Here is a 168,167-nt window from a genome sequence, read left to right as displayed (position 1 = left end):
AGTGATCCGCTGGCTCCGGTGACGGGTGTGGTCAACTCTGTGACGAGCACGCTCGCAGGCGCAGCAGGAAGCAACCCGCTTGCGCCAGTAACAGGTCTCGTCAATGCGGTGACGGGCACGCTGGCTGGTGCAGCTGGAAGTGATCCGCTGGCTCCGGTGACGGGCGTGGTCAACTCGGTGACCAGCACGCTCGCAGGCGCAGCAGGAAGCAACCCGCTTGCGCCAGTAACAGGCCTCGTCAACTCGGTGACGGGTACGCTGGCCGGTGCAGCTGGAAGTGATCCGCTGGCTCCGGTGACGGGTGTGGTCAACTCGGTGACCAGCACGCTCGCAGGCGCAGCAGGAAGCAACCCGCTGGCCCCAGTAACAGGCCTCGTCAACTCGGTGACGGGTACGCTGGCAGGCGCAGCAGGAAGCAACCCGCTGGCTCCGATAACCGGAGTAGTCAACTCGGTAACCAGCACCCTCGCAGGCGCAGCCGGAACCAACCCGATCGCGCCTGTCACCACCGCGCTCAACTCAGTAGTCACTCCGCTGGGCACCACGGTGAGTGGCGTGACCAGCGCCCTGTCCAGTGCCAACCCGATCGTGCCGATCACCAGCGCACTCAACACCATCACGGGAAGCGCCGGGTCGCTGACCGGCCCGTTGTCGAGTATCGGTAAAGCCATCCCGATCGTCCCGCTCACGACGACAGTGACAGCCACGCTCGGCACCACGCTCGCATCGACCGGGGGGATCGTTGCCTCGGCCACAGGCGCAATTGGCGCGGGTGTCAGTGTCTCGAGCAACGTCGTTAGCGCAGGCGCCGGTGCCACCGCCGCAGTGAACGGCACGGCCGGTTCGACGGCATCGGGCTTACTGACGCCCGTTACCGGACTTGTCGCATCGCTGAACTCGACGGTTTCGCACACGGGTACCGGCAGCACCGCGCTAGCTCCCGTGACGAATCTGCTCACTGCCGTAACAGGTGCGTTGCCTAAATAACCGGGCGGCGATTTCAACGGGTCGGTTCTGCGTCCTACGTGACGATGGAGCCGACCCGGCTTTGCATCTGCGTTGCCAGTCGAATAGCGTCACACGTCTTTGTCTCTTTCGACTCCGTTCAACTCTCTTCGCTTTACACAGCATCGCGCGCTAATCGGTGACGAAGGCGAGCGCCTCGCTTATCTATTTCTGTCTCGCCGATCTTCTTCGTTCGTCTATCAGTTGGGAGGACGCCCGCAATCAGGCGGCGGTCCATTTGGAGGCCTTCTATCGCCGTTGCCATTGTCGTGAGTCGGCGGAGGAGGTGGGCGATCCGAGTCGGACGGCGGCAGCCCCGGCGGATGATCGTGGCAAGGCGGCGGAGGACGGTTGTCGCCATCACTGCCATTGGCTTGAGCATGCGCCGCCACGGAGAAGCTGAATGCGCACACGGCGAGCGTGAGCGTGATGAATCCGGTTTTCATCTGCAATTCCTTATTCGAACGTTGCCAGTGCGACGACATTGCAGACAATACCTTTTGGGCGGCGAAATATTCGAAATCGTAAACTTCGGGAAGCTTTCCGTCGCCCAACGCAATCATCAACCATCAAAGCAGCCGCAACCCCCCATCACATTCGACAACCGCTCCCGTCATGAACGTGTTTTCCATCAGAAACTGAAGAGCGTGCGCGATATCGTCGGCATGGCCCACGCGTCCCACCGGCAGCGTTTCAGCCTGCTGGCGGAACAGGTCCGTCTTGACGCTCGCGGGAAATCGGTCCCACCACGCTGTATCGATCACGCCCGGAGAAACGGCGTTGACGCGCATCGGCGCCAGTTCGCGCGCGAGCGTGCCGATCATGCTTTCGAGCGCGCCGTTGATCGCCCCCAGCCCGGCCGTGCCGGGATTGGCGATGCGCGCGGAAATGGCGGTCACGAACGTCAGGCTGCCGTCGCGGCGGAGCGCGGGCAGAGCGGCCTGCGCCGCTTCGAGTTGCGGCCAGACCTTGGCCTCGAAGCCTCGACGTAACGCAGCCAGATCGAGTTCGCGAAACAGACCGGCGCCTTCGCCGCCGGAGAGCGTCAGCACGAGATGATCGACGCGTCCCACACGGCCGAAGAACCGGTCGAGCGCGGCGCGGTCGGTGCAGTCGAGCGCCTCGCCAACCACATTGCCCGTACCTTCGAGTCCGGCGAGCGCCTTATCCAGTTTGTCCCGGTCGCGCCCTACCGCCACGACATCGGCACCGGCCGCCGATAACCGCGCCACCGTCGCCAGCCCGAGGCCCGACGAACCACCCATCACCACGACTTTCTGCGATTGCCAATTCATCTTGTTCTCCTATCGATTAAAGAAAGAGGGCGCCGCCCGGCACGCGCTCAATTGCGTGTTGCAGCGCTCTCCATGGGAGATAGAATGAGCGTCTGACGGCTATCATTCAAATCGTTCATTCCGATGAGCAACATCATTGAAAATGATTTCAGGCATTTCGACCTGAACCTGCTGCTGACCTTTCGCGCGCTGCTCGAAGAGCGCAGTGTCACGCGTGCCGCGCAACGACTCTTCCTCGGTCAGCCGGCGGTGAGCGGGGCGCTCAAAAGGCTCAGGGACGCATTCGGCGACGAACTGTTCGTGCGTACATCGCGCGGCATCGTGCCGACTTCGCGTGCGCTCGAACTGTCGCGGCAGATCGAACCATTTCTGCAATCGCTTCATCAGGTGATGACGCAGTCGCCGGTATTCGATCCCGCGAGTGCGCAGCGCGTATTCCGCATCGGACTGAGCGATTCGCTGGAAGTGCTGATGACGCCGGAAATCATGGACCGCCTGACTGTGTCGGCTCCCGGCGTGAAGCTGATCGTGCGTCCAACCGACTCGACGCGCGCGGCAGCCATGCTGGACGAAGGCGAGATTGAACTCGCGGTTGGCGTATTCCCCGAAGGTGCGCAGTGGCACCGGCGCCGGCGGCTGTTTCAATGGCGCTTCGTGAGCGTCTTTAATCCGCACCTGGTCAAGACGCGGCGCAAGCGTCTGTCGATGGAAGAATTCCTGCGTCACCGGCACATACTGACTTCGTTTAGCGCAGGACTTCACGGCTTTATCGACGAGCGGCTGGAGTTGCAAGGACTCAAGCGCGACGTGGTGTTTTCCAGCGCGAATTTCGCCACCAGTCCGTTCATCGTGCGACGCACGCCGGCGATTGCCACGGTCCCCGATTTCATCGGCCGCGTCTGGCGTGATGCGTTGGATCTGGCGATCAGTCCGCTACCGTTCGAAGTGCCCGGCTACGAGGTCTCGCTGATGTGGGCCGCGGCGCGGGACCAGGACCCGGGCCTTGCGTGGCTGACGCAGGAATTCGCGGACGCTTTTGGCGAGGGCGAAGGCGAGCGTGAGAACGGGAAAAGACAGCGACGTGCGTGATGCACGCACGAATATGACGGCGGCGTTCGCGCCACATAACGGTTGTCCGCAAAAGGAGAAGGTTCGTGTCGACTTCGTGGAAAGGGCGCTGCCTGTGCGGCGCCGTGCATTACCGCGCCGATGGTGCCGCAACGGCGCAACTCGTTTGCCATTGCCGCGACTGTCAGCGAGCTTCGGGCTCGGCGGGTTTGCCGGTTGTCGTAGTCAAAGCTTCCGGGTTCTCCTTCGCAGGCGAAACCAGGCCCTATACAAAAACCGGCGGAAGCGGAAAGCCGACAACACGTCATTTCTGTGCGCATTGCGGCAGTTTGCTATTTGGAACGCCGCATCATGCCCCGGAAATCGTGACGATCTATGCGGGCACACTCGACGAACCTTCGCAATTCAAGGCCGATTTCGTTCAATTCACCGCGGAGCGACATCGGCTCGACGCCCGTGAGCCGGGAGTGGCTCAATATACGGGCAGAGCGTAACCCGCCGGACTATCCGTGACCTGATCAAAGATGACGGGTTTCCGGCGCAGGATTGCCCCAGTCGTTCGCGAGCCCATTGTGATAGACAATCGGTGCCTGCAAAACTTCATTCAGATCGAGTTCATCGATGCATGCAATATTCACGTTGATATAGGGATATCCCGTGCCGTTCGGCATGTCGATGCGGTCGAATACGTGCACACCGCATTGTTTGCAAAACGGATGATGAGCGACGGGGTTTGCGCCAGAGTACTGCGCCAGTGCGTTATCGCCGGAGAGAAGGCGGAACTCTTCCGGTCGAACTTTGACCAGCCATAGTCGCAATCTGCTGCAGAAGCTGCAATTGCATTTGCCGGTGCCTTTGCTGAAATCGATCCGCGCTTCGAATGTCACAGATCGACAATGGCAACTTCCGTGATATGTCCGCAGCATAGTTTCTCCTCGATCGGATACGCGTGGCGAGGCCTTAAGTTTATCGCCCGTTTCCTTTCGCATGATATGACCGGTGCGCTGCATATCGCGCGTCGGAGTCAGATTCATTGACCAGCGGTAATTGCGTGGGCAATACTTCCCGCTACAAATAAAAATTGCGGCGACCATCGAACAGGCCACGGGCGGCGAATGAAAATGTCGGGTATATACCTGCAGAAAATCAAATTCTGGCTACTTGAGTTGCCGACCGTAAAGCTCATCGCGCTGGCACTCGTTAGCACCTATGCAGCGGCACTGCCGGTGATTCTTTATTTGCTATTCGTCGCGCCGGGGCAATCCCTGAACGGTCCTCATCTGGGAAAACACGATGCTCTAAAAGTTATCGTGATGGGCTGCATTGCGGCCCCGCTCATTGAAACTGCCGTGATGCAGTGGGGTTGCCTGCGGCTATTGAAGAAACTCCGTTGCAGAACGGGCGTTGCCATCGGCATCTCAGCTTTGCTATTCGGCCTGAGCCATAACTACAGCAGCGCCTATATTCTGTTTGGAGTTCTGGTAGGCGCTGTGTTGGCCACGGTCTTTGTCATCGAAGATGCACGCAACGGGCGTCCCTTTCTCGCTACCTGGGCCGTGCATCTTCTGCGTAACGGGATAACAGCGGCGATTACGTTGTTCGCGCTGTAGCCGGTCTGTAAGCGTTATCGTCGCTTACGCGACTTCTCTTTATCCGCATCCGCTTGCGCAGCGGCCTCGTCCCGCTCACGGCTCCAGTGTTCGAGCAGCGTGCGGGTCTGTGCGCGTACCGTCGACTTGAGTTGCTCGGCGTTCTCTGCGTCAATGTTTTTCCAGCCGAGCATCGACAGCGTCGAGCGATGCGCGACGTGAAAAACCACCAGTTGTCCATGCAGGCTGAAAGTGCGGATCAGCGTGACCGGATCGTCGGGGGCGCGGCCGGAAATTCGTGCGACCAGCGCCGCGCTCGCATCGTTCAGCGGCTGGCGGATCTTGCACGTGAGAATCTGCGTGGCGCTTTCCGGCTCATAGCCGGCCTGCTCGCGCGCGAAGAAAAGCCGCCGGCCAGGTTTGTTCGCTTTTTCGAACGCGCGGTCTGCGATCACTTCCTGAATGCCGATAAACGCGTCGATCAGCGTCGCGGTGTCGGCGTTATCGCTCAGCGCCTGTTGCGCGCGCTCGATCGCCGGTCCGACCGTCTTCATGGTTTCGTCGGCGAGTTCTTCGATGCAGGCCCGGTACAGGCCTTCCTTATTCTCGAAGTAATACTGCAGCGCGGGCGCGTTGACGCCGGCGCGGGTCGCGATGTCGCGCGTCGACGCGCCGTCGAACCCGTGTTCGCCAAATAACTCGACCGCCGCCTCGATGATCCGGTGCCGGGTTTCATCACCACGCGCATAGCCCCCCTCGGGCGAGCGGCGCAGCTTCTTTGCGGTGTTCATGCTTTTCTCCGCCTTTCTCTCAAAGACCCCCGAATGATTTGCATCGGGAAGGAACGGTCAGAAATATATCACTTGACACAATTTTTCCGGCTGGAATAATTGTGCCACCTGGAAATAATTGGACCGCTAGATGTCAACCACCGCAGGCTCTCCCTCCCGCCCGATTCCCGCCGACGACGCGCCCGCGTCCGGCAAGCGGCGTTCTTCCCGACGCACGGTACTGATCGTGGTCGGCGTCGTCGCGCTGATCGCAGGCGGGCTCTGGCTCGCGCGCTGGTGGACGGTGGGGCGCTTCATCGAAAGCACCGACGACGCGTATCTGCAAGCCGACAGCGTCACGGTGGCGCCAAAAGTCTCGGGTTATATCACCGACGTTTACGTCGCGGACAACCAGGTCGTTAAGCCTGGCGATCCGCTCGTGCGTCTCGACACCCGTCAGTATCAGGTCGCGCTCGACCAGGCGCACGCCACGATCGACGCGCGCAAGGCCGACATCGCGCGTGCCGAGGCGGATATCAAGCAGCAGCAGTCGAATATCGCGCAGGCTCAGGCGCAGCAGCAGGTGGCGCGGGTGAGCGCCCAGCATGCGAGCGACGAAGTGAAGCGTTACGCTCCGCTGATCGCGACCGGCGCTGAAAGCAGTGAAAAGATGGCGGAACTGACCAGCACGCGCGATCAGGCGAACGCCACGCTCGCTGCGAACGCCGCCGCCGTCGAGGCCGCGCGCTCGCAGATCGGCTCGGCTACCGCGCAACTGGCGCAGGCTCGCGCGCAACTCGAAGCCGCGCAGGCCAGCGCGCAGCAATCGCAACTCGATCTGGACAATACCGTGGTGCGCAGCGCGCTCGGTGGCAAGGTCGGCGACCGCAGCGTGCGGGTCGGTCAGTACGTGCAACCCGGCACGCGGATGCTGACGGTCGTGCCGGTGCAAAACACCTATCTGCTGGCCAATTTCAAGGAAACGCAGGTAGGCAGCATGCGCGTCGGCCAGCCGGTGGAAATGCATGTCGACGCGTTGCCGGGTCATACGCTGCACGGCGTGGTCGACAGTTTCTCGCCGGGTACGGGCTCGCAGTTCGCGCTGCTGCCGGCCGAGAACGCAACGGGTAACTTCACGAAGATCGTGCAACGTGTGCCGGTGCGGATTCGCATCGACACGGGCGCGGAGACGCGTAGCGTGTTGCTGCCGGGGCTGTCGGTGACCGTCGATGTCGACACGCGTTCCGCGCGTGACCGCGACGCGCGTATCGACGCCGAGAATCACCGTGGCTGAGTCGAGCGCTGCGGCACCTGCCGCGCCAAACGTACCCGCTGCGCCGCACGCCGAAGAGCGGGCCAGCGTCGGCGACTGGATCGCCGTCGCGGCTGGTGCACTCGGCGCGTTGATGGCTACGCTCGACATCTCGATCACGAACTCGGCGCTGCCGCAGATCCAGGGTGAAATCGGCGCCACCGGCACCGAAGGCACGTGGATCTCGACCGGCTATCTGATGTCGGAAATCGTGATGATTCCGCTCGCGGCATGGCTCACGCGCGTGTTCGGCCTGCGCAATTTCCTGCTTACCAATTCGGCGCTGTTCATCGCGTTCTCGATGATGTGCGGCTGGTCGCACACGTTGCCGATGATGATCGCCGGCCGCATCGGTCAGGGCTTTACGGGCGGCGCGCTGATTCCGACGGCGCAGACCATCATCCGTACGCGGCTGCCGATGTCGCAGTTGCCGGTCGGCATGACCATGTTCGGGCTGATCGTGTTGCTCGGGCCGCTGCTCGGGCCGGTGGTCGGCGGCTGGCTCGCGGAGAACATCAGCTGGAGCTGGTGCTTCTTCATGAACCTGCCGATCTGCCTCGCGCTGATGACGCTGCTGATCGTCGGTCTGCCGTCGGACAAGCCGCATTGGGAAGCGTTTCTGAAGGCGGACTGGCTCGGCATCGCCGGTCTCGCAATCGGCCTCAGTTCGCTGACGGTGGTGCTTGAAGAAGGGCAGCGCGAACGCTGGTTCGAATCGCCGATGATCGTCGGGCTCACATGCCTGTCGCTGTTCGGCATGTGCCTGATCGCGGCGTCGCAAATGACCGCGAAGAAGCCGATCCTGCGGCTGAGCCTGATGCGCAACCCCAATTACGCGAGCGTGATCGTGATCGTGTCGGCGGTCGGCGCGGCGCTGTATGGCGTGTCGTACCTGGTGCCGCAGTTTCTCGGCGTGGTCGCGGGTTACAACGCCGAGCAGTCCGGCGCGATCATGCTGCTGTCCGGCTTGCCCGCTTTCATGATCATGCCGGTGCTGCCTAAACTGCTCGGCAAGTTCGATTTCCGCGTGCTGGTCATCACCGGGCTGGTGCTGTACGCAATCAGTTGCATGATCGACATCAGCCTGACCGCGCAGAGCGTCGGTCACGATTTCGTCTGGTCGCAACTGATACGCGGCACCGCCCAGATGCTCGCGATGATGCCGCTGAATCAGGCGTCGATGGCAGCAGTGTCGCGCGAAGATTCCGGCGATGCCGCCGGTCTCTACAACATGGCGCGCAACCTTGGCGGCTCGATCGGCCTCGCGATCATCGGCACCGTGATCGACCGGCGCACGACCTTCCATACCGCGATGATCCGCGAGTCGGTCAGCGCTAATTCGACGATCGGCCAGGAGAGCATCGCGGCCAACGCGGCGAACTGGTTCGCCCATACCGGCGACATGGCGTACTCGCAGATGCGCGCGCTCGGCCAACTCGGCGCGCAGATCCAGGTGCAGGCCACTGTGATGACCTATTCGGAAACCTTCTATCTGCTCGGTATTGCGCTGCTCGCCTGCATTCCGCTCGCGCTGCTTCTGAAAACACCGCGCAGAGGCGCGCCGCCGCCTTCGTCTGCTGGACACTAATGCCTTCTCATCTCAACATGATGTTCAACCGTCCTTCGTGTATTGCAGCGGCCGCCGTGGCGCTTCTGTCCGGCCTGACCGTTCTGTCCGGCTGCACGGTCGGCCCCGACTATCACGGTGCGCCGATGGTCGCGCGCGACGCGCACAGCAGCGCGACCTTCGTGCGCGCGCCCGCTTCCGGCACGAGCACGTCGCCCGCGCCGAAGCAGTGGTGGCTCGCGTTCGACGATCCGCAGCTCAACGACCTGGTCGCCGCCGCGCTGGCGAACAGCCCTGATGTGCATATTGCGCAGGCGCGTCTGCGGGAATCGCGTTCGCAATTGCAGACCCAGCGTGCGAATGCGTTGCCGAAGATTTCCGGCGATGCCGCCGCCGTGCGCATGCGCGAGCCCGATCTGAGCGCGCTGAGTTCGAGCAGTTCGTCAAGTTCCTCAGGCAGCAGCGCTGCGTCGTCGGGACGAGGGCCGTTGCAGCTTTATACGGCGGGTTTCGACGCGTCGTGGGAGATCGATCTGTTCGGCGGCACGCGGCGCGCGATCGAAGCAGCGTCGGCCGATGCGGAAGCCGTCGATGCCGATCTCGCGGACACCCAGGTTTCGCTCGCGGCGGAAGTCGCGCAGACCTACATCGATCTTCGCGATCAGCAGACGCGGCTCGAACTCGCGCAGCGTCAGGCGGAAACCGAGCAGAAAATGCTGACGCTCACGCAGCAGCGCCGCGAACGCGGCACGGCGGCGGACGTCGATGTCGAACGCCTGAACACGCAGGTTCAGAACACGCGCGCCACGCTGATTCCGCTCGACGCACAAGTCACCGATTCGCTCGACCGACTCGCCGTGCTGACCGGCCGCGAGCCCGGCGCACTCGACCAGCAACTCGCGGGCACGCGGCCATTACCGGCAATGCCGGCGACGGTGGCGGTCGGCGATCCGTCGACGATGTTGCAGCAGCGCCCCGACATTCGCGCGGCGGAGCGGCGGCTTGCATCGAGCAATGCGCAGATCGGCGAGCACGTTGCCGATTTTTTCCCGAAGTTGACGCTGCTCGGCGATATCAGCTTCAGTGCAAGCGATCCTGGGCATCTGATCCGCAAGAACAACTTCAGTTGGGTCGGCGCGCCGTATCTGCAATGGAATGCGTTCGATTTTGGCCGCACGCTGGGTAGCGTGCACGCGGCTGAAGCGTCGCGCGATGAAGCCGAAGCGCGTTATACGAAGTCGGTGCTCAGCGCGCTTCAGGACGCGAATTCTTCGTTGTCGCGCTATGGGCATCAGCGCGAGCATGTCGTCACGTTGCAGAAGGTGGAAGCATCCGCCACGCATTCGGCCACGTTGATGCGGCAGCGCTATTCCGCAGGCGTCTCCACGCTGATCGATCTGCTCGACACGCAGCGCGAAGAATTTACCGCGCAGCAGAACGTCGTCGCAGGGCAGGCCGAGTTGCTGAAAGACTTCGTGTCGCTACAGAAGAGCCTCGGCCTGGGCTGGCAGGCGCAGGATCCGGCACAAGCGCAAGCGCAGCCGCCACAGTCGCAACCGCAAGCGCAGCCCCAGCAGCAAGGCTGACGCGATCCCTATCGACGATTCCCCGCCGCGCGTGACGCCGCGAGCGAAGCATCGCGCTTCTTCGCGGCGGTCCCGCTCAGAATGCAGTCGAGAAAATACGCGGCCGGTCGCGTCAACTGCAACCCTGGCGGCGTCAGCAGATACAGCCGCAATGGCGGCGGCGTCTCGGGCAGCGGCAACCTGACGAAAGTCCGGCCGAGTTCGGTTTCATCGAGCGAATGCTGGGTCCAGACGAACACCGAATCCGTATTCACCGTCAGGCTGTAGAACAACGCGTATGACGTGCAGCGCGTAATGCAATGCGGCGCGGCGAGACCCGCGCGCTCATACATCTCGCGAATGAACGTGGCGTGATTCTCGGTGACGTCGGTATGAATCCACTCCGCTTCGCGCAAGGCTTCGAGCGAATCCGCGCCTGCATAGATACCGGCGGCGCGGGTCACGAAAACCGTGTCGAACGAGAACAGTTCCTTCGCGTCCCCTGAATCGGGCAGCGGTTTCGCAAACGCGGTAAAGGCGAGATCGAGCGTGCGGTTTTGCAGTTGCTCGCCAAGCTGATTGAAGCCAAGTTCGCGAAACTCCACCGAGACCTTCGGCCAGCGTTTGCGAAACTCGACGAACGCTTCGGTCAGACCCGCCGTGCCGGTGATCGGCGTCACGCCGATCACCAGGTTGCCGTCGCGCAGCCCTTTCAGATGCGCCATATCTTCTTCGGCGCGCTCCATCTCCCGCACCACCGTGCGCGCCCGGTTCAGCAGCGCGGCGCCTTCCGCCGTCGGCACCACGCCCCACTGGTTGCGCTCGAGCAACTGCACGCCGAACTCGTCTTCCAGTTCGCGGATGGCCTTGGTAATCGCCGGCTGGCTGACGTGCAGCGACACGGCCGCGCCCTTGATGCTGCCCGTCACCGACACGGCGACCAGCGCCCGTAAATGATGAATTTTCATAATGCGGGAGATATTACCACTGGTTATGCGCATCACAATTTGTGCTTTTTTATTTTCGCCGCGCGTCTCTACGCTCTGTCCTGACGGCTGATGACAGCCAGCTACGGAGTGACGAATGACGCAGGAACATGCACAGCTACTCGCGGATTTGCGCGAGTCGGAACAACAGTTCATCTCGGTCCGGCGCGATATCCACGCGCACCCCGAACTCGGTTTCGCGGAAACCCGCACGGCGGATCTCGTCGCCGGCAAGCTGCGCGAGTGGGGCTACGAGGTCACGGTGGGGATCGGCGGGACGGGGGTGGTGGGGCAGATCCGCCGCGGCACGTCGGAGCGCAAGATCGGCCTGCGTGCCGACATGGACGCACTGCCGATCCAGGAAGAAACCGGTTTGCCGTACGCGAGCACGGTCGCCAGCACGATGCACGCGTGCGGTCACGACGGCCACACGGCGATTCTGCTGGCCGCCGCGCATCACCTCGCGACGCGCGGCACGTTCGACGGCACGCTGAACGTAATTTTCCAGCCCGCCGAAGAAGGCCTGGGCGGCGCGACGCGGATGATCGAAGACGGTCTCTTCACGCGCTTTCCGTGCGACATGGTGTTCGCGCTGCATAACGCGCCCGGCTTGCCGATCGGCCATTTCGCGCTGCGCCACGGCTGCATGATGGCGTCGTCGGACACGGTGACGATCACCGTCACCGGCAAGGGCACGCACGGCGCGACGCCGCAGTTCGGGTGCGATCCGATCGTCGCCGCGTCGAACATCGTGCTGGCGCTGCAATCCATCGTGTCGCGCAACATCGAACCGACCCGCGCGGCCGTGGTGACAGTGGGCGCGTTCAATTCCGGCTCGGCGGGCAACGTGATCCCGCAAACAGCCACGCTGAAGCTGTCGGTTCGCGCGCTCGACAGCGAGACCCGCGCGATGCTCGAACAGCGGATTCGCCAGATCGCGGACATGCAGGCGCAAACCTATGGCGCGACCGCCGAGGTCGACTACAAGTCGATTTCCCGCCCGCTGATCAACGACGGCAACGCCGCCGAACTCGCCATCGCAACCATCGAAGCGCTGGCCGGACCGCAGTCGCTGACCTTGATGCCGGACGCCGTGATGGGCAGCGAGGACTTCTCGTGGATGACCGAACAGTTGCCGGGCTGCTACGTGCTGCTGGGCAACGGCGTCGGCTCGACGGGCGGCTGCATGGTCCACAACCCGTCGTACGACTTCAACGACGCCGCGCTGAGCTGGGGAGCGGCGTACTCCGTCGCGCTTGCCGAACGCTATCTGCGCGCAGGCTGATCCACTGATTTTTTAACCCAACGCAACGCCGCGAGATACCGCGCGTTTCAGAGAAGCGCGCGTTTTCCGACCAACCAGAAATGAGTTCATCAATGGCCACAAGAAGCCTTCGGATTTTGAATAAGACCAACCCGCAGTCTGTGTTCTCCTGGTGTTCCACTGCTTCATCGAAGCGTCCCGGCCGCCGTGTCGCGCGGACCGCATTGCGCACGGCGGTGCTGGCCGCAGTGGGCGTGGCCGGGCAGGGCGCGTGGGCGTCGGACTCGTTCTTCAACGACTATTTCGCGGGCATTCCGTACGTCGGGGTGAATGCGTACTCGCCTGGGGTCAGCCTGTACGGTGTGGTCGACGAGGCGGTGGGCTTCACCAAAGGCGCGCAAACCGCATTCGTGCAGCAGAGCGGCGGACAGTGGACCTCGAAGTTCGGCTTCTATGGTGTCGAAGACCTCGGCGGCGGTTACCGTGCCCGCTTCAATCTCGAAAGCGGCTTTAACGCCTCGAACGGACAGCTTGGCACGACCAACACGCTGTTCAATCGCGAGGCGTGGGTGTCGATCGGCTCGCGCAGCACGGGTGAACTCAAGTTCGGCTTGCAGGACGATGTCGGCGTACCGCTGTTCGTCGATATTTTCGGGCAGGTAGGCACGGTATCCGCCGTTGCGTTTCTGACCGCGTGGACTTACGACCTCGGGCCGGGCGCAAGCTACGAACCGGCGCGTCTGCCGAACGCAATCAGCTATTCGACGCCGTGGTTCGGGCCGCTCAATGCGCAGGTCGCGGTGTCGCTGGCGAGCCAGGGCAGTACGGCGCCGACCGTGACGACCCGCGCCATCGCGCTGAATTACTACGACGGCCGCGTGTTCGGCACGCTCAGCTATCTCGGCAACTACGGCCTCAATGCGCTGACGACTTCGTCGTACGTGCGTACCGACAACTTCGCGGCGGGCGCGGTGTACGACACCGGGCACTACGTGCTGTCGGCGGGATACAGCTTTCTCGCGCCGCGCCTGGCCGGTGACCGCGTGGCTTCGCTCTATACCCTGGGTGGCCTGTACCGCTATCAGCGCAACGATTTTCGCGCGGAACTCGCGTATCGCACGGTGGCCGGTTTCAGCGATCGTTCGTACGGCATAACGCTCGGCTACGACTACAACCTGTCGCAGCGCACGGCGCTCTATGTGCGCGGCTCGATGATCACCAACACCGGTTCGACGCCGCCTTATGGCAAGTATCCGGGTGAACAGCCGACTGTCGACTACGTCAGCACCAGCTACACCGGGGCCAACGGCGCACTTGAGAACTACCAGTCGCCGCGCGTCGTGCTGGTCGGCATGTACCACAAGTTTTAAAGTACGCCGCGTATCCGGCGTCGTCCCTGCATGAGGAGATAAGGCATGAAAGCAATAAAGATAGCGGGCGCAGTGCTGCTGATGGCGGCCTGCATCAACGGATATGCGCAAGGCGCGAGCGCGGCCGAAGCGGATTCCGCTTCGGCTTCTGCTACCGCCAGCGCGACAAGCGGTGCTGTGTCGAACAAACAACTGGCGGCGTCGGTGCGCAGTGCGCTGCGCAGCGAGCGTCGCCACGGCCTGAAGTCCAGCTATATTCGCGTGCGCGCCAACGGCGGCGTGGTCACGTTGACTGGCGTAGTGGCCGACAACAGTCAGATCGGTCTTGCGACCAGCGTCGCGCAGCGCGTGCCGGGCGTCAGTTCGGTCGTCAACAAGCTGAAGCTGCGTGTGGTGGCGGGTGTGAAAGGCTCGGAATAAGCACTGCTCGATGCCGCAGGTCCGCGAGCGATTAACTGCCGGGTTCACCGTGCAGTTGAACAGCGATAGCGGACCTGCGGCGCGCTTCGTTAGCCGCTAACGGGCGCGTTTTTTTACTTCATCTCTGGGCGTGTCTCGGCATGAACGCAACAAACCAATCCGACACCGTGGCTCAGGTGGCGCACGTAGCGCCGTCGAACCGCGCAATCCGCTCGACGATCGTCGCCGCCGCGCTCGGCAACGGCCTCGAATTCTTCGACTTCACGGTCTACAGCTTCTTCGCCGCGCTGATCGGCAAGCTGTTCTTTCCGGTCGATAGCGAACTCGGCTCGCTGATGCTGTCACTGGCGACGTTCGGCGTCGGCTTTGTCGTGCGTCCGCTCGGCGGGATCGTGATCGGCGCGTATGCCGATCGCGCGGGCCGCAAACCGGCACTCGTGCTGACCGTGCTGATGATGGCGCTCGGCACCGGCGTGATCGGCTTCGCGCCGACGTTCGCGAGCATCGGGTACGCGGCGCCGGTGTTGATCGTCTGCGGACGTCTTTTGCAGGGCTTTTCGGCGGGCGGCGAAGTGGGCGCGGCGACTACGCTGCTGATGGAGTCCGCGAGCAAGGGCCAGCGCAGTTCGCTGGTCAGCTGGCAGATGGCGAGCCAGGGCGGCGCGCTGCTGGTGGGTGCGCTGGTGGCGGTGACGCTATCGAAGAGTCTCTCGCACGAAGCCTTGCTGTCATGGGGATGGCGCGTGCCGTTCCTGATCGGCTTGCTGATCGGGCCGATCGGCTTTTATCTGCGCCGTCATCTCGACGATACGTTGCCCGTCGCACACGAAACTTCGACGCCGAAACCGAGGGCGCGTCTGCCGTTCCGGCAGATTGTCGCGGGCACGATGCTGGTGATTGGCGGCACGTCGTCGATGTACACCATCGCGTTCTTTCTGCCGTCGTTCCTGACGTTGACGCTCGGGATGCCGTCGGCCGTGGCGTCGCTCGCCGGCTGCATGGCGGGTGTCGTGCTGCTGATCGGCTCGCCGCTCGCCGGCCGTATCGCGGATCGCGTGCCGAGCCGCAAGAAGCTGCTTTACGCGGTGTCGATCGTGTCGCTGGTGTTGCTGTTGCCGGCGTTTCACGTGATCCGCGCGTGGCCTTCCATCGGCACCGTGCTGGCAGTGGTTTTCGTGCTGATCGGGCTGATGACGCTGTCGGGTCCGGCAGGCTTCGTTATGATCCTGGAGTCGTTGCGTCCCGAAGTGCGGGCGACGTCGCTCGGCATCATCTATGCGCTCGGCGTGACCGTGTTCGGCGGCTTCGCGCAGTTGATCGTCAGTTACCTGTGGCGGATCAGCGGCAGCTTCTATGCGCCCGCGTGGTACGTGCTGGGCTGCGGCGTGGTGAGCCTGGTCGGGCTGACGATGTTCGGCGAGGGAGAGAAGTAAGGGCCGTTCGCGGCGCCTGAATATCAAGTGGCCGGATCAACCTGGTTGTCTGGAAAGCAACCAGAGCTTGATCCGGCCTTAACGGTCAACGCAATCCAACCAACTTACGCGTTGACCTGAAAATCCTCTGCATCGACGTCGTAACCCGACGGCTCCCAGCGAATCGCCAGCAACGCGATCAAACCGCACAGCGGCGCGAACGCGATGATCCAGAAAACGCGCGTGTTCAACGCGGCGGCCAGCACCGGAAACAGGAACAGCGACGCCGCCGAACTCGCGCGCATCAGCGTCTGATTGAAGCCCACGCCGACGCCGCGCAGCGAAGTCGGATAGCTCAACGATGCGAAGGTCATCGTGTGCGATCCCGGCCCGACGCCCTGGCCTAGCAGGAACGTCGCGAGCAGCGCAACGGCGGCGACCACCTCGGGCGTCGACGACGGACGTCCCACGATCGCGAGACCCAGCAGCGCGATCAACTGAAGCGTGTAGCCGAACACGGTCAATTTCCACGCGCCGACCGTCGGCACGATCCGCACTGCGATCAGACCGCCGACGAACGCGAAGCCGAGATTCAGCACGAGCGACGCGAGAATCGTGGTCAGCATCGACTGCGCGAGAAAGCTCGAAATGATGACGGGCAAGCCGAACGCGACAGCGTTGTAAGCGAATGCCGATGCAATGCCGGTAACCGTCGCCAGAACCGTCCGCTTCAGATAAACGCCGCGCAGCAACGCGCCGTAGTTGCGCCACGAGCCTGCGCGAACCGGCGCGCGACCGGCGGCGGCTGCGTCTCGCGAGACCTCCGCGTCGATTCCGTACGAGCGTTTCAGGATACGCGCCGCGCCCTCCAGATCGCCCTGATTGGCGGCCCAAACCGGCGATTCGCTGATATACCGGCTACGAACCGCGATGATCACGAGTGCAGGCACCGCACCGAAACCGAGAATCAGACGCCACAGCAAACCTGAATGGCTGGCGGGCAGCGTCGAATAGAAACCCAGCACGAGCAGATACGAAATGCTGATCGCGGCGTACCAGACAGGGCACCACGTCGCGATACGCGAGGCCTTGTTGCCGCGTCCCGAGAGCCGCGAGAACTCCGCGAGAAACGCCATCGCGACCGGCAGGTCGATACCCACGCCGAGACCCATCACGAAGCGCGCGCCGCCGAGCACCCACGCGTTCGGCGCAAAAGCGCACGCCAGCGCCGCGACCACGAAGAAGAACATGTCGGCCATGAAGACGCGATAGCGGCCGATCTTGTCAGTGAGGAAGCCGCCGAAGAACGCGCCGAAGATCGCCCCGAACGTGATCGCCGATGCCACCAGCCCTGTGCCGGCAGGTGTCAGCGAGAATTCGCGGGCCACGTCCTTGAGGCCGAAGGCAAGCGCGCCGAGATCGTACGCATCGAGAAAAACGCCGCCGAGCGCGATCGCGACGACGATGCGAGCGTTGCTCCCGGCCGCCGCGCCTCGATTGACGAGGTCCGACACGTCGGACGCAGAACGGATCACAGGCTTTGCGGGCCCGGTAGGAGAAACAGCGGGCGAGGAGGGCGCAAAGGTGGTTGACATGCGAAGGCGACCGGCAAAAGGCGCAATCCTAACCTTACGGGAGTGCTCGCACAAATCCACATTGGTTATTTGCTAATGGGTGTTGCTGGCGGGAAACGCGTGCGTTTTCGTCAGACGTATAGGCGGAATGGGTGTTTGTCCTGCGTTTCGGGCGTCCTTGGGCGCGCAGGCAGTCTCGCGTCCCATCTCACTAACATGCGCCCCGCGCATGAATTGATTTTCTTAATGAATTTGCGCGGATCGCGAGATTACGTTCGAATGTCAGGTTTTGCGCGCCGGATGTGGCCCCGCAAGCATCGTGGCTGTCGATTCCACGCCGCACATCGATTTAAAAAAGAGTGAAAAGGAAAACATGAAAACCCTGCTTGCAACCCTGACGATGGCGCTACTCGCCGCGTCGTCCGGCAGCGCGATGGCGAAGGACTGGTCGACCGTGAAGTTCGGTGTCGACCCGAGCTATCCGCCGTTCGAATCGAAAGCCGCCGACGGCAAGCTCGTCGGCTTCGATATCGATCTGGGCAACGAAATCTGCCGTCGATTGAACGCGAAATGCGTGTGGGTCGAAAATTCGTTCGACGGCATGATTCCGGCGCTCAAGGGCCGCAAGTTCGACGGCGTGCTGTCCACCATGTCGATGACGCCCGCGCGCCGGGCGCAGATCGCGTTCTCGGCCAAGGTGTTCCGCATCCCGACGCGCCTCGTCGCGAAGAAAGGCTCGTCCATCCTGCCGACGCCGGAGTCGCTGAAGGGCAAGCGGATTGGCGTCGAGCAGGGCTCGATTCAGGAGACGTACGCGAAGGCGAATTGGGAGCCGCTTGGCGCGACGATCGTGTCGTACCAGGACCAGGATCTGGTGTACTCGGATCTGATCGCGGGCCGGATCGATGCGTCATTGCAAAACGCGGTGCAGGCCGACGTCGGCTTTTTGCGCACGCCGCGCGGCAAGGATTTCGCGTTCGCCGGCAATCCGCTGTACGACGCAAAAACGCTGGGCAGCGGCACGGCAATCGGTTTGCGCAAGGAAGACGCCGATCTGAAGGCGAAGATCGACAAGGCCATCGCGGACACGCGCGCCGACGGCACCTACGACAAAATTGCGAAGAAGTATTTCGACTTCGACGTGTACGGGCAGTGATGACCCACCGGCCCGTGCTGACAAGCAACGAGCCGGCGCGCAATGGACATCGGTAATATGGTGCTTCGTTCGCGCCTGATTTTCTGGTTAGCGGTCAGGTGCGTCGTTCAAATACCACCGGGATTGCAGATGAAAAACACTCTCAGGGCCGTGATGTTGTGTGCGTTGTCGTTCTCCGCAATGTCTCCGCTTCTTGCATCGGCGCAAACCGGTGGCTGTGACGCCAAGCGAGCGTCGCTGGAGAAGGAGATTGCATACGCCCGCGCGCATGGCAATGCGAAGCGTGTCGACGGTCTGGAGACGGCGCTTGGCCAGGTGAACGCGCACTGTACGGATGCGTCGCTGCGTCGGGATAGCGAACGCAAGATCGCGTCGGCGCAGAAGCGGCTGGACGAGCGCGAGAAGGATCTGCAAGAGGCGAAAGCGCAGGGCAAGAGCGCGAAGAAAATCGCCGACCGTCAACGCAAGGTGGATGAAGCGCACGCCGATCTGGAGCGCGCGTTAATCGAGAGTCACAACTGATTGAGGGCGCGTGGGCGGCCGGTTCCGCCCGCCGCTTATTTCGCGGGCTTCCGCCGTGATTTCACTTTGGACGTGTTGAGTTCGATCGCGGCGCGGATCAGCGCCTTAAATGCTGTCGCGTCGACTTCTTCGCCTTCGTGAATGTCGATCGCGCGCCGCGTGTTGCCGTCGAGGCTGGCGTTGAAAAGCCCGCTCGGGTCATCCAGCGATGCGCCTTTCGCAAAGGTCAGTTTGACCGCGCTCTTATACGATTCACCCGTGCAGATGATTCCATCGTGCGACCACACGGGTGTGCCCATCCATTTCCATTCTTCGACCACGTCGGCGTCTTCTTCGTTGATGAGCTTGCGCATCCTGCTCAACGTTTTTCCGCGCCAGTCGCCGAGGTCGGCGATTCTTTGATCGATCAGTTCGGATGCCGGACGATCGTCGGTTGAAGCCGCTTTGCTCATGTCTTCTCCTCGATGGTGAGAGGCTGATTTACGCGTCCGGCAGACTGGATTTGCGGCCACGCTTGCGCGGTTTCGGCTCGACACCGATACGCGGGTCGCGTGCCAGTACGAGCGCGGTTATCTGTTCAGCGACGGTCTCGAAGGCGGGATTCTCCTGCGAGACATATAGCCATTTGCCGAGCACAGGATGCGGCTGCAATGCAGGCATTCCTGCAATGAGCGCGGCATGACGGTCCTGCGACGTACAGATTAAAAGGCCGTTCCACGGCTCGCCGCGATCGGCGGCGACCAGGCACAACAGCCCGTCGATATAAGCGGCATCGCAGCCGAACATCCGCTTGCTGATGTAGGTCGGATCGCGCTCGAATGCGTCGAAAATCCAGACGAGCGAGTTGCGGACGGTGGCGGGCATCGAAGGAAAATCCGTGTCGGCTGTGGCGAAGTCTGACTGCGGCTAATTTGCGGTGGCCCGGCAGGCGCTCCACTTGCCAGGAAACGCATCGTCTCCGGTCATCGCGGAGATAGTAATTTCATTTTCCTACTCGATGCAATCTCTTCGCATGGACCGGCATGCAATCCGGGAACACAGCGCGGAAAACCCGGCTGACGGCACAACACGATTCACGTCGAACTCAGCCGTGCTCGCTACGCCTTCGAGTTTTTCCCGCTTCCCACGATTTTCGCAGCCACCGGAAGCGTCACGCGCACCGTCAACCCGCCACCGGGCCGGTTGCTCAGCGCGATATCGCCCGCATGAGTTCGAATGACGGCCAACGCGGAGGTCAAACCGAGTCCCATGCCGCCTGTGGAACGGTTTCGGGATTGCTCAACCCGGAAGAACGGGCTGAAGACTTTTTCGAGCGAATCAGCGGGAATGCCGGGTCCCCGGTCGCTGACCGTGAGCGCCACCCCGGTCGGCGTGGGCGTCAATTCCAGATCGGCGCTTCCACCCCATTTCACCGCGTTGTCGATCAGGTTCATGCAGGCTCGCCGCAACGAGAAGGGCCGTCCGCTGATCGCGAGGCGATCGGGACCGGTGTAGCGGACCGCTGCGCCCTGGTCGCTGTAGTCGTCGGCGATAGTGCGCAGAAGTCCGGCGAAGTCGAACACGGTCGACTCCTCGTCCTTGTAGTCGTCGCGAAAGAACGACAGCGCGGAGTCCGCCATGGCCTGCAGATCGTCGACGTCGCGGAACAGGCGAAGCCGCTGCTCTTCATCTTCGATGAACTCTCCGCGCAGGCGGATCTTGGTCAACGGTGTTCGCAGATCGTGCGAAATAGCGGCCAGCATCAGCGTGCGGTCGTCGACGAATTTACGGAGTTGCGCCTGCAGCGCATTGAATGCGTTGATCGCTGCACGCAACTCCTTCGGACCCGCTTCCCGGACAGGCCCGGCTCGCGGATCGCCGCCTATCTGACGAAGTTCTTCCGCGAATTGCCTGAGCGGTCTTGCCAGAAAATAAGTGGCAAGCATCGACGCCGCGAGGATCAATGACGCCACCGACGCCAGTGTCGTTGCAATCCTCGCGGGGAGCAGATTCCCCCACGGCCGGCGATTGGCGATAAACATCACCCAGCTATCGTCGCGGAGTTGCACGGCCATGAAGTAGGCATCGGGATGGGCAACCCGATCGAAGTCGATCGTCCTGGACAGCGGGTCGCTGGAAGTAAAGATCATTGAGCGGCGCTCGTGTCCGTTGTCCCGGAACCAGCCCATCGTTTCCGGAGACGGCGCATGCAGCCTGGCCGCTTCCAGCCGCTTCGCTATCGATGATCCGGCTGGATACAAGACCACCTTGTCCGCAACCGTGATGGTGTCCGCCAACTGCTGGCGGTTACCGGACGGCGCGACCTCGATCATCCTGATAGCGTCGTCGGCTCTCTCCAGCCGCGCGCGCTCGGCGGCCGACGGACCTGCAAAGCGGTCGAACAGCGCGCTGAAAACGAGCACGCTCAGGATCGCGGCGCCAACGGTGAGCGCTATTCGCCACGCGATCGTGTCGGGCACGCGTAAGCGGATGTTCATCCGCGACGAACCAGTGGGGTGAACATATAGCCACCGCCCCGAACCGTGCGAATGACCGATTCGACATCGCTGTTCGTGTCGAGCTTGCGACGCAGGCGCGCAACCTGGACATCGATACTTCGATCGTAGACTTCATAGGTCGAGCCACGCGCCATGTCGAGCAACTGGTCGCGCGTCAACACCCGTTGCGGATGTTCTGCAAATACGAGCAGAAGATCGAACTCGTTACTCGACAGTATCGTCAGTGTGTTGTCTTCCGATCGGAGTTCACGCTTGGCAATGTCGAGCCGCCAGCCGGCAAACGTGAGGACGGGCCGTGTCGGCGAATTACTCACCACGGTGTCGTTTTGCGCGGTTCGTCGCAACACCGCCTTCACTCGCGCCAGAAGTTCTCTCGCGTCGAATGGCTTGACCAGATAGTCGTCGGCGCCGATCTCGAGTCCCACCACCCGGTCGACATGATCGGCCACTGCTGTCAGCATGATGACGGGTATTTTCGATGTCGCGCGCAACTGGCGGCAGAGACTGAAGCCGTCCTCGCCCGGCAGCATGACATCGAGGATGACGAGATCGATCCGTTGATGTTCGAGTGTGGCGAACAGCGTCTCTCCGTTCGTCGCCACGCTGACCTCATGGCCGTGTTTGCGGAAAAAACCGGTAAGCAAGGACCTGATGTCCTCTTCGTCATCGACAACGAGAATGTGCGGCATATAAGTCATTTCCGAATGCTAGCCTGGACGGCGCCCTGCGTGATGTCAGCCGTCCATCGCGAATAGTGCAACTCCGACACATTATTTCAGCGCCGAAACAAACGGCACATCATACCGTCGATTCTCCTGCGTAATCTGAGGTCCTCGACCGGCCATTCGCCAGCGGAAAGCTCATTGGCATCCCCTTCATGAGTCGAACCGTCCACCTCAGAATCATGGATGTGACTCGCTGGACGTGACTCGCTGGCAATAATCCGCGCTCTTCAGAAAAAGAGCGTCCTGCGAAGGGTTCTGCCGAATCGGCACCCTTGCACCTTCATCTTTCGCGCAGTTTTAGGAGAATTACATGCACGTCACGAAGCGCCCCGTTTGCCTGGGACGTCTGGTCGCTTTGAGCGCTCTCTTTGCCGCCTTCCCCGTCTTCGCGCAGAGCAGTTCGACGCCGGCCGCCGTCGCGTCGACGGCTCCCGAGGTTACCGACGATGGCTGGCGGTTCTCGCTGGGTGTCGGCGTGTTCGCCACGCCAAAATATCAAGGCGCAAGCTCAACCCGCTTTCAGCCCGCGCCGCTCGTGAGCGTCGGGTATGGGCGCTTCTTCGTCGGATCTGTCGCTGACGCTAATGTACCTTTGGGACTCGGCGCCTATCTCTACCGCGACAGCCATTTCCGTGTAGGCGTTGCGCTTTCTTACGACCTGGTGAAGCCGCGTAAGGCGTCCGACGACGATCATCTGCGCGGTTTGTCCGATATCGATAGCACGGCGCATGCGACGCTGTTCGCGAGCTACAACATCGATTGGCTATCGGTCGTCGGCGCGGTTTCTCAGGACGTTGCGGGCAAGCACGAAGGAACGACGGCTTCGCTGGATCTGCTGGGCAAATACAGTCCGGTCAGTCAATTGACGTTGACCGCTGGGCCGGGCGTGACGTGGGGCAGTTCCCAATACAACCAGACGTTTTTCGGCGTGAATGCCGAGGATAGTGCCCGGTCGGGTCTGCCCACATACTCGCCGGGTTCGGGCATCGCAGCGGTTCGGCTGACCGCAGGAGCCAGTTACGCACTCAACAAGCACTGGAATCTTGGCGCACGCATCGTTGCGTCGCGGTTGCCGGGTGCCGTGGGCAACAGCCCGATTGTCGAGAAGAAGACGCAGATGACATACGGCGCCTTCGCCAATTATTCGTTCTAGCCCGCTGATCAAAGAGGCCGCGCGGTGTCATCGCGGGTGAATTGGGCCTCTGCTTGATGTTGAAGCATGATCAGGGATGTCCACTGGGAGCCGTCATGACCCGCTGTCGCTTACGCGTGAAGGGCTTCCTGCTTGCCATTTATCGCGTGGTGACCGGCCGGTTGTGAGCGCTGGCGATTCTCTCGCCGTTTGCGTCCTGTAGCTGTAACGAACCTTAGCCTCGACAGAACAGGCAAAGTATGTGCGGGCAGACTGGTGGACGGCGGGACACAAGCCGGTCGCAGCCTTACGCGACCGGCATTTCGCGACCCGAAGCGACGCAGATTCCAACTGGCCGTGTGGCCTGTACGGCCGCGATTGTGCCGACGATCAACCGCTTTGATCACCCTTCTTCAACGTAGCAAGTCACGATCATTTCAATATTACTTGAAATATAAAAGCGAATGATCTATCGTTCGTCGCATGGACTCAAATCTCGTTGTACGTGCCCTCGGCGCGCTCGCTCATGAATCGCGGCTCGCAGTTTTTCGACTGCTCGTTGTCGCCGGTCCGAATGGTATGGCTGCAGGTGAGATTGCGCAGCAGGTTGGACTTTCGCCATCAAGCCTGTCATTTCACCTGAAGGATCTGACCCACGCGGACCTGGTCAAGCCGCGACAGGACGGCCGTTTTGTCTTCTACGCAGCCAATTTCGACGCGATGACAGGTCTGATTGGTTTTCTGACGGAGAACTGCTGCGCTGGCGCAACGTGTGCAGCGAGCAACCTCTCCGATTGCTGCGGGCAGAACCCGTGAAGTGTGTGATCGTCGGCTTGGCTATTGAGCATTCCAACGCGCCACACCGATTTGAGGCTAACCGGGGAACTCAATGAGCAGCCTTGACAAGATCGGCGACGACCTACGTCCCGCGATTAATTCCTTCGAACGTTACCTGACGGTTTGGGTCGCGCTTTGCATTGTCGGCGGCATCCTGGTGGGTCAGGCTTTTCCTGGATTCTTCCACTCGATCGCGCGGCTGGAAGTGGCGCAGGTCAATCTCCCAGTCGGCGCGCTGATCTGGGTGATGATCGTTCCGATGCTGATCAAGATCGACTTCGCCGCAATGACTCAGGTTAAAAGCCAATGGCGAGGCATTGGCGTGACGCTGTTCGTGAACTGGCTGGTCAAACCATTCTCGATGGCTCTGCTTGGCTGGATTTTCGTTCGGCATGTGTTTGCGCCGTGGCTGCCCGCCGACCAGCTCGACAGCTACATTGCCGGTTTGATCCTGCTCGCCGCCGCGCCGTGCACGGCGATGGTTTTCGTCTGGTCCCAACTGTGCAAGGGCGATCCGTACTTCACGCTGTCGCAGGTCGCGCTCAACGACTCGATCATGATCGTGGCATTCGCGCCGCTGGTTGCGCTGTTGCTTGGCCTCTCCGCCATCTCGGTTCCGTGGGACACGCTGAGTATCTCCGTCGGCTTGTACATCGTCATTCCGGTCGTACTTGCACAGGTGCTACGCAAGCGATTGCTTGTCAGAGGTGAGGGCCATTTCCAGCGCACCGTTGCGCGTCTCGCACCGTATTCCATCTGCGCGCTTCTGGTCACCTTGATTCTGCTGTTTGCGTTCCAGGGTCAGGCCATCATCAGGGAGCCACTTGTTATCGCGCTGCTGGCGGTGCCGATCCTGATTCAGGTGTTCTTCAATTCCGGCCTCGCTTATCTGCTCAATCGTCGTCTGGGCGTCGCGCATTGTGTCGCTGGACCGTCGAGTCTCATCGGGGCCAGTAACTTCTTTGAACTCGCCGTGGCGACTGCCATCAGCCTGTTCGGTTTCCAGTCGGGAGCTGCGCTCGCGACGGTGGTAGGCGTGTTGATTGAAGTGCCGGTCATGCTGCTGGTCGTCGGCGTAGTGAACCGGTCACAGCACTGGTATGAAGCAGGTAACGCTAACAAAGGATAAAGCGATGAGCGTCACGATTTATCACAACCCTGATTGCGGCACGTCTCGCAATACGCTGGCAATGATTCGCAACGCAGGCATCGAACCTCGAATCATCGAGTATCTGAAAACGCCGCCGGACCGTGAGACGCTGAAGGCGTTGATCGAACAGGCGGGTCTGAGCGTACGCGCGGCGTTGCGCGAGAAAGGTACGCCATACGCAGACCTCGGGCTGGATGACACATCCTTGAGCGATGAAGCATTGCTGGATGCGATGCACGCGCATCCTGTTCTGATGAATCGCCCGTTTGTTGTCACGCCTCACGGTGTGCGTCTGTGCCGTCCTTCGGAACTTGTTCTGGATATTCTGCCCGGCGCATCGAATCGACCTTTCACGAAGGAAGATGGCGAAGTCGTGATCGACAGCGCAGGCCGGAGAGTGGGAAAGTGATCGACGATCTGCCCAACATCAGCGCTCCGCACCTCGATACGCCCGACCTGCATAAGCTCACGCCTCCGGTCGAATTGCAGCACGCGCCGCGAATCCTGCTGCTCTATGGGTCGCTGCGCGCGACATCTTTCAGCCGTCAACTGACGCTGGAAGCGGAACGTATCCTGCGCCACTTCGGCGCTGACACGCGAGTGTTCGATCCGCAGGGTCTACCGATTGTGGACAGCGTTTCCGCCGATCATCCGAAAGTGGCGGAACTGCGAGAACTCTCGGAGTGGTCGGAAGGACAGGTCTGGTGCAGTCCCGAACGTCACGGCACACTCACGGCGGTTTTCAAGAATCAGATTGACTGGCTGCCTCTGGAAAGCGGCGGGGTCCGTCCCACCCAGGGACGCACCTTGGCCGTCATGCAGGTGTGCGGCGGCTCACAATCGTTCAATGCGGTGAATGCTCTGCGTGTGCTTGGTCGATGGATGAGGATGGTGACAATCCCGAATCAGTCTTCAGTAGCGAAGGCGTGGCAGGAGTTTGACGCAGAAGGACGGATGAAGCCGTCTTCGTACTATGACCGCGTGGTCGACGTCATGGAAGAACTGTACAAGTTCACGTTGATGGTGCGCTCCCGCTCGGCCTATCTCACCGACCGCTACAGCGAGCGCAAGGAAGCCCATCCTGTGCTCGCCGAACAGTTGGCCGCTGTCGCGATGGATCACGAAGCTCCGGCGACCGATGCCGACACCGACACCGATATCGACACCGACGAGAACGAAACCGAATAGGTGTTCATCAGGTTCGCATTGATATTGCAGACTGTATGAGCGCGCCGGTGATGAAGCCAATCCGGGCGCGCAAATTGGCCCGACGCGCTGACACTCCCGGCGTGTGATGCGAGTCCGGTAACCGAAACACCTTTGCCAAGGGCATCAATCGGCTTACCGCAACACGCCTCACTCCAGCACCAACCCCGCCCGTTCGAACGCATCACGCAGACCCAGCCCCGGATATTTCTGTCCGACGATCCTGATATCGTTGCGCGCTTCTTCGATCAGCCAGTCGCGCACAGCGGCGACGATCGGCCGGATTGGGCGGTTCGGCGGCGTCAGCATGCAGCAGCGCCGGCTCGTCACGATCAACTCCTGTTCGGCCGGCACCAGCGCGCCCTGCGCCAGCCAGTGCGACGTCACGTTCAGCCAGCCGAGCGCGAGGCCCTGTCCGAGCAATGCAGCCTGTACGACGATTGCGTAATCGTTGAAGCTCAGCATGCTTTGCGCGTGCCGTGCTTTCGACGCGAATGCATGAAACCGCTCGTGCCAGCCACGCTCCTCGTCGTCCATCACGATTACGCTGTCGCCTTGCGCGCGGCCCGCGTCGCTTTGGGCGATCTCGTAGTAGCGCTCGTTGCACAACGGCAGCAGCGCTTCGGGCATCACGAGCACCGCGTTCTCGTCGATTTCGTCGTCGTGCAAAAAGCGCATGCCGAGATCGACATCGACGAGCGGCCCGCCGATGCGCCCCGAGATCAGCTGAAAGCGTAGATCGACGGAAGGGAAGGCGCGATGCAGCCGGCTCATGCGCGGCATCAGCCAGTGCGTGGTGAACGCGGTGGAGACCGACAGCGTGACCGTTTCGACGCCCGTCGCGCGCGCCTCGATCTCGCGTATCGCACTTTCTATCCCGCTGAATCCTTCGGAAATCTTCTGGTACAGGATCTTGCCGTTCTCGGTCAGCTCGATGCCGCCGCGAACGCGTTCGAACAGGCGCACGCCGATATGGTCTTCCATGCGCGCGAGCATCCGGCTCACCGCAGGCTGACTGACATACAGCTCCTGCGCCGCGCGTGTGAAGTTTCCGCAGCGCGCGGCGGCCTCGAACACGAACAGCGCATTGGCGCTCGGCAGCTTCTTCCGAAGGTTTGGCATGACCTGATGTTATGCCCGACACAACAATTTTGGAATTGCCGCCAAAAATATCGCGCCGTATATTTTTTCAACATCTGTTTCAACCTCGGGGTCCTCGACATGGATGCACGCGTTAAAGCCGGAGTGTCAATCAGGGCGGCGACCAAACGGTATGGCCCTGTCACAGCGCTGGACGACGTTTCGCTCGAGATCGCGCCGGGGGAATTCGTCTCGCTGCTAGGTCCCTCGGGATCGGGCAAAACCACTCTGCTGGGCATTCTCGGCGGATTCGTGACACCGAGTGCCGGCAGCGTCTGGGTCGGCGAGCATGACATTACATTTGCGCCGCCGCACAAGCGCAACATCGGCATCGTGTTCCAGAACTACGCGCTGTTTCCGCACATGACGGTAGGCGAGAACGTCGCGTTTTCGCTGCGCGCCCGGCGCGAACCGAAGTCGACGTGGGGTAAACGCGTGGCCGATGCGCTCGACATGGTCGAACTGAAAGGCTATGAAAACCGCGGCATCCATCAACTGTCGGGCGGACAGAAGCAGCGCGTGGCGCTCGCGCGCGCCATCGTGTTCCAGCCGCAACTCATCCTGATGGACGAACCGCTGTCCGCGCTCGACAAACAATTGCGCGACGCGATGCAGATCGAACTGCGCAGGCTGCATCGGCAATTGGGCGCGACGATCATCAACGTGACCCACGATCAGCGCGAGGCGCTCACGATGAGCGACCGCGTCGCCGTGCTGAAGGACGGCAAGCTGGTGCAGATCGACACACCCGAACGCCTGTACGACCGACCGTGCAATGCGTTCGTCGCGAGTTTCATCGGCGAGGCGACGCTGCTCGGCGTCAGCCGCGCCGACGACCACGCCGTGCGGCTCGGCGATACCGTTCTGCGCACCGCGCATCCGGTGCCGCGCGCGGACAGGCTGCTGCTCGCGGTGCACACGGAGAAGCTCGTCATCGACGCCGATCATCGTCACGAGAACGCGAACCGCCTGTCGTGCCGCGTCACCGAAGTGATCTATCAGGGCGAGAGCCTGCGCGTGTTCGCGTCGCTCGCCGACGGCACCGCGATCAGCCTGAGACAACCCGGCGGTCACGCCGCGCGAAGGCGCATTCCGGAGCCGGGCGAGACGATGATCGTCGCGCTCGATCCGCAGGACACCATTGTCGTAGCCGCATGATTTTTTTGCCGCCTGTGCACGGGCGATTCCGACTCAAACGCAGATACGCAACCCGCAAAGGATGAAGCAATGAATCTCACCGATTTCAAAGTCCTGACGTTCGATGTCGTCGGTACGCTGATCAACTTCGAAAAAGGCGTGCTCGATTCCGTGCGACGCCTCGGCGGCGCGAAAGCGCAGGAACTGAGCGACAGTCAGATCTTCGAACCGTATATGGAAGGCCGGGCAAAATTCTATGGCCGTTCGAGCCATGAAATGGCGAACGTGTACCTGCATCTGGCGAACCGGCTGGGCTTGCCGAACGATCCGCAATCCGCCGCCGCGTTCCAGCGCGACGTGCTCGACTGGCCCGCGTTCGAGGACTCGGTTGCCGCACTCAAACGTCTGCGCAAACAATTCCGTCTCGTCGCGATGACCAACGCAGACCGCGTCGCGCTGTCGGCCTATGCCCACACACTGGGCGACCCGTTCGACGACACCGTGTGCTGCGACGAAACCGGCGTCGCGAAGCCGGACCCGCAATTCTTCGCGTACAACCGCGGTCGTCAGGCGGCCTTCGGCTACAAATTCAGCGAGATCCTGCACACCGCGCAGAGCCAGTATCACGACATCGGCGTCGCGACGAAACTCGGTTACGCGACGTGCTGGATCGAGCGGCGTCAGGGTTTGAACGGCTTCGGCGCGACGCCGGTGCCGGAAGCCGTGACCACGCCGACCTTCCGCTTCGCGACGCTTGCCGGTCTGGCGGATGCGGTGGACGCCGAGCTGCGCGTCGCGGCCTGACGATGCGCGCCCCGACCCCAGGCCCGGTTGCGCAAGCGGATTCACTGTGGCGCGCGATGGCCGCACGCGCGCCGGCGCTGGACGCGCCCGTGGCCGCAGCCGCGCCGCTCGCCGGCGACCTCGACGTGGAGGTCGCGATCGTCGGCGCGGGTTACTCGGGCCTCGCCGCCGCATATGCGCTGCACAAGCGCGGTGTCGGCTGCGCGGTGCTGGATGCAAACCCGGTTGGCTGGGGAGCGAGCGGCCGCAACGGCGGTGTGGTGTCGTCGAAGTTTCGTCTGTCGTTTCCTTCGATTGCGAACACGCATGGGCTGGAAACCGCGCGGCGCATGCATCGCCTCGCGCATGACGGCGTGCGGGCGGTCGAAGCGCTGATCGACGAGTTCGGCCTCGACCGTGCGCGCTTCGAGCACACCGGCAGTCTGCGCTGCGCGCACACGGAGCGCGCGTTGTCGGCGATCGTGGCCGAAGCCGACTGGGTGCGCACGAATCTCGGCGATGCGTCGATGACCGTGCAGTCGCGCGCGCAGATCGAACATGAAACGGGCTCGAAGGGCTTTATCGGCGGCGTGCTCAGCGCGGATGCCGGGACGATTCTGCCGCTCGAATACGTGCGCGGGCTTGCGGCGGGGCTGACCTCGCGAGGCGTGCCGATCTACGAATCGAGTCCGGTGACCGGGATGTCGCGTGCTCAGGACGGTCGCGTCGTGCTGCTTGCGCCGGGCGGGACGGTGCGCGCGAAGCAGGTGATCGTCGCGACCAACGCCTACTCGAATCTTACGGACGCGACCGCGCAGTTTCATCGCGAACTCGTGCCGTTCCGCAGCGCGATGATCGCGACCGCGCCGCTGCCGCCCGAACTCGATGCGCGCGTGATGGTCAACGACCGTAGCTACACGGAAACCCGCCGCATGATGAAGTGGTTCCGCAAGGTGGATGGCCGCATGCTGTTCGGCGGACGCGATGCATTCGGCAAGGAAGGCCAGCCGACCGGCTTCGAAGCGCTGCATCGCGCGATGACTGGGCTGTTCCCGGATCTGCGGGAGGTGCCGGTCGAATATCGCTGGTCCGGCTATGTCGGTATGACTTTCAACGGATTGCCGCATGTTGGCCGCAGCGATTCCGCGACGACCTTCTGCCTCGGCTACAACGGCGCGGGTGTCGCGATGGCCAGTCTGATCGGCCAGCATGCGGCGGCGCTCGCGCTCGGCGACAAGCCCGAACTGTCGATGCTCGCACAGGACGGGCTACGGCCCGTGCCCTTCCATTCGCTGCGTGCGCCCGGCGTGAGGCTTGTCGCCGCGTGCTACCAGCTTCTCGACGCCGTGGGTGCATGAATGACGATAGCCAAACGGATGTTGCAAGACCCGACCATGATGCCTTCCGCCACGACCGACCCGTCAGTTCGCTACCGGCAACGCGAGGACCGCGCGATGCTGCTTCTCATGACGCCGGCGTTGCTGGTCGCAGTGGTGCTGGTGGTGGTACCGCTCGCGTGGCTGTCGTGGCAGTCGATTTACCAGGACGGCGGCTTCACGCTCGCGAACTACCGGCGCGTGTTCACGGAAGCCTATCTCTCCACGTTCGTGCTGACGTTCAGGCTCAGCCTGATTGTGACCGCGTTGACGCTGCTGCTCGGCTATCCCGTCGCGTATTTCGCGGCGTCGATCTCGCCGCGCTGGAGCGCGCTCGTGCTCGGCATGGTGATCCTGCCGTTCTGGACCAGCGTGCTGGTGCGGACCTACGCGTGGCTCGTGTTGTTGCAGCGCACCGGGTTGATCAACAAGGCGCTGCTCGGCATGGGACTGATCGACCGGCCGTTGCAGCTTTCGTATAACCAGCTCGGCACCGTCATCGCGATGGTGCACATCCTGTTGCCGTTCATGGTGCTGCCGTTGTATTCCGCGATGCAGAAGATCCCGGCGAATCTTTCCCAGGCGGGCGCGAGCCTCGGCGGCTCGCCGTGGCATGTGTTCCTGCGCGTCTTCCTGCCTTTGTCGATGAGCGGCGTGCTGGCGGGCGCGACCCTGGTGTTCGTGTTGTGCCTGGGCTTCTACATCACGCCTGAACTGATGGGCGGCGGCAAGTCGATGATGGTGTCGATGATCGTGAGCCGCAATGTCGATATTTACAACAGCTGGGGCGCGGCAAGTTCGGTGAGCGTGGTGCTGCTCATCTGCGTATTCGCGGTGTTTTACGCCGTGAGCCGCGTGATTCCGCTCGAAAAGACATTGGGAGCGAAGTGATGGACATGACCCGGCAACTGTCGTTCGGACGCATGACGCTGGGGGCGTGCGTCGTGCTGATCCTCGCGTTCCTGATGGTGCCCGTCATCATCATCGTGCCGCTGTCGTTTTCCGATGCGAGCTTCCTGACCTTTCCGCCGCCGGGCTATTCGCTGCGCTGGTATCACGCGTTCTTCGACAACCCGGCGTGGATCGCCGCGGCGCGGACTACCTTCGTCGCGTCGACCTGCGCCGCGCTGATCGCGACGCCGCTCGGGATCATGGCCGCGTACGGCATCCAGAACGGCTCGCACTGGTCGTTGCGCTATCTGCGCACGCTGCTGATGTTGCCGCTGATGGTGCCGATCATCATCGTCGCGGTTGGTGTGTTTTTCGTGTACTCGCAGGCGGGTTACGTGAATACGCTCGGCGGCCTGATCGCGGCCGACACCATGCTCGGCCTGCCGTACGTGCTGATCTCGGTCGGTGCCGATCTGCGCACGTTCGACCCGACCCAGGAGATGGTTGCGCGCAGTCTCGGCATGAACCGCTTTCGCGCGTTCATGACGGTGACGCTGCCGCAGATCCGGTCGAGCGTGATTGCCGCGGCGGTGTTCGTGTTCATTCAGGCGCTGGACGAAACCGTCGTCGCGCTGTTCGTGTCGGGCGGCGACAACCAGACGCTCACACGCCGCATGTTCGTCACGTTGCGCGACGAGATCGACCCCACCATCGCCGCGATCAGCACGATGCTGACGGCCATCACGCTGTGCCTCGTGATGATCGTCGTCGTGAGCCGGCGTTCGTCGGCGGCGGCACGAGCCTAGTCATTCCAGAGAGAATCTATGCGACATCTACAGCAGTTCTATATCGACGGCGAATGGGTCGAGCCGTCGGGCACCGCGCGCCTCGCCGTCATCGATCCCTGCACGGAAGAATCGCTGGGCGACGTTGCGCTCGGCAATGCACACGACGCCGATCGCGCGGTAGCGGCCGCAAAGCGCGCGTTCGTATCGTTCTCGCAGACCAGCGTGGCCGAGCGCGTCGCGTTGCTCGAAAGCATTCTCGAAGCGTATCTGAAGCGCTACGACGAGATGGCCGAAGTCATTTCGCGTGAGATCGGTGCGCCGGCGAAGCTGTCGCACGACTGGCAGGCCGCGCTCGGCAAGCGGCATCTCGAGGAGACGCTGCGCACCGTCGAACGTTTCCCGTGGCAGCGCATGAAGGGCAGCACGCTCGTCAATCACGAGCCCGTCGGCGTCGCGGCGCTGATCACGCCTTGGAACTGGCCGATCAATCAGATCGTCTGCAAGGTTGCGCCGGCGCTCGCGGCGGGCTGCACGATGGTGCTCAAGCCGAGCGAGGTGTCGCCGCTGAACGCGTTGCTGTTCGCCGAGATCATCGACGCGGCGGGCGTGCCCAAAGGCGTTTTCAATCTCGTGAACGGCGACGGCCCGACGGTCGGTGCGGTGCTTGCCGCGCATCCCGACGTCGACATGGTGTCGTTCACCGGATCGACGCGGGCAGGCGTCGAGATCGCGCGGCTCGCTGCGCCGACGGTCAAGCGCGTGCATCAGGAGTTGGGCGGCAAGTCGGCGAACCTCCTGCTTGACGATGCCGATTTCGACACGGCGGTCGCGGCGGGCGTTCGTTCATGCTTCGGCAACAGCGGCCAGTCCTGCAACGCGCCGACGCGCATGCTGGTGCCGGCGGCGCGTCACGACGAAGCCGTGGCGATTGCAACGCGTGTCGCGCAGACGCTGCGAGTCGGCGCGGCGGACGATCCGGCAACCGGCATGGGTCCGGTCGTCAGCAGCGTGCAGTTCGAGCGCGTGCAGCGGCTCATTGGCGTGGGCATCGAGGAGGGGGCGACGCTGGCCGCCGGTGGCCTCGGCCGGCCCGAAGGTCTGCAACGCGGCTATTACGTGAAGCCCACGGTATTCGCCAACGTGAATCCGTCGATGACGATCGCCCGCGAGGAAATCTTCGGTCCTGTTCTGGCGATCATGCCGTACCGCGATGAAGAAGACGCCATCGCCATCGCGAACGACACGCCGTTCGGCCTCGCTGCTTACGTGCAATCCGCCGATCAGGCGCACGCGCGGCGCGTGGCGTTGCGGATGCGCGCGGGCAGCGTCTATGTGAACTATCCCGCGTGGGACCCGGGCTCGCCGTTCGGCGGCTACAAGCAGTCGGGCAATGGCCGCGAGTACGGCGAGTGGGGGCTGGAAGCGTTTCTGGAAGTGAAGGGCGTCGTGGGCTACGGAAGCTGACAGGCGCGCCTGACGTCCGGGTTGCAAGAGGCTGCCAGACGGGTTACGCGTGGCGGCCTCTTTTTATTCAGTCCTGCGAGTCACACCTGGCATTTTTTTATTCAACGCGCTCGACCGGCATCTGCTTTGCGCAAACCATCGGCCACTTTCTCCGCGATCATGATGGTCGGCACATTCGTGTTCGCGCAGGGAATCGACGGCATCAGCGACGCGTCGCAAACGTACAGACCGTCGACGCCATACACCGCGCCATGCTGATCGGTCACGGCCAGCGGATCATCGGGCGAACCCATCCGGCAAGTGCCTGAAGGGTGCCACGTGCCGCCAACCGAACGCGTGACGAACTCCGTCATGGCGCGATCATCAGCGAGCAGATCGTCGATACCGACCCCTTGCGTCACCACGCGTTTGATCAACGTGCCGCGCAACGGCCCGGCGATATCGAGCAGCCCGCTCAACGCGCCGCGCTGCAGCGCATTCCAGACACCCGGCACCGCCACCGCCGCCACGCGAGGCGAATAGCTCGATGGAAAGATCACATCGCGATGCGCCGCCAGCGAAGGCGAGGCGAGTTGTGCCGCGCCGAAGCGCAGCGCGAGCTTCAGGCGCGCCAGATCGCGCGGATCGGACAGCATCGCAAAATCGACGTGGGGTTCATCGTGCGCGTCGGACGAGGCGAGCGTCACCCGTCCGCGCGAATACGATTTATTGACCCAGAAGAACAGCGTCCCGAGCCGATAGCCGACCGAATGCCACCCCGAGCGCGACAGGATTGCGCCGTGCATGTCGCCGGGAACGGTGTTGGGCAGCCCCGATGAAAACCGTACGACGGCCTGCTCGTGATGTTCGTCGGGATACGGCGTGCGAGCGTTGCGCGGCAGGAACGTGGAGACGGCGATCGAAGGATGCTCCATCAGATTGCGTCCCACGCCCGCCCGATCCGCGACGATTTCGATGCCGTGCGTCTTCAGTTCGTGCGCAGGACCGACACCGCTGCGCAACAGCAATGCGGCGCTATGAATCGCACCGGACGACACGATCACCCGGCGCGCATTCACGTCCTCGCTCGTGCCGTCCGCGCGGACGATGCGCGCACCGCACGCGCGCCGTCCGTCGAACAGGATGCGCGCGGCGACTTCACCCGTGCGTATCGTGAGATTGGGGCGGGCGCGGGCCGCGTCGTCGAGATAGCAGACGGAGGTGGGCAGGCGCTCGCCGTTCGCACTCACGCCGATCGAGCCGATGAACGTGCCGTCTTGCCACGGTCCGTTCTGATCGTCGTGCAGCGCATGGCCGTTTTCATCGAGCGTATGCAGCACCGCGCGCACGAACGGCGAGATGCGCGCCCAGGCGGGGCGCTGGATCCGCAGCGGTCCGTCGCTGCCGTGGCGCGGTCCGCTAAAGTCGCAATCGGTTTCGAGCTTGCGGAAGTAGGGCAGACACGACTCCCAATCCCAGCCCGATGCGCCGAGCGTTGCCCATTCGTCATAGTCGGCGGGCGCGCCGCGATTGGCCATCAGCGCATTGATCGCGGAACCGCCGCCGAGCAGGCGCGCCTGTTCGTACCGGCGGGGCGAGCCGCTCGTGCTCATGCGCGCCTTGAGTTGCCGCCAGATGTTGCGTGTGTCGAGATAGGCGCGTCCTGGGTAGCGGCTGCGGATCGCGTCCGGCATCGTCGCAGCCGAGATATCGCGACCCGCTTCGACGAGGCATACGTTCGTGCCTGCGTCTTCCGACAGGCGCGCGGCCAGCACGCAGCCGGCGGACCCACCGCCCAGAATCAGATAGTCGATCACGTTGGAATCAGTGAGCCGCGCACGTGACGCCGTGCGCGGCAGGTGAAGAACGATTTAATCAGGATGACTGACCGCAACCGCTCATTGCATGAACTTGAGCCAGCGCGCCTTGGCCTGGATGCCCGCGTCCGATGCCCACCAATCCTCCGACATCAACGCCTGCTTCGCGGCGTTTGCAGGCGAGCTGGGCAATTGGGCCGCGCGGGCTTCGGTGATCTTGCCGGTCTTGAACGCGGCCGGATTGCCCGGTCCGTAGTCGATGTAGAGCGGCAGATTCGCCTGCAATTCCGGCGATAGCGCGGCGTTGATGAAGCGGACCGCGTCGTTGAGGTTGGGCGCATTCTTCAGCACGCAAAGCTGCGTGTTCTGCAGGATGCCGTCGTTATAAGTGAACGCGATATCTGGGTCGTCTTTCATTACGGCGCTCGCGCGGCCGTTCCAGATCATCGTCATATCCACTTCGCCGTCGTGCAGCAATTGCGCGGACTGCCCGCCCGAGGTCCACCAGACCGTCACGTTCGGCTTGATCTGTTCGAGCTTTTTGAAAGCGCGATCGACGTCGAGCGGATAGAGCTTGTCGCGTGGCACGCCGTCTGCCAGCAACGCGGCTTCGAGCACCGTCATCGGATCGTTGCGCAGCGCGCGTGTGCCGGGGAAATTCTTGACGTCCCAGAAATCTTTCCAGCTTTGCGGGACTTTTTTCAGGTTCTTCTTGTTGTAGCCGATGACCGTCGAATAAAACTCATACGCGACCGAATACGGCGTGCGGTATTTGTCGGGGACGGCCGCCGCGTTCGGCATCTTCGAGAAATCGAGCTTTTCGAGCAGACCGGCGCGGCCACCGCGCAGACAGTTCGAGGTCGGTGTGTCGACCACATCCCACACCGGCTTGCCGGTGTCGCCCTGCGCCTTGATCTGCGGCCACGCGTCGGGAATGCTGTCCTGATTGATGGTGATGCCGAGTTGCGTGGCAGCGGGATCGAGAATCGCCTTGGTCTGCGCTTCCTGATAGGCGCCGCCTTGCGAGACGAAGGTGATCTTGCCCGCTGCGAATGCGGGCGCCGTGCCCGCGATACCCACGATACTCAACGCTAAAGTCATGGCCAGCGGACGCAACGGGAACATCGAACGGCGGAGCCTTGCAATATTCATCACAGTCTTTCCTCGACAGGGGTAAAACGATGGACGTCTTGCAGTTCGAGCCTCGCGCCTGATCTCCGGCAGCTTCGGAAGACGCAAGAGTGATGTCGAATATATTGATTCATTATTTCGACGGCAACGCCAGAATTGTTGGACTCGCCATGATCTGAAGTTATGTCAGAGCAATGCGGCGTTGGCTGGGTCCAATGAGATCGCTGCGCTCGCGAATGGGGAGCGCAGCGTGCGGGTACCACGGTGTTTGTGCCGCCGGTTAAACAAGGCACGAGGCCGTCACATCATCTCGGGACTGGTCAGCCGAGTTCCATCGGAAAAGCGCGTCAAACGATAGGGCTCTAGCTCGTTACCACTTGCATCGCCGGTCACGATGCGGCTGACCAGCATGCCTGCTCCCGGCCCGAGACCGAAGCCGTGACCGCTGAAGCCGGACGCGATTACAAGGCCCGGCATGCTCTCCACGCGCGACATGACCGGCACCAGATCGGGCGTCGTATCGATCGCGCCTGCCCATGCATGCGCGACACGCAGGCCCGACAATTCCGGGAACACCTTCGCGACGTTTTCCAATGCACGGGTCGGCCATTCGGCATCGGGCGCAGGGTTGAGCACCCGCATCACTTCGAACGGCGAGATGTCGTCGTGACTCCAGTTCGCACTGCCTTCGGGTCCGCCGAAAAAGCGTTGCGCGAGCCGGAACTTGAGTTTCTTGTTGAGCTTGCTGCGGAACATCTTGCGAAACTTGACCGCGTGCCGGAGATTTTGCGGCGCGATTTCCATCCGCCCATAACCGGGGACTGCAATCGTGTAGCCGCCGTCGAGCCGCCGCCGGATCGCGAAGTTCGGGCCGGAGAAACAGCCGTCGATCACGGCGGGCGCTTCCGCCGTACGCAGCGCGGTGCCGATCACATTGACGGCAGGCAGATCGATCCCGTGATGCCGGCAGAACAGTGCGCTCCACGCGCCTCCGGCGAGCACGACGCTGTTCGCGGCAAGCCGCCCGCGCTCGGTCCAGACACCGGAAATCCGGCCCGCGCTGATATCGAGTCCGCGAACCGCGCAGGTTTGATGCACGCGGGCGCCGAGCCGCTGCGCGCCTCGTGCGATGGCGGGCGCCGCTTTCGACGGCTCCGCGCGTCCGTCGGAATACGACCACACGCCGCCCGCCCACTTCGTTTGTCCAGTGGGCACACGCGCGGCCAGTTCGCGCGCCGACAGCAACTGACTGTCGAAGCCGATTGCGCGCGCCTTGCCGAGCCACGTTTCCCACTGAGCGACGTCGGCGGGCTGCTCGCTGCCGTACAGAATGCCGGACTGGCGAAAGCCGATGTCCTCGCCGAGTTCGTCGCTCAACTCGCCCCACCGCTTCAGGCTCTGCATCGCGAGAGGCAATTCGTAGAGGTCGCGATTCTGCTGACGCACCCAACCCCAGTTGCGTCCCGACTGTTCCGCGCCGATGACGCCTTTTTCGAGCAGCGCGACCGAGAGTCCGCGCCGCGCCAGTTCGTACGCCGTACTGACGCCGATAATGCCGCCGCCTATCACGGCTACGTCGCAGCGATCGGGAAAACCGTCGCTATTCGGAACTTCGTCGATTCTTAGCATGGGTAAGCAACCGTGATTGACATGACCTGCAGATACGAAGCGCGTGCCGCGCGTTCAGAAGATCACGTAGATCTTGCGCAGCGTTTCGTCGATGTTCCAGAGTCCTTCGGTATTGGCCTCGAAGAACAGCGTGTCGCCGGCGGCGAAGCGGATCGTGGTTTCTCCATCGGGCGTGAAGCTGCCGCTGCCCCTGATGAAATGCATCACTTCCGCCTGTTTGACCGAACGCCGGTAGGTGCCCGGCGAGCACTCGAACACGCCGGTGTCGACGGCTTCCTGACCGGGAATCACATACTGCCGTCCCGACACGCGCGCCGGTTCGGTGCCGGGCAACCCGGCGGTTCCCCAGTCTTCGAGGGCGGTGACTTCTGCGGCTTGCGTGATCTGCTGGACTTTCATGCGGCGTGTTCCTGTTGACGTGAGGTGAGGTCGATACGGCGTTCGATCCGGCCGAGCCGGACAACGGTGACGCCCGCGCGCAACTGGCGCAGCGAGGGCATCACGAGCATGCAGTCGTCGTACGGCGTCGCGACCGGCTGGCCGTCGGACCAGGCGATCACGGTGCCCGCCTTGTCGAAGGTTTCGAGGCCGGTGTAGGGGCCCGCGAAGCGGAAATCCATGCTTTTGGCGACGACCGGTTCGGTCACGCGCACGATGCACATTTCGTCGGCAAGCGGCGTAATCCAGCCGCGCGGCAGGTCGTCGGCATCGACGACGCCCGACAGCAGCAGGAAGCGCGCGCAGCAGTCGCGCGCGACTGTTACCGCGCTGGCTTCCCAGTGCTGACCGCATTCGACCAGCAGCGCGTTCTTCGGACTCGCGTCGTCGCCGAAAGCTTCGTAGTCGCGCATGCGGCGGCCTTCGGGATGGCCTTCGTCCTGAATCACGGTGGCCGGCGTGCCGAGCCGCTCGGACAATTCCGCGCCTTTGCGCAGCGGCCCCGCGACGATCAGCGGCGCGCTTTTCTCATGCATCGAATGCAGGTCGAGCAGCAGGTCGACCGTGTCGATCACGGGACGCATTGCGCGCGCGCGGTCGAGTTCCGACGAGCGGGTCGCGAGGTCGTCGAGTTTCGCGGCGGTCCACACGCGGTTGAAGTCCTGGTCGACGAAACGCGCCTTGTCCGGCGCAGCGGGATCGAAGCGCGCGTACGCGTCGACATTCGCGAACGCCAGCGTGAGCTTGCCGCGGCGCGGGCGCAGGCCGCTTTCCAGCAACCCGGCGACGGCGATCGCGCCGCACACTTCGTTGCCGTGCGTGAGCGCGTTGATCATCACGTGCGGTCCGGGCTTGCCGGAGTCGAACGTATGGACGTAGGCAATGCCGGTGTTGCCGGCGGCGTGCGCCGAGATGTCCGGAAATTCGACTTCGATCGGATAGGCTTCCATGATTACTGCAATCCTCCCTGGCACAGGTACTTGATCGACAGATAGTCGTCGAGTCCGTATTTCGATCCTTCGCGGCCGTAGCCGGACTCCTTGACGCCGCCGAACGGCGCCGCCTCCGACGCAAGCGCGCCTTCGTTGATGCCGACGATGCCGGCTTCCAGCGCCCGCGACACGCGTTCGATGCGGCGCATGTTCTCGCTGTAGAAATACGCGGCGAGTCCGAACGGTGTGTCGTTCGCGGCCTGCACGGCTTCCTGTTCGCTGTCGAACGGGAACAGCGGCACGACCGGGCCGAAGGTTTCCTCGCCGCATAGCGCCATCGCCGAGGTCGCGTTGCCGAGCACCGTGGGCGCGTAGTAGTGCGGCCCGAGTTCGGTGAGCCGCCGTCCGCCGGTCAGCACGAGCGCGCCGTTTTCGACTGCGTCGTCGACATGGCGCGCGATCTTGTCGACGGCGCGCAGGTTGATCATCGGGCCGATCTGCGAGGTGGGTTCGCTTGCCGGGCCGACCCGCAGTTCGGCCACCTTCGCGCGCAGCAGCGCGGCGAAATGGTCGTACACGTCGCGCTGCACGTAGACGCGATTCGGGCACACGCAGGTCTGTCCGCCGTTGCGGAATTTCGCGGCCAGCAGGCCGTTGACGGCGGCGTCGAGATCGGCGTCGTCGAAGACGATGAACGGCGCATTGCCGCCGAGTTCGAGCGACAGCTTTTTCAGCGTGCCCGCCGATTCGCGCGCGAGATGCTTGCCGACGGGCGTCGATCCGGTGAACGTGATCTTGCGCACGCGGCTGTCGGCGAGCCATTCGCCGACCGTCTCGGCGGCGGACGCGCGCGATGCCGAAACAATGTTGAGCACGCCGTCCGGCACGCCTGCTTCGTGCGCCAGCATCACCAGCGCGATCGCGGTGAGCGGGGTGTCTTCGGCCGGTTTCGCGACCACCGTGCAGCCTGCCGCGAGCGCCGGCGCAATCTTGCGCGCGATCATCGCGAGCGGGAAATTCCACGGCGTGATCGCCGCGACGACGCCGATCGGCTCCTTCACCGCGCTCATGCGTTTGCCGCGCTGTTGCGCCGGAATCAGGTCGCCGTAGATGCGCGTCGCTTCGTCGGCGAACCACGCGACGTACGACGCGCCATATCCGACTTCGCCGCGTCCTTCGGCGAGCGGCTTGCCCTGTTCGAGCGAGATCAGGGCGCCGAGCGCGTCGCGATTGGCGATGATCAGCGCGTGCCAGCGGTGCAGGATGGCCGCGCGCTCGCTCGCCAGCAACGCGCGCCACGCGGGCAGCGCTTTGGCGGCGGCGTCGGTGGCGGCGCGCGCGTCGGCCGGGCCGCTATCGGCGACATCGGCGATCAGGTTGCCGGTGGCCGGATCGGTCACGGCGAAACGCCGGCCGCTCGCCGCTGCGAGCCACTGGCCGTTGATGAAATTGTCCGTGCGGATCAGCGCGCGGGCCTGCTGTTCGAGATTCGTGCTCATGTGAGCGCTCCGTGTCTTGCGGCTTGCGGTGGCGAAGCGCCCGGCCTGCGCCGGGCGGTCGAGGCGGACGACGCCGCGAGTAATCAGCCCGCGTCCGCGACGCGCGCTGCGATCGCCGCGCCGACTTCGGCAGTCGACGCGCGGCCGCCGAGGTCGCCCGTGTGCGGACCGTCCTTCAGCACCTCCGTGATCGCCGCGACAATCGCGTCGTGCGCGTCGCGTTCGACACCGGTGCTGTGGCCGAGGAAGTCGAGCATCATCGCGGCCGACCAGATCATCGCGACCGGATTGGCGATGCCGCGACCGGCGATGTCGGGCGCCGAGCCGTGCACCGGCTCGAATAGCGACGGGAAACGCCGGTCGGGATTCAGATTGCCCGACGGCGCGATGCCGATCGTCCCGGTGCAGGCCGGACCCAGATCGGACAGGATGTCGCCAAACAGATTGGACGCGACCACCACGTCGAAGCGGTCCGGGTTCAGCACGAAGCGCGCGCACAGAATGTCGATGTGCTGACGGTCCATCTTCACGTCCGGGTAGCGGGCGGCCATTTCGTCGGCGCGCGCGTCCCACCACGGCATGCTGATCGCGATCCCGTTGCTCTTGGTGGCCACCGTGATCTTCTTCGCGCGACGCTGCGCGAGATCGAATGCGAACTTCATCACACGCTCGGTGCCGTGGCGCGTGAAGATCGACTGCTGCATCACGACTTCGCGCTCGGTGCCCTCGAACATCGTGCCGCCCACCGACGAGTATTCGCCTTCGGTGTTCTCGCGCACGATCATGAAGTCGATGTCGCCCGGCTTGCGGTTCGCGAGCGGGCAGGGCACGCCTTCGAACAGGCGAGCGGGGCGCAGGTTCACGTACTGGTCGAATTCACGGCGGAACTTGAGGAGCGAACCCCACAGCGAGATATGGTCGGGCACCTTGTCGGGCCAGCCGACCGCACCGAACAGGATTGCGTCGCAATCCTGAAGTTGTTCCTTCCAGTTGTCGGGCATCATCTGGCCGTGCTGCGCGTAGTAGTCGCACGACGCCCATTCGATCCGGCGGTAGTCGATGCCGATGTCGAAGCGTTTGCACGCGGCGTCCAGCACGCGCAGACCTTCGGGCATCACTTCGGTGCCGATGCCGTCGCCGGGAATCACAGCAATGCGATATTTGCGGGTCATACGTATCTCTCCTTGCCGTCTTCGCGCGCGGTCTGCTGACTGCACGGGTCCGGCGAAATGGTTGCGTCCGGTTGTCGGGTTGCGCGTGGTATTACGTGTTGTCGCCTGATGTCAGTAGCCGCGCGTCCGGTCGATCAGGCCATTCATCGGCTCGCCCGCGCGAAAGCGGCGCAGGTTTTCCAGCACCGCATCGACCGCCGATTCGGGCCGCGTCGCGCTCGCGATATGCGGCGTGATGCGCACGCGCGGCTGCGTCCACAACGGATGGTCCGGGGGCAGCGGCTCGGGATCGGTGACGTCGAGCACGGCACTGTGAATCTGGCCGCGTTCGAGCGCGTCGAGCAGATCGTCACCGACCAGTTGCGGTCCGCGCCCGACGTGAACCACCGACGCGCCGCGCGGCAGCGTGTCGAACACCTGACGGCCGAGCAGCCCGCGTGTTGCATCGGTCAGCGGCAGCAGGCAGATCAGCACGTCGGTGCGGGCGAGAAACGTCGCCAGTCCGGCCTCGCCCGCATAACAGTCGATCCCGGCGATCTCGTGGTGCGAGCGGCTCCAGCCCGCGCACGCGAATCCGAATAGCCGCAAGCGTTCGAGCACCGCCGTGCCGAGCATGCCGAGCCCGAGCACGCCGATCCGGCGCGACGCGGCGGCGCGCAACGGCATCGGCTGCCAGGCGCGCGCCTGCTGCTGCAAGTGGTAATCGAACAGATCGCGGTGAATCGTCAGCACGGCTTGCGTGACGTACTCGACCATGCCGTCGACGATGCCCGGCTCGACCATCCGCACCACCGGCAGATGCGCGGGAATCTGCGAGAGATCGAGTTGATCGACGCCCGCGCCGACCGAAAACACGATCTCCAGGTTGGGCAGCGTGACGGCGAGATCGCCCGGTTGCCACGCGACCAGGAAACGCACGGACGCGGGGTCGCTGATATCCGGCCAGACCCGGAACGGCATCTCGGGCGCGAGCTGCGCGAAGCGCTCGGCCCACAGTGCGCCGCGCACCGGGTCGGCTTTGTAGAGGACGGTCATCGCCGGTTACGCCATCGCCTGATTGACGATGCCGTACGCGCGCCAGGTCGCGTCCGGGGCGGCTTCGCGCAAGTCGGCGGACGCGTTGCGCACCATCTTGTCGACGGAATCGACGCGTGCCAGGCCGAGCCCGGACAGCCAGTCGTTGATCCCCGCATCGCCCGGTACGTCGATCCGCACGAAATCGCCTTCGTGCAGCGCGAGCCAGTACGAAATCAATGCGCGGGCGCGCAGGTCGTCGGACGAACGCTGCGTGACCACCGGTCCAATCGCGTAGCCGCGTCCAAATGGACGGAACAGCGAGAAGCCGAGTACTTCGCCGTCGCGTTCGAGCACCACGCCTTGTGCGAATGCAAGCAGCGCCGGAATCGTCGCGCTGCGGTCGAAACCGCTTGCGCGCGATGCGAGTTCGATCAGCGTGGGCAGATCTTCCGGCGTTGCCGCACGCAGATGCTCGCCGGGCGGCGGCGCGACTGCGGCCACGCTGCCGGGCGTGCCCTGATGCTGGGTGAGGCCGCCGCAGGTTACGAAGCCGAGCTTTTCGTACAGCGGCTTGCCTGCGACGGTGGCATGCAGGAAGGTCACGCGATTACCCAGTTCTTCGAGCACCAGTTCCATCAGCTTGCGGCCGATGCCACGGCCCTGTTCTTCCGGCGACACGATGACGAGGCCGAGCGTGCCGCGGTCCGCGCCGAATTTCCAGCACAGTGCCGTGCCGATCACGGCGCCATTGTCTTCGGCGACGAAGCCCGTGCCTGCGTCGTGCATGAAGCGCCAGTCGTCGGCGCGATGCGGCCAGCGCACGGCAACAGAAAGGCCGTGCGCGGCCGCGATGTCGGCGGACGTGAAACGGCGGTAGCTGGGTGATGTCTTCACAGATGATTCGGACACTGCAAACTCCTGCTTGTCGGCATGATCGTGCCTAGACTGTCGCATTCCCGGTGCCCGCTTCATAGGACGATCTTTTTGTCATTCGCGATCGTCGGCAGTCGGCGGGCTTGCATCTCTGGAGTGCGAGGCGGCCCGCATCGGGCGGGTATTTTTGACGTTCACCGCAACAATGATGAATTCAATATAATGATGATAATTCATGCGGGTGTTCATTGCAGCAACGCGGCGGCCTCCGCCGTTTTGGGTGCAACCGGTCCACACCCGGCACAACAACAGTAGCGGCGGCGCGTAGCGGGCCGTCCGCCCCGTCATCAACAGGAAACACATGCAGCGAACAGAGTCTGTCAAGAAGCGCGCGGTCGACCTGAGTCACGGCGACGTCGGCGGCCGTCTGCGGGCGCTGCGCGTCGCGCAAGGGCTGTCGGTCAACGAGCTGGCGACGCGCGCGGGCGTGTCGGTCGGCACCGTCAGCCAGGTCGAGCGCAACAAGGCGAATCCGTCGGTACGGATTCTCGAGCGCCTGCGTCAGGCTCTGGGGGTTCCGCTCACCGCGCTACTCGAAGAAGACGACGCGGTGTCCGACCCGTTCACCGGCGATTTCGTGCGCAAGGCGGCCGAGCGGCCGTTGTTCGAAGTCGGCAAGAACGGCATGCAGAAGGAGTTGCTGTCGCCGCACGGCGACCACGATCTGCAGATGATGATCATCATGCTGCCGGCCGGTTCGGGATCCGAAGAAGTGCTGGTCGGCATCGGCGAAAAGGCGGGGCTGGTGCTGGAAGGCACGGTCGTGCTGAATGTCGGCGACCGGCGCTCGGAACTGCGCACAGGCGACAGCTTCCAGTTCAAGAGCACGGTGCCCCACAGCGTGCGCAATGAAAGCAGCAAGACTGCGCGTTTGCTGTGGATCATGAACACGCAGCCGCCCGTCATTCATCTTTGATCTCTACGTCGTTTTAGAGCCGCGTGCCGGTGGCCGGCGGCTCCATCTTCCTTTTTCCGCTCGCTTTCCTCTGATGCGTCGCGCCTGGATCACCCGGGTTATCACTGACGTCTACCTCTTTCTTTCCGCTGTTCATTTTTGCGCTGCACGATCAGGTCGATCCCGTGCTGGCCGTTGCTCTCCAGCGCCATAGCCGGTTGGACTTGCGGCCTATTCCGGCCGCTCATGCAGCGCCCCGGCGAAGGCGCGCGGCCTGTCGCAGTGCACCACGAATTTTTCGCAAACTTTTATTTTTGATCACTGGCAATTCATTTTGTGTTCATTAAAATGAATTTCATTCGATGTTCGTTCATTCGGCGGTTGCGATGGCGAACGGCAGCACCGGGTGGAGTCGTGGCGCAGTGGGCTCAGCGTACGCGGCGCCGCACAGTTGAACCTACTGATCAGGCCGGACATGTCTACACCGTCACTCGATTTCGATCCTTCAGCCGTGCCGTTGCCGCAAGGGCATTTCATTGGCGGTACGTACTATTCGGCGGGCGAACCTCAGATCGCCGTTCATCGGCCGTCGGATGGCGCGTTGCTAGGCCATGTGCCCGATGCCTCCGAAGCAACCGTCGATTACGCGGTCAGCAATGCGCTGATCGCCTGGAAGACGAGTGGCTGGGGCACGCGCTCGCCGCGTGAACGGGCCAAAGTGCTGAGCCGCTGGGCCGATCTGATCGATCGCGACGCCGTGAGTCTCGCGCAACTCGAAACCGTCAGTTCGACGCGCCCGGTGGCGGAAAGCTATGCGTCGGACGTGCCGTTCACGGCCGAGGCGATCCGCTTTTTCGCGGAACTCGCCGACAAACTCGGCGGCGACATCGCCGCCACGCGCCGCGACAGTCTCGGTTTCATCACGTCGGAGCCTTACGGCGTGATCGGTGCAATCACGCCGTGGAATTTCCCGCTGTCGATGTGTTCGTGGAAATGCGGCCCCGCGCTGGCGGCCGGCAACGCGGTCGTGATGAAGCCATCGGAGATGACGCCTTTTTCCACGCTGCGTCTCGCCGAACTCGCGATCGAAGCCGGCATGCCGCCCGGCATCTTCAATGTAGTGAACGGCCGTGGCGCCACCACTGGTGCGGCGCTGACGCGTCACCCCGGCATTTCGAAGATGAGCTTCACGGGCTCGACCCGCACCGGCGCCGCGATCATGAGCGATGCGGCGATGCACGGCACCAAGCCCGTCACGCTCGAACTCGGCGGCAAGAGCCCGCAACTGGTGTTCGAGCACGTGCGGGACCTCGACTACACGGCAGCCTGCATCGCTCGCGGCTTTACGTCCAACGGCGGCCAGGCGTGTGTGGCCGGTACGCGGCTGATCGTGCACAAGCGCATTGCCGAACCGCTGATCGAGGCGATTCAACGGCAATTGCAGCCGATCCAACCGGGCCCGCTATGGGACAGCCGCACCGCCTATTCGCCGATCATCAGTCCGGCGCAGGCGCGGCGCATCGAAGCGCTGGTGGATCAGAGCCGCGAGAGTGGCGCGGAAGTGATCTTCGGCGGCGGCTTTTTCGAAGGAACCGGCGAAGGGTATTTTCATCGTCCGACGCTGCTCGCCAACGTGAACGCGACGACGCCCGCCGTACGCGAGGAACTGTTCGGCCCGGTGTTGACCGTGCAGACATTCGATGACGAAGAAGAGGGCATCGCGCTCGCCGCGCATCCGGTCTACGGGCTGGCGGCGGGTGTTCATAGCAGCGACATCGGCCAGGCGTTGCGCGCGATGCGGCGCATCGCGGCGGGCACCATCTGGATCAACCGTTATGGCCGCAGCGGCGACATGATCATTCCGACCGGCGGCTTCGGCCAGTCCGGCATCGGCAAGGATCTGGGCCGCGAGGCGATGGTCGCCAGCATGCGGCACAAGAGTGTGCTGATCGATTTCGAAACACTGTGAAGCACTGCGTTACACCGGATTCACGCAAGCAACCTCACTGACTCAACCCGAAACTGAACCCCGAACCTGCAGCCAGGTTCGCCCCGACGACAGGATGACGACCATGATCGATTTCGAGCCGAAGTACATCACTTTCGACTGCTACGGCACGCTGACCAACTTCCAGATGGGCCAGAGCGCGCGCGCGCTGTACGGCGACAAGCTGGATAAGGCGAAGCTGGAAGAATTCGTCGAGTTCTTTCGCGGCTACCGCCTCGACGAAGTACTGGGTGCATGGAAGCCGTATCGCGACGTGGTCGTGAATTCGGTGCGCCGCACCTGCGAACGCACGGGCGTGCCGTTCGACGAAGCGACCGCGCTGAAGATCTACGAAGCGGTGCCGAGCTGGGGCCCGCACGCCGACGTGCCGGAAGGGCTGTCGCGCCTGGCGTCGAAGTACAAGCTGGTGATCCTGTCGAACGCGTCGGACGACCAGATCCAGAGCAACGTCGACAAGCTCGGCGCGCCGTTCCACAAGGTCTACACCGCGCAGCAGGCGCAGGCGTACAAGCCGCTGCAAAAAGCCTTCGAATACATGTTCTCGCAGCTGGACTGCAATCCGGAAGACGTGCTGCATGTGTCGTCGAGCTTCCGTTACGACCTGATGACCGCGTACGACATGGGCATCAAACACAAGGCGTTCGTCAATCGCAGCCATGAGCCGCTGAATCCGTATTACGGCGTCAACGAAGTCTCGGGCATTCCGCAACTGGCATCGTTGCTCGGCCTCTGATCCACCGGCCAGGCCTGTTCACCCCATCGCTCTGCGCGCGCCGCCGCCGGCGGCGCAATCAACCGACAGGATCGCATCACGATGAAGCTCGACTCGTACTGGCTCGACACGGCGCCACGCTTTACGAACGCCGCCCAGGGTCCGCTCCCGCAGCGGGTGGACGTTGCCGTGGTCGGCGGCGGTTTCACGGGACTGTCGGCGGCGCTGGAGCTGGCGAAGCGCGGCATGTCGGTGGTCGTGTTCGAAGCAGAGCGGCTCGCGGGCCAGGCGTCGGGCCGTAACGGCGGCCACTGCAACACGGGGGTCGCCCAGGACTATGCGGCGTTATCGGCGCGAATCGGCAGCGAGCGCGCGGCGGAGTTCTACCGGGCCTACGCGGGTGCGGTCGACACGGTCAGGACGATCATCGCCGATGAGCAGATCGACTGCGATCTGCGTCACTCCGGCAAGATCAAGCTGGCCGCGAAGCCGCAGCATTTCGCTTCGCTCGCGAAGTCGTACGACGTATTGCGGCGCGAAGTCGATCCCGATGTCGAACTCGTGCCGCCTGAACGGATTCGCGACGAGATCGGCTCGGACGGATTTTTCGGCGGCCTCGTGCAGAAGAACGGCATGCAGATGCACATGGGCAAATTCGGCGTGGGCCTGGGCGAAGCGGCGGCACGCCGTGGCGCGCAGATCTACGAGAACATGCCCGTCACGAATCTGAAGCCGCTCGGCGGCAACGCGTTCGAGGTGACATGTGGGCTCGGCACGCTGCGCGCCGAACGCGTGCTGATCGCGACCGGAACGTCGCAGGTCGGTCCGCTGCAATGGTTTCGCCGCCGGATCGCGCCGGTGGGCAGCTTCATCGTCGCCACCGAGCCGCTCGGCAAGGCGCGTCTCGATGCACTGTTGCCCACGCGCCGCTCGTATGTGACCACGCTGAATATCGGCAACTATTTTCGCGCGACGCCCGACGAGCGTCTGCTGTTCGGCGGCCGCGCTCGCTTCGCGATGTCGAATCCGCGCTCCGACGAAAAAAGCGGGCGGATTCTGCGCGACGCTCTCGCGCGCTATTTCCCGCAACTCGCCGATGTAGGTATCGACTATTGCTGGGGCGGTCTCGTCGACATGACGGCCGACCGCCTGCCGCGCGCGGGTCAGCATGAAGGACTGTTCTATTCAATGGGCTACAGCGGCCACGGTGTGCAGATGTCGGTGCACATGGGTCGTCTGATGGCCGACGTGATGTTCGGCGCCGCCTCGCGCAATCCGTGGCGAACGCTCGAATGGCCCGCGATTCCAGGGCATTTTGGACGCGCGTGGTTTTTGCCGCTGGTCGGCGCGTATTACCGGTTGCAGGATGTACTGCATTAAATGAATTCGGCGAGCCCGGCCGGCATCCGGCAGGGCAGCGCGCAGATTGAAAATCACTAATCCCAGAGGTCAACCCATGTTGCGTTTCAAGTTCGAACCTGCTTCCGCCGTCCGCTTCAACACCATGCAACGCCTGGCTGTCGGCGCGGGCCTTGCGATGACGATGATGTTCGGCGCCGCTCACGCAGCCGAAACCGCCACGCTCACCGCCGGCTCGCCGCCGTCGAGCGCGCCGACCACCTTCATGAACGTGAAGACGCAGCAGATCGAAGGCCTGATGCCCGATGTCGTGAAAGAGATCGGCAAGCGCGAGGGCTTCAACGTGTCGTACGACGCGGTGCCGTTCTCGGCGCTGATCCAGTCGGTGATCTCCGGCAAGATCGACATCATCGTGGCGGGCATGACGCCGACGCCCAAGCGCGCCGAAGTGGTCGATTTCTCGCAACCCGTCACGGCGTTCGGCGAAGGCATCATCGTCAAGGATTCGAACAAGGCCGTCTATCACACGGTGCAGGACATGAAGGGCATGACAGTCGGCGCGCCGACCGGCACCGATTACGGCGACCAGTTGAAGAAGCTCGGCATCTTCACCGAAGTGAAGATGTACGACAGCCCTGCCGACATGACGCGCGATGTCGCGCTCGGCCGTATCGTCGCGGGCTTCAACGACTATCCGATCCTGAAGGCTCAGGAATCGGCGGGCGCAATGGCCGGCACGCGGGTTGAAGACGCGTATGTGCCGATGGAAAAGTTCGACATCGCGATCGCCGTGAAGAAGGGCAACAGCGCGCTGATGGCGAAGATCAACGACGCGCTGACGAAGATGAAAGCCGACGGCTCGCTCAACGCGATCCTGAAGAAGTGGCATCTCACGAGCTGATGCGCTTCTCGTGAGGCGAGGCGCGCCCGCGGCAAAGCGGGCGCCGCCCGGCACTGTCCGCCGCCTGAATGCGGCGGACTGAACGAATACAAAGAGCAATGGAAGGCACCACATGCACTGGCACGATGTAGTCGACTTTGTACCGATTCTGCTTCAAGGCGCGATGATGAGCCTTGTCATCACGGTGGGCTGTCTGCTGCTGAGCACCGTGCTCGGGCTGACCTGGGCGTTGTTGAAGATGTCGCGTTATCCGCTCGTGGTACGCGGCGTGAGCACGATGATCAACGTCGTGCGCGGTCTGCCGATGATCGTGCTGCTGTTCTACATCTACTTCGTGTTGCCGGAAATCCATATTCAGGTGTCGGCGTTGCAGGCGAGCATTATCGGACTGGGTTTCGGCTACTCGACTTACGTCGCGGAAATTTTCCGCTCGGGTATCGAGGCGGTCGATCCGGGCCAGTACGAAGCCGCGCAGTCGATCGGCATGGGCCGCGTGAAAACGATGGTGCGGGTGATCCTGCCGCAAGCCATCAAGGTCGCGCTGCCGCCGTACAGCAACACGCTCGTGATGATGCTCAAGGATTCGTCGCTGGCATCGACCATCACGGTCGCGGAAATGACGCGTGAAGGGCAATTGATCGCGGCATCGACGTTCCAGAATCTGACGGTTTATACACTTGTCGCGATCGGCTATCTCGCGATGAGCCTGCCGCTGATGAGCATGACACGCTCGCTCGAACGGCGTTTCGGTCGGCACAAGGCCAGATAAGTGCGAAGTGAGGATGCAATGATCGAAATCACGAATGTGCACAAGAGTTTTGGCGCCGTACCGGTGCTCAAGGGCATTTCGCTCAACGTCCGCCAGGGCGAGGTGGTGTGCCTGATCGGTGCGTCGGGCTCGGGCAAGTCGACGCTGCTACGCTGCATTAACGCGCTCGAATCGTACGACGAAGGCGAGATTCATCTGCTCGGCCAGCGCGTCGAACAGCGCGCACGCAACATCAACCAGTTGCGCACCCAGGTCGGCATGGTGTTTCAGCGCTTCAATCTGTTTCCGCACCGCACCGCGCTCGAAAACGTGATGGAAGGGCCGGTGCACGTCAAGCGGCTGTCGCGTGCCGATGCGCAGCGCGAGGCTTCCGAACTGCTCGTCAAGGTGGGGCTCGGTCACAAGCTGCATGCGTATCCGCATCAGTTGTCGGGCGGGCAGCAGCAGCGGGTGGCGATTGCGCGGTCGCTGGCGATGAAGCCGAAGGCGATCCTGTTCGACGAGCCGACCTCGGCGCTCGACCCGGAACTGGTCGGCGAGGTGCTCGGCGTGATGCGCACGCTGGCAGGCGAAGGCATGACGATGTTGGTCGTCACGCACGAAATGGGTTTCGCGCGCGAAGTCGCGGACCGCGTGTGCTTCCTGCATGCGGGGCTGATCATCGAGGAGGGCACGGCGCAGCAGGTGCTGGGTTCGCCGCGCGAGGCTCGCACCCGCGAATTCCTGCGCCACGTGCTGACCAATCACAGCAACGATCACGCGACGCCCGGTGGGGTGGCGCCTGACGGTGTGGCGGGAGCCGTGGCATGAGCGGCAGATTCATCCGCGTAGGCGAGACGGCTCGCGCCAGAGTCGAGCTGACGATCGACGGTGTGACGGTGAACGCGCTGGCCGGCGACACGTTGCTCACGGCGATGCTGTGCTCGGTGCGGCAGGTTCGGCAATCCGAATTCGGCGACGAAAAGCGCGCCGGCTTCTGTCTGATGGGCGCGTGCCAGGACTGCTGGGTATGGACGGCAGACGGCGGGCGGCTGCGCGCCTGCACCACCGTGGTCGAACCAGGCATGCGCGTCGTCACGACACAACCGGAGGCGCAATGGGCGAACCTCGCATCGTAATCGTCGGCGCAGGGCCTGCGGGCGTGCGCTGTGCGGAAACGCTGATGGCGGCCGGCATCCGTCCGGTTCTCGTCGACGAAGGCAGGCGCGACGGCGGCCAGATCTATCGGCGTCAGCCCGAGGGCTTCACGCGGCCGTACGCGAAGCTGTACGGCACCGAAGCCGCGCGGGCCGAAGACCTTCACGGGACTTTCGAACGGCTGCGTCCGCGAATCGATTACCGTCCGCAGACGCTCGCGTGGAACGTCGCGCAAGGCAAGCTGCATATCGTGCATGAAGGACACGCGAGCGCGCTGGGCTACGACGCGCTGATCCTGTGCCCCGGCGCGACCGACCGGTTGATGCCGGTCAAAGGCTGGCAGTTCGCGGGCACCTACAGCCTCGGCGCCGCGCAGATCGCGCTGAAGTCGCAGGCGTGTGCGATCGGCCGCCAGGTCGTGTTCATGGGCACCGGTCCGCTGCTGTACCTGGTCGCGAACCAGTATGTGCAGGCCGGCGCGAAGGTCGCCGCGGTGCTCGATACGTCGAAGATTGGCGCGCGCTTGCGCGCGCTGCCGAAACTGCTGGCGCGGGTCGATGTATTGCTGAAGGGCCGCACGCTCGTCGCTGCGTTGAAGCGCTCGGGCGTGCGGGTCGAAAACGGCATCGAGCCGCTCGAGATTCTTGGCAATCCGCAGGACGGCGTGCTCGGCGTACGCTTTCGCGACGCGCGCGGCAAGCTCGCGCAGATCGATTGCGACGCGGTCGGACTCGGCTATCACTTGCGACCCGAAACCCAGCTCGCGGATCTCGCGCGCTGCGCGTTCCGCTTCGATCCGCCCACGCGCCAATGGGTGCCGCAGATCGACGAACTCGGCCGCAGCAGCGAAAAAGGCGTCTATATCGCGGGCGACGGCGCGCGCGTGCTCGGCGCGGACGGCGCCGAAGTCGCCGGACGGCTTGCAGCCTACGCGGCGCTGAGCGATCTGGGACACACGGTGCCCGCCGCGACGCTCGACGCGTTGGGCCGCGAACAGCGCAAGATGGACCGCTTCCGGCTCGGTCTCGCCGAGGCGTTTGCGTGGCCGGCCGCGCAGGCCGCGCGTCTGCCGGACGACACGATCGTGTGCCGCTGCGAAGGCATCACAGCGGGCGAACTGCGCCGCGTGGTGCGCGACGAAGGCGCGCAGGAAGCGAATCGCGCGAAAGCATTCAGCCGGGTCGGCATGGGGCGCTGCCAGGGACGTTACTGCGGCCATGCAGGCGCCGAGGTGATCGCGGCGGCAGCGAACGTGCCGCTCGAACAGGTCGGCAGATTGCGCGGGCAGGCGCCCGTCAAACCGCTGTCCATTGCGACTGTGGAGGATGTCGAATGAGCGCGAACCGCGTACAGGCCGATGTTCTGATCGTGGGCGGCGGCTTCATGGGTGCGTCCGCCGCCTTCTTCCTGAGGCAGCGGGGCCGCTCGGTGATCCTGCTCGAACGCCAGCTCGTCGGTCAACAGGCGAGCGGCACCAACTTCGGCAACGTGCGCCGTCAGGGACGTTTCCTGCCGCAGTTGCCGCTGGCGAACCGGTCGCGCGACATTTGGGGCCGTCTGCCGGAACTGATCCAGCACGACGCCGAGTTTCTGATGTCCGGCCATGTGCGCGTCTGTTATCGCGACGAGCAGGCCGACCAGTTCGAAACCTACGCGAAGGAGGCCGCCCATTACGGTCTCCAGCTGGACCTGCTGCGCGGCGACGCACTGCGGGCACGCTTTCCCTTTCTCGGCCCCGACGTGCTGGCGGGCTCGTATTCGCAGATGGACGGGCACGCGAATCCGCGTCTCGCGGCCCCTGCGTTTGCGCGCGCGGCGGCGCGGCTCGGTGCGCAGATCGTCGAGAACTGCGACGTCGTGACCGTCGAAAAGGAAGGGGCCGAGTTTCGCGCGACGAGCGCCGACGGCCGCACGTTCCATGCCCCGGTGCTGCTGATTACGGCGGGCGCGTGGGGCAATCTGCTGTCGGAACAGTTCGGCGAGGGCGTGCCGATTGCGGTCAACGGTCCGCAGATGGCCGTGACCGAACCGGTTCCGTACGCGATCCAGCCGGTGGTCGGCGTATCGTCGCCGCAGATCGAAGAGGTGGTGTACTTCCGGCAGGTCGCGCGCGGCAATATCGTGATCGGCGGTTGCGCGCGTGCGCCCGCGTTTCTCGACGAACGCCGCGCCAAGGTGCTGCCGCACAGCACCTTGCTGCAGTTCAGCCAGGCGCAGCGGGTCGCGCCGATGCTGCGCAATCTGAACATCATCCGGGTGTGGAGCGGCGTTGAAGGCTATCTGCCCGACGACAAGCCGATCATGGGCGCTAGCGGCACGACCAGTGGCCTGTTCTATGCGTTTGGTTTTTGCGGTCACGGTTTCCAGCTCGGACCCGGGGTCGGCGACACGATGGCCGAGCTGATCGACACGGGCGCGACCAGCACGCCGCTCGAACCGTTCGACATCCGCCGCTTCGCAGTTGAGCGGGAGGCGTCGCCAGCGGTGCCGCCCACCTCGCGACGCGTTGCGTGAACGGAGGGCCGGATGCTGAGCCTGAGCCCGATCTCGTCTTCATCCCCGTCATCGTCCTCGTCATCGTCTGCCGTGGCCGCGCCGGAGCTTGCGGGCGCGAGCCGCCATAGCGCGCAGAAAACGGATCGCGTGAGCCGCGCGGTGCAGCGCGCGCTCGACTTCATCGACGCATGTTTCGCCGATCCGATCAGTCTGTCGGAACTCGCGGGCGTCGCGCAATTGAGCATTTCGAGGTTTGCGGTGCGCTTCAGCGCCGAGATCGGCGTGTCGCCGCAGCAGTATGTGCGGCTGGTGCGGGTTCGGCATGCACAGCGCCTGTTACGGCGCGGCCTGCCGCCGTCGATCGTCGCGACCGAGGTCGGCTTCTTCGATCAAAGCCATTTGTGCCGGCACTTCAAACGCGTGCTCGGCAGAACGCCGGGTGAGTGGCTGAGCGCCAACGGCTGAGTTCCGGCAACTGACTGCCGATTACCGAACGCCGGTTGGCTGATACGCCGATTTTCCGATTGGACAAAGGGAAAGGCCACCGGCATGACGCCGGTGGCCTCGAATGGTTTCGCGTTTTTCTCGTGCCGCCGCCATGCGCGCCCGGCACCACGCGCTCTTCATTGATGCTGTTGCGAGAACAGCGCTTCAAGCGGGTATTCGGATTTCACGAACGGCGTCTTGATGATGACGTAGCTGAAATACTTTTCGATGCCGATATCGCGCTCCAGCAATCCTTCGATCACGCTCTGATAGTGATTGACGCTGCGTGTGACGAACTTCAGCAGGTAATCGTAGCCGCCGCTCGCGAGATGGCATTCGACGATCTCGTCCACCGGACGGATCGCCGCCTCGAACTTGGCGAAGTCTTCGCGGCGATGGTCGGCAAGCGTGACTTCGGTGAAGACGATCTGCACGTCACCGAGTTTTTGCAGCTGGATATGCGCGCCGTAGCCGACGATGTAGCCGGCCTTTTCGAGTCGCTTGACGCGGATCAGACAGGGGCTCGGCGAGAGCCCCACGGCGTCCGCAAGCTCGACGTTCGTGATCCGGCCTTTCTTCTGAAGTTGCGAAAGTATCCGCAGATCGATCCTGTCCAGCTTGGTGTCGCCGCTTGTCGTCATGTATCGGTCTGCCCGTCGAAGTGTCTGCTTTTCGCTTCGTCGCACGACGCCTGAGTGAGGCGCTGCGCAGGCCGATGTTATCACGCGCTCAGGCGGCCGCGCGGCTCGCTCCGCGCAATGCCGCACGCACTTCCGCTTCGTCCAGCACTTCGTCGAGCGTGCGCCGCAGACGGCTGAACATCTGCTCGAATTCGGCCTCGCCGAAGCACAATGCCGGCGCGAAACCGAGGATGCTGTCGCCGAATGCGCGGAACACGAGGCGGTTGCGGTACGCGGCGGCGGCGATCCGGTCAGGCAGCTTGAGCGTCGGCTCGAAGCGCGCGCGCGAATCCTTGTCGGCGACCAGTTCCAGCGCGCCGAGCAGACCGCGATGGCGCGAGTCGCCCACGAGCGGATGATCGAGCAGTGCATCGAGCCCGGCCGCAAAGCGCGGTGCCTGCGCATTGCCGTTCGCGAGCAGGCCGCCTTCCTGATAAAGACGCAGGACTTCGAGCCCGATCGCGGCGCTGACCGGATGCGCCGAGTAAGTCTGGCCGTGACCGACGATCGCGGTATCGCGCGCATCGCCGGCAATGCCCTGGTAGATTTCGTCGGACATCAGCACGGCGCCCATCGGCGCGTAGCCCGAGGTCAGCCCCTTGGCGACCGTCATCAGATCCGGCTCGACCTGTTCCGCCTCGCAGGCGAACAGCGGACCGGTGCGGCCGAAGCCGGTGATGACTTCGTCGGCGACGAACAGGATGTCCAGACGCCGGCACGCGTCGCGCATGGCCTTCAGCCAGCCGGCTGGCGGCACGATCACGCCGCCCGATCCCTGAATCGGTTCGCAGAAGAACGCCGCGACGTTCTCTGCACCCAGCGCTGCTACTTTCGCTTCGAGCGCCGCGACGGACGATGCGATCAGCGCCTGCGCGTCGCCGCCTTGCGGCTGACGGTACGCATACGGCGACGGCAGATGATGCTGGGTCGGCAGCGGCAGGTCGAAGTTGCGGTGGAACGCGGGCAGCGCGGTGAGCCCCGCGCCGACCGACGACGAGCCGTGATAACCGCGTTCGAGTGCGATCATCTGCTTCTTCGACGGACGGCCGGTCGCGTTGAAGTAATGCGTGATGAAGCGGATTGCGGAATCGACTGCATCGGAGCCGCCGAGCGTGAAATACACGTGCCGCAGCGACGCAGGAGCGAGCGCGACCAGCTTTTCGGCGAGTTCGATTGCAGGTTCCGACGAGAAGTGGAAGTAGGTGGTCGCGTACGGCAGCTTTGTCATCTGACGCATGGCCGCGTCGACGATGCTCTGCTGGCCGTAACCCACGTTCACGCACCACAGGCCGGAAAACGCGTCGAGCAGCTCGTTGCCGTCGATGTCGCGCAGATACGCGCCCTGACCGGATTCGAGTACGGTGGCGCCGCGTGCTTCGTGCGCGCGGTAATTGATGACCGGATGAATCAGATGCTTGCGGTCGGCGTCGATAAGCGATGAATTTGACATGTTGGTATTCCCGGCACGTTTCGGTCAGTGAGACTCACCCCCTGATGGTAGCGACAGGCGGATGCGTGCCGTTCCGCCAAAAAAAAGCCGAAAGAGTGTGCGCGCAGCGTTTTGTACCTCACAGACAGCATTTTCTGCTGCGCGTGCTTAATAGCGTCAGGAAGACGGGCGCGTCGATGCCGTCTCGATGGGATTGGCGGGGCGAGGAGCGCAGCGGCATGGCGGGCTGATCGACGGTTGGTGAAGTCCTGGGCGCTTGGAAGCCCAAAAGCCCGGCGCTTCAGGCAAGCGACTGCGTGATCACCGCATACTGATGCAGCCCGCCGTCAACGCGACCGGCTTCTGTATTGCGTGTATCGCGCGGTGTCGACCCGAGCCGCTGCATCTTCACGACCGTCTCCGAGCGGACGATTCCAAGTCCGCTCAGCCACGTCCGCAGGCCGTGTCCATGCGGTACGTCGATACGAACCAGCGCACCTTCGTTCAGCGCCAGCCAATGGCGGATCAGCGCCTTCGCATGCACCGCGTCGGGCGTGTCGCCCGCGATCACCGGGCCGATCATGAAGCCGCGTCCGAAGCGGCGAAACAGCGAGAAGCCGAGCAGTTCGCCGTCGCGATCGAGCGCGATGCCGTCGGCCAGATCGAGCAGCGGCGGCAGCACCTCGCTACGGTCGAGACCGCTCGCGCGCGAAGCAAGCGCGACGAACTGCGCCGCATCGCTCGCGCCGAGCGGACGCAGCCGCTCATTGGCAGGCAGCGCGACGAGCGGCGGACGAAACGCCGCGCCCTGCATCTGATCGAGTTCACCGCAGGTTACAAAGCCGAACGCGTCGCACAACGGCCGCCCGGACTCGGTCGAGTACAGCGTGATGTCGCGCTCGCCGAGTTCGTCGAGCGCGCGCGTGAGCAACGCGCGGCCGATGCCCGCGCCACGATGCTCCGGTGAAACGAGCAGCATCCCGAGCGTCGCGTGATCGGCGCCGAACTTCCAGCCGATCACGGTGCCGACCAGCGCACCCGCCACCTCGGCGACGAAGCCGATGCCGGTGCGCGCCGAGAAGCGCCATTCTTCCCGCCGATGCGGCCAGCCAATCGCGGCGGACAGCCGTTGCGCAGCGGGGATGTCGTCGGCGCTCAGGCGTCGGCAGGTGAAAGGTGCGTGAGTGCGTGGGTCGGACACGGGGGCGCTCCGTCGAATAGTCGGCCGTGCCGCGACTGTTGCACGTTGCCACGCGGATGAATAGTACGAATTTCTTATCGTGGTGCATCGCGCCCAAAGAAGCGCGGCGCGTGCATGTCACTGGGGCCTGCGACGCGAATGCGCCGTCAAGTGTTGCAGATCGCGTGCGTCATGCTGAATCCGGCCATTTTGTCGGTGCAATCTGCGGTGCGCCCGCTCGTACGATGGTGTTCATGCAGCGGCGCCCGGGTTCAAACCGGCAGCGCGGCGCCGGGCAGGCATCAGGGTCTACGCCAGGCGCGGCAAATCATGCTGTTTGGACCACGCAAAACCGCGTTTTCGAATGGTCGGGTCCACGCATACGCGATCAACGGCATTTTTTGCAGTGCTTAAATCGATTCATGCAGTCACATCGCGCCGCGACCAGCACGCGGTGCGCCGTCGAACACCAATGCTGGATATCCCGCGTTCAATCTCGAGTGAGGAGCAGTTCGCATGTACGACGACGAAATCAAAACGGGCGGTTTTAGCCGCCGTGACATGATGCGTTTGCTGGCCGCCGGCGGCATGCTCGCCACCGGCGCGGGAGGCCTGCTGTTGGGGGCGAGTCCGGCACTCGCCGCGCCCGTGCCGAAGAAGGGCGGCAAGATCCGGGTCGCCTACGACGCATCGTCGACCGCTGACACGCTCGACCCGGCCAAGGGTTCGGCAGGCTCCGATTACATCCGCTTCTTCATGTTTTACAGCGGCCTGACGCAACTCGACGCGTCGCTGACGCCGAAGATGAATCTCGCGGAATCGGTGGACAGCAGCGACGCGAAGGTGTGGGTGATCAAGCTGCGCAAGGGCGTGACCTTTCACGACGGCAAGTCGCTCGCGCCCGCCGATGTCGTCTACTCGCTGATGCGTCACAAGAATCCGGCGACGGCGTCGAAGGTGAAGACGCTGGCCGACCAGTTCGTCGACGCGAAGCAAACCGGTCCGAACGAAGTCACGCTGACGCTCACGTCGGCCAACGCCGATCTGCCCGTGATTCTCGCCACGCCGCAATTCGTGATCGTCAAGGACGGCACCACCGATTTCACGACGGCGGTCGGCACCGGTCCGTACAAGGTGAAGACGTTCAAGCCGGGCATCTCGACGGTGGGCGTGCGCAACGACAGTTTCTGGAAGACCGGCGGCGGCCCCTATCTGGACCAGATCGAACTGATCGGTATCGGCGACGATGCCGCGCGCGTGAACGCGCTGCTGTCCGGCGACGTTCATCTGATCAATTCGGTCGATCCGCGCGCGACCCAGCGCATTTCCGCGACGCCCGGCTATGAAGTGCGCGAGACCAAGTCGGGCCTCTATACCGATCTGATCATGCGCCGCGACAATCCGCTGTCGGGCAATCCCGATTTCGTGCAGGGGATGAAGTATCTGTTCGACCGCGACCAGGTGCGCACCGCGGTATTTCGCGGCTATGCGGTGATCGGCAACGATCAGCCGATTCCGCCCGGACACCGCTACTTCAACGCGTCGCTGCCACAGCGCCCGTACGACCCGGATAAGGCGAAGTTCCACTTCCAGAAGGCCGGGGCGATCGGCACCACACTGCCGCCGGTTTACGCCACGACCGACGCGAACGGCTCGGTGGAAATGGGCGTGCTGCTGCAGCAGGCCGGCGCGAAGATCGGCGTGAACCTGAACATCAACCGGGTGCCGGCGGACGGCTACTGGTCGAATCACTGGATGAAGCATCCGCTCGGCTTCGGCAGCGTCAATCCGCGCTCCAGCGCCGACGTGCTGTTCACGCAATTCTTCAAGTCGGATGCACCGTGGAACGAGTCGGGCTGGAACAGCCCGAAGTTCGACCAGCTGCTGGTCGCGGCCCGCTCGGAAACCGACGACGCAAAGCGCAAGCAGATGTACGGCGATATGCAGGTGCTGGTCTCGGAGCAGGGCGGGATCGGCATTCCGACCTTCCTGAGCCTGCTCGACGCAAACGACAAGCATCTGCAAGGGCTCGCACCCGTGCCGACCGGCGCGATGATGGGCTTCAACTTCGCCGAGTACGTGTGGTGGAACGCGTAACACGCACCAGCGCGTGCGCGCGCTGCTGGCAGTCGTAACGGGTCTGGGCGGCACGGCGCGGAGTTCCCGCGCCGTGCCCCGGAGCCTACCGAGGAGGTCTCGCCAATGAACGGGAATATCGCCCAGTTGATCGGCCGGCGCGTCGCGGTCACCGCGCTGACGTTGCTGATTGTCTCGATCATCATCTTCGTGATCACCAATCTGTTGCCGGGCGATGCCGCGCAGGCCGCGCTCGGCCAGGCGGCGACCCCGGAAACGGTCGCGGCTCTCCGCCAGCAGTTCGGCCTCGATCAGCCCGCTTATCTGCGCTACTTCCATTGGCTGATCGGTCTGCTGCACGCCAATTTCGGCGTGTCGCTGTCGAATAATCTGCCCGTGACCGATCTGATCGAAGGCCGCTTGCCGAAGTCGTTGACGCTGGCCGCGATCACCACCGCCGTGTCGGTGCCGATCGCGGTGTCGGCGGGGATTCTCGCGGCGGTCAAGCGCGATTCGCTGATCGACCGGATCGTAAGTCTCGGCACACTCTCGCTGGTCGCTACGCCCGAGTTCCTGATCGCGACGCTCGCGGTGCTGGTGCTGGCCGTCAAGCTGCACTGGTTGTCGGCGCTGTCGTATAGCGGCGAGATCGACAGCCTGCATGATTTTCTGCGCGCCTATGCGATGCCGGTCGTCACGCTATGCGCGGTCGTGATTGCGCAGATGGCGCGCATGACGCGCGCAGCCGTGATCGAGCAACTCAGTTCGTCATACGTGGAAATGGCGATGCTCAAAGGAGCGAGCCCCGCCCGCGTCGTGCTGCGCCATGCACTGCCGAATGCGATCGGCCCGATCGCCAACGCGATTGCGCTCAGCCTGTCGTATCTGCTCGGCGGGGTGATTGTCGTCGAAACCATCTTCAACTATCCAGGCCTCGCCAGCCTGATGGTCGACGCGGTGAGCAACCGCGACTTCCCGCTCGTACAGGCCTGCACGCTGCTGTTCTGTCTCGGCTATCTGCTGCTCGTGCTGCTAGCCGACCTGTGCGCCATCATCTCGAACCCGAGGCTGCGGACATGAGTATTCTTCGACCTGCTTCCCAATCGCCTCAATCGCCCCGTTCTCCTCACCAGCTCGGCGCGCTCGAACCGGTGCAGCGCAGCAGCATGTTGCCGCAAGGCGCCGAGCCGGGCCGCTCGTGGGGCGGCGGCAATAGTCCGGCGCCGCAGCCGGTGCGCCGCCGCAGCCTCGCGCAGCGGATGAACCTCTCGACCGGCGGCTGGATCGGCTTCGTCATGGTGAGTTGCGCGCTGTTCGTGGCGGCGTTCGCGCCGTGGATCGCGCCGCATCCGGTCGGCGCGATCGTCACCACCGACGTCTTCGCGAGCTTCAGCGCGAAGCTGCCGCTCGGCTCCGACTACCTGGGCCGCGACATGTTGACCCGCATCATCTACGGGATGCGGTTGACGGTCGTGCTGGCGCTCGCGGCAGCACTGCTGGCGGCGCTCACGGGAACGATCCTGGGGTTGCTCGCGGCGGTGGCGGGCCGCCGTATCGACGAAACCATGAGCCGGCTGCTCGATGCCGTCACGTCGATTCCGTCGAAGATGTTCGCGCTGATGATCGTGGCCGCGTTCGGCTCGTCGCTGCCGCTGCTGATCGTGACGGCGGCCGTGAGCTACATGCCGGGTTCGTACCGGATCGCCCGCTCGCTCGCGGTCAATATCAGCACGCTCGAATACGTGCAGGTTGCGCGGGCGCGCGGCGAGAGCGCGCTCTACATCGCGTGCTTCGAGATGCTGCCGAACATGCTTCACCCGATGCTCGCCGACACCGGCCTGCGCTTCACCTTCGTCGTGCTGCTGCTGAGCAGCCTGAGCTTTCTCGGGCTGGGTGTGCAGCCGCCATATGCCGATCTTGGTTCGCTGGTGCGCGAGAACATCGCGGGACTCGGCGAAGGCGTGCCGGTCGTGATCCTGCCCGCGATCGCCATTGCGGTGCTCACGGTCGGCGTGAACCTGCTGATCGACGGCCTGCCGCGGCGCGGTCGCCGCAAAAACGCGGCCGATGCCGACGGAGGTCATTGATGAAAGCTCATCTTTTCAGACGGGCTCATGCAGCCTTGACGGCCATCTCGGGAGCCGCGCCGTTGCCGTCGTCGAATCTCGTCGAGGTGCGCGGCTTGCGCGTGGTCGGCAGCCGTCCGGGCGAAGCGGATACGACGATCGTCGATGGCATCGACTTCGAGATTGCGCGCGGTGAGGTGCTCGCGCTGATCGGCGAGTCGGGCTCGGGCAAGACCACCATCGCGTTATCGCTGATGGGCCACGCCCGCAGCGGCTGCCGGATCGCGGGCGGCGCGATCCGGGTAGGCGATACCGACGTGCTCGGCCTGTCGCCGAAAGGGCTGGCGGGAATCCGCGGCCGCAAGGTGGCTTACATCGCGCAGAGCGCGGCGGCGTCGTTCAACCCGGCGCGCACGATCATGGACCAGGTGATCGAGAGCGCGCTGATTCATGGCACGCTTGGCAGACGCGCCGCCCAGGCGAAAGCGGTCGAACTGTTCCGCGCGCTCGCGCTGCCGGAACCGGAGACGATCGGCCGGCGCTACCCGCATCAGGTGTCGGGCGGGCAGTTGCAGCGGCTGATGGCGGCGATGGCGCTGATTACCGATCCTGAACTCGTGATCCTCGACGAACCGACCACGGCGCTCGACGTCACCACGCAAATCGATGTGCTGCAGGCGTTCCGCCGTGTGATCCGCCAGTACGGGATGACGGCGGTCTACGTGTCACACGATCTGGCGGTGGTCGCGCAGATGGCGGATCGCATCGTCGTACTGAGCAACGGCGAAATTCGCGAAACGGGCCGCACGGAGCAGATTCTGCATGCGCCGGCACATCCTTATACGCAAAGCCTGATCGCGGCGGTGACGCCGGTTGCGCCTGCGGCGTCGGCGAGTGGCGAACCTGCTGCTGCAAGGCTTGAGGCAGAAACACCGGCACAGCCCGCGACCGCGCCGCTGCTCGAACTGCGTCGTCTGACAGCGGGCTACGGCGGCACTAACGCGAAGGGCTGGCCGAACAAGGTCATTCTGAACGACGTCGGTCTCGTGATCGGCCGGGGTCAGACGGTGGGGGTGATCGGCGAATCCGGCTCCGGCAAGACAACGCTCGCGAAGGTGATCGCCGGGCTCGTTCCGATGGCGCGCGGCAGTCTCCTACTTGACGGCAAACCGCTAGCCGCCGATCTGCGCCGCCGCAGCCGCGAGCAGTTTCGCTGCATCCAGATCGTGTTCCAGAACGCCGATACCGCGCTCAATCCGACTCACACGGTCGAGCGCACGCTGGCGCGTCCGCTGAAGTTTTATCACGGCATGAAGGGCGAGGCCGCGCGCCGCCGCGTCGCCGAACTGCTCGGACTGGTGCGGCTTCCTGCCGAACTGGCGCAGCGGCGCACCGGCGAGTTGTCGGGCGGCCAGAAGCAGCGCGTGAATCTCGCGCGGGCGCTCGCCGCCGAGCCGAAGCTGATTCTTTGCGACGAAGTCACGTCCGCGCTCGATACGGTGGTCGGCGCGGCGATTCTCGACCTGCTGCGCGATCTGCAGAAGAAGCTTGGCGTGTCGTATCTGTTCATTACGCACGACATCGCCAAGGTGCGCGCGATCAGCGACGACATCGTCGTGCTGTACGCCGGGCATCGCGTCGAAACGGGCAATCGGGATGCGTTGTCGGCACCGCCGTATCACCCGTATTCGCATCTGCTGGTGTCGTCCGCGCCGGAATTGCGCGCCGGCTGGCTCGAGGAAGCGGACGAGCGCTGCCATCAGACGCTGCCGCCGATCGGCGAATCGACCCACGAACCGGAGCTGTGCACGTTTCTCGCGCGCTGTCCGATGCGTATGGACGGCGTCTGCAATCGGACCGCGCCGGCCGAGCGCACGCTGGCGAGCGGCGCGCAGGTGCTGTGCCATCGCAGCGAAGCGGAACTGGAGCAATTCCAGAACGTGCCGCCCGACGACGCAGCCGCCGCGGTGCTCGCGCAGACCGCTGCGCTGCGGGTCTGATGTTGAATTCACGCTAGCGCTGGCGCTAACGCGGGTCGGTGAAACGCGTGCGTGCCTGTGCGCGGCGGGTCCGAATCGAGGTTTCTGTTCAAGCTTCCGCGGCGATATGCAGCGGGGCGCGGTGCGTCTCGTCCGATGCACGCAGGTGCCGGACATTTTGCGAGGATACGGGTCAATGGGCTTGAGAATCGGAGTCGACATCGGCGGATCGTTTGCCGATTTCGCGGTGCTGGACGATGCGACGGGCGAGCTGAAAACGCTCAAGGTGTTTTCGCGGCCGGATAGCCCCGGCAGCGAAGTGCTGCGCGGCATGGAGCAACTGCGCGAACGCGACGGCATCGCGCCCGCCGACGTCACGTACTTCACGCACGGCACGACCGTCGGCGTGAATGCCGTCGTGCAACGCAAAGGCCTGCGGCTGGGCCTGATCACGACGCGGCATTTCGAGGACGTGCTGGATCTCGCGCGCCTGAAAGGCCCCGACATGTACAACCTGTTGTCGAAACGGCCCGCACCGCTGGTGCCGCGTGAGCGCGTGTTCGGCGTGACCGGACGGCTCGCGGCGGACGGCAGCGTCGAGACTCCGGTCGACGAAGCGAGCGTGCTCGACGCGCTCACCCGGCTCCGGCAGGCAGGCTGCGAAGGGGTGGTGGTCGCGCTGCTGCATGCGTACCGCAACCCGGCCCACGAGCACGCGGTGAAGGCGATCATCGAACGGGAGATACCGGGGTTCTTCGTGTCGTGTTCGAGCGACGTGTGGCCGATCATCCGCGAATACGAGCGCACGTCGACGGCGGTGATCGGCGGATATGTGCAGCCGAAGGTCTCGCACTACCTGAGCTCGCTGCAACGCGCACTCGTCGAGACGGGCATCACCGCCGACATGAAAGTCACCAAGTCCAACGGCGGCGTGATGAGCGCCGAGGCGGGCAAGACCAACTGCGTTCAGATGATCCTGTCGGGCACCGCGTCCGGCGTGATCGGCGCGGCGTATGTCGCGCGTCAGAGCGGTATCGATCACTGCATGAGCCTCGATATCGGCGGCACCACGGCGGATGTCGCGCTGATCGTCGACGGCGAGCCGCAATACGCGAGCGGCGAATATCTCGGCGATTTCCAGATTCATATCCCGTCGGTGTCGGTGTCGTCGATCGGCGACGGCGGCGGCTCGATTGCGTGGGTCGACGACTTCGGCGTGCTCAAGGTCGGCCCCGAAAGCGCGGGCTCGAATCCCGGCCCGGCGTGCTACGGACGCGGAGGCTCCCGCGCGACGATCACCGACGCCTTCGTCGTGCTCGGCGTGATCGGCAACGCGAGTCTCGGCTACAACTCGGTGAGCGTCGATCACGACGCCGCGCATCGCGCCGTCGGCGTGCTCGCCCATCGGCTCGGGATCGACGTGTATGCGGCGGCCGAGGCGGTCGTCGGCGTCGCGGTGTCGGGCATGTACGCGGGCGTGAGCCGGATCGTGTCGCGCTTCGGCATCGATCCGCGCGCGTTCGCGCTGCTGCCGTTCGGCGGCGCGGGTCCGATGCTCGCGTGCTATTTCGCGCGTGCTCTCGGCATGGAGAGCATCGTTGTGCCGACCGCACCGGGTGTGCTGAGCGCGCTCGGCGGACTGATCGCCGATACGCGCAACGACTTCGTGAAAACCACCTACTACGATCTCGACGCCGGCACGCTCGCGCGTCTCGCCGACGACCTGCGCGCGCTCGATACGGCGGCGCGCGCATGGCTGCGCGAACAGACCGGCGACGACACGCGGGCGGAACTCGCGGTGTCGGCGGACATGCGCTACAAGGGCCAGTCGTTCGAGATCGATACGCCGCTCGACGCGGCGTGGCTGTCCAACCGCGACCTCACGGCGCTGAGCGAAGCGTTCCATCGCGAGCACGAGCGGCTGTACGGTCATCGCGATGGGCGGGCGACGGTACAGGTCATCGCGCTGCGGCTCGTGATCCGCGCGGCGACGCCGAAACCCGTCCCGGTGCCGATCGCGGCAGGCGACGGCGCACCGGTGTCGGCGGGGACGATTCGCGTATACATGGACGGCGCGTTTCACGACGCCGCGCTCTACCGGCGCGCGGATCTGAAAGCGGGCGAGCAGTTCGACGGACCCGCGGTGGTCGCGCAGGACGACTGCACGACCAGCGTGTTGCCGGGCTTTCGCGGCCGGGTGGACCGCTTCGGCAACCTCGTTTTCACACTCGTTCACTGAGCCCCGACGGAGCAGCGCACATGCAATTCGACAAGGCAGTGCTTCAGATTTTCGCGAACTATTGCGTGGCGGCCGCCGAGAGCATGGCCTACACGCTGGTGCGGACCGCGCATTCGACCTTCGTGAAGGAGACCGAAGACTTCTCGTGCGCGATCACGACGCCGGAAGGGCTCACGTTCGCGTCGCCGAAAACGCTCGGCGCGACGTGGTACGTTGGTCTCGACTACAGCGCCGTGATCGGCCTGATCGACGACTACGAGCCCGGCGACATCGGCATGACCAACGACGCGTATAGCGGCTTCGTCGCGACCCATACGCCGGACATCGTGCTGTGGAAGCCGGTGTTCTACGAAGGCGAGATCGCGTGTTTCGTCGGCGGCCATATTCATAACACCGACATGGGCGGCGCGGTGCCTGCCTCGCTATCGCGCACGCTCACCGAGATCCAGCAGGAGGGCATCCGCTTCCCGCCGTGCAAGATCGTGCGCCGGGGCGTGGTCGACGAATCGTTGATCCGGCTGATGGCGACCAATGTGCGCGTGCCCAACCAGAACACCGGCGATCTGCATGCGCAACTGGCGTCGCTGCATACCGGCGAACGACGCGTGCTGGAAATTATCGAGCGCTTCGGCATCGACGGTTTCAGGGCCGGCATGAGCGCGTTGCTCGACTACTCGGAGGCGCAGGCGCGCACCATTTTGCGGGGCATTCCGGACGGCGATTATTTCTTCGCCGAATTCGCCGACGAGGACTCGGTCAACGGCAAGCCGATGCGCGTCGCACTGACCGCGCGAATTCGCGACGGTCTCGTCGAGATGGACTACACGGGCAGCGACCCGCAACTGCAGTCGTCGCTGAACATGCCGACCGGCGGGCGCGAACGGCACGCGCTTGCGCTGGTCGGTCTCGTCTACGTGCTGTACACGCTCAATCCGGACATCCTGCTGAATACGGGGATGCTGCGGGTGGCCCGCTGCATCCTGCCGGAAGGCACGGTGGTCAACGCGCAACCGCCCGCTGCGGTCGGCATGCGCAGCCTGACCTGCAAGCTCACGCATCTGCTGACCTTCGGCGCGTTCTCGCAGGCGGTGCCGGAACGGCTGGGCGCGTGCCCGGCAGGCGGCCTGTCGATCCTCAGCGTCAAGACGACAAGTGCCCAAGGTGCCACCGTGATGGCGTCGATCGGCCCGATTGGCGGCGGCGCGGGCGGCGGTCCCGGCGACGATGGCGAAGACGGCTCCGGCGCCAACAATGCCTTTCTGCGCAACACGCCGGTCGAGATCAACGAGGCGGAAGTGCCGATCCGGATTCTGCGTTACGGCGTCGCGCCGGGCTCGGGCGGTGCGGGGCAGTATCGCGGCGGCCAGGGGCTCGTGATGGAGTTCAAGGTGTTCTCGCCGAATACGCTCGTCACCGCGCGCAACCGCGACCGCACGCGATTCGCGTCGTGGGGCGTGCGCGGCGGCCACGCGGGCGGCAACGCGCGTTTTACGCGCAATCCCGATACGGCCCACGCGGAAGAACTGGACAACAACGATCTCGTCGTCTGCATGCCGGGCGATGTGATCCGGCTGATCGGCGCAGGGGCAGGCGGTTATGGGCGTCCGGTCGATCGCGAGCCGCTGCGGGTGCGCGACGACGTACTGCGCGGCTACGTCTCCGCCGACGAGGCGCACGAAGTCTACGGTGTCGCGCTGGCTGGCGATAACGTGGATGAAACCGCCACGGCGTCGCTGCGCGGCGCACTGCGTGACAGGCTCGCGGGAGCGGATCTGCCCGCGTTCACATACGGCCCGTACCGCGACGCCTTCGAGGCGAAATGGACCCGTGAACGTTATGCGGCGCTGACCGACATCCTTGCGCGCGTGCCGGTGCAGTGGCGCTACTTCATCAAGCACAGATTGTTCGACGCGCTAGACGCGCGTCTCGCCAAGCGCACGGCGCAAGGCGAGACCGACTCGGGCGATGCTGCCCTGGTGCATCAACTGTTCGGGGAGCTATGTACCACTTACGCGGAATTGAAGGTTGCGTAGTGACGCGCATCGTACGGAGCGATCGATGACAGCTGCTGCGCTGCAAGCACCCGAATCCATGCAACCTGCAAGTGAGCGCCTGAGAGGGTGGCGCAGGGGAGACGACATGAGCGGAGTCGTCGACCACACTGCAGCCGACACGTCGCCGTCGATGTCGCGGGCCATCAGACGGAGCGTGGTCTTCATCGAGCGTTCGTTCGCGCAGCCTGTCAGTCTCGCGACGCTGGCGGCCACGGCGGGGCTAAGCGTCTCGCGTTTCGCCACGCTGTTTCGCCAGGAAGTTGGGATACCGCCGCATCGATACGTGTGTCTGGTGCGAATTCAACATGCGAAGCGGCTATTGCGCGACGGTGTCCCGCCTTGTGAGGTGGCGGCCGAAGTGGGGTTTTTCGACCAAAGTCATCTTGGCCGGCATTTTCGGCGCGCGGTAGGGGTGACGCCCGGCCATTTCGTTGCTTCACCGGATTCGGCGACGGACAGTTCTTTCGCGCGAGTGCGGCCGTTCGCCTTCAGATGAGGCTCGTCACGAAACCACTTGCCGCCGTGCTTTCTTCACTTCAGAACAGCGACGGCTGCTGAACAGTATCCAACGTCGCCTGGCTGATGGGACGCCCGCCGACAAGCGCGAGATACGCGTCTCTGCCTTTCACGACGGCGTCCAGTTGCCCACGAGCGGCCAGTGACGCATACAGGGCGACTGTGTACGCCTGACAGTTGATCGAGCGCTCAGGATTGAACTCGATGTCTGTGAATGCCTTGTAGCCGGCAATCTCGTCGCGCAGGTCGTCGTGTTCCAGCAGCGCCGCCAGATAAAGCCAATCGTAGAAAGCCGTTCGCGGTTCCAGCGGCCAATCGATCTGACCCAGACGGAAGCCGGTCAGCCGCCCCGACTCCTGCAGGCGAATGTCACGCTTCGCATCGCGCGACGTCATGTCGTAGAGGTCGCGATAGGGACCGCCGCGTTCAAATACTTTGCTTCCCTGAAATGCGCATTCGACGCTGAGTCTTTTCGGGTGCGCGTCGGTCGTCAGCATGAGATTGAAAGCGCTCAGGCGTGAGCCTAACGCGGCTCGCGATCTGGTGGAGACCTCCAGAATCGCACCGAGGCCGAATCGTTCGAGCGCGTTTGCGTGCAGTGCATCGATCGAGCGTTGTTTCTGCGTAATGGCAAGTCCAGCGAACCATTCGAATTCGACCTGCTCGGTCCGCACCAGAATCGGGCCGTCAAGCTCGGGAATGAAAACGGGACGCTTCGCCATGAATCAGATTCTCTATCGGGTCATGAATTCACGTGAGCCGAAAAACCCTTTTCCTTCTGGATAGAGCAGGGCTTCACGCGGGCCAAGAAAGTGCGCATTTCGCGCCTGGATCCCGGCGTTCTCGAAGGCGACGCCCTCGATCATACTGGGCTCGATGCGGTCGAACACCAGCACCTCAGCTTGCGAATCGGTGGGATCGAACGTGTTCAGATGTTGCGCTTCACGAGTCGGCAGGCCGTCAAGAGCGTCGTACATCGACTCAAACGCCTTCACGGTTTTCTGACCGTCCAACGGCAAGTCGCGCATCCGGTGGTCGGCCGCGTTGCGTGGGTAAAAGGCGCAATCTTTTTGCCAGAGTACCGCGCGGTCGATCAGCAACACGACCCAGTTCTCGTGCTCGTCGAGCATCCGGTACTTGTAGAACATCTTGTGATTCGGCGCTGCTATCGAGAGCGAGATGCTCCACGGATGCCCGTCGAGCCGCTGCTTGTCGTTCACCTTTGGGTTTAACCCAACCATCCGGGCCGCGCTCACGGAACACAGCCCATGCCGCAGAATCGACTCGAGATTATCGGCATGCGTGAAATGCACGAGTCGCAGGATTCCCCGCTTTTTTGCAGCGGCTTCGAGTTCATTCGAGACCGTCTCATGCCGGTTTAGTGTGTCCGTGAATATCCGGGGCGTTACTCGTGGAGCCGGGGTTGCGACCGGTGCCGTGCCTAACACCATCTTCACCGCGGAGCCCGAAGGTGATTTGGGCTGTTCGGTGAGAGGAGCACTGGTCACCAGACCTGCACCTGACGCCGCTCGCACCGCAGCTGCATCGGACGTCACCCTGGATGAATCTCGAAGGTCAGCCGGGTTGCGCCAGTCCACGCCGCTCTTTTCGAACGCCGAAATTCGCCGCAACAGATCGGCCGCTTTCAGTTCGGTCAGACTTCTTTGGAAAACCGGCGTCAGGCCAGGCTCCTTCAACGTGCGGACTAGTGTCGAAAGGAATGCCGCGTAGGACGCGATCTCCGCTTCGATCTTTTCGCGAATCCCCTGCTGGACCCGGACATCCGGGTGGCGCGGCATCGCAGTCAGGTCGCCGCACATAATGGACTCCAACGCGGGCTGCGGTGCGCTGTCGTTCAAGGTCGCGTCGATGTTTGCCATCGACTCGCGCGCCTTCGCGAAGCTGGCGTCATAGAGGGCCGCGAAGTTCGGATCGTTCGCCTTTTTACGCTCGATTGCGAGACGAGGCCGGGCCCTTTCGAGCGCCTTCTCGATGCGCAAACGCTCCGCAAAACACACCGATAGCAACGGTGCGCACGCGGTATTGATCGCATTGGTCCGCGCGATGCGGTCGTCCCAGTCGCGCAGTGTCGCAATCAGGGAAGGGGGTGCGGGTGTCGGGATGTCTACCGATCTGGCCGGTGCCGGACGCAGCGGTTCAGGTGTGCCGAACGCGACGGGTCGCAGTCCTGTGGCCGTTTTGCGCGTTGAGGCTGTCTTCTGTGCAGGTCCGCTGGCCTGGTTGGACGGCGCAGACTTCTTTTCGGCCGGCTGGATTGTCCCGTATGTGATCCAGATCACCAGGAGTTGAATCACCATCAACGGTGGCCAGAAAACGTTGAAGAGCGTAAGCGCACTCCAGATCAGGCAGGCTGGAAGCAACCGTCGCGGAGCGATGAGCCGTACGGCGAACAGACTGCCCACTATCATGAGCTGATAAAGAAGGATCCCCACACATTCCCCGAGTAACTATTTTATTTTTACAACCGTCTCGGGCGACGCGCGCACGAGACGATAAACAGAAAGCTTTCAGAAGGAAGTTGTAAGCATACACTGAGAATTATCAATGTATGAAGCATCGATCTCGAGGGAAAAAGGAGGGGGCAACCGTGCATCGTCGGCAACCTGGAGGCTCCAAAAAACAGAAACCCCGCAGAGCCTGAACTCTGCGGGGTTCTGTCTACCACTTCAGGCGGACGAGTAAATGGCTACCCGTCAGCCAACATATCTGCCTCTGATACTCAGGCAGACAGCTTGATCGACACTCCGCTCGACGAGTACGTCAGCGTGCCATTCAAGCCGCCATCCACCACAACCGAAGTGAACTTCGCGCTGGCGGCCGCGCCGTTGATCAGCGTGATCGTATCGCCCGCCTTCGGCGTATAACCGTTTACGAATTTCACGTGCAGCGTTCCACCGGCAATGGTCAGTTGGTCGCCCACTGTCAGTTGGCCGCCGCTCTGGCCGTCGATGTCCAGTTCAAGCGTGCCGTCGGTCAGTACGGTGAACTTGCCCGGCACCTTCACCGGCGTCGCCGATGCGGCAATGGTGATGCCACCCGCTCCCAGATACACGTCGCCAGTACCGAACGCCTTGGCCGACCCGGCCGCGAGCGTGCCTCCCTCGACTTCGGTGCCGCCGCTGTAGGTGTTCGTGCCAGCCAGTTCGAGCGTGCCATCCCCCTTGAACGTGAGCTTGCCCGCACCCGAAATGTCATTGCGCCAGATGTCGTAGGTGGCGAAGCCGCCGAGTGACGAATTCATGGCGATCGTCACCAGACCGTTGAACGCGCCATAGCCATCACCAGCCTTGAACATGTCGAGACGACCCCAGCCCTCGGCATCGGTCATGACCGGGTAACCCGACGCAAACTCGGTGGTCTTGAGCACGACGCGGCGCTGATCGGCGCTCAGGTACGGGTAGCGCGTTTCGAGCAGCACTTCGGCCCCCTTCGGCACGACCGGATCCGTAGTGGTCGGGTAAAGGCTGGAGTAATCCGACATGCCAATAGTCATGCGGCGCTCGAAGTCGGTCTTGTTCTTGTCGTGGTCGTAGTACAGGTCGAAGCCACTGGCCGTGCTGTCGGTGCTCTGCGTGCCCGAGTGCAGGTAGTCGTAAAAGTCTTTCCACGTGGTTTTGCCGGCCGCAGACTGCATCGCCGAGAGCGCCTGGCTACGCGTCGTGGTCTTGAAACTCGTGGTCAGGATGCTGTTGACGTTCGTGCTGGAGAGCGCGGAATTTTCGGCGCTGTACAGGTTGGCGGCCGCTGCTGCGAGGCCGACCATGCGGCCGCCGATCACGTCGAGCGGCGAGTGCACGCCCGCGATGATGCGGTATTCGCCAAACTTGAGCGCAGCGGCGTAGAACTCCTGGAAGCGTTCCGGCAGCGCATAGGCCATCGCGGCGGCGCGACGCACGTATTCGGCTGTGTGGCCGCTTGCGAAGCCGGCATTCTTGGCGGCACTCAAGCCGGCTGTCGTGGTTTGGGCGGACTGCAATGCCGGCACCACAATGCTTATCCCCTCGCTGGACCACAGGTACGGGCGTGCGTACTTGAAGTAGTACTTCGACGTGTTGCCCGTGGCAAAGTTACCGACGCCGCTGCTGCCGGCCATCGTGTAGAGGTTGCTCAGCTGGCCCGAAGCATCGCCTTCTGAAACAGTGGCGCTGCTGCCGGAGGTCGCATTGACGTAAGTGATGGTCTGGGTCGCGTCGAGACCCGTGCGCCAGGAAGTCGCCAGCACGCCTGCCGCTTCGCCGAGGTTGTAATCCTTGGAGCCGACATCGACCTTGTAGGCGACTTCGCCATCGCTGTCCTTAGCGGTGTTGGCGGTGCTGTTGACGCTGTTGTCGCGGCTGGCCGCGACGGTTTCGACATATTGGGTGTTGGTGCCGATGATGCCGCTATTGAGAATCGTGCCGCCGCTGCTCGCCATGCCGTCCCAGGTGGAAGCCGGAACGGATGCGCAGGCGGCTCCGGTAGTCGGGTCTGTACTCGCGGTCAGGCCGGTCCCGCCGTAGGTATCGGCGTCGACAAAAGAGGTCACCGGCGTCCACAGATCCAACAAGCCCTTGAGCGCCCGAATCGAGGCATTGGTGCTGACCGCGTCATAGCAGGAGTTGTCCGCCAGATTGGTGTAGTAGGTGTCGACGTAGGCCGGAATCGACGTATTCACTGGCGCGCTGTCGACGGTACTCGGGTCGGCAGGTGCTGCCGGCACGGCAGCCGAGCTTGTTGCCGTGGGCGTGAGTGAATTGGAACTACCGCCACATGCAGAAAGGAATGCCAGGCTCGCCAATGCTGCAACCTGGATGGATTTGCCATTTAACTGGAACACCATACGCGGAAATCCTTAATGTCAAGACAGGGAAATCGCGCATCGTAGATTTGCTTTTTTAAAATTTGATTACAATTTCAATTCATGTTTATTGCAATTGGCTAGCTCACACCTGGGCCGACTCGTTCGACCATCGTCGAGACTTCACGCCCGGCCTTGAGCACGGAAATTCTGCAGCGGTAGTTCTGGCCCGGCAGAGAAAGAAAAGGGAAGCAAACTGGCAAAGGGCCAGTAATTCGGCGAGGCGGGGAGTGATGGAATCCAGTGTGCAGTCCGGCATTGTGCAAACAAGGCGCGTCGGCGCCTTTGTCATTAGGTGACGAAGGATGTCGATCTGACTGAGGCAATCTACATTTGCCAGCCGCTTTTCGCCGTCTGTTGTTTGGGGCAACCGGTTCGTTTCCTCGTCGTTTGCATTTTTCTCACTCCGCTTGTGCAAGGGCACAAAACCCCCTGACACTGGGGAATGCCTGGGCTTGAGCCGCCACTTGCCAGCGTCGTAGAATCGTCGCACATCGGTTTTGGGGCCCAGCAATGTGTCTGGTTTCTCTCTGCGATTTCTGTCATAAAACGGTGGGACGCGCGACGTCCCGGCTGCCGCTTATTCGCGGTGACGCCCTCGTGTGTCGCAGACTTCCCTCGCGAACCGCGCCGTGACCCCCCTCATTTCCGTCAAAAGACTCAACAAGAGCTTTCCCGGGGTGCGGGCGCTCCATGAGATCCAGTTCGAACTCATGGCGGGGGAGGTTCATACGCTGATGGGCGAGAACGGCGCGGGCAAGTCGACGCTGATGAAAATCCTCGCCGGGGTGTACACGCGCGACTCGGGCGAAATTCTCTACGACGGCCAGCCGGTCGATTTCCAGCATCCGCGTGACGCGCAGGCCGTGGGCATCGGCATCATTCATCAAGAACTCCAGTTGATGAACCATTTGAGCGTCGCGCAGAACATGTTCATTGGCCGCGAGCCGCGCGGCCGCTTCGGCCTGTTCCTCGACGAAGACCGTCTCAATGCGCAGGCCCGTGAGATTCTCGAACGCATGCATGTGAAGATCGACCCGCGCGCGGTGGTCGGCAGTCTGACGGTCGCCAAACAGCAGATGGTCGAAATCGCCAAGGCTTTGTCGTTCGACTCGCGCGTGCTGATCATGGACGAACCCACGTCCGCGCTGAACGACGCCGAAATTGCCGAGCTGTTTCGTATCATCCGCGAGTTGAAGGAGCGGGGCGTGGGCATCGTCTACATCTCGCACAAGATGGATGAGTTGAAGCAGATTTCCGACCGCGTCACCGTGATGCGCGACGGCGAGTATGTGGCCACCGTCACCGCGAAAGACACAACCATCGAGGCGATCATCGGCATGATGGTCGGGCGCACGCTGACTGATATCGAGCCTTCCCGCAGTGCAGCAGAGCAGGGCGAGGTCGCGCTCGATGTCAGGAACCTGAACGCGGGGCCGATGGTCAGGGACGTGAGTTTCACGTTGCGCAAAGGCGAGATTCTGGGCTTTGCCGGGTTGATGGGCGCGGGCCGTACCGAAGTCGCCCGCGCGGTGTTCGGCGCGGACCCGATCGAGTCGGGCGAGATTGTCGTGAAGGGCGTGAAGGCGGTGATCAGGACGCCGAGCGACGCGGTGGCGCGCGGCATCGGCTACCTTTCCGAAGACCGCAAACGCTTCGGCCTCGCCACCGGCATGGACGTCGAATCGAACATCGTCATGTCCAATCTAAGCCGTTTTCTCGCGTTCAACTTTTTCCTGCGACGCACGCAAATACGTCGCACAGCAAGCCACTTTATCAATCTGCTCGCAATTCGCACGCCGTCCGCGACGCAGGAAGTGCGGCTTCTTTCGGGCGGCAATCAGCAGAAAATCGTCATTGCCAAATGGCTCGAACGGGATTGCGACGTGCTCTTTTTCGACGAGCCGACGCGCGGCATCGACGTGGGCGCGAAGAATGAAATCTACAAGTTGCTGCGCTCGCTTGCCGCAGAGGGTAAAGCGATCGTGATGATCTCGTCGGAACTGCCGGAGATTCTGCGCATGAGCGACCGCGTCGTCGTGATGTGCGAGGGTCGCATTACCGGCGAACTCTCAGCGGCCGAAGCGACGCAGGAGCGCATCATGCATCTGGCGACGCGGCGCGAAACCTTGAAAGCAGCGGCATAACCAGGGGTCAAGATGACATCGCCATCGGAGTCACCGGCGCTAGGCAAGCAAGGACGCGTGGCGGGTTTCAGAGCGCGCATTTTCTCGCCTACCGCTCTGCAAAAGCTGCTCGCGTTCGCGAGCCTGATCCTGCTGCTGATCTTTTTCAGCTTCGCGTCGCCGTCGTTCATGCAGATGGACAACATGCTCGGCATTCTGCAGGCGACCGCAGTCAACGGCGTGCTGGCGATTGCGTGTACGTTCGTGATCATTACCGGCGGCATCGATTTGTCCGTGGGCACGTTGATGACGTTTACCGCCGTGATTTGCGGGGTATTCCTTACTTTCTGGCATCTGCCGATGTGGATCGGCGTGCTCGCGGCGATTGCCACGGGCGGCATCTGCGGGACGATTTCGGGCACGCTCACGGCGAAAATGAAAATCCCGCCGTTCATTGCGACGCTCGGCATGATGATGTTGCTGAAAGGTCTCTCGCTGGTTGTTTCCGCCGACAAGCCGATCTATTTCACCGACACCGAAAACTTCTACCGCATTTCGCAGGACTCGCTGATCGGCTATGTGCTGCCGAGTCTGCCGATTCCGAACGCGGTGCTGATCCTGTTCTTTCTCGCGGTAGTCAGTTCGATCACGCTTAATCGCACAGCACTCGGCCGCTATACGTTCGCTCTTGGCAGCAACGAAGAAGCGGTGCGGCTGTCGGGCGTCAACGTCGATCGATGGAAGATCGCCATTTACGGCCTGAGCGGCGCGATTTGCGGCATTGCCGGTTTGCTGATCGCGTCGCGGTTGAACTCGGCGCAACCGGCTTTGGGACAAGGCTACGAACTCGAAGCGATTGCCGCCGTGGTGATCGGCGGCACTTCGCTGAGCGGTGGTTCGGGCACGATTCTGGGCACGATCATCGGCGCGTTCATCATGAGTGTGCTGACCAACGGGCTGCGCATCATGTCGGTTGCGCAGGAATGGCAGATCGTCGTGACAGGCCTCATCATCATTCTCGCGGTCTACGCCGACATCTTGCGACGCAGAAGGAGCTGACGCCGCGCCGGACAATTTCAAAGAAGGGAGCAGAAGCACGAAAAGCAAAAAGCTCCCGCAACGACTGAAGGTTGCTGGTCCACCTTAGGAGGAGATATTCCATGTTGAATCGAAAAATATTCGGTGTCGTGGTCGGCTTGAGCGCGTTGGTTGGCGGGGCAAATGTTGCACAGGCGGATGATGTTTATATCCCGCTTATTTCGAAGGGCTTCCAGCATCAGTTCTGGCAGGCAGTGAAAGCCGGCGCGGAACAATCGGCGAAGGAGCACAACGTCAGGATCACGTTCGAAGGTCCTGAAACCGAGGCGATGGTCGACAAGCAGATCGACATGCTGTCGGCGGCGCTCGCGAAAAAGCCGCAGGCGCTGGGCATTGCGGCGCTCGACAGCAAGGCCGCGATTCCGCTTCTGAAGCGCGCGCAGTCGTCGAAGATTCCGGTGATCGCGTTCGACTCGGGCGTCGACAGCGATATTCCGTTGACCACCTGCTCGACGGATAACCTCGCCGCCGCCGGACTCGCCGCCGACAAGATGGCCGAGGCGATCGGTAATTCGGGTGAGGTCGGCGTGATCGTGCACGACCAGACGAGCCGCACGGGCGTGGATCGCCGCGATGGCTTCCTGAATCAGATGAAGGCCAAGCATCCGAACATCAAGATCGTTTCCGTGCAGTACGGCGCGGGCGATCACCTGAAATCGGCGGAAATCGCCAAGGCGATGATTCAGGCCAATCCGAACCTGAAGGGTATTTTCGGCGCGAATGAAGGCTCGGCGGAAGGCGCGGCAATCGGCGTCAAGGAGTCGGGCAAGAAGCTCGTGCTGATCGGCTTCGACTCCGGCAAGGAGCAGAAGGCCGACATCACGTCGGGCCTGATGCTCGGCGCGATTACGCAGAATCCGGTGGGGATCGGCAAGTGCACTGTCGACTCGGCCGTGAAGGCGCTGAAAGGCGAGAAGCTGCCGCCGAAAATCGATACGGGCTTCTTCTGGTACGACAAGACCAATATGACCGACCCGAAGATCGCGGCCGTGCTCTACGACTGATTCCCGCGAACCAGCGATTCAGCGCGATGAATCGAGTATGGGTGACGCAATAAGCGATGTCTTCGCGACGTATTAGCGAAGCAATGACGCAATCACGAAAGAGGACGGGCACAGCCTTTCCTCTTTCTCTTATTCTCCGTTCCGCCTCGTGATTGTCCGGCAGGCGGAAATCGAACGTTGTCGCCCAGGAGCCTGTGCAGATGACCACGATCACCAAGCTGTCCGTCAGGGACATCCGCTTTCCGACTTCACGTTCGCTCGACGGCTCCGATGCAATGAATGCCGCGCCGGATTATTCGGCGACCTACGTCACGCTGGAAACGGATTCGCCGCACTCGCTCACCGGGCACGGCCTCACGTTCACGATCGGACGCGGCAACGAGATTTGCGTGAGCGCGGTGCAGGCGCTCGCACCGCTGATCGTCGGCATGACGCTCGAAGATATCGCCGCGAACATGGGCGCGTTCTGGCGCACGATCACATCCGACAGCCAGTTGCGCTGGATCGGCCCGGACAAGGGCGCGATTCATCTGGCGACCGCCGCGGTCGTCAACGCGACATGGGACCTGTGGGCCAAATCGGTCGGCAAGCCGGTGTGGAAGCTGCTCGTTGACATGAGCCCGGAAGAACTCGTGCGTTGCCTCGATTTTCGCTACGTGACCGACGCAATCACGCCGCAGGAAGCGATTGCGCTGCTGCATCGGCATGCGAAAACCAGGGGCGAGCGCGAGAAGGAAATGCGCGCGCAGGGTTATCCGGCTTACACGACGTCGGCGGGCTGGCTCGGTTACGACGACGACAAGATTCGCCGGCTCGCGCGTGAAGGCGTCGCGCAGGGCTGGACGCACTTCAAGCAGAAAGTGGGCGGCAATATCGACGAAGACATGCGCCGCGCGCGGATTCTGCGCGAGGAAATCGGCGAAAACCTGAAGCTGATGATGGACGCCAATCAGGTCTGGGATGTCGACGAAGCGGTCGCGAACATGCGGCGTCTCGCGGAATTCGACCCGTGGTGGATCGAAGAGCCCACTAGCCCCGACGATATTCTCGGCCACGCGGCGATTCGCGAGCGGCTCAAGCCGATTGGCGTGGCGACGGGCGAGCATTGCCAGAATCGCGTGATGTTCAAGCAGTTGCTGCAGGCGAATGCGATCGACTTCTGTCAGATAGATAGTTGCCGGCTGGGTGGTCTGAATGAAGTGATCGTGGTTCTGCTGATGGCCGCGAAATTCGGCGTGCCCGTTTGCCCGCATGCGGGCGGTGTCGGCTTATGCGAGTACGTGCAGCATATTTCGCTGTTCGACTACATCTGCGTGTCGGGGTCGCTGGAGAATCGGGTGCTCGAATACGTGGATCACCTGCACGAGCATTTCGTCGATCCGGTGGTGATCCGCAATGGCCGCTATATGCCGCCGGATAGGCCGGGTTACAGCATCGAGATGCATGCGGCGTCGCTCGATCAGCATGATTTTCCGAACGGGCCTGCGTGGCGTTCCTGACGGCGGAAGGTTATGCATTGGTGCCGCTGTCAGGTGCTGGATGCTCTACACCGAGTTCCGTCAACAGCCATGTCCTGAACGTATCGAACGCCTGGTGATGGTGAAGCCGTTTCGGATACACGAGATAGTGCCCGATATAGGGCACTTCCCGCGTACTGCCGAGCAGCGGACACGCCAGCGTCCCGTTCTTCAATTCGCGATCGGCGAGCAGCGTCGATTCGAGCACCACGCCCAGACCGTCGACCGCCGCCGCAATCGCCATCGAACTACGGTCGAAGTGCAGCCCGTAATGATTGGGCGGCGTCAGGTCGTTGGCCTCGAACCAGCCCTTCCACTGGAACATCTGCACGTCGCACTGGATCAGCGTGTGCGCGTAAAGATCTTCGGGGCAGCCGATTCGCGCGGCAAGCTCGGGAGAACATAACGGGGTGAGCTTTTCCAGCGCCAGCGGAATCTTCTCGTGCGGCGACGGCTTCGGCTCGCCGTACACGATATCCAGATCGAAGTCGTCGTTCTCGAAGCGCGCGTAGTCCGTGCTCGCTGAAAACCGCAAATCGATATTCGGATTTTCGCGGACAAACCCCGACAGCCTCGGCAGCAGCCACTGCGTCGCGAAACTCGGCGCGGTGTGCAGTCGCAGCGGACTCTGGCCGTCGGCCGTCACCAGCGCGAGGCCCCGCTGCATCTCGTCCATCCCGCGCTGCACGTGTTCGAGCAGGATCGCGCCCTCGCGCGTGAGCTTCACCTCGCGCGTGCTGCGCTGGAACAGCCGCAGATTCACGGTCTCTTCGAGCTTGCGGATCGAATGACTGACCGCGCTCGGCGACAGGTCCAGCTCCTGCGCCGCCGTCGCAAACGACGCGGTGCGCCCCGCCGCCTCGAAGACGCGCAAAAACGGTAAAGGCAACTTGCGGAACGGCTTCATGGGTGAATTCCATTCATGAGTTGGTGCAATCTTTTCTTTTGTCACGCGAATTATCCGAATGATACGCTGCCTTCACGTCGAACTGACTTGAAACTGGTGAATTAAAAGCACCTGTCGAGCGCAGACGACACCAACGCGGACACCGCGCAAAACATTCCGAATGCATCAGGACGGAGACATGACACCGATCACCGAAGCACGGCGCCCGGCCGCCGACACCCGCCAGAATCTCCACGCAGAACTCGCGCGCAGCGCCTATCGAATCCGCCGCTTCGCGCTGCGGATGGGCGAAGTGCAGGGCCAGGGCTACATCGGCCAGGCGCTCGGTCTATCCGACGTGCTCGCCGTCGCCTTCTGCCACGCGATGCAATTTCGCCCCGGCGAACCCGAATGGGAAGGCCGCGACCGCTTTCTGCTGTCGCACGGCCACTACGCGATTGCGCTGTACGCGGCGCTGATCGAGGCCGGCATCATCGACGAAACGGAACTGGAAACCTACGGTTCCGACGACAGCCGCCTGCCGATGTCCGGCATGGCGACCTACACGCCCGGCATGGAAATCTCGGGCGGCTCGCTCGGCCAGGGCCTGAGCATTGCCGTCGGCATGGCGCTCGGTCTGCGGGCCAAGGGCAACCCGGCGTGGGTCTACAACTCGATGTCGGACGGCGAACTCGACGAGGGTTCGACCTGGGAGGCGGCCATGGGCGCCGCACATCATCAACTGGGCAATCTGATCACGCTGGTCGATATCAACCAGCAGCAGGCCGACGGCCCGTCGCAGCGCGTCCTCGGCTTCGAGCCGCTGGCGGACAAATGGCTGTCGTTCGGCTGGCACGTGCAACGCGTGAACGGCAACGACCTCGCCGCCGTCATCGAAGCCTTCGACCGCGCGCGCGCCGTTACCGAACCCGTGCCGCGCGTGATCCTGTTCGACACGCTGATGGGCAAGGGCGTGCCGTTCCTCGAGCAGCGCGAGAAAAACCACTTCATTCGCGTCGAGCAGCCAGAGTGGCAGGAAGCCATCGCCGTGCTCGATGCAGCGCAACCGGCAGGAGACCGCGCATGAGCACCGTCATCACCAAACCGCGCCTGACGACCTCGGCGATGATCGCGTCGATCGCGTCCGAAGGTCAGCGCACCAAAGCGGCACCGTTCGGCCACGCGCTCGTTGCGGAAGCGGCGAAGCGGCCGAATATCGTCGGCATGTCGGCGGATCTGTCGAAATATACCGACCTCCATATCTTCGCCAACGAGTACCCCGAACGCTTCTTCCAGATGGGCATGGCCGAGCAGTTGCTGATGGGCGCAGCGGGCGGCATGGCGAAGGAAGGCTTCATTCCGTTCGCGACCACCTACGCCGTGTTCGCGACGCGTCGCGCGTACGATTTCATCCATCAGGTGATTGCGGAAGAAAACCTCAACGTGAAGATTTGCGCGGCGTTGCCGGGTCTCACGACCGGCTACGGCCCGAGCCACCAGGCAACCGAAGATATCGCGATGATGCGCGGCATCCCCGGGCTCACGATTGTCGATCCGTGCGATGCGCTCGATACCGAACAGGCGGTGTCGGCGATTGCCGCGCACGATGGCCCCGTGTACATGCGCCTGCTGCGCGGCAAGGTGCCGCTGGTGCTCGACGAATACGACTATCAGTTCGAACTCGGTAAGGCGAAGCTGCTGCGGGACGGCCGCGACGTGCTGATCATCTCGTCCGGAATCATGACGATGCGCGCGCTCGAAACCGCGCAGGCGCTCGCCGACGGCGTGGCCGACGTGGCCGTGCTGCACGCGCCGACTATCAAGCCGCTGGACGAAGCGACGATCGTCGAGCAATGCCGCCGCTCGGGACGTCTGGTGGTGGTCGCGGAAAACCATAGCTGCGTCGGCGGATTGGGCGAAGCGGTCGCGTCGGCGCTGATGCGCGCGCGGGTGCAACCGGAATTCCGCCAGATCGCGCTGCCGGACGAGTTTCTCGCGGCCGGCGCATTGCCGACGCTGCACGACCGGTATGGCATTTCGACCGCGTCGATGGTCGAAAGCATCAAACAGTGGTTGAAGTAAGGAGACGGCGATGAACGTGACTTTCGTAGGCGTCGGCGCAATCGGTTTGCCGATGGCGTTGCGCATCCAGCAGGCGGGGCATGCAGTGACCGGTGTGGATGTGTTCGGCCGCGCGCGCGAAAACGCGCAGATGAGCGGGATCGACGCGGTGGCAACTTTCAGCGCGGCGCCGCGTGCCGAGGTGGTGGTCGTGATGGTCGCGACGCCGGATCATCTGGCGACGCTGGTCGACGGAGCGCTTGGCGCGGTGAAGGACCAGACCTGGGTGATCATGTCGACGGTCGGCCCGGCGAGCGTGCGCGAGCAGGGCGAGCGGCTGCGTCAGGCGGGCGCGCGCGTGGTCGATGCACCGGTGACGGGCGGCGTCGCCCGCGCTAAAACCGGCGCGCTGGTGATCTTCGCGGCGGGCGAGCAGCAGGACATCGACACGGTTCTGCCGGTACTGAGCGCAATGGGCAACGTCCAGGTCACCGGCCAGCAACTCGGCGACGGCCAGGCGATCAAGGTCGTGAACCAGCATCTGTGCTCGGTTCATATCGTGGCGGCTGCCGAGGCGCTGAACCTCGCCAGCACGCTGGGTCTCGACCCGGGCGCGGTGCTGAAGCTGATTGAAAAAGGCGCAGCCGGTTCGTGGATGCTGACCGATCGCGGCCCCCGGATGCTGGAAGGCACCGATGTCGAAGTGACCAGCTCGATCAATATCTTCGTGAAAGACAGCAGTCTGGTCGCCGATGCGGCAGCGCAATGCGGCGCTCAGGTGCCGCTGCTGACCCTCGCGCACTCACGCTATCAGCAGGCGGCAGACTCGGGGCTTGGACTACGCGACGACAGCCGCGTGATCGAAACCTGGCGCTGACCGCACCGCAGCCGGGACACCACGCCGGGATGCAAAAACCCGGCCAACGCGCTTCTCGCTTATTAAAACGATTCGGAGACAAGTAACCATGAGCACCTCATCTGCGACAGTTCCCGCGAAGGACAACCCGTTCAAGGTGTCGTTTGCGTCGATGATCGGCTCGGCGGTGGAAAGCTATGATTTCTTCATCTATGGCACCGCCGCCGCCGGCTGGTTCGGCAAGATCTTCTTCCATACGAACGAGCCGGTGATCGGCATTCTGGCGGCGTTCGCCACGCTGGCCGTCGGCTTCCTGATGCGCCCGCTCGGCGGCTACCTCGCCGGGCACTACGGCGACCGGCTGGGCCGCAAGACGGTGCTGTTCTGGTCGCTGCTCGCGATGGGCGCGGCCACCGTGCTGATCGGCGCGTTGCCCACGTACGACCAGGTGGGCGTGCTCGCGCCCATCCTGCTGATCCTGCTGCGGATGGTGCAGGGCATCGGCTTCGGCGCGGAATGGGGCGGCGCGGTGCTGATGGCATGCGAACACGCGCCCGCGAAACGTCGCGGCTTCTTTGGCGCAGTGCCGCAAGTGGGCATCCCGTTCGGGCTGCTGCTCGCCAACGGCGCGTTCCTGCTGTCGTCGCATCTGTTCGACGGCAACTGGGTGTGGCGCGCGCCGTTCCTCGTGTCGTTCGTGATGGTCGCAATCGGTATCTTCATCCGGCTGAGCGTGAAAGAATCGCCCGCTTTCGAAGCGATCAGGGCCAGCGAGACCATCGTCGAGCGGCCCGCGATGCAGGTGCTCCGCAGCGACTGGCGCATCATTCTGAAGATCATCGGCCTGCGTCTCGCGGAAACCGGCGGCTACTACATCACCACGAGCTTCATGCTGTCGTATGTGATCCTCGCGCATGTGTCGACCAAGGAGCACGTGTTGTGGGGGACCATGATCGGCTCGGCGCTGGGCCTCGGCAGCCACCTGCTGTACGGCATGCTGAGCGACAAGGTGGGACGCCGGCCGCTGTTCCTGCTCGGCTCGCTGTTCACGATCGCCTTCGGCTTGCCGATGTTCATGCTGATCAACACGGGCGCAGGGATCATGGTGATTACGGCGGTCACGCTGTCGCTGCTGTTCAGCCACGATCCGATTTTCGCGGTCGAATCGAGCTGGTTCTCCGAGCAGTTTCCGGCGAACGTGCGGTCGTCGGGGATTTCGCTGGGCTATAACGGCGCGTCGGTGGTCGCGGGGTTGCTGCCGTTTATCGCGACGGGACTGTTCGCCGTAGTCGGCTGGATGGGCCCGGCGATCATGTTCTCGCTGCTGGGCGTGATTTCGAGCCTGTGCGCGCTGTCGATGCGCGAAACCGCACCGGCGGTGGTGGAACGTCGCTCGGTTATGCCGATGAATCAGCCGAAGGTGGGCACGCAGTGAGGTCGCGCTGAGGCTGTCGTCGGTATGTTGGCGGCCTCGCTGTGAGTTGGCATGTCTCTGCTGGTCGGTTGTCGCAAAGGGTGCCCGTGCATTTGCCACCGGGCACCCTTTGCATTCAATGTCGCGCCTTCAGGACGGCGGGTCTCACCGCCACGGCGACATCGCCTGAAACACGCCGTCGCGCCTGACCAGCGCGTGCAACAACGCCGCCGCCAGATGCAGCACGATCAGCGCGAAGAAGCACAGCGCGAGGGTTCGGTGCGCGTTCCACAGCAGCGTGTGCAAGCTGTTGCTATGCGGCAGGATCGCCGGCAGGTGCACGCCGAACACGACAACCGGATAATCCGCCGCCGACAGCATCCCCCAGCCGAGCAGCGGCAACGCGATCATCAGCGCGTAGAACGCGAGATGCGACAGGTAGGCGGCGAGCTTCATCGGCGCGGGCATCGATGCGGGCAACGGCGGCGCGCCGCGCGTCAGCCTGACCACCAGACGGATCAGCGCCAGCACGAGAATCACGATGCCCAGCGGCTTGTGAATCGACACCAGCGACAGATAATCCGGACGAACCGTCGACACCATGCCGACGCCGATGAACAGCATCGCCAGAATGCAGACCGCCATGATCCAGTGAAGTGCGCGCTGCAACGGAGTGAAGCGATCGTGGATCGGCGTGGTCATGGCGTGGCTCCTCCCGCCGGGTGGCGCGGATAGTCCTTGTCCTCGGCGGTCCGCCGGTTGAACGAGACGGAATACGCGGCCGAGCGCGCGGCGGGAAACGGATCGTCCGAGACGCGCATGCCCGTCGGCAGCACGGTCGGATCGAAGTTGATGTCGCGGCATGGACCGTCCGCCTCGGGCTCGATCGTGCTGACCACCAGCGTGCCCGCTTCGACCTTGCGGCGGTCGTCCGGCCAGGCCTGGCTGGGGTCGGCGGTCGGATCGCCGGGATTGGCGACCGACACCACCAGCGTCCATTTTTGCGGCGCACCTTGCACCCGTTGCGTGATCTCCGAAGCGAGGAAGTCGGCGCCGCGTGCCGCGAGTTGATCGTGCGGCACCGCTTCCGGTTGCGCCTGCGGGATGAACGACCAGCGCACCGCCTGATCCTCGCCCGACGCATTGGTGAAGATGAAGCTGTTCAGGCTGTTGAAGCGCTCCTGCGCATACGAGCCCATCCACGGCGCACTGCCCGCCCACGCGACAAAATGACCGAACTCGGGATGCGCGGCAGCAAAGTTTTTCATCGCGTCCGGATCGCTCTTGTTGGCCGATGCCTGCAGCAAGCCGTAGAAGGCCTGAGGCGTGGCGACCGGGAAGAACGGTGCGTCGATCATTGCCGTGCGCCATTCGCTGCCGCCCGGCGCGACGATCCGCAGACTGAGGCCGCGCACCCGGACCGTGGCGTCCGGCGCTTTGGGATCGGCGGTGGCGAGGTTGAACCGGCCGGTCACCGGGAACGAACCGGCCGCGAGCATGGGCGCCTGCGACAATGCCGCCGCCGCGCCATTCGATTCGAAACTGCCGGTGAAGCAGATGCCCTTCGCGTGGTTGCGCCGGAAGCCGAGCGCCGCGCCTCCCGGCGGCGCGAGGCCGTTGACGATCTTCGCGGGCGTGAGGCGCCCCGGCGAGAGCCAGCCGGCCGTATAGGCGAAGGCCGCGACCAGCGCGACCACGACGACGGCAATCAGGACCAGCGAGCGGACTGTGGACGTACTGGAGGACGGTCTGTCGGCCATCGATCTCTCCCGATCAATGATTCGGCTGAGTTGAAATCTAGCAGGGCGCCGACAATAGTGCCATCGATCAGAATGCCGTGCCCGGTTGCACCCGGCGCGACGCAACGTGCGAAGTCAAACGTTCCGGTGCGCGTCTGCGGCCCGCAAACCATGCGCGCGCATCTTTCCCGTATGGGCATACCCGTCACATTCAAGTAGCGGGAAACAAATGACTGACTACAATAAGTAAGTGCAAGCGAGGCGGCCAGCACGATCTTCTGGTCGGGCGCATTCGGTCTGGACACAACGGTCAGTAGTGTGACGTTCCAATTTTTTCATTGGAGGCATACGTATGACGTGCCTGAACGAAAAGGTTGTCGGCGCAATATTCCTGATGCTGAGCAGTTCTGCGTTCGCAGACGGCTTTGGCGTCGACTCGCCCGAAACAATGACGGTGGCGAACATCGCGTCTTACCCGATGGAGGTGGTGCCGCCCATCCCCGACCCGCAGCGCTATCTGCAGCGTTACGCGATGGAGTATCAGCCCGACAATCACGCGGACCCGTTCCATGTGCCGATCGAGGGCTTCTACAGTGCCGAAGTGACGCACGACTTCCAGCTCCATTCCGGGAACGCTAAAGGCGGCACAGGGCCGAACGACGTTTCGTCGCAAATGGCGTCGAACTATCTTCGACTGGGTCCGTCGACAGCGCCCCTGGTTTCGATAGTCGATCTGCCGAACTCGACCCTCGCGCTCGGCGCGCAGCCGCAGCGAAGGCTTTCCGTGACCGTCGACAGTTGGGTCTTCTCGGCCACCGCGCGAATCGCGGTCTTTCACTCGCACAGTACGGGCGCAACCGTGTCGGTGCGGCGCGGCTTCTGATCGCCGAGGACTGAATTGCTTCTCGTGTTCCAACGAAATACGGCTCGCTCAATTCGCATGATGGACCGCACCCGTGCGTCGATCAGCACGTCGCCCAACACAGCAACAATGCCAATGGCTGGCCGCGAATGATCATGCTAGGCTTTCTCGCAAACCACTACGGAGACTGTTATGCCGTTCGTCTGCGAAAACGTTGAATGCCGCGCCGTTCTTGCGCGCGGACAGGTCAAATCCATTCGTGAGGAAGGAGGGTGGTGCTTCTATTGCCCGGACTGTAAAGCGCGCAATGAGTTGAACGACATTGGCGTGGCTGGCGGTCCTGTAGAGTTGGTTCAGCCGGAGAAATCCGCTTTGCCGCACAAGGTGATAGCAACGGCGCAACCACTGGAAGACGGCCGGTACGCGGCGCAACTGCGAATTCAAAGAGCGCTCCGTACAAAAGGCACTTACGCGGCCGAGGAGCGTTGGGACCAGCTCGGCACATTCTCCAATGCCCAGGAGGCGGTCGCACACGCGAAGTCCGTCGCAGCCGATCGACTGGGCTGACAGCAAACAGACACTTGCCAGCCGGGACTCTGGATTCGCCGCGCGCTTTATGTCCGGCGTTGGCGGCCAGTCTCCCGCTTGTGTTCGCGCCTGCCTCTACTCTCGTTGAAACTTTCTCCGCGCCACTACGTGACGGGTTTGAATTCGTTCAGACCCACTCACGAGCCTTCAACGGGCGCGAGCTTGACGAACAGCCGGGCCGCTTCATTGCCGTGAGACAGAGCGCGCAGGGCCAATGAGAGCGCAAGCTGCGAGTCGTGCGCGGCTGCACTTCGGTCCTGATCGAATAGCTTGATCGCGTGGCGCATATGCTGCGCCGCCTGCTCGTGAAGCTCCGCAGCCGCTGCGTGCTGCTTTGCCGCCAAACTGTTTATGCCCGATTCCGAGCCGCTCGATGCAGCCGTCGGCGGCGCGTTGCTGTGCGCACCGGCGTCGTGTGCATGATCGATCGCGTGCAACGTATGTCCATGCGCCAGCATCGCCTGATGTGCCGCGTGAGCGAAATCTTTCCCCTCCTCGAAATGCCACGATGCTCCGTGGTGATAACGCGCCGCCTGCTCGTGATGTGATGCCGCGGCTTCAAGATGTCCTTTTTTGCTGTGCTTCGTATTCATGGCCGCTCCTGTACGGATGTACGACGAACTTCATCAAGCTTAGTCCAACCTCTGACCGTATGCGTTGCCGGCATACCCGTACGTAGATGGCCTCGATACGCGGATCGCCCGTCTGTAACGCGCTCGCGAAAAAATGCAGTTCGACCGCTTGGGGCTGTTTCAGCGTGTCAATTCGTAGCAGGCGATATCATGCAATATCGTCACGTTATTACGTGTTCAATGCGATTTTTACGGAGGCGCGCATGGCGACTGAAGGTCAGCAAAAGAGTAACGGCAGTAGCGTAGTCAAACAGTATGCGGTGCGAGACTTCTTCCGCAGGCCGGACAAACATGGATTCACGCTTGCGCCTGACGGACGTCATCTGTCCTTTCTCGCGCGACGCTCCGGTCGTCAGAACATCTTCGTGCAGGAGATCGACGCGGACGGCACGCCGCTTGGCGAGCCGCGTCCGTTGACCGACGAAACAGAGCGCGACGTGCCCGGCCATGCATGGAAGGGCAATGACCACATTCTGTTTGTCAAAGACTTTGGCGGTGACGAAAACTTCCATGTGCTGTCGGTACCGGTCGAAGGCGGCGAGCCGCGCGACCTGACGCCGTTCGACGGCGTGAAGGCGAGCATCGTCGACGACCTCAGGGACGATGACCGCCACGTGTTGATTCAGATGAACCGGCGTGATCCGCAAGTGTTCGACGTTTTTCGCGTCGATGTCGTGACTGGCGAACTGACGCCGATCGCCGAGAATCCGGGCAACGTGATGGGCTGGATGACCGATCACGAAGGACAATTGCGCGTCGCAATCGCGACGGACGGCGTCAACAACACGCTGCTTTATCGCGACGTGGAAACCGAGCCTTTCCGCGCGATCGTCACCACCAATTTTCGCGAGTCCGTTTCGCCGATGTTCTTCACGTTCGACGACAAACGGCTTTACGTGTTGTCGAACCGCAATCGCGACAAAGCCGCGCTGTTCGAATTCGATCCGCAAACCGGGCAGGAGGGCGAGTTGCTGTTCGAGACATTGCATGTCGATGTGGGCGGTCTTGCATACTCGGAGCATCGTCGCGTGCTGACTGCCGCGACTTATGTCGACGACCGCGTGCATCGTCATTTCTTCGACGACTGGGCGCGTGATGTCATCGCCGATCTCGAACGTCAGTTGCCCGGTCAGGAAGTCAACCTCGTGAGCATCACGCGTGACGAATCGCGCGCGATCGTGCGAGCCGGAAGTGATCGTTCCGCCGGTTCGGTGTGGATTTACGATGTTGCGAGCCGGCGTCTTTCGCAGCTAGCGGAAATGATGCCGTGGCTCGACTCCGCCGATATGGTGCCGATGTCGCCGATCCAGTTCACGGCGCGCGACGGCTTGCAGCTCAACGGCTACCTGACGTTGCCTGCCGGCTTCGAGTTGGGGCAGAAGCTCGACAAGCCGTTGCCGCTGATCGTCAATCCGCATGGTGGTCCGTGGGCGCGCGACAACTGGGGCTTCAATGTCGAAGCGCAATTGTTAGCGAACCGGGGTTATGCGGTGCTGCAGGTCAATTTCCGCGGCTCGACCGGATACGGCCGGGCCTTCTGGGAAGCGAGTTTCGGGCAATGGGGCCGCACGATGCAGAACGATATCGACGACAGCGTCGATTCGCTCGTGGCGCAAGGCATTGTCGATCCGGCGCGCGTGGGTATCTACGGGGCGAGTTACGGCGGCTATGCGACGCTCGCGGGTGTTGCGTTCACGCCGGAACGTTATGCGGCTGCGGTCGATTATGTCGGCGTATCGAATCTCTTCACGCTGCTCGAATCGATGCCGCCGTACTGGAAGCCGATGCTCGACATGATGTACGAGATGATCGGCAATCCGCAAACGGAAGAGGGAAAACAGGCACTGCACGATGCGTCGCCGCTCTTCTTCGTCGATCGGATCGTGACGCCGCTACTGGTTGCGCAGGGTGCGAATGATCCGCGCGTCAAGCAGGCGGAGAGCGATCAGATCGTGGAGGCGTTGCGTGCGCGTGGAGTCGATGTCAAGTACGTGCTCAAGGAAAACGAGGGGCACGGCTTTCACAACGAAGAGAACCAGATCGAATTCTATGAGGCGATGGAGATGTTCTTTGCAGAGCATCTGGGAGGTTTGTCGCGGCAATAGGCGGTTGCGCTTCTGCTTTTGATTGATGCTGATGGGTCTTTTGTTTCCGTCCTTTGGACGAGGCAGAGGCCCATTTTTTTTGGGGTGCTCCATCTGGCGATCATTGCCACGAATGGGGGTGTCGATACGCGCCTTATTTGCCGGATGTAACGCAACTGCAAGGCTTATCTGCAAAGTTTGCCGATTGGGTCAAGGCGATCAGGCTTGAAGATATTTCAAGGCAGCTTCCTTGATGACTTTCATCTGGATTTCGTGCCATATGAAATTGACCGGTGCGGAGTATCTCAATCGAAAGCTGAGTAGGGCGTTTCATTAAAAAGCGAACCAGCGGCACGGCGCTTGCTCGATTGAATATCAAGCAGGCGATGGTCGTCTGCGTCGTATTCCAGTCAGTAAGGAGGAACGGATCATGAACAAGGCAATGAGTACTTTAATCGCGGCCGTCTCCGCACTCGCGCTGTCGGCTGGCGCTTATGCACAGACAGCCGGAGGGACGGCTGGTGGCGGTTCGAGCGGCAGTACCGCAAGCCCGGCAGCGAGCCAGATGAACAACACATCGGGCGGCTACGGTATGCCTGGCGCCACCAATTCGGATAGCGGCATGAGTGGCGGATCGACGAACTCGACTATGCAGAAGGGCATGAACGATAACTCGACGACTACCAGCGCTCCGAAGACCAACAACACGCTGGCGACGCCGAGCGTCGTGTCGCCGGCTAAGTAACTAGTAGTCGTCAGGTGCGCGTGACTCGGCGCAGGTAGGCGTGGACGCAAATCGACAACGCGAATGTTTGGTTAATTGCGCTTCGCGTTAGCGCTGAAGCCGACTTTCTATGTGTATCTTCGTGTCTTCATGGGATGCGGCCGCTGCTCTTACCGGCAGCGGCTTCTCCATTTGTTCTTCGACAATAAAGCTGAAGTATTGGCCGCCTACGTCGTTGAATGCGTACGATCACGCATCGCCCAAAACTTATTGCCGATAAAACCCACGATCACATACACGGGAATGCCGCACAATTGTGCGACATAGGGTGCATCTGTGAGATGCAACACCGAAAGCATGGTCGCGAGATTGGCCAGATACGAGATCAGAACGACGACCATAAAGCGCATGGCAGAGTGCCGCGTTGCCGTTGTCCTGAACGTGAATTTGCTATTGAGCGCGAAGCTCAATACGACGCCGAACGCATAGCCGACTATGTTGGCGACGACTGGACGCGCACCCGCTGCCTGGACAATAAAAATAATGACGGCCGAGATCGCCGTATTGAGGCCGCCAACCAGCAGATACCTGACAAACTGCTGAAAAGACTCGGTACGTGATGCAGTTGCGCGCAATTCTTTCATTGAATGATTGCCTTTGTGCTCAGCTCGCGTAGACGGAATATTGGGCGCCAAACGGCACACGTGTCAGGTATTTTTCAAGCGGACGAAGTTTGGCGAGCACGTGTGGAAAGAAGATGCGAAAGCGCGCATCTACATTGAAAAATCCGGCCTCGACACAGGCCTCTTTCATATTGCGCGCGGTGATCAATTTCGCGTTGACATCGAACTCGCAGGTGTTGACTGCCTTGACGGTTAACGGATTCAACGGATTGTGTTCGAAGATGACGACCGTGCCAGCCGGACCCACGACGCGTTTCAGTTCACGCAGCAGATGGACGTGCTCCGTTAGATCGATATGATGGAACACACACATCGCATAGGCGAGATTAAATTCGCCCGCTTCAAAAGGTAGCGTGTGGCCGTCGAAATGAATGAAACGCGACGAATCGGGGAAGCGCTTTTGCGCCACTTCCAGCGAACGCTCGGAGACATCCGCGCAGGTCAGTTGCACGTCAGGAAAATAGCGCTTCACCCAGGGGATCGACGTGCCCACGCCCGATCCGAAATCGAGCATGCGTGCGGGCGAGGAATGACGGCGCACCATTTCTTCGGCGATATCGCGAATCTTGTACTCCGCAAAAAACTCTGGACCTTCTCCCGATGCCGCGATATTACGGGCGTGCATCGCAAGGTACTCGTCAGCAAAGCTGTCGAATTCTGCCTTGTCCATTTGATTGAATTCCTCCCGTAAAACGTCGGGTCAAAGATGATTGCAAACAATTCGACGTATCGATTTACCTGAAGCCTATTGCCGTACAGGCATCATGATACGGGAATTACCGAGACATTCTTCATTGATTGACCGGATCTAAAACGACCACCATGTCAGGAACGTTTCGTAAATAAACCTCATGTTCGTATTCCGAATCATGCAATCGTATTCTGCGTTTTTATCGCTGTTTTAGTGATTTTCAGACAGGTGAAGTATCGGTGCTTTTTTTTGCACTAGTATCTGCGATGAATCCGCTGTGTCGGCGGCGACTCGCGCGAATGAACGCGAGCGGTAAAACTCTCCTCGATTATCGTTCGCAAGTCATTGGAGGCGCGTATTAATGGCCGAATACGTTGAAAGCCTGACTTTGGGTCGTGGCATCTTCAGAGATGAAGCATTGACCACGACGACATTGAATCTCGTCGTGCCGTGCTACAACGAAGAAGAGGTTCTTCCTGAAACAAGTACGCGACTGGTCGCACTTCTGGACAGATTGATCGACTCCGGCGAGGTGAGCGGCGAAAGCCGAATCATTTTCGTCGACGATGGTTCTCGCGATCACACGTGGTCGCTCATCGAAGCGCTGCATGCAACCAACGACCGCTGTGGCGGCATCAAACTTTCGCGCAATCGTGGTCATCAGAATGCGCTGCTGGCCGGTCTGTTGACCGCGCAAGGCGATGTGCTGGTGAGTCTCGACGCCGATCTTCAGGACGATATCGAAGCGATTCCGCGCATGCTCGAAGAGTATCGGCTTGGCGCCGAAATCGTATTTGGCGTGCGTCACAAACGCAATACGGACACGTTTTTCAAGCGCTTTACCGCGCGCAACTACTACAGGCTTCTCGGCATGTTCGGTGTCGATATTCAACCCGGTCACGCGGATTTCCGGTTGATGAGCCGTAAAACGGTAGAAGCGTTGCGGCAATTTCAGGAAGTGAATCTGTTTCTTCGCGGGATCATTCCGCTGCTCGGATTCAAGACAGCGGTTGTCGAATACGAGCGCGCGCCGCGCTTTGCGGGTGAGAGCAAATACCCGCTCAGCAAGATGCTCGCATTCGCATTCGACGGCATCACGTCGTTCTCCGCCGTGCCTTTGCAATGGAGCACACGTATAGGCGCTTTACTGGCATTCGGCTCGCTGTGTTTCGGCGCGTGGGCCGCATTTGCGCGTCTCTTCACCGACCTCACCGTGCCCGGCTGGGCTTCGACGGTTATTCCGATGTACTTCCTCGGCGGTATTCAATTGCTGTTCCTCGGTGTCATCGGCGGCTATATCTCGAAGACTTATGCCGAGACCAAACAGCGCCCGCGTTTCATCATCGAGCAAACGCTATGAACATGCCTGCCGATCGTTCCGCACCGGCGAGTGCCGGCATCGACGCAACGTCTGGACACGCGCTGCTGCCGCGCGCAGGTAGACTCGTTGCGATTCTGCCGCGCGTGCTTTTCATCGTGACCGTGCTGTATGGCGGAGCGTTGTTCTGGATCGCGCCGCGCCCGCCGATGGTCGACGTGCCGCAGCACGCGGGGCAGGTGATGCTGCTGCGCGATCTGCTCGCGCATACGTCGCCGTGGCAAAACCTCGTGCAGATCAATCTGCTCACGCCGTATCTAGTCGGGTATGGCCTCGCATTGCCGTTCACGTTCCTGATGCCGATCGGCGCCGCGCTCAAGTGCATGCTCACGCTCGCCTACTTCGCGTTCGTTGCCGTATGCGTCGGCTATCGCCGTTATCTGCATGGCGACGCACGACTCGACTGGCTGTTCGTGCCGGGATTTTTCGGCTTTGCATTCGTGTGGGGTTTTTATACGTTTCTGGTGGCCGCGCCGTTGGGCATTCTATTTATCTGGCTCACGCACGCTTATGCGAGGGCGACATCCGTCAGGAAAGGGATCGGGATACTCGTTGCTGGCACAGCGCTGTTCTTCTGTCATGGACTCGTGTTTCTGTTCGCCAACGCGATAGGTGTCGGCTTTGTGCTGTTCAAACAGAAGCCATTCGCGCGCAAGGTGTTCGCGCTTGTGCCGTTCGCACCATTGGGCGTGCTGTGCATCGCCTATGCGTTGTGGAGCCGCGCGACCGATCCACTGCTCGGACAGACAGTGCCGGGTATCGATGTATTCAAATGGGGCTTCGACTTTCAACGTCTGATCGCGTTGCCGGTGTACGTGTGGGGCATGAACAAGGGCGCGGCCGTGTATTTGCCGCTAGTCGCGTTGATGTTCGCTGCACCGTGGCTCTGGCGCGACCGGATCAATGCGGATCGATCGGTGGTCGTGCCGATGCTCGCCGTGGCGTTCGTCTGGTTTCTCGTGCCGGGCACGGCGCTCAAAACCGCCTACCTGTATCACCGATTCGCGGTATTTCTACTGCCCGCGTATGCGCTAATGTTCTGTGCGTCGCGCTCTTCCACGAGCGGCGCAGGACACGCGTCGTCCGGTTATCGTTCGCGTGCGAGCATGGTTTTGGGTGTCGGCGTACAAGCCGCGATCATCGCAGGATGCTGGATTTTCTTCGCAAACCAGACGGTCCGTTTGCATCGATTCGCTATTGAAAATGCACCGCTCGACAAGCTGCTTTCGCAAACCGAACCGGGTCAGCGAGCTCTGAGCCTTATATTCGACCGTGCGAGTCCCGCGTTCAGGAGCACGGCGGCGTACGCGCATCAATCGCTGTGGTATCAGGCGGAGCAACACGGGTTCGTTGATCTGAACTTCGCGACCTTCGTGCCGCAAATCGTACGCTTCAGGCCGGGGATGATGCCGCTCCGGCCGCCCGCGCTCGAACACGATCCGGGAAGTTTCGAATGGACGAAGGACAACGGTCGTCAGTATCGCTATTTCTTCGTCCACAAGATCGGACCTTTGCCGGCGAATTTCTTTGCCAACAACGAATGCGATGTGGCTCTGGTCGTGCAGGAGGCGGAATGGTCGCTTTACGAACGGCGCAACTGTCGATAACGGCGCGTATGTAGTTGCGTTGCGCGTTCACGAACGACTACATCAGTTCATGTCGTTCGACGAGACGGCCGCGGGTGTCTGCATACTTTAAACATTTTATAGGTCGTCCGGCATGACATCGGGCGTCTCCCCGATGGTGACCATGTCGTATCGGGCAATGACCTGTTCGAGGTTGTAGAACATTCTTTCATGGCCCAACTGCGCGGCCAGCGGCGAGCGTTGCACCATGGCGAGCACGCCGGGGTTGAGGGCCGCGAGCCAAAGCACCACGCCAGCGTTACGCATTTTCTTTTCTGCTTCGATCAACATCCGCAATGCTGTGTACTCGATATCGAAGACACCGCTTAGGTCCAGCACCACGATGCGGGGTTTGTTCGACGCAATGCGCTGACGAAATTTCAGCGCGACGTTATCTGCGTTTGCGAAGAAAATGCGGCCCTCTGGCCGCAGAATCAGCATGCCGGGAAATGATTCGTCGTCTGAGTGTTCGGCGGACATGGGGCGAAACACGTTGGTGCCGCGTTTGCGTGTCAGTTCATGTACCGGCGGGTCCGATACCTGATAGGCGAGTGCAATCAAGGACACGACGATAGCGACAAGAATTCCTTCCAACGTACCCAGCAGGACGACACCGGCCAGAGCAACGAGTGCCCAGATCAGTTCAGTACGCCGTACCGAAAGGATCGCGCGGAATTCTGCCGGATTGAACAGGCCAATCGAATAAACAATGACAACGGCCGCGAGCGTTGCATGAGGAATTAATCCGATGAGCGGCGCCAGCAATAACATGACGCCCAACGCGGTTGCCGCCGTCACGCACTCCGCTGCCTGACTGCGAGCACCCGCGCTGCGGTTGACAGCCGTCTGCGTTGTGCCACCGCCAGCAGGCATCGCGCCGAACAGCGAACCACCGAGGTTCGCCAGCCCCGTGGCGAATAACTCCCGATTTGCGCCGGGCGTGGGCTCTCCGTCGCGAACAAAGGCTCGACCCGCCGCAATGGTTTCGGTAAAGCTCATTAGTGACGTGCCGAGGGCGACCGGCCAAAGGTCGCTCATCAACGCGAAGTCGGGCAAGGTAAGTGCGGGCAAACCAGTCGGCACATGGCCAACCGTTCCCACACCATGTGTCGCGAGGCCGAACAGACTGGCACTTCCGATAGCGCCGGCCACGGCAATGAGCGGCGCGGGAGCGCGCGGAAAAAAATGCTCCAGCCCCACGAGTGCGACTAGCGTCAACGCGCCGACGACAATTGTCAGCAACGACGCATGCGGCAACCCCTGAACGATCGCCATTAAGTTGTGTACAAACGAGCCCTTCGGAAAATGAATACCGAGCAGCTTGGGAATCTGATCGACTACGATAACCACCGCAATCCCCGCCTTGAAGCCGATCAACACAGGCTCGGAAATAAAGTTGGCCAGGAAGCCGAGTCGCAGAACCGAGGCTAGCGTCAGGATCGCGCCGACCATCAGCATCAACGTCGCGGTTGCGGCGATTAGCCCGGCTTCGTTTCCGTCGGGCACGGCCTGGTCGAGTCCTGCCGCAACGAGGATGGCCAGCGTCGTGGTCGTGCTGACGCTCAAGGGCCTCGATGTGCCAAGGAATGCATAGATCAGCATGGGCACGAACGCCGTATAGAGACCCACCTGAACCGGCAAGCCCGCCACCGTTGCGTAGGCAAGCGCCTTCGGAATCACGACAGCCGCTGCGGTCAAGCCCGCGACAAGATCCGGTCTTGCCCACGACCTGTCGTAATGGCGAATCCATTCCGGTATCAGGAGCGACTGCGTCCCTGTGGCGCGGTTCGACGTTTCGTTAGCCATCTTTAATCCTGGACCGGTTTCGACGGTTGAGCAGACCTGTATCCAGCTGCAGGCGCAGTATTCTGCGAGCGCCAATACGGCCGCACCGGATCAGTACGTCGCCGGGACAACTCTGTACGGGTAGTCCGGTTCGACGTAGCCGTTGGCTTTCTGCCGCTTCGGCAGCGTGATCTTCTCGCGCGGCATGGCCTTATAAGGCACGCTACTCAGCAGGTGACTGATGATGTTCAAACGCACACGTTTCTTATTGTTGGAGTCGGCCACGAACCACGGCGCGATATCGGTATCGGTGGCCTTGAACATGTCGTCGCGCGCACGGGAATAGTCGTACCAGCGGCTATATGAATCGAGGTCCATCTTCGAAAGCTTCCAGATTTTCCGTTCGTCCTTGATACGCGCTTCGAGTCTGCGGGTCTGTTCTTCTTCGCTGACTTCGAGCCAGTATTTGAGCAGAATGACGCCGGACTGAACGATAGCCCGCTCGACAAGCGGAACTCCTTTCAGAAATTCCGTAACCTGCTCGTCGGTACAGAAGCCCATGACGCGCTCGACGCCTGCGCGGTTGTACCAGCTGCGGTCGAACAGCACGACCTCGCCCGCAGCCGGCAGATGCGGAAGATAGCGCTGCACGTACATCTGGCTTTTCTCGCGTTCGGTAGGCGCGGGCAAGGCGACAACGCGAAAGATGCGCGGACTCACGCGCTCGGTGATCGCCTTGATGGTGCCGCCTTTTCCGGCACCATCGCGTCCCTCGAAGACGATGCAGATTTTGGTGCCGGTTTCCACGACCCACTGCTGCAACTTGACCAGTTCGCCGTGCAGATGCTTGAGTTCTTTTGTATAAGCCTTGTTCGACAAGATGTCCTGATCGCCCACGTCGTCAGCCTTCTTGCGTTTGTCAGCCATGATTTCCGACTCCAGAAAGGGTCTTTGTCGCTCACTGCGTGAATGCCAGTTGACCGGGCGAAGAGAGGGCGGGCGCAGTGACCAGGATGCTTCCGCCCGCCGACGTATCGAGGCCGCGGTCGAGTGCAGGATTGAGGTTGGCCAATTGCATGCGTTGCTCGCTCTACACGCGAAGCAGAGTCAAACGGGAGAACATGTACACCAGTTTCTGTTACGCGACGGAACGGAAGTCGCCTATTCCACTCTGTAGCTAACTTTTTTCAGCGCAAAGAGCCGCTCGTTTTCCGTACTGGCGTGAGACAGCAACGACTCGCAGTCATGCAACGCGGCTTCAGCTGAGAGCGCATTCTCCAATTCACCGAACGCCTGTCGCGCGCGGGAAAATGGCAGTTAAGCTTGCGTAGAGAAGCGGCTATTCACGTCTCGCGTCGCATTAGATTCTGGATTTATGTAAACAAATAAAGCTCGCAGATTTATTTCGAATCGAGCGTTTCAGCGTATTGCTTTGGACTGGTATTAAAAACGGCCGCTTTAAGCGAAGTAGGAGGAATTGGTGTCCTGCTGTTTTATCCTAGACTACTCCCCAAGTTTCCTCAAACTTCTATTGGGAAATCGCTGGGGCTGCGGGTTTTCTGCGTATCGAGTTATTGTTGCTGCGATGCGTCGGCGTCCTGCTTGTGGCTACGGTAAGTCCGAATGGATTGAACGCCTTTTGTTTGAGAACGCTTAGTGCATACCGGTGAATCAGTGATCCCGTCTCGCCGGTTAATCGCAGCCTTAACCTTCACCCATTTCTATCGCACCCATGCCCGGACGGTGCGTTCAACCCGTTCCTGACTTCCGTTCAGCTTGCGTCATTCCGGTCCCATGGAGGCACACCACTGAAAGCATCGACCAGGAAGTCGATCATCACGCGTACGCTGGCGCTCAGATGTCGGCGGCTTGGATACAGCGCGAGTATGTCGATATCAGGCAGACGATAGTCGGGTAACACGCGCACGAGTTTGCCCTCGCGCAGATCGCGGCCGATCAGGAAAGTGGGTTGCCAGATCACACCCTCTCCGGCAAGTGCCGCCGCTCGGGCCGTATCCCCGTTGTTGGTATGCATGTGACAGTCGACCCTCACCGGGTGAGGCTTGCCGCGAGAGTCGGTCAATTGCCAGTCGTCGCCGGTGGTTGAATACGTGTAGCCGATACAGCGGTGCCCGGCCAGATCCGCCGGGGTCGCCGGAACGCCGGAGCGAGCCAGATAGGCCGGTGACGCACACAGAATGTTTTGCGATGTCGCCAGCTTGCGGGCTGCATGACTGGTCGAACCCGCGCGTGAGATGCGAATGGCGAGATCGTAGCCTTCGTCGACGATATCGACGACGCGGTCAATCAGTCCAACGTCCAGTTCGATTCCAGGGTGTTTCTGCATGAACCCGGGCCACAGCGGCGCCAGATACAAAATGCCGAAGCTCACAGGGGCATTGATGCGCAGTCGTCCGCGTGGTTCGACTGATGCGGATGAGACGAGCCCCTCTGTTTCCGCAACATCGTCGAGGATCGCCTTGCAGCGCGCGTAAAGCGTCTCGCCGCCCTCGGTAAGAGACAGCGTGCGCGACGTGCGATTCAGCAGGCGCGTGCCCAGGTGCGTCTCCAGTTCGTTGATATAACGGGTGACGTTCGCGGGCGACGTGTCGAGCGCATCGGCCGCGCGCGCAAAGCCGCCGCGACTCACCACGGTCACGAAAACCTCGAATGCACGCAGGCGATCCATTGCTATCTCCAATTATTCACAAAAACTGAATGATACGACCATGTTTTATGCCTTTCCGCAAGCAGGGCTGAAGCCTATATTGCTTTCACTGGCCGGGGCATAGGGCACTGGCAGATGAAATGCATCAGGAGAATGAACATGCAACGCTTGACAGGAAAAGTCGCCATCGTGACCGGTGCCAGTGCAGGAATTGGCCGCGCTACGGCAAAACTGTTCGCGAAGGAGGGCGCCAAGGTGGTGCTCGCGGCGCGCCGTTCCACCGAACTCGAAGCGCTCGCTGCGGAGATCGTCAACGACGGCGGCGAAGCCGTGTATCTGGCGGGCGACGTGCAATCGGAGGACTTCGCGAAGTCGCTGGTCGCGCTCGCGGTCAGCCGCTTCGGCCGGTTGGACATTGCCTATAACAATGCCGGTACGCTCGGCGAGATGGGTCCTTCCACAGGTATTTCCGAAGCGGGCTGGAATGCCGCACTGGCGACCAATCTGACGAGTGCCTTCCTCGGCGCGAAACACCAGATCCCCGAAATGTTGAAACAGGGCGGTGGATCGATCATCTTCACGTCGACGTTCGTCGGTTATTCGTTTGCGTTTCCCGGCACTGCGGCGTATGCGGCGAGCAAGGCGGGGCTGATCGGCCTGACGCAGGCACTCGCTGCCGAATACGGTGGGCAAGGCGTGCGCGTCAACGCGATCCTGCCGGGTGCCGTCGACACGGAGATGTATCGCGATATGAACGACACTAACGAATCGCAGGCATTCGTGACGGGGCTGCACGCGCTCAAGCGCGTCGCAAAGCCGGAAGAACTTGCGCGCTCGGTGCTGTATCTTGCATCGGACGATTCGTCGTTCGTCACCGGTACGGCTTCACTGGTCGATGGCGGTGCGTCTATTACCCGGACATGATCGCTCTCTGGCGGCATCCGGCTTGCAGGTGCCGATGCCGCCAGTCCTATTTCATCCACGGAAAGGAGATTACTGATGGACCTGAATCTGAAGAACAAACTCGCACTCGTGAGCGGCAGTACCGCCGGCATCGGCCAGGCTATCGCCAGTACTTTGGCGCAGGAGGGCGCTCGCGTGATCGTGAATGGCCGCTCGCAGTCATCGGTGGATGCGGTGGTCGCGCAACTGAAAGCGGAGACGGGTGGCGATATCCTGGGCTTCGCGGGCGATCTCAGCACAGCCGAATCGGCGGAGGAACTCGCAAGGCGCTATCCGGGCGTGGAAATACTGGTCAACAACCTGGGTATCTTCGAGCCCAAGCCGTTTGAGGAGATCCCCGACGCGGACTGGTTGCGATTCTTCGATGTCAACGTTCTGAGCGGCGTACGCCTCGCCCGCCTGTTTCTGCCCGCGATGAAGCGTGCCAACTGGGGCCGCATTATTTTTATCTCGAGCGAAAGCGGAGTGCAGATTCCCGCCGAAATGATCCACTACGGGATGACGAAAACCGCGCAGCTCGCGGTCTCGCGCGGGCTGGCCGAAGCCGTCGCCGGCACGGGCATTACGGTCAATAGCGTGCTGCCGGGCCCGACGAAATCGCGCGGCGTGGGCGATTTCGTGGAGACGCTCGCCAAGGCCGACGGCAAATCTTTCGAAGAGTTCGAGAAGGAGTTCTTCGAGAAGGTCCGTCCCACATCGCTGATCAAGCGATTTGGTTCACCGCAGGAAATTGCGTCACTCGTGGCCTATATCGCGAGTCCTCTTTCGTCGGCGACGACGGGAGCGGCGTTGCGGGCCGATGGGGGCGTCATCAAGAGTGCGTTCTAGACATCACGCAGATGTTGCGCCGGTCTTGCCTCGAACAGGTTGGCGAGGCGATCGGCGTAGTTGGGTTGATATTGCCGTCGAGGTACTCGTTGTCGATTACTACTCGGCACGCGTACCGGAAACGCCAATATCTCCCAGTCGATGCAAAGCGGAAGCAGGCCTGGCGGCTCAACCGTTAGGCTTGCAGGCAAATCGCGGATGAAATCCCAGATCTGTCAGGCGGGGAGTTTGCGGATCATCTATCGTTGCACGCCCGCAGAAACGCGGCTCCTGCGAGCCGCGCTCCGCGCGAGCAGGATTACTTCGACATTTCCGGTTCAGACCTCACACCGGTTGTCCCCGGCGCATCGAGGCTTTCAATGGCCTGGCGTACGCCTGCGCCATATGCCGGATCCGCCTTGCCGCAGTTTTCTATATGCAGGTCTTTGACTGCTTTGGACACGCCGTGCATCGCACGCGCCGTGTTTTCGAACAGCACCTGGCGCTGTGCCTCCGACATCAGGCGAAACAGGCCTCCCGGCTGTGAGAAGTAATCGTCGTCGACACGGTGATTCCAATGATCGGCCGCACCCTCGATAGAGAGCGGGGGTTCGCTGAAGTCGGGCTGATCCAGCCAGGCACCCTTTGTATTCGGGTTATAAGGGGTCGTCCCACCGTGATTGCCGTCAACACGCATGACGCCGTCGCGGTGATAGCTGTTGTAGTGGCTCGCGCCGCGGGGTGAGTTGACGGGAATCTGGTGATGGTTCACAGAAAGCCGGTATCGTTGCGCATCGCCGTAGGAAAACAGCCGGCCCTGCAGCATCTTGTCCGGCGAGAAGCTGATCCCGGGGACGACATTCGCCGGGTTGAAAGCGGCTTGTTCGACATCGGCAAACCAGTTCTCCGCATTGCGATTGAGTTCGAAAAAGCCGACCTCGATGAGCGGATAGTCCTTTTTCGACCAGACCTTGGTCAGATCGAACGGGTTCACTTTATAGGTCGAGGCTTCCTTCTCCGGCATGATCTGGAAGTACAGGGTCCAACGCGGGAACTCACCCTTTTCAATCGATTCGTACAGATCCCGGTGATGAGTTTCGCGGTCGGAGCCAACCAGCTCTACAGCTTCCGCATCGGTCATGTTCTCGATGCCCTGCTGCGTGTGCATGTGGAACTTCACCCAGAAACGCTCACCCGCCGCATTGATGAGGCTGAACGTGTGGCTGCCGAACCCGTGCATGTTCCTGAACGTGCGCGGAATGCCTCGATCGCTCATCACGATGGTGATCTGATGAAGCGCCTCGGGCAGTTGGGTCCAGAAGTCCCAATTGCTTTCCGCACTACGCAGTCCCGTTCTCGGGTCGCGCTTGATTGCGTGGTTGAGGTCCGGGAATTTCAGTGGGTCACGCAGGAAGAAAACTGGCGTGTTGTTTCCGACGAGATCCCAGTTGCCTTCTTCGGTATAGAACTTGAGTGCGAATCCGCGGATGTCGCGTTCCGCGTCGGCGGCGCCTCGCTCTCCGGCAACCGTCGAAAAGCGCGCAAACATCTCTGTCGTTTTTCCGACTTCGGAAAATATTTTGGCGCGCGTGTATGCAGTAACGTCGTGCGTGACGGTGAACGTGCCGAAGGCGCCGGACCCCTTGGCGTGCATACGACGCTCGGGAATGACTTCGCGGTCGAAGTGGGCCAGCTTCTCGAGAAACCAGACGTCCTGAAGCAACGCGGGTCCGCGTGGGCCGGCCGTTTGCGTGTTCTGGTTGTCGGGTACAGGGGCTCCAAACGCCGTCGTCAATTTGCTCATGGCACTCTCTGTGGGGTATTGGAAGGGGGTGAATACAGAGTACAAACAAACGCATAAAACGCAAGCTGGCGCGTCATGGGGCAATCGTCCGCCCCGTGCGCGCCGGCCTGCTCAGACTTGCTCTATCAGGCGATGCTTATTTAGCCGCCGCGAGGATCGCTTCGCTCACCTTGGCCGCGTGAGAGAGCATGACGAGGTGGCTGGAAGCAACCGACGTTTTCTGCGATTTCGCCCTGTCTGCCATTCTATGTTGCAACGATGGCTGAATAGCACCATCCTGTTCGGCGACCACATACCAGGATGGCTTCGATTTCCATGCGGGGGCGGAAACATTGTCGCCCAGTGCCTTGACTGACGTCGGCCCCTGTGTGACGAACGCCACCAGCCGTTCTTCTTCCGTCAGGTCCTGACCGAAGCTTGCATCGATGCCTGGCCGTGTGATCTTGAGGAAGCCTTGTGAATCAGGGCGGAGTTCTGCACCGAGCGGCGCCGGGTCCACGCTCGCGCCGAGTGAGCCTGCCGATTCGCCTTCGTCCGGTGCAAAGGCCGCGACAAATACCAGGCTCTGTACTTTGCTGTCATTGCCCGTCGCAGTCGCGACGACGCCACCGTAGGAGTGGCCGACCAGCACCACCGGCCCATCGATCAACGCGAGCGCGCGATTGACCGCAGCGGCATCGTCCTCGAGCGAGGTCAATGGCAATTGCACGGCGACGCTGGATAATCCGCCTGTCTGCAGGAGCGGAATGACTTTGGACCAGCATGCAGCGTTTGCCCATGCTCCATGGACGAGTACGGCGGTTACAGATTGACTCATGGTCGCTTCCTTAATGAATGCTGTCTGAAATGCAATGGAAAGAAGACGCGGGATTGAAGCGGGACGACGGGGGGACTTCTGAAGCAAACAGGTTTTGATGCCGTTTGAACGATTGACCCAACCGGTCATTGAAGGCGGGAGGCGCGACAACCCTGCCGCCATCGGACGTTCACAAAACGGTAATCAATAGATATTTCTCTACTCCGATGCGATCGGCGTATTTGTCAGGACCGCCAGGCCGAATGACGGATGACGCTGCAGAAGTTGCCGGCGTGAAAATGCGGCTCCTTGTCTGCAATCACATCGGCTTTGACATTGCCGAAGGTCGTGTCCGGTTTATGCTTGATGCCGTCGTAAAAGGCCTGGATGATGTTTTCCTTGAACTGATCGCCACGCGGATGCGCTTCGACAATGGCCTCACGTGTGGCGTCGCTGTATTGATCGTAGGTGAGTCCCAGCACGTCCATCTCGACGCCTGCGGTGACCAGTGCTATGACAGGATGCATGTGTTGCGGGATTCCCGGCGTGGTATGCAGCGCGATGGCGGCCCAAACAGTGTCGATATCGCTCTGCGAGATACCATGCCCTTTAAGGAAATCCCGCGCAGCGTTTGCTCCATCTACCTCGAATCGTTCGTTGTCGCTGCTGTAATTCTTCATCAGCCCGAGATCGTGAAACATGCAGCCGCAATAAAGAAGCTCCGGGTCGAACTTCAATCCCCGCTCTTTTCCGGCCAGTGCGCCGAAATAAAAGACCCTGCTGGAATGATGAAACAGAAGGGGTGTGACTTCTTCGCGGACCAGTTCGGTGATCTCCCTGGCAAACGCGCTATCCGGAACCTTGATGCCATCGATATCCATTGTTTCTTCTCCACCAAGATGAAAGAACTTAAAGGCATTGAACGGCGGGTGATTCAGGCGCGAAAACGGGCGTCGTAAGTCAATGGTCCTGTGTACCTCTTTTTTTCTGTGTTTCAGATTACGGTCGGATAACGGCGGCGCAGAGTTCGCCCGGCTGCACGGACGCCTGGAGAATAGCGTCGCCGTATGTCGGCCCAGTGTGATGAGCGGGTTCTATGTGTCGAACGTGAATGCTGGCTGACTCGACTTCGTATCGTGCCTGGAGTGTAACGGAGCGCGGACGCCGCGCCATGAACGTGCCGCCTGACTACATTCTTTATTCCCTTTGACGAAAGTCGGGGGCAGGTCGCGCGAAAAATTGACATCGTCTATCATCACAAAGCGTTGGGCGGCAGCACAACGAGATGGACGGGACGTCCCATTGTCGGGATGATTATTCTGGCTAACGCGCAAAGAATCGACCTACGCAGCTCGTCAAAAGGGGCGCACGCGCATGAACAGTACAGCGATGAACCGGGCCCCTGTCCTCATTTCCACCGACCGCGTGCCGCCGAACGCGAGGCTTGCCTTCTGGCAAACCAGGGTGGCGAATCTTTTGACTCATCTGGAGTGTTCGAGCGAGAGAGATGAAGGTTTCTCCGGGTCGATTACCGCTCACCTTTCGAGTCCGGTCAACCTGATTGAAATCGTGGCGGCGTCGCATGAAATAGCTCGGGTCAAGCCGAAAATCTCCCAGATTGGGGAAGAGCAGGTATTTGTCTGCATACAGATGACAGGCGAGGCGATTGTCGAACAGGACAACCGGCGCAATGTTCTCCGTCCAGGCGACATTACCTTGCTCGATACATCGAAGACATTTCGCGCCGAGTTTCCCAAGGCTCAATCCCAACTAGTTCTGCAGATCCCAAGAACGCTCGTGCGCAAGCAGATTGGCCCCATCGAAAACCATACGGCGACCGTCGTCACGACGGACAATCCGCTGGGCGCGATGACGAAGAATTTCGTCAGTTCGCTGGCGCAAAACTTCGAGAGCTTTAGCACCGATATCGCGCAACGGTTAACCGGACAGGCGATAGACATGGCCCTGACGGCATTCATGTCGCGACCGGACAACACGTCTCCGGGTACGACAGGAAACACGGTGACGAGGACAATGCTCGCCTATCGTGGTCGAGCTTTTATCGAAGCGAATCTGCGAGATCATTCACTGGCACCCGCTGATGTCGCCGGGCATCTGGGCATCTCGAAGCGATACCTGAGTTCGGTTTTTGCCAGCGACGGTCAGTCGGTTGAGCGGTACATCTGGGAGCGAAGATTGGCCAGGTGTGCTCGCGATCTCGAAGACCGGGGGCAGTTGAGTCGCGCCATCGGGGAGATCGCTTCTTCATGGGGATTCAACAACCCGACGCACTTCAGTCAGTCATTCAAAGCGGCTTTCGGCAAAACGCCTCGCGAGTTTCGAAAGGGCGTGTAAAGAGTTTCCTGCCAGATCCAGGCATCCTTGCAAGCAATTGGGCAGGTCATGCCTTAGTCACTCAACTTAACTCGACCAGCTTGCGCTTCGAGCAGTCACACCCAATAGTCTGCATTCCGTATTGGCGACCAGGCTTCTGGTTCTGCAAAGAGAGCGCGTGTCGACGCACTTCCGTGGCAGGCAGCGGGCCGCCATGGCCCATGTGAAAGCGTTGCATGCCCGCGTCCACCATGCCGAGCAGTTCTGAGCTGACCGCTTGCGGATCGTCTTCGAACGGTGGACGCATGGCGTGCCCTTTGCGTATCAATCCCCCCAGAAAGACGCCTGAGGCGACCAGATCACCGACCAACGCATCTCCGCTGCCTAGCTCAACCGACACCGACCCGGCTGTGTGACCCGGCGTGTGCCTCGCCATGCCGTCGATTCCATAGCGGCTCAGGTCAACGCTGGCCTGATCCTGCAGCAGGATGTCGGGCGTGAACGGCAGGTACGGTTCGACGGGTACGCCCGAGCGCAGGAACAGGGGTCCCCACCAATGGGCGACGCAGTATGTCATTTCCTTGCGCCGCTCGTAGTAGTCCAGATCGTCGGCGTGAGCCAGGATCGGTGCCCCCGTCAGTTCACGCAGTCGCGCGGCCGAACCGGCATGGTCGGTATGCGCGTGAGTGACCACGATCAGGGTGACATCGCGAAAGCCGAGACCCTGTTCGTTCAAGGCGCGACCGATCTTGTCGTCGGACCCGGGCGTACCCGTGTCCACGATAACGCAACCTGTTGCACCGATGATCAGGTGGCAATTGACCATGCCGAACGGCAGGATGGGAATCGTGACGATAGTAGATTGATTCATGATGTGCGTTGATGTCGGTCGGTTATGGCGCATTGCACCTGCAGCGCCGGTCAGTTCGGTCCACGCGGAGTCGAGATTTGCAGCCGCCATCCATCGTCGCGACGCGGTCCCATCGCCTGCATGGCGGCGCTGCGCTGCTCATGTGCGACGAACCGCCGTGGTGGTGCAGGCGCACCCGCCCCAGGTCGCCGCAGCCGCTTCGCGTGACATGAGTCCGCGTACCGTTCCGGCTGATCTCCAATTCCGGGTCAATAGACCTTGAGCTGATGCCTGAATCGTAGATTCAATTCTCCGACTTGATAATTGGCGAAATAGTGTTTTGAGTCGATAATCCAATTATCGAATGGGGGAATAAGAATGGACCGGCTCACCAGCCTTGGAGTATTCGTCGCCGCCGTCGAGGAAGGCAGCTTTGCTGCAGCGGCGCGTCGCTTCGGATTATCGGCAGCGATGGCGGGCAAGCACGTGAGCGCCCTTGAAACCGAGCTGAATGCGCGGCTACTTCAGCGCACCACGAGGCGCCTGAGCCTGACCGATACCGGCCAGACTTACTACGAACGCAGCAAGCGGATTCTGGAAGCCTTCGACGAGGCAACCCGCGAAGCGAGCGATTCGCAAGGCACCGCGCGCGGCGTGCTGCGTGTCGCGGCACCGGTGACGTTCGGCGCGATGCACCTGGGCGGAGTGGTGGCGCGCTATCTGGAGGACCATCCGCAAGTCAACGTGGAAGTGCTGCTTGGCGACCGCTATGTCGACCTCATCGACGCGGGCGTCGATGTCGCTATCCGCGTCGGACGGCTGGAGGACCCGTCACTGGTGACCCGCAGGCTCGCTCCTTGCCGGATGGTGGTGTGCGCGTCTCCCGCCTATCTCGCGCGCCATGGCACGCCGCGCAAGCCGGAAGACTTGCGGCTTGCGCAGCGGCTTGCGTTTAGCGAAGCCGTGTCGGCCGGCGACTGGACCTTGCTCGACGCGGAGAACCGCGCGCACGTCATTGACGGACCCTGCCGGATGGCAGCCAACAATACGCAGATGCTTCTGGCCGCCGCCCTTGCGGGCGCGGGCATTGCGTATGGTCCGACCTTCGTGTTCGGCGAGCATCTTCGACGGGGTGAGCTGGTGGTTCTACTGCCGGCTTATCACGCGGCGAATCTGACGATTCAGGCGGTTTATCCGAGCGCGCAGCGCATACCTCTCAAGGTGCGCCGGTTTGTCGATTACCTGACCGAAGCGTTCGGCGACGAACCGCCCTGGGATCGAAAGGAAATCCCCTGACTGCGCCGACGACACTAGCGGTAGTTCACGAAGTCGATTACGTCGTTGAGGAACCAGGGCAGAATGAGTTGCGTGTCTGGATAGCTGGTGCCGACCGTGAGTCTCGGTGGTCTTGACGCGGAGTCGGCATACGGTGAACGGCCGGGACTGTGCAGGACGTAGGTCCCTGAATCGGTTGCCTGCTGATAACTCGCCGGAGTCGTTGTGCAGCCAGTGGCGAGAACGGCGAGAACTGCGGCAAGGCAACGGGACTTCATGATGGGATGAGCTCCGGCGACGTTTTTGCCATTATGGTTGAACTCCAGCGAACTCTGGCAACGAATCGTGCGTCGCCTTTACAACACCCATGTCGTCATGCCCACTTTTACACGTGCGCCATCCGCTATGGGCACCTATAAACAGCGTTATCCGCGATCTGGAAACACGGCCTTCAGTCGCCCTCCCAGATTCCCCCATGACATCATCAACTTCGTCAACTGGCGGTAGTCAGCCGTCCGCTGCAACGGCCGGGGTCGATCAATTGCTGGACCCGGTCCTGCTGCGTCGCCTTCTACGCGCGAAAGATCGCATGGATGCTGCGTCGCACGAAGCCTGGCCTGTCGAGCGGCTTGCTTCGGTCAGCGGCGTCTCCGAGGCCCATTTCGCGCGCTCGTTCAAACGAGCTTTTGGCGTCCCGCCGCATCGCTATTTGCTGACACGTCGCATCGAACAGGCGAACACCCTGCTGCGCGACACCGACCTGAGCATCACTGACATCGCGTTCGCTACCGGTTGGGAAAGCCTGGGCACCTTTGGCCGCATCTTCCACGACGTTACCGGCCGAAGCCCGAGCGCGATGCGCCGAGAAGCGCGTGCCGCCATGCAGCAACTCGACCGTGTACCTGCCTGCGTGCTGAAGGCCGCGCAGCGCCCGGACCTCACCATCGCAGTTTTGGAGAAGCGGCGGCGCGTGGCGAAAGGTACATTGCCGACTCCACAACCAGGGAGAAAGCGTGATGAACCAGGGCATTAGCGTAGTGGGCCTGTACGTCGACAACCAGGACGAAGCGCTCGCGTTTTACGTCGACAAACTCGGATTCCGCGTGCACACGGACGTGCGCAACGGTGCCTACCGATGGTTGACGGTCCAGCACCCGGATCAGCCGACGTTTCAACTGGGCCTGTTCACGCCAGGGCCGCCGATCCACGACGAGTCTACCGCGCAGACTTTGCGCGCGATGGTCGCCAAAGGTGCGATGCCGCCGCTTGTCCTCGCGGTGTCCGACTGCCGCGCGACTTACGTCAGGCTGAAGGCCGACGGCGTGGAATTCACGCAGGAGCCGGTCGAGCGTTACGGCAGCATCGACGCCGGTTTCCGCGACCCGGCGGGTAACGGCTGGAAGATGATTCAGGCCGGGCCGGATAAAGCGTAAGCACGATCGGCCGGCTGCATGGTGCATCGCAGCCGGCCTCAAGGTGCGCGCGTCGATATCACGCGCGCGCTATCACGACCACGCGTTGGCCCGCCCGCACCGGCGAGCCAGGCGCGACATGCACTTCGTCGATCACCCCTGCGCAGGGGGCCGTCACCGAGATTTCCATCTTCATCGACTCGATGACGAGCAGCACGTCGCCCGCCGCGACGGTTGCACCGGGATTCACGTGGACCTGCCAGAGATTGCCTGCAATCTCGCTGTCCACCGCGACCTGGTGATCGTCGAGCGGTGCTGTGCCGGTCTCGATGGCGACGGGTTGTTCCAGAGCTTCTTCGACGGTCCCGGCTTCATGCCAGCGTTGCCGTTCGGCTTGGAAAGCGGCTTGTTGCCGCGTGCGAAAGCCGTCGATGCCGTCGGCTTCCCGCTCCAGAAAATCCTGATAGTCCGATAACGACAGTTCGGTTTCTTCGATACGTAGCGGATAGCGGCCCAGCGGAAAGTCGCTACGTATGCGCAAAAGCTCGTCGGCGGGGACCTCGTAGAAGCGAATCTGATCGAAAAAACGCAGCAGATACGGACGGCCCGCGAAGTCCGCCGTCTTCCTGAAGCGATTCCACATCTGCAGCGTGCGGCCGACAAACTGATATCCGCCTGGTCCCTCCATGCCGTACACGCACAGATAAGCGCCGCCGATGCCCACCGAGTTTTCGGCGGTCCATGTGCGCGCGGGGTTGTACTTGGTGGTGACGAGCCGGTGACGTGGATCGAGCGGTGTCGCGACCGGCGCGCCGAGATAAACATCGCCGAGACCCATCACCAGATAACTTGCATCGAACACGATGCGCTTCACGGCATCGATCGAATCGAGATCGTTGATCCGGCGAATGAACTCCAGATTGCTCGGACACCAGGGCGCATCCTTGCGTACGGTGGTCATGTATTTATCGATTGCGAGCTGGCACGCGGGGTCGTCCCACGACAGCGGCAAATGGACGATGCGCGACGGCACGCGCAAATCCTGCTGCAACAACACGCGTTGCCATGTGGTTTCGATTGTCGCGAGCAACGTGGCGAGCGGCAGACGTTCCGGCCGATAGTGAATCTGCAGCGAACGGATGCCCGGCGTCAGATCCGTTACGCCGTCGATGTCGAGCGCTTCGAGCGATTGCATCAACGCATGCCCGCGAAAGCGCAATACGAGGTCGAGTTCGGCGGGGCCGATTTCGAGCAGCAGATGCGTGTCGCCGGAAAGTCGCGCGACGAGCCGCTCGCGGTCGGTGCCAATGTCCAGCACGATTGGCGACACCAGCGCGGGCGTCGCGCTAACACTGTCAGCAGCGAGCGGCGCAGCGGCGGCTTGTGCTTCGAGCGTGGCCGTTTCGATGTTGCGGGCTTGCGCGGCGGCGCGGGCCGTTGCGATATCGACAGGGGTGAAGCGCACCTTGTCGCCGGCCTTCAACTGACCGATCTGCCACAGATCCGCCTCGATGATCGTCACCGGGCAGACGAAGCCACCCAGGCTTGGACCATCGGGGCCGAGTATCACGGGCATGTCGCCGGTGAAATCGATTGCACCGACTGCGTACGGATTGTCATGAATGTTCGACGGATGCAAACCCGCCTCGCCACCGTCTTCGCGCGTCCATTCGGGCTTCGGCCCGATCAGGCGCACACCGGTGCGGCTCGAATTGAAATGAATCTCCCATTCGGTCGCGAGAAAGCGGTCGATATACGCAGCGCTGAAGTATTCCGGTGCACCATGCGGGCCGTAAATCACGCGCAGCACGCGAACTGCCTGCAAAGGCGGCGTGATTATCGCGGGCAATGCTTCACCGGCATTACGTTCGGCGAGCGCATGAAGATGCAGCACGTCCCCCGCGCGCAATGCGCGGCCGCCGTGTCCGCCAAACTGGCCCAGCGTGAACGTGCTGCGACTGCCCAGATACTGCGCAACATCGAGTCCACCGCGCACGCACAGATACGCGCGCGCCCCTGCGCCGCGTATCGTGCCGAGTTCGAGCGTCGAACCGGCCGCGATATACAGCGCGGTGTTCATCGGCTGAACGCCGCCGTTCAGCGTAACCGGCAGCGTCGCGCCGGTGATCGCCACGACCGCGTCGGTGTTGAAGCGCAGCGTCGGGCCGCTCATCGTGATTTCGAAGCCTGCTGCGCCGGAGTCATTGCCCAGCAGGCGGTTACCGAGGCGCAGCGCGCGGTCGTCCATCGGGCCCGAGGGAGGAATGCCGACCGCCCAGTAGCCGAGCCGCCCGGGATAGTCCTGCACCGTCGTTTGTGTGCCGCCGCTCAATACTTCGACGGTGGTCGCGCGGTAGCGCAGGTTGTCGAGGCAACGCGTCCACGGCTCGCCGTTCGCAAACGGCGTGTCGTCGATGATCTGACGCAGATAGTCGCGATTCGTCTCGACACCGTAGAGTCTCGTTGCGGCGAGCGCGCCGTCGAGCGCGTGACGTGCTTCGTCGCGGGTCGGCGACCACGCGATCAGCTTCGCGAGCATCGGGTCGAAATAGGGCGGCACTTCGCAGCCGGCTTCGATCCATGTGTCGATACGCAGCGCGCGGCCATCGGCGACAGGAAACGCGACATCCGTCAAAAGACCTGGGCTAGGTTTGAAGTCGCGGCCCGGGTCTTCCGCGTAGAGCCGCGCCTGGATTGCGTGGCCCGAGGGTTGCAAGTGCCGTGCGAGCATCGCGAGTGGGGCGAGAGTACCGGCGGCCAGTTCGATCATCCAGCGGACGAGATCGACGCCCCACACCTGTTCGGTCACGCCGTGCTCGACCTGCAAACGCGTGTTCACTTCGAGAAAATAGAAGCGCTGCGCGAGACTGTCGTAGACGAACTCGACAGTACCTGCCGAGCGGTAATTCACCGCTTTCGCCAGCTTTATTGCCGCTTCGCAAAGCGCATCGGCCATGCCGTCGGGCAGGTTTGGAGCAGGCGTTTCCTCGAGTACTTTCTGGTTGCGCCGTTGCACGGAACAGTCGCGCACGCCCAGTGCGATTGCGTCGCCCTGACCGTCGCCGAAAACCTGCACTTCGAGATGCCGCGCACGCTCGATGTATTTTTCGAGGAACACGCCCGCGTCGCTGAAATTGTTCTGACCGAGTCGCTTCACTACATCGAAATGCGCGGCCAGATCGTCGGCCGAATTGCACACGCGCATGCCGATGCCGCCACCGCCCGCTGTGCTTTTGAGCATCACCGGAAAGCCGATGCGCTGCGCCGCGTCCAGTGCGGCGGCGACATCGTCGAGCAAGCCGGTGCCTTCGAGCATCGGCACGCCCTGGGTCGCAGCGATCGCGCGCGCTGTGTGCTTGAGGCCGAACGCGCGCAACTGTTCGGGCGTCGGTCCGATGAACGCAATGCCGGCCGTCTCGCATGCATCGGCAAACGCCGCGTTTTCCGATAGAAAGCCGTAACCCGGATGGATCGCCTGCACCCCTTCGGCGCGCGCGATATCGAGAATCTTGCCGATGTCGAGATAGGTCGCGCCCGCCGCGCCTTCGCCGAGGCAATGAGCGGACGACGCCTGACTCACATGCAAACTCGCGCGATCGGCTTCGCTGAATACAGCGATCCCCGCGACATCGAGTTCACGCAGCGTACGCAGGATGCGGCACGCAATCGCGCCACGATTGGCAATCAGGACTTTGTCGAACATGAGTGAGCGTTTTAAGGCGTGGGCGGGCCGTCCCGCCACGTGGGCATGCGTGCCGTGGTCGTCCACGGCAAGGGTGATGATCGCTATGCGGCGTTCGACGCGTGGCTACTTGCGCCGGTCAACGCGTTGTATCCGCCAATGACGTTCGGCACGCACTCGCAATACGTCGTAGATCCAGTCGCGCAAGGTGCTCAGTTCCATATCAATAGCTCCGCCGGGGTCGGGTTGTACGCGTTGCACGGGTTGTTCAGTTGCGGGCAATTCGAGATCAGCACGATCACGTCCATCTCCGCGCGCATTTCCACATACTTGCCGGGTGCGGAAATGCCGTCTTCGAACGTCAGGCCGCCGCTCGCGGTAACCGGCACGTTCATGAAGAAATTGACGTTCGCGTTGATGTCGCGTTTCGTCAGACGTCCGTCGTGCGCGCAGGCACGCAGGTAGTTATCGCGGCAGCTATGCATGTAGCGCTTTTCCAGCGCATAACGCACGGTGTTGCTTTCCTGCGCGCATGCGCCGCCGAGCGTGTCGTGACGCCCACACGTATCGGCGACGATAGTCAGCATCGGGCGGCCGAGGTTCGAGTACAGCACGGTCCCGGTCGTCAGATAAAGGCTTTGTTGACGGCGTAAAGTGCGTTGCGCGTCGTAGCGCTCGCGCGGATCGGCGACGCTGTAGAACAGCGTATCGACGGCCTGGTTGCCTTCGAGGTCGTGAATGCGCAGTGTCTGGCCCGCTTTCACTTCCTTGAGCCACGGTTCGCCTGCGGCCAGCGTTTCACGAAAGATTGCGTCGGCGGGATTTCGGGTGCTTTCAGTGAGCGTTGTAGTCATGTGACGTGCGTCCCGTTCAGAGAAAGAAGCGTTCGGTGTTGATGAAGCCGCGCACGTTTTCGTCGCATGACGTGCGGCACAGTTCGGCGACCTGCGGGTCTGCTGCGCTCAACGCGAGCTTGACGGGCTTCGGGGCATATTCGGCAGATGGGTCGAGCGGATGCTGAATCGCGGTCAATACGATCAGCGTGTTCATTGGCGCGTACAGTTCGACGTAGTCGCCGGCCATCGAATTGCCCGGCACGAAATTGAGCGCGCCTGCTTCGGTGACGTCGACGCGGCTGAACAGGTTCAGCGTCATCAACAGATCGGGCAGCCCGAGTCCCCATTTGCCGAGTTCCACCAGCAGGTTGTCGGTGCCGTTGCGAAAGAACGCATTGCGCAGTTCCTGATAACGGCCCGCGCCGTATTTGTCGAAAACTTCTTCCGCATTCGACACGCCTGTGAGCGTGTCGTGCCAGCCGCATGTATCGGCGACGATGGCGGCGAGCACGCGGCCCATGTCCGAGTACAGGCAATGGCCTGCAGTGAGTTTGGCGGTGTGCTGGCACTTGAGCGTGTCGGGCAGATTGAGGCGTTCGCTTTTCTCGCTGGCGTTGACCATCATCACGCTGACGTTGGCGCCGCCGCGCAAATCGGTAATACGCAGCGATTGTCCGCGCTTGACGATCAGCGATGTGTGTCCGCCGCCAGGGACGTTTTCTTCCAGTAGCAGAGTCATATCGAGTCTCCTTATGCCGGGACCACGTCGGCGCGCGACGCGCCTTTCACCACGGCCTGTGCCATGTGAAGGGACGACGCACTGGCGCGGCTGTGGTCGAGTGGAATGTTGTAGGTAATGCGCGCACCGTAAGCGTGCGGCGCCTGCGGGTCCACGCGGACCTTGTCGAACACCAGCACACGGCTGCCGAGCGCAAAGCCTTCCTTCAGATCATGTGTGACCATGAAAATCGTCAGGCCGGTTTCGCGCCACAAATCGAGCAGCAGATCCTGCATGTCTTTGCGGATGCCGGGGTCGAGCGCGCCGAACGGTTCATCGAGCAGCAGCACGCGCGGCTTCATCACCAGCGCTTGCGCGATCGCCAGACGTTGCTGCATGCCGCCCGACAGTTGATGCGGATACTTGTCGAGCGCGGCACCGAGGCCCACGCGCTCCAGCATCGCGACAGCCTGGTCTTGCGCGGCGCGGCGGCGCGCACCGAACAGCCGTCCGGTGAATTTCGCGTGCGGCAGTTCGAGTCCGAGCAGCACGTTGCGCATCACGCTCAGATGCTCGAATACCGAATAGCGCTGAAACACCACGCCGCGATGCGCGTCCGGTTCACCCGGCAATGGCTGGCCGTCGAGCAGAATCTCGCCGCGCGTGACGCGTTCCTGACCAAGCAGCAGCCGCAGAAACGTCGACTTGCCGCAACCCGACGCGCCGACCATCGAACAGAACTCGCCTTGGGCAATGGTCAGGTTCAACCGTTCGAGCACGACCTGTTCGCCGTATTCTTTCCAGACGTTGCGAACTTCGATCATCGCGAGCCTCCGCCGTACCAGGGAAACGCCCATGTCGTCAGCCGCCGCAACGCTTCGTCCATCAGCCAGGCGAGCAGCGTGATCCACATGACGTAAGGCAGGATCACGTCCATCGCGAGATAACGGCGTACCAGGAAGATGCGGTAGCCGAGGCCGTCGATCGAAGCAATCGCTTCGGCGGCGATCAGGAACAGCCACGCGGAACACAACGACAGACGCAGCGCGACCAGCAGACGTGGCAACAGTTGCGGCACGATCACGCGCAGCATCAACGTCCAGCTCGTGGCACCGAGCGTTTGCGCTTTCACCCACAATTCATTCGGGATTTCGCGCGCGCGTTGCTGCAGATCGCGGATCATCATCGGTGTAATGCCGATCACGATCAGCACGACTTTCGACAGTTCGTCGAGCCCAAATACGATGAACAGAATCGGCAGCACCGCGAGCGGCGGGATCATCGACATCACGGTGATGAACGGCGATAACGTGGCCGTGACGAGCGGAATGCTGCCCGTCACCAGGCCGAATACCAGCGCAATCGCCGCGCTCACCACGAGCCCGATGCCGAGCCGCCGCAAACTTGAGACGGTGTCGACCCACAGCAGATGCTCGCCGGTGCGCTTGTCCTCGGTGAACGCGAACTGTTTGACCGCTTCGCTCATTTGCGTCGCGCTGGGCAGCAGTTTGTCGTCGGCGTTCGCCGCGAGCCGCAGCGACGAACCCGTGAAATAAACCGCTATCAGCACGATGAACGGCATGAGAAGAAGCATCAGCGCGCCGCTGCGCGTTGGGTGTCGGTTGATGAGTCGCATGGCTGACCGCCTCGTGATTCAGAAACGTTCCGGGAGCCGGCGATCAGAGCTTGCCGTCTGCAGCGAGGCGCACGTACGTCGGATCGAAACGCAGCTTCACATTGCTTTTGCTGCCGACAATGACGCCCTTGTCGAACGCCATGCCGACCGCGTTTGCATCAGGCGCACCTTGTCCGAGCAGACCGTGATCGAACGAGAACTTCGCCACGCGTGTCATGGTTTGCGGCAGCGTCGGGCTGGTCGCGAAATCGAGGGCGGCTTTCGGCGTGTAGAAGAGTGCGGTGGTCGAGAGCTGGCCCTTGAAGCCTGCGAGATCGGTGCCGGAGGCCTTCGCCATCGATGTCAACGCGGTTGTGCTGCCGGCATTGTTCGCGTGCATCAGCGCGACCATTTCGAACCATGCGCCGGTTAGCGCCTTGCCGAGTGCGGGGTTCTCCTGGAGCGTCTTCGTGTTGACGACCATCATGTCCATGATCTCGCCGGGAATCTTGCTCGAATCGAAAACTTCAGTGACGTTCGGCTTCGCTTTCAGATCGGCGAGCATGGGGTTCCACGTGACTGCATCTCTGACCGACGGTGTTTCGAATGCGGCGGAGATATCGGCGTCAGACGTATTGACGACCTTCAGGTCGCGCTCGCTCAGTCCCGCGGATTCCAGCGCGCGAGCCAGCAGATAGTGCGACACGGAGAACTGGACGAGGTTGACCGATTGACCCTTGAGGTCGGCCACTTTCTTGCCGTTGCCTTTGATCAGTACACCGTCGTTACCGTTCGAGTAGTCGCTGATGATCAGCGCGGTCGAATCGACGCCGCCGGTCGCGGGAATGGTCAGCGCGTCCATGTTGGTCATCGCGCAGCCGTCGAATTTGCCCGCCGTGTACTGGTTGATTGATTCGACGTAGTCGTTAAGTTGCACGACATCGACGTTGATGCCGTATTTCTTGGCCCACTTCGACACGATGCCCTGGGTTTTCGCTTCGCCCCACGGCATCCAGCCGGCGTAGATCGTCCAGCAGACCTTGAAGTCGGTGCGCCCGGCGGCGAATGTCGGAGTGGAGGCGAGAATGGAGAGAGCGGCGGCTGCGGCAGCGAACAGGCGGAACTTGCGCATGAGGTTGACCTCGAGATGGCGGGTTGACGACGGTAGGAGCGGCGCGACGAATCGCGTTCTCTCCCGGGCTTTTGTCCCGCCGTGTAACCTCGCCTGAGGTCGACAGCTCTCGGACCAGCATCCACGTCGCCGAGGCGATGCGGACCGGAACCCTAGCCGTCCATTGCAAATTGTGACTACTTAAACCGGTTGTTGCGCCGGCTCCTGCTTTTACAAAAAGCGAGAAGCGTGCCAGTGATGTGACGCCCATCTGGTGGGTGATTGCCGGTTTGACAGAGCACCGGCATGCGATCAGACGGCGTGTTCGCGCCCGCTTATGGTGCGCGATGGCACCTGTTGGGGCGCGAACCCGAAGAACGTGTGTCGCCCCGCGTGATGCTCATTGCTGAACCTTCTCCGACTCGACCACGAGGTCCAGCACATACGCAATGGACGATCCGTCAGCGGGCGGATTGGCGACGGTATAGCGCTTCACGCGCAGCACATTGCGGATGCCTGGTGTATGCGTATAGCCCTCGATATCCTGATTCAGCGGCTGCCATGCGCCGGGTGTTCCGCTCGGCAGGCCATGCTCGTCGTAATGAATTTCGCGCACCTGCAGGCACTGTTTGTCCGGCATCAATGGATGATTGCATGGCGTGGTTTGCGCGGCGACTTCAAGGAAAGCGGTTTCGCCGGGGCCGCCGAAGCGGGTTTGAGCCGTGGCCGTGCCGGTGAAGTTCAACGTGTCGCCCGAGGCCGTGACTAACTGAAGGTGTGGCGTGTTGCCTCCTGCCAGCATGCTGACGCTCGAGGTGCCTTGCAGGCGTTGCGAGATGGCGTTGTCGAGCGCGGCGAGGGCGGGCTCGCGGCAGGCCATCATGGTGCTCACCATCGAGCCAATTTGCAACTGGCCTTTCCTGATCGTGTAGCCGGCTCCCATGCTGTTGCAACTGTTGACTACATTCAACCGGTCGGGACTGAAGTCGAGTTGCACGGGTTTGTCTTCGCGGACGAACAAAGCGTCGATGCGGTTGCCGTTGCTGTCGGTCGCGTTGGTGAGTTGCCAGTGGTACTGGACGAGCTTGCTGCCGCCGGCCGCTGGCGACGCATTCGCCGGTGCGGTGGTTGTAGTTGTTGTCGAAGGGGCAGGGCCGGTCGCTTCGGGTGCCTGCGCACAGGCGGCAAGGGCGAGCGGCAGCAGGAGCAGGCGGAATTTCACGTCGTACCTCCGTTGAATGAGTGGGTAATAGAGGTGGCGTTTCGATGAACTCCTGATTGTATAGGACGTTGAATGACGGTTTGAATCACGTCGGCGCGACTGCGGGTGTTATCCCCGCAAGCATTTGAGCCCTGTTTTCCGGGCATAATATTTCATTCGACCATCGCGCGATCTTCACCCGATCATTCGGACTTCACCATGCGCCTATTCAACTCTCTGTTTGTGCTAATCGGCACCTTGTTCGCGGCGGGCGGGTACGGAGCGACGTTTTTCCTGTCGATGCATTTCAACTCGCTTGGCGGCAGCGATATCGACACTGGCCTGGCACTCGCGGAAGCCACGCTCGGCACACTCGTTGGTGTTCTGCTGGTCGGCTGGTTTGCACAGCGCATCGGGGCTGCGCGAACCATGGCGCTCGCGGCGTTGTGCATCGGCGCGGGGGTCACCGGTTTCGCGGTGATCAAACAAATCAGTCCGTTCAGCTTTTCCCCTGGTTTTCTGGTGGGTTTGGGTTGGGGCGCGTTCTGTCTGGCCGCGCCGATGTCGCTTGCCGAGCGCACCAGCGACGCCGAGCGCGGCGCGTGGTTCATGCGCTTCGGCACGGTGCAGATGGCCGGTATCGGCGGATGCCCGGCGGTCGCCGCATTCGCCATTCATTCGCTGCGCTGGCCGCTGACCAGCGTGCTGTTGGTGATCGGCGGATTGTGCGGAGTAGCCGCACTGTTGCTGGAAACCTTTGGCCGGATTTCGCCGCGTTCATCAGCGTTGCCTGCGTCGCCGGTACAGGAAAGATGGCTGCGCGAATTCGGCGCTATTTCCCGCACGCGCGCCGCGTATCCGATCGTCATGATCTCTCTGTGCGCGTGCGTTTTTTCCGGCCTGATGACTTTCCAGATGTCGCTCGTGCAAGGTACCGGTTTGCAGGCGGGCACGTTCTTCAGCGTCTATGCGGTCACGGTCGTGGCGGCGCGCTGGTTGCTTGCGCGCGTCGTGATCCGGCTTCATCGCGAGGTCGCAACAAAGGTGCTGCTCGTGATGATGCTGCTCGGCATCGCAGCGGTCTCGGCGGTGCCGTATAACGCGATGTTCCATCCGGCCAGCGCGATCCTGCTCGGAACCGGTTACGGGCTCGTCTATCCGACTATCCAGACCCAGGCGGTCAACGATTCCGCGGAAATGCACCGGCCGGCCGCGTTGACGTGGTTTGTCGTTGCGTACTTCATCGGCACCTTCGGCTTTCCGGCGATCGGCGGATGGGTACTGGTTCACATGGGCCGGGACGCACTGGTCGCGCTGATCGCCGCATGCGGACTCGCGGCGCTGATGCTGGCGATCATGCAGGACAGGCGCGGGGTCAAGTCGCTGTCGAAAGCGTGAATGCGGCGGCGGCCTATTAACTGGCGCGTAATAACGCCACGCATTTTGTATCCCCATGTATCTCCCGCTGCAACCGATACATAGCGTTGCACGCGCCGCGATTCGCGACATCACTGCGATACATGAGGGCGGTGGAATACAGCACATAGCTTGACGTGCCGTTGCCGCCCGGCGTTCGACGCCGGTCCGTCCACTGTCTACTGTTTCAACATCGACCTCATGTTACTCATCGTCATTGCATTCATGGGCGGCGTGTTCACCGTGCTGAGCCCGTGCATTCTGCCGGTCGTCCCGTTCGTTTTCGCGCGCTCCGACCGGCCGTTCGCAACCGACCGCCTCCCGCTGCTGCTCGGCCTCGCCGGCACCTTCGCCCTGGTGACGGGACTCGGCGCGGCCGGTCTGAGCGGCGCGGCGCAATTGAGCCAGTACGGCCGCTGGATCTCGCTCGCACTCTTCGCGCTGTTCGGCGCGGCGCTGCTGTTTCCGTCGATTGCCACGCGTCTCTCGCGTCCGCTGTCGGCGCTTGCCGAGCGCTTCGTCACCCATTCGCAAGACCAGCGCACGACGCGCCGGATCGGCGCAGCGGTCCTGCTCGGTGCCGCGACGGGCTTGCTGTGGGCACCGTGTGCGGGACCGGTTCTCGGCCTGATCCTGACCGGCGCCGCGTTGCATGGCGCGACCTGGCAGACCGGCGCGGCGCTCGCCGCCTATGCGCTGGGTGCCGCGTGTTCGCTGGCGGTGGTGTCGGGTCTCGGCAAACGTTCGCTGGATTTTCTCAAGCGCTCGTTCGGCATCGGCGAAGGAGTGCGTCGCGCGATGGGCGCGCTCGTGCTGCTCACGGTCGCGGCGATTTCGCTGGGTGTCGACACGCAGATTCTCGCGCATGTGCCAGGCGCGCCGACGAATGGAATCGAGAGCCGGCTGGTCGGTTTGCTCGAATCGAACGAGCCGGCGTTGAGGGCGCGGCCCGCATCGCCGATCATGCGCGTGTCGCTGAGCGCTTCCCATGCGGATGCGTTGCCGGTTCAGGGCCGCCTGCCATCGTTCGACGGCGCGACGACCTGGCTGAACAGCGCGCCGCTTTCCCGCGATGCGTTGCGCGGCAAAGTGGTGGTGGTCAACTTCTGGACTTACTCGTGCATCAACTGTCTGCGCACGTTGCCGTATCTGAAGACATGGGCGGATCGTTATCGCGATGACGGTCTCGTCGTGGTCGGCGTGCACACACCCGAGTTCGGCTTCGAGCACGACACGGCGAACGTGCGCCGCGCGCTGGACGATCTGAAAATCCACTACCCGGTCGCGGTCGATAACGACTACCGGATCTGGCAGGCGTTCGGCAATCAGTACTGGCCCGCGTTCTATATCGTCGATGCGCAAGGCCGTATCCGGTATCAGCACTTCGGCGAAGGCAACTACCGCGAAGCGGAGGAGGCAATCCAGCAACTGCTGGCGGACAACGGCCGTGCGATGCCTGCTGTCGATCCGAAGCCGGTGCTGGCGAACGGTTCGCAAGCGGCGGCTGATCCGTCGGACATCGGCTCAGACGAGACGTATGTGGGTTACCGGCAGGCGCAGGGTTTTGCGTCGCCACAAGCTGTGCAGTCCGATAACGCAGCGGCTTACACGTTGCCCACGCAATTGTCGTTGAATAGCTGGGCGCTTTCGGGGCAGTGGAACATCGGCGGCGAATTCGCGGAGCCAACCGCGCAACATGGACGCATCGCCTATCGTTTCCACGCACGCGATCTGCATCTGGTGCTCGCTCCGGCAACGGATGGCAAGCCGGTGCGATTCAGGATCACGATTGACGGAGCGCCGCCCGGAGCCGCGCACGGCGAGGACGTCGCGAGCGACGGCACGGGTACGGTGACGAGTGCGCGTTTGTATCAACTGGTGCGTCAGCGTGGTGAGGTGGCCGACAGGACGTTCGAAATCGAATTCCTCGATCCGGGCGCGAAGGTATTCAGCTTTACGTTTGGTTAAGAGAACTGTGGGTGGCGCTGCAAAAAACATGTACTTATGCCGCGCCACCTCGACCCTCAAGCCGTATTCGCCGACGACGACAAAAACTGATGAATCTCGGACACGACCGCCGCGCCATCGCCGACAGCAGCAGCCACGCGTTTAGCCGACGCCGCGCGCGTATCGCCAATAGCGAACACGCCGGGCACGTTGGTCTGCAACGCGAAGCACGCGGTTTCAGGCAATACGCCCGACGTGTAGCCCGTTTTGACAAAACCCTTTTCGTCGATCTCGACGCTGCAATCATGCAGCCACTGCGTATTGGGAGCGGCTCCGGTGAACAGGAAGAGATGCCGCGTTTCGATGCACTGCTCACCGCCGGGTGTCTCGCAGACGACGGAGTCGAGTCCCCATTGATCGCGTGTCACGGCTGTGACGACTGTTTGCGCGTGCAGCACCACATTGTCGAGCGATGCAATCCGGTCGATCAGATACCGCGACATGCTCCTGGCGAGATCGGCGCCGCGAATCAGCAGATGCACGCGGCTCGCATGCGACGCGAGAAATACCGCAGCCTGTCCCGCGGAATTGCCACCGCCTATGAGCACCACCTCGGTTCCCCGACACAAACGGCCTTCAACAGACGACGCCCAGTAGTGGACGCCGCAGCCGTTCACTTCATCGAGCCCGGCGATGGCGGGCCGTCGATATGCCGCGCCCGTTGCAATGACGACGGTATGGGCGGCGATGCGCTGCCCGTCTTCGAGCACCAGTTGACGCGGCGTCTGTGCGCAGTCGAGCGTGCGGACGCGGGCGGGCATGATGATCTCCGCACCGAATTTCACTGCCTGCACGAACGCGTTGGCCGCCAGTTCGTGACCCGATACGCCGGTCGGAAAGCCGAGATAGTTTTCGATGCGGGCGCTTGCGCCGGCTTGTCCGCCCGGGCCGTGTCCGTCGAAGACAATGACTGACAGGCCTTCAGATGCGGCGTAAACCGCTGCAGCGAGTCCTGCTGGTCCTGCGCCGACCACGGCGACGTCATACGTGCGGGCCGTGTCGATTTTCAGCAGGATGCCGAGCCTGGCGGCTAATTCACGCGGGCTCGGTTGACGCAGCAAGGTGCCGTCCGCGAGCATCACGACGGGGTACTCGTTGGCCCATCCGTCCAGACTGTCGAGAAGCAGGCGTGCTTCAGTATCGGCTTCAGGATCGACCACCGAATACGGATGACTCAGCCGATGTAGCAATCCTTCGAGCGCGATCAGATTCATGTCGCTTGCGGGTCCGATCAGCACCGGTCCGCCGCCGTCCTGTATCAGGCCGAAACGACGCAGCATGATGGACCGCATGATCGTTTCGCCGATCTGCGCCTCGGCCACCAGCATCGTGCGAATCTGCTCCGGCGGGATCATCAGCGCTTCGACGTCGGTTAGCGCGAGGCCGTCTGCGAGCGCGGGTTTGCCGGTCAGTTGAGCCACTTCGCCGAGAAACTGTCCGTCGCTCAATTCGGCGATGATCCGCGAGCGGCCCAGGCCATCGCGCCGCGTCAGCCTCGCTTGTCCGCTGATTAGCACGCGCATGCCGAGACCGGCTTGACCCGTGCGAAACATCGCGTCGCCTGCGCGCCAATGTTCGATCGTGCCGAAGCGCCGCATTCTGTCGATCTGCGCAGCGTCGAAGCGCGGATAGAGATGATCGCGGGATGCGCCCTGCAACGCAGGAAAGCGCGGCGCCGATGCGTGTTTGCTGCCTGAGTCGGGAGTCATCGGGTACCTTTGCTTGCTTGCACGTCGGTTGAATTCGCTGCGGGCCGCTTCTCTTTGCGCAGGCCCGCGTGCTTCCGCACGGCGAGACCGTCCCTTCATCTGGGAGCGCTTCGACTTGAAAGAAGATCTCGTGCGAATGAGTCGGCAAGAGTCGACAAAGCGTCGACGGATGTCCCGAGATAGACGGTAGAGGCCGCAGGAATCGCTGCCGGATATGATGCCGTTCGCCGGTTTCGTGGTCAATACAGACGAAGGTATTGGTCGCCGCGGGACGGCGGTAGAAACATTGAATGACGATTTGTCAGTGATACGGACCGGGCAATGCTGCTATGAGATCGCCCGATCCTGGCACTACGGGTAAAAACAGAGATCAACTACCTTGATAGAGCTTGTTGAGCGCCGCAAGCTGGCCGTCCTGTTGTGCGCGCGCCAGTTCCTGACGGACTTCGGCGCGTGTCTTCGCATGCACAGCGGCCTGAGACGGGACCCATTGCGACGTTTGTTGAGCGTTGGAACTCGCGACATTTGCATCGACGGGACTGGATGCAAAAGCGGAGGCAGTCGTTACACACGCAGCGAAGGTCAAAGCGATCATCGAGACTTTCATTTTCATACTCCTTAATCAATTCGAGGGGAAAGAATCCGTCCGGGCATCCAATGTCTGACTGAGTGGGATTCCGTCGTTGGATGCATTAAAACTCGCGGAAGTATCTGGCCTGTGTCTGCGCAAAGGGATATTGCAATGCTGTGTATTCACGTAGACCATATACACAGAGAGACACAAATCCGTCCCGTCGATCAACGCGAAATGGCCGGATACACAAGGTTGCAAAAGCCATTTTTGCGGACACAAACGGGATACATGGGGATGCTGCAATGCCATATGCGTTGGTCGTTGTCGCGACGCAGCGCAGATCACGAATAGCCGGCCGATGCATCGACGCGTACCCAAAATCGGGCATTGCGTGAATGCGATTCACGGCTCCATACGAACAGGCAGTTATCCCATCCCGGAGTACCGTAGTGCAAATTCATCTACAGGAAATAGACGGCGTCAACGAAGACGATCAGACACGCGTACGCGATCTCGGTAGTACAGAACACCTGTTCTGGCTACTCGATCAAAACCGTCCGACGCACTTCGCGATGGTCGCCGAGATCGACCAGGTTTTTTCGCGCGAAGCATGGCAACGCGCCTTCCGTGCAGCGCAAAGAAGGCACCCGCTGCTGTCGACTTATATCGGCAGTGACGAGCGGATGAATACCGCGTTCTATGGTCAGCCAGACGCAGAGGTTCCGTTGCGCCTGGTCGAACGGAGCGCAACGTCATGGCAAGCAGAAGTTGCGCGAGAAATCGCCACTCCTTTCGACTGGTCGCTCGCTCCATTGCTGCGTGCAACGATATTGCAGGGTGAGCAGGGCTCGACATTGATTCTGGCTGCGCATCATTCGGTCCTGGACGGAATGGGAGGCGCGTATCTGATCGAAGATCTATTGCTCGCGCTAACGGGCGAGTCGCGCTCCTCATTGCAACTGGTTCATTCGTTAGAAGATGTCCTGGCAAGCGATATGAAGTCTGCTGTCGATTTGCCTCCCGCGCCATTGGCTCCTATGCCCAAGCCATTTCGCGCAGGCGGCACAGAGACGCCGCAGATCGACGCGCTCGCTCTCACCGCGCAGTTGACGCAGCAACTCATCGCGCGAGCCCGTATCGAACAAACGACAGTGCACGGCGCAATGGCGGCTGCAGTGAATGAAGCGGGGCGTCGTCTGTCGCCTGAATGGCGCGCGCGGCCGGTGCGAACCGTGACGCCAATCGACGTGCGTTACCTCGCCGATGAAGTGGGCACCGCTAACGGCGTGTATATCACGCAGACCATAACGGTCGCCGATCATATCGACAGCAGGTCGTTCTGGCATGCGGCCCGCAAGATCAAACGGGATCTCGCGCCGTCGCAAGCACGCGCTACCGTGGCGGCAGAACTCAAAGCGCTGAACGCCGCGATGTCGGCGAGACCGAGCGTGCAGCACGCGGCGGGTTTTCTGTCGGCGGTGCTGGCCTTCGACGTTCTATTGTCGAACCTGGGTAATCAACCGATCGCTTCGTCGTACAACGGTTTGACGCTGAAAGCGCTATGGGGACCCATCGTCACGTCGGGTTTCGCGGATGACCAGATTATCGGTCTATGTACTATCGACGGCGTGCTCCGTCTTACGCATGTGAGCTTTGCCGCGTTGCCCGGACTTCTCGATGAAGTCCGGGCAGTTCTCGAAGCTGCCGTGACCGCCTGAAGGAAGTTTAAGTCGCTGCGGTATTGATCCGCAGCGACTGCACGCCGCGCAGATTATTGCGCGGATGCCATTTCAACTGATCCAGATCGACCGGTTGCATATCAGGAAAGCGATCGAGAAGATCGGCAATGGCCACTTCCATTTCAAGCTGTGCCAGCCGCGCTCCGAGACAATAGTGAATGCCGCCGCCGAATGCGAGCGACGGCACGTTGTCGCCGCGATCGAAAACAAGTTGATCAGGATGCGAGAACACAGCTGGATCGCGATTCGCCGCGCCGATCAACATGAACACAATCGTGCCGGGCGCAAGCGTCACATCGTGAATAACGACTTCTTCGAGCGCCGTGCGTACCACCATCTGTATCGACGTGTCGTAACGCATGCATTCGACGACCGCCTTCGGGATCGACGCGAGGTCGCGCTTGAGTGCATCGAGTTGAACTGGTTGACGAAACAGCGCGACCATTGAATTGCCGATCATGTTCGATGTCGTTTCATGTCCCGCAATGAACAACAGAATCACATTCGAAACGATCTCGTCGTCGCTGAGCGTAGCGCCTTCGTCTTCGACGCTGGTCAGCGAAGAAATGATGTCGTCGCCCGGAGTAATGCGGCGCTGCTCGACCACCTTCTGAAAATATCGTTCGAGCGTAAGCGCGGCTTCGTTTGCGGAGGCCAGTGAGGTTTCGTCGAGCGGTGCGAGATCGAACGCAGCGACGAGACGGCTGGCCGCAATGCCTAGTTCGTTGCCATGCGAAGACGGAATATCCAGCAGACGACAGATGATATCCACCGGCAACGGCAGCGCGTAATCGCTTATCAAATCGAATTCGGACGCGTTGCCGATCCGGTCGAGAAGATCGCGACTCGTCATCGCTACCACGTCTCTGAGCTTTTCAATTTGTCGCGCGTTGAAAGCCTTCATGAGAAGCGTGCGTAACTTCGTATGAGCGGGCGGATTCATCATCAGAAAGGTGCGGCTCAGTGCCTGAAATACGGGGTACTGGGTTGCGGCTTCGCCATAACGTGCGCGTACGCTTTGGAGATAGGTTTTGCCCATGCGCCGGTCACGCAGCAATGTATCGATGATTTCAAACCGGCCGGTGACCATTGCGTTGGGGCCTACTGGCAGCAGCGCGCCGGCTTCGCGCACTTTTTCATAGAGCGGATAAGGGTTGGCGAAAAAATCGGGGGACGAGAAATTAGCGAAGTTCATCGGACAATCACATTCCTGTAAGACAGTTGACGGATGGCGAAACCGGTTGCAACTGCCATAACACCTGACAGGCCGGTCTATTCCATTACCGGCGAAATATTTCGATTGCGGAATCACCCGTTTAACAGCCTTAAGTTTCATCGTCTGCAAGCCGTAAACCAGTATGGAGATTTATAGCTGGCGCTTACGGACTTCGCTCCGGCAGCCTTATTGCCCGTTACAAGATTCCAATATCCATGGGACGCCGACGGGAATCACACTTTCCTGACATCATGTTCAAGAACATTACGATTCGCGCCCGCCTTGCGCTGGCGATGAGCTTTCTCGGTTTGCTGCTGATTGTTGGCGGGGCAATGGGCATTGGCGGTGTCCTGATGAGTAACGACAACGTCAAGAGCCTTTACTCGAATCAGCTCGGTTCGTCGGTTGCACTCGGCGACGCCAGCGTGGCGCTGGCGAGAACGCGTCTGTGGCTGTTCCGTATCGCTATCGACCCAGGCGCATCCAGCGTTCCTCAATATGCGCAGAATGCCCGCGCGTTGCTCGATCGCTCGAAGAAGAGTTGGGCTGCTTATCGCGCATTGCCGTTCGCGGATGCCGACGAAGAACGCCAGGCCAACGAGTTGACTCAGAAACTCGAAAGCCTCGTCACGGTCGGCCTCGATCCGATTTTTCAGGCTGTCAGCAGCGGTGACGCGACCCGGATCAGGGACGCCGTGCTCAATGCGTCGTCGGCGCAATACATCGACGTGACCGCCGGTATCGACGCGTTGCAGGCGAAGCAGGCGAAAGTGGCGCGCGAGATTTATCTGCAGGCGCAAACGCGCTTTCAGTGGTTCGTCGGCATTGCATTGGCAGGCATCGCTTTCGCGCTGGCTGCCGCCGCGCTTGCATGGCGCTCGCTGCAACGCGCGATCGGCCAGCCGCTCGAAGAAGCGCTCACGCATTTCACGGCCATTGCCAACGGCGATCTGACCACGCGAGTCGAGGTCCGCTCGCAGGACGAGATGGGGCAGTTGATGAGCGGCCTGCAAACCATGCAGGGCAAGCTGATTGAAACCATCAGCGTGGTCCGGGAGAATGCGGGCAACATCAATACGGCTGCGCAGGAAATCGCGGCTGGCAATACCGATCTGTCGCAACGCACCGAGCAGCAGGCGGCGTCGCTCGAAGAAACGGCTTCGAGCATGGAGCAATTGACCGCGACCGTTCGCCAGAATGCGGACAACGCGAAGCAGGCGACCTTGCTGGCCGGCACCGCTTCCGATACGGCGCAGCGCGGCGGCGATGTGGTCGGACGCGTGGTCGGCACGATGAATGAAATCTCGGAAAGCTCCGCCAATATGGCCGAGATCATCAGCGTGATCGAAGGCATTGCATTCCAGACCAATATTCTGGCGCTGAATGCGGCCGTCGAAGCCGCGCGCGCGGGCGAGCAGGGCCGTGGATTCGCGGTGGTGGCGTCCGAAGTGCGGGTGCTGGCTCAGCGCGTTGCAACGGCTGCGGGTGAAATTCGCGGACTTATCGGCGAAGCGGTGTCACGTGTCGACACCGGCTCGAAGCTGGTTCAGGAGGCCGGCGGAACGATCGAAGAAATCGTCGGCGCGGTGAAGCGGGTGAACGATATCCTGCAGGAAATTGCATCGGCTTCGGAAGAGCAGAGCACGGGTATCGGCCAGGTCAACACGGCCGTCAATCAGATGGACCAGGTGACCCAGCAGAATGCGGCGCTTGTCGAGGAGGCCTCGGCGGCGGCGCACTCGATGGCGACTCAGGCGCAGGGGCTGCGCGATGTGGTCTCGGTTTTCAAGGTCGGCGTCCGCTAATTTCGATCTCATGGATCTGTCCGGCGGACGTGTCGAATGCGAACGGCCCGTTGTTTCGTTGCGCGAGCAGGCGACGCAAATTTGCGTTGCGGCTCGCGCTTTATTTTTTGCGCTAGCGATTGCTGGTTAAAAAAGCGCGCATCACGTTATCGAATAACGTATTCGCCGCCGCAATGGTCTCGCTAAGTGTGATGCAATGTGCAGCGCGCTTCATCGAATGACATAGCGCTTTCCATCGACCACTTCCCAACACGGGCCCAAAAAGGAACATGCTTAAATCCAGATTGCTGCAAGCGGCTTTCGGTCTTTGCATCGCGGCGGCCGCCGGTATCGACACCGCTTATGCAAGCGAAGCCGCCCAGTCCGCCGCACCGGAACAGTCGGCTGACTTCGTCGCGCACGACTTCCAGTTTTCCGACGGTACGGTGTTGCCGGACGTGCGCATTCACTATGTGACGATCGGTACGCCGCATCGGGATGCACATGGCCGTATCGACAATGCGGTGTTGCTGATGCATGGCACGACCAGCAGCAGCCAGGAATTCCTGACGCCGCTCATGCGCCGCGAGCTTTACGCACCTGGCCAACCGCTCGACGCGCAACGCTATTTCGTCGTGATCCCCGATGGTCTGGGGCGCGGCGGTTCCAGCAAGCCGAGCGACGGCCTGCGCACGCGCTTTCCGCGCTATGGCTACACCGACGTAGTGGAAGCCAACCACCAATTGCTGGTCGACGGATTGCACGTGACGCACTTACGGCTGGTGCTCGGCGTTTCGATGGGCGGCATGCAAACGTGGATGTGGGGCGAGCGCTATCCCGACATGGCCGACGCGCTGATGCCCGTGGTGAGTCAGCCGATTGCCATTGCCGGGCGCAACTGGCTATGGCGGCAGATGGTGATCGGCGCGATCCGCAACGATCCCGACTGGCACAACGGCGACTACGCGGCCGAGCCGGTTCAATGGCTTCGCGTGATGCCGCTGTTCGCCGTGCTCACCGGCAATCCGGCCCGTTTGCAGGCGCAGGCGCCGGATCGCAAGACCGCCACCGACCTCTATGACAATCTGGTCGAGCAGGCCCGCAAAAGCGACGCCAACGACGTGCTGTACTGGTTCGATTCGTCGTATGACTACAACCCGACCGCGCAATTGAACCGGATTCGCGCGCGCGTGCTTGCCGTCAATTTCGACGACGACCTGCTTAATGCCGTCGATCTCGATGTGATGCAGCGCCTGATACCGGCCGTCGCAAATGGACGGTTCGTCGAAGTGCCGGAAACGGCGCATTCGTATGGGCATCAGACACAGACTCACCCCGAAGTCTGGAAGCAGTATGTGAGCGAGTTACTGGCTCAACATTGAGCTAATGCGGCTTTAATGGATCGTGTAGCGCTCACATTTAAATGTGACGCTACTTTTAAGCCGCTTTCTTTGATCGCTCGATTAAAAAATCGGCATAGTCGCGATTTTTAATCCACGAAGGCGCCCGCCCGCGACCGCTCCAGGTCGCCCCGCTTACCGGGTCCCGATATTTCATCGTGACAGGCCTGGTGTTATAGGAACCGCGCCGGTCCACCCGTAACTCATTCGGGACGAGCTTGAAAAAGTTCATGACCTGGCGAATATGTTCGATTGCCGCATGCTGCTCGTCCCGCCATGCGGATTCAATCTGCTTATCGAGTTGTGCGAGTTGCTGCTTAAGCGTCGCAATCCGGCTGCTCATGCTGTCTTTTCCGTATTACACGACCGGGCCTTTTACGCAGCGGTCGTTTCGTTCAAGAGAATGCGGTAGCACGTTGATGCGCTCCCACTTCACATATCAAGTGAAATATGAAATGAAGTCGTAATAATATCAGTTGAAATTTAGATTTCAACTGATATTCTGCGCTTCATGAATTCATCGACCAAACCTCCACGGCTGACTCGCGAAGAAAGCCGGCTACAAACTCGCGGCCATCTTCTCGATGCGGCGAAGCGTTTGTTCGTACGGAAGGGGTTCGGCGCCACGTCGCTTCGGGATATCGCGACGGAAGCCGGTTATTCGCAAGGCGGCTTTTATTCGAATTTCGCCGATAAGGAAACGTTGTTTCTCGAGTTGATGCGGCAGCGGGCGAGTTCGGAGGTGTCGGGGCTGGCGCACCTGCTGGGAAACTCGAAGGCGTCCACGGACGACATTCTGAACACGCTGGATGTCTGGTCGCAATCGCTGGACAGCGACCCCGACTGGTCGGTCCTGGCGGTTGAGCTGGAGCTTCACGCGAGCCGCAATCCCGCGTTTGCGGTGGCGTCTCAGGCACTGTGGAGCGCGCATCGCGAAGGGCTGGCGAGGTTCTTCGAGCAGCTTTTCGCGCGGCTGGGGCGGGTGCCCCCGGAGTCGCCGGCGTTACTGGCGACTTCGTTCATGGGGCTGGCGCATGGGTTGGCGTTACAGCGGTCGGCGGTCGCCAACGTGCCGGTCGGGCGAATGATGATGGTGTTCTTGCGCGGTTTGGTGGCGTCGGCCGAGCGGGTGGGGTGAGGCCGCGCTAACGGGGGCGGCCTCATGCGTCACAACGGAAAAGCGGTCATTCACTGCGCGTTGCTGATGGCATTGCCATCGAGCTTGTGCTCCATATGCGTCAGGTCGAACACGTTTGCCGCGCCGTCTTGCTGATTGCCGCTTTCCGGTGGCGGAACGGGTAGCGTATCGTCCTTTTCCGTCCAGTTGTCCGATTTATAGTTGAGCGATTTTCCGCGGATATATCCATACCTGTCCGACGAGATCGCTTTCAAGGTGGACGCGTCTTTTATAATCACGGGCCGTAAAAAGACCAGTAAGTTTGTCTTCACTCTGCTCTTCGTTTCATTCCTGAAGAGATAGCCCAACAAGGGTACTTTCGAGATCCACGGTAGCCGGCTATTCGCATTGTCATAGGCGTCGCTGATTAACCCGCCCAGTACGACGATCTGACCATCGTCGGCGAGGATCGTGGACTGCAGCGAGCGCTTGTTAATACTGGATCCACCGGCGTTGTCGGCCGATCCGCTAATGACACTCGAGTCTTCCTGGTAAAGCTGTAATTTGATTGTTCCGCCCTGATTGATCTGCGGTTTCACGTCCAGCATGACCCCGACATCCTGCCGATCATAAGTATTGAATGCGGACGCAGACGAGGAGCTGGTACTGGCGGTTGAATATGTACCGGTCTCAACGGGAATGTTGGTGCCGACTAGTATTCGCGCTTCGTGATTGTCGAGCGTAACCAGACTCGGCGTGGATAAAATGTTGACGTCGGAACTCGTCTGTAACGCCTGAAACAGACCCTTGGTACCCAGAATATTTCCGAAGCCCGCGACTATTCCCACATTGGTCGTCGTTTCGGCCACGCTCGCGAGACCCGCTGTGGTCAGCCACTGAATACCGAATTGCCCGGTTTTATCCGACGACACTTCCATGATCAGCGATTCGATATAGACCTGAACCTTGCGTTGATCCAGCCGGGCGATAACCGTGCTGAGATTCCTGAAGACGGGTTCGGAGGCGGTAATGATCAATGAATTGGTCGAGACGTCGGCGACGACTTCTCCGCTCCCTTTATCGCCGTCCTGGTCGCCGGAACCCGACGCCGGGCTTCCGGCGGTGTTGCCGGTAAGAGGCGAAGCGCCTCCCGATGCGGACGATGAAGTACTTGAGCTACCCGATGTTCCGCTGCCGGAACTGGGTAATGGAGGCAGCGAGCCGTCGCTATCCGAAAACTTGGACGCGCTTTGACCGCTGCCTTTGGTTTGCGTGCTGGTGTCTTTCGAATCGGTTGAACTCGACAGGCCCAATATCTTGCGAAGCGTTTTTGCCAGGTCGGTGGCATCGGCATTTCGCAGACTGACGATGTGGATATTCCCCGGGGTTCGAGCGGGGGTATCGAGTTTTATCACAAGCGCTTCCGCCTCGTTCAAGCGGGAGGCTTCATTCGAGCGAAGCACGATCGAATTGGTGCGCGGGTCCGCTGCTACGGTTACTTTCTGTGTCGGATCCGATTCGCCGATAGCACCTAAATCCAGCAGCTTTTGAAGTTGCGGAACGAGGGTGGGGGCATCGGCGAAATTGAGTTGTACCACGTCGATATGGGATTGGGACGCGGCGTCGATGCCGGCGATAACCGCCGCTATTCTACGGATATTGTCCGCATAATCGGTCACGACAATCGTGTTATTACCCGAATATGCGTTGATGGTGTTATTGGGCGAGATTAATGGGCGGAGTATCGGCAATAGGCTATTGGCAGATTCCCTGCGCAGCTGAAATACCTGCGTAACGACCTGATCGCCTTTGGCAACAGGGTTATTTCCAACATACGTCGACACGCCCTGTAGTTTTGCGTCCGCTTCCGGCACAATCTTGAATACGCCATGATCCTGTAATAAAGAGAAGCCCTGCATACGTAATGCCGATTGCAGTGTTTTGATCGCTACGTCTTCAGACACGGGATTTTCCGATGTCAGATTAAGAACGCCTTTCACGCGAGGGTCGACGATGATGGTTTTTCCCGTGGCCGCTCCGATTGCGCGCGCCACCTGCGTGATGTCCGCATCTGCAAAATTCATCGTGACATTGGCCATGGACAATCGTGAGCAAAGCAACAGCGATGTACACACGAAAGACGAAAGTACTCGATGGAAAGATTGTCGTGTCATTTAATTTGATTGCCGCATAGCCGATAATTCGCCGTGTAATTTTTCTGACATAATTCCGACGATATTTATTTACCGGGCTGCACAAGCACAGACGTTTCAGGAAGTGGAGACGGTTTTGTGCTGCAATGCTCTCGCCTATATATTGAAAATATATATAAGCTTTTGTGAGGTATAAAAGCCGGATTATATATTTATGCGGTTTCGGTATGGTAAAGATTACTTTTGATTTTCTAACCGAAACTTTTAAGAATATTTGGTCAAATGTCGTAGCACCCAAGGCGCCCATGATCCCCGGCGCGTTGGGCTTGCGCGACAATTGTCGGTGAACAGAAGGACCGAAAACCCCAATAAGGTTCTGCCCGCTTGACTAGCACCCGGCAAGTTTTCAGGCAGGTTTGTGCATCCCTTCGGTGTAAATCTCCACGTTAAGACTGGATGGTTGGCTTAATGAAAGGAGCGTTTCGGGGTATTTTGTGTTGCGAGACGCGTCAGGTATCACAGTGTTCACTCCTTCCAGCGTCACATTCATCGGCCGCCTGACGCTGGCCATTTCCCTCCAGGAGCCATTGAATACCGCACCCTGGCACCGGTCGAGCGATGGCGTGTTGCGCACCGCAAACGGAATTGGCGATTCGTTCAATCCCGCGTTGATCATCAGGAGCCTTTGCCAAATCCGTTTTTCTCGAACACCACGGGCGGCATCGCCGCTTCGTTGACATGCAGACAGAAGACGTCCGGGCGCGCGTAGTGACCTGCGACGTCAAAATCGTACTTCGACCGGGCAAGATCGTTGAGGTCCAGGTCTGATACGAGCAATGCATCCTGGTCGAAGAGAGGGCCAGCAATGAATTGGCCAAGCGGGCCGACTATGCAGCTTCCACCGCTCATCAAGACGGTGGAAGGATCGTTACCCTGGATGGCGGCGTAGTCGACTGGGCAATCCGAGCGGCGCAGATGCTGGCAGGCCGATAACACAAAGCACCGCCCCTCCAGGGCAACATGCTGCATGGAGGAAGCCCACGTCGGCCGGCTATCGGCAGTGGGAGCGCAGTAAATCTGGACGCCCTTTGCGTACATAGCCATACGCATTAATGGCATGTAGTTTTCCCAGCAAATGACTGCACCGAGCCTGCCGAACGGCGTGTCGAAAACCGGGAGGGTCGACCCATCGCCAAAGCCCCAGATCAGCCGCTCGCCACCTGTTGGCATCAGCTTTCGATGCTTGCCGAGCATCACGCCGTCCGGACCAAAAAACAACGCTGTGCAGTACAACGTGCCATGGTCTCGCTCGATTACACCGATCACGATGTACTGTTTGTGGTCGGCGGCAACCTCGCCCAACCGGCGAGTGCCGGGACCTGGAATATCGATCGCACTGTCGTAGTAGCGGCGATAATCGTCGCGCCCGGCAGCAGTTCTTCCACCAATTGTCGAGCCGAAATCGAGACCCTTTGGATAGGCCGAAACGAATGCTTCGGGAAATACGACAAGCTGAGTGTTCTGTCGTGCCGCGTCGGCGGCAAACATCGCGACTTTGTCGATAGTTCTGTCGGCATCGAAGACGACCGATCCCGATTGCACAACCGCGGCACGTAGTTCGTTTTGCATCCGAGTTCTCCACAAAACGCAGGATTCCAAATTGAAAACGTTTCGTTTCACCTGCAGATAGCGTGTACCCACGTATGCCGATCGCTCTCTTCTAAAGCTTGATCGCAACTGGTTTGAGCCGGATAGTTCGCCGATTGCGAACACGACTGCCCGGAGTCGAGGCCACTACAAGTATAGGTTGCCACCAGACAAGATCTGCTACCTGTTTGTCGGGATTTAACGAAAACGTTAGACGATTTCCCGTTCAAGCTTCAGAAGGAGTTCGAACGATGAATCCGACGGTCAACTCCTTCCGCGAACGCCTTGTCATTCCCCGGAAACAGTCCACAATACAGCGGAAGCGATTGCATGCGTGCCCCGTCTAACCGGCTGCCCGCCTGAACGGATCCAACCCCGCGCATGAGTTGCCGTTGGCAACATCCTCGCGGTCGTTGTTATCTAAACGGAGCATTTTTTCAAGACCTCCACCTGAGCGGCATTCGCCGCAATAATCATGAGCCAGCTGCAATTCGACTCGCTGCTTCACCACCATATCGTTACGACTTTCATCGAAGAAGGTCACGCGCCGACTAACGTGCAACTGGCGTCGAAGGTTGGGGTGAGCGTCGGCGACATCGAAGCTGGGCTAATGCGCCTTCAGGCTTCCCATGGCCTCGTGCTCCATCCCGATCGATGCGAGGTTTGGGTGATTCATCCGTTTACTTCGTCGCCTACGCACACCTGGGTGCAAGCGGGGAAGAAGGGATGGTGGGCTCCGTGTATGTGGTGCGCACTTGGTATAGCGGCTCTTGTTAAGGGACGACTGACTGTGCATACCCAGATCGGAGGCGAAGCGGAGTCAGTAAAAATAGATGTCGTGGATTCGGTTCCGTTGCAAACTGAACTGTTCGTTCATTTTGCTGAACCCCCGCGCAGCGCATGGAACAACGTTCATCACTTTTGCGCGCGCGTTCTTCCATTCCGATCTCCAGAAGATGTTGCCGACTGGGCAGCAAGACATCAGCTTCCATTGGGTGAGGTCATGCCGATTGCGCAACTCGCGGATCTGGCTCAGCGCTGGTATTCGCACCACGCCGACTCGGACTGGGAGAAATGGACGCCGGCTCAAGCCATGGAGATATTCCGCTCGACCGGTCTGGTAAGCGATTTCTGGAAGCTCGATAGTTCAGCCGAGCGCTACTAAACGCTTGCTGCAGGATAGGTAGTGGTTTTCGAACGTCTTATCGAGAGAGTTGACGGACGGTTCAGGATCAGGAGTCGGCCATGGATAGAATCGAAGCGAAGTTGGCGGCAATGGGTTTGGTCCTGCCGCAGCCACTACAGATGCCGGCATCGGTGCGTATGTCACTGCCTTTTGCGTGGGTACGGGTGAGTGGGAAGCGTGCGTTTGTTTCAGGGCATGTGCCGTTATGTCCAGATGGGACCATAGCGCAGCCCCTTGGTAGAGTCGGCGCCGAAGTCTCTCCAGATGAAGGTTATTCAGCTGCGCGACTAGTGGCGCTGGCCCAACTGGCAAGTCTCCAGAGAGCATTAGGTGACCTGGATCGTATTACAGCCTGGCTGCGCGTTTTCGCGATGATCAATGTCGCACCGGGTTTCGACCAGACGCCGCGGATCGCGAATGGCTTCTCCGATCTCATTGTTGAGCTATTCGGCACCGACGTCGGGACGCACGCTCGCTCCGCAGTCGGCATGGTGTTGCCTCTGGGCGTTCCTGTTGAATGCGAGGCGGAGGTTGAGATCGACTGACTGCACAGATCGTCTATCTGTGAAAGTGGCCCGGATCTATCACTGATTGCCGTCAGGCAGAGGTCGGCCCAGGTGACACTGATACGCTACCTGCCTTTGAACTTGCGGGGCCAGCCAGTAGAAAAGTTAGACTTGCGTGAAAGTCGCTTCCAACAGCCTCGGCTCGATGACTGACGCCATCCTCGAATTATTGGCACGTGTTGGAGCGGAAGTTGCCAGCTCGAAATGTAAGTTACCAACTGCGCTGCTCCCGCTAATTGTGGGCGCCGACAGCTGTTGCAGACGGAGAAGATTCAACGAGTTTCGGCGCGGGCCGGGACGCTATAGAGAAAGCAGTGGACAACTCTGGCCTGTCCACTGCTGTAGTTCAATACCAACTCAAGCTTAAGACTTCGGAACCATCGCAACGCCGCGCAGAGCCTGACCATATGGCGCAGTTTGCATCAACGTGAATCCAGTTGCCGAAGCCGCCGTCGAACCCGTGACGTTCAACGTGATCTTCACGAGCTGATTGGACTCCGCACCCGCATCGAACGCGCTACCCAGGCTAGATCCGATCGTGGAAGTCGTCGCGTAGATCGTGAACGAACCATCGCTGTTGACCTGCCCGGTGATATCGCGAAGGCCGTCCGTAGTCGTGGTGTAGCTCGCGCCCTTCACGCCATACACGCCGGTCGTATCCGTGATCGGATAGGCAGTGCCCAGATTGAGGCCGGCCGTGAGGTGTGCAATCGGCGCCCACGTCGTGCCGGTCTTCTGATAGATCCACAGGCCGCCGCTGCCCGACACCTGATCGCCGGCAACGCCGTCGCCTTCGTCGGCGACGAACATCAACGACGGGTTCGACGCTGGAATCCACATACCGAACGGATAGACGGTTCCTGTCACCTGGCTCGGCGATGTGAGGTTGGTCAGATTCGTCGCCAGTGCAGTGGTGAAGCCGGGCAGGATCGAAATCGCAGCGTTCTGCGGCAGTTGGCCGCCGTTCGCCAGCGCGGCCGTCGCACCTACCTGATACACCGTGTTCACGCCGTTGCCGCCGCTGCCCTTCGACGTGTAGACCGTGCCGTCCGGCCCAACGTAAAGACCGCGGAAGTTGGCGTCCTTGCCGGTCTTGTCCGCTGCCGTCGCGGGGGTCGTCGCGAGGCTGGCGATCGTGAAGCCGAACTGGTCGCCGGTCGAACTGCCATTGGTGATCGTGCCCATCGTCGCCAGCGAGCAGGCGGTGCCTGCGGGCGCGGTCGCGTAAGTGCCGGTGCCCGTGCCGGACTGGAATGCGCCGATGACCTGGGTGAACGCGCAACTGCTGCCTGCCGCGATGCTTTGAACGCCGCTCGACATGGACAGCATGTCGAGTATGGCGGTCGTCGGCTTGGGACTTTTGCCCGAGTTCCCCGCATTGCCGACAATGTAGTACATGCCGTTAGCGAGTACCGCCGACCGGCCGTTATTGCCCGCATACGCATTCGTGTTGGTGAACGACAGGCTGCTGTCGGCGAAGTTGAGCTGGGCGACGGTGCGATACGTAGGTGCGGCAACGTCGGTATTCGTCGTGTCGATCACGCCAGGCGTATTCGAGTTCGAAATGTCGAGTTGATCGGGCGACGTGTTGTAGCCGACGAAGGTCACCGATTTGCTGTCGAGCGATATATTCAGCGCCAACTCCGATTTCGACGCGAAGCTGGTCGCGAACTTCGCGCCATTCTTCGCGGCTTGGGCCGTGATATCGAGCGTTTGAGCCGCAGCACTCGCGCCGGGCGCCCACTGGTCGATATAAGCCTCCGAGGTGACGCCGAAGTTCGCATCGTTCGCGTCGTTGGTGAAGACGTTCGGGAACGTGCCGGGCGAGACGGCGCTGATCGGCGCGGCGTTGGTGGTGGTCGGCGTGGCGTTATACGGCAGCGTTCCTGTCACCGAGAAGGCCGGATCGTAGGCGGTGCGTGCAACCAGCAGATTGCCGGCGCTATAGGCGCTAGTCGATGTGGCAGGCGTGGTAGAGGAAGCGGGTGTGGGCGCTGAGGTGCTGGCGGGCGTAGACGAGTGGTTCGATCCACCGCATGCGGCCAGGAAGGAAACGACGGCTGCAATCGGCAAAAGACGGAGCGTGGTTTGCATTGATATTGTCTGCCTGAAGAAATGGGCGGTAAGGAAGTGCGTTGTGGACAATACAAAGCAGACGAGACGGTCGCATGAACCAAACATTACTAAGCTAAATTTTGGTTTTAATCTGAATCAGAGACCTGGACTTAAGGTTTCCTTCAGGAATTTATGCTGTCGATTTTTAAAAAAAACGTTCTACATAGTCGACTGCAGTACTTCGTCTTCTTTAATTAACTTCGTAAGCTAGACATCACGACCAATTAACGCCCTGTCTCTAGCATGTCCTCATTCGTTGATCGCACTACTGTCATTCAATCGAGGACGCAAATAAATGCTACGGGTCAGGTCGAATTTCCGAAAAAAACCGATTACGCAATTTGTTCTGGCTTCGCTCTGTGCGACTGGCGCACAGCTTTCTTTCGCACAGGCTCAAGGCGATCTCGGCTCTGTACAAAGCACGGCGACAACAACGGGCAACGCTGCCGCGAGCACCGGCAACAACGTGCAGTCGGCTCCGGCTCAAGCGCCTTCTCAGGGTTCGTTGAGCGCGACCGAGCCGAAGTCGATCATCAGCCGCCACTACATCGAGAACAGCACCACGCCGGCATCGAACTACAGTGACATCATCCAGATTGCGCCGAGCGTATCGGGCATCAATCCGAACGGCGCGGGGTTGATGGAATCACAAAGCCTGTCGATTCGCGGCTTTCAGGACGGTCAATATAACGTCACGTTCGACGGCATCCCGTTTGGCGATTCGAACGACTTCACGCACCACTCGACCTCATTCTTTTCGTCGCGAAATATCGGCTCCATTGCGGTGGATCGCGGTCCGGGCGACGCGTCGCAAATCGGCTTCGCAACGTTCGGCGGCACGATTGCCGTGCAGTCGGTAGAACCCTCGCTGACGCCGAAGTTCTCCGTGTTCGGTTCATACGGCAGTTTCAATACATGGACGAGCGGGGCCGAATTCAACACCGGCGACCTGCAACAATGGGGTGACGCGCGCGCAGTGGTCGGCTATAACCACGTGGGCAGTGACGGCTATCTGACCAACTCGGCACAGCGCCGCGACAGCTTCTTCTTCAAACTGGACAAGCCGATCGGCGATAACACGCTGCTTACGCTGTATGCCGATTACACGCGTATTCACCAGAACGTGTCCTTGGGTGCGACTGCGGCTCAGATCCGCCAGTTCGGGCCAGATTTTGGTCTCAATAGCGATCCGTCGAGTCAGTCGTATTACGGTTACAACTTCGACCGGATCAATACGGACTTCGAATATATCGGCCTGAAAACGAGTCTTGCGGACTGGAAGATCGAGAATAAGCTGTACACGTACGCTTATTATCACGACGGCTTCAACGGACTCGACCCGAACGGCGAAACCCCCAACGGTACGTCGTTCGGACCGGACAACGTGCCGGGCCAGCAAATGGCCAACAACTATCGTGCATTCGGCGACGTGATCGATGCACAGCGGCAACTCGGCCCCGGGAAATTGCAGCTCGGCGCGTGGCTCACGCATCAGTCGAATTTCCGCGACAAATTCAACGTGGACAGCTCGCTGAACTTTGCCTACGAGCAGACCAATTACTCGATGCACGACACGTTCCTCACGTTCGAACCGTTCATCCAGTACGAGTGGCAACTGGGGCACGGATTGACGCTCACGCCTGGCGTGAAGTATGTGTCGTTCAATCGCAGTATCGATTCGCCGATCAACCAGGGTTCGGGTGTCGCGGCGGATTTCAGCCACACGTGGACCAAGGTGCTGCCGTCGCTGACCTTGCATGAGCAGATCAATTCGAACTGGAGTGCGTATCTCCAGTACGCGCAAGGTTTTCTCGCGCCGAACCTGAACGTGTTCTATGTGCAGGACCCGTCCGTATCGGGTCAGCCCGATCCCGAGCAGACCGATAACTATCAGCTCGGCACGACGTATAAGAGCGACCGGCTCACGGTGTCGGCGGATATTTACTACATCAACTTCCGCAATGCAGTGACGAGCCGTACCGTGGGCGGCAACACAGTGTTCACGAACGCGGGCGGCGCGGTGTACAAGGGCGTCGAAACGGAAGCGACCTTTTACGCCGGTCTCGGTTTCAGCTTCTACGGCAACCTGACCTTCAATTCGGCGAAGCAGAAAGAGACCAATTCGTGGATGCCGAACGCGCCTCAATCGACCGCCGCGTTGGGCGTGCTCTATGAACGCGGGCCGCTGTACGGTTCGCTGATCACCAAGTTCGTCGGCCACCAGTTCGGCGATACCGGCGACACACAGCCGCTCGGCGGCTTCGCGGTCACCAACCTGTCCACCGCCTACACGATCAAAAGCCCGACACCGTGGATGCACAACACGCGCATCGGCTTCGAAATCGACAACCTGTTCAACCGCACCAGCATCAACGGACTGGCGGGCTACACCGCCGCCGACAACACACCTTTGTACTGGACGATTCCGGGCCGCGCGTTTGTCGCGTCGCTGTCCACCGACTTTTAACTGGAGACGAATTCATGAATACCGACAACCTGCTGCATCTCGCCAACGATTCGGGCGGCGTGCTCTATGTGATCGCCGCGATGCTGTTCGTCGCGCTGACGGTCATCGCTGAACGCTTCTGGTTTTTGCAGCGTGTGGCCTCGTCGGGTCATGCCGCGCTCGATCAGATCGATCGAATCGATCATCTCGACGCCGCGACGCTGGCCCGACTGACGCGCGACTACCAGGACCTGCCTGCCGCACAGCTGTTCGCAGCCGCTACGCGCTTGCAGAACAGCCAGGATCGTGACGAACTCGACGCCCGCTTCAACGAGGTCATCATGCGGCAGGCGCCGCGTATCGACCGCTTTCTGTGGGTGCTCGACACGATCGTGACGCTCGCGCCGCTGCTGGGTCTGTTCGGCACGATCATCGGCATGTTCAACGCGTTTCAGGTGCTGTCGAATCCGGGTAATGCGCCGACCCAGGTTACTGGCGGCGTCGCTGAAGCGTTGATTGCGACCGCCTCGGGGCTGTTCGTCGCGATGGTAGGGCTGGTGTTTTTCAATGGACTGCATAACCGCGTCCGGGCTGTCGTGCATCAACTGGAAACCCTGAAGGCGGCGCTCGTCAACCGCATGGCGCGGCACACGCAGGAGCCTGCGAAAGTGGAGCGTGACACGCCGCGCACGGTGTCGGGCCAGTTCGCGTCGCAGGGGGCGTGAGCATGAAGTATTTCGAAGTGCGCAAGGCACGCATCGAGATCATTCCGATGATCGACATCATGTTCTTCCTGCTGGTGTTCTTCATCATGATCACGTTGCACATGATTCCGAACGCCGGTCTGAGAACGCAATTGCCGTCGAGCGCGTCGACTCAGGCGCTGCCACCCGCGCAGGTGATGGTCACGCTCGACGACGACGGCGCGATGTCGGTCGACGGCAAGGTACTGAGCGCGAGCGCACTGACGGCGATGCTGGCGGCGCGTGCGGATGTCGCGCATACGTCGGTCACGATTGCGGGCTCGAAAGTCGCGCAGATCCAGAAGCTGGTCGCCGTGATGGACGCCTGCCGCGCGGCGGGGGTATCGCAGATCGCGCTGGCCGCCCAACCTTCGGCGAAATGAAATGGCAACGATTCCCGCTCGTGTCAGCGTGCCGGAGCGACAGCGGCTCTATCTCGCGGCGGCGCTCGCGCTGGTCGTCGAGGCAGGTGTGCTTGGTGGTGCTTATCTGATGGCGACGCATCGGCAGGTTGTGCCGATCGAGCCGCCGCCGACAGTGTTGTCGCTCGTTGCGGCGCCTGCACCGGCTCCAGTGACCGCGCCCGCTCCTGCGCCCACTCCTGCGCCAGAGCCGAAGCCTGTTGAGCGTCCGGTGGCTGCCGCGCCTCACGTCACGCATGCAATCGCACCGCGCGCGCGACTTGCGGCGGCATCGCCCAGAGTCTCACCGCAACCGGCAACGCCGCCGCGCGTGGCTCAGTCGATGACGCCGACCGAGCCGCAACTGCCGGTCACGCCGCCATCGCCATCGCCCGCACCTGCACCCGCACCGCCGCCGACGCCCGCCGTGCAGCCACCCGCGAGACCGAACGCCAGCTTCGAGGGCGCGCTGCGCGCAGCGATTCAGGCAGCGCTGAATTACCCCGAATCCGCCCGCATGAGCGGCATGGCAGGCCGCACCCGCGTGGCCTTCGATTACCGCGACGGCGTGGTGTCGAATGTACGCGTGGTCGGTTCCAGCGGCATCGGCCTGCTCGACCGCGCAGCACTCGCGGCGGTGTGCGACGCCGCGTATCCGAAGCCGGACGCCGCGTTCGCAGGAAAAACCTTATCCGAACAACTGTGGGTCACTTTCAATCTAAACGAGACCGAATGAAACCGATTTATTCCGCCCTTACGGCCGCCGTGCTGTTGTCCACTCTATCGATTGCGCGCGTGGCGAGCGCCGCCGCCACGCTGCCGTCTGACGCACCCGTGCAGCACGTTCTGCTGATCAGCGTGGATGGCCTGCATTCCGGCGATCTCGCCAACTTCATCGCAGCGCATCCCGACAGCACGCTGGCGAATCTCTCGAAGCAGGGCGTCGATTACACCAACGCTCATACCGTCGAGCCCGCCGACTCATTTCCCGGTCTGCTGGCGCTGGTCACGGGTGGCACGCCCGCCGTCACCGGCGTCTACTACGACGACTCCTACGACCGCGCGCTCGCCGCACCCGGCAGCGATTGCAGCCGCCTCGGCACGCGGGTTCGCTACGACGAATCGCTCGACAAGATGGGCGCGGACGGCCACGACATCATCGATCCCGCCAAACTGCCGCGCGACCCTCAACGCGGTTGCGTACCGGTTTATCCGCACGCTTACCTTCGCGTGAACACGATCTTCGAAGCGGTGCGCGACGCGGGCGGCTACACCGCGTGGACCGACAAGCACCCGACTTACGAACTGGTCGAAGGACCATCGGGGCAGGGCGTCGAGGATCTTTTCCTGCCGGAGATCGGCGCGAACTACGAAGGCCTGACTAACGTGTCGAGCAGCGCGATCACCGGTTCGCTCGGCAAGACGGAGGCGTATGACGAAATGAAGGCGCGTGCCGTTCTCAACCAGATCGACGGCAAGACGCACGACGGTAGTCGCTCCGCCGCCGTGCCGAATGTGTTCGGGCTGAACCTGCAGGCGGTGAACGTCGCGCAAAAGCTCTACGGCTATCGCGACGCCGACGGTAGCCTGACGGCGGGAGTCGATCGTGCGATCGGCCATGTGGATCAACTGATCGGGCAATTCGTCGGCGAACTGGACCGGCAGCATCTTCGCGACGGCACGCTGGTGATCGTGACGGCCAAACACGGCAACGGTCCGATCGATACCGCGCGTCTGGATAAGGTCGACGAGCGGCGCTTGCAAAAAGTGATCGACGACGCCGCACCGGGCGCGCTCGCGCAACTCACTACTGATCACGGCGCACTGATCTGGCTGCACGATGCCTCGGCGACTCAACGCGTCAGCGCCGCGCTGAAGGCCCGGGCGAACGCGCTCGGTATCGCCGACGTGCTCAGCGGCGAGCGTCTCGCGCAGCGCTTTCCGGCGCCCGCGCAGGACAGCCGCACGCCGGACATTGTGGTGGTGTCGCGCGACGGTGTCATATTCACGCCGCCAAAAGATGGCAAGCTGGCCGAACACGGCGGCTTTCATAACGACGATACGGCGGTCGCGCTGCTGCTCGCCAATCCGCATCTCGCCGACGCCGGCCGCCGCGTGACGTATCCGGTGTCGACGACTCAGGTCGCACCGACCATCCTGGCTGCGCTCGGCGTGCCGCCTGACGCGTTACAGGCGGTCGCGCAGGAAGGTACGCCGGTGTTGCCCGCCGCGACGTGGACGCCGCTGCGGCAATTGACTCAGGATCAACGGGGAACTCATCCACTTGGCAAGTGACAAGGCCGTCCCGCGGCTGTGCGGGAGTACGCCACGCGTGCTGGTCGTCGAAGACGACCAGCATGTCGCGCTCGAAATCGCGGCGGCGCTCGAAGACTACGGTTTCGAATCCGAATGCGTGGCGACCGGTCACAGCGGTTTGCTGCGTGCACTGAACGGCGACTTCGACGTCGTGGTGCTGGACCGCATGTTGCCGGACCTCGACGGCCTCTCGATTCTGGCGACCTTGCGCAACGTCGGCAAGCGGACCCCGGTGCTGATTCTCAGCGCGCTGGCCGCGGTCGACGAGCGCGTGCGCGGACTGCGTGCGGGAGGCGACGACTACGTCACCAAGCCATTCGACGGGCTGGAGTTGACCGCGCGACTGAACGCACTGTTACGCAGGCATTCGTCGGTGACGGGGCCATCGCTGCTGCGTGTTGGCGAACTGACGCTCGACCCCGTCACGCACGATGTGCAGCGCGGCGGCGAGGCGCTCGAACTGCAGCCGCGTGAATTTGCGTTGCTCGAATTTCTGATGCGGCACGCGGGGCAGGTGGTCACGCGCGCCATGTTGTTCGAGTCGGTCTGGAATTACCATTTCAATGCGCAGACCAACGTGGTCGATATGCACATTTCCAATTTGCGCCGCAAGGTGAGTTGCAATGGGCGCCTTCCGCCCATGATCGTGACGGTCCGCAACGCGGGTTACATCATCCATGCCGACAGCTAGTTCGACCTCACGCGTGAATGCAGGCAGCGTAGGCTGGCTGCTGGCGATCTTCGTCAGTTCGGCGGTGGCGTTATTCGCGCTGCTTTACTGGCTGACCAGCGGCTATCTGCTGCACGAAGTCGACGAGCGTCTGCGCGGCGAGGTCGGCGAATTCCATTCGATCGGCCGCACCGAAGCGATCGCCAGCATCGCTGCACTGAGCCGTCGCGATATTGCCAGCAGCCGCCCGTACGGTGTTTTCGATGCGGACCGCACATGGCTGGCGGGCAATGTCCCGCGTCTGCCGAACGAGCCGGATCGTCGGCCGTTCAATTACACGCAGACTTTCAAGGGCGGCGGCCGGACTACCGAGGGCCATTATCGCGGCATCATCGTGCCCACTACCGGCGGCGTGCGCATCGTGGTCGGGCATTCCATCGACGAAATTATGGAGTTCGACCGCACGCTGGTGAAGACCCTGTGTGCAGGCATGCTGCTGACCATTCTGCTGGCGATCGCGTGCGGCTTTGCGCTCAATCGCATTTCGAATCGCCGCATTCGTGCGCTCGGCGAGGCCAGTCGCGAGATCATGGCGGGCAAGCTCGACCGGCGCCTGCCGACGCGCGGCACGAGCGACGATCTCGACCGGCTGGCGTCGATCGTCAACACGATGCTCGACGAGATCGAACGGTTGGTTCAGGAAGTGCGCGGCGTATGTGCGGGTATTGCACATGACTTGCGAACGCCGATGACCCAGTTACGAGCAGGCCTCGAACGCGCGGGCAGACGTGCGCGCACCACCGGGGACTACGCGTTGGCGCTCGATAACGCGATTGCGCAATCGGACGTGGTGCTCAACCGCTTCACGGCCTTACTGAGGATCGCGGAGATCGAGGCAGACGGCCTTCAGGCGAGCTTCGCGGCGGTGTCGCTCGATCAGGTATTGCGCGATGTCGTCGAACTGTACGAACCGCTTGCCCAGGAGCGTGGTTTGACGATGACACTGCACGCGTCGGCACAGGTCGCGGTGATCGGCGATGTCGACCTGCTGTTTGGCGCGGTCGAAAATCTGCTGGACAATGCGTTGAAGTTCACGCCGCGAGGCGGCGAGATCACGCTCTCCGTGCAGCAGGCCGACGAGTTCGCGCTGCTCCAGGTGAATGACACGGGCCCCGGTATCGAAGAGGGGGAACGAGAGGCGGTGTTGAGGCCGTTTTACCGCAGCGGTGCCAGCACGACGCAGACCACATCGGGGCACGGCCTTGGCTTGAGTCTCGTGGCAGCGGTCGTACGTGTTCACGGCGCGAGCATCACGATCGGCGATAACGCGCCGGGTTGCGCGATTTCATTATGCTTCAGGCTTCGTCCGGCTTTTGCAACATTACCTCAGTGCCTGGCGCTCTGTTCCTGAAACGGATCGGCACGTTGTGCAGGTTCGCTCCCGGGCGAGCGATGGCTCGGCCGTGTTATCGGCCGCGCACATGACAGACCACCAACTCGCTTCATGCTGTTGAAGGCCCCGTGACAGATTCGAGCCGAAGCGCCACTTTGCCGTACCTGGTGATGGAACGAGTAGGTGTCCAACCAGGTGGCGCAACGTGGCTCAACCTGAACTCCCGGCATCAGTTCGACGCCGCCACATCCTGCGACTCGCTGACGGCTGCCGTGCGCGTCGTCGCCCCGTCTGTGCCATGCTGGATGGCGTAGAGTTCGCGGTTGCGTGCAACGGTGGTCGCTGATGGCGGGTAGTCGTTACTGCGTGTCGGCACTAGACCTTCAGCCTGCGCCTGCTTCAATTGTTCGATCACCTGAGCATGCGTGAGCCCTGACGGGTTGGACTGGGCAAAAGCGGTTGCGCCGAATGGCAGGCTGAGCGCAGCGACGGCGAGAGCGGTAAGCAGTTTCATGATTTGACTCCAGAAGTAGGAAAGATAAGTGGCCTGAACCACGCTTCCTATTCTGGCCAGTTCACCTGTCCACGCCCTGACCCGTTGATTACGGTTTTGTCATCCGGCAGGGCGGCTTCGCGTCGAACCGCGACATCTCTTTTCGAATCCGCACAATCCGAATACATTCGAACAGGTGAGGCCATTGGGCATGCATTACCAAATGGCCTCGAAACGTGCGTCGTTTAAAACTTGTGCCGGATACCAATGCGTGCGAGCACCTGATTCGCGCTCGACGACGGCGCATCTGCGCCCGTGATGTAGGCGGTATTCAGCGGCGCGGCTACCTGCCCGCCACCCGACGCGTGCTGATACAAGCCCTGAACATACACGTCCGTTCGCACCGACAGGTTGTAGTCCGCCATCAACCCGAACTGTTGGTATTTAGGCTTCGAATCGCCTGCGCTACTGTTGAAGTGAGCGATCGTATAGTTATACATAGCTCCGACAAACGCCGCCTTGGTGAACTGATACTTCGCGTTGATTTCGAAGTTGTCGAATTTGAGGCTGCTGGCGGTGTTCGCGAAGCTGCCGACATAGACGGAGCCGGTCGCGTCGTTCAGGCTCGTGTGGCTATAAACGAACCCCAACAATGCCGATCCGATTGTGTAGTTGATCCCCGCGCCCCACACCTGCTGACGGCTGGCGAGAAAATTGGTGTCGTCGGTGGCGAGCGAGCCGCCCGTGGTGCCTCCTGGATTGTTGATCTGCATATAGGCCGCCGCCACTGTCAACGCGGAGCCAACATACTGCGCGCCCAGGCTGTAAGAACGATTGTTCGCGAATCCCCCAGCCTGATTGCTGAATCCGTACAGGCCGCCGAATGTCACACCGCCATAGGTGTTGCTTGTGTATTTGACGCTGTTGTTCAGGCGAAACGAGTTATCGGTGTTGTCGTTATCGTACGGATGCGACATCAGATAGCCGGCCCAGTTTCCATTCGCTGTGAGCGGTGCAAGATAGTCGACGACAGAGTCGTACTGACGACCCATCGTCAATGTACCGAACTGATCCGAACTGAGGCCGACGAACGCCTGACGTCCGAACATCCGTCCGCCCTGTCCGAGCTTGCCGGAGTTCACGTCGAAGCCGTTCTCCAGCTGGAACACTGCCCTGGTGCCTGCGCCAAGATCTTCCGAGCCTTTAAGTCCCCAGCGGCTACCTTGCGTAAAGCCACTTTCCATCTGCACATTCGAGTGACCGCCGGTATTGTTGGTGTAATTCAGACCTTCGTCGATCAAGCCATAGAGCGTGACACTTGTCTGCGCCATTGCTGCAACGGGAGCCAGAGAACAACCGATAACTGTATTCGCGGCTGCGGTAATCAGAAGCTTTTTCATCGATGCAAGTCCTTGTGGTTGGGCTCTCTGCGCCGGTATCCCGGTTGCGCCCAGCGCATGTCCGGCGTCAGATGCCCGCACTTTAGGACCTACAAAATCCTGCTCCGTAGCAATTCAGTATTGCTCGATGGGTGTTGTACGGCACCTACGTCCAGTTCATTCGGCTCCTTGCGTTGGTGTGCGCGATCGCGATATTGCGCCACCGCGAAGTCGACGAAATGGCGCAACGCGATTGGCATATGCGGCTGCCCGGAATACAGCAGCCAGACCGTGCGTTCGTCGTCGCAAAGGTTGGCGTCGCCGAGCAGAACCTGGAGGACGCCGCTTTCCAGTTCATGACGCACGAACGAACGCGACAGCCGCGCGATGCCGAGCCCCGCCTTGACCGCGCGCTTGACGACCTCGGGACTCTGCGCGTTCATGATGGGCTGCACCACGACGCGCCGCGTACCGTGTGTGTCGCGGAACTCCCAGTACCGGCCGGGAGAATCTGCTGCGATCAACACATCGTGAGAGGCCAGTTCTTCAGGCGTGTCTGGCGCGCCGTGTCTCGCCAGATAGTCCGCACTGGCTACGATCACATCGCGCGTGTGCATGAGCGGTCTGCACACCAGCGAAGAATCGCGCAGGCGACGTTCCGCGCTGAAACACACATCGAACTCGCCGACTGCGACATCGTTGAGATTCTCGAATACGTTGAGATCGAAACGCATCCCAGGCTCGCGGGCCCGATAGGTCGCCAGCAGATCGAGCAGATCGGTGCTCGCATACGAAGACGCGGCGGCAATACGAAGCGAGCCGCCTGGCTGCTGCACGGCGGATGCAATGCACTTGTCCATCGCGTCGAGTTGCTTGAGCAGTTCGGTGGCGTGTTCCCAATACTGCTGACCTGTGTCGGTCAGCGAGACGTGCCGCGTGGTGCGGTTGACCAGTCGAACACCGAGGTGATCTTCGAGCGAGGCGAGACTGCGCGTCACAACCGAATTCGAAATGCCCAATTGACGGGCTGCTTCGGCGAAGTTCAGGCACTCGGCTAATCTCGCGAAAATTCGGATCGACGCTAACTGGTTCATGAGGCGCTCCGATGCCAGACCCAATTTCTGCTGGGAGATAGTGGCTTGAAACGGCAAAAGTGCATAGTTGACCGAACTCCATCTGTGACGACACATTGCCTGCGCGGCCGGGACTATTTGCTACGTATGGTTAGGCGCGAGGAGATAGCACCCAGCATAGCGATTGGTTCGTTACCCAAAACCGTCCAGTGGATTACAGAATTGTTATTTGATCTATTGGAGGTCCTGTTAAGGCTCTCTTCATATTCGCTATATGTCGAAACTGAGGCATCGCTGATATAGAGGGCTTCGTCTAGCCAATAGCCGTTGCGAAAAGAATGCGAGCACATCGTGAGTTCGCGGGTCGCGGTATTGAAGAGGACTAACGGTATTGAAGAGGACTAACTAGAGGCAGTGGCTGCAGATTGATGGCAGCGGTGCGAACACAGCGCGGACCAAGGCCTTGGCCTGAGCCTCGAGGCGGCATTGTGCTCTTGAAACGAGGCGCCCCGCAGTGCATGTTTGTTACTGCGCTAGCCTGGCCCAATCCATACCTTCTAACCTAATGCGCGACCGCTCGCGTTGCCGCTGATAAACCTCCAGGCGGCGGCTTTTGTAGAGGAATCGTAGAGCACATACCGGAGTCACATTGCTCTTTGCAACCCGCCCGCGGCTGTTATATCTGTTACCTGGAGATGGCCGGCCCGCTATGGGCGAACAACGCGTCTCGCGACTTGATGTGTCTGGCGATAGCGTTGCGAATTCCCATTGATTGCAACACGAAAGTCTGTTCCGATTCGCCACGATGATAGGCGTAGACGATGCCGAGTGCGCCGATCGTATTCTTTTGATTGTCCATCAGCGGCACGAGCACGCCAATGCGAACGCCGTCCTTCTGAACTTCCACAAGCGATTTTCCGGTTCGAATGACACCGAGATCGTCGTCTCCAGATGCCTTTCCGCGCTCGCTGGCCGAGTACGAAGCAATCGCCAGGTTCTCCGTCTGTCCGGGTGGAGTGACGTGGAGGATTACGTCCGTGATGCCGGGATGACTGGCGACAATCTGATCCACAACGCGTTGTGCGTAAATCACCGAATCGACGTCAGGAGACGTGGTTTTTAATAACCCGGCGTTCGCATAAGTGGCGAAAAGCAGTGACGCGCCGATAAGCGAAGTTTCGAAGATAGTCTTCATTCTGTGATTTCGACCTGTTTGTCAAATATTACGAATTGGGGGAAACAGGTCGATGGCGGATAAAGTCGATCGATCAATAACAATATCAGTTGAAGCTTAAGAAAATCTGAGCGGCTTATCGATTTATACAGTCATTGTTGCTCCACTGATTCGCGCGCCGATAAGGCCGTGGGCAGGCGTCGTTCCGATTTTATCTCTTAAGGGTTTCATAATCTGTTTCGTGTTATCGGGACCGTAGAAGATTTAATCGTTATTGTTTTTAGAATGAAATAAGCATCTGATTTGATTTCACGCATTTGTAATGTCTTGTAATTAAGGTTCGCCAGATCAGTTTTCAAATTACAAGATCAGTAGTTTTTTTAAAAACAGTTCCGAAAAATTTTCCGATTAATTTCGATCGGTGGCTTTCTATTAACTGTAAAAAAGGAGTAGTGATGCGAAAGATCAAACTTATCCTGTCGGCTGGTGCGGTTGCGGCGTTGCTGAGCGCATGCGGCGGTGGAAACAGTGTCAATTCGTCCGCTATTCCCTTGCCGGCAGGCGTCGCGGCCGTCCAGTCTGGATACACCATTTCTGTTTTTGCGCGCGGCCCTTCCGCATCGACGCTGCCTGACGACATCGTTGTCGCCGCAGACGGAAAGAGTGTCTTCGTCGCCTATCAGGACGACCAGGATCCGGGCGGCAAGCCGGTTGCGTCCGGTAAAACCACCGGCGAGGTCATTCAGTACGATCTCAGCGGGAATGTCCTGAAAAGCTTTTCGGTGCCCGGTCATTGCGATGGGCTGTTGAGCGTGGACGCAGACACGTTGTGGGCGTCGTCGAACGAAGACGGCAACCCGATTGTTTCCGTGATCAGGATTTCGACAGGCAACGTTTCCGCTTACACGTACAACAAGGCTTTGATGCCTCAGTCCGGCGGCGTGGCAGGAACTGGCGGTCTCGACGATATGGTGATCGTCAACGGCGAGGTGTACGCAACGCTATCCGGCGAGTTCAAGACGGCTGCGAGCAAACTGACGCCGCCGGGCGCGAACTCCAATCCGTTTCCGGTTCTTGCGAAACTCAGCATCGATCCGGACGGTAAGCATTTCGATCTGGCCGGGGATTCGGCCACAACGACGGCACCGGCCTATACCCTGATGGGTAACGGAGCTGCCACCGACAGGATTACCGGCTTGCCGCGCACCTTGAACGTACTGGATCCGGACTCGCTTTCGCTCGATCCGTCCGGCAACGTTCTGCTCGACGATCAGAATGGTCACAACGTGGTGATCGTCAGCAATCTCGGCACGACATCGCAGAAGGCGGCTGTTCTGGATCGCACGCTGAACGGCACGCCCGTTAAAGTCGACGACACGCGGTTTGCGCCGTCGGGCGGCAAGTCGTTCATGCTCTTCACCGACAATACAGCGTCGAGCCTGATCTACCGCGTCGACTACACGAACAGTTCGTTTCCTGTGAATCAGGCTTACAGCACGTCCAGCAGTTCGACCGACTCGATCCTCGCGCTGAATTACTCGACCGGTGTTTACACGACGGTGATCAAGGGTCTGTCTGGCGCACATGGCATGCGCTTTATCAGCAACTAATTCGTCGGGCCGATGATTCAATACGCGGATCAGGCGACGCGCTATTGCGCCGCCTATCCCTTCGCTGCATTGAACAGGGGAATTCGCAGCCATCGCGCCGGGACGTGTCATGTCGTTGCAGTTCAAGCATCGTTCGGCCTGTACAGCGTCACTTCGCAGCCCGGCGTTGCATCCCTGAAGCGAATCGACATGCCATGCATGCCCGCGACGGCCTGAACGAGGCTCAAGCCGAGGCCGCTGCCCGGCGTGTGACGGCTAGCCTCACCGCGATAGAAGCGCCGCATGACGGCCTGCTGTTCGGTGGGCGCAATGCCTGGACCATTGTCCTCGACCGTCATTCCGGCGCCGGTTTGGTCGCGGAATAGCGTGAGCCGGACGTGACCTCCCTCGGGCGCGAACTTGATCGCGTTTTCAACAAGGTTCGCGAGCGCCTCAAACAGGAGGTTGGGTTCGCCAGGCATCTCCATCGGGCCGGACTCCGCGTTATGCAGTTCGAACGTGATCTGCTTTTCGTCGGCGGTAGGTTCGTAGAATTCGAACACGTCATCGGCTAGTGCTTTCAGGTCGACCGTGGTGAAGCCAGCACGGCGCACGCCACTCTCGATTTCGGAGATTCGCAGTAGCGCGTTGAACGTGCGCAGCAACCCGCTCATTTCGACGATGGTTTCGTCGATCGTCGCGCGATATTCCGCTTCGGTTCGGGGACGCCGTTGCGCGCGTTCGAGTCCGGCCAGAACACGCGTAAGCGGCGTGCGCAGGTCGTGAGCGATTGCGTCACACACGCCTTTGACCTCGTGCATCAGCCGCTCGATTTCATCGAGCATGCCGTTCACCACGACGACCAGTCGATCCATGTCGTCACGTTTCGAATGCACGGGCAAGCGCTGGCTCAAATTACCCGCCACGATTTTTTCGATCGACGCCGTGACCGCATCGAGCCGCCGCATCGCCGAGATGCCGATCAGGCTCGCGCCGATCAAACCGATCGTGAGCGTGATCATGGCAGCGGACAGCAGCGCGTGAAGCAACTCTTCGTCGAAGTGATCGAGTTCGCGCGTGTTCTGGCATTGCAGTGCGACTCGACCATCGGGCAGGCGCGCCGCGATGCAGCGGGCGGGCGGATTGCGCGGCAGATCGTGCAGACGCATTGAAAACGGTTGATCGAACGAAGGGATCGCGGGCAGCGTGCCAGGAAAGCCGCCCGCAAGAAGCTGGCCGTGCGTATCGAACAGGCCGAACGGCCGTTGATGAGTCGGATCGAACTGATTCTGATGCTCGAATCGGGCCGCCAGTTCCTGAGGCGGCTCACGTTTGAGTTGCGAGTGCTCGCGAAGCAGCCAGTCGTCGATACGTTCCTGCTCGAAGCCGGTTATCTCGCGGTACAGGTAGCCGAACAGCAGAATCGCAACCACGCCGAACAGCACCAGAAACAGCGTGGCGAGACGAAAGCCGGTAGTGCGATGCAGTTCAGTCAGGCGCATGCAGCAGGTACCCCGAACCACGTACTGTGTCGATCATCGGCGCGGTGCCGTCCGGGTCGAGCTTCTTGCGCAGACGGCTGATGTGCACATCGATCACATTGGTGCGTTCGTCGAGCCGGTAATCCCATACGGCCTCGAACAGCATCGTGCGGCTTACCACCTGACCTTCGTGTTGCATCAGATATTCGAGCAGCCGATATTCGCGCGGTAGCAGGGCCACGGGCCGGCCGGCGCACGTCACTTCGCGTTTGAGCGGATCGAGCCGAAGCGGCCCGACTTGATATTCGTGCACGCTGGGCACGGCTTCGCGCCGGCGCATCAACGCGTCGAGCCGCGCGGTCAGTTCGATGAACTCGAACGGTTTGGTGAGGTAGTCGTCGCCGCCCGCACGCAGGCCCCGCACACGCTCATCGACCGCGGAAAGCGCGCTCAGGATCAACACGGGCGTGAGGACGCCCGCGCTGCGCAAGGCGGCGAGCATGCCGAGGCCTTCGAGTCCGCCCGGCAACATGCGATCCAGCACGATCGCGTCATAGCTGGTGGCGACCGCGAGCATCAGGCCTTCACGGCCCGTGGATGCAACCTGCACCTGGCAGCCGTGATCGTTGAGCGCTTCGACGATTTCCGCGAGTGTTTGCTCGTCGTCCTCGACCACCAATACGTTGGACATGCGTTGTTCCACCCAGTGAGCGCGAGAGGTGTGGTGCATCTCCGCACGTTTTACACTATGCCGTCACGGCATCTTCCCGAAGTATGACGCGGCACGTCACACAGGCGTTTCGCGTGAACGTGAAAAAATTTTAATGTAACCCGGATAGCGTATGCGAGTTCTGCTGATCGAAGACGACGCGCGGGCCAGTCACTTCCTGTCTCGCGGCTTGAGCGAGAGCGGTCTGATCGTCGACGCGGTGGCGGACGGGGCGACCGGGCTCGCGTACGCGCGCGAGGGCATCTACGACGTGATTGTCGCCGACTGGCTGCTGCCCGCGCTCGACGGCCTCGCTGTCGTGCGGCAATTGCGCGCCGACGGCCACACCACACCGGTGCTGATGATGTCGGCGCTCGGCGGCCTCAACGAGCGCGTCGAGGCGATTCGCGCCGGTTGCGACGACTACCTCGTCAAGCCCTATGCGTTCGCCGAGATGCTGGCGCGGATCGAGGCGCTCGCGCGCCGCGCGGATCGTAGCCGGATGAGCGAGCGTCTCGAATGCGCCGATCTTGTGCTGGACACCCGGGCGCGCAGCGCAAGCAGGGGAGGACGCGATCTGCGGCTTCAGCATCGCGAGTTTCTGCTGCTCGAATGTCTCGCGCGCCGCGAGGGGCAGGTGGTCACGCGCAGCATGCTGCTGGAAGCCGCGTGGAATTACGACTTCGAACCGCGCGGCAATATCATCGACATGCATATTCACCGGCTTCGCACGAAGGTGGATCGTGATTTTCCGGTCGCGCTGATTCATACAGTGGTAGGTGCCGGATATGTACTGAACCCTTCGCCCGAGACGAGCTGCTAGCGGTTTTTCAGACGAAAGTGCGCGCCTCTCGCGCTGCATGAATTTTTTTTAATTATTGGGCGAAAGCGCCGACAGGAGCCGCTGACTAAGCTGGCCAGCATTCCATCGTTGCTGGAGCTTTCCCCCATGTCTGGGCTGTTCCGTTCCAGTCTGCGCGCACGCGTCGCCCGTCCTGCACGGCGATCCCAGCTTCGACGCGGGTTGATGTGGGCGAGTGTGGCCGCCTTATTCGCGGGCTGCTCGCTCGTACCGGCTTATCAGCGGCCGGACACGCCGCTGGCGCCGACCTTCGACGGCGCGGCGAACATGTCGCTCGCGACGACCGTTCCGGTAAAAAGCGGCTGGTGGCGCGAGTTTCACGATCCCGCGCTCGACGCGCTGATCGAACGCAGTCTCAGCCACAGCTATACGCTCGCCTCGGCCGTCGCAACGGTCGAGCAGGCGCGCGGTAACGCAGAGAAAGCGGGCGCGCCGCAATATCCGTCGCTGTCGCTGGGCGCGACGTTCGATCGCAGCCACCAGGGACGCGGCTCGACCACCAAATCTCAAAGTCTCTTCGCGGAAGCCAGCTATGAGGTCGACTTCTGGGGCTTCAACGCCGCGAACGCCAATGCTGCCGATCGGCTTGCCCGCGCGTCGGCGTTCGATCGCGACACGGTGGCGTTGACACTGACCGCCTCTGTCGCGGATACGTATTTCCAGGTGCAGAGCCTGCATCGCCGACTCGACATCGCCCGCTCCATTGCCGACGACGCGCAGCATATTCTCGATTTATTGCTTGCGCAGCAGCAGGCCGGCGTGGCGACCGGTTTGCAGGTTCAGCAACAGCGCAACGCGCTGGCGACGTTCCGCGCCGCGGTGCCCGCATTGCAACAGCAACTCGACGTCAATCTTCACGCTCTGGCTGTGCTGGCCGGCACCGCGCCCGAACATTTCTCGATCGATAACGTCGCGTTCGACCAGATCGCCATTCCCGAGCCGCGGCCGGATCTGCCGGCTAGCTTGCTGGAAACGCGGCCCGACATCCGCTCGAGAGAAGCGCAATTGCAGTCGGCCAACGAGAGCGTCGGCGCAGCGCGAGCCGCGTTCATGCCGAATATCGTCCTCACCGCAGACGGTGGGCTCAGCAGCAAGTCGCTCTCGCATTTTCTGTCGAGCCCGTTCGCCAGTCTGGCGACCTCGCTCGCCGCGCCGTTGTTCGACGGCGGCGCGCTACGCGGTCAGTTGCACGCGAGTCGCGCGGCGGAAGTGAAAAGCGTGGCCGACTACCGGCAAGCGGTCATCGCTGCGTTGCAGGACGTGGAAGATTCCCTGACCGCGCAGCAGCAACAGCAACTCGCGGAAATCGCCGACCAGCAGGCTGCCGACGCCGCCCGTCAGGCTGCGATGCTGGCCGACGCGCAATACCGGCTGGGCACCGTCGACTTTCTCACCGTGCTCGACGCGCAACGCACGCTCTATCAATCCGAAGACACGCTGGTGCAAGCCCGGCTTGCACGTTTGCAAGCGTCGGTGAGTCTTTTTCGCGCGTTTGGCGGCGGTTTCGGCGTCACCGGCGATGACATCCGTACCGACGCCGCCGGCACTGCCGCATCCTCTACTACTTCCCCACGCTCATGACCTCAGCCGATTTTTCGCAGCACGGTACGCCGCACCGGCGACGCCGTGCGCCGCTCGTTGTGGCGCTCGCCCTCATCGTCGCGCTGCTCGTCGCGTGGTTCTGGCCGAAGCATCAGGCCGCCAAACCTGCCGCGCCGGTGCCGGTCAATGCCGGGCATCCCGTGAGCCAGAGTTTCCCGATCCGGGTCGCGGCAGTCGGCACGGTGCAGGCGCTCAATACGGTGGACGTGAAAGTTCGCGTCGACGGCCAGTTGCAGCGGATCGCTTTCACCGAAGGCCAGGACGTCAAGGCCGGCCAGTTGCTCGCGCAACTGGACCAGGGGCCATTGACCGCGCAGTTGCGTCAGGCGCAAGCCGCACAGCGCAAGGACCAGGCGTCGCTCGATAACGCGCGCCTCGATCTTGCGCGCTACTCGAAGCTGGTCGGCATCGGCGCGGCGACGACACAGGCCGTCGATACCGCCAGGGCGCAGGTCGATTCGCTCGCCGCCACCGTGGCGGCCGACGCCGCGCTGGTCCAGAGCGACCAGTTGCAGTTGAGTTTCACCACGTTGCTGGCGCCGTTCGCCGGGCGCGTCGGCATGCGCGAGGCCGATGTCGGCGCCATCGTGCATCCCGCCGACACGACCGGAATCGTCACGCTGACGCAAATGGAACCGATCACTGTGCTGTTTTCCGTGCCGCAGGACGTGTTGCCCGAATTGCTCGCGAACCAGGCGAAAGCGCCGCTTGCCGTGAGCGTGACGGCGCGTTCCGGCGATACCGCTCTGGCCGACGGCTCGCTGGTGTTTATCGACAGCAGCGTGGATGCAACCACCGGGCAGATCAGGATGAAAGCGTCGTTCGCGAACAAGGACCGCAAGCTGTGGCCCGGAGAGCTGGTGAATGCGCGCGTGCTGGTGAGGGTGGACGGTCAGCGCGTTGCCGTGCCGAGCCGAGCCGTGGTGAACACGCAAACCGGCACGCAACTGTATGTGATCGACGCGAACGGCACCGCCCGCATGCGCGCCGTGCAGACCGGCGTAACGGTAGATGGCATGACCGAGATTCGCCAGGGCGTGACGCTCACGGACCTCGTGGTATTCGACGGGCAAAGCCGCCTGAACCCGGGTGTACATGTCGCCGCGACGACGGTGCCCGCCGTTGCCGCAGCGCCGCCCAACGCCAACGCAACCGGCAGTCAGACTAATCAGGACGGTCCGGCATGAGTCTCATGGAGTTGTTCATCAAGCGGCGCATCGCCACCAGTTTTCTGGCGATTGCGGTTCTGCTGATCGGCGTGGTCGCTTATTTTCTATTGCCGGTTGCGCCACTGCCGCAAGTGGATTTTCCGACCATCCAGGTGCAGGCCAAATTGCCGGGTGCGAGTGCGGAAACGATGGCGACGTCGGTGGCGACGCCGCTCGAGCGGCAGCTTTCGCTGATCGCGGGCGTGACGCAGATGACCTCGTCGAGTTCGCTGGGCGTAACCAATATCGCGATCCAGTTCGATCTGACACGCGACATCAACGGCGCAGCGCAGGATGTGCAGACCGCAATCAACGCGGCGGGCGGCACACTGCCGAAGAACCTGCCCAATCCGCCGACGTATCAGAAGGTCAACCCCGCAGACTTCACGCTGCTTTCGCTCGGGCTGACTTCGCCGTCGCTCACGCTGACCCAGCTCGACAGCTATGCCGAAGACTATCTCGCGCAGCAGATTTCACAGATGCCGGGCGTCGGTCTCGTCGATTTTCACGGCCAACAGCGGCCGGCAGTGCGGATTCAACTCGATCCCGACAAGCTCACCGCGCGCGGCCTGACGTTGGAAGACGTGCGTTCGATCGTCGGCGTACAAACCGTGAACGCGCCGAAGGGCAGTCTCAACGGCCCGGACCGTTCGGTGATTTTCAACGCGACCGACCAGATGACCACGGCCGCCCAGTATCGCGATCTGGTGGTCGCGTACAAGAACGGCGCGCCGATTCGCGTGTCCGATCTCGGCACCGTCCTGAACGCCGCCGAAGACAATCAGCAGGCTGCGTGGCTGCAGCACGAACGGGCGATCATTCTCGACATCCACAAACAGCCCGGCTACAACGTTGTGCAGACCATCGCCAACATCAAGGCGAAGCTTCCGGCGCTCGAAGCGCAGCTGCCCGCCGCCGCGCACTTGCGCGTGGTGGGCGACCGAACGCAGACCATCGACGCATCCGTGCACGACGTCCAGTTCACGCTGATGCTGACCATCGCGCTCGTTGTGATGGTGATCTTCTGTTTCCTGCGCAACCTGTGGGCGACGCTGATTCCGAGCATGACCATTCCGCTGTCGCTGGTCGCGACTTTCGGCGTGATGTATCTGCTCGGATATAGCCTCGACAATCTGTCGCTGATGGGCCTCACCATTGCAGTCGGCTTCGTGGTGGACGACGCGATCGTCGTCATCGAAAACGTGATGCGGCATATCGAGGAGGGCGTGCCGCGCATGAAGGCCGCGCTGCTGGGGGCGATGGAAGTGCGCTTCACTATCGTCTCGATGACCATCTCGCTGATCGCCGTGTTCATTCCGATTCTGATGATGGGCGGTATCGTGGGTCGGCTGTTCCGCGAATTCGCAATGACGGTCAGTGCGGCCATCGTGATGTCGGCGCTCGTCTCGTTGACGCTCACGCCGATGTTGTGCGGCTGGTTGATCCGCTTGCCGGAACCCGGCGCGCGCGGTCCGATGCGCCGCTTCGAGGGCTGGCTCGAACGCGGTTTCGTCGCGGTTGAACGGCGTTATGAGCAAGGACTCGATTGGGTGCTGGACCGCCCGAAGCTGATGCTCGGCGTCACCATCGCAACCGTCATGGCGACCGGCGCTTTGTTCGTGCTGATTCCAAAGGGCTTCTTTCCGCAGGAAGACTCTGGTTTGATCATAGGTATTGCGCAGGCCGCGCCGGATATCTCGCCGCGCGCGATGTCGCAGAAGATGCAGCAGATCGGTCACATCGTCGAAGCCGATCCTGCGGTCGACAACGTGTTCTACTGGATTGGCCCGAATCCGACTGTGAGTCAAGGGCACGTGATGATCAACCTGAAGGTGTTCAACCAGCGCACGGTCAATGCGGCACAGGTGCTCAACCGTTTGAAGCCGCAGTTGGCGAAGGTGATGGGCGTGTCGGTATCGATGCAGGTTCGCCAGGATATTCAGGTAGGCGGCCGGATCAGCGCCGCGCAATACCAGTACACGTTGCAAGACCCGGATATCAACGAGCTCAGTCATTGGGCCGGTGTGTTGACGGACAGATTGTCCAGGCTGCCGCAACTCGCGGATGTTACGTCCGATCAGCAGGCTGCTGCGACCAGCGCCACGCTCGTGATCGATCGTAGTACGGCCTCGCGCTTCGGCATCACCGCGCAGGCGATCGACGATACGCTGTATGACGCCTTTGGTCAGCGGCAGATCGCGACGCTGTTCACGCAGTTGAATCAATATCACGTGGTCGAAGAAGTCGATCCGTCGTTTCAGTTGACGACCGATGCGCTCGCGCACCTTTACGTACGTTCACCTTTGACGAATGAACTGGTGCCGCTCAGCACGCTCGCCAAAGTGGAGAACAACGTGTCGCCGATTTCGGTGAATCATCAGGGGCTATTTCCGGCCGTCACCATTTCATTCAATCTCGCGCCGGGTCAGTCTCTCGGCAATGCGGTCACGGCGATTCACCAGGCCGAACTGGCGGCTGGCAAGCCCGATAGTCTGACTGGTTCGTTTCAGGGTACGGCACAGGCTTTTCAGGCGTCGCTCGCGAGCGAGCCTTATCTTATTGCGGCCGCACTGGTCGTTGTGTACCTGATTCTCGGCATTCTGTACGAGAGTGCGATTCATCCGCTTACGATCATTTCCACATTGCCGTCGGCAGGAGTTGGGGCGCTTCTCGCGTTGATGCTGTGCGGGCAGGATCTATCGATCATGGGGATGATCGGCATAATTTTGCTGATTGGCATTGTGAAGAAGAACGCGATCATGATGATCGACTTCGCACTCGTCGCCGAGCGCGAGCATGGCCTATCGCCTCGCGAGGCGATTCGTCAGGCGTGCGTGCTACGTTTCAGGCCGATCATGATGACCACGCTGGCCGCGCTGTTCGGTGCACTGCCGCTCGCACTGGGACACGGCGCGGGTGCGGAGTTGCGCGTGCCGTTGGGTATCGCGATCGTGGGCGGGCTGATCCTCTCGCAGTTGTTGACGCTATTTACCACCCCAGTCGTGCATCTATGGTTTGATCGGCTTGCGCATTGGTTCGCAAGATCTCGCGCGAAGGACACATTCGCGGAACGTGAGTCTGCTGTCTGATGGGATCGGCTAACTAACTGGTTGTCTTTGCGGCATTGACGATTGCAGCGGCCGTAGTGATGGTATTCCTGGTGCTATCTCAGGGCGTACCCGAGACCGATCGCCAAATGAATGAGATACCTTGTCTCCGGCGAGCTGCAATCGATGCGATGGAGTAATCTGAAGAAATCCTTAAGGAGGACGATTGAGAATTCATCTCGTTGTGATCGTCAATCCGAAGTGGTATTGAATAAAAAAACTCAATGGTTTGTGTCGCTTTAAATGATTCTTAAGACACACTTATGCCGCGTATAAATTTAAAAAAATATAAACTTCAAGATCAGTGAGTCGATGCCGATAGAAGCAATGCAGTCCAACGTTCTTCCATCGGAGATCACAATGTCTATTCAAACAATCAGTCAAACTCTCTCTCAAACTCCGGCTTCGTCTAGCGAGACAAAAGCATCCGCTACGTCGGTAACAACATCCCCAACCGCAACAAATAGTTCATCCACTTCGTCCGGCTCGTCCGGCACATCGGCCTCCTATACAGTCAGCATCAGTAGTGCGGCACGTGCAATGATGGCCGAAGCTTCCGAAACATCAGTCCAAACCGCCCAGGAAGCGGGTAAAGGTGATCATCAGGCGCAACGCTTACTCGCGAAGGAGGCGGCGGCGAAAGCAGGTTAGGGAAATGACCGCTCGCTAGTCGATTAATGCAGGCCGCCGCGAAAGGAGGCTGGCGGTCTGCTCACTGATATACCCAGAATGCGCGTACATGTTCGAGCAGGAGTTATTCAGGCAGCGCACGAGACTGACTGACCCAGACAGGACACTTCAAACCAAAGTCACCAAATCGGCGACCGAGAGCAAACGCATTGCTGCGGATAAGATCGACGCGACGATTCGCCGACTGGACGATTTGAAGCGTACCGACTTGAAAGATCGCGACTGACGAATTTTCGGGTGATTGCGCGCCAATCATGGTCATGGAACATGGCCAGCGCGTGATAAAGCCAATGCGCTATCAATTCCGTTTTGCCGGCAGGCCAGCGTCCTACGACGTGAAATACGCTGGCACTTATAACGCGCGTCGTGACAACCTTGCGATTCTCGATGACCGCGACCGTCCATACGAGTAGGCATAGGCTCTTTGGGTCACGTCATAGGGGTCGGAGTGGATAGGGCAAAACCGATCCCGGCGATCAGCGGTCAGTCGGCGATCCGGGTGAGTTCGTCGACAATCTTCGAAGCCTCGCCTCGTTGCGCGATGTCGCGAACGTGCTTCCACCATCGGCCAACCCTTTCCCCGGAAGTTGCCATGCCACTACCGCTCGTCAATCGGCCAAACCGCCGGGCGAGAATCGGCTTTATTAAGACCAGCCACCCGTCACCATGACATCCTCCGACGTGATCATGCGGCTGTCGTCGGCCGCGAGGAAGAGCGCCATGCGCGCGAGATCGCCGGGCTCCATTTCCTCGTCGATGCACTGGCCGCGTCGTATCTCGTCGCGGCCTTCGTCGGTAAGCCACAGGTTGCGCTGCTTGTCAGTCAACACCCAGCCCGGCACGAGCGTGTTCACGCGGATCCCATACGCGCCGAGGTCCTTGGCGAACCCGCGCGTCAAGCCCTGTACTGCCGCCTTGCTCATTGCGTACACCGGGAACTGGCTGCTCTTGAGCATCCAGCAATGCGAGCCGAGATTAATGATCGAGCCCGCGCGTGCGGCCTTCATATCCTCGACCACGGCCTGCGCTGCGAACAACTGATGCCGCACGTTAACTGCAACGCCTGCATCGAACGACTCGGGCGTCACGTCGGCGAGCGCGTGGCGGCGATCGTTCGCCGCGTTGTTCACGAGCACCTCGATCGGTCCGAATGCTGCCCGCACTTCGGCGATGGCCGCGTGCAACGCGGGAATGTCGGTGACATCGCAGGCGACGAAGAGCGGTTGATGGCGCGCGTTATCGAGCGATTTGGCAAGCGCTGTTCCCGCGTTCGTGTCGATGTCGAGAAAGCCCACACGTGAACCTTGCGCAACGAAGTGCTCGACGAACGAAGCGCCAATGCCACTCGCGCCGCCCGTAATGAGCACGACCCGGTCTACCAGACTGGGATAGCTCGCGTAACGTGCTTGTCCCGAAGATTTTTCGCTAGAAGTTGCCATACACATCCCGTATTGATTAATCGCTACGACTAAGAAACCGACTGTGCGCCATGGAAGCTTTCTTGTGAGCCAGGCAGATCCGGCTTCGTGGCGCCCTCCTGTCTGAAGCCCAAATGGTGCATTGTCCACGAGAAGGTGGCGATCCGCAAAGACGTGCTCGTCGTCGTGCGTTTCCAATACAACGCCGCCGAGCAAACGTCATAGAGGCAAGTGATCAAGCTGATGGACGACCCGTTGCGCCTCGGGGCCAACCGGCAGCCCGCGAAGGATGGATTTTCAACCCGAAGCGGCCTTTGCAGGCTCTCCTGCAATAAGAAAATGTCCGGCTATCCAGGAGACGCGCGTCGCGTCTTACGCTCTTGCACGGTGTCCAGTGAGTGATGCTCGGCGTTGTCATGAGGTAGTCTCCTGGCAAACAGTGTCGGCGTTTGAACGACCGCTTTGGGGAAAATGTGACGGTCCGCAGTTAGTCGCATGTGGAGCGTCGCGATGCTGCCAGATTGATCCGGCATCGTTTGATGCAATCTTCCGATTCCGACCATCTTCTGCCTTTCAACGAAACGGAGACTGAGACACTTGCGCGATCGTTTCTAACCGTAAGGCAGCCGATGGATTCGTCGGCGAATCATTCCCATCGTATGACTATAGAATCACGCTTTTGCCCACGGTGGAGAGCCTGAGATGGGATACCTGCTGGTGCTTTGCGTTGGTTTGCTTGCAGGAACGTTGAGTGGCGTAATCGGCACGGGATCGTCGATGCTGCTCATGCCTGTCCTGGTCATACTATATGGCCCACAACAGGCCGTTCCGATCATGGCCATTGCCGCAATCATGGGTAATCTCGGCAAGGTACTGTCCTGGTGGCGCGAGATCGACTGGCGCGCATGCTTTGCCTATTGCGTGACAGCTGTACCGGCAGCGGCTTTGGGCGTGCGCACGCTACTGGCTTTGCCGCCGCATGCTGTCGAGTTGGCGCTCGGCGTATTCTTTGTTGCCATGGTTCCGGCACGGCGCTGGCTTGCGCGTCATGCAATCCAGTTCTCGCTGCTGCAACTGGCGGTGATCGGTGCGGTAGTGGGTTTTCTCACCGGCATTGTTGTTTCAACCGGCCCGATTACCGTACCGGTGTTCATGGGATATGGTTTGGTGAAAGGCGCATTTCTTGCGACCGAAGCCATGGGCTCTCTCGCGGTCTACGGTGCCAAAGTCGCCGTCTTCAATCACTTTGGAGCACTGCCGCTGCCCGTCGTGTTCGATGGATTAATCACTGGTTCGGCGCTGATGGCCGGGACGTTCGTCGCACGTCGTATTGTTACCCGAATGAGCCCTGGGACTTTCAAGCTGGTCGTGGATGGATTAATGCTGTCGTCTGGGCTATCGCTGCTGTGGGCGGCAGCACGCTAGTTGAAATGCAAATGGCGGTTAAGTGAAAGCCGCCATCGACACGACGCACTGTCGACCGTTCTTTACGGGCCCGACTCATGCCTTTCGCTACATGCTGCGATCAGAGATCGAGGTTTTTGTTGGGCGGGGTTCGGCGGCGGATACAAAATACCGTTATCGAACCGCAACGTCCCCTCCCCACGCTCGACTACAACCAGTCCAACGTCTATTGTGTTATGCGCGACCATCTTTAAACTTCCATCCGGGACTGCTCGATGCGCCTCGAAGATATTCTCAAAAAATGGAGGGGCAACCCTTCCACAACGCGCCAGATGGCACTTCTTGAACGAGTCTCGGCTGCGCTCAAGGCTTCTCCCAGTTGCATCGGTGCGGTGGTCGTTGGCTCCTTTGCAAAAGGGAATGCTGATCGCGTGTCGGACGTCGACTTGGTTGTCTTTTGCTCGGATGGTGCTGAGAATTCGCTAATTCGTTCCATAGAGCAGCAGATCACCCAGGCGGATATATTCATCAAGTTTGAAGGCATGCATGATCCGAAAAGCCCGTTCCAAAAGCTAATCTTCGAAGACTTCACTTCAATCGAGTTTCACGTCATCTCACCCGACACTGAACTCATCATAGAGCAGCCATTTGTCCAAATAGTTAGCCGGGATCGTTGCCTTGAGTCGAGGGCATCATCCAGGCTAGCTTCGGCCGAGCACGACACGATGGCCTATCGTTATGGCGACCGATTCCTGGCATGGGAACTCTTCACGTGCTTGAAGTGGTTATGGCGCGGAGATTTCAAAGGCGCAAAGCGCTACCTGGTCAATTTGGGAAGAGCTATCGAAGCGTCGGAAGATACGGATGGATCGGCAGTTTCTTAACCTGTGCACGTACAACTTTCATCCCGGCGGTCGGGCGCACCATTTGTCAACGATTTTCGCGCCGTAGGCGACGGTCCGCTCCTGGCCGATCGGGTGAGTTCGCCAGCGGCCGCTTACTGGCACTCCAGTTCGCTGAACGTGAATTCGGCTGAATGACAGGTTTGGAGGAAGCTGTCTGACCGCGTTGGGTCCAGCCTGTGTGGAAACGGGTTTTTCACCGCTAAGCGAGCGATTGCCAATCAGGTCAATCTAGTTCGACGCAGACGCATTGCACCGATCAAG

At 61.4% G+C, this 168,167-nt stretch carries 146 protein-coding genes, 2 pseudogenes and 1 riboswitch; of the genes and pseudogenes, 86 read left to right on the top strand and 62 right to left on the bottom strand.

Annotated elements, in window-relative coordinates:
- Nucleotides 1-987, top strand: a pseudogene (locus tag ABH945_RS34135) (hypothetical protein); the annotation flags it as partial.
- 218 nt (nucleotides 988-1,205) lie between these two features.
- Here ABH945_RS34135 and ABH945_RS34130 read toward each other — a convergent pair.
- Nucleotides 1,206-1,568 (bottom strand): hypothetical protein, encoded by a 363-nt coding sequence (locus ABH945_RS34130; protein ID WP_429253564.1) that lies wholly within the window; start codon nucleotides 1,566-1,568, stop codon nucleotides 1,206-1,208.
- A 6-nt stretch (nucleotides 1,569-1,574) separates the two neighbouring features.
- The gene (locus ABH945_RS34125) at nucleotides 1,575-2,300 is read right to left on the bottom strand and encodes an SDR family oxidoreductase (RefSeq protein ID WP_074771738.1); all 726 of its coding nucleotides are present in this window, start codon (nucleotides 2,298-2,300) and stop codon (nucleotides 1,575-1,577) included.
- 123 nt (nucleotides 2,301-2,423) lie between these two features.
- Between ABH945_RS34125 and ABH945_RS34120 the strand changes: the two genes are divergently transcribed.
- Together ABH945_RS34120 and ABH945_RS34115 are read left to right on the top strand one after the other, a co-directional pair.
- Nucleotides 2,424-3,389 carry a LysR family transcriptional regulator gene (locus tag ABH945_RS34120; RefSeq protein WP_429253563.1) on the top strand — a complete coding sequence of 322 codons (966 nt, stop codon included), beginning with the start codon at nucleotides 2,424-2,426 and terminating at the stop codon, nucleotides 3,387-3,389.
- A gap of 65 nt (nucleotides 3,390-3,454) precedes the next feature.
- Nucleotides 3,455-3,862 carry a GFA family protein gene (locus tag ABH945_RS34115; protein WP_429253562.1) on the top strand — a complete coding sequence of 136 codons (408 nt, stop codon included), beginning with the start codon at nucleotides 3,455-3,457 and terminating at the stop codon, nucleotides 3,860-3,862.
- Nucleotides 3,863-3,886: 24 nt separating this feature from the next.
- On the opposite strand, the gene ABH945_RS34110 is transcribed toward ABH945_RS34115, so the two are convergent.
- Entirely contained in the window at nucleotides 3,887-4,462 is a 576-nt protein-coding gene (locus tag ABH945_RS34110) for a GFA family protein (protein ID WP_429253561.1), read from the bottom strand.
- Between the two features lie 27 nt (nucleotides 4,463-4,489).
- Here ABH945_RS34110 and ABH945_RS34105 point away from each other — a divergent pair, with 27 nt between their 5' ends.
- Entirely contained in the window at nucleotides 4,490-4,978 is a 489-nt protein-coding gene (locus tag ABH945_RS34105) for a CPBP family glutamic-type intramembrane protease (protein ID WP_429253560.1), read from the top strand.
- Nucleotides 4,979-4,992: 14 nt separating this feature from the next.
- Here the strand turns inward: ABH945_RS34105 and ABH945_RS34100 are convergent, their stop codons facing one another.
- On the bottom strand, nucleotides 4,993-5,748 hold the full coding sequence (locus ABH945_RS34100) for a CerR family C-terminal domain-containing protein (protein WP_429253559.1): 756 nt from the start codon (nucleotides 5,746-5,748) through the stop codon (nucleotides 4,993-4,995).
- 130 nt (nucleotides 5,749-5,878) lie between these two features.
- Here ABH945_RS34100 and ABH945_RS34095 point away from each other — a divergent pair, with 130 nt between their 5' ends.
- Genes ABH945_RS34095 through ABH945_RS34085 form a run of 3 tightly spaced genes read left to right on the top strand, consistent with a single transcriptional unit; the run spans nucleotide 5,879 to nucleotide 10,192 of the window.
- Nucleotides 5,879-7,021 carry an HlyD family secretion protein gene (locus ABH945_RS34095; RefSeq protein WP_074771732.1) on the top strand — a complete coding sequence of 381 codons (1,143 nt, stop codon included), beginning with the start codon at nucleotides 5,879-5,881 and terminating at the stop codon, nucleotides 7,019-7,021.
- Nucleotides 6,957-8,627 (top strand): MDR family MFS transporter, encoded by a 1,671-nt coding sequence (locus tag ABH945_RS34090; RefSeq protein WP_429253558.1) that lies wholly within the window; start codon nucleotides 6,957-6,959, stop codon nucleotides 8,625-8,627. Before ABH945_RS34095 ends, ABH945_RS34090 begins: the two co-directional genes overlap by 65 nt.
- Complete coding sequence (locus ABH945_RS34085; RefSeq protein ID WP_429253557.1) at nucleotides 8,627-10,192, top strand: efflux transporter outer membrane subunit; 1,566 nt, start codon at nucleotides 8,627-8,629, stop codon at nucleotides 10,190-10,192. The genes ABH945_RS34090 and ABH945_RS34085 overlap by 1 nt, the downstream gene beginning before the upstream one ends.
- Before the next feature lie 8 nt (nucleotides 10,193-10,200).
- Here the strand turns inward: ABH945_RS34085 and ABH945_RS34080 are convergent, their stop codons facing one another.
- Entirely contained in the window at nucleotides 10,201-11,139 is a 939-nt protein-coding gene (locus tag ABH945_RS34080) for a LysR family transcriptional regulator (RefSeq protein WP_429253556.1), read from the bottom strand.
- Between the two features lie 115 nt (nucleotides 11,140-11,254).
- Here ABH945_RS34080 and ABH945_RS34075 point away from each other — a divergent pair, with 115 nt between their 5' ends.
- From ABH945_RS34075 to ABH945_RS34060, 4 genes are all read left to right on the top strand, one after another.
- On the top strand, nucleotides 11,255-12,442 hold the full coding sequence (locus ABH945_RS34075; protein ID WP_429253555.1) for a M20 aminoacylase family protein: 1,188 nt from the start codon (nucleotides 11,255-11,257) through the stop codon (nucleotides 12,440-12,442).
- 116 nt (nucleotides 12,443-12,558) lie between these two features.
- Nucleotides 12,559-13,791 carry a porin gene (locus tag ABH945_RS34070; protein ID WP_171910363.1) on the top strand — a complete coding sequence of 411 codons (1,233 nt, stop codon included), beginning with the start codon at nucleotides 12,559-12,561 and terminating at the stop codon, nucleotides 13,789-13,791.
- A gap of 45 nt (nucleotides 13,792-13,836) precedes the next feature.
- Entirely contained in the window at nucleotides 13,837-14,211 is a 375-nt protein-coding gene (locus tag ABH945_RS34065) for a BON domain-containing protein (protein ID WP_429253554.1), read from the top strand.
- 140 nt (nucleotides 14,212-14,351) lie between these two features.
- Nucleotides 14,352-15,644, top strand: a complete 1,293-nt coding sequence (locus tag ABH945_RS34060) for an MFS transporter (RefSeq protein WP_429253553.1) — start codon at nucleotides 14,352-14,354, stop codon at nucleotides 15,642-15,644.
- Nucleotides 15,645-15,748: 104 nt separating this feature from the next.
- On the opposite strand, the gene ABH945_RS34055 is transcribed toward ABH945_RS34060, so the two are convergent.
- On the bottom strand, nucleotides 15,749-17,218 hold the full coding sequence (locus tag ABH945_RS34055; RefSeq protein WP_074771725.1) for an MFS transporter: 1,470 nt from the start codon (nucleotides 17,216-17,218) through the stop codon (nucleotides 15,749-15,751).
- Between the two features lie 352 nt (nucleotides 17,219-17,570).
- On the opposite strand from ABH945_RS34055, the gene ABH945_RS34050 reads away from it, so the two are divergent.
- Both ABH945_RS34050 and ABH945_RS34045 read left to right on the top strand, forming a co-directional pair.
- Nucleotides 17,571-18,353, top strand: a complete 783-nt coding sequence (locus ABH945_RS34050) for an ABC transporter substrate-binding protein (protein ID WP_429253552.1) — start codon at nucleotides 17,571-17,573, stop codon at nucleotides 18,351-18,353.
- A gap of 129 nt (nucleotides 18,354-18,482) precedes the next feature.
- Nucleotides 18,483-18,875 carry a DUF1090 domain-containing protein gene (locus ABH945_RS34045; protein WP_074771723.1) on the top strand — a complete coding sequence of 131 codons (393 nt, stop codon included), beginning with the start codon at nucleotides 18,483-18,485 and terminating at the stop codon, nucleotides 18,873-18,875.
- 35 nt (nucleotides 18,876-18,910) lie between these two features.
- On the opposite strand, the gene ABH945_RS34040 is transcribed toward ABH945_RS34045, so the two are convergent.
- From ABH945_RS34040 to ABH945_RS34025, 4 genes are all read right to left on the bottom strand, one after another.
- Nucleotides 18,911-19,327 (bottom strand): DUF1801 domain-containing protein, encoded by a 417-nt coding sequence (locus ABH945_RS34040; protein WP_074771722.1) that lies wholly within the window; start codon nucleotides 19,325-19,327, stop codon nucleotides 18,911-18,913.
- 28 nt (nucleotides 19,328-19,355) lie between these two features.
- Entirely contained in the window at nucleotides 19,356-19,739 is a 384-nt protein-coding gene (locus ABH945_RS34035; RefSeq protein WP_074771721.1) for a hypothetical protein, read from the bottom strand.
- Nucleotides 19,740-19,972: 233 nt separating this feature from the next.
- Nucleotides 19,973-21,352, bottom strand: coding sequence for an ATP-binding protein (locus tag ABH945_RS34030; RefSeq protein WP_074771720.1), 1,380 nt, complete (start codon nucleotides 21,350-21,352; stop codon nucleotides 19,973-19,975).
- Entirely contained in the window at nucleotides 21,349-22,071 is a 723-nt protein-coding gene (locus tag ABH945_RS34025) for a response regulator (protein ID WP_429253551.1), read from the bottom strand. The genes ABH945_RS34030 and ABH945_RS34025 overlap by 4 nt, the downstream gene beginning before the upstream one ends.
- 337 nt (nucleotides 22,072-22,408) lie before the next feature.
- Here ABH945_RS34025 and ABH945_RS34020 point away from each other — a divergent pair, with 337 nt between their 5' ends.
- The 5 genes from ABH945_RS34020 (at nucleotide 22,409) to arsH (ending at nucleotide 26,405) form a co-directional block, all read left to right on the top strand.
- Complete coding sequence (locus tag ABH945_RS34020) at nucleotides 22,409-23,251, top strand: MipA/OmpV family protein (RefSeq protein ID WP_429253550.1); 843 nt, start codon at nucleotides 22,409-22,411, stop codon at nucleotides 23,249-23,251.
- A gap of 462 nt (nucleotides 23,252-23,713) precedes the next feature.
- On the top strand, nucleotides 23,714-24,046 hold the full coding sequence (locus ABH945_RS34015; RefSeq protein WP_074771717.1) for an ArsR/SmtB family transcription factor: 333 nt from the start codon (nucleotides 23,714-23,716) through the stop codon (nucleotides 24,044-24,046).
- Between the two features lie 73 nt (nucleotides 24,047-24,119).
- Complete coding sequence (gene arsB / locus ABH945_RS34010) at nucleotides 24,120-25,196, top strand: ACR3 family arsenite efflux transporter (protein WP_429253549.1); 1,077 nt, start codon at nucleotides 24,120-24,122, stop codon at nucleotides 25,194-25,196.
- A gap of 4 nt (nucleotides 25,197-25,200) precedes the next feature.
- On the top strand, nucleotides 25,201-25,626 hold the full coding sequence (gene arsC, locus ABH945_RS34005) for an arsenate reductase (glutaredoxin) (protein ID WP_074771715.1): 426 nt from the start codon (nucleotides 25,201-25,203) through the stop codon (nucleotides 25,624-25,626).
- Nucleotides 25,623-26,405, top strand: coding sequence for an arsenical resistance protein ArsH (arsH, locus tag ABH945_RS34000; protein WP_429253548.1), 783 nt, complete (start codon nucleotides 25,623-25,625; stop codon nucleotides 26,403-26,405). The genes arsC and arsH overlap by 4 nt, the downstream gene beginning before the upstream one ends.
- A gap of 168 nt (nucleotides 26,406-26,573) precedes the next feature.
- On the opposite strand, the gene ABH945_RS33995 is transcribed toward arsH, so the two are convergent.
- On the bottom strand, nucleotides 26,574-27,545 hold the full coding sequence (locus tag ABH945_RS33995) for a LysR family transcriptional regulator (protein ID WP_074771713.1): 972 nt from the start codon (nucleotides 27,543-27,545) through the stop codon (nucleotides 26,574-26,576).
- A gap of 99 nt (nucleotides 27,546-27,644) precedes the next feature.
- On the opposite strand from ABH945_RS33995, the gene ABH945_RS33990 reads away from it, so the two are divergent.
- The 6 genes from ABH945_RS33990 (at nucleotide 27,645) to ABH945_RS33965 (ending at nucleotide 34,002) form a co-directional block, all read left to right on the top strand.
- Entirely contained in the window at nucleotides 27,645-28,721 is a 1,077-nt protein-coding gene (locus ABH945_RS33990; protein ID WP_429253547.1) for an ABC transporter ATP-binding protein, read from the top strand.
- Between the two features lie 69 nt (nucleotides 28,722-28,790).
- The gene (locus tag ABH945_RS33985) at nucleotides 28,791-29,504 is read left to right on the top strand and encodes an HAD-IA family hydrolase (RefSeq protein ID WP_429253546.1); all 714 of its coding nucleotides are present in this window, start codon (nucleotides 28,791-28,793) and stop codon (nucleotides 29,502-29,504) included.
- 2 nt (nucleotides 29,505-29,506) lie between these two features.
- Nucleotides 29,507-30,841, top strand: a complete 1,335-nt coding sequence (locus ABH945_RS33980) for an NAD(P)/FAD-dependent oxidoreductase (RefSeq protein ID WP_429253545.1) — start codon at nucleotides 29,507-29,509, stop codon at nucleotides 30,839-30,841.
- Nucleotides 30,842-31,750 (top strand): ABC transporter permease, encoded by a 909-nt coding sequence (locus ABH945_RS33975; protein ID WP_074771709.1) that lies wholly within the window; start codon nucleotides 30,842-30,844, stop codon nucleotides 31,748-31,750. It abuts the gene before it with no gap.
- On the top strand, nucleotides 31,750-32,556 hold the full coding sequence (locus ABH945_RS33970) for an ABC transporter permease (protein ID WP_253189856.1): 807 nt from the start codon (nucleotides 31,750-31,752) through the stop codon (nucleotides 32,554-32,556). The genes ABH945_RS33975 and ABH945_RS33970 overlap by 1 nt, the downstream gene beginning before the upstream one ends.
- Nucleotides 32,557-32,574: 18 nt before the next feature.
- Entirely contained in the window at nucleotides 32,575-34,002 is a 1,428-nt protein-coding gene (locus tag ABH945_RS33965; protein ID WP_429253544.1) for an aldehyde dehydrogenase family protein, read from the top strand.
- 101 nt (nucleotides 34,003-34,103) lie between these two features.
- On the opposite strand, the gene ABH945_RS33960 is transcribed toward ABH945_RS33965, so the two are convergent.
- The 10 genes from ABH945_RS33960 to ABH945_RS33915 form a co-directional block, all read right to left on the bottom strand.
- Nucleotides 34,104-35,798, bottom strand: coding sequence for a GMC family oxidoreductase (locus ABH945_RS33960; RefSeq protein ID WP_429253543.1), 1,695 nt, complete (start codon nucleotides 35,796-35,798; stop codon nucleotides 34,104-34,106).
- Nucleotides 35,799-35,879: 81 nt separating this feature from the next.
- Nucleotides 35,880-36,950 carry an ABC transporter substrate-binding protein gene (locus ABH945_RS33955; RefSeq protein WP_074771707.1) on the bottom strand — a complete coding sequence of 357 codons (1,071 nt, stop codon included), beginning with the start codon at nucleotides 36,948-36,950 and terminating at the stop codon, nucleotides 35,880-35,882.
- Between the two features lie 279 nt (nucleotides 36,951-37,229).
- Nucleotides 37,230-38,558 carry an NAD(P)/FAD-dependent oxidoreductase gene (locus ABH945_RS33950; protein WP_429253542.1) on the bottom strand — a complete coding sequence of 443 codons (1,329 nt, stop codon included), beginning with the start codon at nucleotides 38,556-38,558 and terminating at the stop codon, nucleotides 37,230-37,232.
- 54 nt (nucleotides 38,559-38,612) lie between these two features.
- Nucleotides 38,613-38,957 (bottom strand): cupin domain-containing protein, encoded by a 345-nt coding sequence (locus ABH945_RS33945; protein ID WP_429253541.1) that lies wholly within the window; start codon nucleotides 38,955-38,957, stop codon nucleotides 38,613-38,615.
- The gene (locus ABH945_RS33940) at nucleotides 38,954-39,946 is read right to left on the bottom strand and encodes a M14 family metallopeptidase (RefSeq protein ID WP_429253540.1); all 993 of its coding nucleotides are present in this window, start codon (nucleotides 39,944-39,946) and stop codon (nucleotides 38,954-38,956) included. The genes ABH945_RS33945 and ABH945_RS33940 overlap by 4 nt, the downstream gene beginning before the upstream one ends.
- Nucleotides 39,947-39,948: 2 nt before the next feature.
- Entirely contained in the window at nucleotides 39,949-41,427 is a 1,479-nt protein-coding gene (locus ABH945_RS33935) for an NAD-dependent succinate-semialdehyde dehydrogenase (RefSeq protein ID WP_074771703.1), read from the bottom strand.
- An 83-nt stretch (nucleotides 41,428-41,510) separates the two neighbouring features.
- A complete protein-coding gene (locus ABH945_RS33930; protein ID WP_074771702.1) occupies nucleotides 41,511-42,599 on the bottom strand; it encodes a tartrate dehydrogenase in 1,089 nt (362 codons plus the stop codon).
- Nucleotides 42,600-42,710: 111 nt separating this feature from the next.
- Nucleotides 42,711-43,634: a 2-hydroxyacid dehydrogenase gene (locus ABH945_RS33925; protein ID WP_429253539.1), complete on the bottom strand. Its 924-nt coding sequence runs from the start codon at nucleotides 43,632-43,634 to the stop codon at nucleotides 42,711-42,713.
- A gap of 6 nt (nucleotides 43,635-43,640) precedes the next feature.
- Nucleotides 43,641-44,525 (bottom strand): GNAT family N-acetyltransferase, encoded by an 885-nt coding sequence (locus ABH945_RS33920; protein ID WP_429253538.1) that lies wholly within the window; start codon nucleotides 44,523-44,525, stop codon nucleotides 43,641-43,643.
- 78 nt (nucleotides 44,526-44,603) lie between these two features.
- Nucleotides 44,604-44,726 (bottom strand): hypothetical protein, encoded by a 123-nt coding sequence (locus ABH945_RS33915; protein WP_290439541.1) that lies wholly within the window; start codon nucleotides 44,724-44,726, stop codon nucleotides 44,604-44,606.
- 124 nt (nucleotides 44,727-44,850) lie between these two features.
- Here ABH945_RS33915 and ABH945_RS33910 point away from each other — a divergent pair, with 124 nt between their 5' ends.
- The 11 genes from ABH945_RS33910 (at nucleotide 44,851) to ABH945_RS33860 (ending at nucleotide 55,291) form a co-directional block, all read left to right on the top strand.
- On the top strand, nucleotides 44,851-45,465 hold the full coding sequence (locus ABH945_RS33910; protein WP_074771699.1) for a helix-turn-helix domain-containing protein: 615 nt from the start codon (nucleotides 44,851-44,853) through the stop codon (nucleotides 45,463-45,465).
- A 454-nt stretch (nucleotides 45,466-45,919) separates the two neighbouring features.
- Complete coding sequence (locus ABH945_RS33905; protein ID WP_429253537.1) at nucleotides 45,920-47,413, top strand: aldehyde dehydrogenase family protein; 1,494 nt, start codon at nucleotides 45,920-45,922, stop codon at nucleotides 47,411-47,413.
- Between the two features lie 103 nt (nucleotides 47,414-47,516).
- Entirely contained in the window at nucleotides 47,517-48,185 is a 669-nt protein-coding gene (locus tag ABH945_RS33900) for a haloacid dehalogenase type II (protein ID WP_074773274.1), read from the top strand.
- Nucleotides 48,186-48,266: 81 nt separating this feature from the next.
- The gene (locus ABH945_RS33895; protein WP_429253536.1) at nucleotides 48,267-49,544 is read left to right on the top strand and encodes an NAD(P)/FAD-dependent oxidoreductase; all 1,278 of its coding nucleotides are present in this window, start codon (nucleotides 48,267-48,269) and stop codon (nucleotides 49,542-49,544) included.
- Nucleotides 49,545-49,620: 76 nt separating this feature from the next.
- A complete protein-coding gene (locus ABH945_RS33890) occupies nucleotides 49,621-50,424 on the top strand; it encodes an ABC transporter substrate-binding protein (RefSeq protein WP_083380191.1) in 804 nt (267 codons plus the stop codon).
- Between the two features lie 112 nt (nucleotides 50,425-50,536).
- Complete coding sequence (locus tag ABH945_RS33885) at nucleotides 50,537-51,193, top strand: amino acid ABC transporter permease (RefSeq protein ID WP_074771696.1); 657 nt, start codon at nucleotides 50,537-50,539, stop codon at nucleotides 51,191-51,193.
- An 18-nt stretch (nucleotides 51,194-51,211) separates the two neighbouring features.
- Nucleotides 51,212-52,003, top strand: a complete 792-nt coding sequence (locus tag ABH945_RS33880; RefSeq protein WP_429253535.1) for an amino acid ABC transporter ATP-binding protein — start codon at nucleotides 51,212-51,214, stop codon at nucleotides 52,001-52,003.
- Entirely contained in the window at nucleotides 52,000-52,311 is a 312-nt protein-coding gene (locus ABH945_RS33875; RefSeq protein WP_429253534.1) for a (2Fe-2S)-binding protein, read from the top strand. Before ABH945_RS33880 ends, ABH945_RS33875 begins: the two co-directional genes overlap by 4 nt.
- Entirely contained in the window at nucleotides 52,290-53,666 is a 1,377-nt protein-coding gene (locus ABH945_RS33870) for an FAD-dependent oxidoreductase (protein ID WP_429253533.1), read from the top strand. The genes ABH945_RS33875 and ABH945_RS33870 overlap by 22 nt, the downstream gene beginning before the upstream one ends.
- On the top strand, nucleotides 53,663-54,844 hold the full coding sequence (locus ABH945_RS33865; RefSeq protein WP_074771692.1) for an NAD(P)/FAD-dependent oxidoreductase: 1,182 nt from the start codon (nucleotides 53,663-53,665) through the stop codon (nucleotides 54,842-54,844). Before ABH945_RS33870 ends, ABH945_RS33865 begins: the two co-directional genes overlap by 4 nt.
- A 12-nt stretch (nucleotides 54,845-54,856) precedes the next feature.
- Nucleotides 54,857-55,291 (top strand): helix-turn-helix domain-containing protein, encoded by a 435-nt coding sequence (locus ABH945_RS33860; protein WP_429253532.1) that lies wholly within the window; start codon nucleotides 54,857-54,859, stop codon nucleotides 55,289-55,291.
- 158 nt (nucleotides 55,292-55,449) lie between these two features.
- Here ABH945_RS33860 and ABH945_RS33855 read toward each other — a convergent pair whose 3' ends face one another.
- From ABH945_RS33855 to ABH945_RS33845, 3 genes are all read right to left on the bottom strand, one after another.
- The gene (locus ABH945_RS33855; RefSeq protein ID WP_074771690.1) at nucleotides 55,450-55,953 is read right to left on the bottom strand and encodes an Lrp/AsnC family transcriptional regulator; all 504 of its coding nucleotides are present in this window, start codon (nucleotides 55,951-55,953) and stop codon (nucleotides 55,450-55,452) included.
- Between the two features lie 88 nt (nucleotides 55,954-56,041).
- Nucleotides 56,042-57,442, bottom strand: a complete 1,401-nt coding sequence (locus ABH945_RS33850) for an aspartate aminotransferase family protein (protein WP_429253531.1) — start codon at nucleotides 57,440-57,442, stop codon at nucleotides 56,042-56,044.
- A gap of 280 nt (nucleotides 57,443-57,722) precedes the next feature.
- Entirely contained in the window at nucleotides 57,723-58,622 is a 900-nt protein-coding gene (locus ABH945_RS33845) for a GNAT family N-acetyltransferase (RefSeq protein ID WP_429253530.1), read from the bottom strand.
- Between the two features lie 495 nt (nucleotides 58,623-59,117).
- Between ABH945_RS33845 and ABH945_RS33840 the strand changes: the two genes are divergently transcribed.
- The 7 genes from ABH945_RS33840 (at nucleotide 59,118) to ABH945_RS33810 (ending at nucleotide 69,511) form a co-directional block, all read left to right on the top strand.
- A complete protein-coding gene (locus ABH945_RS33840) occupies nucleotides 59,118-60,698 on the top strand; it encodes an ABC transporter substrate-binding protein (protein ID WP_074771687.1) in 1,581 nt (526 codons plus the stop codon).
- A gap of 105 nt (nucleotides 60,699-60,803) precedes the next feature.
- Nucleotides 60,804-61,757: an ABC transporter permease gene (locus ABH945_RS33835; RefSeq protein ID WP_429253529.1), complete on the top strand. Its 954-nt coding sequence runs from the start codon at nucleotides 60,804-60,806 to the stop codon at nucleotides 61,755-61,757.
- The gene (locus ABH945_RS33830; protein ID WP_429253528.1) at nucleotides 61,754-62,764 is read left to right on the top strand and encodes an ABC transporter permease; all 1,011 of its coding nucleotides are present in this window, start codon (nucleotides 61,754-61,756) and stop codon (nucleotides 62,762-62,764) included. The genes ABH945_RS33835 and ABH945_RS33830 overlap by 4 nt, the downstream gene beginning before the upstream one ends.
- The gene (locus tag ABH945_RS33825) at nucleotides 62,764-64,743 is read left to right on the top strand and encodes an ABC transporter ATP-binding protein (RefSeq protein ID WP_429253527.1); all 1,980 of its coding nucleotides are present in this window, start codon (nucleotides 62,764-62,766) and stop codon (nucleotides 64,741-64,743) included. The genes ABH945_RS33830 and ABH945_RS33825 overlap by 1 nt, the downstream gene beginning before the upstream one ends.
- Nucleotides 64,744-64,918: 175 nt before the next feature.
- Nucleotides 64,919-66,961, top strand: coding sequence for a hydantoinase/oxoprolinase family protein (locus ABH945_RS33820; protein ID WP_429253526.1), 2,043 nt, complete (start codon nucleotides 64,919-64,921; stop codon nucleotides 66,959-66,961).
- A gap of 20 nt (nucleotides 66,962-66,981) precedes the next feature.
- Nucleotides 66,982-68,994, top strand: a complete 2,013-nt coding sequence (locus tag ABH945_RS33815; RefSeq protein WP_429253525.1) for a hydantoinase B/oxoprolinase family protein — start codon at nucleotides 66,982-66,984, stop codon at nucleotides 68,992-68,994.
- A 106-nt stretch (nucleotides 68,995-69,100) separates the two neighbouring features.
- Nucleotides 69,101-69,511, top strand: a complete 411-nt coding sequence (locus tag ABH945_RS33810) for a helix-turn-helix transcriptional regulator (protein ID WP_429253524.1) — start codon at nucleotides 69,101-69,103, stop codon at nucleotides 69,509-69,511.
- Between the two features lie 40 nt (nucleotides 69,512-69,551).
- Here ABH945_RS33810 and ABH945_RS33805 read toward each other — a convergent pair whose 3' ends face one another.
- From ABH945_RS33805 to ABH945_RS33795, 3 genes are all read right to left on the bottom strand, one after another.
- Nucleotides 69,552-70,253 carry a DarT1-associated NADAR antitoxin family protein gene (locus ABH945_RS33805; RefSeq protein ID WP_429253523.1) on the bottom strand — a complete coding sequence of 234 codons (702 nt, stop codon included), beginning with the start codon at nucleotides 70,251-70,253 and terminating at the stop codon, nucleotides 69,552-69,554.
- Between the two features lie 12 nt (nucleotides 70,254-70,265).
- The gene (locus tag ABH945_RS33800) at nucleotides 70,266-71,849 is read right to left on the bottom strand and encodes a DarT ssDNA thymidine ADP-ribosyltransferase family protein (RefSeq protein ID WP_429253522.1); all 1,584 of its coding nucleotides are present in this window, start codon (nucleotides 71,847-71,849) and stop codon (nucleotides 70,266-70,268) included.
- Nucleotides 71,850-72,271: 422 nt separating this feature from the next.
- On the bottom strand, nucleotides 72,272-74,371 hold the full coding sequence (locus ABH945_RS33795) for a phosphatase PAP2 family protein (RefSeq protein ID WP_429253521.1): 2,100 nt from the start codon (nucleotides 74,369-74,371) through the stop codon (nucleotides 72,272-72,274).
- A 650-nt stretch (nucleotides 74,372-75,021) separates the two neighbouring features.
- On the opposite strand from ABH945_RS33795, the gene ABH945_RS33790 reads away from it, so the two are divergent.
- The 4 genes from ABH945_RS33790 (at nucleotide 75,022) to ABH945_RS33775 (ending at nucleotide 80,116) form a co-directional block, all read left to right on the top strand.
- A complete protein-coding gene (locus tag ABH945_RS33790; protein ID WP_429253520.1) occupies nucleotides 75,022-76,536 on the top strand; it encodes a sugar ABC transporter ATP-binding protein in 1,515 nt (504 codons plus the stop codon).
- 12 nt (nucleotides 76,537-76,548) lie between these two features.
- Nucleotides 76,549-77,574: an ABC transporter permease gene (locus tag ABH945_RS33785; RefSeq protein WP_074771678.1), complete on the top strand. Its 1,026-nt coding sequence runs from the start codon at nucleotides 76,549-76,551 to the stop codon at nucleotides 77,572-77,574.
- Nucleotides 77,575-77,675: 101 nt separating this feature from the next.
- Nucleotides 77,676-78,617 carry an ABC transporter substrate-binding protein gene (locus ABH945_RS33780; RefSeq protein WP_074771677.1) on the top strand — a complete coding sequence of 314 codons (942 nt, stop codon included), beginning with the start codon at nucleotides 77,676-77,678 and terminating at the stop codon, nucleotides 78,615-78,617.
- Nucleotides 78,618-78,817: 200 nt separating this feature from the next.
- Complete coding sequence (locus ABH945_RS33775) at nucleotides 78,818-80,116, top strand: L-fuconate dehydratase (RefSeq protein WP_074771676.1); 1,299 nt, start codon at nucleotides 78,818-78,820, stop codon at nucleotides 80,114-80,116.
- A gap of 10 nt (nucleotides 80,117-80,126) precedes the next feature.
- Here ABH945_RS33775 and ABH945_RS33770 read toward each other — a convergent pair whose 3' ends face one another.
- A complete protein-coding gene (locus tag ABH945_RS33770) occupies nucleotides 80,127-81,041 on the bottom strand; it encodes a LysR substrate-binding domain-containing protein (RefSeq protein ID WP_429253519.1) in 915 nt (304 codons plus the stop codon).
- A gap of 178 nt (nucleotides 81,042-81,219) precedes the next feature.
- Here ABH945_RS33770 and ABH945_RS33765 point away from each other — a divergent pair, with 178 nt between their 5' ends.
- From ABH945_RS33765 to ABH945_RS33750, 4 genes are all read left to right on the top strand, one after another.
- The gene (locus ABH945_RS33765; protein ID WP_429253518.1) at nucleotides 81,220-82,107 is read left to right on the top strand and encodes a transketolase; all 888 of its coding nucleotides are present in this window, start codon (nucleotides 81,220-81,222) and stop codon (nucleotides 82,105-82,107) included.
- Nucleotides 82,104-83,102 (top strand): transketolase family protein, encoded by a 999-nt coding sequence (locus ABH945_RS33760; RefSeq protein ID WP_074771673.1) that lies wholly within the window; start codon nucleotides 82,104-82,106, stop codon nucleotides 83,100-83,102. The genes ABH945_RS33765 and ABH945_RS33760 overlap by 4 nt, the downstream gene beginning before the upstream one ends.
- Before the next feature lie 10 nt (nucleotides 83,103-83,112).
- Nucleotides 83,113-83,958, top strand: coding sequence for an NAD(P)-dependent oxidoreductase (locus tag ABH945_RS33755; protein ID WP_074771672.1), 846 nt, complete (start codon nucleotides 83,113-83,115; stop codon nucleotides 83,956-83,958).
- Between the two features lie 88 nt (nucleotides 83,959-84,046).
- Nucleotides 84,047-85,372: an MFS transporter gene (locus tag ABH945_RS33750; RefSeq protein WP_074771671.1), complete on the top strand. Its 1,326-nt coding sequence runs from the start codon at nucleotides 84,047-84,049 to the stop codon at nucleotides 85,370-85,372.
- A gap of 144 nt (nucleotides 85,373-85,516) precedes the next feature.
- Here ABH945_RS33750 and ABH945_RS33745 read toward each other — a convergent pair whose 3' ends face one another.
- Together ABH945_RS33745 and ABH945_RS33740 are read right to left on the bottom strand one after the other, a co-directional pair.
- Nucleotides 85,517-86,053 (bottom strand): cytochrome b, encoded by a 537-nt coding sequence (locus ABH945_RS33745; protein ID WP_074771670.1) that lies wholly within the window; start codon nucleotides 86,051-86,053, stop codon nucleotides 85,517-85,519.
- Entirely contained in the window at nucleotides 86,050-87,111 is a 1,062-nt protein-coding gene (locus ABH945_RS33740; protein WP_074771669.1) for a catalase family peroxidase, read from the bottom strand. Before ABH945_RS33740 ends, ABH945_RS33745 begins: the two co-directional genes overlap by 4 nt.
- A gap of 331 nt (nucleotides 87,112-87,442) precedes the next feature.
- Between ABH945_RS33740 and ABH945_RS33735 the strand changes: the two genes are divergently transcribed.
- Together ABH945_RS33735 and ABH945_RS33730 are read left to right on the top strand one after the other, a co-directional pair.
- Complete coding sequence (locus tag ABH945_RS33735) at nucleotides 87,443-87,973, top strand: hypothetical protein (protein WP_429253517.1); 531 nt, start codon at nucleotides 87,443-87,445, stop codon at nucleotides 87,971-87,973.
- A gap of 171 nt (nucleotides 87,974-88,144) precedes the next feature.
- Nucleotides 88,145-88,519 carry a hypothetical protein gene (locus tag ABH945_RS33730; protein WP_074771667.1) on the top strand — a complete coding sequence of 125 codons (375 nt, stop codon included), beginning with the start codon at nucleotides 88,145-88,147 and terminating at the stop codon, nucleotides 88,517-88,519.
- Between the two features lie 158 nt (nucleotides 88,520-88,677).
- On the opposite strand, the gene ABH945_RS33725 is transcribed toward ABH945_RS33730, so the two are convergent.
- Nucleotides 88,678-89,133, bottom strand: coding sequence for a hypothetical protein (locus ABH945_RS33725; RefSeq protein WP_083380189.1), 456 nt, complete (start codon nucleotides 89,131-89,133; stop codon nucleotides 88,678-88,680).
- Nucleotides 89,134-89,375: 242 nt separating this feature from the next.
- Here ABH945_RS33725 and ABH945_RS33720 point away from each other — a divergent pair, with 242 nt between their 5' ends.
- Both ABH945_RS33720 and ABH945_RS33715 read left to right on the top strand, forming a co-directional pair.
- Nucleotides 89,376-91,277 (top strand): prolyl oligopeptidase family serine peptidase, encoded by a 1,902-nt coding sequence (locus ABH945_RS33720; RefSeq protein WP_429253516.1) that lies wholly within the window; start codon nucleotides 89,376-89,378, stop codon nucleotides 91,275-91,277.
- 409 nt (nucleotides 91,278-91,686) lie between these two features.
- Nucleotides 91,687-92,001 (top strand): hypothetical protein, encoded by a 315-nt coding sequence (locus tag ABH945_RS33715; RefSeq protein ID WP_429253515.1) that lies wholly within the window; start codon nucleotides 91,687-91,689, stop codon nucleotides 91,999-92,001.
- A 206-nt stretch (nucleotides 92,002-92,207) separates the two neighbouring features.
- Here the strand turns inward: ABH945_RS33715 and ABH945_RS33710 are convergent, their stop codons facing one another.
- Together ABH945_RS33710 and ABH945_RS33705 are read right to left on the bottom strand one after the other, a co-directional pair.
- Nucleotides 92,208-92,624, bottom strand: coding sequence for a GtrA family protein (locus ABH945_RS33710; RefSeq protein ID WP_429253514.1), 417 nt, complete (start codon nucleotides 92,622-92,624; stop codon nucleotides 92,208-92,210).
- Between the two features lie 19 nt (nucleotides 92,625-92,643).
- Nucleotides 92,644-93,333, bottom strand: coding sequence for a class I SAM-dependent methyltransferase (locus ABH945_RS33705; protein ID WP_429253513.1), 690 nt, complete (start codon nucleotides 93,331-93,333; stop codon nucleotides 92,644-92,646).
- A gap of 382 nt (nucleotides 93,334-93,715) precedes the next feature.
- Between ABH945_RS33705 and ABH945_RS33700 the strand changes: the two genes are divergently transcribed.
- Nucleotides 93,716-94,714: a glycosyltransferase family 2 protein gene (locus tag ABH945_RS33700; RefSeq protein ID WP_429253512.1), complete on the top strand. Its 999-nt coding sequence runs from the start codon at nucleotides 93,716-93,718 to the stop codon at nucleotides 94,712-94,714.
- Nucleotides 94,711-96,339 carry a hypothetical protein gene (locus ABH945_RS33695; protein WP_429253511.1) on the top strand — a complete coding sequence of 543 codons (1,629 nt, stop codon included), beginning with the start codon at nucleotides 94,711-94,713 and terminating at the stop codon, nucleotides 96,337-96,339. The genes ABH945_RS33700 and ABH945_RS33695 overlap by 4 nt, the downstream gene beginning before the upstream one ends.
- Nucleotides 96,340-96,435: 96 nt before the next feature.
- Here ABH945_RS33695 and ABH945_RS33690 read toward each other — a convergent pair whose 3' ends face one another.
- From ABH945_RS33690 to ABH945_RS33680, 3 genes are all read right to left on the bottom strand, one after another.
- Nucleotides 96,436-98,163, bottom strand: a complete 1,728-nt coding sequence (locus ABH945_RS33690; RefSeq protein ID WP_429253510.1) for a SulP family inorganic anion transporter — start codon at nucleotides 98,161-98,163, stop codon at nucleotides 96,436-96,438.
- Between the two features lie 90 nt (nucleotides 98,164-98,253).
- Nucleotides 98,254-99,069 (bottom strand): polyphosphate kinase 2, encoded by an 816-nt coding sequence (gene ppk2, locus ABH945_RS33685; RefSeq protein ID WP_429253509.1) that lies wholly within the window; start codon nucleotides 99,067-99,069, stop codon nucleotides 98,254-98,256.
- Between the two features lie 844 nt (nucleotides 99,070-99,913).
- Complete coding sequence (locus ABH945_RS33680; RefSeq protein ID WP_429253508.1) at nucleotides 99,914-100,831, bottom strand: LysR family transcriptional regulator; 918 nt, start codon at nucleotides 100,829-100,831, stop codon at nucleotides 99,914-99,916.
- A 138-nt stretch (nucleotides 100,832-100,969) separates the two neighbouring features.
- Between ABH945_RS33680 and ABH945_RS33675 the strand changes: the two genes are divergently transcribed.
- On the top strand, nucleotides 100,970-101,734 hold the full coding sequence (locus ABH945_RS33675) for an SDR family oxidoreductase (RefSeq protein WP_429253507.1): 765 nt from the start codon (nucleotides 100,970-100,972) through the stop codon (nucleotides 101,732-101,734).
- A 75-nt stretch (nucleotides 101,735-101,809) separates the two neighbouring features.
- Entirely contained in the window at nucleotides 101,810-102,601 is a 792-nt protein-coding gene (locus tag ABH945_RS33670) for an SDR family NAD(P)-dependent oxidoreductase (protein WP_429253506.1), read from the top strand.
- 298 nt (nucleotides 102,602-102,899) lie between these two features.
- Here the strand turns inward: ABH945_RS33670 and ABH945_RS33665 are convergent, their stop codons facing one another.
- From ABH945_RS33665 to ABH945_RS33655, 3 genes are all read right to left on the bottom strand, one after another.
- Complete coding sequence (locus ABH945_RS33665; RefSeq protein WP_429253505.1) at nucleotides 102,900-104,384, bottom strand: catalase; 1,485 nt, start codon at nucleotides 104,382-104,384, stop codon at nucleotides 102,900-102,902.
- A gap of 136 nt (nucleotides 104,385-104,520) precedes the next feature.
- Nucleotides 104,521-105,330: an alpha/beta fold hydrolase gene (locus ABH945_RS33660; RefSeq protein WP_429253504.1), complete on the bottom strand. Its 810-nt coding sequence runs from the start codon at nucleotides 105,328-105,330 to the stop codon at nucleotides 104,521-104,523.
- Between the two features lie 95 nt (nucleotides 105,331-105,425).
- Nucleotides 105,426-106,061 carry an HD domain-containing protein gene (locus ABH945_RS33655; RefSeq protein WP_074771655.1) on the bottom strand — a complete coding sequence of 212 codons (636 nt, stop codon included), beginning with the start codon at nucleotides 106,059-106,061 and terminating at the stop codon, nucleotides 105,426-105,428.
- 493 nt (nucleotides 106,062-106,554) lie between these two features.
- Here ABH945_RS33655 and ABH945_RS33650 point away from each other — a divergent pair, with 493 nt between their 5' ends.
- Nucleotides 106,555-107,535: a helix-turn-helix domain-containing protein gene (locus tag ABH945_RS33650; RefSeq protein WP_429253503.1), complete on the top strand. Its 981-nt coding sequence runs from the start codon at nucleotides 106,555-106,557 to the stop codon at nucleotides 107,533-107,535.
- 61 nt (nucleotides 107,536-107,596) lie between these two features.
- Here ABH945_RS33650 and ABH945_RS33645 read toward each other — a convergent pair whose 3' ends face one another.
- On the bottom strand, nucleotides 107,597-108,385 hold the full coding sequence (locus ABH945_RS33645) for an MBL fold metallo-hydrolase (protein ID WP_429253565.1): 789 nt from the start codon (nucleotides 108,383-108,385) through the stop codon (nucleotides 107,597-107,599).
- Nucleotides 108,386-108,742: 357 nt separating this feature from the next.
- On the opposite strand from ABH945_RS33645, the gene ABH945_RS33640 reads away from it, so the two are divergent.
- Nucleotides 108,743-109,660 carry a LysR family transcriptional regulator gene (locus ABH945_RS33640; protein WP_429253502.1) on the top strand — a complete coding sequence of 306 codons (918 nt, stop codon included), beginning with the start codon at nucleotides 108,743-108,745 and terminating at the stop codon, nucleotides 109,658-109,660.
- A gap of 14 nt (nucleotides 109,661-109,674) precedes the next feature.
- Here ABH945_RS33640 and ABH945_RS33635 read toward each other — a convergent pair whose 3' ends face one another.
- Nucleotides 109,675-109,917, bottom strand: a complete 243-nt coding sequence (locus tag ABH945_RS33635; RefSeq protein WP_074771651.1) for a hypothetical protein — start codon at nucleotides 109,915-109,917, stop codon at nucleotides 109,675-109,677.
- A 197-nt stretch (nucleotides 109,918-110,114) separates the two neighbouring features.
- Between ABH945_RS33635 and ABH945_RS33630 the strand changes: the two genes are divergently transcribed.
- On the top strand, nucleotides 110,115-110,672 hold the full coding sequence (locus ABH945_RS33630; protein ID WP_429253501.1) for a helix-turn-helix domain-containing protein: 558 nt from the start codon (nucleotides 110,115-110,117) through the stop codon (nucleotides 110,670-110,672).
- Nucleotides 110,656-111,072 (top strand): VOC family protein, encoded by a 417-nt coding sequence (locus ABH945_RS33625; RefSeq protein ID WP_429253500.1) that lies wholly within the window; start codon nucleotides 110,656-110,658, stop codon nucleotides 111,070-111,072. Before ABH945_RS33630 ends, ABH945_RS33625 begins: the two co-directional genes overlap by 17 nt.
- Nucleotides 111,073-111,130: 58 nt before the next feature.
- Here ABH945_RS33625 and uca read toward each other — a convergent pair whose 3' ends face one another.
- The 7 genes from uca to ABH945_RS33590 form a co-directional block, all read right to left on the bottom strand.
- Nucleotides 111,131-114,754 (bottom strand): urea carboxylase, encoded by a 3,624-nt coding sequence (gene uca, locus ABH945_RS33620; protein ID WP_429253499.1) that lies wholly within the window; start codon nucleotides 114,752-114,754, stop codon nucleotides 111,131-111,133.
- A gap of 191 nt (nucleotides 114,755-114,945) precedes the next feature.
- A complete protein-coding gene (locus ABH945_RS33615; protein WP_074771647.1) occupies nucleotides 114,946-115,587 on the bottom strand; it encodes an urea amidolyase associated protein UAAP2 in 642 nt (213 codons plus the stop codon).
- Between the two features lie 16 nt (nucleotides 115,588-115,603).
- The gene (locus ABH945_RS33610) at nucleotides 115,604-116,308 is read right to left on the bottom strand and encodes an urea amidolyase associated protein UAAP1 (protein WP_429253498.1); all 705 of its coding nucleotides are present in this window, start codon (nucleotides 116,306-116,308) and stop codon (nucleotides 115,604-115,606) included.
- Nucleotides 116,309-116,319: 11 nt separating this feature from the next.
- On the bottom strand, nucleotides 116,320-117,111 hold the full coding sequence (locus ABH945_RS33605) for an ABC transporter ATP-binding protein (RefSeq protein WP_074771645.1): 792 nt from the start codon (nucleotides 117,109-117,111) through the stop codon (nucleotides 116,320-116,322).
- Nucleotides 117,108-117,923: an ABC transporter permease gene (locus ABH945_RS33600; protein WP_429253497.1), complete on the bottom strand. Its 816-nt coding sequence runs from the start codon at nucleotides 117,921-117,923 to the stop codon at nucleotides 117,108-117,110. The genes ABH945_RS33605 and ABH945_RS33600 overlap by 4 nt, the downstream gene beginning before the upstream one ends.
- Before the next feature lie 43 nt (nucleotides 117,924-117,966).
- Nucleotides 117,967-119,034 carry a putative urea ABC transporter substrate-binding protein gene (locus ABH945_RS33595; protein WP_074771643.1) on the bottom strand — a complete coding sequence of 356 codons (1,068 nt, stop codon included), beginning with the start codon at nucleotides 119,032-119,034 and terminating at the stop codon, nucleotides 117,967-117,969.
- Between the two features lie 58 nt (nucleotides 119,035-119,092).
- Nucleotides 119,093-119,201, bottom strand: a riboswitch (guanidine-I (ykkC/yxkD leader).
- Between the two features lie 212 nt (nucleotides 119,202-119,413).
- Nucleotides 119,414-120,235, bottom strand: a complete 822-nt coding sequence (locus ABH945_RS33590) for a DUF4377 domain-containing protein (RefSeq protein WP_429253496.1) — start codon at nucleotides 120,233-120,235, stop codon at nucleotides 119,414-119,416.
- A 198-nt stretch (nucleotides 120,236-120,433) separates the two neighbouring features.
- On the opposite strand from ABH945_RS33590, the gene ABH945_RS33585 reads away from it, so the two are divergent.
- Entirely contained in the window at nucleotides 120,434-121,612 is a 1,179-nt protein-coding gene (locus tag ABH945_RS33585) for an MFS transporter (RefSeq protein ID WP_429253495.1), read from the top strand.
- A gap of 219 nt (nucleotides 121,613-121,831) precedes the next feature.
- A complete protein-coding gene (locus tag ABH945_RS33580) occupies nucleotides 121,832-123,598 on the top strand; it encodes a cytochrome c biogenesis protein DipZ (RefSeq protein ID WP_429253494.1) in 1,767 nt (588 codons plus the stop codon).
- A 56-nt stretch (nucleotides 123,599-123,654) separates the two neighbouring features.
- Here the strand turns inward: ABH945_RS33580 and ABH945_RS33575 are convergent, their stop codons facing one another.
- Together ABH945_RS33575 and ABH945_RS33570 are read right to left on the bottom strand one after the other, a co-directional pair.
- Nucleotides 123,655-125,346 carry an FAD-dependent oxidoreductase gene (locus tag ABH945_RS33575; protein WP_429253493.1) on the bottom strand — a complete coding sequence of 564 codons (1,692 nt, stop codon included), beginning with the start codon at nucleotides 125,344-125,346 and terminating at the stop codon, nucleotides 123,655-123,657.
- A 370-nt stretch (nucleotides 125,347-125,716) separates the two neighbouring features.
- The gene (locus ABH945_RS33570) at nucleotides 125,717-125,953 is read right to left on the bottom strand and encodes a DUF4148 domain-containing protein (RefSeq protein ID WP_429253492.1); all 237 of its coding nucleotides are present in this window, start codon (nucleotides 125,951-125,953) and stop codon (nucleotides 125,717-125,719) included.
- Nucleotides 125,954-126,369: 416 nt separating this feature from the next.
- On the opposite strand from ABH945_RS33570, the gene ABH945_RS33565 reads away from it, so the two are divergent.
- On the top strand, nucleotides 126,370-127,638 hold the full coding sequence (locus tag ABH945_RS33565; protein WP_429253491.1) for a condensation domain-containing protein: 1,269 nt from the start codon (nucleotides 126,370-126,372) through the stop codon (nucleotides 127,636-127,638).
- Between the two features lie 7 nt (nucleotides 127,639-127,645).
- Here ABH945_RS33565 and ABH945_RS33560 read toward each other — a convergent pair whose 3' ends face one another.
- A complete protein-coding gene (locus tag ABH945_RS33560) occupies nucleotides 127,646-128,854 on the bottom strand; it encodes a cytochrome P450 (RefSeq protein WP_429253490.1) in 1,209 nt (402 codons plus the stop codon).
- Nucleotides 128,855-129,126: 272 nt separating this feature from the next.
- On the opposite strand from ABH945_RS33560, the gene ABH945_RS33555 reads away from it, so the two are divergent.
- Both ABH945_RS33555 and ABH945_RS33550 read left to right on the top strand, forming a co-directional pair.
- On the top strand, nucleotides 129,127-130,680 hold the full coding sequence (locus ABH945_RS33555) for a methyl-accepting chemotaxis protein (protein ID WP_429253489.1): 1,554 nt from the start codon (nucleotides 129,127-129,129) through the stop codon (nucleotides 130,678-130,680).
- A gap of 269 nt (nucleotides 130,681-130,949) precedes the next feature.
- The gene (locus tag ABH945_RS33550) at nucleotides 130,950-132,041 is read left to right on the top strand and encodes an alpha/beta fold hydrolase (protein WP_429253488.1); all 1,092 of its coding nucleotides are present in this window, start codon (nucleotides 130,950-130,952) and stop codon (nucleotides 132,039-132,041) included.
- Between the two features lie 55 nt (nucleotides 132,042-132,096).
- Here the strand turns inward: ABH945_RS33550 and ABH945_RS33545 are convergent, their stop codons facing one another.
- Nucleotides 132,097-132,402: an H-NS family nucleoid-associated regulatory protein gene (locus ABH945_RS33545; protein WP_429253487.1), complete on the bottom strand. Its 306-nt coding sequence runs from the start codon at nucleotides 132,400-132,402 to the stop codon at nucleotides 132,097-132,099.
- Nucleotides 132,403-132,570: 168 nt separating this feature from the next.
- Between ABH945_RS33545 and ABH945_RS33540 the strand changes: the two genes are divergently transcribed.
- Nucleotides 132,571-133,197 (top strand): TetR/AcrR family transcriptional regulator, encoded by a 627-nt coding sequence (locus ABH945_RS33540; protein WP_429253486.1) that lies wholly within the window; start codon nucleotides 132,571-132,573, stop codon nucleotides 133,195-133,197.
- Between the two features lie 50 nt (nucleotides 133,198-133,247).
- On the opposite strand, the gene gspD is transcribed toward ABH945_RS33540, so the two are convergent.
- On the bottom strand, nucleotides 133,248-135,275 hold the full coding sequence (gene gspD / locus ABH945_RS33535; protein WP_429253485.1) for a type II secretion system secretin GspD: 2,028 nt from the start codon (nucleotides 135,273-135,275) through the stop codon (nucleotides 133,248-133,250).
- A 729-nt stretch (nucleotides 135,276-136,004) separates the two neighbouring features.
- Nucleotides 136,005-136,958, bottom strand: a complete 954-nt coding sequence (locus ABH945_RS33530) for a carbon-nitrogen hydrolase family protein (protein WP_429253484.1) — start codon at nucleotides 136,956-136,958, stop codon at nucleotides 136,005-136,007.
- 493 nt (nucleotides 136,959-137,451) lie between these two features.
- Between ABH945_RS33530 and merB the strand changes: the two genes are divergently transcribed.
- On the top strand, nucleotides 137,452-138,141 hold the full coding sequence (gene merB, locus ABH945_RS33525) for an organomercurial lyase (RefSeq protein WP_429253483.1): 690 nt from the start codon (nucleotides 137,452-137,454) through the stop codon (nucleotides 138,139-138,141).
- Nucleotides 138,142-138,221: 80 nt separating this feature from the next.
- On the top strand, nucleotides 138,222-138,707 hold the full coding sequence (locus tag ABH945_RS33520) for a RidA family protein (RefSeq protein WP_429253482.1): 486 nt from the start codon (nucleotides 138,222-138,224) through the stop codon (nucleotides 138,705-138,707).
- A 384-nt stretch (nucleotides 138,708-139,091) separates the two neighbouring features.
- Here ABH945_RS33520 and ABH945_RS33515 read toward each other — a convergent pair whose 3' ends face one another.
- Complete coding sequence (locus ABH945_RS33515; protein WP_429253481.1) at nucleotides 139,092-140,822, bottom strand: hypothetical protein; 1,731 nt, start codon at nucleotides 140,820-140,822, stop codon at nucleotides 139,092-139,094.
- 487 nt (nucleotides 140,823-141,309) lie between these two features.
- Between ABH945_RS33515 and ABH945_RS33510 the strand changes: the two genes are divergently transcribed.
- From ABH945_RS33510 to ABH945_RS33480, 7 genes are read left to right on the top strand one after another with little or no spacing between them, the layout of a single operon-like run.
- Nucleotides 141,310-143,310: a TonB-dependent receptor gene (locus ABH945_RS33510; protein ID WP_429253480.1), complete on the top strand. Its 2,001-nt coding sequence runs from the start codon at nucleotides 141,310-141,312 to the stop codon at nucleotides 143,308-143,310.
- 14 nt (nucleotides 143,311-143,324) lie between these two features.
- Nucleotides 143,325-144,014, top strand: coding sequence for a MotA/TolQ/ExbB proton channel family protein (locus ABH945_RS33505; protein WP_429253479.1), 690 nt, complete (start codon nucleotides 143,325-143,327; stop codon nucleotides 144,012-144,014).
- A 2-nt stretch (nucleotides 144,015-144,016) separates the two neighbouring features.
- Nucleotides 144,017-144,415, top strand: coding sequence for an ExbD/TolR family protein (locus ABH945_RS33500; protein WP_429253478.1), 399 nt, complete (start codon nucleotides 144,017-144,019; stop codon nucleotides 144,413-144,415).
- A gap of 1 nt (nucleotide 144,416) precedes the next feature.
- The gene (locus tag ABH945_RS33495; RefSeq protein ID WP_429253477.1) at nucleotides 144,417-145,169 is read left to right on the top strand and encodes a TonB family protein; all 753 of its coding nucleotides are present in this window, start codon (nucleotides 144,417-144,419) and stop codon (nucleotides 145,167-145,169) included.
- Nucleotides 145,166-146,728 carry an alkaline phosphatase family protein gene (locus ABH945_RS33490; protein ID WP_074771624.1) on the top strand — a complete coding sequence of 521 codons (1,563 nt, stop codon included), beginning with the start codon at nucleotides 145,166-145,168 and terminating at the stop codon, nucleotides 146,726-146,728. The genes ABH945_RS33495 and ABH945_RS33490 overlap by 4 nt, the downstream gene beginning before the upstream one ends.
- Nucleotides 146,718-147,440, top strand: coding sequence for a response regulator transcription factor (locus tag ABH945_RS33485; protein ID WP_429253476.1), 723 nt, complete (start codon nucleotides 146,718-146,720; stop codon nucleotides 147,438-147,440). Before ABH945_RS33490 ends, ABH945_RS33485 begins: the two co-directional genes overlap by 11 nt.
- Nucleotides 147,427-148,830, top strand: coding sequence for a sensor histidine kinase (locus ABH945_RS33480; RefSeq protein ID WP_429253475.1), 1,404 nt, complete (start codon nucleotides 147,427-147,429; stop codon nucleotides 148,828-148,830). Before ABH945_RS33485 ends, ABH945_RS33480 begins: the two co-directional genes overlap by 14 nt.
- Nucleotides 148,831-149,041: 211 nt before the next feature.
- On the opposite strand, the gene ABH945_RS33475 is transcribed toward ABH945_RS33480, so the two are convergent.
- The 4 genes from ABH945_RS33475 to ABH945_RS33460 all read right to left on the bottom strand — a co-directional run bounded on the left by ABH945_RS33475 (nucleotide 149,042) and on the right by ABH945_RS33460 (nucleotide 152,952).
- Nucleotides 149,042-149,326 carry a DUF4148 domain-containing protein gene (locus ABH945_RS33475; protein ID WP_429253474.1) on the bottom strand — a complete coding sequence of 95 codons (285 nt, stop codon included), beginning with the start codon at nucleotides 149,324-149,326 and terminating at the stop codon, nucleotides 149,042-149,044.
- A 224-nt stretch (nucleotides 149,327-149,550) separates the two neighbouring features.
- Entirely contained in the window at nucleotides 149,551-150,705 is a 1,155-nt protein-coding gene (locus ABH945_RS33470; protein ID WP_074771620.1) for a porin, read from the bottom strand.
- Between the two features lie 89 nt (nucleotides 150,706-150,794).
- The gene (locus tag ABH945_RS33465) at nucleotides 150,795-151,778 is read right to left on the bottom strand and encodes a LysR family transcriptional regulator (RefSeq protein WP_429253473.1); all 984 of its coding nucleotides are present in this window, start codon (nucleotides 151,776-151,778) and stop codon (nucleotides 150,795-150,797) included.
- Between the two features lie 664 nt (nucleotides 151,779-152,442).
- Nucleotides 152,443-152,952 (bottom strand): hypothetical protein, encoded by a 510-nt coding sequence (locus ABH945_RS33460; RefSeq protein ID WP_429253472.1) that lies wholly within the window; start codon nucleotides 152,950-152,952, stop codon nucleotides 152,443-152,445.
- Between the two features lie 434 nt (nucleotides 152,953-153,386).
- Between ABH945_RS33460 and ABH945_RS33455 the strand changes: the two genes are divergently transcribed.
- Nucleotides 153,387-154,541 carry a hypothetical protein gene (locus ABH945_RS33455; protein ID WP_429253471.1) on the top strand — a complete coding sequence of 385 codons (1,155 nt, stop codon included), beginning with the start codon at nucleotides 153,387-153,389 and terminating at the stop codon, nucleotides 154,539-154,541.
- Nucleotides 154,542-154,663: 122 nt separating this feature from the next.
- On the opposite strand, the gene ABH945_RS33450 is transcribed toward ABH945_RS33455, so the two are convergent.
- Nucleotides 154,664-156,022 (bottom strand): sensor histidine kinase, encoded by a 1,359-nt coding sequence (locus ABH945_RS33450; RefSeq protein ID WP_074771616.1) that lies wholly within the window; start codon nucleotides 156,020-156,022, stop codon nucleotides 154,664-154,666.
- Entirely contained in the window at nucleotides 156,009-156,692 is a 684-nt protein-coding gene (locus ABH945_RS33445; protein ID WP_429253470.1) for a response regulator transcription factor, read from the bottom strand. The genes ABH945_RS33450 and ABH945_RS33445 overlap by 14 nt, the downstream gene beginning before the upstream one ends.
- Before the next feature lie 151 nt (nucleotides 156,693-156,843).
- On the opposite strand from ABH945_RS33445, the gene ABH945_RS33440 reads away from it, so the two are divergent.
- The 6 genes and pseudogenes from ABH945_RS33440 to ABH945_RS33415 all read left to right on the top strand — a co-directional run.
- Nucleotides 156,844-157,533, top strand: coding sequence for a response regulator transcription factor (locus ABH945_RS33440; protein WP_429253469.1), 690 nt, complete (start codon nucleotides 156,844-156,846; stop codon nucleotides 157,531-157,533).
- Nucleotides 157,534-157,659: 126 nt separating this feature from the next.
- Nucleotides 157,660-159,153, top strand: a complete 1,494-nt coding sequence (locus tag ABH945_RS33435) for an efflux transporter outer membrane subunit (RefSeq protein WP_429253468.1) — start codon at nucleotides 157,660-157,662, stop codon at nucleotides 159,151-159,153.
- Entirely contained in the window at nucleotides 159,150-160,361 is a 1,212-nt protein-coding gene (locus ABH945_RS33430; protein WP_429253467.1) for an efflux RND transporter periplasmic adaptor subunit, read from the top strand. Before ABH945_RS33435 ends, ABH945_RS33430 begins: the two co-directional genes overlap by 4 nt.
- The gene (locus ABH945_RS33425) at nucleotides 160,358-163,471 is read left to right on the top strand and encodes an efflux RND transporter permease subunit (RefSeq protein WP_429253466.1); all 3,114 of its coding nucleotides are present in this window, start codon (nucleotides 160,358-160,360) and stop codon (nucleotides 163,469-163,471) included. Before ABH945_RS33430 ends, ABH945_RS33425 begins: the two co-directional genes overlap by 4 nt.
- Before the next feature lie 378 nt (nucleotides 163,472-163,849).
- Nucleotides 163,850-164,140, top strand: a complete 291-nt coding sequence (locus ABH945_RS33420; protein ID WP_429253465.1) for a hypothetical protein — start codon at nucleotides 163,850-163,852, stop codon at nucleotides 164,138-164,140.
- Nucleotides 164,141-164,234: 94 nt separating this feature from the next.
- Nucleotides 164,235-164,556 (top strand): annotated as a pseudogene (locus tag ABH945_RS33415) (SOS response-associated peptidase family protein); the annotation flags it as partial.
- Between the two features lie 267 nt (nucleotides 164,557-164,823).
- Here ABH945_RS33415 and ABH945_RS33410 read toward each other — a convergent pair.
- Complete coding sequence (locus ABH945_RS33410; RefSeq protein WP_429253464.1) at nucleotides 164,824-165,618, bottom strand: SDR family NAD(P)-dependent oxidoreductase; 795 nt, start codon at nucleotides 165,616-165,618, stop codon at nucleotides 164,824-164,826.
- A 681-nt stretch (nucleotides 165,619-166,299) separates the two neighbouring features.
- Here ABH945_RS33410 and ABH945_RS33405 point away from each other — a divergent pair.
- Nucleotides 166,300-167,022 carry a sulfite exporter TauE/SafE family protein gene (locus ABH945_RS33405; RefSeq protein ID WP_074771610.1) on the top strand — a complete coding sequence of 241 codons (723 nt, stop codon included), beginning with the start codon at nucleotides 166,300-166,302 and terminating at the stop codon, nucleotides 167,020-167,022.
- 254 nt (nucleotides 167,023-167,276) lie between these two features.
- A complete protein-coding gene (locus tag ABH945_RS33400; RefSeq protein ID WP_429253463.1) occupies nucleotides 167,277-167,885 on the top strand; it encodes a nucleotidyltransferase domain-containing protein in 609 nt (202 codons plus the stop codon).
- Nucleotides 167,886-168,167 lie beyond the last annotated feature (282 nt).

Source organism: Paraburkholderia sp. GAS333 (genome assembly GCF_050435665.1).
GTDB lineage: Bacteria > Pseudomonadota > Gammaproteobacteria > Burkholderiales > Burkholderiaceae > Paraburkholderia > Paraburkholderia fungorum_A.
This window is presented reverse-complemented; position numbering and strand designations above follow the sequence as displayed.

What these genes read in the sequence shown, in the direction of transcription:
- ABH945_RS34130 (WP_429253564.1), bottom strand. Translation starts at nt 1,568, where the DNA reads ATGATTGCGTTGGGCGACGGAAAGCTTCCCGAAGTTTACGATTTCGAA.
- ABH945_RS34125 (WP_074771738.1), bottom strand. Translation starts at nt 2,300, where the DNA reads ATGAATTGGCAATCGCAGAAAGTCGTGGTGATGGGTGGTTCGTCGGGC.
- ABH945_RS34120 (WP_429253563.1), top strand. Translation starts at nt 2,424, where the DNA reads ATGAGCAACATCATTGAAAATGATTTCAGGCATTTCGACCTGAACCTG.
- ABH945_RS34110 (WP_429253561.1), bottom strand. Translation starts at nt 4,462, where the DNA reads ATGGTCGCCGCAATTTTTATTTGTAGCGGGAAGTATTGCCCACGCAAT.
- ABH945_RS34105 (WP_429253560.1), top strand. Translation starts at nt 4,490, where the DNA reads ATGTCGGGTATATACCTGCAGAAAATCAAATTCTGGCTACTTGAGTTG.
- ABH945_RS34100 (WP_429253559.1), bottom strand. Translation starts at nt 5,748, where the DNA reads ATGAACACCGCAAAGAAGCTGCGCCGCTCGCCCGAGGGGGGCTATGCG.
- ABH945_RS34095 (WP_074771732.1), top strand. Translation starts at nt 5,879, where the DNA reads ATGTCAACCACCGCAGGCTCTCCCTCCCGCCCGATTCCCGCCGACGAC.
- ABH945_RS34090 (WP_429253558.1), top strand. Translation starts at nt 6,957, where the DNA reads ATGTCGACACGCGTTCCGCGCGTGACCGCGACGCGCGTATCGACGCCG.
- ABH945_RS34085 (WP_429253557.1), top strand. Translation starts at nt 8,627, where the DNA reads ATGCCTTCTCATCTCAACATGATGTTCAACCGTCCTTCGTGTATTGCA.
- ABH945_RS34080 (WP_429253556.1), bottom strand. Translation starts at nt 11,139, where the DNA reads ATGAAAATTCATCATTTACGGGCGCTGGTCGCCGTGTCGGTGACGGGC.
- ABH945_RS34075 (WP_429253555.1), top strand. Translation starts at nt 11,255, where the DNA reads ATGACGCAGGAACATGCACAGCTACTCGCGGATTTGCGCGAGTCGGAA.
- ABH945_RS34065 (WP_429253554.1), top strand. Translation starts at nt 13,837, where the DNA reads ATGAAAGCAATAAAGATAGCGGGCGCAGTGCTGCTGATGGCGGCCTGC.
- ABH945_RS34060 (WP_429253553.1), top strand. Translation starts at nt 14,352, where the DNA reads ATGAACGCAACAAACCAATCCGACACCGTGGCTCAGGTGGCGCACGTA.
- ABH945_RS34055 (WP_074771725.1), bottom strand. Translation starts at nt 17,218, where the DNA reads ATGTCAACCACCTTTGCGCCCTCCTCGCCCGCTGTTTCTCCTACCGGG.
- ABH945_RS34050 (WP_429253552.1), top strand. Translation starts at nt 17,571, where the DNA reads ATGAAAACCCTGCTTGCAACCCTGACGATGGCGCTACTCGCCGCGTCG.
- ABH945_RS34045 (WP_074771723.1), top strand. Translation starts at nt 18,483, where the DNA reads ATGAAAAACACTCTCAGGGCCGTGATGTTGTGTGCGTTGTCGTTCTCC.
- ABH945_RS34040 (WP_074771722.1), bottom strand. Translation starts at nt 19,327, where the DNA reads ATGAGCAAAGCGGCTTCAACCGACGATCGTCCGGCATCCGAACTGATC.
- ABH945_RS34035 (WP_074771721.1), bottom strand. Translation starts at nt 19,739, where the DNA reads ATGCCCGCCACCGTCCGCAACTCGCTCGTCTGGATTTTCGACGCATTC.
- ABH945_RS34030 (WP_074771720.1), bottom strand. Translation starts at nt 21,352, where the DNA reads ATGAACATCCGCTTACGCGTGCCCGACACGATCGCGTGGCGAATAGCG.
- ABH945_RS34025 (WP_429253551.1), bottom strand. Translation starts at nt 22,071, where the DNA reads ATGACTTATATGCCGCACATTCTCGTTGTCGATGACGAAGAGGACATC.
- ABH945_RS34020 (WP_429253550.1), top strand. Translation starts at nt 22,409, where the DNA reads ATGCACGTCACGAAGCGCCCCGTTTGCCTGGGACGTCTGGTCGCTTTG.
- ABH945_RS34015 (WP_074771717.1), top strand. Translation starts at nt 23,714, where the DNA reads ATGGACTCAAATCTCGTTGTACGTGCCCTCGGCGCGCTCGCTCATGAA.
- arsB (WP_429253549.1), top strand. Translation starts at nt 24,120, where the DNA reads ATGAGCAGCCTTGACAAGATCGGCGACGACCTACGTCCCGCGATTAAT.
- arsC (WP_074771715.1), top strand. Translation starts at nt 25,201, where the DNA reads ATGAGCGTCACGATTTATCACAACCCTGATTGCGGCACGTCTCGCAAT.
- ABH945_RS33995 (WP_074771713.1), bottom strand. Translation starts at nt 27,545, where the DNA reads ATGCCAAACCTTCGGAAGAAGCTGCCGAGCGCCAATGCGCTGTTCGTG.
- ABH945_RS33990 (WP_429253547.1), top strand. Translation starts at nt 27,645, where the DNA reads ATGGATGCACGCGTTAAAGCCGGAGTGTCAATCAGGGCGGCGACCAAA.
- ABH945_RS33985 (WP_429253546.1), top strand. Translation starts at nt 28,791, where the DNA reads ATGAATCTCACCGATTTCAAAGTCCTGACGTTCGATGTCGTCGGTACG.
- ABH945_RS33980 (WP_429253545.1), top strand. Translation starts at nt 29,507, where the DNA reads ATGCGCGCCCCGACCCCAGGCCCGGTTGCGCAAGCGGATTCACTGTGG.
- ABH945_RS33975 (WP_074771709.1), top strand. Translation starts at nt 30,842, where the DNA reads ATGACGATAGCCAAACGGATGTTGCAAGACCCGACCATGATGCCTTCC.
- ABH945_RS33970 (WP_253189856.1), top strand. Translation starts at nt 31,750, where the DNA reads ATGGACATGACCCGGCAACTGTCGTTCGGACGCATGACGCTGGGGGCG.
- ABH945_RS33965 (WP_429253544.1), top strand. Translation starts at nt 32,575, where the DNA reads ATGCGACATCTACAGCAGTTCTATATCGACGGCGAATGGGTCGAGCCG.
- ABH945_RS33955 (WP_074771707.1), bottom strand. Translation starts at nt 36,950, where the DNA reads ATGAATATTGCAAGGCTCCGCCGTTCGATGTTCCCGTTGCGTCCGCTG.
- ABH945_RS33950 (WP_429253542.1), bottom strand. Translation starts at nt 38,558, where the DNA reads ATGCTAAGAATCGACGAAGTTCCGAATAGCGACGGTTTTCCCGATCGC.
- ABH945_RS33945 (WP_429253541.1), bottom strand. Translation starts at nt 38,957, where the DNA reads ATGAAAGTCCAGCAGATCACGCAAGCCGCAGAAGTCACCGCCCTCGAA.
- ABH945_RS33940 (WP_429253540.1), bottom strand. Translation starts at nt 39,946, where the DNA reads ATGGAAGCCTATCCGATCGAAGTCGAATTTCCGGACATCTCGGCGCAC.
- ABH945_RS33935 (WP_074771703.1), bottom strand. Translation starts at nt 41,427, where the DNA reads ATGAGCACGAATCTCGAACAGCAGGCCCGCGCGCTGATCCGCACGGAC.
- ABH945_RS33930 (WP_074771702.1), bottom strand. Translation starts at nt 42,599, where the DNA reads ATGACCCGCAAATATCGCATTGCTGTGATTCCCGGCGACGGCATCGGC.
- ABH945_RS33925 (WP_429253539.1), bottom strand. Translation starts at nt 43,634, where the DNA reads ATGACCGTCCTCTACAAAGCCGACCCGGTGCGCGGCGCACTGTGGGCC.
- ABH945_RS33915 (WP_290439541.1), bottom strand. Translation starts at nt 44,726, where the DNA reads ATGAATTATCATCATTATATTGAATTCATCATTGTTGCGGTGAACGTC.
- ABH945_RS33910 (WP_074771699.1), top strand. Translation starts at nt 44,851, where the DNA reads ATGCAGCGAACAGAGTCTGTCAAGAAGCGCGCGGTCGACCTGAGTCAC.
- ABH945_RS33905 (WP_429253537.1), top strand. Translation starts at nt 45,920, where the DNA reads ATGTCTACACCGTCACTCGATTTCGATCCTTCAGCCGTGCCGTTGCCG.
- ABH945_RS33900 (WP_074773274.1), top strand. Translation starts at nt 47,517, where the DNA reads ATGATCGATTTCGAGCCGAAGTACATCACTTTCGACTGCTACGGCACG.
- ABH945_RS33895 (WP_429253536.1), top strand. Translation starts at nt 48,267, where the DNA reads ATGAAGCTCGACTCGTACTGGCTCGACACGGCGCCACGCTTTACGAAC.
- ABH945_RS33890 (WP_083380191.1), top strand. Translation starts at nt 49,621, where the DNA reads ATGTTGCGTTTCAAGTTCGAACCTGCTTCCGCCGTCCGCTTCAACACC.
- ABH945_RS33885 (WP_074771696.1), top strand. Translation starts at nt 50,537, where the DNA reads ATGCACTGGCACGATGTAGTCGACTTTGTACCGATTCTGCTTCAAGGC.
- ABH945_RS33880 (WP_429253535.1), top strand. Translation starts at nt 51,212, where the DNA reads ATGATCGAAATCACGAATGTGCACAAGAGTTTTGGCGCCGTACCGGTG.
- ABH945_RS33875 (WP_429253534.1), top strand. Translation starts at nt 52,000, where the DNA reads ATGAGCGGCAGATTCATCCGCGTAGGCGAGACGGCTCGCGCCAGAGTC.
- ABH945_RS33870 (WP_429253533.1), top strand. Translation starts at nt 52,290, where the DNA reads ATGGGCGAACCTCGCATCGTAATCGTCGGCGCAGGGCCTGCGGGCGTG.
- ABH945_RS33865 (WP_074771692.1), top strand. Translation starts at nt 53,663, where the DNA reads ATGAGCGCGAACCGCGTACAGGCCGATGTTCTGATCGTGGGCGGCGGC.
- ABH945_RS33860 (WP_429253532.1), top strand. Translation starts at nt 54,857, where the DNA reads ATGCTGAGCCTGAGCCCGATCTCGTCTTCATCCCCGTCATCGTCCTCG.
- ABH945_RS33855 (WP_074771690.1), bottom strand. Translation starts at nt 55,953, where the DNA reads ATGACGACAAGCGGCGACACCAAGCTGGACAGGATCGATCTGCGGATA.
- ABH945_RS33850 (WP_429253531.1), bottom strand. Translation starts at nt 57,442, where the DNA reads ATGTCAAATTCATCGCTTATCGACGCCGACCGCAAGCATCTGATTCAT.
- ABH945_RS33840 (WP_074771687.1), top strand. Translation starts at nt 59,118, where the DNA reads ATGTACGACGACGAAATCAAAACGGGCGGTTTTAGCCGCCGTGACATG.
- ABH945_RS33835 (WP_429253529.1), top strand. Translation starts at nt 60,804, where the DNA reads ATGAACGGGAATATCGCCCAGTTGATCGGCCGGCGCGTCGCGGTCACC.
- ABH945_RS33830 (WP_429253528.1), top strand. Translation starts at nt 61,754, where the DNA reads ATGAGTATTCTTCGACCTGCTTCCCAATCGCCTCAATCGCCCCGTTCT.
- ABH945_RS33825 (WP_429253527.1), top strand. Translation starts at nt 62,764, where the DNA reads ATGAAAGCTCATCTTTTCAGACGGGCTCATGCAGCCTTGACGGCCATC.
- ABH945_RS33820 (WP_429253526.1), top strand. Translation starts at nt 64,919, where the DNA reads ATGGGCTTGAGAATCGGAGTCGACATCGGCGGATCGTTTGCCGATTTC.
- ABH945_RS33815 (WP_429253525.1), top strand. Translation starts at nt 66,982, where the DNA reads ATGCAATTCGACAAGGCAGTGCTTCAGATTTTCGCGAACTATTGCGTG.
- ABH945_RS33810 (WP_429253524.1), top strand. Translation starts at nt 69,101, where the DNA reads ATGAGCGGAGTCGTCGACCACACTGCAGCCGACACGTCGCCGTCGATG.
- ABH945_RS33805 (WP_429253523.1), bottom strand. Translation starts at nt 70,253, where the DNA reads ATGGCGAAGCGTCCCGTTTTCATTCCCGAGCTTGACGGCCCGATTCTG.
- ABH945_RS33800 (WP_429253522.1), bottom strand. Translation starts at nt 71,849, where the DNA reads ATGGTGATTCAACTCCTGGTGATCTGGATCACATACGGGACAATCCAG.
- ABH945_RS33795 (WP_429253521.1), bottom strand. Translation starts at nt 74,371, where the DNA reads ATGGTGTTCCAGTTAAATGGCAAATCCATCCAGGTTGCAGCATTGGCG.
- ABH945_RS33785 (WP_074771678.1), top strand. Translation starts at nt 76,549, where the DNA reads ATGACATCGCCATCGGAGTCACCGGCGCTAGGCAAGCAAGGACGCGTG.
- ABH945_RS33780 (WP_074771677.1), top strand. Translation starts at nt 77,676, where the DNA reads ATGTTGAATCGAAAAATATTCGGTGTCGTGGTCGGCTTGAGCGCGTTG.
- ABH945_RS33775 (WP_074771676.1), top strand. Translation starts at nt 78,818, where the DNA reads ATGACCACGATCACCAAGCTGTCCGTCAGGGACATCCGCTTTCCGACT.
- ABH945_RS33770 (WP_429253519.1), bottom strand. Translation starts at nt 81,041, where the DNA reads ATGAAGCCGTTCCGCAAGTTGCCTTTACCGTTTTTGCGCGTCTTCGAG.
- ABH945_RS33765 (WP_429253518.1), top strand. Translation starts at nt 81,220, where the DNA reads ATGACACCGATCACCGAAGCACGGCGCCCGGCCGCCGACACCCGCCAG.
- ABH945_RS33760 (WP_074771673.1), top strand. Translation starts at nt 82,104, where the DNA reads ATGAGCACCGTCATCACCAAACCGCGCCTGACGACCTCGGCGATGATC.
- ABH945_RS33755 (WP_074771672.1), top strand. Translation starts at nt 83,113, where the DNA reads ATGAACGTGACTTTCGTAGGCGTCGGCGCAATCGGTTTGCCGATGGCG.
- ABH945_RS33750 (WP_074771671.1), top strand. Translation starts at nt 84,047, where the DNA reads ATGAGCACCTCATCTGCGACAGTTCCCGCGAAGGACAACCCGTTCAAG.
- ABH945_RS33745 (WP_074771670.1), bottom strand. Translation starts at nt 86,053, where the DNA reads ATGACCACGCCGATCCACGATCGCTTCACTCCGTTGCAGCGCGCACTT.
- ABH945_RS33740 (WP_074771669.1), bottom strand. Translation starts at nt 87,111, where the DNA reads ATGGCCGACAGACCGTCCTCCAGTACGTCCACAGTCCGCTCGCTGGTC.
- ABH945_RS33735 (WP_429253517.1), top strand. Translation starts at nt 87,443, where the DNA reads ATGACGTGCCTGAACGAAAAGGTTGTCGGCGCAATATTCCTGATGCTG.
- ABH945_RS33730 (WP_074771667.1), top strand. Translation starts at nt 88,145, where the DNA reads ATGCCGTTCGTCTGCGAAAACGTTGAATGCCGCGCCGTTCTTGCGCGC.
- ABH945_RS33725 (WP_083380189.1), bottom strand. Translation starts at nt 89,133, where the DNA reads ATGAATACGAAGCACAGCAAAAAAGGACATCTTGAAGCCGCGGCATCA.
- ABH945_RS33720 (WP_429253516.1), top strand. Translation starts at nt 89,376, where the DNA reads ATGGCGACTGAAGGTCAGCAAAAGAGTAACGGCAGTAGCGTAGTCAAA.
- ABH945_RS33715 (WP_429253515.1), top strand. Translation starts at nt 91,687, where the DNA reads ATGAACAAGGCAATGAGTACTTTAATCGCGGCCGTCTCCGCACTCGCG.
- ABH945_RS33710 (WP_429253514.1), bottom strand. Translation starts at nt 92,624, where the DNA reads ATGAAAGAATTGCGCGCAACTGCATCACGTACCGAGTCTTTTCAGCAG.
- ABH945_RS33705 (WP_429253513.1), bottom strand. Translation starts at nt 93,333, where the DNA reads ATGGACAAGGCAGAATTCGACAGCTTTGCTGACGAGTACCTTGCGATG.
- ABH945_RS33700 (WP_429253512.1), top strand. Translation starts at nt 93,716, where the DNA reads ATGGCCGAATACGTTGAAAGCCTGACTTTGGGTCGTGGCATCTTCAGA.
- ABH945_RS33695 (WP_429253511.1), top strand. Translation starts at nt 94,711, where the DNA reads ATGAACATGCCTGCCGATCGTTCCGCACCGGCGAGTGCCGGCATCGAC.
- ABH945_RS33690 (WP_429253510.1), bottom strand. Translation starts at nt 98,163, where the DNA reads ATGGCTAACGAAACGTCGAACCGCGCCACAGGGACGCAGTCGCTCCTG.
- ppk2 (WP_429253509.1), bottom strand. Translation starts at nt 99,069, where the DNA reads ATGGCTGACAAACGCAAGAAGGCTGACGACGTGGGCGATCAGGACATC.
- ABH945_RS33680 (WP_429253508.1), bottom strand. Translation starts at nt 100,831, where the DNA reads ATGGATCGCCTGCGTGCATTCGAGGTTTTCGTGACCGTGGTGAGTCGC.
- ABH945_RS33675 (WP_429253507.1), top strand. Translation starts at nt 100,970, where the DNA reads ATGCAACGCTTGACAGGAAAAGTCGCCATCGTGACCGGTGCCAGTGCA.
- ABH945_RS33670 (WP_429253506.1), top strand. Translation starts at nt 101,810, where the DNA reads ATGGACCTGAATCTGAAGAACAAACTCGCACTCGTGAGCGGCAGTACC.
- ABH945_RS33665 (WP_429253505.1), bottom strand. Translation starts at nt 104,384, where the DNA reads ATGAGCAAATTGACGACGGCGTTTGGAGCCCCTGTACCCGACAACCAG.
- ABH945_RS33660 (WP_429253504.1), bottom strand. Translation starts at nt 105,330, where the DNA reads ATGACCGGTTGGGTCAATCGTTCAAACGGCATCAAAACCTGTTTGCTT.
- ABH945_RS33655 (WP_074771655.1), bottom strand. Translation starts at nt 106,061, where the DNA reads ATGGATATCGATGGCATCAAGGTTCCGGATAGCGCGTTTGCCAGGGAG.
- ABH945_RS33650 (WP_429253503.1), top strand. Translation starts at nt 106,555, where the DNA reads ATGAACAGTACAGCGATGAACCGGGCCCCTGTCCTCATTTCCACCGAC.
- ABH945_RS33645 (WP_429253565.1), bottom strand. Translation starts at nt 108,385, where the DNA reads ATGAATCAATCTACTATCGTCACGATTCCCATCCTGCCGTTCGGCATG.
- ABH945_RS33640 (WP_429253502.1), top strand. Translation starts at nt 108,743, where the DNA reads ATGGACCGGCTCACCAGCCTTGGAGTATTCGTCGCCGCCGTCGAGGAA.
- ABH945_RS33635 (WP_074771651.1), bottom strand. Translation starts at nt 109,917, where the DNA reads ATGAAGTCCCGTTGCCTTGCCGCAGTTCTCGCCGTTCTCGCCACTGGC.
- ABH945_RS33630 (WP_429253501.1), top strand. Translation starts at nt 110,115, where the DNA reads ATGACATCATCAACTTCGTCAACTGGCGGTAGTCAGCCGTCCGCTGCA.
- ABH945_RS33625 (WP_429253500.1), top strand. Translation starts at nt 110,656, where the DNA reads ATGAACCAGGGCATTAGCGTAGTGGGCCTGTACGTCGACAACCAGGAC.
- uca (WP_429253499.1), bottom strand. Translation starts at nt 114,754, where the DNA reads ATGTTCGACAAAGTCCTGATTGCCAATCGTGGCGCGATTGCGTGCCGC.
- ABH945_RS33615 (WP_074771647.1), bottom strand. Translation starts at nt 115,587, where the DNA reads ATGACTACAACGCTCACTGAAAGCACCCGAAATCCCGCCGACGCAATC.
- ABH945_RS33610 (WP_429253498.1), bottom strand. Translation starts at nt 116,308, where the DNA reads ATGACTCTGCTACTGGAAGAAAACGTCCCTGGCGGCGGACACACATCG.
- ABH945_RS33605 (WP_074771645.1), bottom strand. Translation starts at nt 117,111, where the DNA reads ATGATCGAAGTTCGCAACGTCTGGAAAGAATACGGCGAACAGGTCGTG.
- ABH945_RS33600 (WP_429253497.1), bottom strand. Translation starts at nt 117,923, where the DNA reads ATGCGACTCATCAACCGACACCCAACGCGCAGCGGCGCGCTGATGCTT.
- ABH945_RS33595 (WP_074771643.1), bottom strand. Translation starts at nt 119,034, where the DNA reads ATGCGCAAGTTCCGCCTGTTCGCTGCCGCAGCCGCCGCTCTCTCCATT.
- ABH945_RS33585 (WP_429253495.1), top strand. Translation starts at nt 120,434, where the DNA reads ATGCGCCTATTCAACTCTCTGTTTGTGCTAATCGGCACCTTGTTCGCG.
- ABH945_RS33580 (WP_429253494.1), top strand. Translation starts at nt 121,832, where the DNA reads ATGTTACTCATCGTCATTGCATTCATGGGCGGCGTGTTCACCGTGCTG.
- ABH945_RS33575 (WP_429253493.1), bottom strand. Translation starts at nt 125,346, where the DNA reads ATGACTCCCGACTCAGGCAGCAAACACGCATCGGCGCCGCGCTTTCCT.
- ABH945_RS33570 (WP_429253492.1), bottom strand. Translation starts at nt 125,953, where the DNA reads ATGAAAGTCTCGATGATCGCTTTGACCTTCGCTGCGTGTGTAACGACT.
- ABH945_RS33560 (WP_429253490.1), bottom strand. Translation starts at nt 128,854, where the DNA reads ATGAACTTCGCTAATTTCTCGTCCCCCGATTTTTTCGCCAACCCTTAT.
- ABH945_RS33555 (WP_429253489.1), top strand. Translation starts at nt 129,127, where the DNA reads ATGTTCAAGAACATTACGATTCGCGCCCGCCTTGCGCTGGCGATGAGC.
- ABH945_RS33550 (WP_429253488.1), top strand. Translation starts at nt 130,950, where the DNA reads ATGCTTAAATCCAGATTGCTGCAAGCGGCTTTCGGTCTTTGCATCGCG.
- ABH945_RS33545 (WP_429253487.1), bottom strand. Translation starts at nt 132,402, where the DNA reads ATGAGCAGCCGGATTGCGACGCTTAAGCAGCAACTCGCACAACTCGAT.
- ABH945_RS33540 (WP_429253486.1), top strand. Translation starts at nt 132,571, where the DNA reads ATGAATTCATCGACCAAACCTCCACGGCTGACTCGCGAAGAAAGCCGG.
- gspD (WP_429253485.1), bottom strand. Translation starts at nt 135,275, where the DNA reads ATGGCCAATGTCACGATGAATTTTGCAGATGCGGACATCACGCAGGTG.
- ABH945_RS33530 (WP_429253484.1), bottom strand. Translation starts at nt 136,958, where the DNA reads ATGCAAAACGAACTACGTGCCGCGGTTGTGCAATCGGGATCGGTCGTC.
- merB (WP_429253483.1), top strand. Translation starts at nt 137,452, where the DNA reads ATGAGCCAGCTGCAATTCGACTCGCTGCTTCACCACCATATCGTTACG.
- ABH945_RS33520 (WP_429253482.1), top strand. Translation starts at nt 138,222, where the DNA reads ATGGATAGAATCGAAGCGAAGTTGGCGGCAATGGGTTTGGTCCTGCCG.
- ABH945_RS33515 (WP_429253481.1), bottom strand. Translation starts at nt 140,822, where the DNA reads ATGCAAACCACGCTCCGTCTTTTGCCGATTGCAGCCGTCGTTTCCTTC.
- ABH945_RS33505 (WP_429253479.1), top strand. Translation starts at nt 143,325, where the DNA reads ATGAATACCGACAACCTGCTGCATCTCGCCAACGATTCGGGCGGCGTG.
- ABH945_RS33500 (WP_429253478.1), top strand. Translation starts at nt 144,017, where the DNA reads ATGAAGTATTTCGAAGTGCGCAAGGCACGCATCGAGATCATTCCGATG.
- ABH945_RS33495 (WP_429253477.1), top strand. Translation starts at nt 144,417, where the DNA reads ATGGCAACGATTCCCGCTCGTGTCAGCGTGCCGGAGCGACAGCGGCTC.
- ABH945_RS33490 (WP_074771624.1), top strand. Translation starts at nt 145,166, where the DNA reads ATGAAACCGATTTATTCCGCCCTTACGGCCGCCGTGCTGTTGTCCACT.
- ABH945_RS33480 (WP_429253475.1), top strand. Translation starts at nt 147,427, where the DNA reads ATGCCGACAGCTAGTTCGACCTCACGCGTGAATGCAGGCAGCGTAGGC.
- ABH945_RS33475 (WP_429253474.1), bottom strand. Translation starts at nt 149,326, where the DNA reads ATGAAACTGCTTACCGCTCTCGCCGTCGCTGCGCTCAGCCTGCCATTC.
- ABH945_RS33470 (WP_074771620.1), bottom strand. Translation starts at nt 150,705, where the DNA reads ATGAAAAAGCTTCTGATTACCGCAGCCGCGAATACAGTTATCGGTTGT.
- ABH945_RS33465 (WP_429253473.1), bottom strand. Translation starts at nt 151,778, where the DNA reads ATGAACCAGTTAGCGTCGATCCGAATTTTCGCGAGATTAGCCGAGTGC.
- ABH945_RS33460 (WP_429253472.1), bottom strand. Translation starts at nt 152,952, where the DNA reads ATGAAGACTATCTTCGAAACTTCGCTTATCGGCGCGTCACTGCTTTTC.
- ABH945_RS33455 (WP_429253471.1), top strand. Translation starts at nt 153,387, where the DNA reads ATGCGAAAGATCAAACTTATCCTGTCGGCTGGTGCGGTTGCGGCGTTG.
- ABH945_RS33450 (WP_074771616.1), bottom strand. Translation starts at nt 156,022, where the DNA reads ATGCGCCTGACTGAACTGCATCGCACTACCGGCTTTCGTCTCGCCACG.
- ABH945_RS33445 (WP_429253470.1), bottom strand. Translation starts at nt 156,692, where the DNA reads ATGTCCAACGTATTGGTGGTCGAGGACGACGAGCAAACACTCGCGGAA.
- ABH945_RS33440 (WP_429253469.1), top strand. Translation starts at nt 156,844, where the DNA reads ATGCGAGTTCTGCTGATCGAAGACGACGCGCGGGCCAGTCACTTCCTG.
- ABH945_RS33435 (WP_429253468.1), top strand. Translation starts at nt 157,660, where the DNA reads ATGTCTGGGCTGTTCCGTTCCAGTCTGCGCGCACGCGTCGCCCGTCCT.
- ABH945_RS33430 (WP_429253467.1), top strand. Translation starts at nt 159,150, where the DNA reads ATGACCTCAGCCGATTTTTCGCAGCACGGTACGCCGCACCGGCGACGC.
- ABH945_RS33425 (WP_429253466.1), top strand. Translation starts at nt 160,358, where the DNA reads ATGAGTCTCATGGAGTTGTTCATCAAGCGGCGCATCGCCACCAGTTTT.
- ABH945_RS33420 (WP_429253465.1), top strand. Translation starts at nt 163,850, where the DNA reads ATGTCTATTCAAACAATCAGTCAAACTCTCTCTCAAACTCCGGCTTCG.
- ABH945_RS33410 (WP_429253464.1), bottom strand. Translation starts at nt 165,618, where the DNA reads ATGGCAACTTCTAGCGAAAAATCTTCGGGACAAGCACGTTACGCGAGC.
- ABH945_RS33405 (WP_074771610.1), top strand. Translation starts at nt 166,300, where the DNA reads ATGGGATACCTGCTGGTGCTTTGCGTTGGTTTGCTTGCAGGAACGTTG.
- ABH945_RS33400 (WP_429253463.1), top strand. Translation starts at nt 167,277, where the DNA reads ATGCGCCTCGAAGATATTCTCAAAAAATGGAGGGGCAACCCTTCCACA.